This is a genomic window from Chloracidobacterium sp. (genome assembly GCA_016711345.1).
Lineage (GTDB): Bacteria > Acidobacteriota > Blastocatellia > Pyrinomonadales > Pyrinomonadaceae > OLB17.
This window is the reverse complement of the sequence record JADJTD010000001.1, coordinates 3811372-4042057: the sequence shown is the minus strand read 5'-3', so window position 1 is coordinate 4042057 and position 230686 is coordinate 3811372. Positions and strand designations below refer to the sequence as shown.

General features: G+C 49.3%; 185 protein-coding genes and 2 tRNA genes (2 of these 187 running past the window's edge). 116 read left to right on the top strand and 71 right to left on the bottom strand.

The window, feature by feature from the left end; all coding sequences use genetic code 11:
* Nucleotides 1–5038, top strand: the 3' portion of a protein-coding gene (locus IPL32_17010; GenBank protein MBK8467519.1) for a hypothetical protein. 206 nt of this gene lie to the left of the window's left edge; only the last 5038 of its 5244 coding nucleotides appear in the window; its start codon lies off the left edge, out of view; its stop codon occupies nt 5036–5038.
* 351 nt (nt 5039–5389) lie between these two features.
* Here IPL32_17010 and IPL32_17005 read toward each other — a convergent pair whose 3' ends face one another.
* The gene (locus IPL32_17005) at nt 5390–8551 is read right to left on the bottom strand and encodes a VCBS repeat-containing protein (GenBank protein MBK8467518.1); all 3162 of its coding nucleotides are present in this window, start codon (nt 8549–8551) and stop codon (nt 5390–5392) included.
* Between the two features lie 125 nt (nt 8552–8676).
* On the opposite strand from IPL32_17005, the gene IPL32_17000 reads away from it, so the two are divergent.
* The 4 genes from IPL32_17000 (at nt 8677) to IPL32_16985 (ending at nt 13830) form a co-directional block, all read left to right on the top strand.
* On the top strand, nt 8677–9255 hold the full coding sequence (locus IPL32_17000) for a sigma-70 family RNA polymerase sigma factor (protein ID MBK8467517.1): 579 nt from the start codon (nt 8677–8679) through the stop codon (nt 9253–9255).
* Complete coding sequence (locus IPL32_16995) at nt 9252–11717, top strand: serine/threonine protein kinase (protein MBK8467516.1); 2466 nt, start codon at nt 9252–9254, stop codon at nt 11715–11717. Before IPL32_17000 ends, IPL32_16995 begins: the two co-directional genes overlap by 4 nt.
* 149 nt (nt 11718–11866) lie before the next feature.
* Nucleotides 11867–12328: a hypothetical protein gene (locus IPL32_16990; protein MBK8467515.1), complete on the top strand. Its 462-nt coding sequence runs from the start codon at nt 11867–11869 to the stop codon at nt 12326–12328.
* The gene (locus IPL32_16985) at nt 12307–13830 is read left to right on the top strand and encodes a PD40 domain-containing protein (GenBank protein MBK8467514.1); all 1524 of its coding nucleotides are present in this window, start codon (nt 12307–12309) and stop codon (nt 13828–13830) included. Before IPL32_16990 ends, IPL32_16985 begins: the two co-directional genes overlap by 22 nt.
* Nucleotides 13831–14194: 364 nt before the next feature.
* Here IPL32_16985 and IPL32_16980 read toward each other — a convergent pair whose 3' ends face one another.
* A complete protein-coding gene (locus IPL32_16980; GenBank protein MBK8467513.1) occupies nt 14195–16792 on the bottom strand; it encodes a winged helix-turn-helix domain-containing protein in 2598 nt (865 codons plus the stop codon).
* A gap of 477 nt (nt 16793–17269) precedes the next feature.
* Here IPL32_16980 and IPL32_16975 point away from each other — a divergent pair, with 477 nt between their 5' ends.
* The 4 genes from IPL32_16975 to IPL32_16960 all read left to right on the top strand — a co-directional run bounded on the left by IPL32_16975 (nt 17270) and on the right by IPL32_16960 (nt 23252).
* Nucleotides 17270–18106: a nuclear transport factor 2 family protein gene (locus tag IPL32_16975; protein MBK8467512.1), complete on the top strand. Its 837-nt coding sequence runs from the start codon at nt 17270–17272 to the stop codon at nt 18104–18106.
* Between the two features lie 27 nt (nt 18107–18133).
* On the top strand, nt 18134–20806 hold the full coding sequence (locus IPL32_16970) for a hypothetical protein (GenBank protein MBK8467511.1): 2673 nt from the start codon (nt 18134–18136) through the stop codon (nt 20804–20806).
* Nucleotides 20803–22320 carry a carboxypeptidase regulatory-like domain-containing protein gene (locus IPL32_16965; protein ID MBK8467510.1) on the top strand — a complete coding sequence of 506 codons (1518 nt, stop codon included), beginning with the start codon at nt 20803–20805 and terminating at the stop codon, nt 22318–22320. Before IPL32_16970 ends, IPL32_16965 begins: the two co-directional genes overlap by 4 nt.
* A 71-nt stretch (nt 22321–22391) precedes the next feature.
* Complete coding sequence (locus tag IPL32_16960) at nt 22392–23252, top strand: mechanosensitive ion channel (GenBank protein MBK8467509.1); 861 nt, start codon at nt 22392–22394, stop codon at nt 23250–23252.
* A 187-nt stretch (nt 23253–23439) separates the two neighbouring features.
* Here IPL32_16960 and IPL32_16955 read toward each other — a convergent pair whose 3' ends face one another.
* Nucleotides 23440–24522 (bottom strand): DUF2156 domain-containing protein, encoded by a 1083-nt coding sequence (locus tag IPL32_16955; GenBank protein MBK8467508.1) that lies wholly within the window; start codon nt 24520–24522, stop codon nt 23440–23442.
* 349 nt (nt 24523–24871) lie between these two features.
* A complete protein-coding gene (locus IPL32_16950) occupies nt 24872–25060 on the bottom strand; it encodes a hypothetical protein (GenBank protein MBK8467507.1) in 189 nt (62 codons plus the stop codon).
* A 30-nt stretch (nt 25061–25090) separates the two neighbouring features.
* On the opposite strand from IPL32_16950, the gene IPL32_16945 reads away from it, so the two are divergent.
* Together IPL32_16945 and IPL32_16940 are read left to right on the top strand one after the other, a co-directional pair.
* On the top strand, nt 25091–26443 hold the full coding sequence (locus IPL32_16945; protein MBK8467506.1) for a TIGR00341 family protein: 1353 nt from the start codon (nt 25091–25093) through the stop codon (nt 26441–26443).
* Between the two features lie 81 nt (nt 26444–26524).
* Nucleotides 26525–27769: a sodium:proton antiporter gene (locus IPL32_16940; GenBank protein MBK8467505.1), complete on the top strand. Its 1245-nt coding sequence runs from the start codon at nt 26525–26527 to the stop codon at nt 27767–27769.
* Nucleotides 27770–28990: 1221 nt separating this feature from the next.
* Here the strand turns inward: IPL32_16940 and IPL32_16935 are convergent.
* The 10 genes from IPL32_16935 to IPL32_16890 all read right to left on the bottom strand — a co-directional run bounded on the left by IPL32_16935 (nt 28991) and on the right by IPL32_16890 (nt 34783).
* Nucleotides 28991–29542: a PDZ domain-containing protein gene (locus tag IPL32_16935; protein ID MBK8467504.1), complete on the bottom strand. Its 552-nt coding sequence runs from the start codon at nt 29540–29542 to the stop codon at nt 28991–28993.
* Entirely contained in the window at nt 29520–30485 is a 966-nt protein-coding gene (locus IPL32_16930; protein ID MBK8467503.1) for a trypsin-like peptidase domain-containing protein, read from the bottom strand. The genes IPL32_16935 and IPL32_16930 overlap by 23 nt, the downstream gene beginning before the upstream one ends.
* Nucleotides 30486–30621: 136 nt before the next feature.
* On the bottom strand, nt 30622–30948 hold the full coding sequence (locus IPL32_16925) for an arginase family protein (protein ID MBK8467502.1): 327 nt from the start codon (nt 30946–30948) through the stop codon (nt 30622–30624).
* A complete protein-coding gene (locus tag IPL32_16920) occupies nt 30873–31202 on the bottom strand; it encodes an arginase family protein (GenBank protein MBK8467501.1) in 330 nt (109 codons plus the stop codon). The genes IPL32_16925 and IPL32_16920 overlap by 76 nt, the downstream gene beginning before the upstream one ends.
* Nucleotides 31199–31459, bottom strand: a complete 261-nt coding sequence (locus tag IPL32_16915) for an arginase family protein (protein MBK8467500.1) — start codon at nt 31457–31459, stop codon at nt 31199–31201. Before IPL32_16915 ends, IPL32_16920 begins: the two co-directional genes overlap by 4 nt.
* A 148-nt stretch (nt 31460–31607) precedes the next feature.
* Nucleotides 31608–32612, bottom strand: coding sequence for a deoxyhypusine synthase family protein (locus IPL32_16910; protein MBK8467499.1), 1005 nt, complete (start codon nt 32610–32612; stop codon nt 31608–31610).
* A gap of 140 nt (nt 32613–32752) precedes the next feature.
* Entirely contained in the window at nt 32753–33358 is a 606-nt protein-coding gene (locus IPL32_16905) for a hypothetical protein (GenBank protein ID MBK8467498.1), read from the bottom strand.
* Nucleotides 33303–33782: a hypothetical protein gene (locus IPL32_16900; protein MBK8467497.1), complete on the bottom strand. Its 480-nt coding sequence runs from the start codon at nt 33780–33782 to the stop codon at nt 33303–33305. The genes IPL32_16905 and IPL32_16900 overlap by 56 nt, the downstream gene beginning before the upstream one ends.
* Complete coding sequence (locus IPL32_16895; GenBank protein MBK8467496.1) at nt 33772–34257, bottom strand: hypothetical protein; 486 nt, start codon at nt 34255–34257, stop codon at nt 33772–33774. Before IPL32_16895 ends, IPL32_16900 begins: the two co-directional genes overlap by 11 nt.
* Before the next feature lie 388 nt (nt 34258–34645).
* Nucleotides 34646–34783, bottom strand: a complete 138-nt coding sequence (locus IPL32_16890; protein ID MBK8467495.1) for a hypothetical protein — start codon at nt 34781–34783, stop codon at nt 34646–34648.
* A gap of 169 nt (nt 34784–34952) precedes the next feature.
* Between IPL32_16890 and IPL32_16885 the strand changes: the two genes are divergently transcribed.
* The 5 genes from IPL32_16885 to IPL32_16865 all read left to right on the top strand — a co-directional run bounded on the left by IPL32_16885 (nt 34953) and on the right by IPL32_16865 (nt 44129).
* Entirely contained in the window at nt 34953–35369 is a 417-nt protein-coding gene (locus IPL32_16885; GenBank protein ID MBK8467494.1) for a prepilin-type N-terminal cleavage/methylation domain-containing protein, read from the top strand.
* Nucleotides 35370–35428: 59 nt separating this feature from the next.
* Nucleotides 35429–37105, top strand: coding sequence for a hypothetical protein (locus IPL32_16880; GenBank protein ID MBK8467493.1), 1677 nt, complete (start codon nt 35429–35431; stop codon nt 37103–37105).
* Nucleotides 37106–37558: 453 nt separating this feature from the next.
* Nucleotides 37559–38068 carry a hypothetical protein gene (locus IPL32_16875; GenBank protein MBK8467492.1) on the top strand — a complete coding sequence of 170 codons (510 nt, stop codon included), beginning with the start codon at nt 37559–37561 and terminating at the stop codon, nt 38066–38068.
* Nucleotides 37989–41927, top strand: coding sequence for a hypothetical protein (locus tag IPL32_16870; GenBank protein ID MBK8467491.1), 3939 nt, complete (start codon nt 37989–37991; stop codon nt 41925–41927). Before IPL32_16875 ends, IPL32_16870 begins: the two co-directional genes overlap by 80 nt.
* Before the next feature lie 504 nt (nt 41928–42431).
* Entirely contained in the window at nt 42432–44129 is a 1698-nt protein-coding gene (locus IPL32_16865) for a M20/M25/M40 family metallo-hydrolase (GenBank protein ID MBK8467490.1), read from the top strand.
* A 94-nt stretch (nt 44130–44223) separates the two neighbouring features.
* Here the strand turns inward: IPL32_16865 and nth are convergent, their stop codons facing one another.
* Nucleotides 44224–44889 carry an endonuclease III gene (nth, locus tag IPL32_16860; protein MBK8467489.1) on the bottom strand — a complete coding sequence of 222 codons (666 nt, stop codon included), beginning with the start codon at nt 44887–44889 and terminating at the stop codon, nt 44224–44226.
* Between the two features lie 86 nt (nt 44890–44975).
* Here nth and IPL32_16855 point away from each other — a divergent pair, with 86 nt between their 5' ends.
* The 3 genes from IPL32_16855 (at nt 44976) to IPL32_16845 (ending at nt 48797) form a co-directional block, all read left to right on the top strand.
* On the top strand, nt 44976–46100 hold the full coding sequence (locus IPL32_16855; protein MBK8467488.1) for a DegT/DnrJ/EryC1/StrS family aminotransferase: 1125 nt from the start codon (nt 44976–44978) through the stop codon (nt 46098–46100).
* 97 nt (nt 46101–46197) lie between these two features.
* Entirely contained in the window at nt 46198–47391 is a 1194-nt protein-coding gene (locus IPL32_16850) for a carbohydrate binding domain-containing protein (protein ID MBK8467487.1), read from the top strand.
* 23 nt (nt 47392–47414) lie between these two features.
* Nucleotides 47415–48797: an O-antigen ligase family protein gene (locus tag IPL32_16845; GenBank protein ID MBK8467486.1), complete on the top strand. Its 1383-nt coding sequence runs from the start codon at nt 47415–47417 to the stop codon at nt 48795–48797.
* Between the two features lie 7 nt (nt 48798–48804).
* Here IPL32_16845 and IPL32_16840 read toward each other — a convergent pair whose 3' ends face one another.
* The 3 genes from IPL32_16840 to IPL32_16830 form a co-directional block, all read right to left on the bottom strand.
* Complete coding sequence (locus tag IPL32_16840; protein ID MBK8467485.1) at nt 48805–49671, bottom strand: CDP-alcohol phosphatidyltransferase family protein; 867 nt, start codon at nt 49669–49671, stop codon at nt 48805–48807.
* A gap of 79 nt (nt 49672–49750) precedes the next feature.
* Nucleotides 49751–50359, bottom strand: a complete 609-nt coding sequence (locus IPL32_16835; GenBank protein MBK8467484.1) for a phosphatidylserine decarboxylase — start codon at nt 50357–50359, stop codon at nt 49751–49753.
* A 436-nt stretch (nt 50360–50795) separates the two neighbouring features.
* A complete protein-coding gene (locus tag IPL32_16830; protein MBK8467483.1) occupies nt 50796–53972 on the bottom strand; it encodes a hypothetical protein in 3177 nt (1058 codons plus the stop codon).
* Nucleotides 53973–55057: 1085 nt separating this feature from the next.
* Between IPL32_16830 and IPL32_16825 the strand changes: the two genes are divergently transcribed.
* Nucleotides 55058–55564, top strand: coding sequence for a transposase (locus tag IPL32_16825; protein MBK8467482.1), 507 nt, complete (start codon nt 55058–55060; stop codon nt 55562–55564).
* Between the two features lie 362 nt (nt 55565–55926).
* On the opposite strand, the gene IPL32_16820 is transcribed toward IPL32_16825, so the two are convergent.
* The 3 genes from IPL32_16820 to IPL32_16810 form a co-directional block, all read right to left on the bottom strand.
* Nucleotides 55927–58170 carry a hypothetical protein gene (locus IPL32_16820; protein MBK8467481.1) on the bottom strand — a complete coding sequence of 748 codons (2244 nt, stop codon included), beginning with the start codon at nt 58168–58170 and terminating at the stop codon, nt 55927–55929.
* 255 nt (nt 58171–58425) lie between these two features.
* Nucleotides 58426–65802 carry a choice-of-anchor J domain-containing protein gene (locus IPL32_16815; protein MBK8467480.1) on the bottom strand — a complete coding sequence of 2459 codons (7377 nt, stop codon included), beginning with the start codon at nt 65800–65802 and terminating at the stop codon, nt 58426–58428.
* A gap of 457 nt (nt 65803–66259) precedes the next feature.
* A complete protein-coding gene (locus IPL32_16810) occupies nt 66260–67060 on the bottom strand; it encodes a ZIP family metal transporter (GenBank protein MBK8467479.1) in 801 nt (266 codons plus the stop codon).
* 293 nt (nt 67061–67353) lie between these two features.
* Between IPL32_16810 and rsmH the strand changes: the two genes are divergently transcribed.
* From rsmH to IPL32_16735, 15 genes are all read left to right on the top strand, one after another.
* Nucleotides 67354–68310: a 16S rRNA (cytosine(1402)-N(4))-methyltransferase RsmH gene (gene rsmH / locus IPL32_16805; GenBank protein MBK8467478.1), complete on the top strand. Its 957-nt coding sequence runs from the start codon at nt 67354–67356 to the stop codon at nt 68308–68310.
* Nucleotides 68311–68342: 32 nt separating this feature from the next.
* Nucleotides 68343–68837 carry a hypothetical protein gene (locus IPL32_16800; protein ID MBK8467477.1) on the top strand — a complete coding sequence of 165 codons (495 nt, stop codon included), beginning with the start codon at nt 68343–68345 and terminating at the stop codon, nt 68835–68837.
* Nucleotides 68838–68862: 25 nt separating this feature from the next.
* Nucleotides 68863–70884, top strand: a complete 2022-nt coding sequence (locus IPL32_16795; protein ID MBK8467476.1) for a penicillin-binding protein 2 — start codon at nt 68863–68865, stop codon at nt 70882–70884.
* Entirely contained in the window at nt 70874–72325 is a 1452-nt protein-coding gene (locus IPL32_16790) for a UDP-N-acetylmuramoyl-tripeptide--D-alanyl-D-alanine ligase (protein MBK8467475.1), read from the top strand. The genes IPL32_16795 and IPL32_16790 overlap by 11 nt, the downstream gene beginning before the upstream one ends.
* Nucleotides 72326–72391: 66 nt before the next feature.
* Nucleotides 72392–73537: a phospho-N-acetylmuramoyl-pentapeptide-transferase gene (locus tag IPL32_16785; GenBank protein ID MBK8467474.1), complete on the top strand. Its 1146-nt coding sequence runs from the start codon at nt 72392–72394 to the stop codon at nt 73535–73537.
* Between the two features lie 5 nt (nt 73538–73542).
* Nucleotides 73543–74931 carry a UDP-N-acetylmuramoyl-L-alanine--D-glutamate ligase gene (murD, locus tag IPL32_16780; GenBank protein ID MBK8467473.1) on the top strand — a complete coding sequence of 463 codons (1389 nt, stop codon included), beginning with the start codon at nt 73543–73545 and terminating at the stop codon, nt 74929–74931.
* A gap of 22 nt (nt 74932–74953) precedes the next feature.
* Nucleotides 74954–76102 (top strand): putative lipid II flippase FtsW, encoded by a 1149-nt coding sequence (gene ftsW / locus IPL32_16775; GenBank protein ID MBK8467472.1) that lies wholly within the window; start codon nt 74954–74956, stop codon nt 76100–76102.
* Between the two features lie 36 nt (nt 76103–76138).
* Nucleotides 76139–77215 (top strand): undecaprenyldiphospho-muramoylpentapeptide beta-N-acetylglucosaminyltransferase, encoded by a 1077-nt coding sequence (gene murG, locus IPL32_16770; GenBank protein MBK8467471.1) that lies wholly within the window; start codon nt 76139–76141, stop codon nt 77213–77215.
* A gap of 51 nt (nt 77216–77266) precedes the next feature.
* On the top strand, nt 77267–78655 hold the full coding sequence (locus IPL32_16765) for a UDP-N-acetylmuramate--L-alanine ligase (GenBank protein MBK8467470.1): 1389 nt from the start codon (nt 77267–77269) through the stop codon (nt 78653–78655).
* A gap of 209 nt (nt 78656–78864) precedes the next feature.
* Nucleotides 78865–79530 (top strand): FtsQ-type POTRA domain-containing protein, encoded by a 666-nt coding sequence (locus tag IPL32_16760; GenBank protein ID MBK8467469.1) that lies wholly within the window; start codon nt 78865–78867, stop codon nt 79528–79530.
* Nucleotides 79531–79535: 5 nt separating this feature from the next.
* Nucleotides 79536–80774: a cell division protein FtsA gene (ftsA, locus tag IPL32_16755; GenBank protein MBK8467468.1), complete on the top strand. Its 1239-nt coding sequence runs from the start codon at nt 79536–79538 to the stop codon at nt 80772–80774.
* 178 nt (nt 80775–80952) lie between these two features.
* Entirely contained in the window at nt 80953–82065 is a 1113-nt protein-coding gene (ftsZ, locus tag IPL32_16750) for a cell division protein FtsZ (GenBank protein MBK8467467.1), read from the top strand.
* Between the two features lie 98 nt (nt 82066–82163).
* Nucleotides 82164–83159, top strand: a complete 996-nt coding sequence (pdxA, locus tag IPL32_16745) for a 4-hydroxythreonine-4-phosphate dehydrogenase PdxA (GenBank protein MBK8467466.1) — start codon at nt 82164–82166, stop codon at nt 83157–83159.
* A 36-nt stretch (nt 83160–83195) separates the two neighbouring features.
* A complete protein-coding gene (locus tag IPL32_16740; GenBank protein MBK8467465.1) occupies nt 83196–84095 on the top strand; it encodes a response regulator in 900 nt (299 codons plus the stop codon).
* A 100-nt stretch (nt 84096–84195) separates the two neighbouring features.
* Nucleotides 84196–86907 (top strand): valine--tRNA ligase, encoded by a 2712-nt coding sequence (locus IPL32_16735; protein MBK8467464.1) that lies wholly within the window; start codon nt 84196–84198, stop codon nt 86905–86907.
* Between the two features lie 615 nt (nt 86908–87522).
* On the opposite strand, the gene IPL32_16730 is transcribed toward IPL32_16735, so the two are convergent.
* Together IPL32_16730 and IPL32_16725 are read right to left on the bottom strand one after the other, a co-directional pair.
* Nucleotides 87523–87660 carry a hypothetical protein gene (locus IPL32_16730; protein MBK8467463.1) on the bottom strand — a complete coding sequence of 46 codons (138 nt, stop codon included), beginning with the start codon at nt 87658–87660 and terminating at the stop codon, nt 87523–87525.
* Nucleotides 87661–87908: 248 nt separating this feature from the next.
* Entirely contained in the window at nt 87909–88187 is a 279-nt protein-coding gene (locus tag IPL32_16725; GenBank protein ID MBK8467462.1) for a hypothetical protein, read from the bottom strand.
* Nucleotides 88188–88305: 118 nt separating this feature from the next.
* Here IPL32_16725 and IPL32_16720 point away from each other — a divergent pair, with 118 nt between their 5' ends.
* A complete protein-coding gene (locus tag IPL32_16720; protein MBK8467461.1) occupies nt 88306–89013 on the top strand; it encodes a hypothetical protein in 708 nt (235 codons plus the stop codon).
* Nucleotides 89014–89073: 60 nt separating this feature from the next.
* Here the strand turns inward: IPL32_16720 and IPL32_16715 are convergent, their stop codons facing one another.
* Entirely contained in the window at nt 89074–89526 is a 453-nt protein-coding gene (locus IPL32_16715) for a hypothetical protein (protein ID MBK8467460.1), read from the bottom strand.
* A gap of 112 nt (nt 89527–89638) precedes the next feature.
* Between IPL32_16715 and nadC the strand changes: the two genes are divergently transcribed.
* Entirely contained in the window at nt 89639–90496 is an 858-nt protein-coding gene (nadC, locus tag IPL32_16710; GenBank protein MBK8467459.1) for a carboxylating nicotinate-nucleotide diphosphorylase, read from the top strand.
* Nucleotides 90497–90537: 41 nt separating this feature from the next.
* Here the strand turns inward: nadC and IPL32_16705 are convergent, their stop codons facing one another.
* On the bottom strand, nt 90538–91440 hold the full coding sequence (locus IPL32_16705) for a CPBP family intramembrane metalloprotease (protein MBK8467458.1): 903 nt from the start codon (nt 91438–91440) through the stop codon (nt 90538–90540).
* Here IPL32_16705 and IPL32_16700 point away from each other — a divergent pair.
* From IPL32_16700 to IPL32_16685, 4 genes are all read left to right on the top strand, one after another.
* Nucleotides 91413–93353 (top strand): HAMP domain-containing protein, encoded by a 1941-nt coding sequence (locus IPL32_16700; protein ID MBK8467457.1) that lies wholly within the window; start codon nt 91413–91415, stop codon nt 93351–93353. The two genes, IPL32_16705 and IPL32_16700, sit on opposite strands and share 28 nt — an antisense overlap.
* A 16-nt stretch (nt 93354–93369) precedes the next feature.
* Nucleotides 93370–93828, top strand: coding sequence for a hypothetical protein (locus tag IPL32_16695; GenBank protein ID MBK8467456.1), 459 nt, complete (start codon nt 93370–93372; stop codon nt 93826–93828).
* On the top strand, nt 93825–95168 hold the full coding sequence (locus IPL32_16690; protein ID MBK8467455.1) for a sigma-54-dependent Fis family transcriptional regulator: 1344 nt from the start codon (nt 93825–93827) through the stop codon (nt 95166–95168). The genes IPL32_16695 and IPL32_16690 overlap by 4 nt, the downstream gene beginning before the upstream one ends.
* A 285-nt stretch (nt 95169–95453) precedes the next feature.
* Nucleotides 95454–98603, top strand: a complete 3150-nt coding sequence (locus tag IPL32_16685) for a VCBS repeat-containing protein (GenBank protein MBK8467454.1) — start codon at nt 95454–95456, stop codon at nt 98601–98603.
* Between the two features lie 93 nt (nt 98604–98696).
* Here IPL32_16685 and IPL32_16680 read toward each other — a convergent pair.
* Nucleotides 98697–98773, bottom strand: a tRNA-Arg gene (locus IPL32_16680).
* 92 nt (nt 98774–98865) lie between these two features.
* Nucleotides 98866–99885, bottom strand: coding sequence for a VWA domain-containing protein (locus IPL32_16675; protein ID MBK8467453.1), 1020 nt, complete (start codon nt 99883–99885; stop codon nt 98866–98868).
* Nucleotides 99886–100130: 245 nt separating this feature from the next.
* Between IPL32_16675 and IPL32_16670 the strand changes: the two genes are divergently transcribed.
* The 3 genes from IPL32_16670 to IPL32_16660 are packed head-to-tail and all read left to right on the top strand — an operon-like array spanning nt 100131 to nt 103722.
* The gene (locus tag IPL32_16670; GenBank protein MBK8467452.1) at nt 100131–100685 is read left to right on the top strand and encodes a hypothetical protein; all 555 of its coding nucleotides are present in this window, start codon (nt 100131–100133) and stop codon (nt 100683–100685) included.
* A 34-nt stretch (nt 100686–100719) separates the two neighbouring features.
* Nucleotides 100720–102315, top strand: coding sequence for a protein kinase (locus IPL32_16665; protein MBK8467451.1), 1596 nt, complete (start codon nt 100720–100722; stop codon nt 102313–102315).
* A 15-nt stretch (nt 102316–102330) separates the two neighbouring features.
* Nucleotides 102331–103722, top strand: coding sequence for a tetratricopeptide repeat protein (locus IPL32_16660; protein ID MBK8467450.1), 1392 nt, complete (start codon nt 102331–102333; stop codon nt 103720–103722).
* 480 nt (nt 103723–104202) lie between these two features.
* Here the strand turns inward: IPL32_16660 and IPL32_16655 are convergent, their stop codons facing one another.
* Nucleotides 104203–105705: a winged helix-turn-helix domain-containing protein gene (locus IPL32_16655; GenBank protein ID MBK8467449.1), complete on the bottom strand. Its 1503-nt coding sequence runs from the start codon at nt 105703–105705 to the stop codon at nt 104203–104205.
* A 218-nt stretch (nt 105706–105923) separates the two neighbouring features.
* On the opposite strand from IPL32_16655, the gene IPL32_16650 reads away from it, so the two are divergent.
* Nucleotides 105924–108533 (top strand): hypothetical protein, encoded by a 2610-nt coding sequence (locus tag IPL32_16650; GenBank protein MBK8467448.1) that lies wholly within the window; start codon nt 105924–105926, stop codon nt 108531–108533.
* Between the two features lie 150 nt (nt 108534–108683).
* On the opposite strand, the gene IPL32_16645 is transcribed toward IPL32_16650, so the two are convergent.
* Nucleotides 108684–109523: a hypothetical protein gene (locus IPL32_16645; protein MBK8467447.1), complete on the bottom strand. Its 840-nt coding sequence runs from the start codon at nt 109521–109523 to the stop codon at nt 108684–108686.
* 386 nt (nt 109524–109909) lie between these two features.
* Nucleotides 109910–110557: a sigma-70 family RNA polymerase sigma factor gene (locus tag IPL32_16640; protein ID MBK8467446.1), complete on the bottom strand. Its 648-nt coding sequence runs from the start codon at nt 110555–110557 to the stop codon at nt 109910–109912.
* A gap of 255 nt (nt 110558–110812) precedes the next feature.
* Between IPL32_16640 and IPL32_16635 the strand changes: the two genes are divergently transcribed.
* The gene (locus tag IPL32_16635; protein MBK8467445.1) at nt 110813–111697 is read left to right on the top strand and encodes a hypothetical protein; all 885 of its coding nucleotides are present in this window, start codon (nt 110813–110815) and stop codon (nt 111695–111697) included.
* Nucleotides 111698–111829: 132 nt separating this feature from the next.
* Nucleotides 111830–113269: a tetratricopeptide repeat protein gene (locus IPL32_16630; GenBank protein ID MBK8467444.1), complete on the top strand. Its 1440-nt coding sequence runs from the start codon at nt 111830–111832 to the stop codon at nt 113267–113269.
* On the opposite strand, the gene IPL32_16625 is transcribed toward IPL32_16630, so the two are convergent.
* The 3 genes from IPL32_16625 to IPL32_16615 form a co-directional block, all read right to left on the bottom strand.
* On the bottom strand, nt 113270–114247 hold the full coding sequence (locus tag IPL32_16625) for a KpsF/GutQ family sugar-phosphate isomerase (protein ID MBK8467443.1): 978 nt from the start codon (nt 114245–114247) through the stop codon (nt 113270–113272). It abuts the gene before it with no gap.
* A 1-nt stretch (nt 114248) separates the two neighbouring features.
* Nucleotides 114249–115082 carry a hypothetical protein gene (locus IPL32_16620; protein ID MBK8467442.1) on the bottom strand — a complete coding sequence of 278 codons (834 nt, stop codon included), beginning with the start codon at nt 115080–115082 and terminating at the stop codon, nt 114249–114251.
* 130 nt (nt 115083–115212) lie between these two features.
* The gene (locus IPL32_16615; GenBank protein MBK8467441.1) at nt 115213–121641 is read right to left on the bottom strand and encodes a hypothetical protein; all 6429 of its coding nucleotides are present in this window, start codon (nt 121639–121641) and stop codon (nt 115213–115215) included.
* Between the two features lie 901 nt (nt 121642–122542).
* Here IPL32_16615 and IPL32_16610 point away from each other — a divergent pair.
* The gene (locus tag IPL32_16610) at nt 122543–123289 is read left to right on the top strand and encodes a PspA/IM30 family protein (protein ID MBK8467440.1); all 747 of its coding nucleotides are present in this window, start codon (nt 122543–122545) and stop codon (nt 123287–123289) included.
* Between the two features lie 50 nt (nt 123290–123339).
* The gene (locus IPL32_16605) at nt 123340–124188 is read left to right on the top strand and encodes a hypothetical protein (GenBank protein MBK8467439.1); all 849 of its coding nucleotides are present in this window, start codon (nt 123340–123342) and stop codon (nt 124186–124188) included.
* Nucleotides 124189–124306: 118 nt separating this feature from the next.
* On the opposite strand, the gene IPL32_16600 is transcribed toward IPL32_16605, so the two are convergent.
* Complete coding sequence (locus IPL32_16600; GenBank protein ID MBK8467438.1) at nt 124307–125527, bottom strand: PilT/PilU family type 4a pilus ATPase; 1221 nt, start codon at nt 125525–125527, stop codon at nt 124307–124309.
* Nucleotides 125528–125735: 208 nt separating this feature from the next.
* Here IPL32_16600 and IPL32_16595 point away from each other — a divergent pair, with 208 nt between their 5' ends.
* From IPL32_16595 to IPL32_16585, 3 genes are all read left to right on the top strand, one after another.
* Entirely contained in the window at nt 125736–126755 is a 1020-nt protein-coding gene (locus IPL32_16595; protein ID MBK8467437.1) for a hypothetical protein, read from the top strand.
* Between the two features lie 207 nt (nt 126756–126962).
* A complete protein-coding gene (locus IPL32_16590; GenBank protein MBK8467436.1) occupies nt 126963–127589 on the top strand; it encodes a hypothetical protein in 627 nt (208 codons plus the stop codon).
* A gap of 169 nt (nt 127590–127758) precedes the next feature.
* Nucleotides 127759–128796, top strand: a complete 1038-nt coding sequence (locus IPL32_16585) for a hypothetical protein (protein ID MBK8467435.1) — start codon at nt 127759–127761, stop codon at nt 128794–128796.
* Between the two features lie 52 nt (nt 128797–128848).
* On the opposite strand, the gene IPL32_16580 is transcribed toward IPL32_16585, so the two are convergent.
* Complete coding sequence (locus tag IPL32_16580; protein ID MBK8467434.1) at nt 128849–129373, bottom strand: DinB family protein; 525 nt, start codon at nt 129371–129373, stop codon at nt 128849–128851.
* 48 nt (nt 129374–129421) lie between these two features.
* Between IPL32_16580 and der the strand changes: the two genes are divergently transcribed.
* The 14 genes from der (at nt 129422) to IPL32_16510 (ending at nt 144786) form a co-directional block, all read left to right on the top strand.
* Complete coding sequence (der, locus tag IPL32_16575; protein MBK8467433.1) at nt 129422–130774, top strand: ribosome biogenesis GTPase Der; 1353 nt, start codon at nt 129422–129424, stop codon at nt 130772–130774.
* A gap of 14 nt (nt 130775–130788) precedes the next feature.
* A complete protein-coding gene (locus IPL32_16570; GenBank protein MBK8467432.1) occupies nt 130789–131880 on the top strand; it encodes a hypothetical protein in 1092 nt (363 codons plus the stop codon).
* Nucleotides 131881–131942: 62 nt separating this feature from the next.
* Complete coding sequence (locus IPL32_16565; protein MBK8467431.1) at nt 131943–133412, top strand: redoxin domain-containing protein; 1470 nt, start codon at nt 131943–131945, stop codon at nt 133410–133412.
* Nucleotides 133413–133477: 65 nt separating this feature from the next.
* The gene (gene tgt / locus IPL32_16560) at nt 133478–134650 is read left to right on the top strand and encodes a tRNA guanosine(34) transglycosylase Tgt (GenBank protein MBK8467430.1); all 1173 of its coding nucleotides are present in this window, start codon (nt 133478–133480) and stop codon (nt 134648–134650) included.
* 61 nt (nt 134651–134711) lie between these two features.
* Nucleotides 134712–135011 carry a preprotein translocase subunit YajC gene (gene yajC / locus IPL32_16555; protein ID MBK8467429.1) on the top strand — a complete coding sequence of 100 codons (300 nt, stop codon included), beginning with the start codon at nt 134712–134714 and terminating at the stop codon, nt 135009–135011.
* A 70-nt stretch (nt 135012–135081) separates the two neighbouring features.
* Entirely contained in the window at nt 135082–136773 is a 1692-nt protein-coding gene (gene secD, locus IPL32_16550; protein MBK8467428.1) for a protein translocase subunit SecD, read from the top strand.
* Nucleotides 136774–136852: 79 nt separating this feature from the next.
* Nucleotides 136853–137935: a protein translocase subunit SecF gene (gene secF / locus IPL32_16545; GenBank protein MBK8467427.1), complete on the top strand. Its 1083-nt coding sequence runs from the start codon at nt 136853–136855 to the stop codon at nt 137933–137935.
* Nucleotides 137936–138346: 411 nt separating this feature from the next.
* On the top strand, nt 138347–139141 hold the full coding sequence (locus IPL32_16540; GenBank protein MBK8467426.1) for a TonB family protein: 795 nt from the start codon (nt 138347–138349) through the stop codon (nt 139139–139141).
* A 98-nt stretch (nt 139142–139239) separates the two neighbouring features.
* Nucleotides 139240–139944 carry a MotA/TolQ/ExbB proton channel family protein gene (locus tag IPL32_16535; GenBank protein MBK8467425.1) on the top strand — a complete coding sequence of 235 codons (705 nt, stop codon included), beginning with the start codon at nt 139240–139242 and terminating at the stop codon, nt 139942–139944.
* A gap of 34 nt (nt 139945–139978) precedes the next feature.
* The gene (locus tag IPL32_16530; GenBank protein ID MBK8467424.1) at nt 139979–140422 is read left to right on the top strand and encodes a biopolymer transporter ExbD; all 444 of its coding nucleotides are present in this window, start codon (nt 139979–139981) and stop codon (nt 140420–140422) included.
* A 41-nt stretch (nt 140423–140463) separates the two neighbouring features.
* The gene (locus tag IPL32_16525) at nt 140464–140937 is read left to right on the top strand and encodes a biopolymer transporter ExbD (protein MBK8467423.1); all 474 of its coding nucleotides are present in this window, start codon (nt 140464–140466) and stop codon (nt 140935–140937) included.
* Between the two features lie 70 nt (nt 140938–141007).
* Nucleotides 141008–141988, top strand: coding sequence for a hypothetical protein (locus tag IPL32_16520; GenBank protein MBK8467422.1), 981 nt, complete (start codon nt 141008–141010; stop codon nt 141986–141988).
* Nucleotides 141989–142104: 116 nt separating this feature from the next.
* Nucleotides 142105–144315: a bifunctional (p)ppGpp synthetase/guanosine-3',5'-bis(diphosphate) 3'-pyrophosphohydrolase gene (locus tag IPL32_16515; GenBank protein ID MBK8467421.1), complete on the top strand. Its 2211-nt coding sequence runs from the start codon at nt 142105–142107 to the stop codon at nt 144313–144315.
* Between the two features lie 93 nt (nt 144316–144408).
* The gene (locus tag IPL32_16510; protein MBK8467420.1) at nt 144409–144786 is read left to right on the top strand and encodes a RidA family protein; all 378 of its coding nucleotides are present in this window, start codon (nt 144409–144411) and stop codon (nt 144784–144786) included.
* A gap of 75 nt (nt 144787–144861) precedes the next feature.
* Here IPL32_16510 and IPL32_16505 read toward each other — a convergent pair whose 3' ends face one another.
* Nucleotides 144862–145056: a 50S ribosomal protein L28 gene (locus IPL32_16505; GenBank protein MBK8467419.1), complete on the bottom strand. Its 195-nt coding sequence runs from the start codon at nt 145054–145056 to the stop codon at nt 144862–144864.
* Between the two features lie 114 nt (nt 145057–145170).
* On the opposite strand from IPL32_16505, the gene IPL32_16500 reads away from it, so the two are divergent.
* Entirely contained in the window at nt 145171–146439 is a 1269-nt protein-coding gene (locus IPL32_16500; GenBank protein MBK8467418.1) for a SurA N-terminal domain-containing protein, read from the top strand.
* Between the two features lie 91 nt (nt 146440–146530).
* Complete coding sequence (locus IPL32_16495) at nt 146531–148474, top strand: ABC-F family ATP-binding cassette domain-containing protein (GenBank protein ID MBK8467417.1); 1944 nt, start codon at nt 146531–146533, stop codon at nt 148472–148474.
* A gap of 138 nt (nt 148475–148612) precedes the next feature.
* On the opposite strand, the gene IPL32_16490 is transcribed toward IPL32_16495, so the two are convergent.
* The 7 genes from IPL32_16490 to IPL32_16460 all read right to left on the bottom strand — a co-directional run bounded on the left by IPL32_16490 (nt 148613) and on the right by IPL32_16460 (nt 154438).
* On the bottom strand, nt 148613–149986 hold the full coding sequence (locus IPL32_16490; protein MBK8467416.1) for a M20/M25/M40 family metallo-hydrolase: 1374 nt from the start codon (nt 149984–149986) through the stop codon (nt 148613–148615).
* Between the two features lie 106 nt (nt 149987–150092).
* Nucleotides 150093–150575, bottom strand: a complete 483-nt coding sequence (locus IPL32_16485; protein MBK8467415.1) for a DinB family protein — start codon at nt 150573–150575, stop codon at nt 150093–150095.
* Nucleotides 150576–150721: 146 nt separating this feature from the next.
* Nucleotides 150722–151357, bottom strand: coding sequence for a hypothetical protein (locus IPL32_16480; protein ID MBK8467414.1), 636 nt, complete (start codon nt 151355–151357; stop codon nt 150722–150724).
* 148 nt (nt 151358–151505) lie between these two features.
* Nucleotides 151506–152000, bottom strand: a complete 495-nt coding sequence (locus IPL32_16475) for a GNAT family N-acetyltransferase (GenBank protein ID MBK8467413.1) — start codon at nt 151998–152000, stop codon at nt 151506–151508.
* A 2-nt stretch (nt 152001–152002) separates the two neighbouring features.
* Nucleotides 152003–152293, bottom strand: coding sequence for a DUF1778 domain-containing protein (locus IPL32_16470; GenBank protein ID MBK8467412.1), 291 nt, complete (start codon nt 152291–152293; stop codon nt 152003–152005).
* 60 nt (nt 152294–152353) lie between these two features.
* Nucleotides 152354–152761 (bottom strand): hypothetical protein, encoded by a 408-nt coding sequence (locus IPL32_16465; GenBank protein MBK8467411.1) that lies wholly within the window; start codon nt 152759–152761, stop codon nt 152354–152356.
* Between the two features lie 1035 nt (nt 152762–153796).
* Entirely contained in the window at nt 153797–154438 is a 642-nt protein-coding gene (locus IPL32_16460) for a hypothetical protein (protein MBK8467410.1), read from the bottom strand.
* A gap of 111 nt (nt 154439–154549) precedes the next feature.
* Here IPL32_16460 and IPL32_16455 point away from each other — a divergent pair, with 111 nt between their 5' ends.
* Nucleotides 154550–154690 carry a hypothetical protein gene (locus tag IPL32_16455; protein ID MBK8467409.1) on the top strand — a complete coding sequence of 47 codons (141 nt, stop codon included), beginning with the start codon at nt 154550–154552 and terminating at the stop codon, nt 154688–154690.
* Here the strand turns inward: IPL32_16455 and guaB are convergent.
* Together guaB and IPL32_16445 are read right to left on the bottom strand one after the other, a co-directional pair.
* A complete protein-coding gene (gene guaB / locus IPL32_16450; protein ID MBK8467408.1) occupies nt 154672–156141 on the bottom strand; it encodes an IMP dehydrogenase in 1470 nt (489 codons plus the stop codon). The genes IPL32_16455 and guaB overlap by 19 nt on opposite strands.
* 71 nt (nt 156142–156212) lie before the next feature.
* Entirely contained in the window at nt 156213–156899 is a 687-nt protein-coding gene (locus IPL32_16445) for a helix-turn-helix domain-containing protein (GenBank protein MBK8467407.1), read from the bottom strand.
* 177 nt (nt 156900–157076) lie between these two features.
* Here IPL32_16445 and IPL32_16440 point away from each other — a divergent pair, with 177 nt between their 5' ends.
* From IPL32_16440 to IPL32_16425, 4 genes are all read left to right on the top strand, one after another.
* A complete protein-coding gene (locus tag IPL32_16440) occupies nt 157077–157472 on the top strand; it encodes a BMC domain-containing protein (protein MBK8467406.1) in 396 nt (131 codons plus the stop codon).
* Between the two features lie 80 nt (nt 157473–157552).
* Complete coding sequence (locus IPL32_16435) at nt 157553–159289, top strand: aldehyde dehydrogenase family protein (GenBank protein ID MBK8467405.1); 1737 nt, start codon at nt 157553–157555, stop codon at nt 159287–159289.
* Between the two features lie 3 nt (nt 159290–159292).
* Nucleotides 159293–159679, top strand: a complete 387-nt coding sequence (locus IPL32_16430; protein ID MBK8467404.1) for a zinc ribbon domain-containing protein — start codon at nt 159293–159295, stop codon at nt 159677–159679.
* A gap of 12 nt (nt 159680–159691) precedes the next feature.
* On the top strand, nt 159692–160009 hold the full coding sequence (locus tag IPL32_16425; protein ID MBK8467403.1) for a BMC domain-containing protein: 318 nt from the start codon (nt 159692–159694) through the stop codon (nt 160007–160009).
* A gap of 143 nt (nt 160010–160152) precedes the next feature.
* On the opposite strand, the gene IPL32_16420 is transcribed toward IPL32_16425, so the two are convergent.
* Complete coding sequence (locus IPL32_16420) at nt 160153–161277, bottom strand: VWA domain-containing protein (GenBank protein ID MBK8467402.1); 1125 nt, start codon at nt 161275–161277, stop codon at nt 160153–160155.
* A 16-nt stretch (nt 161278–161293) separates the two neighbouring features.
* Complete coding sequence (locus tag IPL32_16415) at nt 161294–162283, bottom strand: VWA domain-containing protein (protein MBK8467401.1); 990 nt, start codon at nt 162281–162283, stop codon at nt 161294–161296.
* Between the two features lie 249 nt (nt 162284–162532).
* Between IPL32_16415 and IPL32_16410 the strand changes: the two genes are divergently transcribed.
* Complete coding sequence (locus IPL32_16410) at nt 162533–163768, top strand: type II secretion system F family protein (GenBank protein MBK8467400.1); 1236 nt, start codon at nt 162533–162535, stop codon at nt 163766–163768.
* Between the two features lie 22 nt (nt 163769–163790).
* Nucleotides 163791–165479: a type II/IV secretion system protein gene (locus IPL32_16405; protein MBK8467399.1), complete on the top strand. Its 1689-nt coding sequence runs from the start codon at nt 163791–163793 to the stop codon at nt 165477–165479.
* Between the two features lie 72 nt (nt 165480–165551).
* On the opposite strand, the gene IPL32_16400 is transcribed toward IPL32_16405, so the two are convergent.
* Nucleotides 165552–166466: a pyridoxal-phosphate dependent enzyme gene (locus tag IPL32_16400; GenBank protein MBK8467398.1), complete on the bottom strand. Its 915-nt coding sequence runs from the start codon at nt 166464–166466 to the stop codon at nt 165552–165554.
* A gap of 81 nt (nt 166467–166547) precedes the next feature.
* On the opposite strand from IPL32_16400, the gene gndA reads away from it, so the two are divergent.
* Entirely contained in the window at nt 166548–167960 is a 1413-nt protein-coding gene (gene gndA, locus IPL32_16395; GenBank protein MBK8467397.1) for an NADP-dependent phosphogluconate dehydrogenase, read from the top strand.
* Nucleotides 167961–168351: 391 nt separating this feature from the next.
* Here gndA and IPL32_16390 read toward each other — a convergent pair whose 3' ends face one another.
* Complete coding sequence (locus IPL32_16390; GenBank protein MBK8467396.1) at nt 168352–169221, bottom strand: UDP-3-O-acyl-N-acetylglucosamine deacetylase; 870 nt, start codon at nt 169219–169221, stop codon at nt 168352–168354.
* A 159-nt stretch (nt 169222–169380) separates the two neighbouring features.
* Here IPL32_16390 and IPL32_16385 point away from each other — a divergent pair, with 159 nt between their 5' ends.
* The 6 genes from IPL32_16385 to IPL32_16360 all read left to right on the top strand — a co-directional run bounded on the left by IPL32_16385 (nt 169381) and on the right by IPL32_16360 (nt 174295).
* Nucleotides 169381–169965 (top strand): hypothetical protein, encoded by a 585-nt coding sequence (locus IPL32_16385; protein ID MBK8467395.1) that lies wholly within the window; start codon nt 169381–169383, stop codon nt 169963–169965.
* A gap of 2 nt (nt 169966–169967) precedes the next feature.
* A complete protein-coding gene (locus IPL32_16380) occupies nt 169968–170213 on the top strand; it encodes a hypothetical protein (protein MBK8467394.1) in 246 nt (81 codons plus the stop codon).
* On the top strand, nt 170210–170608 hold the full coding sequence (locus IPL32_16375; GenBank protein ID MBK8467393.1) for an EVE domain-containing protein: 399 nt from the start codon (nt 170210–170212) through the stop codon (nt 170606–170608). Before IPL32_16380 ends, IPL32_16375 begins: the two co-directional genes overlap by 4 nt.
* 9 nt (nt 170609–170617) lie before the next feature.
* Nucleotides 170618–171973, top strand: coding sequence for a hypothetical protein (locus IPL32_16370; GenBank protein MBK8467392.1), 1356 nt, complete (start codon nt 170618–170620; stop codon nt 171971–171973).
* On the top strand, nt 171970–173580 hold the full coding sequence (locus tag IPL32_16365; protein MBK8467391.1) for an acyl-CoA carboxylase subunit beta: 1611 nt from the start codon (nt 171970–171972) through the stop codon (nt 173578–173580). Before IPL32_16370 ends, IPL32_16365 begins: the two co-directional genes overlap by 4 nt.
* Before the next feature lie 301 nt (nt 173581–173881).
* Nucleotides 173882–174295 carry a hypothetical protein gene (locus IPL32_16360; GenBank protein ID MBK8467390.1) on the top strand — a complete coding sequence of 138 codons (414 nt, stop codon included), beginning with the start codon at nt 173882–173884 and terminating at the stop codon, nt 174293–174295.
* 423 nt (nt 174296–174718) lie between these two features.
* Here the strand turns inward: IPL32_16360 and IPL32_16355 are convergent, their stop codons facing one another.
* On the bottom strand, nt 174719–175600 hold the full coding sequence (locus tag IPL32_16355; GenBank protein MBK8467389.1) for a tetratricopeptide repeat protein: 882 nt from the start codon (nt 175598–175600) through the stop codon (nt 174719–174721).
* Between the two features lie 843 nt (nt 175601–176443).
* Between IPL32_16355 and IPL32_16350 the strand changes: the two genes are divergently transcribed.
* Nucleotides 176444–178363, top strand: coding sequence for a hypothetical protein (locus tag IPL32_16350; GenBank protein ID MBK8467388.1), 1920 nt, complete (start codon nt 176444–176446; stop codon nt 178361–178363).
* A gap of 58 nt (nt 178364–178421) precedes the next feature.
* The gene (locus IPL32_16345) at nt 178422–179018 is read left to right on the top strand and encodes a DUF305 domain-containing protein (protein MBK8467387.1); all 597 of its coding nucleotides are present in this window, start codon (nt 178422–178424) and stop codon (nt 179016–179018) included.
* Between the two features lie 177 nt (nt 179019–179195).
* On the opposite strand, the gene IPL32_16340 is transcribed toward IPL32_16345, so the two are convergent.
* Nucleotides 179196–179579, bottom strand: coding sequence for an RNA-binding protein (locus IPL32_16340; GenBank protein MBK8467386.1), 384 nt, complete (start codon nt 179577–179579; stop codon nt 179196–179198).
* Nucleotides 179580–180020: 441 nt separating this feature from the next.
* Between IPL32_16340 and IPL32_16335 the strand changes: the two genes are divergently transcribed.
* The 4 genes from IPL32_16335 to IPL32_16320 all read left to right on the top strand — a co-directional run bounded on the left by IPL32_16335 (nt 180021) and on the right by IPL32_16320 (nt 182032).
* Entirely contained in the window at nt 180021–180908 is an 888-nt protein-coding gene (locus IPL32_16335) for a GNAT family N-acetyltransferase (GenBank protein MBK8467385.1), read from the top strand.
* Between the two features lie 35 nt (nt 180909–180943).
* The gene (locus tag IPL32_16330) at nt 180944–181303 is read left to right on the top strand and encodes a hypothetical protein (GenBank protein MBK8467384.1); all 360 of its coding nucleotides are present in this window, start codon (nt 180944–180946) and stop codon (nt 181301–181303) included.
* A 79-nt stretch (nt 181304–181382) separates the two neighbouring features.
* Entirely contained in the window at nt 181383–181643 is a 261-nt protein-coding gene (locus IPL32_16325; protein MBK8467383.1) for a TonB family protein, read from the top strand.
* An 8-nt stretch (nt 181644–181651) separates the two neighbouring features.
* The gene (locus IPL32_16320; protein MBK8467382.1) at nt 181652–182032 is read left to right on the top strand and encodes a VOC family protein; all 381 of its coding nucleotides are present in this window, start codon (nt 181652–181654) and stop codon (nt 182030–182032) included.
* An 11-nt stretch (nt 182033–182043) separates the two neighbouring features.
* Here the strand turns inward: IPL32_16320 and IPL32_16315 are convergent, their stop codons facing one another.
* Nucleotides 182044–182979, bottom strand: a complete 936-nt coding sequence (locus IPL32_16315) for a hypothetical protein (GenBank protein ID MBK8467381.1) — start codon at nt 182977–182979, stop codon at nt 182044–182046.
* Between the two features lie 107 nt (nt 182980–183086).
* Here IPL32_16315 and IPL32_16310 point away from each other — a divergent pair, with 107 nt between their 5' ends.
* Nucleotides 183087–183788, top strand: coding sequence for a hypothetical protein (locus tag IPL32_16310; protein ID MBK8467380.1), 702 nt, complete (start codon nt 183087–183089; stop codon nt 183786–183788).
* Nucleotides 183789–183879: 91 nt separating this feature from the next.
* Here the strand turns inward: IPL32_16310 and IPL32_16305 are convergent, their stop codons facing one another.
* Nucleotides 183880–184494, bottom strand: a complete 615-nt coding sequence (locus IPL32_16305) for an inorganic pyrophosphatase (GenBank protein ID MBK8467379.1) — start codon at nt 184492–184494, stop codon at nt 183880–183882.
* A gap of 32 nt (nt 184495–184526) precedes the next feature.
* Between IPL32_16305 and IPL32_16300 the strand changes: the two genes are divergently transcribed.
* From IPL32_16300 to IPL32_16290, 3 genes are read left to right on the top strand one after another with little or no spacing between them, the layout of a single operon-like run.
* Nucleotides 184527–185111: an enoyl-CoA hydratase/isomerase family protein gene (locus tag IPL32_16300; protein MBK8467378.1), complete on the top strand. Its 585-nt coding sequence runs from the start codon at nt 184527–184529 to the stop codon at nt 185109–185111.
* A 30-nt stretch (nt 185112–185141) separates the two neighbouring features.
* Nucleotides 185142–185471 (top strand): hypothetical protein, encoded by a 330-nt coding sequence (locus tag IPL32_16295; protein ID MBK8467377.1) that lies wholly within the window; start codon nt 185142–185144, stop codon nt 185469–185471.
* A complete protein-coding gene (locus tag IPL32_16290) occupies nt 185464–186219 on the top strand; it encodes an enoyl-CoA hydratase/isomerase family protein (protein ID MBK8467376.1) in 756 nt (251 codons plus the stop codon). The genes IPL32_16295 and IPL32_16290 overlap by 8 nt, the downstream gene beginning before the upstream one ends.
* On the opposite strand, the gene IPL32_16285 is transcribed toward IPL32_16290, so the two are convergent.
* Nucleotides 186200–186565, bottom strand: coding sequence for a hypothetical protein (locus tag IPL32_16285; protein MBK8467375.1), 366 nt, complete (start codon nt 186563–186565; stop codon nt 186200–186202). The genes IPL32_16290 and IPL32_16285 overlap by 20 nt on opposite strands.
* A gap of 81 nt (nt 186566–186646) precedes the next feature.
* Nucleotides 186647–186964, bottom strand: coding sequence for an RNA-binding protein (locus IPL32_16280; protein MBK8467374.1), 318 nt, complete (start codon nt 186962–186964; stop codon nt 186647–186649).
* Nucleotides 186965–187289: 325 nt separating this feature from the next.
* Between IPL32_16280 and infA the strand changes: the two genes are divergently transcribed.
* Complete coding sequence (infA, locus tag IPL32_16275; GenBank protein MBK8467373.1) at nt 187290–187511, top strand: translation initiation factor IF-1; 222 nt, start codon at nt 187290–187292, stop codon at nt 187509–187511.
* Nucleotides 187512–187547: 36 nt separating this feature from the next.
* On the opposite strand, the gene IPL32_16270 is transcribed toward infA, so the two are convergent.
* From IPL32_16270 to IPL32_16245, 6 genes are all read right to left on the bottom strand, one after another.
* A complete protein-coding gene (locus tag IPL32_16270; protein ID MBK8467372.1) occupies nt 187548–188096 on the bottom strand; it encodes a hypothetical protein in 549 nt (182 codons plus the stop codon).
* Nucleotides 188093–189460 carry a DUF1446 domain-containing protein gene (locus tag IPL32_16265; GenBank protein MBK8467371.1) on the bottom strand — a complete coding sequence of 456 codons (1368 nt, stop codon included), beginning with the start codon at nt 189458–189460 and terminating at the stop codon, nt 188093–188095. The genes IPL32_16270 and IPL32_16265 overlap by 4 nt, the downstream gene beginning before the upstream one ends.
* Before the next feature lie 75 nt (nt 189461–189535).
* Nucleotides 189536–189934, bottom strand: a complete 399-nt coding sequence (locus tag IPL32_16260; GenBank protein ID MBK8467370.1) for a hypothetical protein — start codon at nt 189932–189934, stop codon at nt 189536–189538.
* Between the two features lie 91 nt (nt 189935–190025).
* Nucleotides 190026–190427, bottom strand: a complete 402-nt coding sequence (locus IPL32_16255; protein ID MBK8467369.1) for a cobalamin B12-binding domain-containing protein — start codon at nt 190425–190427, stop codon at nt 190026–190028.
* 14 nt (nt 190428–190441) lie between these two features.
* The gene (locus IPL32_16250; protein ID MBK8467368.1) at nt 190442–191170 is read right to left on the bottom strand and encodes a hypothetical protein; all 729 of its coding nucleotides are present in this window, start codon (nt 191168–191170) and stop codon (nt 190442–190444) included.
* On the bottom strand, nt 191167–191994 hold the full coding sequence (locus tag IPL32_16245) for a sterol desaturase family protein (protein ID MBK8467367.1): 828 nt from the start codon (nt 191992–191994) through the stop codon (nt 191167–191169). The genes IPL32_16250 and IPL32_16245 overlap by 4 nt, the downstream gene beginning before the upstream one ends.
* 406 nt (nt 191995–192400) lie before the next feature.
* Here IPL32_16245 and IPL32_16240 point away from each other — a divergent pair, with 406 nt between their 5' ends.
* The 14 genes from IPL32_16240 (at nt 192401) to IPL32_16175 (ending at nt 208855) form a co-directional block, all read left to right on the top strand.
* Nucleotides 192401–192865, top strand: a complete 465-nt coding sequence (locus IPL32_16240) for a heme-binding domain-containing protein (protein ID MBK8467366.1) — start codon at nt 192401–192403, stop codon at nt 192863–192865.
* A gap of 132 nt (nt 192866–192997) precedes the next feature.
* Entirely contained in the window at nt 192998–193165 is a 168-nt protein-coding gene (locus IPL32_16235) for a hypothetical protein (protein MBK8467365.1), read from the top strand.
* Nucleotides 193166–193170: 5 nt separating this feature from the next.
* A complete protein-coding gene (locus IPL32_16230) occupies nt 193171–193434 on the top strand; it encodes a hypothetical protein (GenBank protein ID MBK8467364.1) in 264 nt (87 codons plus the stop codon).
* Nucleotides 193435–193492: 58 nt separating this feature from the next.
* Complete coding sequence (gene def, locus IPL32_16225; GenBank protein ID MBK8467363.1) at nt 193493–194014, top strand: peptide deformylase; 522 nt, start codon at nt 193493–193495, stop codon at nt 194012–194014.
* Between the two features lie 23 nt (nt 194015–194037).
* Nucleotides 194038–194241: a hypothetical protein gene (locus IPL32_16220; protein MBK8467362.1), complete on the top strand. Its 204-nt coding sequence runs from the start codon at nt 194038–194040 to the stop codon at nt 194239–194241.
* A gap of 155 nt (nt 194242–194396) precedes the next feature.
* On the top strand, nt 194397–195116 hold the full coding sequence (locus tag IPL32_16215; protein MBK8467361.1) for a hypothetical protein: 720 nt from the start codon (nt 194397–194399) through the stop codon (nt 195114–195116).
* A 7-nt stretch (nt 195117–195123) separates the two neighbouring features.
* Nucleotides 195124–196695: an L-glutamate gamma-semialdehyde dehydrogenase gene (gene pruA, locus IPL32_16210; GenBank protein ID MBK8467360.1), complete on the top strand. Its 1572-nt coding sequence runs from the start codon at nt 195124–195126 to the stop codon at nt 196693–196695.
* Between the two features lie 131 nt (nt 196696–196826).
* Nucleotides 196827–197774 carry a methionyl-tRNA formyltransferase gene (locus IPL32_16205; protein ID MBK8467359.1) on the top strand — a complete coding sequence of 316 codons (948 nt, stop codon included), beginning with the start codon at nt 196827–196829 and terminating at the stop codon, nt 197772–197774.
* A complete protein-coding gene (locus IPL32_16200; GenBank protein MBK8467358.1) occupies nt 197764–198558 on the top strand; it encodes a hypothetical protein in 795 nt (264 codons plus the stop codon). The genes IPL32_16205 and IPL32_16200 overlap by 11 nt, the downstream gene beginning before the upstream one ends.
* Complete coding sequence (gene rsmB, locus IPL32_16195) at nt 198555–199835, top strand: 16S rRNA (cytosine(967)-C(5))-methyltransferase RsmB (protein ID MBK8467357.1); 1281 nt, start codon at nt 198555–198557, stop codon at nt 199833–199835. The genes IPL32_16200 and rsmB overlap by 4 nt, the downstream gene beginning before the upstream one ends.
* Nucleotides 199836–199912: 77 nt before the next feature.
* Nucleotides 199913–200578: a PASTA domain-containing protein gene (locus IPL32_16190; protein MBK8467356.1), complete on the top strand. Its 666-nt coding sequence runs from the start codon at nt 199913–199915 to the stop codon at nt 200576–200578.
* A 56-nt stretch (nt 200579–200634) separates the two neighbouring features.
* Complete coding sequence (gene rpe / locus IPL32_16185) at nt 200635–201297, top strand: ribulose-phosphate 3-epimerase (protein ID MBK8467355.1); 663 nt, start codon at nt 200635–200637, stop codon at nt 201295–201297.
* A gap of 23 nt (nt 201298–201320) precedes the next feature.
* On the top strand, nt 201321–202835 hold the full coding sequence (bamD, locus tag IPL32_16180) for an outer membrane protein assembly factor BamD (GenBank protein MBK8467354.1): 1515 nt from the start codon (nt 201321–201323) through the stop codon (nt 202833–202835).
* Nucleotides 202836–203059: 224 nt separating this feature from the next.
* Nucleotides 203060–208855 (top strand): proprotein convertase P-domain-containing protein, encoded by a 5796-nt coding sequence (locus IPL32_16175; GenBank protein MBK8467353.1) that lies wholly within the window; start codon nt 203060–203062, stop codon nt 208853–208855.
* An 86-nt stretch (nt 208856–208941) separates the two neighbouring features.
* On the opposite strand, the gene IPL32_16170 is transcribed toward IPL32_16175, so the two are convergent.
* A complete protein-coding gene (locus IPL32_16170; protein ID MBK8467352.1) occupies nt 208942–210129 on the bottom strand; it encodes a M48 family metalloprotease in 1188 nt (395 codons plus the stop codon).
* Between the two features lie 234 nt (nt 210130–210363).
* Here IPL32_16170 and IPL32_16165 point away from each other — a divergent pair, with 234 nt between their 5' ends.
* The 5 genes from IPL32_16165 to IPL32_16145 all read left to right on the top strand — a co-directional run bounded on the left by IPL32_16165 (nt 210364) and on the right by IPL32_16145 (nt 216639).
* Entirely contained in the window at nt 210364–213882 is a 3519-nt protein-coding gene (locus IPL32_16165; GenBank protein ID MBK8467351.1) for an ATP-binding protein, read from the top strand.
* 71 nt (nt 213883–213953) lie between these two features.
* Complete coding sequence (locus IPL32_16160; GenBank protein MBK8467350.1) at nt 213954–214841, top strand: DUF2520 domain-containing protein; 888 nt, start codon at nt 213954–213956, stop codon at nt 214839–214841.
* Nucleotides 214842–214868: 27 nt separating this feature from the next.
* A complete protein-coding gene (locus IPL32_16155; protein ID MBK8467349.1) occupies nt 214869–215390 on the top strand; it encodes a transcriptional repressor in 522 nt (173 codons plus the stop codon).
* A 94-nt stretch (nt 215391–215484) separates the two neighbouring features.
* On the top strand, nt 215485–215802 hold the full coding sequence (locus IPL32_16150; GenBank protein ID MBK8467348.1) for a hypothetical protein: 318 nt from the start codon (nt 215485–215487) through the stop codon (nt 215800–215802).
* 6 nt (nt 215803–215808) lie between these two features.
* Nucleotides 215809–216639 (top strand): hypothetical protein, encoded by an 831-nt coding sequence (locus IPL32_16145; protein ID MBK8467347.1) that lies wholly within the window; start codon nt 215809–215811, stop codon nt 216637–216639.
* Between the two features lie 50 nt (nt 216640–216689).
* Here IPL32_16145 and IPL32_16140 read toward each other — a convergent pair whose 3' ends face one another.
* The 3 genes from IPL32_16140 to IPL32_16130 form a co-directional block, all read right to left on the bottom strand.
* A complete protein-coding gene (locus tag IPL32_16140) occupies nt 216690–217298 on the bottom strand; it encodes a tetratricopeptide repeat protein (protein ID MBK8467346.1) in 609 nt (202 codons plus the stop codon).
* Nucleotides 217299–217716: 418 nt separating this feature from the next.
* The gene (locus tag IPL32_16135) at nt 217717–219225 is read right to left on the bottom strand and encodes a mechanosensitive ion channel (protein MBK8467345.1); all 1509 of its coding nucleotides are present in this window, start codon (nt 219223–219225) and stop codon (nt 217717–217719) included.
* 7 nt (nt 219226–219232) lie between these two features.
* Entirely contained in the window at nt 219233–220537 is a 1305-nt protein-coding gene (locus tag IPL32_16130) for an Nramp family divalent metal transporter (protein MBK8467344.1), read from the bottom strand.
* Between the two features lie 236 nt (nt 220538–220773).
* Here IPL32_16130 and ggt point away from each other — a divergent pair, with 236 nt between their 5' ends.
* Complete coding sequence (gene ggt, locus IPL32_16125; GenBank protein MBK8467343.1) at nt 220774–222495, top strand: gamma-glutamyltransferase; 1722 nt, start codon at nt 220774–220776, stop codon at nt 222493–222495.
* Here the strand turns inward: ggt and IPL32_16120 are convergent.
* From IPL32_16120 to IPL32_16105, 4 genes are all read right to left on the bottom strand, one after another.
* The gene (locus tag IPL32_16120; GenBank protein MBK8467342.1) at nt 222489–223040 is read right to left on the bottom strand and encodes a zinc ribbon domain-containing protein; all 552 of its coding nucleotides are present in this window, start codon (nt 223038–223040) and stop codon (nt 222489–222491) included. The two genes, ggt and IPL32_16120, sit on opposite strands and share 7 nt — an antisense overlap.
* 1 nt (nt 223041) lies before the next feature.
* On the bottom strand, nt 223042–223593 hold the full coding sequence (locus tag IPL32_16115) for a zinc ribbon domain-containing protein (GenBank protein ID MBK8467341.1): 552 nt from the start codon (nt 223591–223593) through the stop codon (nt 223042–223044).
* A 77-nt stretch (nt 223594–223670) separates the two neighbouring features.
* The gene (locus IPL32_16110) at nt 223671–224147 is read right to left on the bottom strand and encodes a hypothetical protein (protein MBK8467340.1); all 477 of its coding nucleotides are present in this window, start codon (nt 224145–224147) and stop codon (nt 223671–223673) included.
* Nucleotides 224148–224204: 57 nt separating this feature from the next.
* Entirely contained in the window at nt 224205–224579 is a 375-nt protein-coding gene (locus IPL32_16105; protein ID MBK8467339.1) for a hypothetical protein, read from the bottom strand.
* 117 nt (nt 224580–224696) lie between these two features.
* On the opposite strand from IPL32_16105, the gene IPL32_16100 reads away from it, so the two are divergent.
* On the top strand, nt 224697–225803 hold the full coding sequence (locus IPL32_16100; GenBank protein MBK8467338.1) for a hypothetical protein: 1107 nt from the start codon (nt 224697–224699) through the stop codon (nt 225801–225803).
* On the opposite strand, the gene IPL32_16095 is transcribed toward IPL32_16100, so the two are convergent.
* Nucleotides 225804–226118 (bottom strand): heavy metal-binding domain-containing protein, encoded by a 315-nt coding sequence (locus IPL32_16095; GenBank protein ID MBK8467337.1) that lies wholly within the window; start codon nt 226116–226118, stop codon nt 225804–225806. It abuts the gene before it with no gap.
* A 6-nt stretch (nt 226119–226124) separates the two neighbouring features.
* A tRNA-Glu gene (locus tag IPL32_16090) sits at nt 226125–226199 on the bottom strand.
* A gap of 173 nt (nt 226200–226372) precedes the next feature.
* Between IPL32_16090 and IPL32_16085 the strand changes: the two genes are divergently transcribed.
* Nucleotides 226373–229243, top strand: coding sequence for an aconitate hydratase (locus tag IPL32_16085; GenBank protein MBK8467336.1), 2871 nt, complete (start codon nt 226373–226375; stop codon nt 229241–229243).
* A gap of 100 nt (nt 229244–229343) precedes the next feature.
* On the top strand, nt 229344–230686 hold the 5' portion of the coding sequence (locus IPL32_16080) for a hypothetical protein (GenBank protein ID MBK8467335.1). Its footprint extends 1300 nt past the window's final position; only the first 1343 of its 2643 coding nucleotides appear in the window; its start codon is at nt 229344–229346; its stop codon lies beyond the right edge, outside the window.

Below are 230686 nucleotides of genomic sequence, written 5' to 3'. Positions count from 1 at the left end.
GGTAACCGGAGCACAATCAGTGCATATTTTGACCAACAATACAGGCGGTACTTTAACGCTCAGTGTAGGTGCGACGTTGACAACGGACGGCACGGCCGGAAGCTCGTATTCGGGCTTGGGAAATGTGAACGGTACAGGCACGTTTCGCACCCAAGGCACAACCTCCTTTAGTGGCAGCTCAAATTTTACCGCGACGCTTGAGATTAATAGTGGAACTACCAGCGGTTCAGGTACATTGGGGGGGGCGTTAGCCGTTTTGTCCGGTGCGACGTTTAACACATCAAATCAGAACTTTATTGTAAACGGCTCTATAGACGTCAATGCGGGCGGCACAGTTACTAAAACCTCAGGCATCGTTACCGCTAACGGAGCTAACATTGTCAACAACGGTATTATCACTGGTGGAGCATTCAACTTCGCGGGCGCGGGAACGCAAAACCTTTCGGGAACGGGCTCATTTACTGCTTCGATAACGGTCTTCAGCCCATCGGTTACAACTTTAACCAGCGATGTAACTTTTGGCAACGGTAATGTTACAGCAACAACTCTTTCTCTCAACAGCGGCGCGACTCTTGCTCTCGGCGTCAATATGCTGACTTTGAACGGTGTAGGTCTGAGCGGTGCGGGCACTCTCAGCGGTGCGGGCCTTGTTCGTTTTCAAGGAACGTCTTCGATCAGCAGCAGCTCAAATTATACCGCCGCTTTCGAGATAAATAGCGGAACGACAAGTGGCTCTGGCACATTGGGCGGATCGTTAGCCGTTTTGTCCGGAGCGACGCTTAACACATCAAATCAGAACTTCATAGTAAACGGCTCTATAGACGTCAATGCGGGCGGCACAGTTACTAAAACCTCAGGCACATTTACCGCGAGCGGAGCCAACATTGTCAACAACGGTATTATCACCGGGGCGGCATTCAACTTCAGCGGCACGGGAACGCAAAATCTTTCGGGATCAGGCTCACTCACAGCGTCTATTGCAGTCACCAGCGGCTCTGTCACAACCTTGGTGAGCGACGTAACACTTGGCAACGGTGTAGCGGCAACGACCCTCGCAATTAACACGGGCGGAACATTGGCGGTTGGCAACAATATCCTTACCTTGAACGGCGTAAGTGTGAGCGGAGCAGGCTCCTTCACAAGCTCGGCAGGCGGCAAACTCCGGACACAGGGAACTTCGTCGATCAACGTCGGAGGTGCCTTCACCGGGTCGCTCGAAGTCAACAGCGGCACCACAAGTGGTTTGGGAACTGTCAGCGGTTCTCTGACGGTGTTAGCTGGCGCGACGCTCAATACGACGAATCAAACCTTTACGGTCAACGGCGATCTGACCAATAACGGCACGATCACGAAAACTTCAGGTAATTTCAATGCCAACAGCCCGAACATCGTCAACAACGGCACGATCACCGGCGGCTCGTTTAATTTTGGCGCCAGCGGAACGCTAAACCTTTCCGGCACAGGCAGCATTTCAGCGCCCGCAACAATTATTTCAACCTCGACTGTCGCTCTCGGCAGTAACCACCAACTCGCAACGCTCACCGTCAACACCGGCGGCACTTTAGATACGAGTGCCTTTACTTTATTTTTGAACGGAGCCGGATCGTCTTTGAGCGGTGCCGGAACGATGGCGAACGTCAATGTCACCTACAACGGTACGGCGGCTCAGACTGTTCAAACGGCAAATGTTAGCTACAACCAACTAGGCATAGACAATGTAGCGGGCGTCACGCTTTCGGCGGCGGAAACAGTTGCGACGCAACTCACACTCACGAACGGTACATTTAGCAACGGAGCATTTTTGACTCTGTCAGCTAATGCGACCGTCGCTCGTGGTAACGGAACGTTAGCTGCATCACCGACGTTTGCCGGAGCTATCAACATTATTTATTTTGGCAGTAATCCGATCGCAACAGGATTGGAAATTCCGCTGTCGAATACCATTGTCAACCTAACGGATAACAACACTAATACAGTTACGTTAAGCAACAGCCTTACGGTAAACGGAAATGCGATTTTGGCATCGGGCTCGACCTTCAACGGTGGCGGCGGAACCGCGCTGACTTTCAACGGCACGACGTTTTCGAATAGCGGAACTGAATCGGTTCCGACCACTACATTTAGCGGCGGAGCACAATCTATCGTCGGAACAGGATCTTGGACGGGCAGCGTGTTTCAGCTTACAGGTACGTCGAATACGTCACTGACAAACAATGTGACGTTCAGCAACGGAACGTTCACTGTCGGCGTGGGCACAACGGTCGCGACTGGCGCGAACTTGCTTACATTCAACGGCACGACGTTTACGAATAACGGCACCGTAACCGGTGCCGTGCGCACGACGGGTGCGAATGTTGGCCTCCTTGCCGGAGCAAGCGGGTTCAACGCGTCCCTTACCGTCAATTCGGGCACTACAAATGCACAAGGCACGGTTAACTCCACTTTGGCTGTCGATGCGACCGCTGTTGCCCTGACAGTGCCGACCCCATCCACCCTCACAGTAACGGGCAACGCAACTGTCAATGCGCCGCTCAGCGGAATCGGGACGTTCAGAACTAACGGAGCGACATTTACAAACAACGCAACCGTATCGGTCGGAACGTTTATTTTTGGCGGGGCGGCTCAGTCGCTTTCAGGCTCAGGAAGCTTTGTCGGAACTAGTGCTACTGTTCTCAGCGGCTCGACAACGACTCTTACGGTAGATAAACAAATGGGGTCAGTCACAGTGAGTGCGGGTGGAACGCTAAATATTACAAATCGAACGCTATTCCTCGCAAACGGCGGTACGCCGCTAAGCGTCGCGGGTACTTTCACGGTCACCGGCAGTACCGTCGAATACAACGGCTCGGCTGCACAGACTTTGGCGGGATTTACACCCTACAATAATCTCAGCACAAACAATACAGCGGGTGTAACGGGCTTTCCCGGACTAACTGTCAACGCTTTGCTACGTGTGAAAGCCGGGACATTTACCAGCAGCAGCACATACAAAGACGTTCAGATCGATAACGGGGCCACCCTAGCCGGAACCAACGGCACGACCATCAACGTCAACGGGAACTGGGTAAACAACGGCACCTTTACCGCAAACACCAACACGGTCAATTTCAATGGCTCCGGTGCTCAGTCTATTGGCGGCACCTCAGCTACTACCTTTAATAATCTGACGATCGCAAACGCCGGTTCGGGTGTCAGCCTCGGCCAGAACGCTGCGGTTAACGGTATCCTAACGCTCACAAATGACCTCAACACAGGAGCAAATACTCTGACAATGCCTGCAACTGGAACTTCGGCCGGTGGGGCAGATGTCATCGGAAACGTAAAACGCACCGGCTTCAGCGGCGGCGGCGCAGCACTTAGCTTTGGTAATCCATTCAACAGCATCGCTTTTGCGGTAGGTGGAACATTGCCGACTGACGTTACTGTTAACATGACAAAAACGCAGCCGTCCGGATTTGCCAATGCTGTCACGCGGTCTTATGTCATAACACCCACTGGCGGCAGCGGATTCTCATCAACCGTTCGTCTGCATTACCTGGACAGTGAGCTTAACGCAAACACGGAAGCGACATTAAAACTATTCAGGTTCATTGGATCGTGGACCCAGGTTGGAGTTTCAGCCAACGACACTACTAATAATTGGGTTGAGCAAACTGGCGTAATACAGTTCTCGCCATGGGCGATCAGCTCCAGCGGCGTACCGACACCAACTGCGACGAACACTGCTACGTCAACGCCCACCAATACGGCAACCGCAACGTCGACTAGTACTCCAACTGCGACAAGCACTGCGACCTCGACACCCACAAGTACGGCAACGGCGACGTCGACTAATACTCCGACGCCAACTCCGACCGTTGCTGCTGTAATTTCTGGAACAGTTACGTATGGCAATGCGATCCCAGCAGCTACGCGGTTTGTTTCAAATGTGCTGATAAGCGGTGCTGGCTCGCCGAATGTTTCTACAACTACAAGTTTTCCGGGAGGGACATATTCGCTGACCGGCTTTGGCTCGGGATCCTACACTGTAACTCCGACAAAAACCGGCGGCGTGAACGCCGCGATATCATCATTCGATGCGGCAAAGATCGCACAGCACGCCTCAGCAACGGTCCTCTTGACTGGCAATCAGCTACTCGTCGCGGACACCAGCAACAACGGCACTATCTCGTCGTTCGACGCGGCTCAGGTAGCATCGTACACGGTTGCGAATCCGCCATTTGGACTGGCGGGGACATGGAAATTCCTGCCGATAAGCAGGAGCTACGCATCGGTCAACAGCAGTCTATCGGGTGAAAACTACAGTGCCTTACTTATGGGGGAAGTTTCTGGCAACTGGACAAATTCAGCCGCCCGTCCTGCTAACGGCCCCGAGCGTGAGGCTGTTGTTTCTGCTCCCCATCTTGCGACACCGGCGGATGAAGAAGTGATAATACCCATTACCTTAAAAGGAGCAATGAACAAAGGGGTTATCGCTTACGAATTTGACCTGAGGTACGATCCGACCGTAATACAACCACAGGCAGAACCCGTCGGTGTCGCAGGAACCGTGAGCCGCAATCTTTCTTTTGCAGTGAACGCAAAGGAAGCCGGCATTCTCAGGGTTGCGGTTTACGGCGTGACCCCGATCTCAGATAACGGAGTGTTGCTCAATCTCAAATTCACGGCAATTGGGGCAACGGGTTCCGCGTCGTCTTTGATATGGGAGCGGTTAGTATTTAATGAAGGGGATCCTCAGGTAACAGCAACTGACGGGCAAATCGAACTGTTGGCCGCTGCGCCGAACAGTGCCGAGATCGCAGGGCGATTGACCGACTCGATGGGACGGGGTGTTCCAAATGCTCGTGTCACGTTGACCGACACCACGGGAGCCGGCCGCTCGGTGATGTCGAACGGCTTCGGCGTGTATCGTTTTGGCGGGCTAACAGTCGGCCAGACGTTTACCGTCAGCGTTGACTCCAAACACCTGACATTCGCCCCGCTGACGGTCAGCATTACCGGTCAGTCAGTGAAAGTCGATATGATCGCCGGGCAATAGACAATCCATCAATCGAACAGCAAAAGGGCGGGTTCCTTACCCCGCCTGTTTTGTTCTCAAATGAAATGCGAACCAGAATGTTAAAAAAGCTATAGTTTATTGACATTTCGAGTTGCACTCACTAAAGGACAAAAAGGATAGGCTAAGAATTTGCTACCTTTCAGTTGATGTCACAGAGAGGTTCCATGAATGATCATAACTACATTTGCCATAGGGGCAATACCGCTGAAGGCCGTTGGGCTTACTTCTGGCCGGCTGAACCAAAGATGTCCGCGTATGGTTGCCAACCTAAAGGCGCCGAACCCGTAAATGCCCGACCGACTGAAAAATTGGGATGCTTGCTCGATGGAGTCAATTAACGTGCACGAGCCTTTTATCCACCCGATCCCATGGTGGTGAGCCGCCCTTTGCTAATCTGCGGAATGGTGGTGCCGATGCGGAGAGTTCAACCTGACCATCGATTGCCACTGTGTCTGGATCGCCTTCGTTGAACATTATCCGATCCCAAATCAGCGGTGAGACCGAGCCGGCTGCTCCGACTGCCGTAAATCTGAGGTTCAGAAGCAGGCCATTACCGTCTATCGGATAGCCGCCGTACATTACGACTCTCAGACGTCCTGGTTCTGCAGCATTTGTAACAGCAGATAGCCCACGGCTCACTGTTTCCGCTACATCTAATGGATTAGCAAGGGGCTGTATCACCTCCGGATCATACCTAAGGTCGAATTCATAAGATATAACGCTCTTATCCGCGATTCCTCGCACAAAGATGGGAATAACAACCTCGTTATCGGTCCGTGATATAAATTGCGGAGCGGTTATATCAATGGTCCTCGCTGCCCGCTGGCTCCCAACAGGAGCCGACTTACGGCCAAGCAGTCTGGCTCCGGTATTATTCCAATTGCCGGAAACTTCGCCCATCAAAAGACCCGTGTAGTCTTCACCCGTGAGATTGCTTGTCACGGAAGGGTATGTCCTGCTCATGGGAGTTGTTCCTGCCGGGAACGGAACATTGGGAATCGTAAAAAATTTCCAGGTTCCAGTCTGCGACGTTTGTGAGTTTCCAGCGACGTATTGAGCAATCCGGGCCGCATCGAACGATTGTATCTGGCCATTGCCGGTGACATCGGCCACTACCAACTGGTTACCGGTCAAAAGACTGGTCCCGGCGACATGCTCCGCGATCTTAGCGGCATCGAAAGAGGTTATGCTGTTTTGGCCCGTCGACTTGGTCGGTGTCACAGTGTAAGCACCCGCTCCAAATCCGCTGAGAAGATAAGTTCCGGCACCAACTCCCGGAGGTGTCGTCGTAGTGGAAACCGCAGAGGAGCCCGAGCCACTTATAAACACATTTGAAACAAAACGGGGGTTCGGATTGCCGATCGCGTTGCCGTATGTAACGGTACCGTTGATCGCTGGTTGAGGTGTTGATGTCGCGGTCGGTGTAGGACTGGCGGCGACCGCGCATTCAAGCGTTAGCACGAGATCGGTGACCGGCGGCGGAATTGGTAGTGCTGCGGTCTCGACAAATGGCTGCGATGGATTGCCTGGTGCGTTGCAGCCACTTTTCTGGGCCCGTACTTTGTAATAGCCGGCGAGCACATCCCAGCCGAATTTGCCGTCCGCGTTCGTCATGTCGGGATTGTGCCGGTTTGCTGGTGACATTACGGCATTGCCGTCGGCCACCTGCGCATACGCTCCTATCTGGATATCGGAACGGTAAAGAGTAACGGTCGCCCCCTGGATAGGCTGGCCCATCGTGTTCTGCACAACGCCGCTCGGATCGATGTAGATATCGAATGTCACATGTATAACTGTGTTATCCAAATATATGATGGTGATGGTCACGGCTGCCGGTCCGTGCGCCGGAGCAAGCGGCGGCACAATGTGCGAGTAAAATCCGTTAGGCGATTCGGGCATTGGACCACTAGAAAAGATCGAGCCTCCGCGTCCTATCGTATAGGACGCGCTTCCGCCTGATGCCTGAGTCGTCGAAAGCAAAAGCGGGCTGCCCTGGTAAACAACGGGTATTTCGCCATAGCTTGGCTGAATATCGGTGCCCGGCGGCGGAGGTCCGGGCGTTACCAGCACTGCATTTTGGCCAACCAGCGGGGTGTCACAGCTTTGCACGCTGCGTCCCGACAGTTGGGCGGGCAGATCGGTCGAATATGAAGGTGGATTGACCGTCAGGTCGAACGAGGTATTCGGCGGCAGGCCGAGGATGCGATAGTTGCCCGCCGCATCGGTCGACGAATTGAACGCACATAGATTATTCGAGTCGCACGCCTGCACCAGCGCCTGTGACAGAGAGCCGCCCGAGTCTGAAATGCGGCCGGTGATCTCGCCGCAGTAAGTAGCCGGCGTCGGCGAGGGGAAGATCGCTGTATTAAGCAGGACGCTTACAGTGTTGGTGAATTGGGCCGTAGACACGAGATCCGGCTTACCGTCGTCATTAAAGTCTCCGACGGCAATCGAACGGGGATTAAAGTTAACCCGGTAAAAAACGAAGGCACCAAATGTTCCGTCGCCGTTGCCCGGCAAGACGCTAACATTAGGGTCGCTGCGAGACCCGATCGCGAGATCCGGATTACCGTCGCCATCAAAGTCACCGATTGCCACTCCAGTGGCGCCTGCGGTCGGGTAGTCAACCTCGCCGGTAAATGTGCCGCCGCCGGTGCCCAGCAGGATGGCCACAGTTTGACCGGTAGCCACGGCAAGATCGAGCTTGCCGTCACCATTAAGATCTCGGACCGCCAAATATTCTATGTCGTACCCCGGCGGAAAGTTGTAATCGATCTTAGGGGAAAATGTTCCGCCGTCTGCTCCAAGCAGGACGCTCACACTATAATAAGCAGTGACCACAAGGTCAGGCTTCCCGTCGCCATTAAAATCTCCGACGGTCACTGAAAGCGGCGTATGACCGGTCGCGTAATCAACCTTAGGGGCAAATGTGCCCGTGCCTGTGCCAAGCAGGATGCTCACATTATCGCTGTTATAATTCGCAACCGCAAGATCAGACTTGCCGTCGCCATTAAAGTCTCCGACTGCAACTGACACTGAATTTGCGCCGGCCGGGTAATCAACCTTAGGGGTAAATGTGCCTGTGCCTGTGCCAAGCAGAATGCTGACGTTGTTGCTGGTTTGATTTGCAACCGCAAGATCGAGATTGCCGTCGCCATTAAAATCTCCGAGGGCCACTGAAAAAGGGCCCGTGCCGGTCGGGTAGTCAACATTAGGAACGAATGTCCCGTGGCCTATGCCAAGCAGAATACTGACGGTGTTGCCGTCGTGATTTGCAACCGCAAGATCGAGCTGGCCGTCGCCATTAAAATCTGCGACTACCACCGAGAAGGGAGCCTGGCCGGTCGCGTAATCAACCCAGGTTGCGAAAGAAGAGCCGGTCGCCGAACTGTGCGATGCGACGATACCAAAAAAACCTAAACTCACTACTACACCAAGCAGTAAAATTGCTTTACGATCAAATTTAATAAATGACATTTCGGATTGTTTCACGATCTCAGTTCTCCTAAAAAAAAATCTTTCTTAGCTATATTTGCGGAACGTCGGTGGCAAAACGGACATTGATACGCAAAATATTTTTTATTTGACTTTTTTCAGTTACAATCGCGTAAATACATATGTCGAACGGTCACCACGAAATTACAGAAATATTGCAGTCATGGCGTGGGGGCGACGCGGAAGCGATCGAGCACCTTTTTCCGTTGGTGTATGACGAGTTGCGGCGGCAGGCGAAAAAATATTTGCGGCGTGAGCGACCCGACCATACCTTGCAGCCGACGGCTTTGGTTCACGAAGCGTATATGAAATTGGCCGGCGAAAGCGCGTTGGCGGTTGAAAGTCGGGCCCATTTCTACGGTATGGCGTCGCGGATAATGCGCCGTATACTAGTAGATTACGCTCGGCACCATAATGCTGAGAAGCGTGGAGGAGCCGCCCACAGATATTCCATTGAGAATATAGACATCATTCCCGACCAATCCGCTGGCGACTTGCTCGAATTGAACGATGCCCTGCAAAAGCTGGAACAGGTCGACGAACGTAAATGCCGCGTCGTCGATATGCGTTTCTTCGGGGGCCTCAATGAAGCGGAGATCGCCGAGATTCTTGGCATCAACGAAAAAACCGTCCGCCGCGATTGGCAATTTGCAAAGCTTTGGTTATTTCGCGAGCTCTCGCAGGGGATCGGGCCAAAATGACAGATTGGCAAAAAGTTGATGAGGGCATTGCAGCGGTTATCGAAATTGGAACCGTTTTGCGTTCCGCATGGCTCGATAAGTTTTGTGCGGGGGACGACGACCTGAAAAGCGAGATCGAATCGCTCCTGGCCTTTGAAGGCGACGCAGCAAGTTTTCTTGAGCTGCCGTTTGGTCCTCACGCGGCGGCCCTCTTGGACTCGGATAGCAATGGGTGTGCCGGAAAGGCATTCGGCAATTACGATGTCATACGCGAGATCGGCGAAGGCGGTATGGGCACGGTGTTTCTAGCCCGCCGTAATGATGGCGAGTTTGATCGCCTGGTGGCACTCAAAATTATCCGACAATCGATTGTGGGAAGCCGCATGATCGAGAGTTTCCGGCGCGAACGCCAAATACTTGCATCGCTAAATCATGCGAACATCGCGCTCCTTCTCGACGGTGGCGTCTCTCAGACCGGTGAGCCGTTCCTCGCTATGGAATACATCGACGGCGAGCCAATTTCGGATTTTGTAAGGAATAACAATCTTTCTGTGTCTGAGCGGGTAAGACTCTTTGTGAAGGTCTGTTCCGCCGTCGCTTACGCTCACCGCAATTTGGTGGTTCACCGCGATATCAAACCCGGCAATATACTAGTCACAGCCGCGGGTGAACCAAAATTACTCGACTTTGGCCTGGCAAAACTTACCCGTGATGATCTATCGGGCGATACCGCCGAGACGCAGACCGCGTTCCGTGCTCTAACGCCCGCCTACGCCAGCCCCGAGCAGTTGCGGGGGGACGCGATTAATACCGCAAGTGATGTCTATAGTCTGGGGGTTGTGTTTTACGAACTGCTTACCGGCAGCCGTCCGTTCAACTTTGATGGTAAAAGCCTCGATGAGATCATAAAAACAGTCACCGCCATTGAGCCTCCACTTCCATCGGCAAACTCGCCATCATCGGGTCCCGATCCACAGTTGAAAGGCGACCTCGACAATATTGCACTCATGGCACTTCGCCACGAACCCGAGAGACGATACGAGTCGGTCGAACAGTTGGTAGGCGACATCGAAAAATATCTGAAAGGGTTGCCTGTTTCGGCTCGTCCGAACACGGTCCGTTATAGGGCGGGTAAGTATATCAACCGACATAAAGTTGCGGTGCTGGCGGCGAGTTTGATTTTGTTGAGTCTAATAGGCGGAATTGTTGTCAGTCTGTGGCAAGTTCAGATCGCTCAACGTGAAAAGGAAAAGGCGCAAAGCGTCAGTGCCTTTCTTAATGAAACGCTGAAATACTCGAATCCATTCTTAAATTCCGTTCGGAAAATTGGTCACGAAACAACCGTTAATGAAGTTTTGGACGAAGCGGCGCGAAAACTCGAGAACGGACAATTTGACTCCTCGCCCGAAATCAAAGCCGAACTCGAATCCACGGTTGCCTCGATCTATTTCGGGCAGGGCAAATATCAGCCAGCGTATGAACATCTTGAACAACACATTACTCTGGTCAAAAATCTTTACGGGGAAAATGATCCGAAAGTGATCGAGGCGTCGCTTATGTGGGCAAGTTTACTTTTTTACCGGGGCGAAACCGATAAAGCGGAAGAGACCTTTCGTCAATACTTGCCGTTGCTCCAAAATGAGAGCCAAAAAGGCAATATCACCGCCGATAGTGTAGCCGGAAACATCAATGGTTTCGCCGCTGTGTGTCGGACCAATGGCAAATCCCGCGAAGCAGAGACGCTGTTTCGTAAAATTTTGGATTTGACCCCGCAGCTCTCGGAACGAGGTCGTAGTGCAGTTGCGACGGCGCGAAGCACATTGGCGTCGACAATCGCCGATCAGGGCCGATTTGACGAGGCTCTAGGTACGGCTCGTGATGCGGTCGACGAGTATCGCCAACGAAGCGAAACGGATTCGCCGAATTATGGATTCTCCTTAACCGTGTTGGGCGGTTTTCTCACCGATAAAGGTGACTACGATGAAGCTGACAAAGATTTAAAGGACGCCGAAACGATTTTTCGAGGACTTCTTTCTCCGTCCACCTTATGGCTGGGCGATAATCTTCGGAACCAGTCAATTTCTTTGTATGAACAGGGGAAATATACAGAGGCAATGGATAAAGCTGAGGAGGCCTTAAAGATTTATAACGAAAGTTTTGGCAAACACTACGACAATTACCCGACTACGCTAATAGTAAAGGGTTTGATACTCACCAAAACCGGACAGCTCCAGGAAGGGGAGAAAATCTTGCGAGAAGCAGTCCAACTTCGAACCGAATCGTTGCCAAATGAACATTTTTGGGTCGCGTTAGCGGACAGAGCGTTGGGCGAAAATCTGATGATTCAAAAACGTTTTGCCGAGGCAGAACCGTTGTTGAAGGCAAGCTACGAGAGTTTGCGATTGTCACAAGGAAAACAAAATCCACGCACTGTTCTCGCTAGAGTTTCGCTTGATAAGCTTTACGAAATTCAGCACCGATGAATGACGGAATCCATGAGAAGATTCAATTATGATTCGAATCCCCCTGGGACCTTCGCAGCCGCCGGCACTGAAGTTGATCGCCAGGTACAGTTACCCTTATATTTAAGGCGAAGCGGCGCGGTTATCGCTTCAACGGCACGGTTCGCGCGTTGAAAGATGGAAATGGCCTTTCACCGCCAATTGCCAAAGTCGGAAATGTTGACGCCGCAGCTACGAACGAACGGCCAAAAGTCTCCAATTCTCTCTCTCGGCGCGTTGAGCGACACGGTAACGTCCTCGCCGTTGCCGATTGGATCGAGATAGAGGAAAAGCCTGAGTTAGTCGATCAAAAAGAAACCGCTCCAACTGCCGATCGCAAGATCTTTCGCAGGTTTGCTCTCGCCGGATCGGCCGTGGCGGTCTTACTTGCGTTCCTGGCGTTCAACTGGTTCAGATCACCGGCGGTCCCTTTGGATCAGGCTCACAATAGTGAGCTAACTATCACGCCTCTGACGAATGCTGAAATTATCGATCAGGCACGATCTCTCCGGACGGGAAATATTTTGCCTACGTTGAGTACGGAAACGATTCGCGTATATGGCTTCAGGAAGTGGGCGGATCGAGTCGGATAGAAACTGTCGATCTCCCCGGTGGAAGGATCATCTGTATCACGTTTACGCCGGATTCGGCCGCTGTTTATTTCCTGGCTTCGCGTGAGGGTGAAGCGGTGAATTCACTCTACCGCGTCGGGGCTCTCGGCGGCGTGCCGACAAAGGTCCTGACCGGTATAAGCGGCCCCGTCTCATTTTCTCCGGACGCAAGCGAAATAGCCTTCGTACGGCAAAATCGGGATAACCCTCAAACGCAGCTTTTAGTCACAGCGAGCGACGGATCCCGAGAGCGAACACTGTTAATCCGCGACGGTACCGAGCAGATCGAACCAAATCCCGCATGGTCACCTGACGGAAAGCAGATCGCGGTCGGCATGATGAGCACCGAGAAATCGATAACCGTTTGCTCAATGATCGGAATTGATCTGTCTGACGAGGCCATTAAGCCGCTTTCGGATGAAAAATGGGATAGCTGCCATCGGACCGCATGGATGACTGACGGCTCGGGCCTCGTTTTTATCGGCACGAAATTCCAGGAAGCTGTTTCGACGCGACGCGATCAGGTCTATTACCTCCCGATCGCATCGGGCAGAGCTAGACGTTTGACAAACAGCGGCAACCGCCACGAGCCATGGTCCCTGGGTATTACCAGAGCAAACGAAATTCTTGCACTGCCAATTAATCGCGTCTCGCAGATCTGGAGCCTGGACATGGGAGCGGATGCTCAAAAGGCAAAACAGATCACGACTGGACAATCTGATGGTCGCGGCGGAGTAGAGGCTTTGTTGGACGGCAATATCTTCTATTTAGCGAGAACGGGAGATGGTTTTGGAATTTTCCGGACCAGTGGCGGCGACGTCAGGGATAGCAAGGCGATCTCTGCCGACCTGACGATGGAAGAACTGCGTGCGTCGCCCGATGGACGTTTTTTGGTTTTCGCGGCAAAGGTCGGCGGGTACGCCCATCTTTTCCGAGTTGGTCCTGATGGTTCAGATCGCCGACAGCTGACTTTCGGAGAAACCGTTGAGGTTGATTCGACCGTCTCACCTGACGGGCGTTGGATAGTCTATGAGTCTCATTTCTTCGACGGCGTTAAAACACTATACAGTCTTCAGAAAATTCCGGCCGAAGGCGGTGATCCCGTTCCACTATTAAACGAATTTTGTCTTACACCCCATTTTTCTTACGACGGGACGATGATCTCCTGTATTGACGGGGAACTGATCAGGGTGATCTCTTTTGAAAAGGGAGAAACGCTTAAGACCTTTAAGGCTGTGGGGATCCCTGTGCTCAATAGCGGGGCTCGATGGACGCCGGATGGCCAGTATCTCGCTTACCGGGTTTTGCAAACGGATGTCGGCAACCTGTGGCTGCAGCCGATCAATGGCGGTGAAGCACACGCTCTTACTAACTTCTCACATGGCGATATCTACAATTTTACTTTCACTCCCGACGGCTCGCGCATTTATCTGGCCCACGGGAATCCGGTCCGCAATGCGGTACTCATCAAGAATCCTAATTAGAAATAATTTGTCGATCAGTCTCCAAAGACGATCCGCAACTTCGACCTTATTAAAAAGAATGGGTCATGACTAGTTAAGTCAGGGGTATTTGATAATTTTCAATAGAGTTCGGCTTCGGGAAATTTGCCTTGATAAAATAAACACTCACCGAGGGTCATTTGAAAACCGGCGACAAGCCGACAGAGACTGCGTTTCAATATTAGCGGGTCAGAGTATAGGGACGACCTAGTCTTTTGTTCGGATTATACCTAAGCCGCAAACGCGACATTTTCGATCCAGGGAAGAACGAAACCTAAAAGGTTGTAGAGCGTTTGGGTCTGTGAAAACTCCGAGCGGTTCCCCCAGATTAAGGAACTCAGTCCACTTATGCCGAAGCGGTTTCTTCCTCGATAATAACCCGCGAAATGCGGCGCGTTTGGATGACGACTTCGGTTAGTTCGTCAGTTAGATAAAAATCTCCGTTCTGATGACCATAGTCCGGGCTTTGTCCGTCCTCTAACCGAGGCCGTTTGACGACAAGTCCTAGGGCTTCGTCCAAATTCATTGTTTTACCAAGTTCATACTGCGCCGCAAACTCATTTTCGTCGAGAGCGGTGTGGACCTTTGTCAGGTAATCGTCGCGGAAGGCTTCTTCAGCAGGTTCATTGTTGTAGCTGATTGATTCACGCAAACTATCAACGACGCCCGCTAGTCTGGCGGATAGCTCGAAGTTTCCGCCAACTGCGGCAAGCGCGGCAAAACCGTCTAGGGCACACGACATCATTGATTTGAAGCCCATTTCCTTACAGATACGCAGTGACCGGGCAAATTTCAGTGCCGCTTTTTGATAGAGGCCTTCGAAATAGTCGATCGCACCGAGATTGTAGTAAATAGTCGTCTGAACAGGTCTGTCGCCAAGTTTCTCCGAGAGCACGCGGCACTCCTCGAGAAATACTCGGGCGGCGGAGTGATTGCCCTTACACATTTCCAGGTCGCCTAGCGAACCGAGGGTGTAAGCGATCCGTCGTTCGTCGTTTGCATTCCGGCTTAGAGCGAGGGCTTCAAGATAATAGGATTCAGCCGATGAATAATCCTTCTGAACGGCGGCAATACAGCCAAGCCCGTGGACAGCCTTTTGGATTAGAACTGTATCGTTCAACTCCCGGCTCTCCGCCAGGCATTTTTCAGTAATTTTTCGAGCCGCTTCAAATTCGCCCCGATGCCTTAGAAATATAGAGATCTGTAGAAGTATTTTGGCACGTGCTTCGGAAATATTATTTTCCGTAACCTGCAATGCCGCGTTACACCAGCCGAGTCCTTCGCTAAAATGACTGTGCCCAAACCAGAAAAAGCTCAAAGAGGCAGTGATCCGGGCAGCCGTTTCCGGTTCGTTTTTCAAACACCACGAAAGAGCGGCCCGAAAATTATCGTGTTCGTTTTCCAACCTCGCCAGCCACTCGATACCTTTTTCGCCATAAAGGAACGGTTCTGCTTCATCAGCTAAAGAAAGGAATAGCTGTGCGTGAATTCGCAGTAAATCATCAAGTTCGCCGGTTTTACCCAACATTTCAAACGCGAATTCACGTACAACCTCAAGCATTTGCAAGCGCGAACTGCCATCCGTCTGCTCTTTTGAAACAAGTAGATTGTTGTCGAGCAGCGAACCAAGAAGGTCAAGGGCCGAGGCAGCGATGCCGAGATCCGTTGATGACGAGACAGATTGAACGTCGATCGGGGACGATTGCTCCCTTTTTCTCGCGTTTTCTTCTTCTGCAATGGTTTCTGCCGCTTCGACGGTAAAACCACCTGCAAATACCGCAAGACGCCGGAACATTATTTTCTCGGCTTCATCGAGCAGGTCGTAACTCCATTCGATCGTGCCGCGCATGGTTCGTTGGCGTTCGGGCATATCGTGTGCCCCACCGGTAAGCAACTGCAGCGAATTTTCCAATCGGGAAAGGATCGATTGTACGGAAAGTAACTTGACGCGCGGAGCTGCCAGCTCGATCGCCAAAGGCAGGCCGTCCAACCGGCGGCATATCTCGGCTACGCTGGAAGCGTTTTCCTCAGTCATGGCAAAGTTTTTTTTCGACGATTTTGCCCGTGCGACAAACAGCCGGACCGCCGCATAATCGTTCAACTGTTCGGCTGACAAAACTATATCCTTCGGCGGCACCGAAAGCGGCCGCACCTCAAACTCCCGCTCGTTACTTAACCGAAGTGCGACGCGGCTTGTAACCAGGATTTTTAGTGACGGCGAAGACGCAATGATCTCTTTGATAAACGACGCGGCAGAGATCAATTGCTCGAAGTTATCGAGGATCAGCAACATTCGCCGTTCGCTCAAAAAATTCTTCAGGGATTCTACCGGCGTTGTTTCGCTCGATTCTTCAACGCCTAGGGCTACTGCGACGGTCAACGCGAGGAGTTCCTCATTATTTACTGCGGCAAGTTCGACGAACCAAACGCCATCGGGGAAATCTGCCGACAACTCGCCCGCAACAGCCTGAGCCAGTTTGGTCTTTCCGCAGCCGCCGGCGCCGGTCAGAATGATAAGTCTCGCTCCATCGTCGGTGCTTTGTAATAAACTCTTGATCTCCGCGATCTCTTCGGAGCGCCCAAAGACCGACTCGCCCTCGTAAAGATTGGCCGGCGATACACGCTGCGGCGCCGCATTCGCGTCTGTCGATCCCTCATTTCCGCTTCGTTTGACCGTCTCGATAAACGAATAGCCTTTGCCAGGAACTGTCGTTATGAAACGATACGCACCGTTTTTGTCGCCAAATACTCTCCTCAGTGCCGAGATCTGGACGCTCAGGTTATTTTCCTCGACAAACTGTCCGGGCCAGACGCGGTCAAGCAGTTCGTCCTTCGAAAGGACGCTGCCGTGATTCTCGACAAGCTGCTGTAAAAGGTCGAAGGTTTTCGAGGTTAACGTTAGCGGTTCGCCATTGCGCTTCAGTGAACGGCGGGCACAATCCATCTCGAAATCTCCAAAACTGTATATTGCCGCTGTCAGGGTTTCCATGCCGTTAAGATATTTTTAGGAAAATTTAGCCGGACAATTAAGGACATTTAGGATACACCTGCCGCAAACTCGCAAATGTACACGAAAAAAGCACCGGCACCGATCGTCATTCGATGACCAAATAATAACAAATGCCGGATGAGCGAACAATTAAAATCAGTTGGCCAACCATATGGACGAACACAAACGAATTAGAACCGAGATCACGATCGAGACGGTCAGTTTAACTCGGATCAGGTTGAGCCGACGAAAAACACCCGATATCGTTTGTAGCCACTGCGGCCAGAGTTCAGCTCCGACGAACGGAGAAAAAGTTTTGTCCATAAAGTCTGGCAATTCCCATTCTGTAAGCGAAGCCTGTACAGACGGCCAATTAAGCCCGCAAATCGATACCGAGACCTTAGTAGAACAAACTAAAAAAGGAGAATCAGAATGAAACAACTAGTAATTACAATTTTCGCGATTGCCATGCTGGCATTTGCCGCCCCCGCTCAGTCGAATGACGAGAAAGAGATCCTAAAGATCCACACTGGCCTCGAACAGGCTTACAAGAATAATGAGATCGCTCCATTTGAGGCGGCGCTTGCAGATGATTATGTCGGCGCTTTTCCGGACGGGGTTGCGATGGATCGCAAGGGAGTCTTAGACGATATGCGAAAAGAGATCGCTAAACCGACCTATAAGACCGTTTCCGAAAGCAGCGACGGCATCAAGGTCAAGGTGATCGGCTCAGTCGCTTACATTACTTCAAACTGGACTGCCGTTGCTCTGCCGGTCAACGACGCGAAACCCGAACCACACACGGACAAAGGACGCTACACGGGCATATACGAAAAACGTGGCGGCAAATGGATGCTTGTAGCGGAACATTTTTCAGAGGCTCAGCACGACCGCAAGCTGATGGAACAAGCAGTGATCAAAGCAAGTGAGAGCTATGACGCCGCAATTAAGAGCCGTGACAAAGCCGCTTACGAAAGACTGCTGTATAAAGATTATTTCTTTACGGATGAGAACGGCAAAATCGTCTCGAGAGCTGATGACATTGCACGCGTGTCCACGACCGACACGGTAATCATCACTACTGAGACTTCGGATAAAAAGGTTCGAATCGTGGGCAACACCGCGGCAGTAGAAACGGGCATGTATCACGTCACCGGGACCAACAAAGGCACGGCCTTTGACGAAACCGCCCGCTATACAACGACCTGGATCTGGCGAGAACTTCGCTGGCAGGTTATCGCAGATCATGTTTCCCTCGTCAAAAAGTAATTCGGACGCATCCCATAAGGAGAATTTATGAAACACCTGGCAAACATTACGATGATCATTCTGCTCGCTGTATTTGCGGCGCGCGCGCAAACAACTGAATTCACATATCAAGGCAGCCTGAGAGACGGAGCTAGTCCCGCGAACGGTAACTATGATTTTCAGTTTCGGCTCTGGGATGCTTTAACCGCAGGCACCCAGCATCCGACTATCGTTACCCTGCCAAATGTCGTGGTTTCGAATGGGTCCTTTACCGTTAAACTGGATTTCTCTTCGCCTCTCATTGGGGCATTTCCGGGAGCAGACCGGTATCTGGAAATACGTGTAAAAAATGCCGTAGGGCTGACATATACAACGCTTGCTCCGCGGCAAAAGATCAGCGGTGAGCCTTATGCACAAAAGAGCTTAAACTCCGACACGGCGACCAATGCAACACAGCTTGGGGGCGTCGCAGCAAATCAGTACCTGACCACGACTAATGGCGGTACCACATTTATTCGAAATTCAACCTCGCAGCAGGCCAGCAGTAATTTTAATGTCTCGGGCGACGGAACAGTCGGCGGCACTCTCACCGCAGGAACTCTTAGTGCCTCAAGTGGATTCAACATAAACTCGACACCGGTCTTTAGCATTGCGGGTGTGTTAAATACATTTATCGGGGCAAATGCTGGCACGTCCAACACGGGTTCGAACAACGCCTTTGTCGGAAGTTCGGCGGGTGCGGCAAATTCCAGCGGCAGCAACAATGCATTTTTCGGTTCGTTCAGCGGCAATGCCAACACGACGGGCAGCAGTAACGCATTCTTTGGAAGATTGGCCGGAAGTTCGAACACGACCGGTTCCAGTAATTCATTTTTTGGAGCAAATTCCGGCGACAGCAACACAACCGGATTTAGCAATTCATTCTTTGGACGCAGCGCCGGAGCCAATAATACTACCGGAGCCCGTAACGCGTTCTTCGGCCTCAACGCGGGCGTGTTGAACTCGACCGGAGATCAAAATACCTTTTACGGAGCAAATGCCGGTGTTGCAAATACAACAGCAGCAAATAACTCATTTTTCGGCTACGCGTCTGGTCAATCTAATTCGACAGGCGTGGATAATTCCTTCTTTGGATCGAGCGCCGGACAAGCAAACACCACAGGTCAGCTAAATGCCTTTTTCGGAGTTAATTCCGGCGATTCGAACACCACCGGCATCGGCAACTCATATTTCGGCGCAAATACCGGAACTGCGAATTTGACCGGCAATTCGAATTCCTTCTTCGGACGAAGTGCTGGAGCATCGAACACGGCAAACAGCAACTCTTTTTTTGGTTACGTCGCTGGTCAATTTAATACTACGGGAGCGAGCAATTCGTTCTTCGGGGCAAATGCCGGTGATTCAAACACGACCGGAGGTTCAAATTCGTTTTTTGGAAAAAGCTCGGGAACAGGAAATACGACCGGCACCTCAAATTCCTTTTTCGGCGTAAACGCCGGATTTGCCAATACCACCGGTGGCAGCAATTCCTTTTTCGGACGTGCAGCCGGAACTGCCAATTCTACGGGAAGCAATAACTCGTTTTTTGGTAACGATGCCGGCAATTCGAATACCGTCGGAAATTTGAATTCTTTTTTTGGCAGATTTGCAGGACAAGGCAATACGTCAGGCAATAACAACTCCTTTTTTGGCGCCTACGCTGGATACGTTAATACCGCCGAGTACAATTCTTTCTTCGGGATGAATGCCGGAATTGACAATACGACCGGATCAGAAAATTCCTTCTTTGGACAAAATGTGGGAGATACAAACACTACAGGCGCAGGAAATACTTTTGTCGGACGTACGGCGGGCAGAGGAAATGTTACCGGAAGCGACAATACTTTTGTGGGTAATTACGCCGGTATTAATACCACCCCGGCAGGAAACAGCAATGTCGCAATTGGAGGCGGAGCCGGTTTTTATTTGGGGAGCGGGCCGGCGATTAGTGAAAACGTACTAATCGGCGCAGATGCACGTTCTAATGGGGACGGAAATGTCGTCATCGGTTTTGACGCAGGTGCCTACTCGAACTACATAGCGGCCCATCATAACGTTGCTATCGGATACGGAGCGATTGCTAGAGGCGACGTTCGTAGCGTCGCTATTGGTCCATTCGCCATTGCCAGTGAGAATGACCAGATCGTTCTCGGCGGACCTGGTTCTTTTGTTCGGGTTACGGGCAGTTTGTATGTCACCGGACAGATCTTTGAGGAAGGCGGGGCTTCCGGCCGTAGTGGTGCAAATATTAATACCATCGATCATCCCCTTGATCCGCTGAATAAGACTCTCACTCTTGCCTCGATCCAGTCACCTGAACTGATGAGTGTTTACAGCGGCAACGCGGCGACCGATTCCAACGGCGAAGCGGTCGTAACAACGCCCGCTTATGTCGAAGCTTTGAACAGAGATTTTCGTTACCAACTAACCGTCATCGGACAGTTTGCCCAGGCGATTATCCTTCAAAAGATCCGAGGCAATCAATTTAAGATCAAAACCGATAAGCCAAACGTGGAAGTTTCTTGGCAGGTGACCGGCATCCGCAAAGATGCGGCCGCAGAAAAGAACCGCGTCCCGGTCGAACAGGACAAAACCGAGAAAGAGCGCGGTAGATCGCTCGATACGCAGGAACCAGCAAAGCTCCCGAGAACGCGGCCCGTCAATAAGGAACAAAATCAATGAAGATCACAAGACTTATAGTTTTGGTCACAATATGCCTCACCGCTATGGCGGGTGTCATTGCCCAATCGGGTGGTATGTTTGTCATTCAAAAGTCCGTGATCGCGGGTGGAGGTGGATCGACATCCGGCGGCATTTTTATGCTCGACGGCACGATCGGGCAGTGCGTTGCTGGGGAAAACTCGACCGGCGGCAGTTTTAGTTTGGCTTCAGGGTTCGGGGCAATCTCTGGGGTGACACCGACCAGTACGCCAACGGCAACATCGACGAGCACTCCAACTGCAACGCCGACTGCAACGCCGGCGGGTGGTGCTATTACCGGAACAGTGACATATGGTAACGCTATTCCAGCGGCCACGCGTTTTGTTTCTAACGTCCAGATAAGCGGTGCTGGTTCGGTTCCGGTTTCTATTTTCACCGGTGGGATCGGGGCGACTGAGGGACAATATTTGCTGAGCGGATTTGGGGCGGATGCTTACACCGTTATGCCTACTAAGACGGGTGGTGTGAACGGTTCCATCGGATCTTTCGACGCGGCACGGATCGCGCAACATGCCGCCGGGCCGCCACTGCCACAGTTGACTGGATCCCAATTGCTTGTGGCCGATGTCAGCAACAATGGAGCAATCACGTCATTCGATGCGGGAATGGTTGCAAAATTCGCCGCAGGACCGCCGTATGCGGCTCCGGGAATTGGATTAACAGGAGCCTGGAAATTCGCCCCGGCAAGCAGGGATTATCCATCGGTTGCTGCCAGCATCGCGGGCGAGGATTACTCGGCTCTGCTGATGGGTGAGGTTTCAGGGAACTGTGCAAATACCGGTGCCCGTCCGACTGCTGGCGGCAACGGGCCGGAAAGAAGCACGGCGGTCAATCTGCCGCGTCTCTTAACGCCGGCTGACAACGATGTTGTTATACCGGTCGCCATACAGGGAGCGGCGAATAAGGGAATTATCTCTTATGAGTTCGATCTCAGATATGATCCAACGGTGATACAGCCACAGGCAGATCCGGTCGATCTCGCAGGAAGCGTCAGCAGCAAGCTTTCTGCCGTGGCCAACCCCAGCGAACCGGGGCTTCTGAGAATCGTAGTCTATGGCCCGCTGCGGATAGACGGCAACGGCGTTCTTCTGAACCTCAGATTCACCGCAGTCGGAGCACCTGGTTCGGTATCACCGCTTACGTGGGAACGTGTCATGTTCAACGAAGGCGATCCTGGAACGCTTGCCTCTGACGGACAGGTCGAGCTTTTAGCAGCGGCACCAAACCAGGCCGAGATCAGCGGACGCCTGCTGACAACAATGGGACAACGCATTCCAAATGCTCGCGTCACGTTGACCGACACAGCCGTCCAAAGCCGCTCAGTTGTTTCAAACGGCTTCGGCGTTTACCGGTTCGGCGGCCTACAGGTTGGTCAGACCTATACTATCAGTGTCCAGTCGCACCTGACGTTCACGCCGTTGACGGTGAGCGTTACCGGCCAACTGGCGAGTGTGGATATGATCGCTGAGCCGTAAAACGAATGCGATAGGGTATAACCTGCGGAGCCGACCAATGTCCAACGTAGAATTAAGCGCCAGTACAAAAAATACTTTTGGTTGGCGACGCGGGTCACATACATCGATCAAAAAGGGTCCCTCGTAATAACGAGGATCCGAAGCGGCCCGACTCAAGTGTCTATTTGAGGTTGGGTAATTGTGGATGCTCCTTCGTCATCGGATACATCGTTGTAGTCCTGATCCTCTCGATAATATTTAGCGACCGACTTGGCGGCCTGACGGTCGCCCTCGGTGTCGCGGGTGCTGGTATCGCGTTCGCTCTGCAGGAGGTGATAGCCAGTTGTGCGGGCTGGTTCGCCATATCGTTTGCCGGATTTTACAACCCTGGCGACCGGGTCGAGGTCGGCGGAATAAGGGGCGACGTTATCGATGTAAGTTTCCTACGAACAACGCTGATGGAAGTCGGCGAATGGGTTAACGGAGACCTTTACACGGGCAGGCTCGTTCGGGTGGCCAACAGCTTTGTTTTCAAAGCTCCGGTCTATAATTATTCCGGAGATTTTCCATTCTTGTGGGACGAGATCACGGTGCCCGTAAAATACGGAAGCGATCATCGGTTAGCTCGAAAGATTCTCGAAGATATTTCCAAGGACCTTGTCGGAGTCTATTCAAAAAATGCAGCGTCCGAATGGCAGGATTTCTCAAGAAGATTCTTGCTGGAAAACGCGTCCACAGAACCGATGGTCACGTTGATCGCCAACGACAATTGGATCGAGTTCACCGTTCGTTATATCGTCGATTTCAAAAAACGGCGAGTGACAAAAGACGCGCTTTTTACTCTTATTCTGGATGAGTTTGAGAAGACGGACGGGAAGGTCGGCTTCGCCTCCGCTACATTCCAAATCGTCGAAACGCCCGTATTCGACGTTCGGTTGTCTAACAACTCGTGATTAAACAAACTTCGGGTCCAATGATGATCCTATTTCGATTTACGACGATCTTTCTTAAAAAATTAAGGTTTTATTACCGATGAGTCCAATTGATAAGACGTTTTGTGACGCACAGTTAGGAGGGAACATGATTGCTGTACTGTACAGCAATGGGCAGTGACCTGTTCGTTCTTTCCGTGTCCCAATTTTACAGTTTCCGAATTAGCCAACAAATCTCAGTACTGGCCGCTCGCCGCAATCCACCTAAAAACAGGCGTATCGGAGCATTTCCGCTGAATGCGGACGTAATGGCATACAGAGTGCCAGGCGACAGCCGCGGCTCGTTGGATATCGCAAATACAGGCTCCCATCTCTCAGGGCGAAATTTCGCCTTAAAAGTATCAAGCCCCTCAAAATTGTAGAATCTCCTTCCGTGAGCACGAATCCATGTGAGCAGGAGGCTCAGCCACACCGGATTTTTAAATGGTTCTATCTCAGATCTGTTTGATAGCGGCGAGAGTCCTAGAGTGGCATACTCACTTTGACCATTCGATAATGCCCTCATCGCCGCGTCGATCATCAATTCGACCGTGCCATTTGGCGAGTCGGGACTATGTACGTATTGTTCAAAAAGCCAACCGTTTCGCATCGGAACCGGTGAAAGCATCACAAATCCAACTACCGCCCCATCACGTTCGGCCACAAATACCCGCCGGTCGAATAACCGGCTGAGCGTTTCCGGCTCAACCATAAAGTGCATCGGTGGCAACCCCTTCGCTCTAAGCCAGTCGTGTAAACAGTTGAGCAACTCTGCGCTTGCAAATGCCTGTTCGGCTGACCATTCGGTAACTATTACATTTTTGTTGCATGCCCGGTTAAGCTGCTTCCGAAGCGATCTGTTTTCGGACACGCGTTCCGCCCAGTTCTGAGGGTTCCAGACCGGCTGAGCACCCAAAAGCACTTTGGCGTGTGTTGTCGAGTTTGTAAAAACCGACTCCAGCCTCGCTTCGGCGCAAAAATAGCAAACTCGCTTGTTATCGTGTGCCGCCTCGGTTTCAAATTCGGCAACAACCTCCTCCAAACGCTCAATCGTGCAAACCGGGGCACCGACGACGACCCAAGCTCGTCTAGTTGTGACATAGCCCGTAACGGCATCGTCCGACTCGGAAAACCATCGACGTATACCGGGATTGAGAATTTGATACGCCGTTGAATTCCAGCCGTGAGCCGAAACTATCTGACGAGTTCTCTCAACCGCAAGATTGTTTTGTTGAGAATCTTGTAGTTCCATTATATCCATGGTCCACGCACAAATTGAAAACGATCCCATTATCTCACGTCAGGTGCTTCGCATGAGCTTGCATACGTTTACATTCGGAGGACTACTTGCCCATGTCCGCGTAAAAAGTTTCTAACCTCCGTTTCACTTGTTATCATTATGCTGTATTCAATTCTTTTGACTGCAAATCTCTAATCATCGATGAAAAGAACCAGTTCCAAATTTAGGGCGTTTCAAAAAAGGCTAAAAACACATCGCCGACTTTGGATGCCGCAATGGCGGGTCTTCAAACTAATGCTGTTACGGCTATTTATGCAATTCATCCCAAATGAATCGCAACGGGTCTTTATCTTGACCTTGATTATCGGCGCATTGTGCGGCGGGACCGCCAGCCGTCGGTAGTCGAACGCGGCGACGGCAGGAAATTTCTCGCCATCATCACAATGACGGACATCATCCGCGTCCAAGCCGAAACCATCTCTGCCGTAGGTTCCCCGACCATCGACGGCGACATGCACCGCACCCTCACCGGCTGGGCGGAACAAGCCATTTAGTACCTGCTATAATTACGGCACTTGCAATGGAAAACATTTTGAAACACTTTCGTCTCAATGGCGAGAAAGAGGATCCGGAAACTGTAATTCAGAATATTGATAGCGGTGTTGAGTTTACGGGGACAAATCTTTGGATCCTCGTTTTCGCGATCTTTATTGCGTCGCTCGGGTTGAACGTCAATTCCACCGCTGTCGTTATCGGAGCAATGTTGGTTTCACCGTTAATGGGGCCAATCATGGGCCTCGGCATGGGAATGGCGATCAATGACCTCGCTCTGTTACGCAAGTCACTTTACAATTACGCGTTTGCCCTGATCGTTGGCCTTACGACATCGACCATTTACTTTACGATGTCGCCTCTCCGTGATGCGTCATCAGAGATCCTTTCGCGCACATCACCAAATATTTATGATGTCCTGATCGCACTCTTTGGCGGATTTGCCGGCATCCTCGCTGTTTCAAGTAAGAAAAAGGCCAACGTAATACCCGGCGTTGCCATCGCGACTGCTCTTATGCCGCCGCTTTGCACCGCAGGATATGGGATCGCGAATTGGAATTTTACCTACTTTAGCGGTGCGATATATTTATTTGTCATTAATACAGTTTTTATTGCTCTCGCCACGCTGGTAACGGCCCGTTTCCTAAAATTCCCGTCAAAACACCTGTCCGATGAACATGACGAAGTGGTCTCTAAACGGGTCGTTTGGGTGGTAGTCATAATCACCATCCTGCCGAGTATCTATTTTGGGTATGATATTGTTCAGCAAAATCGTTTCCGGCAACAGGCCAACAAGTTTATAGATAGCGAGGCGATCTTTCCAAACGATTATCTCCTGAAGAAGAACATCGACGCCAAAGCAAAAACGATCCAGCTCACCTACGGCGGCGACCTGATCTCGGAAGCTGAGATCGACGCTTTGAAGAGGAAATTACCGCCGTACGGCCTCGAGAATATAAAACTCGAGATCCAGCAAGGGTTCGCTTATCTCAGAGACAGCGAAAGCAATAACGACACCAAGCAAGACACCGAGGCGAAAAAGCTAAGCGCGGCACTTAGCGAGCGGGAAACTCAGCTCCAGGAGTTGAAAAAGCGGGTGGATACGATCGATGGCCAGAGAGCTCTCAGCGATCAGGTCTTTGCCGAACTAAAAATTCAATACCCGCAAGTCTCGTCGGCGGTGATCCAACCGGCGGCCACCCATGACGAAACTGGTAGCCAGAATGTCTGGATCGCCGCAGTCAGATCGAAACAGCCGATCATAGATGCGGATCGAAAGAAGATCGAGGACTGGATAAAGGTTCGCGTCAAAACGGAGACTGTACTAACTTCGTTCCAAAATGATGTTTCTACCAAAGTTACTCAACCGAAAGAAAAGTAATGGAAACTCTGGTCTATTTATGACGATTTGTAGCGGTCTGGCCCAAAAAGCAGGGCTTTCGTATGGGTTAGGCCCAAATATATGAAGATATTCGATACATTTTCGATCCTGATCGTTTTAGCGGCTGCGTTTGCGTACATTAATCATCGCTTCATCAAACTGCCTTCAACGATAGGGCTGATGTTTCTATCGCTCCTGAGCTCGATCGTTTTGATCATCATTGGAACCATCTCGCCGTTCTTTCTCCACGAAGCCACCGCTGCTTTAGCCAACTTTGACTTTTCTGAACTCCTGATGGGTTCGATGTTGAGTTTTCTATTGTTTGCGGGCGCGATTCACATTAAGTTTTCCGAGCTCAAGAAAGTTCTTTGGTCCGTGACCCTCTATTCCACCTTTGGCGTGGTCATCGCGACATTTGTCATCGGTGGAGCGATGTTCTACCTGCTTCCGCTCTTTCACATCGACATGCCTTTCCTTCATTGCCTTTTGTTCGGTTCGTTGATAGCACCTACAGATCCGATCGGCGTCTTAGGCGTTTTGAAACAAGCAAAAGTACCAAAAGACCTTGAAATGAAGATAACAGGCGAGTCGCTGTTCAATGACGGTGTCGGAGTGGTCGTTTTCCTGACCATCCTTGAGATCGCACAAAAGCCTGTTCCCCCGACATTCTTCGAAGTATCAACGCTTTTTATCCAGGAAGCGATCGGCGGACTCTTATTCGGTCTTTTGATCGGCTATGTCGGATATTTGCTGATGAGAAGTATCGACAATTACTCCGTCGAGATACTTCTGACACTCGCGATGGTAATGGGCGGTTATACTCTTGCACACTATCTTCACGTTTCCGGTCCGTTGGCTATGGTCGTCGCCGGGATCATCGTCGGTAATCAGGGCAAGAAGCACGCCATGTCGGAGATCACAGAAGAATATATCGACAAGTTTTGGGAACTTATCGACGAGGTCTTGAACGCCTTACTCTTCGTCATAATCGGACTTGAGCTCCTGGTGATCAAATTCACCTCGAGCTTCATCGTTCTGGGCCTGATCGCCATTCCGGTAGTTTTGCTGACACGCTATATTTCGATCTTTCTGCCTTCGCAGATCATTCGGCTAAAGGTGGAAGTAAAACATCACACGATACTGATGCTCGTCTGGGGCGGTCTGCGAGGCGGCATCTCCATCGCTCTTGCCTTGTCCTTAAGGCCAGAATTCGGCAAAGACCTCTGGGTTGCATTGACTTATTTCGTGGTCGCTTTCTCGATTTTAGTACAGGGTTTGACCGTCGGCAGACTCGCAAAACACCTAACCGCAGCCGAGCCCAAGTAATAGACAACAAACTAATTCGGCAGCTTCGGCTGGAGCGTTTCCAGCGGCGAGTACGATTGTACAGAAGAACAAAGATGCTGGGATCGATTCCCCGACCGCGCTTGTCGCGGGATACGTCGTAAAGGGAGCCTTTCAAGCGTCTCGCACCCAAATCCATTTTAAAACCAAAGGCATGGCCGATCACCGGCTGGTGACTAGAGTAACAATACAAGCGGGCCCGTTGCTCTTTACAATAGCCGGAACCGGGATCAAAGAAGTAATTGCAGACTTGAGCAAGCGGCAATAGTAATCCCGGTTGCGAATGCTGTAATCGTTTAAGGATCCCGCGAGGTGCTTTCTCAGTTCCTTCTCAATCTATACGGGGCTTCGAAGGCATCTTTTTGTTATCGAACCTGTCACGTCAATAAGAAGTTGGGTGATTTAAGGTTTCCGCACTCATTGTCTCCCATGGCCTTCGCGGAATTCTTAATTCATTGCGTTAATGAAACGATACGGCGGGACCTCGGCGAAGAGCTTGGATTTCTGGTCATATTTGATGACGCTCTGCAAAAATAATGGAAATCGTCGATAGACGTGATTAGCGGGTGTCCTTATCGTGGAGTTTTGTCTAAGGGTAAAAAGGAAAGCGAATTTCCGCAGCTTACGGATGAAGAGATCGATGAAATCGAAGCGACGATTTGCGAGATCTCCGGAAGTGCTGAAAGTTTTCAAGCGAAACTGCTCTAGTCGAGCCCTTTTGTTTGAAAATGGCTCCATCGATATCGTGATCCATCAAATCTCATAAGACCCCACGAGTGATGTATTAGTTTGCTTTCAGCGAATAAGATACTAAGTATGGTATATTAGCTACTCATTCCCTTGTGTATCCGGGTCCATGGATTTCGACAATAACGTAGTCTGTTGGCAAAAGAACTAAGTGTTATGATATGGTGTGAAATGTTGGTTTTTGCTACGAAGATTGACAAGCTAAGACAGAGAAAGTTGGTTGCAGGTTGGTTGCACTTTCCTGGATCAAGGCGAATCATGGAGAATCAGGCAGAGAGTGTAAAGTGTTGATTTTAGGATGTTTTGATTGATTTTGACAAAGTACGAAAAGCCCCTTGTGTCGCTTGGGGTGCGAGAGGTCGCTGGTTCAAATCCAGTCGTCCCGACCAAAATAAAACTCCCGGTTCAATTATGAACCGGGAGTTTTTCCATTTCGCTACATTTGTTAGCTTACAGCTATTCGGGTTTGACCGTGAGGTAGATCGTCTGTCCTCGACGGATTATCAGCAAGAGGACGGGTTTGCTCTCCGCTGAACCCAGTGCTGATTTAACATCTGCTACTGAATTTACCGGTTTTTGATTTAACTCAAGGATAACGTCACCGCGATCAATCCCGGCTTCGGCCGCCGGGCCGTTCGGATCGACTTCCGTCACAGCAACACCTTCGGAATCGGAATCGAGTCCGAGTTGTTTAGCGATCTGCGGCGTTACTGGTTGCAAACTTAAACCAAGTTTGCCGCTCTGATTTGCCGGTCCGGAATTATCCTCTTCGCCTTCCTGATTTGTTCCTAATTTCTTTGACTCACCATTGTCGAACTCATCCAAATTTGCTGTAAGTTCTAATTCTTTACCATCACGAACGACCGTGATTTGTATATCGGTTCCGGGCAGTGTTCCCGCGACCTTATTTCGTAGAACATTACTGGTCTCTATCTTTTCGCCATTGATAGCGATGATGATGTCACGACGTTTGATCCCGGCTTTTTCAGCTGCTTCCGGGTTTAACACCGCTAACGAGAATACCGCTTCTGTCTTTTAGTTCTAATGCCTGAGCAGTGTCCTCGGTAATGTCCTGAATATTTATTCCCAGCATGCCGCGTCGGACCTTGCCGTCCTTTATCAGCTGTTCCATCACAGACTTAGCCATGTTTGACGGAATCGAGAAGGCGATGCCGATGTTTCCGCCGCCTGAGCCTCCAGATAGAATTTGCGAATTTATGCCTATCAGTTCGCCGTTAAGGTTTACAAGAGCTCCGCCGGAATTGCCTTTATTTATCGGTGCATCGGTTTGCAGAAAATCTTCGTAGCTGCCGTCACTAAGACCGGTCCGACGGCCCTTTGCAGAGATGATTCCGGCAGTTACGGTCTGGCCGATTCCGAGCGGATTGCCGATCGCGAGAACGATGTCGCCAACGCGAACATTGTCGGAATTGCCAAGATTGAGAAAGGGAAGATTTGTTGCTTCTATCTTTAATACTGCGAGATCGCTAGGCTGATCGGTGCCGACGATCTTGGCCTCGTAGGTTTTGTTGTCGCTCATGGCGACAGTGATCTTATCGGAGCCTTCTACGACGTGATAGTTTGTCAGGATCGTGCCGCCCGCATCAACAACGACTCCGGAGCCGAGGCCGTGCTGTATCTGAGGACGCTGATTTTGTCTGGGCATTGGAATCTGGAATTGTTTAAAGAAATCGTCTCCGCCGGGAAACTCAGTTCTCGGCGACGCTTTTTCTTTATGATCGGCCTCGATGCGAACGACCGCGGGCGAAGTTTTCTCAACAACGTCAGCGTATGACGTCCGCATTCCTTCCACCACGACTGGTGCAGACTGGACCGGCTGTTGATTGGCAACAGGTAGTTCTTGGCCACCAGCCAAAAGATTGGTTTTGCATCCCGAAGCGAATGCAGCGGATGCGATGGATCCAATTACAAATAATTTCTTAATATTCATCGAATTATACTCCAAATAAAGAATGCCATTTTTCAATATTACGCTTTATTTTATATGCTTCAAGCAACTGTGTACTACGAATCATCTAAAAGGATTGTTCGGAAAATAAATGTACGAAAGACTGAGCAAATTTCGGTTACGTCGAGACTTTTGGCGTCTGATTGTTGAAGATGTAGGCGAGAGATTTATATACCAGCTTTGAACATAGAAATGCCGGAGCGTCGTAATTTTCAAAGTAAGAGTACTCGACGAGGTCCATGCCCACAACTCTTTTCTTTTCAGCGAGTTTGCGGATCAGGGTTAAAGTTTCGTACCAGCCTAATCCACCGGGTTCCGGCGTGCCGGTCGTGGGCATTATGCTCGGGTCGAGACCGTCAATATCGATGGTTAGATATACATTGTCGGTAAGGGAATCGACCGCTTCATCGATCCAGTCTGTTTTTCCAGCAATGTCCCGCTCCAAAATATTCGTGTAGGCAGATCTTCTTTCAGTGAGCGAGCTTCGTCACCAGAGATCGAACGTATGCCAACCTGGACCGCTGGGATACGCAGATCTTTTACTACGCGGGCCATGATGGATGCGTGAGAGTGAGGTGTTCCGTCGTATGCGTCGCGAAGATCTGCGTGGGCGTCGATCTGCAGAACGCTCATGTTTTCGTATTTCTCGTTATGGGCTTTGATGATCGGGGCGGACACCGAATGTTCGCCGCCGATCATGCAAAGAAATTTATCTGTTTTAGAACGTTCGTTGTGTAGTCATAAAGACCAGACATCATCTCTTCCGGCGTTTCACGCGGAGTGAATTCTGGCAGCGTGTGGATCCCGATCTTATAAACTTCCGAATCGGTTTCCTCTTCGTAGAGCTCCATATTGCGCGAGGCGTCTACTATTGCCATCGCTCCAGCTCCAGTACCTGTGCCATATGAAACTGTTCCCTCGTACGAAACGGGAAGAACCAAAACACGCAGAATCAAATGAGGAATATTGCTCCTCGTCGATCCCGCCAAAATTCATTGGTAATTCTTCAGATTCAGACATGTCTTTAATGATGTAATTCAAAATGCAAAATGCACAATGATAAAACCTCATTCATTGTGCATTTTGCATTGTACGTTTTGTCTTTTAAGGTACGTCAATGTTCATATCTTTGCCCGAAAAGCTGAACGTCGGACGTTTACGGCCTTTCATAAACTTAGCGGCTGTTTGCGAAAGAGCCGTAATGATCATTGGCAATGCGATAGACGGATCACACGTTACGTTCGCGGTGGTTGCACCTCGAACCAGCTTTCCAAAAGCCGAAGTATGGCTGCCACCGAATGATGGCATACGAGCATCAAGCGTCGCGGAGTCCGTTGCGATCGAGATTGCGTATTTATGACCGCGAGGATTGGTTCGCGTAATGTAAGACGAAATTTCGGCGACATTAAGCATGTTGTGGCTTTGCGTGCTGCCGAGAGATATGAGAGCCGAGTGCCGCGTTTTATGCGCGATCTGCATCAACTCCATCGAATCCTGAGTCGTATCGAACGCGATCTGGATCTTCTTTTCAAATTTTGCCCGCGCTATGCCGATCGCGATCTCGGAACCTGGAAGGTCAGGACAAAAAACGGGAATACGTGACTTAAATGCCGAAGTCAAAATACCGTCTTCGTGTGCGATCTCAGACAGTTCGCGGCCCATCAAGTGTAGGAATTCACGGATCGAATAGGAACGGCTTAGTTCAAGCTGATTGATGACGCTGCCAATCCACTCGTCTGCTTCCTGATATTCTTCGCGATTAGCGATCACGTCGCCGACTCGTCGTATGTCGGCTGCTTCCAGATCCTCGTCACTCATGTTCGGGTGGGCCTGATAATGGCTGCGTCCGAGGATCTCGTGAATGTCGTTGTACAGCACTGTGCCGGACATCACTATTACATCTACGAATCGATTCTTAATTACATATGCAATAAGACGTCTCATGCCGGATGTGATCAGATTGCCGGAACCGCAAAGATAGATCGTCGAGTTGTCGTCGAGCATATCCAACCATATACGATGTGCTTCGGCAAGCTGTTTTGCACCGAAACCCGCACCTTCCATTTTTTCGAGAAGCCCTGCTACTGAACGGTCACGATCGATAGGCACCGGACGCGTTGGAACAGACAGGAATTTCGAAGACTTTGTTTTCTTTTTGAGCTACCATAATTTTCTTCTATATATATTTAATATTTCGTCGGCATAAGGAGACCTGCTGCCAACTGCTTACTTTTTCTTTCCATTCGGAGTCAGGTATGTATAACTTTCAACCTGGTCCTCGTAAAATTTATGATCTTGCTGCCTTCACTATTTGAAAGGCGGCCTTCCTTGATCCTTTGTAAAACCGATTTGCGAAAAGTGTCGTTCAATTGGCCCGGATCAAATCTAACGGAACCAACTGCATCGCCTAGTGTCGCGCCGTAAATCACTTTTTTAATGATGTAGCCGTCCTCGCCGATAAACACGTGAGCCTCGTGCGGAACACCGAAAAGGTTGTGGTTGTTTCCCATAACCTCCTGATAGGCGCCGACGAGCATCATCGCAAGGTAATAACTTTCCCCTTTAGTAAGCTTGTGCAATTCGAGCACCGGCTTAATATCGTGCAGATCGACGAATTTATCCACTATACCGTCGGAATCACAGGTTATATCACATAGCGTAGCATATTCTGTGGGCTTTTTGTTGAGTTTATGTATCGGGATGATCGGAAATAATTGTTCAAGAGCCCAATTGTCCGGCATTGACCGAAAAACTGAGAAATTTGCAAGGTATTTTGCACACATCAAACGCCGCAATTCATCAAATTCTTCGGCAACATACTTCTTTAGCTGAGCGAATTGGTCCGCTTTTTTCACAGATGTCCCAAAACAGGACCTCGCCTTTGCCCTTTGCCTCAAGCGATATGAGGCCGAGATTGAACATCGTGAAAAGTTCATCGCGGTTTTCGAGCGCGTCGTGATAATACTCGCGATAGTTCTTTCCGTTGATCGTTTCACGCAGGTCAAAAAGCTCACGAACGATCTGAGGATCATCTTTCTCAAACGTCATCGCAGTATGGCTTTCGACTACCGTTTCGATCTCGTCCTGGATGTTGGTTACCAATATCGCGTGATATGCCGATAAATATCGCCCGGATTCCTGGATGATCGTCGGGTGTGCGACATTCTCATCGTCGCAGACAGTTTTGATCACATAGATCACATCGTTTGCAAACTCGCGGGCGTTGTAATTTGCTGATGATTCAAAGGATGTTCGCGAACCATCGTAATCAACCGCCATTCCGCCGCCGACGTCGAGATACTCGATCTGGTATCTTCATTTTTACGATCTTGGCATAGGTGCGGGCGGCCTCTTTCATCGCGTTCTTGATACGCTTGATGTCGGTAAGCTGTGAGCCGATATGAAAGTGCAGCAGCCGAAGCATATCAATTCGTCCGGCTTCCTGCAGACGTCGAATGACCTCAAGAATTTCCGTCGTCGTCAGGCCGAACTTGGCCGCTTCGCCGCCGCTTTTTTCCCATTTTCCTGAGCCTTTTGAATAAAGTTTTACACGGACTCCGATCATCGGAATATCGGCATCCGGATTTTCTTTTTTAGTTTCCTCGACGATCGCTAGCGTGTGATCGAGCTCGCTCAATTTTTCGATAACAATGACAACATTCTTGCCCGCCGAAGCTCCGGCAAAAGCAAGCTGGATAAACTCTCTGTCCTTAAAACCATTGAGGACAAGCAAGCTGTCTTTTGCCTGTTCCACGCCAAGAGCGGCGTAAAGTTCTGCCTTGAGCCTGCCTCAAGGCCAAAGCCGTATCGAGAACCTTCGCGCAGATATTCCTCGATCACGGCACGGTTGGAATTGACTTTCATCGGGAAGACGCATAGATGGCCGCCCTCATATTCAAATTCTTTTATCGATTTGCGGAAGGCTGTTTGCAGCTTTCGTATCTGTCCGAAGATGAGTTGGGGAAAACGGAGTAGGATCGGCGTGTTGACGCCGCGTTTGCTGAGATCGTCAATGATCTCTTTTACGTCGGCGGTGAAATTTTCGTTTTCCGGCGCACGAACTATCAGGTTGCCCTTTCGATTTACACCAAAGTAATCGGCACCCCAATTATCGATGCCGTATGTTTCGATTGTTTGATCTATTACCGCTCAAGTTCTAATCGCTCCTCACCAACAATAAAGGAAAAGCTAATAGCGTAATAAAAATCCGCTAAAAAACAAACACCTTTCTCGGATAAACCCGGACTTTCTTTAAAAACAGCCCAAATTGGCTTTGGCATAGCCGTTGCTAATACAAAGAGACAGCAGTCCGGAATATACCGGAATATTTGAAAAACCTTGAAGTTAACTAAATCCGGTCTAAAAAGATGCCGGATCTTGTCAAGGTAAAGTGCCAAAAAATGTCACATTAGTGAGATTTGAATAAAGAAATACAGAGGTTTAAGAGTAATGAAAAAATCAAGTGAGCAAGGATTTTCTTTAATTGAGCTGTTGATAGTAGTCGTGATCATCGGAATTGTAGCGGCGTTGGCAGTTCCTTTTCTTCAAAAGGCTGTGCGTGCGTCAGAAAACGGCAACACTTTTGCCTCCATGCGAACCATCTCTTCTACCCAGGTTGGCTTCTTTCAAAGAACCGGCCGGTTTGGCCGTCTTACTGAGATAAACAGTCTGCTTGGAAATGGCTTAGGCACACCATCAGGAAATGATCTTGTCCGAGGAAAGTTTCTCTTCACATTGGAGGAGACGGCGGATACGCAATTGAGGGATAGATATACGATCGTTGCTACCCGGCAGGTTACAGGTGAAGGCCAAGTTTACCAATATAGGATCACACAGTCCGGTGTGATAGAACAACTCCAGCCCTAATAATTCTTCCCTACCCATCCTCCTCCTTAAATTTCCATCCCCCGGAAAGGTGAACCACCATGAATGTCTTCGAAGACCTTATTGTCGAACTGAAAGAAGAGAACCTGCTTGAAAATACGGTAATCGACGCCGCACAAAAGAAAAAAGCCGCTACAGGTATTCCGGAAGCCGCAAAAGTCCCTGACAAGGACGACGGGCAGCCGGAATTTGCGGCGCTCGATGATGAGATAGCGGAGTTGGACTCCGAATTTTCAAATATCGAATCAGATATAGGCTCCGAAGCAGAGATAGTTCTCATGGAGACCGCAGAGGAATTTCAGGCTGCGGCAAAAACGAAGCATGCCAAACCCAAAAGAATCCGGCACGGCAAGGAGTTTTTTAAGAAGCGTGCAGTTGCTGAAGTTTCGAGCCATCAGATGGTCGAACATATTTTGACCGGCGTCGAGCGCGAATACATGAAGATCGTCCCGAAGACCTTCGACGATTTTAATGCCAAGAAGGCTCTAAATAATTTCCTGAACATTTCCGAAAACTCAAATTCCGAACAGCATAAGGCTGCTGAATTTGCTCTGATGCAGGAGACAGAGGCGTGGGGATTGGCACTGATCGAACGTGATAGTCATATATCGGTTGCAAGTATTCGTCAATATTGCGAAAATTCACGTCCGGCACTCAGTTCACAGGCGATACTGGCCCTCGCCCGATTTTATCGAAATGCTCCTTATTCGGAAACGGTGCGATCGAAGTTTGATTTTGTTATAACGCGCCTCTTTTCAAGGCCGATCAGTCAGGACAAACGGGCATGCCTTTTTGGCCGCGAGGAAATACTTAGCCATATCAACACGCTGTACAGCGACTGGTCGAGTGTGCCGCTGTATGACGCGGAACATGACGAGTCAAAGATCATGTTGACCGGTTTGAGCTTTGACGATCTTGCGAACGAAGCCGAAGGAGCAACGCTTTTTGACCAGCTTATCGAAAGCGACTTTTTCGGTCGGCTGCGACTCTTCAAAGAGAGTATAAACGAACTATTTTACGAGCCATCAGTAATTGCCGCTGCTATCGAAAGTAATATTCGCATCGGCAATGCCTACGTCGGCCTGATCATTCGCGAACGCCAAAAGATGGATGCGGAAAGCATTCAGATCAAGTATGGCGATTTCAACGATCCGTCTGTTTCAGATGCTGCAGGCCGATCGCTAGACCTGGTTGAACTTTTGCATGGGTTAACCGACGAGGTTATCAACGAGGAACCCGCAGCCGATGAGATCGACAACGCGATCGAACCTGAAACACATACTCCGGAACAAACAAAAGCGGAAACTAAGCCTGCGGGAGAATCGTCTTTCGTTGGCAATCTGATCGACAATGTTCGCAATGTCAATCGATGGCTGCTCGGTGTTGGTTTTGTGCTCATACTTGTTGCCGGAGGCCTATATGTGTGGTCAAGCACCATTGACGAGGAGAAGGCTTCGACGGCAGGTGTTGCAGTTGTTGATCTTGGTGATTCGATTCTGGGTGAGCACATCAAGAGCGGGAAGATCGCCGGCGACACATTCTACGGGTTGATGCTGCCATCATGGGATAATCTGACAAAAGAAAAACGTGAAGAATATCTGCAAAAGGTATACCAACTCGGAAACGAAAAAGGCTACAAGCAGGTAAATCTGACCACCAAGGATGGCAAACCAGCTGGTTTTGCATCCTCAACACGGATGGACGTCAAAATGCCTTAAGCTAATTTCATTCTACGATCGGAAATGGCTACGTCTCATGTGACGCGGCCATTTTTCCATTTACTGTCTCCTCACATCAGAGATTTAGTTGTGAATAAGTATGAGTTTCAGGTTATCTAATCGAAATGATTTTTGGTGAATAGCTTCGGATTTAGGGATTTAACTAAAAATTAAGACTAAAAAGCTTTTTATTATTACTAAAAACAAGGTTTAAGTAGATTTATGAGCAAAATCCCGTTGACCTTATCGGGTGTTCCGTATTAGAATTATCACCATTGTTCTTTAAATTGCTCTAGAGATCAAAAAGCATTCCTTAAGGAGATATCTATGTCGTCGTTTACCGTTAAGAGTGTCGTTACACCCTTTGTATTCATATTAAATTCACTGAAAAGTTCTTTTTCAAAGGGATCTTCCCCTGCAAAAAACTTTGGACTTCTGGCTATTATTTTTGCAATGCTGCTAAGTGTTTCAGCTTACGGTGCCAGTTCTCGTCTAGGGTTTTTAGACTCGACAGCACAGTTTTTCGGATTGCAGAGTAGTGTCGCACCGATTTTTTCCGGTGCACAATCTGCGATACCTGCGAATACAATTACGATTACCACTCGCTCTGCCGGATCGGCTCTCGCGGGTAATACTGTAGCGGTATCGCTTCCGGTTATTAACGCGACACCGGGGCCGATCTCTATTCCGATCACAGTGGGTGATGTGACAGGATTAGGAGTTATCTCATATGACCTCCAGATGGATTTCAACCCTGCGGTTTTGACGCCTGCTGTTGCACCTGTCACAACGACGGGAACACTCAGCTCTTCAATGTCTATAACGCCGAACACGTCGAATGCGGGACACATTATCATCTCGGCATTTCAGGGAGCTTCGGTGATTGGTTCCGGGAACACTGCTTATCCTCAACTTCAATGTTGTGGGTACGCCGGGACAATCGAGCAATCTTGTTTTCAATGACTATACTAATCCGTCCGGCGGATTCCATCCCGGGTTTATGTTCAACGAAGGCGATCCGGTCGCAGTGCCTTCAAGCGGAAGCGTGACTATACCTGGCGGCTCGACTCCAACAAATACGGCGACAAATACTCCGACAGCGGCTAACACGGCAACGTTTACACCGACGCCGACGGACACGCCGACAGCGACATCGACATCGACAGCAACGCCTACTTCGACTGCGACATTTACACCTTCAAATACGGCTACGAATACGCCTTCGAACACAGCGACGAATACGCCAACAAACACTCCTGTATTTACGGCAACATCAACTAACACGCCAACAAACACTCCTGTGTTTACGGCAACGTCAACGAACACGCCGACTAATACGCCGGCAAATACGGCAACCAATACAGCGACTAGCACGGCTACTCCAACAGCAGCGGGTACGCCTAGCGGAGTGCCAGTGTCGTTGCCAAACATAAGTGCAACGCCCGGCCTCGTTATTATTCCTATAACTGTTGGAGATCTGACAGGGTTGGGAGTTATCTCGTATGACATGCAAATCTCGTTTGACCCGACAGTTATGACGCCGGCCTCACCGCCCACGGATACCGTCGGAACGCTGAGCAGTGCAATGTCGATAACTCCGAACTCGGCCAATGCCGGACACCTGATCGTTTCTGCATTCCAAGGAGCGTCATTGATAGGCTCGGGAACGCTCATCAATCTTCGATTTAATGTAATTGGAACTCCGGGACAGTCGACCTCTCTTGTATTTGAGGATTACACGAATCCGACTGGCGGCTTCCATCCAGGATTCATGTTTAATGAAGGCGATCCGCAGGCCGCTTTGACAAACGGAAGCGTAACAATTCCGGGCGGAGCGACCCCGACAAATACCGCAACAAATACGCCGACAGCGGCTAACACAGCAACGTTTACGCCGACGCCGACAGAAACGGCGACTGCAACTTCAACGGCGACCAATACGCCAACTAACACACCTGTGTTTACGGCGACTTCGACGAATACGCCGACAGAAACGGCTACGTCAACTAACACGCCGACAGAAACGGCTACGTCAACTAACACGCCGACTAACACTCCGGCAAATACGGCAACCAACACCGCGACGAGCACGGCAACAGCAACGTTTACCGCGACGCCCGCAGGAACTCCGAGTGGAGTATTGGTGTCGTTGCCGAACGTAATTGCGACACCAGGTGTGGTGATCATCCCGATAACGGTCGGAGACCTGACAGGTTTGGGAGTGATCTCTTATGACACGCAAATCTCCTTTGACCCGACAGTTGTGACGCCAGCCTCACCGCCAACGGATGTGGCCGGAACACTAAGTTCTGCGATGTCGATCACACCGAACGCATCGAATCCGGGACACCTTATTATCTCTGCATTCCAGGGAGGAGCATTGATAGGGTCCGGAACACTGATAAATCTAAGGTTTAATGTGATCGGAACACCGGGACAGTCTACAAACTTGGCGTTTGAGGATTACACGAACCCAACGGGCGGCTTCCATCCTGGCTTTATGTTCAATGAAGGCGATCCGGCTGCATCAACAACGAACGGTAGTGTAACCATACCGGCCGGAACAGCTACACCTACAGAAACGGCTACGGCAACGAACACAGCGACGCCGGCAAATACGGCAACGTTTACACCGACGCCGACAAACACAGCTACGTCAACTTCGACCGCCACGTTTACGCCAACACCGACGGCGACAAATACGGCTACAAATACGCCAACAAACACCCCTGTGTTTACGGCGACATCAACTAATACGCCAACGGCATCTGCCACGGCAACATTTACACCGACAAATACTGCGACCTCGACAAATACGCCATCGGCGACTGCCACGGCAACATTTACACCGACGGCAACAGCTACGGCGACATTTACACCGACGTTTACGCCGACTCGGACTAACACTCCGACGCCAACGTCGACCGCCACATTTACACCGACGTCAACAGCTACGGCAACGAATACTGCGACGGCAACTGCTACATCGACACCTTCGGTAAATCCGGTGACTGTCAGCTTGCCGAACGTAAGTGGAGCAACAGGTAGTTTGATCGTGGTGCCTATTACGGCAGGTGATACAACGGGCAGAGGAATTATTTCCTACGATATGCAGGTGACGTTCAATCCGGCGATACTTCAGCCTGCCGGTGGAACTGCCTGTACAGCTAATGCCTGTTTCGATCAGGTCGGAACGCTGAGCAGTGCGATGTCGATCACGCCAAATACCTCGAATCCGGGACACTTTATCATCTCGGCATTCCAGGCAGCGAGCCTCACCGGTTCCGGTACATTGTTGAACCTGAGGTTCAACATTGTCGGCACTGCGGGACAATCGACAACGCTTGTGTTTGAGGATTACACCAGCCCGACACCGACATTCCATCCTGGATTTGTCTGGAACGAAGGTGATCCACCGGCAGCGACGACGAATGGCAGTGTTACGGTAAGCGGAGGCACGGGAACACCGACCTTTACACCAACGTTTACTCCAACAAACACACCGACGAATACACCGACATCGACGGCTACGAACACGGCAACGAGTACGCCGACAAGCACCACGACGGGAACAGGTACTCCGACGAATACTGCGACGGCAACAAACACGGCGACTGCTACAGCCACTGCCACCGCGACCTCTACGCCTGGCGGAACTCCTGTGGTCGCATTTAGCTCGACGACGTATGTCGAAGACGAATCGCAGACGGCGCTTATTGCGATAAACCGTACGGGTAATCTGGCCGGTACGACCGTAGTGAACTTTGCTACGTCGAACGGCACAGCAACGGGCGGTGCTGCATGTACATCAGGTGTTGATTACATCAGCGTTTCGCAGTCAGTGACCTTCGCTCCAGGCGAAACAACTCAGGGTGTCAACGTAGTGATATGTGGCGATACTCTGGTCGAACCGACACAAACCGTCAATCTCACATTGACCGGTGCAAATGTCGGAACGCCTAGTGCGGCTGTTCTAAGCATTAACGACACGGCAAACGCATTCCGTGCAGCCGGAGCCATTTGCACAACGCTTGGTTCGCCGGCTTCACCGTATCCGTCAACCATTACGGTTGCGGGCGGACCGGTACAGATCGGAGCACTTCGTGTATCGCTTTATGATGTGGCACATCAGATACCGGATCACATGGACTTCCTGCTTGTCGGCCCGACGGGACGACAGATGATCCTGCAGGCTGATGCCGGAGGCAATCTGGAATTGGTTAACCCTGTTACTTTGACGTTCTCAGACGCTGCCGGTCAGGTACTGCCAAATTCGGGAGCCCTGACGACCGGAGTATTCGAACCAACAAGCTGGGAGGCTGGACAGCCGAACTTCGCAGCACCTGCACCTGCCGGGCCGTATAACGAACCGGGCAGCACTGTAGGCGGAACGGACACTCAGACGTTGAATGGTAACTTCAGATTTACCAATGCTAACGGTGTCTGGAGCCTGTACATGCGTGACGATGCCGGGTTGTTCGTCTCACCTGCTAACATCACAGGTTGTGTGAACGGCGGTTGGGGTATCGAATTCCTGACATCCACAGCAGCAGCTAATGCTTCTGTTTCAGGACGAGTGATGACCGCTGACGGTGCCGGCATACGCAATGCGAAGGTCGTTATTACAGGCAACTCGCTCGCAGAGCCGCGTATCACGTCAACAGGTTCATTCGGATACTTCTCGATCGAAGGCCTCGCGGTAGGCGAAACTTATGTTGTAACGGTGAACTCACAGCGTTACACATTCTCGACGCCTAGCCAGGTACTCAGCCTCTTTGACAATGTCTCAGATGTTGACTTCATCGCTAATCCGCAGGAATAGTGAATCAGAAAAATTGCTTGGTTATTCTTAGCTGAGTGAATTAAGAAAAGCGGCTGTCATGAATTTTCAGGACAGCCGCTTTGTTTTAGCCAACGCTCAAGAGGAATGTCCGCTTATGGCTCACGGCCTAAAAAAAGATCTTGCCTTTGAATGCAGAATATGATATGATCTTGCATCTATGAAACGCTCTTTTTGGCACTCTTGTGTCTAAAAAGGTTCGCGGCCTGAGTGTAAGACAACGTCTTATCATTTTTTCAAAAGTGGTGGAATATGCTGGAAAAATGACTGTAACTGTTGAAAATAAACAAGTTCTGCGTTCCAATAAAGAGTCGAACGGGGCTGGAACGGTGTGGAATGGTGGACGACTGAAAATGAGATAAAGCATTGTGCAGCAATGAGTTGCAGAGTGTCGGCGAATTTGACGTTCCACTGATAAGCAATATTGAAACGCGACACTTGGTGAAACTTTATTGGCCGATCTACTGTATTATTTGAACAAATATTATGAAAATCAGGACACTCATTCATTACGCAGTTATTGTTTTACTACTTCAATCATTTATCCTGCCGCTGAATTTATTTGCGCAGGACAAGTCCCAAGCCGACATATATGCGGCTATTCGCAAGGAAGCGAATGAAAACTCAAGGATAATGAACACGCTTCATTATTTCAGCGACGTTTACGGGCCGCGGCTAACGGGCAGCCCAAATTACACCAACGCCGCAAAATGGGCGATGCGTGAAATGCTGTCGTGGGGATTTGATAACGCTGCTCTTGAGCCGTTTGAGTTCGGACATCCGGGCTGGGTCAATGAGCGTAATACAGGCCTAATGATCTCCCCGGTGCAGGATACACTCGTATACGAAGTTCTGGCATGGACGCCTTCGACAAAAGGCGTTGTAGTTGCGGACGGTGTCAGTCTTGTTATTCCGACATTTCCGTCGGCAGAAAATCCTCAGGTTATTCAAATGCCGACGCAGGCAGAATTGACTGCGTATTTTGATAGCGTAAAAGCTGACGTGAACGGCAAGATCGTCCTTGTCGGCAAACCCACGTTTATAGACCAGTCAAAAGAACCGACACCTAAGCGCATTTCCGAAGAAACGATGAGATGTCGAATGGACCCGACTAAAAAACCCGGTGAATGCGGTCCCGGACCTTTTCCCGGCGGTGGAAATAATGCTCAGCCTACGCCGAGGCCGAACGCTTTGAAGGGCGAGCAAGTGAGCGAACAGCTAGACAGATTTCTTCTCGAAAACAACGTCGCGGTCCGCATTAACCAATCACAGCTTGATCGCGGAGCCGTACGAGCTTTTAACAACCAGACTTTCGATATTACAAAAGTGGTTCCCACCGTCGTGATGCGTAACGAGGATTTCGGCAGAATCTATCGTTTGCTTGCCAATAAGACCAAGGTAAAGCTTGAATTCGATCTCCGCAGCCGTATAGTGCCTGACGGTGTGACAAGCTATAACGTCATCGGTGAGATCAATGGATCGGACAAAAAAGACGAGGTCGTCATGCTCGGCGGACATCTTGATTCATGGCACTCCGCAACGGGAGCAACTGACAACGCTATCGGCTGCGCGACTATGATGGAAGCGGCGCGTATCTTAAAAGCGATAGGCGTAAAACCGCGACGCACGATCCGTGTTGCCTGCTGGGGCGGCGAAGAACAAGGCCTGATCGGTTCGCAGGCTTACGTCAAGCGGCACTTTGGTTCGGTGGAAAATCCGACCCCTGAATTTAACAAATTCAATGGATACTTCAATATTGACTCCGGCACAGGGCGAGCTCGAGGCCTTAGCATCTTTGGCCCACCTGAGGCTGCTACGGTACTTCGCGAAGCTCTTGCTCCATTTTCAGATCTCGGTTTTGCGGGTGTTGTGAGTATCAAAAGCAGGGGATTGGGCGGGACGGACAGCACGTCGTTCAACAACGCAGGACTGCCGGGAATCGGTACTACGCAGGACCCGATCGAATACTTCGGCGTGACATGGCACACTAACCTCGACACTTATGAACGCATAATCGAGAGTGATGCAAAATCGTCGGCGATCATATTTGCCGCCGCAGTCTATACGCTGGCGATGCGTGATGAGATGCTGCCTCGTTTCAAAGCGGGTGAGATGCCGGCTCTTACGACGCCTTCTCCGTCAGCAACGCCGGTTATGTCGCCGTCACCAAGCGTAACGAAGTAGTACTGTTTTAAAAAACTCTGCGTTCTTTGCGACCTTGCGGGAAATTTTCTCCCCAGAGCCACAAAGGACGCAGAGAAAGAGAGGAGTTTTGATTTTAAGCTCCTAAAGGTTTTTTAGTTATGCTCAACCCGATTTTGGGACAGATATCATTGAGGACACACTCGCCGCATTTCGGGCGACGGGCGATGCAAACTTGTCGTCCGTGATGGATCATCCAATGCGGAAACATCACCCAATGTTTTTTGGGGATTAGTTGTTGGAGATCGTTCTCGATCTTTTCAGGAGTTTTATTTTTTGTGAGTCCCAAAAGCTGCGAGATACGCGAGACGTGAGTGTCAACCACGACTCCCGATGCAATGCCGAATGCGTTGCCCATAACAACATTCGCAGTTTTGCGGGCGACGCCGCCTAACGAGAGAAGGTCGTCCATCGTTCTCGGCACTTCACCATTGTAGTGATTGATCAGCCGTTCACATGCTGCCTGAATATTCTTCGACTTATTGCGAAAGAAACCTGTTGAATGTATATCTCTCTCGAGCTCGGTCTGTGGAACCTTTAAATAATCTGCGGGGCTTCGATACTTGCGAAACAGATCGGCCGTGACGATATTTACACGAGCGTCGGTACACTGAGCTGAAAGAATCGTCGCGATCAACAGCTCGAACGGCGATGTGTGATTCAAAGCGCAATGTGCATCGGGATAAGCCTTTTTCAGCCGTTTTATTATCTCGTTAGCGCGAGCCTTTTTATCGGTGATCATTGTGGTAAGATTTAACCACAAAGACACAAAGGACACAAAGAAATCACTATTTCTTTGTGCTCTTTGTGCCTTTGTGGTGAAAAAAAATGCAGGTTTCTTTGCTCGACTTAAAAGAACAAAATCAATCGCTTCGTCCAGAAATTGAGGCCGCGTTGGGGCGTGTTCTCGATACAAATGGCTTCATTCTCGGCGGGGAAGTTGCAGAACTGGAAAAAGAACTCGCGGCCTATTGCGGTACTAAATATGCAATAGGTTGTGCCTCGGGAAGCGACGCTATTTTGCTTGCATTTATGGCGTTAGATATTGGTCCCGGCGACGAGGTCATTACAACGCCCTACAGTTTTTTTGCAACGGTCAGCTCGATCACGCGGCTTGGAGCAACGCCAGTATTTGTTGACATTGATCCGCAAACATATAATCTCGATGTCTCTAAGGTCGAATCAAAGATAACGCTGCGAACCAAAGCGATCGAGCCGGTTCATCTTTATGGCCAGTGTTCAGACATGGCCGGACTGAAGGCTATCAGCGAGCGGCACGGAATTCCGCTTGTCGAGGACGCAGCGCAGGCTATCGGTGCGGAAGAAAACGGAACTCGTGCCGGAGCGATGGGAGCGGTTGGCTGCTTTAGCTTTTATCCGTCCAAAAATCTTGGCGGAATGGGTGACGGCGGATTTGTTACTACAAACGACGATGCTCTCGCAAAAAAACTGCTTGCCCTGCGTGTTCACGGTTCCGAAGAAAAGTACTATCACAAATATGTCGGATTAAATTCTCGGCTGGATGGCTTTCAAGGTGCTGTCCTGCGCGTGAAGCTGCCTCATCTCGATGAATGGACCGACAAGCGTCGAGCAAATGCGGAGAACTATCGCAGATTGTTTACCGATCTTGGAACTGCCGAGCAAGTCGGTCTGCCGATAGAACGCACAATCGCAAAACATATCTACAATCAATATGTTCTCCGCGTTCCGCAAAAACGTGATGAACTTCGCGCATTCCTGACTGAGAAGGGAATCGGAACCGATATTTACTATCCGGTTCCGCTGCATTTGCAGGAGTGTTTTGCGTATCTAGGTTATTCCGAGGGAGACATGCCTGAATCCGAAAAGGCTGCGCGTGAAACGCTGGCGCTGCCGATATATCCTGAGTTGCGGATCGAACAACAAGAATACGTTGCTGAGGCAGTAGCAGAGTTTTTTCGCTTAGAGACGTAAGATGCAGGACCTGATAGTAATTGATTCGAGAAATCCAAAGTCGCGACTAGTACTATTTGCTGTCGTCATTTGTGCGGTCATATTATTATGGTTTGTGGTGAGTCGACAACTCGGCAGCATGATCGCGGACCTTACAGGGCCCAACAATCCGGACGCGAAAGCGGCTGCGGATCTTGCAGTCAGTTTAGCTCCAGGAGATCCTGTTACACGTTGGCTGGCAGCGTCGGCGGAAACAAACGGCACCGCCGAAAACCGCCTCGAATCTGCAGCCAAATTGCTTGAAGACGCTGTTAGGCTTTCGCCTTTTGACTATCGCTGGCGTGTCGAATTAGGAAGAGCCTATGAACAGGCAGACAAACCAGCGTCAGCCGAAATTGAATTTAAGCGAGCTGTCGAACTTGCTCCGACCTACGCTTATTCGCGATGGCATTTGGGAAATTTTTATTTACGTCAAGATCGGGTCAACGAAGCGTTTGCCGAGTTGAGGAAGGCGGCCGATAGCAATAGAACATATAGGGAGCAGGCATTCTCCCTCGCGTGGGATTATTTTGACAAAGATCCTGAAAAGGTTGAGCAGATTGCTGCCGACACGTCTGACGCCAGAGCAAGTCTCGCATTATTTTTTGCGGCACGAGGCAGAGCGAGCGAATCGCTTCGCATATGGAATTTGTTGTCTGAAACCGAAAAAGCAGCCAATCCGCAAGTCGCCAAAGATATTGCGCAAGGCTTGTTTATTCAACGCATCTTTCCACAGGCGCTGGAGTTTGCTCGTCAACTGGGCATCGACGCTGACGCTCGACTGAATGCCGTTACAAATCCGGGTTTCGAACGCGTAATTGGTGCAGAGGAAGATTCGAGATTTGACTGGCGCATAAATCGAAGCGATTCGAAGATCGATATTACAACCGATTCAAGTGTCAGACATACAGGTTCCCGCAGCCTTAAATTATCCTTTCGCACTTACCTGAAACCAGAGCTTTACAATGTATTCCAAACAGTCGTCGTAGAGCCGAACAAGAATTACCATTTGAGTTTTTGGGCACGAACAGAGAGTCTGAAGAGTTCTGGCGGCCCGTTCATTCAGGTCGTAAATGCGAATGATGATAAGCCAATTACTGCTTCAAAAGCATTTCAGACTGGGACAAATGATTGGCAGGAGTATTCAGTTGATTTTCGCACACCTGAAAATTGTAATGGCATTACTTTCCGAACAGTTCGCCAACCCTGTGGTGACCAATGCCCCATCGTCGGAACGCTTTGGTACGATGATTTTGAACTCACGACCCGTTAAGTAACAAACAACGACATTCAGTTATGACGCGCTTGAACAAATTTGCATTCTTTCTTATTTGCACGATCGTCGTTTTTACGACCGCTGCTTATGGAACAGTGCATCAACCAACGCTCGTACTCTTCTATGTCTTTGTTACAGCGTTGCTGATTCTGTGGGCAGCAGATTCGCTGACAAGCGGTGAGGTGCGATTTAGTCGGAGCGTGCTTCAGATTCCACTGTTTGCTCTTGCTGTTTACGGCTTTGTACAGTGCATTCCGCTGGGTACGTATGCCGAGTCCGCGGGAATTTCAGGCATACCTCGAACTATTTCGATGGAGCCTTTTGCAACGCAGCTTACAGCTCTTCACTTATTGGCCCTCGGAATATTTTTTTCTGTCACGCTAGTTTATTTGGACAGTGCTCAACGACTTCGACGAATGGTGACCTTCATCATCGTCTTTGGATTCATATACGCATTCTTCGCAATTTTGCAATCTGTTCTAAGCCCGACACGGATATACGGGATATACCAGAGTCAATTTGGCGTTCCCTTCGGCTCGTTCGTAAATCGACATAATTTTGCTGCATTCATCGAAATGGCGATCAGTATCCCACTTGGCCTTTTGTTTGTTGGAGCCGTCAAACGTGACAAGCGATTGCTTTATGTTATTGCCGTCGTGCTTATGGGATCTGCTCTTTTGCTAAGCCTGTCGCGAGGCGGTTTGGTGTCTTTGATCGCCGAAATAATTCTCCTAATAATATTAACGACGGGCTCGTCAGGCGGAAAGAAGATTGTATTAAAGGTCGCCTTGTCCTTTTCGCTGATCGCCGCAGCGGTTGGCGGAGCGATCTTTGTAGGCGGCGATACGTCGCTCACACGTTTTGCGGAGTCGGCGGCATCGCAGGATATTACATCAAATCGCATTCATATTTGGAATGTCACCCTAAAAGTGATCGCCGCTAATATGCCCTTTGGCACCGGTCTTGGAGCATATACGCAGGCTTATACGGCATTTGATACCTTGAGTGGAATCGAGATGGTCGAGCAGTCGCATAATGATTACCTGCAGATTGTGTCGGATGCGGGATTGATCGGACTTCTGATCGGCGGTTTGTTCTTATTTTGGTTCTTTCGAGAGGGCATTAGAAATTCGCGCCGGCAGAATACATTTCGACGCGGTGTCGCAGTCGGGGCTTTTGCGGGTTGTTTTGCGGTTTTGGTTCATAGTCTATTCGATTTTGTATTGCATATTTCGGCGCTGTCGGTGTTATTCCTAACGTTGCTAGCGTTGCTCGTAGCCAGTGGACGTAGATTTGAAGACGATATAAAAGAATTTGACAAACCGATGTCAAAACGTCGCCGTTCCGCCAGCGTTACTTCCATTGGCGGGAAGAAACACGAACAAGTGGAACAAACCGCTTAAAAAGCAATTAATGACTCGTTCGAGATGGTTTCACAACTCGGCCCAGCAGCCGAGCGACCCACCATATCGGGCCATGGACAACATAGATCGCTGCCAGAATCAGAAGCGCATATTCCGAGTAGAACCAAACCGACATCGCCGCTGCGGCTAAAGCTAGGACCAGAAAGATGCCTTGGGGCCCTTTTCCTGCGGTCTTCATGCTTGTATATCGGATGGTTGAGACCATTAGGATTGACAACGTCGCTATAAGGCCCAACAGAGCATAGGAGTAATAATGAGAAGGGGCGTTGCCATATGCGGTGAGTGGTAAAGGAGCAAAATGAACTATGGCCGCCAGTAGACCGCCGGCGGGCGGAATAGGCAAGCCGACGAACGACTTCTTATCGACCTTAGTTGCACCTTCGATAAGCTTGACCGGACGTGTTGCCTGTAGGTTGAAACGTGCGAGCCTAAATGCCCCGCACATAAGGAACATAAAAAGTATAAATACGGCCAGGTTGTGCCCAAATGTGTTTTCGGTAAAAGTCGGGCCAAATGCCCAGGCGTAAATGAGCGCCGTTGGTGCGATGCCGAATGTTAGGACGTCGGCCAAAGAGTCAAATTGAACACCGATCTCAGTAGCGGTCCTCGTGGCACGGGCTACGCGGCCGTCAACCGTGTCAAACAAAATAGCTAAACCAATGGCCAAACCAGCACGATCAAAATAACTGGCTGCCAGATCGGGATGTGTATCCGCAAGTGAAAAGCCGCGTATCGATGACAAAACCGCAAGATAGCCCATCGCCACGTTAGCCGCAGTGAAAAGGGTTGGGATTACATACAATCCCTTTTTCAAGCCTCGATGCGGAGCTTTTTCTTCTATTTCATCATCCATACGATTTTAGCGAAAGGTGAAAAACCAAAGTGAAGGAGCAAAGGCGAGTTTTCTGTACGTCACCTTTTAGTTTTCAGTCTTAACTTTTAATTGTTGCGATTATCGTTTCACCGCCGCGGACGCGGTCTCCGATCTTTACCTTAAGTTCGACATTGCCGGGCATTAAGATATCGGTTCTTGAACTGAACTTTATCAGGCCGAATTTTTGTCCGCGTTCTAAATTATCGCCTGACTTTGGCCAACAAACAATGCGTCGTGCAAGTATTCCGGCAATTTGTGTACAGGTCACGGTGACATTTTCGCCTTCGATCACGAGAGAGTTCCGCTCATTCAAAAAGCTCGCCTCATTACTGGTCGCCGGCATTTTTTTGCCTTTGGTGTAGATGATGTTACTGATCGTACCACCGATGGGTGATCTGTTAATGTGAACATCGAGCGGCGAAAGAAATACACTGACCAATTTCGAGTCATCACCTTCTTCTATGCGAGTCACACGTCCGTCTGCTGCCGAAACTATCAAACCTTCACCCGTCGGAATGATCCGCTTGGGATCGCGAAAGAAGTAGAGCATGAATGCCGCGATCGAAACAAAAATTACTGCCGCCGGCCACATTTGGAAAACGCCAAAAACGACAGCGATCACTAATGGTACTAAAACAAATGGAATGCCTTCTTTGACAATAAACACAAGGCTCAATTTTACACAATTTCACCCACTTTATCGAAAGCGCAAAAAAGCCCGATGCTGCAAGACATCGGGCAAAGGAGGATCAGAGAGGAACTTAACTTCTTATCGGATTGTCCTTAGCAAAGCTATAGGCACACCAAGCGGCGAATAAGTGGATGACCCATCCAAATAAACCCGCCGAACCGATCCATGAAAAGCCCGTTAAAATAAGCCAAATTATGCCAATTAATATCCGGCCATTATAGATCTGGCCGAGTCCGGGGATCAGTAAACTTAGTATTCCTGCTAATAAAGGTTCTCGCATCGTAGTAAAGTGCCTCCAGTATTAGATTACGACTTTAGGTTTCGAATGTTTCAAGAAATATGTGCGAATAGACCAAAGAAAAAGCCCGCCTCTTTGTTCGAGGCGGGCTAAGTCAATTGCTAAGGTTCATTGTTATTCCTGCGGATCAGCAATGAAGTCGGCATCGAAAACGTTGTCAACAAGGCTGATCACGCGGCTCGGAGTGCTGAACTGGTAACGTTGAGAGTTGACGGTTACAACATAGGTCTCGCCTGTCCGCAGGCCGTCAACGGTGAACCATCCGAACGAACCGGTCTGAGCAATGATCGGCTCAGCCAGCGAATTACCCGTTATCACAACCTTTGCATTGCGAATGCCGTAGCCGTCGGCTGTCATTACGCGTCCGGAAATGGATGATCCGGCCGCCGTTGAGCGAATGAACTCGAGTCCCCATCCGCCCGCGATACTGCCAACCACTCCGCCGGCAGTAGCAAAGTCGTCACGGACATAAAGTCTCCATATGCCGTTAGCGATCGTGCCGCTAAAGTTGCCGCCAAGTGTTTGAGTTCCAGTTCCACCAACCGTACCTCCCGGCAAGTTGTATGGTCCGATAGGAGCCGGAGCAGGGAAGTTGGCAACGGTTCCGTATGACGTCGGTTCATAATCACCTACTGTCCACGGCCCGTTGTCGGGAACGACCGCTCCCGCTACATCTATAAAGGTCAAGGTTGACGGTCCGCCCGCGGTTGATCCTCCTGCGTTGGCCATGATGACCATGCTTTGTCCGCCGGGGCCGACAAGCAGGAAGTCAGCGTTATCCGGCACATTGGCAGAAATATCATATAGCGTCAGACGCATGGACCCGATAACGCCTGCCTCGCCGGTAACGGTGATAGTTGACGGGTATGGATTTCCGGCTCCGTTCTGATTGATAAATATCTTACTTGGGGCCAAATGTCCGGTTGCGGTGTCGTTGATGGTTAGTACCGCTGTTCCGGGTACGCCAATGTTAGCACCCACCAATGTAAGATTGACCGTCTCGTCAGCCTCGATGATGCCGTCTCCGCAAAGCGGTATATTGACAACCTTGGAAGTTTCAGTTGGATTGAATGTAACTGAAATTCCGATCTGGCTTACGTAATCCGGGCCGGGCAATCCTGGTGCATTACAAGCAGCTCCTCCGTTTGCCGTACCGTTCGAGGTTGAGAACGTCACCGTGCTTGTACCGGTTATATTTCCGGTGCGGACTATGGTGATCGCAGCGGTCTGTGATTCGTCTTCCGAATATGTTGGCGAACTAAACTGGACCGACGGCGGAGTTGCAGTAGCGGTCGCAGTTGGCGTAAACGTACTGGTCGCTGTACCCGTCGCAGTTGCTGTTCCGGTGGCGGTCGGCGTTAGCGTAGAAGTGGCCGTAGGCGTCGGAGTGAAAGTGCCCGTGCTTGTAGCTGTTGGCGTAAACGTCGAGGTCGCCGAAGCAGTCGGTGTAAACGTCGCAGTTGAAGACGGTGTCGCTGTTGCGGTAGACGATGGCGTAAAGGTCGATGTCGCCGTAGATGTAGGCGTAAAGGTTCCCGTAGCAGTAGCCGTCGGAGTAAACGTTCCGGTTGCTGTAGCTGTTGGAGTAAATGTTCCGGTTGCCGTAGCTGTCGGGGTAAATGTTCCTGTGGCAGTAGCTGTCGGAGTAAATGTTCCCGTAGCCGTAGCCGTAGGCGTAAATGTTCCGGTAGCTGTCGCCGTCGGCGTGAAAGTCGATGTGGCCGTAGCGGTCGGAGTAAATGTTTCCGTTGCAGTCGGCGTCGGAGTAAATGTCGCCGTGCTTGTTGCAGTCGGGGTAAAGGTTGATGTAGCTGTCGCCGTCGGTGTAAATGTCGATGTAGCCGAAGGCGTCGCTGTATTTGTCAGTGTAGCCGTCGCTGTCGCCGTGTTTGTCGGCGTCGCGGTATTCGTCGGCGTTGCTGTGTTTGTTGGTGTACCTCCAACACAGCCCGGAGTCGTCACAACGATCGAATAGGGCACTACAGGCGGGGCCGCATTGATCGGCTGCAGCGGCGGGCTGGGTGTCGAGCTTACGATCGGCTGGTCACCCTCGACAACAATATTCCAAGTCGCTCCCGCAGGTATGTCAACGGAGAAGGTCACCGGGCCGCCGGGAACAGCACTTGCTCCCGCGTCGCCGCCATAAGCAGCACAGACATTTCCGGTAGGATTATACGGCCCTGAATATATTGACGGTATAACGCTGCCGGGGCCTGTTGCTGTGGTCGTGAAGGTAAACTGCTGCGATGTTCCGGTGCTATTGGTAAACGGTATCACATCGTATCGATATGTATTGATTCCCGGTGGATATGTGGTGACAATCGGAGTAGCCGAAGGGGTCGCGGTAGGTGTTGCCGATATGGTAGCCACAGGATACAAGCCAAGGCCCAGTGGGCATGCCTTTACTGCGCAGCCGGCCGCTATGTTGTTGCGGGACAACCGATTGTCCCGTGTAGTGTCGCCGGCCTGAAGAGTACCAACGATAGGCGTCCCGAACGGCGTCGCTCCTATAGGAGGCGTCGCTGACGGACCGATGAGAGTAAGCTGGCCATCGACAGCGTTATCAGGAACGTTTCCGCCGTTAAACTCGAATGGAAGGTTTCCGCCACCCGGTATAGTTTCCCAACGGAGCGGCGATGTGGAACCGATCGGGCCGATAACGACAAACCTCAACGTAACCAGAATGCCTCCGTTCGGACATGCATTATCAGGTTGTGGTGGTACGGTGGAACAGAGCGGAACACCCTGAGCGTCAAACCAAGCCATCTTTAGCTTGCCCGACCGAAAAGGATTTGTGGTCAAGACGCCGCTAAGTGACTGATTGCTGAGCGTGTTCTGAATGGACGCTGCTTGAACCGGCTGAGGCAGCAAAACGGCCGGATCAAACAAGATATCAGCCTGCCACGATGTGATGCCAAGGCCAGTGAGATTCGACACCATAACGTTAACACTTATATCCGTTCCTACTGGAACGTTTTGTATCGGAGCGATCACGTCAACCGGCAATTGTCCCAACTGTTCATTTGAAGCATCGTCCGTACCGTTAGATTCCGTTTTCACAGCCTTTCTTTCAGGAGTTCCGCTAGCGGCGGCCATTTCACGAAGGGTTTCGGCATTGATAGGGCGTTCGGACATAGTCACCGATACGCCAACAGCGAAACCCACACTCGCTAAAACCACTATGACGCTGAGAACCACGTCGGCGCGGAGGTGGCGTGACATACCGATCTTATTGAAAATCGGTGTGCCATAAATGTTGAGAACTCCTAAAATCTTTTTTAATCGGGTCATAGATGCTCCTGAATATAACTAAACAAAGCGGACAATAATACTTCCGCTAGTTTTTTGAAACCTGACCATTTCACGCTTATTTTCACCCGCATTTAACGCGAAACATCCGTGCGTAAATGAACAACTTCTTATCCAAAAGGGATAGTGCAGATTTGGTCTGCTAGTAGAGTACCAAATTACCAATTACAAAGTCCATAAGAAATATAGTAAGTGGGGCAGTTTTGTATAGTAATCGCAATATTTTATTTTGTGTCCTTGGTGTCCTAACCTTAGCGGCCTCTGTGTTAAAAGTTCCTTAAACACAAAGAACTCAAAGCGGAAGACTCAAAGAATACAGAGCTGTCCCAGTGTCCCACTATTTTTTTCGCAAAATGCCGTTCCAATCGTTCGGCACCGTTCCACTTCAGCGTGGAACGCTATAAACATTGTAAACAATACAGTTATCGCCGTTTTTTTTTGATCGTGTTCCACGATTTTTCGAAAAAAGTTTTCTCGTCAAATTTGGTTGCCAACATCAGGCCTGAACGCCTTAGACTCTGTAAATATTGAGCTTATAAGTCCCGTTTGTCCGACAGATTATGACAAATGCGTACTTTGTAATACAGACTGTTACAGCTACCGCTACCAACTCTTTTTAATTGTCAAAGGGCAAAGATCATTGAATCTAAAATGACCCCGCATCAACGTAGCGCATTTTAAGGAAAAAGGGAATACCAACTTTCCCGAAACGACGTAGTTTTCTCAATTTGATGTAACTTTCGGACTAATGCAAAAGCCCGCACGTAAGTAAGGGCGAATCACGCGACCCCAAATAAAATGCGTATGCCACTGCAAAAGCCCGCACGTAAGTAAGGGCGGTCCGAAATGCAAAAGCCCGCACGTAAGTAAGGGCGAAACACGCAACCCCAAATAAAACGCGTATGCCACTGCAAATGCCCGCACGTGAGTAAGGGCGAATCAGGCAAGCCAAACGAAACGTCGCAGCCCAAATGCAAAAGCCCGCACGTTAGTAAGGGCGAAACACTCAACATACACGAGACGAAGCCGAGCATATCAAAAAAGGTGCTATAATCACCAAAAAAAACATGTCCGAAGACTACGAAGAAAACGAATTTCCTCTGGCATACCTGATCACATTCAGGACATACGGCACTTGGCTTCACGGTGACGAGCGAACATCAGTGAGTCGCCAGTCGAAAGGTATTATTGACATCAATTTGCCTCTTAAGGAACATATGGAAGCAGAGATGACCGGAAAGTCTGTCATTTTGGATCGTGCCCAAAGTCTGGTCATTCAAGACAGTGTAAAAGAGGTATGCAAGCATCGAAATTATACTCTATATGCAGTGAATATTCGCTCTAATCACGGACATGCGGTTATAGGAGCAAAAATAAAGCCGGAACGCATCGCCGATGCCCTCAAGGCGTACTCCACTAGAAGATTGCGTGAAGCCGGACTGATTGCCGCCGATGTCAGAGTTTGGTCTCGCGGACGCAGTAGAAAATACCTTTGGAAAACGCGCCACCTTGATGCTGCGATCGATTATGTTTTGTATTGTCAGAGCGATCTGCCGTTTGAGTTGGAGGACTGAGATTTTTGAGGTGAGTGTATCGCCCTTACTTACGTGCGGGCTTTTGCATAGGGCTGGGTTTCATTCGGGTTGAGTGTATCGCCCTTACTTACGTGCGGGCTTTTGCATTCTCTGAAAATTTCAACGCAAAGTGGCTAAGGTGCGAAGACGCTAAGGTCTGATCGATAGAAATTCTTCCTTTGCGTCTTTGCGTTAAAAAATTCCTCCGCTCATATTGTGTGTTTCGCCCTTACTTACGTGCGGGCTTTTGCATTTGCTTGTACCATTCTGCAAAAAGAGGCTGCCTGAAAACAGGCAGCCTCGATTTTTTTAATAGATCGCCTAACCTATAGGGAAAGGCGATCTAAGTCTAAGGGTAACAATTAGTCTGCAGTTGTATTTGCTACTGCAGGTGTAAGTCTTACCTCACCATCAACGATGTTCATGCGGATGCCCCCTTCGTTGAACATAAAGTTCTCCCATGTGATCGGTGAAACGTCAAACGGATTACCAACAGCGGTGAAGTGGAAGTTCAAAAGAGTTCCATTATCGCCGAGGGCATACGGTCCGTAAACAGCAACTCTCAGAACGCCAGGCGTCGTCGGGTTAGCAACTACGGTCATTTCACTGCTGACCGTTCCGCCCAAGGTAACTGCATTAGCCGTAGGCTGAATGACCTTAGGATCGTAACGGAGGTCGAACTGATAAGAGATGATTCCCTTATCTGCTGCGCCCTGGATGCTGACCGGAACGACTATGTCGCTGCTGGCCGGTGCCGACAGTTTAGCAGCCTGAACCGCAGTAGGCCTGGTCGGGCCGCCTGCACGAGGCTGTCCAATGATCGTACCTGCAGGTCCGCATGCGGGTCCTACAGTTGAAGTCGGATCACACCAGTTACCCGATGGGTCGCCCATAAGGTAAGCCAGATAATCCTGAGCTGTGTAACTGCCAGGCGAATTGTAGGAAATACTCGAAGCCGCGAATCTCCAATCACCGGTAACGTCTACCGGGGCGGAGCTGGGCAAGGTGACCGCCCACAGGGCCATTTGCGATGCGTCGAACGATGATACCTGACCCGTTTGAGTTACGTTTGCCACGAAGTTCTGCTTCGCGGTAAAGGTGATCAGCTCGACGACCTTCTGTGCCGTTATGGCAGCATCGTATGCACTGATGCTAGAACCGTGCGTATCAGGCAGTGAGGTAGCTGCTCTGAAAGGTGAGACCGTGTAGACACCCGTACCGAAACCGGACAGCACATAATCGCCGTTCGCATCAGTAAGACCGCTAGCGACAAGCGGGAAACCGCCGCTTACGTTCATGGTCACGTTAGGAACAGGACGCGTAAACGGAGCTCCAAACATGGTGTTGTCATACAGGACTCGTCCTGCGACGGTACCGAGGATCTGAACGCTGCCGTTCTGAACGCAGGTACTTGGGTTGCCTTCGTTGTACTGGAAGCCGCTCGGAACTGGCGGGGATGTAAATCCAACGAAATTGACCGGAGTAAATGTACCAGGTCCACCGGTTACTGTCGGGAATGTAATAGTGACCAGATCGCCGGCGCCGACGAATGGAGTGTCGCCAAAGAGCGAGATCAACAATGTGGTGGTCGATCCGCTGATCTGACGGTTAACCGTCAAAGCCGAGAAATTCGATGCACCTACAGGGCCGAGAGCAACGCCGTAAGGCGAGGTCGGAACACCTGTCAGGATCGTGTTGTCATACGAGATACGGAAGTCAGCCGAGAACGCCTGCGGCGTTAGGGTCGTGGTATCCGACGTGGTGACGGAAAGGGTCACTGATGAACCTGTCGTCGTTGTTTCGTCTTCGATATCGATCTGACCACACAGAGGTGTCGGTGTCGGTGTCGATGTGTTCGTTGCCGTAGACGTTTCCGTTGGTGTGTTCGTCGGTGTGCTTGTGTTCGTAGACGTTGCGGTGTTCGTTGCCGAAGGCGTAGGCGTATTTGTGTTTGTCGCCGTTGCTGCCGGGATCGAAAGGCTGCCGTCAGTCAAAGGATTCGGAACCGGCTCACCTTCATTAAATACGAAACCAGGGTGGAACGACGGGCTTGGTGACGTGTAGTCCTCAAAATTGAGTACAGAGCTGTCTCCTGCTGATCCAACGATATTGAAGTTGAGGATCAACAGTGTGCCGCCGCCGACGAGAGGAGCTCCCTGGAAAGCAGACACGATAAAGTGTCCACCGGGAAAGCCTACGTTAGGCGTAACCGACATGCTTGAGCTCAATGTACCTGTTTGTGTGAAACAAGCATTAGCAGCACAGGTTGCACCGCCGAGGGGCACGAGGACCGCCGGATCATAACTGATCTGGAAGTCATACGAAATTACGCTGAGGCCCGTAAGGTCGCCAACAGTGATAGCGTATGAAATGTTGCCGCCAGCCTGAACCTGGGCAGGCAATGACACCGGTACGTCCACAAATACTTGTGGTGCGGCCTGAGCGTTGCTCTGCAATCCAAAAAGCTCCGTTGCCGAATCGATAAAGGCAAAACGGGAATTTCCGGACGCAAATGCCGTGACACTCATCAACAGGGCCAACGCGGTAGCCATAAAGATCGATCCTTTAAGGCTCTTAAATCGGGAGGATTTTTGGTTGCTTAACATGATATGTGTATTCTCCTATACTTTAGTTAAAATCTATTCGCACCTCATCACAGAGACCGAACGAAATACGACCAATTTCTTGGACCAAGAGGAACATTATCAAAAATAAAACACTTGAAGTATCTTTTTGACCAATGTTATATATCAAACGGATTCGGTGTCAAGTAAAAACTGCTTATGTAAGCAAGATTTAAGCTCAGGGCACCTAAAACTGTCAAAGGGCGGAGATTTGTCCCCGCCCTTTGCATTCTCTGTCTATTGTCCGGCGACCATGTCAGTGTTAACCGAGCTGCCGGTGATGCTGACTGTCAGCGGGGCGAATGCCGAGTTGCGTGATTCGACGCTGATCGTGTACGTCTGGCCGACTGTCAGCCCTCCGAAACGATAAACTCCGAATCCATTCGACATTGCAGAACGGATCGCTCCCGTTGTGGTGTCCGTCAATGTGACGCGGGCATTTGCAATGCCCTGTCCCATCGTGTTCACCACACGGCCTGTCAGCTCGGCCTGGTTTGGTGCCGAGGCTGACAATTCGATCGCTCCGTCCGTTGTAAGTGTTCCCGGATCGCCTTCGTTGAACATTACGTTCTCCCAAGTAAGCGGCGAGGTGGAACCAGGGGCTCCGACTGCCGTGAACTTGAGATTGAGCAGCAATCCGTTGCTGTCGATCGGATACGCTCCGTACATGACCACTCGAAGCAGTCCAGGCTCGTTCGGGTTTGCCACTGCTGTTAAGCCGCGGCTAACCGTTCCTGCCAGGTCAACAGGCTCTGCCTGAGGCTGGATCACTGTCGGATCATAACGGAGATCAAATTCATAAGAGATAATTCCCTTATTCACCGCTCCGTTGATAGCCACAGGTATGATCACTTCGCTGTCTGCCGGTGTCACAAGTCTCGGAGCTGCTATTGCCGTGCTCCTTTCAGGACCTGCTGCCGGTCGAAGCGGACCTGCTGCCCAGTTACCCGTCACCTCGCCCACAAGGATACCGATGTAGTCCTGTCCGGTCTGAACACCGATCGGGTCTGTGTATGACCTTGTTGTCGGTGATGCTCCTACAGGGAACGTCGGTTGTGATACGCCGGGGACAAAGAACCTCCACTGGCCGGTAAGGCCAACAGGTGCTCCAAGTCCTGACACAAACCTTGCGATCTGTGCCGCGTCGGTTGACGACAGTGCTCCGTTGTTGGTCACGTCTGCCGAGATCAACTGGCGGGCGGTTGGGATAAGCGAAACACCTGAAACGTGCTGTGCGATCCTCGCAGCATCGGCTGATGAGACGCCGTTCTGTCCCGTCGTCTTCGTCACTCCGATCGTGTAGTTGCCAGCACCAAAGCCGGTCAGCGTATATTGTCCAGCTGTTCCGCCCGGTGCATCCGTGTTATCCGTAACAACCGGCGATCCTACCGTGCTCGTCACCTGTGCGTTCGAGATGAACTTGGTGGTCGGCGATGCAGGGTTACCGTAAGTCACAACACCAGAGACCGAAGGCGTGTCCGCAGGTGTCGGCGTGTTCGTTGCCGTTGCTGTCTCGGTTGCCGTAGCCGTAGCAGTGCTGGTCGGAGTTGCTACAACACAATGATATTCGAGTGTATCGATACCAATGTAGTTGGAGTTATCTCCTGACGGTCCGCCGTTCTCAACGAAGTAACGGAAAGCGAGACGTCCCTTAGCAGGAGCTCCCATGCCGCTGATCGTTACGGTGTATTGAGTCCAAGCTTCAGGATATCCGCCAACCGTTAGGGTTGGATTGATATCGAGCAGAAGCGTTGTAAAGTCACCCACGTCTGTAGCGGCTGTTCCGACATTCGTGCTCGTACCGTTCGTGCTCATGCGGACCTGCAGACGATCCGGGAATGGCGATGCAACACTTGTTCGAGTGTAGAACGTCATCTGGCCGCCGTTCTGTAACAGCACAGGCGGGGTCAATGCCCAGTTGCTAAGGGTCGCAACTCCGGCTCCGCTCTGGAAGTTAACGCCAAGATACTGATTTGGCGTCGGGTCAGGACTCGGCAAGTGAGCAGGGAACACCACAGGATTGCCCTGGAAGTAGCTGCCTATGCCGATCGGAGCACTGTTGTTCTGGATATACCAGCCAGAGCCCGAAACGAGCGTGGATACGTCATTGAATCCCTCTGTCAGGTCACAGACCGTATCAGGAGGTGTTGGCGTAAAGGTAGCCGTTGCTGTAGCCGTTGCCGTTTCCGTCGATGTCGGCGAGTTTATCGGCGTGTTGGTCGGAGATGCACATGGGCCGGCATCCGTAAAGATCCTGATCTCCCATCCACCTGCGATCGAGCCGAAGTCACCGATTGCGTCGTCGTACACGTACAAGGACCATGTTCCGTTTGGCGACGTTCCAACGAACGGAGCCAACGATGAACCACCTGCATTGGCCGGTGCCGGAGCCGGAAGCTCGTCAACAACTACGCCGGTGTTGGTTGGCCGATAAGTCGAACCGTTTACCGGAGGTGCCGGTATGGCAACCGCCGAATCACTGTCAAGCGTGAACGAGATACCCGTTACCGCTGAACTGCCGCCTACATCAGACATGATGACCGCATTCTGTCCGCCGGGGCCGACAAGAAGCATATCTACGTCTGAAGGGAATGTGTGATCAAAACCGTTAAGTTTGACCGCTACCTTGTAAACATTGCCCGTCAATCCTGATACCGTGATATCCGAAGGATAAGTCGGGCTTGCTCCGTTGTCGGGTATTACAACAGGTGCTGTGTTTGCAAAGTTAAAGGTCAGCGGTTCACACGTTGCTGTCGCTGTTGGCGTTGCAGTGTTTGTCTGCGTTGCCGTGTTTGTTGCAGTTGCTGTTTCAGTCGCGGTGCTTGTGTTCGAAGGCGTACCGGTCGGCGTATTTGTATTTGTCGCCGTAGCCGTTCCGCATCCGCCATCGATGACCAACGAGACTGCACGAACTGAGCCCGTGTCGCCGCCGCCGCCGTCGCTGAAGTTAATGACCCAGTCTCCGTTCGGGTTGATTCCGTCGAATGCACTCAGAGGATTATTCGGCGAGAAGTTTCCGATCGGGAATGCCGCTGCAGAGCCTGCTCCGTCGCAGCTATTTTCGATTGTCGGGAATCCGCCGTCATCATCCAGCGTGAGCTGAGCAATGTTGTTGTTCGAACATCCGAATGTAGATGCCGGAACGCCTGGACGGTCAAATGCAACAACGGATCCTTGTCCGCCTGGTGCGATGATCGTCACCTTAACGTCTCCAACCCATGAATGGGGAACTCCCGCTGTAGTCGAAGGCACTGTAGCTTCCTGTGTTCCGTCAAACGTGAAGTTGAGGTCGGCAACCGTTCCTAATCCGGTGACCGGGATCACGACATCAACACCTGCAGGAAGATTATCCGGGATATTGACCTGCGGGCCTGTGTAGCTAAATGTGCCGCTACCACAACCAGGTGTCGGTGTATTGGTCGCCGTATTTGTTTGTGTCGCAGTATTCGTCGGCGTTGCTGTATCCGTAAATGTTGGCGACGCAGTCGCTGTATTTGTTGGTGTTGCAGCAGTCGTTTCATCCGCGCCGATTTCCTGTGCCGCTCCCAATGGACGCGTGTCACCGTCATAGTCTGTGATAATACCGCCAAAAGCAACCGCCGCATTGATTACCGGGCTGAAGCCAGGTACATGCAAGTCCGCAGCGGATACAAAGGATGGATTAGCCGAGATGGAGTTAGCATCCTTGCCAATTCCCACAGGCGATGCAGCTTTCCAATCCGTCAGGTTTGCAACATCGACCGTGCCATTATTTCCGAACACATTTGCGGTTCCGCCTGTGTTGAAAATATCGTTGTAGTCCGATGTAAGGTTCGCAAGTGTCGTATTCGTCTGGTAGGCGTAGTGTTTACCCGTACCGCCGGAACGATCGTTAAAGAAGATGTTTCCGCTTGCATTCGTCGTACTAGCAATGGACCAGTGATAGGCCCAAGAGTTGCTCACCCCTGTGACCGAGCCGAAGATGTAAACCGAGTTGTAAAACACGTCATATTTTTCACCTGTGGCCGTTTGATCCCAAATTCCCTTAAGGGTCAGCGGAGCCGTTGCTCCCAGAGTAATCATGTTGTTGGAAATCACCGACGTATTTAAGGTCGAGGTGTCAAACAAGTGAATACCGTAAGCCGAAACCGTAGAGCTCGTATTCAAATCGTGAATGGAGTTGCGGTCGAATGTAAACCCATCAATTGACGTCGAACTAGGCCTAAAGCCTGTAAGAGCCGTGGTCTGAGCAACAGCCTCGAAGATCTCATTGCTGCGGTATGTCGCCGTGACGGAATTGCCATCGTCTCTAATACCCGTATTTGAGAAATCGAATACGCGATTAGAAGTAAACAACGTATTGGTGTTCTTAGCCGTGGCCGTTCCAAGGTTAAAGAATCCATAAGCCGGCGCAGTTGCACCAGAATGGATATCATTAGCCTGGAAGGTATTCGTGTTATTACCAACCGTTCCCGTAGCCGTTGTACCCAAGAACACTACACCGTTGGATGTTGATGTGGAAACTCCTCTCAGATCGAGGTTCTTAAAGGTGTTAGATGTCGCACTATTTAGTAAGTGAGCTACGGCACCAGTCGTGCTCGTATTCGAAACGATCAGGCTCTTGTCCGAACCGCCAGTTTGGCTGCCGTCAACAGTAACGCGGTCAGCTCCATCCAGTCGGATCAAAGAAGTAGTCGCGGCCCCTGAAATCGTCCATGCTCCGCCATTTGGCTTGATGGTCACGGTATAGGTTCCAGCTCCTCCTCCTTCTTCAACCTGTTGATTTAGAGCGACCGTGCCCAATTCAGCGGCGAGGTCACTGGTAATATTGACCGTGAGGTTACCTGTCAAAGCTCCAGCGTTCAATGCGGCAAAAATTCCTCCCGCATTTGTGAGCGAAGCGTAATCACAACCCGAGGCACAGACTGTTTTTGTGCCGCTAAATGCAGCAGCAATAATATAGCTCCGTGGAGTTGTCGGTGGAGTAGTTACCGTGTTGACATTCGTTGCAGCAAAACCTGCACTCGGATTTGCTCCGACGTTGCCAACCGTGTCCTGGGCAACTACAAAATACTGAACAGTGTCGCCCGCGGTTACTGTACCGCCCGTTACCAGAGAGTAGTCGATAGTGCAGGAGTAGGAACCGGTGCATTGTGTTGAAACAAACGGGTCGCTTACGCCCTTTCTAAAGTAGATGCGAGGTGCATCGGCACCGCCGGCAACACCGCTAAGATCGGTGATGGTGGCCGCAAGGGCTCGATTGGCCGTGCTTGTGGTGTTGGTGAGATTCGTATAAGAAATGGCCGGAGCGGAAGCGTCGAGTAAGGTGAAAGTGCCTTCATCAGCGCCGATGTCCGGGGTTGTCGCATTACGGGTATTGGTATCGATATCCTGGGGAACCCAGGTTATTGCGCCACTAAAATAAGAACCGCCGCTTTCAACCTCGGTCGCAATGGCAGTATCTATATGCAGGTCGGTGGGTGACAGGAATTGCGGATTGGTACTTTTACTTGCCGTGTCCTGACCAGTCATCGCTGCTTGCCAATTTGAAAGCGTGGCATAGTTGGTTGTATTGCCCAAGCCAACAAAACCTTGGGTCGCATTTGCAATGTAAAGATCATTGTTATTCGAAACCGATCCTGCGATACCAGTTAGGGTTGCCGATGTAGAGTCCCAAGCTACGTGCTTCGCAACACCTGCCTGAGCACCGGTAAAGTTTGAGAGGATGTTATTTCTAATATTCATCGTGGCACCACTGGTAGTGCCAATGGTCAAAGCTGAACTAGAGATGTTCGGCGAACTCGACCCGTCGATCCGAACGGAGTTGAAATCTACATGATGTGTATTTCCAGTGCCGGTGCCGTTAGACTGAACTTGAATACCCTTGATCTGTCGCGTCGCACTCGCCGCTCCGGTATAGCCGGACGTAATGTTCCAGACAAAGTTGTTATAAACCCTGTTCGCGGCCCCGACGGCAGTTCCAAAGATGTTGGTCCTTATTCCGGTTATGCCGGAAGTCGATGTCGTGCTTGTACTTCTGATGTCATGAACCTTATTTCTGTAGGCTTCGTTGGTGCCAACCGTTTGGTCTAAAAACAGACCATCAACCGTGACCGCACCCGTAACGCCGACATTTCTGATCTCATTGTCATGGATTTTGACATTATTTTGAGCAAACGCTCGGATTCCATAAGTGGCAACTGTTCCGCCGCCAATATCGGATGCCGCTGCTCCACCAATGGTGTTTGTTCCACCCGGAAGCGGGGCAATCTCATTGTCCGTATCACTGGGAAGAATATTTGTTAGAAGGAAAATACCTCCATAAACATTCTGGATCGACAAATTATTATATTGGTTAAATGAATTGCCGCCTGCTGCTGCATCGGCGAGAGTCGTTCCACTGGCCGTCTGGCCGCCGCCAAGTTGATTGGCCGATTGAAGAATACCCTGTGACAAGGTATTGGCCCTGTTCAGCGTGATTGAAGTGTTTTTAATTGTGTTACGTTGAGCTCCGTTTGTAGGGTTATCGCTGATCACTCGATAACCATATTCAACGGCGCTGCCCGATGCTATCGTAACGTCAATTCCGTCAAAGGTTATATAGTCGCCCTTGATGCAAACACCGGAATCCAAAGCGCTCGCGGTTCCGGTTGGCGAAATAATAGCGTGCGTAACACCACCTGAATTTTTGAAAACTATAGGATTTGCGGCTGTTCCTTCGGACTGGATGCACGGCAAATCTTCGGCGTAGGTTGCTCCATCGGTAAGTGTATAGGTAACACCTCCAGCCGCAACGCCGTTAGCATTGAGGTCATTAATTGCAGCCGTGATGGTTGCATAGTCGCCAGGGATAGTCTTGGCGCCACTTATTGTCGGTACATATGATGTTAGAGATATTTCATCAACCGATGCTGGAACCGTTCCCGCAGATGTGTCATTATGCCAAGCGAAAATCAGGCGAAACGTCGTTCCAGCCAAGGAGGATGGTAAAGTCATGGTGCCCGATGCGTAAGTCGATGCACTAACGAAATTACTATTTTGAGCAAAGACAAGAGTCGCCCCAGTCAAAGCCGTTCCAGAACTGGCTGGAGCCGCCGTGGTTGGGGTAAACGTCGTTGGCGCCGTATAGATCATCAATTTGTCAAAGTACGTTCCACTAAAAAGGTCTCCGTCTCCCTTAACCTTAAATGAGAGCTTTATTTGAGTTTCACCAGCCGGAACCGTCACGTCCTTGTAAAAATGGCTGACTGCGGCAGTCGTGTTGCTGTAGGCGTATGTTGCACCCGAAGTATTGGATACGTAAGCACTTCGGGCTCCCGCGGAAAAAGTGGCGGTTCCCGCAAACCAACCATTTGTAGCATTATTAACAACGGTCCAGCCGTTGTCTGCCATCGTGCCGCCACCCAATTCAAATCCACCATCTCCTGTAGGTGAGATAATGGTAGTGGCCAATATTGACATCGGCGCATTCGCCTGAGCCGGTGCCGAAGCACTCTCGGGGGCGGCAGCCGACGCGCTAGTCGGGAACAGGCCGAATCCAAAACCGGTGCCCCAATTGGCACTGACGGTTATGGCCGTGACAGCTATTAGCGTAAGCGCTATAGCGATAAATCGTGATTTTTTCTGCGTGAACATATTTAGATTTCTCCTCTCCTACGGTTCTTTAACAACGAGGGTCATTGGACGCTGAGCCCAATGAACACACCAATAACAACGTGCACAAGCTGTGCACAATCAAAAGAAAAATTTGTCTTAAATTTCTAGAACGATGTCGCGATTATACCCATTTCGGGGGAGATGTCAAGCAATTTGTTGCCGATGCAGTGCTTTTTTTTATTTCCGGCAATTTTTTTTACACGCAAACAGGCCAAAGATCCTTGGATAATAGATCGAAGTTTTAAAAAAGCCATCGGAGACACCCAAAAAGCCATCGGAGATACCCCAAAAAGCCACTTTACACACCCAAAAAGCCACCAAAAAATTGGGCAGCACTGTTGAGCTCATATGCTCGTTCACCATTTTGCTTACAGCGACTCATCGGGACATTTTATCTTGCCGTTCATCGCAGCATATAAGTCGTACTTTTGTTTCATCACTTCTCCAACGCCGAGTGAAGCAGAAGGTGGGTCAGGAAAAACAACGCAACGCCGACGAAGACTGACAGAGACACAAGCGGGCTTTTGCCTCCGTGATGATTTACCTCAGGGATGAGGTCGCTTGCCGCCACGTAAAGTGTGACTCCCGCAGAGACGGGAAGCGCGTACGCAACCGTAAATCCGAGAGTCGTTCCGACAAAATAAAAGGACATTACGCCCAACAAGGTCGTCAATCCGATCAGCGAAGTTGCTGCGATCACCCCGCGAATGTCTTTGCCGGCGGCCATAACCATCGATCCAACGGTGAAACCCTCCGGAAATTTGTGCAGAAAAACTGCAATGAAAACGAGCAGCCCGATCCGCATATCGATCTGAGCGGAGGCTGCGATCGACACCCCGTCAAAAAACGTGTGTATCAGCAAGCCTCCGACTGCGGTATATGCAGACGATGTCGAGATCATTTCGTCAGTGTGAACTTCTTCGCCAAGATGAAAATGTGGCGCGATAGTGTGTTCAAAAAACTGAGTGAGCAGGTATCCGCCCATAACGAGGAACATTGGGAAATAAAGATCTTCGATAACGAGCGGCGTGGACTTTTGCCAGAGAATTACAGATTCAGGCAGAAGTTCAAAGATCGTTACGGCGAGCATGAAGCCCGCTCCGAGAGCCAATACGTAGCGAAGCAGGCGTTTGTAATTGTGGTGAAGTCTGGATGGGAACAGTATTAAACCGCCCAAAACATTAGCCAGCGCAGCAAGCAAGCCAAAAACCAATAGTTTTAGAAATAAAGAATCCATCGTCGTTTCGAGGTCGCTTCTATCCTATCTCAGCGAATATGCGAACACAAAACGAATGTCGAATCGGTCAAAAATCGCCGAAAATGCGCTTAAATTTGTGATTAAGAGTGATTAAGAAATATTCGCTTGACACGATCCAAAATATCAGCGTAAAATGCTTGAGTATTTGCAAATCACCAGCAATTGCTTGTGTGACCCCAAACAACGTAAATTCTAAAAATATCGCTTAATTAGGTTAAGCGCCAAATTAGATGGCGACAAGTGACCTAACTGCATTTCTTGCTCTTTGAAATATGGCTGAAATTGATGCCGAGAAGGCTCACAAAGCGGTATTGCTTGACGAAACGCTTCATTTTTTGCAGCCGCAGCACGGCGGCCTTTTCGTTGACGCAACATTGGGGCTTGGAGGGCATTCGGAGGCAATTCTTGAATCTTCTGACGAAGCAAGGGTTGTTGGGATCGATCAGGACAGCGAAGCTTTAAGTCTTGCAAGAAAACGGCTTGTGAGATTTGGTGATCGTGCAATGACCTTTCAAGCGAACTTTTCCGAAATCGGAAGGATCGTTGCAGACGCTGAGAAAGGAGAGCCGGATGGAATACTGGCAGATCTTGGAGTTTCATCTCTCCAGCTTGATAGCGAAACGCGTGGATTTAGTTTTCGGTTTGATGCCGATCTCGATATGCGGATGGATGCAGATTCGGGTGGGCACACGGCAGCAGAACTGCTGGCGACGATAGGTCAGGAAGAACTGGCGAACATTATTTACAAGTACGGTGAAGAAAGAGCTTCGCGCAAGATCGCCAAGTGGATCATTGAAAAGAGGGAAAGCGGTAACCCGATAACAACCACTTTCGAGCTTGCGGATCTTGTAAGACGGGCCGTCAGAACAAGCCCGAAAGATCGAACGCATCCGGCGACGAGGACATTTCAGGCATTGCGAATAGCCATAAACGGCGAGCTTGATATTTTAGAGCAATTTATTTCCGACTCGGTCGATCTTTTGAAAATTAACGGCGTGCTTGCGATCATCACCTTCCACTCACTGGAGGATCGCATAGTAAAGCAAGCCTTTCAGCGTCTCTCGGGCAAGTGCCAATGCCCACCGCGTATACCGCAATGTGTTTGCGGGGCGGCAAAAAAAGTTGAGATCCTGACGCGGAAACCTGTTCTGCCATCAGCGTCAGAACAAAACGATAACTCACGCTCACGAAGCGCAAAGCTCAGAGCGTGTCGCAAAATAGAAAATTAGCTGGGATTTTATTTACCTTCCGGAGGATGTCCATGAACAAGAAAAATCAAACACGGTCCACAAGATCGAGGGCCAAGCAGCAAGAGGGAAACTCACCACGCCTTCGCACCTATTCGCTAATGTTTGTTTGTGCCGTGACGCTTGTGTGCGGCTTTTTCTTCGCTGCCCGACAGCATTTCTCATCTATGGACTTTGGGATGAAAAATTCCCGTCTTCGCAAGCAGGTCGATGATCTGGAAGCCGAGAAGCGCCGACTCTTGCTAGCTCGCGAAATTTCACTCTCGCCAAATGAGATCAAAAAAGCAGCGAAGAAGACAGGTCTGATGACGTCAGCTCGAGTCGACGCCGAAGTTGCCCAAGTTGTTTCCACTACAAAAGAAAAGGCAATTCCACCTCAGGTTTCCGATGCTAAGTCGTTGGTTATAAAGACTGCTGCGGTCTCGCCGGTTCAGGCAACTGCAACGGCAAGTTACAACAAGCCGGAAAAGTCGGCGAAGCAAGTTAAAGCAAAAACCTCTAATGATTGATCGCTAAAAGATCTACGTCTGCCAAATGAGAAACGGAAAGAAAATCAAAAAGAAAGATCTTCGTCAGGTGGCATTTACCCGCTTTATGCTGATAGTGGCCGTTTTTGTTTTGTGGATCGGCGGAATCGGCGCACGGCTGGTCAACCTTCAGATAACCCAGCACGCATGGCTTAAGGAACGTGCCGTTGATATTCGACAGGACGTGAAGCAGTCGCGGATGCTGCGCGGAACTATTTATGATCGTAACGATCGAGCATTGGCGATGAGTCTTCGTGTTAAGACTCTATATGCAGATACGACAGAGATATCGGATACTGCCGCTGCTGCAAAGGTCATTGCGAAGGCATTAAATCTAAACACCAATCAGGTCGCAAACCAGCTTAAACAAGGTAAGGATTCTAAAAAACGCTTTGTTCCTTTGGCAAAAAAACTTGACGAAGAGCTTGTGCAAAAGATCAACAAAGCACTAGACACTCCTGACGTGAAAAAAGCCGACCTTCCTAATTTTACCGGCCTTCATTGGAGAGAAGATCAAAAACGCAGTTATCCGTATCAAACTCTAGCGGCCCAAGTTATAGGTTTTAGTAATTCTGACGATGATGGCCGTGCCGGAATCGAGCAGTCAAAGGACGATATTCTGCACGGGGCAGTGATAAAAAAACTGCAGGAGCGTGACCGCCTCGGACGCGTTTACGACGAGACAACAGTCGAACGCGAAGAGCCAAACGATATTGTTTTGACCATTGATGCCGCCTACCAATACATAGCCGAACAGGCTCTTGAAAATGGAGTGCGATCGTCGCAGGCAAGGTCGGGTATGGCGATCGTGATGAATCCAAAAAACGGTGAGATATTAGCGTTGGCAAATTATCCGACCTACGATCCGAACACGATCACTGACTCCGTTGCTGAACATATCGGTAACAAGGCGATCCAGTCGGTTTATTCGCCGGGATCAGTTTTTAAGATCGTGCCTTACGGCTCAGCATTAGAGAAGAATCTTTTTTTGCCCGAGGACAAAATTGATGCGGGCAACGGTTCTATTACCGTTGCTGACCACAAATTTTCGGATCATCACACCGGTACGATGAGTTACTCGGATGCCCTGGCTCACTCTAGCAATGTTTGTGCAATAAAAACGGGAATGCGCGTTGGACGTGAAGATTTTTCTTCTATGGTCCAGAAGATGGGTTTTGGAAGTAAGACGGGGATTGAGTTGCCGGCGGAAACACAAGGTATCGTTCGGCCGGTGGACAAGTGGAATGGCGACTCGCTTGCGTCGATGTCGATCGGTTATGAAATCAGCGTAACGGCGTTGCAAATGGTAACTGCTTTTGCGACGATAGCAAATAACGGAGTCAGGAACCAGCCGCACATTATTAAGGAAATTCGCCGGTCGGATGAACAACCTGTAATAGTGACACAACCCCAGCAAACTCAGGTAGTTAAGGCTGAAACTGCACAGCATCTGCGAACGATGTTGCGTCAAGTGGTTTTGGACGGTACCGGTCGCAGGGCACAGCTGAACGGATATACTGTTGCCGGGAAAACAGGAACTGCATGGAAGTACAATCCTAAGACGAAATCAGTCGATTCGTCGAAATATATCTCTTCATTCATAGGCATGGCTCCGGCAGATAACCCGGAGATCGTAGTGGGTGTTGTGATGGACGAGCCAAAAGGCGGAGCACGCGATGGTGGAATGGTTTCGGCGCCGGTGTTTCGAGAGATCGCCCAACAGATTCTTACCGAAATGAAGGTTGCAACGGATGCCCCTGTCAAACCGGAAGCCCTTGTGGCAAATGACATTCCTCGTGCACCTGCAAAAGACATTAAAACTGCGAAGCCCGCAGACGCAAAGGCAGAGGTTAAACAGGACTCAATCTCTAAGCCTAAAACCGTAACGCCTTCTGCTGGTAAGGATAAACCTGTTAAGAAAACAAACGAGAAGAAAATTTCCGAAGCTGGCAAGTTGACCGCTCTGATAAAACGGCGATTTGATTTTAGATATTTGGAATGGATAGATAAGAGTAACTTTGAAACTTGAAACCGCTATTGAATATATGAATGCAGCCGCGCTCGATCTTGATCCCGCTTTGCGTCAACGCGAAGTGGGTTCTTTTGCTATCGATACGCGCGAGTGCAAGAGCGGTGATGTTTTTTTTGCATTGTCCCAACCGGATTATCGTAACAACGGATTCAACGGCGATTTTGATGATTCTACGAAGTATGTTCCTGACGCTTTTGCGAAAGGAGCGACGGCGTGCGTTGTTCGCGGTGACAGGTTTGAGGAGCACCAGTTTCAACTTGATCCATATCGCGATCGTTTGATATTTGTTGATGATGTGATTGCCGCGTTTCAGAGGCTCGCTCATGGAGTCTATCGTGAATGGAATAAGCCGGTTGTTGCGATCACAGGTAGTGCAGGGAAAACGACTGCAAAAGAACTTACCGCTCACGTTTTGGAAGCAAGCGGCAGAAAAGTCCTTCGCAATATCAAGAATTACAATAACGGTCTTGGCCATCCGTTGACCGTTCTGAAGCTTGCCTCTGACCCAAGTTATGACGTTGCTGTTCTCGAAATGGGTATGTCAACGCCGATGAATGAGATACAGCGTCTTTGCCGTATTACGCCGCCGGATGTTGCAGTCGAATTGAATGTGTTGTCGGTTCATGTCGAGCATCTTGGTTCCATTGAGAATGTAGCTAAAGCCAAGGCGGAACTTGTCGAAGGCATGAAGGCTGGCGGCACCGCGGTATTGAATGCTGATGATCCGAGAGTTGCGGAGATGCATTGGCTGAGCAAAGGCCGCACGATCACTTTCGGCATCGAAAAAGCAGCGGATGTTCGGGCTGAGAATATTAAATTTGACAGATTTGGCGAAACTAAATTCACCATTGTTTTTGGTCAACAGAATGCTGAGGTTATATTTCCTCTCAATGGAAAACACAATATACTAAACGGCTTGGCCGCTGCCGCAGTAGGGCTTAGTTTTGGGATGGCCATTGATGATATCGCCGCAAGTTTTGAGACTGTTGCGGCTCCACCCCAACGCGGTGAAATTTTGCATTTTAAGAATGGATTTACTGTTATTAACGACTCATACAATTCGAATCCGGCGGCGTTGATGTCGATGATAGAAACGCTCGTCGATGGTGCGGGCGACCGGCGCAAGATCGTTGTTGCAGGTGAAATGCTTGAGCTGGGGCCGGATGAGAAAAAGATTCATCACGAAACCGGAGAGCTTATTGCAAAGACCAAAATCAATATGCTCATCGGGGTTCGCGGACAGGCGGCTGAATTGGTTGAGGGGTCGAAATCTGCGGGCCTTGCAGCAGCAGAATTTGTTGGGGATTCATATGCAGCGGCCGAATTGCTTATTGGATTAGTTGAAAAAGGCGATGTGATCCTTGTAAAAGGATCTCGTGGTGTGCGAACCGAGAAGGTGGTCGAAAAGTTACTAGAGAAATTTGATTTGGAGGGGTAGTGCAACAGAAAGGACTTTGAAGATCAATTTCAAATTTGAGCCCTAACGCAAATCAAAAATCAGCATATGCTCTATCATTTTCTCTATCAATTTCTTTTTAGGCAATATGGGGCTGATGGTGATTCCCCATATTTTTACAAGGTTTTAAATGTAATCCAGTACGTTACATTCCGGACTGCAATTGCTGCAATAACAGCACTTCTGATCTCCTTGCTTCTGGGCCGCAAGGTTATCCGCAAGTTGTCCGATCTGAAATTTGGCCAGGAAATACGCGAAGAGGGCCCTGCTTCGCATCAAGAGAAAAAAGGCACGCCTACAATGGGAGGCGTATTGATCATTGGCTCGGTTTTCATATCGACGATCCTTTGGGCAAGGCTCGACACTCTTTATCTTTGGCTCGCTTTGGGGGCGACGACGTTGTTTGCTGCGGTTGGTTTCGCGGACGACTACATAAAAATTGTAAAGAAACGAAGCCTCGGACTGACCGGAAAACAGAAACTCGCAGGACAACTGATAACTGCCCTTTTAGTATGGGGTGCTTTGTGGTGGTGGGGTAATTATCCTTGGAATCTGAGCGTTCCGTTTTTCAAGGACACGGCATTGCCGTTGGGAACAACCGTTATTCCAGCCGGCATTTATCTGCTGTTCATGATCTTTGTTTTGCTTGGCTCATCGAATGCGGTGAATCTGACCGACGGGCTTGATGGACTCGCGATCAGCGTTACTTTTATTGCGATGTCGGCTCTGACTGGCCTCACATATTTGGCGAGTGATGCTCGTTGGGCTGAGAGACTTGATCTAACGCATAATCCGGCCTCGGCGGAGTTGACAGTTTTTTGTGGAGCGATGGCAGGGGCGAGCCTTGGGTTTTTGTGGTACAACGCTCCGCCCGCGGATATTTTTATGGGTGACGTCGGAAGCCTTGCTATCGGCGGTGCGCTTGGAACTATAGCTATACTGACGAAACAAGAGTTTTTGCTGCCTTTTATCGGCGGTGTTTTTATTCTTGAGGCGGTTTCTGTAATGTTGCAGGTCTCGGTCTTTAAGTTGACAAAGCGCAATGGCCAGCCTGGGAGGCGAGTTTTTAAGATGACACCGCTTCATCATCATTTTGAGATGTCCGGTTGGAAAGAGCCGAAGATCGTTTTTAGGTTTGTGATCGTAGCGATTTTATTTGCATTGCTGAGTCTGTCGACGCTGAAGCTTCGGTAAACAAGATGGAAATTGAGGGCAGAAAATCTTTAGTGTTGGGAGCGGGAAAGTCCGGTGTTGAGTCGGCCCGGTTTTTGGCAACGCATGGGGCAACAGTCGCGCTGTACGATAAAAAGCCGGTTGAAGATTGGTCCGACACGGCCCGTTCACTGAAGGAAAGTCACAACGTTGGCCTTATCAGTGGTGAACTGCCTTCGTGGTTACTTGATCAGATCGATCTTGTTGTCATTTCGCCTGGTATTTCGACAAACACAATTCCTGCTCGATATGTCGATCGAAAAGACGGCGAGGTCATTGGTGAGATCGAGCTTGCTTACAGATTTTTGAAAGGACGCGTTGTCGGTATTACTGGTTCGAACGGCAAAACGACAACGACGGCACTGATCGGTGAATTGCTGAAAAACGCCGGTGTGAAAACGCAAGTTGGCGGAAATATTGGAACTCCGCTGCTGAGTTTGACCGAAACCTCGACGGATGAAACGTGGACAGTTGCTGAGTTATCGAGTTTTCAGCTTGAGACGATCAAGGATTTTTGCCCGAATGTCGGCATATGTTTGAACGTTACGCCGAATCATCTTGACAGATACGATTCGTTTCAGGATTATGCAGTGGCGAAACACCGGTTGTTTATGAATCAGACGGCTGGCGACACTGCAATCCTTAATGCGGATGATGAGATCACTGCAAGCTGGGCGACTGGGTTGAAAGCTAAGGTAGTGTTGTTCAGCGTCAAAAGCGAGCTTGAGGAAGGTTTTTTTCTACGAGGCAGCGAACTGGTGTGTCGGCTCAATAACGAAGAACAGGTTTTGACCACGCGAGCCGATATTTTTCTTCGTGGTCTTCACAACGTCGAAAATGTACTCGCTGCATTTGCGGCAGGTTTGGCGTGCGGTGCTTCGCTCGCATCAATGCGTGAAACGGTGAGAGATTTCAAGGGCGTAGAGCACCGCATCGAATTTGTTGCCGAAATCAACGGGGTGAGATTTTACAACGATTCGAAGGCAACCTCTGTCGATGCTACCTCGAAAGCTCTCGAAGCCCTGAGTGGCGGTGATGGTAAGACAATTTTAATACTCGGCGGACGTGGAAAGAATGCCCCGTATGCTCCGCTGATCGGGTTGATCGAAGCGTCAGTTCGGTCGCTGATATTGATCGGTGAGGACGCGGATAATATCGCATCGCAATTGTCGGGACATGCCGATATTCTACGAGCCGACACAATGGACGATGCAGTAAAAAAGGGGGTTGAAATTGCAATCGCAGGCGACGCGGTGCTTTTGGCACCGGCTTGTGCGAGTTTTGATATGTTTCGGAGTTTTGAGGAACGCGGCGAGGTTTTCAAAGCAGCGGTGATGCGACTGAATGACGCTGCTGCGGCTGGAAAAGGAATTTGAGATCTGAAATTTGAGATCAAAAATGGCTGAGGAAAATCGCATAGATTGGTTTATGTTCGGTATTGCTGCTACGCTCGCACTTTTTGGTGCGATGATGGTGTACAGCGCCTCTGCGATGTTTTCGCTCAAAGAAACTGAGAGCACCAGTCAGTATGTTTATTTCTACAAGCAGGTGGGCTTTACAGTTGTCGGCTTAATCGGAATGTACGTTGTTAGCCGAATCGACTATCACCTCTTTCAACAGCCTTGGGTTGTGTATGGAGCGATCGCCGTTACGGTGATTTTGCTTTTGGCGGTGTTTGCTTTTCCGCCAATTAATGGAGCGAGACGTTGGATAAGGCTTGGCGGATTTTCGTTCCAGCCTTCAGAACTTGCAAAGATCGTTTTGCCGATATTTCTCGCTTATTACCTCACAAAAAAAGAAGAGTTAGTCGGAGATCTCAAGGAAGTAGTTCTGCCCTGTTTGGCTGGCTTGGGGATTTTGGGCGGTCTTGTATTTCTTGAGAAAGATCTGGGTACGACGATAGTCCTGTGCGCGGTCTTTTCGGCGGTCTATTTTGCCGCCGGCGCGAGGCTTGTTCATATCGGAGCGGTTGCGGCTGTGATGATGCTGATCGGCATCGGCGCGATCTTTTTTGCTCCGTGGCGTGTAGCGCGACTTATGGCATTTCTAGACCCTTACAAGTATGCGGATGACGAAGCTTATCAGGTTGTACAGTCTTTGTACGCGATCGGCTCCGGAGGAATGTTTGGCGAGGGCTACGCAAAAGGGCATCAGAAATTATTTTATCTGCCGTATCCATATTCGGACTTTATTTTCTCAGTCGTCGGCGAAGAACTTGGTTTAATAGGGACATTGGCGGTTGTGATCGCGTTTGGATTGCTGCTGTGGCGCGGTGCTCGGGCCGCTGTGTTGGCTCCAGACAGATTTGGAAATTTGCTTGGTATCGGAATAATTACCGGCATCATTGTTCAGGCGCTATTTAATATCAGCGTTGTGACTTCGATATTACCTGCGAAAGGAATACCACTGCCGTTTATTTCGTATGGCGGGTCATCGGTTGTGGTGACATTGATCGGTGTAGGGATCTTGTTGAGTATTTCGCGGGTTGCGACGGAAGATAACCGCAGAGATGCCGAGACGCGGAGAGCAAAAATTAGGCGTAGATAATGTTCTGTAACCTCAGCGTCTCTCGGTGAAAATAAGATGAAAGTTTTGATCGCGGCCGGCGGAACCGGCGGACATATTTATCCAGGTATTGCGGTCGCTAAAGAAATTCTTCGGCGGGACGCTGAATCTGAGGTGTTGTTCGTCGGCACGGCTCGCGGGCTGGAAAAAAGAATCGTTCCTGAGAATGGTTTTCAGCTCTCTTTGATAAACAGCGCAGGTCTAAAAAATGTCGGGTTGATGGGAAAGATCAAAGGGCTTTCCGTGTTGCCAAGAAGCTTTATTGAAGCGCGAAGGATCATTCGCCAGTTTCGTCCGCATGTTGTTGTTGGTGCGGGTGGATATGTTTCGGGGCCAGTGCTTTTGATGGCGGCAATAATGGGTGTGCCGACCCTTGTTATGGACTCGAATGCTCTTCCAGGTTTTACGAATCGGCAACTGGCGAGATTTGTCGATAAAGCAGCTTTGACATTCAAAGAATCGTTGGCTTTTTTTGGAAAGAAGGGCGTTGTCGCGGGAAATCCTGTGCGGCACGAGTTTTTTGAAATACCGGAAAAGGAAAGATCTAACGTGTTTCATATTCTGGTCTTTGGCGGATCGCAGGGTGCTAAGGCTATCAACAGCGCTATGACTGATAGTATCGGGCAATTAGTCAAATATAATGGACGGCTCAGTTTGACGCATCAGACGGGTGAAATTGATCTTGAAAGAATCCGAACGGCATATTCGGAGGCAAACTTTTCTAATGTCGATGTGCGGCCGTTTATTTCGGATATCTTTGTCGAGTTTGGCAAAGCCGATCTGATTGTTTGCCGTGCCGGAGCAACGACCTGTGCGGAAGTGGCGGCTGCTGGAAAAGCGGCGGTTATGATACCGTTCCCCGGCGCGGCTGACAATCATCAGCAGAAGAATGCAGAAGCCTTCGAAAGAGCAGGCGCGGCAAAGATGATACTTCAACAGGATCTCAGCGGTGAAGTGCTTGCAGATGCGATCGAGAAATTTATCGAGTCGCCTACAGCGATCAGCGAAATGGAAATTGCCGCGAGAAATCTCGGTCATCCTGATGCGGCGGAGGCTACTGTAGATATTATTGAGCAATTGAAACTTAATGTGTAGCTTCGGAATAAGTTGAGAGTGATAGGTGATAAGTGAGAGCGATTTTTTCAAATGTTTAGACACGTAAAAAGAATTCATTTTATCGGGATCGGCGGCATTGGCATGAGCGGTATTGCGGAGGTGCTTTGCAATCTTGGGTTTGTTGTGTCGGGTTCCGATGCCAAAAAATCAAAGAACACCGACCGACTCGAAACGCTTTTTAACATCCGTATTGACGAAGGCCATTCGGCTGAGAATGTTCAGGATGCTCAGGTGGTTGTGTATTCTTCGGCGGTCAAAGAAGACAATCCCGAAGTCGTCGCAGCTAAAGAAAAAAGTATTCCTGTAATTCCAAGGGCCGAGATGCTTGCTGAGTTGATGGTCTTAAAACCTTACGCGGTGGCTGTCTCGGGCACGCATGGAAAAACTTCAACAACGTCGATGGTCGCTACGATTCTTGGCCATGCAGGTGTCGATCCTACGACCGTTGTTGGCGGTGTCGTCGAGACGCTTGGCTCGAATGCACGTTTGGGTGCGTCGGATTGGTTTGTGACTGAGGCGGATGAAAGCGACCGCTCGTTTCTGATGCTCTATCCAACGATCGCGGTTGTAACAAACATCGATAAGGAGCACATGGAATCGTACAAAGGCATGGACGATGTTGTGCAGTGCTTTACGGACTTTGTAAACAAGGTTCCGTTTTTTGGTGCGGCGATAATCTGTCTTGACGACCCTAATGTCCAGCTTTTGATTCCAAATATTAAACGCCGCCGTGTGACATATGGAATGACTGCACAGGCGGATGTGTCTGGACACGATATTCGTTACAACGATGTCTTCGGCTCGACGTTTTCGGTGTGGAAAGGTGACAAGGTGCTTGGGGAAATCAATCTGCCGGTCCCGGGCAAACACAATGTTTATAATGCTTTAGCTGCGACGGCTGTTGCTCTTGAAATGGAAGTGCCTTTCGAAAAGATCGTTGAGGCTTTCGCGATATTCAAAAATGCTAATCGCCGTTTTCAATTCAAAGGTGAGGCGAACGGAATTATGGTTGTTGATGATTACGGCCATCATCCGACAGAGGTTGTTGCAACGCTATCCGCAGCCAAAAATAGTTCCGGCGGCAAGCGGACGGTCGTTGTTTTCCAGCCGCATCGCTATTCACGAACTAAGGAATTGATGGATGATTTTGTCGTTGCGTTCAATAATGCCGATGTACTGTTTGTGCTGGATATTTATGCGGCGAGTGAACAGCCAATAGAAGGCATAACGGCTGAAGTGTTGACAGAGAACATAAGGAAATATGGTCATAAGAATGCCTCTTATATCGGCGATATTGAGACGGCAACTGACAAAGTTTGCGCTGCCTTGCAACCCGGCGATCTGGTGATAACACTTGGAGCTGGGAACGTGACCAGGTTGTCAGATGAAATTCTAGAAGCACTTAGAAGTAAAAAGTAAATAGTAAAAAATAAGAAAAGAATCACGCTGTGACTATGCCGAGAAAGAAAAAGACTAGTACAAAAATCAAACGTTCATACTCTAGACCAAAACGCGGCAGCAACGCTGCACAGATACGAGCCAGCGCAATCGCACGGCATTCTGTCCGATTTCTTTTGCCGCTGTTGGTCATTTGTGTTTTGCTAACGGTCCTAGGCTTTTTAGGTCTTATGGGCCTTCGGACGGCGACGGCGTCAAGCTTTTTCGGATTGCGAAATGTCGATATTCGCGGAACGGAGAGAGCTCCTCAAGATGACATACGGCGTCTTGTGGCTATGTCGGTCGAGAAGCAGGGTGTGTGGAATGCTGATCTATCCGATATGAAGGCAAAGATAGAGAAATTTCCATTCGTGAAGGCGGCGGCCGTTTCGAGGATCTTGCCGGCAGGTATTCGCGTAACCGTGACCGAACGTGTGCCGTCAGCGGTCGTACATCTTAGTTCGGGTGATTTTCTTATCGATGGCGAAGGAGCTGTTTTGACTGCGGCGACGGCGAACGACAAGGATTTTCCGTTTGTCCTTTATGGTTGGGACGAAGCGAAAACCGAAAAGGCAATGCCGGATAATCAGGCGCGGCTGAAGCTTTATCGCAAGATGCTTGATGAATGGAAGCAGTTTGATCTCGCTTCGCGCGTCAAAGAGGTCAATATTGCGAATGTTCGCGAGCCTATTGCGGTTGTCGAAGATTCGGGCCGCGCGATTTCCGTCACTCTTGCCAAAGACAGCCTCGGAAAAAGTTTAAAGACTGCGATCGAAGCGATCAGCGGTAAGGGGGCAAAGATCAAATCCGTCGATGCCGACGGAACCTATCCTGTCATTCAATATTTAGATTTCTAAAATTTATGAGCGGCGAAATACAAGCAGTTGGATTGGATATAGGGACGAGCCGAGTGCGGTGCGTCATCGGCGAACCGTCGGCGGACGGGAGGCTGAACATCGTAGGCATCGGTGAAGCAGAATCCAAAGGCCTGCGCCGCGGCGTAGTGACCTCGACCGAATCGGTTGCAGAGTCGATCAGAAAAGCCGTCGGTGAGGCAGAACGCATGAGCGGTCTGGATGTACAAGCTGCCACGATCAATCTGTCAGGTGAGCACCTTCGCGGGGAGAATAAAAATGGTGTTGTAGCGGTCGCCGGCGCTGAGAAGGAAATCACCGATGAAGATGTCGAACGCGCTGTTGATTCCGCAAGTGCGATGCCTCTTACGCCCGGCTGGGAAATTGTCAGCCGCCTGCCGCAGGAATTTATTGTGGACGGCCAGGACGGTATAACCGAGCCAGTCGGTATGAACGGCTCAAGGCTGGAGGCGCTTGTCCACGTAGTTACGAGCCCAAGCGCGGGACGGCAAAATCTCGAAAAGGCTGTAACAAGAGCCGGAATTGACGTGGAGCAACTCGTCCTCGAACCTCTTGCAGCATCTGTGAGTGTATTGACTGACGAAGATAAGGAATACGGCTGCGCTCTCGTTAATATGGGTGCAGAGATCACGAGCCTTATGATTTTTGGACGCGGCGCCGTGCAGCACACTGCTGTTTTTCCGTTTGGCAGCATGCTGTTTACGAAGGACATTGCAACCGGCCTGCGCGTCTCGATCCCCGAGGCAAGTAAGATCAAGCAGAGTTGGGGCTGCGTCGCGTCGTTTCTTCTCGACGATGAAGAGCGGCAGCAGGTCATCGAGATAGTGCCATTTGGACGAAGCGAAACACGCTCGCTTTCGATGGAGATTCTTTGCGACATAATGCAGCCGCGCGCAGTCGAGCTGATGCAGCACGTTTCTCGCGAAACGAGTTCGTCGAAAGCTCAAATCTCAGGCGGCGTTTTTCTTACAGGCGGCGGCGCCTTAATCCGAGGATTGCCGGAGGTCGCCGAACAGGTTTTTGACGCACCGACACGAGCAGGATTTCTTGAGTCGTCAAATTTCGGAGGACTCGTCGAGGAAGTTCAAGGGCCGCAATGGGCGACGGCTTCGGGACTGGCATTGTGCTCGATGCGAAGTCAGATGCGTGGACTTGGTGACGGAGACAAGTCGTCCGCACGTCGCGTCGCGGAATGGTTTGGAAACTTTCGCGATAAATTTCGATAAATTGTATTCTGGCGATTGGATTTTTACCCCAAATCATTGTATGCTGATTTCCCGATTGCACAATATCTTGTTATTGACTAACAACTTCGAAATTTGCATCCGTTAGCTTGTTTTTGACTCCTCTATGGAAACCTTATTCGGAATGGAAGATCTACAAATGAAGAAAAATGGCTTAAAAATGTTTATCGACGAACCTCCGATCACGGGCGCTCGGATCAAGGTAATCGGCGTCGGCGGCGGCGGCAGCAATGCGGTTGACCGGATGATCGACGCGGGCATAAAGGGTGTTGAGTTTATTGTGGCGAACACCGACCTTCAAGCTCTCAACGACTCAAAGGCTCCGATGAAAATCCAACTTGGAAGCAAGTCGACACGTGGTTTAGGAGCAGGGTCAAACCCTGAGGTAGGTCGCCAGGCGGCGCTTGAGGACACGGAGAAGCTGCTTGATATTCTCGACGGCTCAGATATGGTTTTTGTCACTGCCGGACTTGGCGGAGGAACGGGAACGGGAGCCGCTCCGGTCGTGGCATCGCTCGCGATAGAACTCGGTGCATTGACGGTTGCGGTTGTTACGAAACCATTTCTGGTTGAAGGCAAAAAGCGCATGGCCCAAGCCGAAAAAGGGCTTGCTGAGCTTCGGGGATGTGTCGACACGTTGATAACGATTCCGAATTCCAAGCTGCGTGAAGTAGAAGAAAAGATCACCATTATGGATGCTTTCCGCCGGGCCGACGAGGTCCTGCTTCAAGCGGTGCGCGGCATTACTGATCTGATCATTACTCCGGGAATTATCAATCTCGATTTCGCCGATGTCACAACCGTGATGAAGGGCAAGGGTGTTGCTCTGATGGGTATCGGTGAAGCTTCGGGTGAAGATGCTGCTTCGAAAGCAATGCGTGCGGCTCTTGATTACAAGCTACTCGAAGAAAATTCGATCATGGGTGCTAAAGCTGCCTTGATTAACGTCACAGGCGGCCCGAATATGGTCCTCGGCGAGGTCGAAGATGCGATTGGCATGATCGAACAGGAAGCCGACGATAACGCAGACATCATTTGGGGCAGCGTGATCAAACCGGATCTTGGGGACGAGATACGCATTACGGTGATCGCGACAGGATTTGACACTCAGGCATCATTGAGACTGCCGCAGCCGAAGGTTACGGAAACTCGAGCTGTTGCAGCCGCTGCTACACCGACCCCGATCCAGCCGTCAGAAATAATGCTGCCAAGTGATCTGCAGCCTGTTGAAAATATCGACGTGCCGACTTTTATGCGGCGACAGGCCGATTAAGTTTTCCTAAAGACTAAAAACTGAAAACTATGAACTGAGAATGTATAATTTCAGTTTCTAGTTTTCAGTTTTTAGTTTGCACAGAGAAAATCAAAAAGATGTCTTTTGAAAGACCGATCATTGGAATTACGATGGGCGATGCCGCTGGCATCGGGCCGGAGATCGTTCTAAGAGCCCTGTCCGATGATGAGTTGAGAACGGTATGCCAGTGTGTGATCATTGGCGATGCCGTTGTTTTGCACAAGACTGCGGACGCATTGAAGCTTGATATTGAATTTGCTGAGATCGGTTCAGGCAAAGATGTCGAAGTGTTCGATCTAAAAAATCTTCCTGATAAGTTTGAATATGGTGTTGACGGTGCAGCAACCGGAAAGGCGTCAGCAGAATACATCGAAACTGCCGTTCATCTCTGGCAAGAGAAAAAGATCAACGCGATCTGCACCGCGCCGATCAGCAAAAAATCACTGTCCTTGGGCGGCTATGATTTTCAGGGTCACACGGAATTTTTGGCTTCCTTAACCGGAACCGAGAAATTTGCGATGAGTTTTTTTGGCGGTGATCTGCGTGTTGTTCTGCACTCGACACATCTTTCGTTACGTGACGCTATCGATAAAGTTAAAAAAGAGAGTCTGGTTAAATTAATAGAGTTTTCTAATAGTGCATTTCAGCAGGTGCTTGGCAAAAATATCAGTTTAGCGGTTGCCGGCCTAAATCCTCATGCGTCCGAAGGTGGAATGTTCGGCCACGAAGAGCAAGCCGAGATCATTCCGGCTATAAACTATTGCCGGGATAAATTAGGTATTGATGTAAGCGGCCCGTATTCGCCGGACACGATATTTATGCGGGGTTTTAAAGGTGAGTTTGACGCCGTTGTTGCCTTATACCACGATCAAGCCACGATCGCTGTCAAATCTCTCGCATTCGGCTCTGCGGTCAATGTTACGCTCGGACTCCCGTTGATCAGAACGTCGGTCGATCACGGCACTGCGTTTGATATTGCGGGCAAAGGCGTTGCCGACGCGTCCAGCATGATCGCGGCGATAAAGCTCGCAGGGGAACTTGCGAGTCGTTCGCGAATTAACACCGAAGTTTGATAAGATGTCGAAAAGTCAAAGGAGCAGATTCGCACAGTGACCAAACCAAAGCTATTGCTGGCCGATGATTCCGTAACGATCAGAAAGGTCGTCGAACTGACCTTTACCGACGAAGGCCTCGACGTGACGACTGTTGCTAACGGTGAAGAAGCGATGCAGAAGTTTGCCGAGATCAATCCCGACATCGTCATCGCCGACGTGAATATGCCGGAACCGACAGGCTATCAGATCTGCGAGATGATAAAGCAAAACGAAACGACCAGGCACATTCCGGTTCTTCTGGTAGTTGGTTCGTTCGAGCCATTTGATCAGGCGGAAGCCGAGCGTGTCGGTGCAGACGGATTTTTGACGAAGCCATTTCAATCGATACGCGACCTTATTAGTAGAGTTGACGAACTGCTTGGTTCACAGAATCGTCCAGCACTTCCTATTGAGACCGCTGATATTGATAATTTGTATAAGCAGAGTTTCAGCGATACCTCTGATGAAGAGATTGATGTAAATGAGTTTACCGATCTGGTTCTCGGTGACGCTGGAATGGATGACGAGATAATTGAAATGAGCCATCCGATAGGTGAATCTCTCGATCAAGGGTTTGCGGTCAAAAGCGAAGTTGCTGTCGAAACGGTTGCAGAAGTTGATACAACGCCACCTGCTAACGGCGGAGTGGTTATGAGTTTTATCAAACCGCCTCCGGCCGAACGCATCGGTGATGACAACGTCGTCATAAAACCGATGCGAAGAAAGACCGACTTTGCATCAGCAGAAAATTCATCTAGGCCCGATGAGCCGACAGAGGATTTTATTGCGATGATCGCGCGTCGCGTTGTTGAAAAATTGTCCGATAAGGTCATTCGCGAAATTGCAAAGGAAGAAGTGCCGCGAATTACGGAAAGGCTGATGCGCGAGGCTTTGGACGAAGAAAAGAAAAGCTGACAGAGGCGTGAGGCCAAACGGTCGGACGGTTAGTTTTCGTTGTAAGAAATGAAAGCTGGCCGTTTTTGTTTTAGAATAGGTGTTTTACCAAAACGCAATTATGGAACTCGCAAAGGCCTACGACCCAAAAGAGGCAGAAGAAACTCATTACAAACGCTGGGAAGAAAGCGGTTTTTTCAAGCCTGAGATAAACCAGGACGCGAACGCCGAAGCCTATTCAATCGTCATTCCTCCGCCGAATGTGACGGGCAGCCTGCACATGGGCCATGCCCTGCAGCACACGATAATGGACGCACTCACGCGTTGGAAGCGTATGCAGGGCTATCGCACTTTGTGGTTGCCGGGAACGGATCATGCTGGTATTTCCGTTCAGAGAAAAGTTGTTGAGCAGCTCAAGAAAGACGAGCATAAGAAGCCGATGGATATCGGCCGTGAAGAGTTCCTGCGTCGCTGCTGGCAGTGGAAGGAACAATACGGCAACACGATCACCGAACAGATGCGTCGCGAAGGTGCGTCGGTCGATTGGTCGCGGCATCGTTTTACGATGGACCAATCGCTGTCGTTGGCGGTTCGCAATGTATTTTGCACCCTTTACGACGAAGGCCAGATCTATCGCGGATTGCGTATCGTCAATTGGTGCCCGAAGGACAAGACTGTGCTGTCCGATCTCGAAGTAAAAGAAGAGACAAAGAAGGACGGCAAGCTCACTTATCTAAAATACCCGATCAAAGACAGCAATAAGACTATAACCGTCGCGACGACGCGGCCGGAGACGATGCTTGGCGACACGGCTGTGGCAGTTAACGGCGATGACGAGCGGTACAAAGACCTCGTTGGAAAAACGATCTTGCTGCCGTTAACGAATCGCGAGATTCCTATCATCGCTGACGAATACGTTGACGCCGAATTTGGAACCGGTGCGGTCAAGATTACGCCTGCGCATGATCCGAACGATTACCTCGTCGGTGAGCGTCACAACCTCGAACAGCTTCTGGTGATGAATATGGACGGCACGATGAATGCCGCCGCCGGGCCGGAGTTCGAAGGCCTTGATAGGTTTGCCGCGCGGGAAAAGGTCGTCGAGGAATTTGAAAAGCTCGGGCTGCTTGAAAAGGTTGATGATTACGAAGTGACGCTGCCGGTTTGTGAGCGGTGCAAGACGATCGTCGAGCCGATACTTTCGGAGCAGTGGTTCGTCAAGATGGACGAGCTTCGCGATCTCGGGCTTGAGCTTATAAAAAATGAAAATGCCCCGCGTTTCTCGCCGGAAGTTCCGCACGCAAAGGTTTACACGACTTGGCTCGAGAATCTGAAGGACTGGACCATTTCCCGGCAGCTTTGGTGGGGGCATCAGATACCGGCTTGGTACGACCCGGACGGCAACGTATTTGTTGCACCGACTGAAGCCGAAGCAATGGTCAAGGCCGGCGGCCGCGAACTGACGCAGGACGGCGACGTGCTTGATACGTGGTTTTCGTCGGGTTTGTGGGCGTTTTCGACTTTTGGTTGGAACGGTGTTGTTACGACGTCGCCTGATCTCGAGAAGTTTCTGCCGACGGATGTACTGGTTACGGGCCGGGACATTATCTTTTTGTGGGTTTCGCGGATGATGATGCTTACGAAGAAGTTCACGGGCAAGGTCGCTTTCAAAGATTGCGTCATAACCGGCACGGTTCTTGGCAAAGACGGCAAGCCGATGTCCAAATCGCGCAACAACGGTGTCGATCCGATCGAGATGTTCGACAAATTCGGCGTTGATGCGACGCGAATTTATCTTGCTTCGATAGCTACCGGAGCAGATATTCGCTGGAACGATGTCGGCGTCGAGACTTACCGCAACTTTGCGAACAAGATCTGGAACGCGACGCGGTTTTGTTTGATGAATGCTGAGGGCTCGGCGGTCGATCATCCTTCGATAGTTTTTAACGCAAAGACGCAAAGTAGCAAAGACACAAAGGAAGAGTCATTGGCTGATAGATGGATCGTCTCGCGTTTGAACCGCACGGCGATTGATGTTAACAAAGCGCTGGAGAAATACGAATTCCACACGGCGGTGTCGCTGCTTTACCATTTTTTCTGGGACGAGTTTTGCGATTGGTACATCGAACTCGTGAAGGACGGCATCATTGCGGGCAATGTTGAAGCCACGACGCGGATCGTCACCATTATGGAGATCGCTTTGCGGATGCTGCATCCATTTATGCCGTATCTGACTGAGGAACTGTGGCTCAAATTGCCTGGCACGTCTAACGCTCTGCATAACGCGGCATACGCAAACGCCGAAGCGACGATAATGCTGACGACTTTTCCGCCGGGAGACTTAGGGGCGATCGACGAAGCGGCTGAGGCGGAGATATCGGCGGTCATCGACCTTATAACAAAGGTGCGTAACATCCGTGCGGAGATGAATATCCCGACGGCGATCAAGTTCACGGTGCATATCGCGGCCAGTTCGGCGATGCAAAAGGTATTTGAAGACAACAAATCGCAGATCCTCAAGCTTGCGAAGGCCGAGGGCCTTGTTATCGCCGATGCTCTCGACGTTCCGCGTGCTTCGGCAAAGGCGGTGACCAACGACGCGGCCATCGCCGTGCCGCTCGAAGGGCTGATCGACTTCGACGTTGAACGCACGCGGCTCTCGAACCAGATCGCCAAGCTCACCGACGAAAAGGACCGCCTCGCCGGACAGCTCTCAAACGCAAATTTCGTCGACCGTGCCCCGCTCGATAAGGTCCAGGAACTCCGCGACCGCTTCGCCGAGCTGGAAAAACAGATCGAGACGCTGAATAATAATCTGGAGGCTTTGAATTGATGAGATATATCAACCTTATTTCCGTCGCTGGGCTCTTTCTGATATTCGCAACAACAGGGAAAGCACAAGTAACGAAGATTTCCGAGAGCGAATAATAGATCAGATGCCAAATGCTAGCCACATCGCACTTAAACTTGCTCGGTGGGTAACAGCCTTCGCGCGATCCACGGCCGATCGTATAAATAGAATTACAACAGCCTTAGCAAGCGCTGCCCGCGCTGCCTCTAAGTTCATAAAACGAACGTATGTTGCATTAGAAGAGTCATTGTGCCGACTTCTAGTAGCCGGCATCGAAATCGTTTGGATTCTTCGACAACTTTTTTATATTGCAGCGGTTCCCGTAGTTGTCACGGTTGCCGCTTACTATTTAGCTCGGTGGTGGATTTGGCTCGTAGCGATTGGCACTTGGTGTGTGGTAGTAGCGGGGTTTTTTGGTATTAGTAAGCATTATGACGAGAATGAGGATCCCGACGTCTTTCCCGAAACACTCAGAACTACTCTTTTGAAGGCTTGCAAAATCGTGCTGCGGATCACGTGTTTTCTAGTATCTGCTATTCTAGCTTGGCATACGCTCGGTTTCATCGGACCAATAGCGGGTGTTGAGGTACAAGAGCTTCAAAAACGGCTATCCCAATCCACAAATTCACCTAAGGCCCAAATTACACCTTCCCCCGCAACGCCGACGGCAACTCGTACGTTTACGCCGACGCCGACACCAAACAATTCTCCTTCACCAACTCCGGAATCAGTCAATCAAGTTTTACCAAGGGACGCTATAAGCCCAACCCCAAAAAAGCCTAGAACGAAAAGGATACGTCGAAGCGTACAATATGATTCCTGTGAGGCTGATCCTAATTGCTGTGAATGCGACGAAGCCGATTGTGTTTGCGAGTAATTCACGGTGGGATATAGAAGATTCACCTAATACGCGGCAATCGGAGCCTTTTGAAGAGTAATTTTCACAAAAGCTCGATAAATGCTTGCTAAAAGCGATAAATCAATCATGTTTGGCGGGTTGCTTTTTGCTCGAAGCGGGCTGCTTTTTGGCAAAAGCAGGTTGCTTTTTCATAAAAGCGGCCTGATTTTCTCCTGAAGCAATGATCTTTTCCAGCGAAGCAACGCTCTTTTCCACCGAAGCAAAGCTCTTTTCTACTGAAGCGACGCGCTTTTGGGTGTAAGTTGAGTGCTTTCGTTTGTAAGTTTTTTGCTTTTATATGAAAAATGGCTGCTTTTGGCTCGAAATGCTTTGCTTTCGTGCGGAAGTTTTGTGCTTTGGCCATTGAGATCATCGCTTTTGTTTAACTTAATGACGCTTTGTTGCTAAAGAAAGCCGATTGGTCTATTATTTTTCTGCATTTAGCAGCAAATCATTGAGGAGAATACCTAAGGAGGACAATTATGATACCTAGCAAAACATGGTTTCCGCAGAGCCTGCAGGAAAGGGCTGCGTGGTATGAGAATTTTAACTTTCAGGCACAATCGACGGGCGCGTCGCTTGGGTTGACGGTCGATGATCTGACGCAGATCAACGAGGACAACATGATGATGCAGTTTCTGGCGAGCACTGCCGTTACGTTTGAGACGTTTAACGAGTCATTTACGCTGTTTCGCAACCTCGTCACGACGGGAGATATTGGCGACACGCCGCCGCCGTTTCCGGCTTTTCCGTCGCCGGGCATTCCGCTCATCTCGCCGGTCGTTGGAATATTCGAGCGCGTTTCCGAGGTTTATCGTCCGCGAATTATGGCTTCGGCTGCTTACACCGACGAGCAAGGCGCTCTTTACGGACTCATCGGAGCCGGGCCGGAACCGCCCGATCCTGCGACAGTTGAACCAACTCTAAAAACCTTTCCGGCCGCGACGGGCAATATGTTTTCGGCAGTCGTTACAGGACGAGCGCAGGCTGACCAATGGGTGATCTCTTACGCCGAAGTAGGAACAACCAACTGGATAGTGGCAGGCACATTCACGGGCAAGAGCGGTGACATAACCGTTCCAAACACAACGGGCAAACCCATTCAACTCCAAGTCCGCATCCAACTCCGAAAAGGCAACGCCAACTACGGCCAACCGTCAGCGATCATCTTAACGACGGTCAATCCGTAAGGTTTGTCGTGGAAAATGGGCGTTACTTCGGTAGCGCCCTTTATGCTCGTCGTCTCTGCATCACATTGGGTCGTAAATCAAATCTTCGAGGCTACAGGAGATTAGCCACTTGGTTGACACCAATCGCAATCTAACGCGTGACCCTCTGATGCTTACAGACCACGTGTCTCCTTTGGCACTACAAGCTGCATCTCCGTAGGCGAAATTAAGCGTCAAACGTCGATCACCGTGCCACTCGCCGTAACGAAAGAAATAAAGAATTCCGTTAGCTGGGTTATCGACCACGACGAATTTTATGTTGTGAATGTGGGGAAGCCATTCCTTTTTGATATGGTAGGCTGCGATATAAATCGTTTTTGGCTTCTTCGGCGCGTGGAAGTACCACATGAGTATCTGCTTAACGACAGGTTCCATCTGGGCATCCGGAAGAACAATTGCTCGGGTGTCAACCTGTGCAAGAAGCGGCACTTGACAACATATTAGAAAACCGCCGATCAGGATAATACGTTTCATTGTCTTTAATGATGTTCCAGACAATCGGTCGGTTGCTTTGGCAGACTAACCTCGCATTGCGGTCAGTATCTCATCCACGACCTTTTTGGCGTAGTCTGATAAACTGATTTTTATGAACTGGCTGGAAAGCGGCGATGTGATGCAGGCGATAGGTGATTTTCTCGCCGAGGATATTGGGCGCGGGGATATTACGACGGCGGCGACGGTGGCGGGCGACACTTTGGGTGTCGGGCGGTTTTTGGCGAAGGAAGACCTCGTGCTGTGCGGGCTGGATGTCGCCGAGGCGGTGTTCTTTCAACTCGATCCGGAGTCGTCGGAGATCGAGACGACGTTCAACGAAGGCGACGAGATCGCTTTGGGAACGGTCTTTGGGACGCTGAAAGGTTACGCCGACGTTCTGCTCACCGGCGAACGCACGGCTTTGAACCTACTCCAGCGAATGTCCGGCATCGCGACTTTGACGCGGCAGTATGTGAAGGCTGTTGAAGGCACGGCGGCTCAGATCGTCGATACGCGCAAGACGACGCCCGGTTTGCGGCTGCTGGAGAAATACGCGGTCAGGGTCGGCGGCGGTAAGAATCATCGTTTGGGGCTCGACGACGGCGTGCTCATCAAGGACAACCACATCGCCCTCGCCGGCGGCATCACCGAAGCCGTCAACGCCGCGAAAGCCCACTGCGGCCACCTCCACAAGATCGAGGTCGAGATCACGAATTGGGCACAATTAAGAGAAGCCCTCCTCGCCGGAGCCGAGATCGTCATGATCGATAACCAAACTCCCGACGAGGCAGCGAAATTAGTCAAGATGGCCCGCGATATGAACCCTTCGGTGTTGATCGAGGCCTCGGGCGGAATGGACCTCGACCGCGTCCGCTCATTCGCCGAAGCCGGAGTCGATCTCATCTCCGTCGGACGCATTACGCACTCGGCCCGGGCTGTGGATATTTCATTCAAAATTCAAAGCGCATAAGAAGAGTCACCACAGAGTACACAGAGGGCACAGAGAAATAACTATTGGCTTCTTAACTCAGTGATCTCTGTGTTCTCTGTGGTAGAAATTGGCAGAATATGGATAACGGCCATCGAAAGCAGGATCGCACCTGTGCACGCGATGCCGCCTTCGAGGCCGTAGGTTGTGCCGGTGAGCCAGGTTGGGCCGGTGTCTATCTCTTTTAGCAACGGGTTGGTCGTGAGATCTGTCAGGCCGCTCACTTCGATGCCAAAAACTGAGCCTTGCATCCAGTTCCACATCAGATGCATTCCCCAAACTAACCACAGATCACGCGTTTTTAGGTAAGCTACGCTGAACCAGATGCCGGCGAGGATGGTGTTCGCGGTCGAGATGACGGTGGCGTTTGGGTTCCGAAAGTGACCGAGGCCAAAAATGATCGACGTCAACAGAATAGCCAGCCAAGCGAGATCCGACCGTGCGAAGGTTTGGAGAACGTAACCGCGGAAGAGAGCCTCTTCCCAAGCAGCGCCTGCGGCGAAAACAATAAACGAAATTACAAGCGAGTAAAAAACTCCGCTTGCAGGATTGAATGTAAACCGCTCACCACCTGCGCCAAACGCAATCAGGACAGCGAAACCAAGTGTAACGGCGCCGATCAATATACCGAGCAGCAGATGCTTCAACCAGCCTTTGGTAAACGCCGCACCCAATGCACTGAAGGGAAGTTGCTCAAGCAATCTACCGCACAGCCAACCGGCAAGAAGTGCGGAAAGGAGCGTTACGATTGCGTTGACGGTGAAAGAAATATTCGAGGGTTGCGACGTGTCGTGCTCGTTCGCATTTAACGCAGAACTGGCGATCAGTCCGAACAAAGTTGCGGCAAACGCGAATACAAACAAAAAGATCGCCGCCCGCCAGCCGCTGCGGAGTTTGTGTGAATTGTCGAACAGTATCGTATTCATGTGACTTCGATCAGCACGGGCTTCGGCACCACAGATTCTACCGCACTGATGACTGGCGTGTTAAACTTGCACTCGTGGAAAGAGAGATTCCAAAGGTAAAGCGACGCAAGACGCCGTGGGTCGTCGGCACACTGATGGTCGTGTCTCTGGCGACGCTCATCATCCTGCAATCGACGAATCTGTGGAAGGAATTCACTATTGATTCGTCCAGCGATCTGATACTGCTGTATGCGTTGTCGTCGCTGAATTTTATTGCGTTCGTCATCTTTGGCTTCATATTTTTGCGAAGCATTATCAAGCTTGTTCGTGAGCGGCGCACGTTTGAACTCGGCGCACAGATCAAGACGCGGCTGTTTATTTATTTTGCTGCGGTCAGCTTGCTGCCGATACTTGCGATGGCGTCGTTCTCTTATCTTTTTCTAAACCGGGCGCTTGACCGCTGGTTCTCGCAGATACCGCAAAGCGTTATTCAACAAGCCCGAAATCTCGAACAGCAGTCGGTCAATAACTCGCTTGCGGAACTCGAACGCCTTGGACGCGAGCAGCAGACCATTCGCCGTATCGCCTTGTTGACCTTAGGAGTGCTGACCTTTTTGCTGATGTTTGCTTCGTCGTGGATCGCGTTTTATGTTGCACGCGGATTGACCACGCCGATCAAAGCCCTTGCCGAAGGAGCGAGTGAGATAGCCGCAGGAAACTTTGGCCATCGCGTCGATGTTTTTGCCGAGGACGAACTCGCTCTGCTTGTTACGACTTTCAACGATATGTCGGCCAAGCTCGAATCGAACTCAGTGGAATTGGGCGAACGTCGCAAATACATTGAGACACTGCTCGAAACTCTGCCGACCGGTGTTGTGTCGTTTGATGCCGTCGACCGCGTTAGTACGATAAATCGTGCGGCAGCGAATATTTTGCGGCTCGATGGAGCTGATTTTGCGGGCGTCGAACTCGACGATCTCGTCAGCGAAGATAGTCGCGATATTTTCAAAAGGTTGGTCGGCAGGGCACGCCGCGTTGGTCATGCTTCGGATCAGACGACGCTCAAGGGCGAAAGTTTGAACTATGACTCTACGCCGGAAAATGAACTTACGGTAGCGATCACGGCGACAAAGCTGCCTTCGGACGATGGCGTTGTTCTTGTGATCGAGGACCTTTCGGAATTGATCTCGGCTCAGCGAGCTTCGGCATGGCAGGAAGTTGCTCGTCGCATGGCACATGAGATAAAAAATCCGCTGACGCCGATACAGTTGTCTGCCGAGCGCATTGCAAAACGTTTTACAAAGTCCGGCCACACTGACAACGGCCTCGGCAAACGCATCAACGATAAAGGTCCGATCGGAGATGTCGTCCACGAGAGCACGGAGACGATCCTTCGCGAGGTCACTTCGCTCAAGACGATGGTTGACGAGTTTTCGCGTTTTGCTCGTCTGCCCGATACGAAACTTGAAAACGGCGATCTTAACGCTGTGATCGATCAGGCGATAATGGTTTTTGACTCGTCAATGGAAAATGTCGAGATCGAAACCGCGCTTGTCTCCGATCTGCCGCAAGTCTATATCGACGCCGAGCAAATGAAGAGCGTTTTTGTTAACCTTATCGGAAACGCCGTCGAGGCCTTTGAAAGCGCGACACCTGAGCGAACAATTTGGATAACGACGCGGCACGACACAGCACGCGATCTGATAGTAGCCGAAGTTTCCGATAATGGAAAAGGCATCGCACCGGCTGATCTGCAAAAGCTGTTTCAGCCATATTTCTCGACAAAAGGGCGTGGCACCGGACTTGGCTTAGCTATCGTGAATCGGATAATTTCGGAACATCATGGACGCATCAAGGCTGTAGCCAATCAGCCGAAGGGTGCGAAGTTTATCATCGAGTTACCAACTCAAACGGATAAAAATGAGGTCGATTGATCGCTACAAAACTACGATGCGGCAGACGCGCATTTTTGGAATTTTGGGGGCTTCACTGTTAATCCCAGCCGTTGCGGATGATATCAGCAGAATTTTCGGAGCCATTCTTTTATATGAAGGGGAAATCGAAAACTCAGTAGTATATCGACAACAGGTTTTGATTGTTCTGGCAGGCTTGGTGGGAATCCTCGCACTGTTTCGTATTGTAATGCTGGTAGTTTTTAAGACAGATGCGTATATTTGGATTGCCTTAAGCTGGCTACTTTTAGCAATAGCAATTTGCGGATACATCTTGCGTAGTATTCCTTCGATTCCGGTACATCACTGTAACGACCAAGGAATTTGTTTTGGTCTTTATGACGCAACCTTTTCCCTAAATTCAATCACTATCGTCGGCTGCTTTTTTATGATATTAAGTTTGGTGCGCTTCTTATCAACTTTAGCCTACGTTTTTAAGCAGCGAAGACTCATATGAACTCGATTCTCATAGTTGACGACGAACCCGGAATCCGCGACACGCTACGAGGTGTGCTTGAGGACGAAGGGTTTTACGTTTCAACAGTTGCGACCGGCGAGGAATGCCTTGACGCCGCTCGAGGCGGCGATTTTGTATGTATTCTGCTCGACATCTGGCTTGGTGACGGCATCGACGGTCTTGAAACGCTCGCGAAACTAAAAGAAGAATCAACGGATGCGGCAGTCGTGATGATCTCGGGCCATGGCAACATCGAGACCGCTGTTCGCTCGACCAAACTTGGTGCCTTTGATTTCATTGAAAAGCCTTTAAGCCTCGAACGCACTATCCTCACGGTTAAAAATGCGGTTCGCCAACGCCAGCTTGAGATCGCGAACGCGCAATTGCAATCAGAGCTTGCCGAGCAGTATGTGATGGTCGGCGAATCGGTCGCAATGCGTGCGCTTCGCAAGCAGATCGCCATCGTCGCTCCGACCGACGGCCGCGTGCTTATCTCGGGCGAAAGTGGCACAGGCAAGGAACTCGTCGCCCGAGCGATCCACGCTCAGTCAAAACGCAAGAACGCTCCGTTCGTTGAGATCAATTCCGCTGCGATTCCCGAAGAGCTTGTTGAGTCCGAGCTTTTCGGCCACGCGAAAGGCGCGTTTTCCGGAGCCACAAAATCAAAGAAAGGGAAGTTTGAAGTTGCGGATGGAGCTACGCTCTTTCTCGACGAGATCGCAGATATGTCCCCGCGAGTTCAGGCAAAAATGCTGCGTGTTTTAGAAGAACAGCGATTCGAGCCGGTTGGCAGCAACACCCCTGTTTCGGTCGATGTTCGAGTCGTGTCGGCGACGAACAAGCCGCTCGACAGCCTGATCGAGAATGGTCATTTCCGGTCCGATCTTTTTTACAGGCTTAACGTCATTCCGTTTCAAGTGCCGCCGCTTCGCGAACGCCGCGAAGACATAGCCGCGCTAACAGACCATTTCAATCAGCGTTTCTCCAGTGATTATGGCAAACCAGCGAAAGAGTTTACCGAAGACGCGATAGATGCTTTGCAAAATAACGACTGGTTCGGCAACGTTCGTGAGCTAAAAAACACCATCGAACGCATCGTGATTATGAACGCCAAACAAACGATCACCGCCGATGATCTACCCAAAATGGAAGCCGCCGATGGAATTCCTGCGTCAAGCTTTCGCTTTCCGACTTTCAAGGACGCGACCGACGCTTACCAACGTGAATTCATCCAACACAAGCTCGCCGAGTTCGAAGGCAACGTCGCCAAAGCCGCCGAAGAAATGGGCGTCGACCGCAGCCACCTCTATCGCCGAATGCGCAATTTGGGTATTAAATAGTTTTCGATATCCCGTCTCCTACGATTGAATAACGCTTCTAGTATTTATTTGAGTAAGGCCGATAGATGGATGCTGGAAGAACGGGATTCTTAACACGAATTTAATGTCTTTCCTTTACCGGTTGCTTGAATAAATCAATCTTCAGGCGTATGCTACTCCAAATCAAGCTTTTTTGGTTAATCCACGTAGTTCAAGTTGGTGAAGTACGTGCCGAGCCTTTCGGTTGACGTTAACCCTGTGATCGTTTAAGTAAACTTAGGTTTACACACTTACCGGAGATAGAAGATGAAAATTGGAAAAATACACTATTCGTTTGTCATTTTTCTGGCCATTTTTGCTATATTTTTTGGCTCGAAACTAACCACGTCGGCAAGATCGACTGACAATTTGCAATCGGGTTTCGTTTATCAGGTCAGCGAGTTCTTGGGTTTACAGAATGTCCCTGTTCTTTTGAATGGGCAAGCTTCTGATTCCGCAACTGATCCCAAAAACAAACCTTTGCGGGGACTAGTGCAGGTTCCGGTCTCGATGCCCACAGCCAGCGCTTCGCCGGGCTCGCTTATTGTCATTCCCGTAACGACAGGCGACTTAACTGGACTGGGTGTAATTTCTTATGACTTTAACGTGGACTTCAATCCGACGGTACTGACGCCCGCCTCGCCGCCATACGACATTGCCGGAACATTAAGTAACACGATGACAGTGACGCCCAATCCTAATTTTCCCGGGCATCTGATAATTACTGCTTTTCAGGCTTCAAATCTAAGCGGAGCAGGAACTTTGATAAATCTTAGGTTTAATGTTGTCGGTGGGTCCGGACAAACCACGGCGTTGTCCTTTGCAGACTATACCGATCCAAACACCATCTTTCATCCAGGATTTTCGTTCAACGAAGGTGATCCGGAAGCGGTTCCTTCGAACGGAAATTTTACCGTCGAGGGTCCGACACCGACTGCAACTGCATCGGCGACGTCAACTTCAACCGCAACGTTTACGCCTACTCCGACAAATACGTCGACAAATACTCCGACAAGCACCTCTACCAACACGGCCACGAACACACCATCGGCTAGCCCAACTGGCACGCCTCTTCCGACGCTTGGCATATATCCGGCGACGAGCGTTCCTCTGAGCGACAATATTACTGTAACGCCTGATGCTCCTCCGACAATGACGGACAGCATAAGCGTTTCGACGGGCACCAACTTTATCGGAGAACTAACTGCCGACCCGTTAACGGGCGTTATTCGTGTGACCAATGCTCATCACGCAAATATCTCTCCCGGGACATACACGGTTGTTGTTACGGCACTCGGCCCCGGCGGTACGACGCAAACAACATTTGCGCTTACCGTCACAAACGGTTCTTTTTGCTACGGAATTCCGGGACAAACATCACCTGCCGTACCCGAGATCGGAGTTGGAAGTTTACCGCGTTCGATAGCTATTGGAGATTTCAATGGTGATGCCATTCAGGACATTGCAACCGCGAATTTTACTTCGTCGAACGTTTCGATCAGATTGGGCGACGGCATAGGCGGATTTACTTCGCCGGCCGTGCCGGAAGTTTCCGTCGGAGCTTTCCCAAGGTCGGTAGCAGTCGGAGATTTTAACGGCGACGGCTTGCAGGATTTTGCAACGACGGGTTTTGCATTGGGCTTTGTCTCAATACGTTTGGGAGATGGCAGCGGAGGATTTACTTTGCCCGCTTCTCCGGAAGTTTCTGTAGACAAGGGCCCTTATCATATGGCGATAGGGGACTTTAACAATGACGGCATAAACGACTTTGTAACTGCTAATTCGGCGTCCGCCAACGTCTCGATCCGTTTAGGTGACGGAATTGGTGGATTCACCTCTCCCCCTTCACCATCCGTCGATCTCGATGGCAGTCCTCGTGCAGTAGTTATTGCAGATTTCAACGGCGACGGGAAGCAGGACTTTGCTACTGCAAATGCCACTTCGGCAAATGTCTCCGTCCGACTGGGAGACGGTCTTGGAGGTTTCACGTTGCCTGTAGTGCCGGAAATTTCTCTTGGCGCCGGTAACAAGCCCCGCTCAATCGTGATCGGCGACTTTAATGTCGATGGTATTCAGGATTTTGCAACGGCAAACTTAGACACTAGCAACGTATCGATCCGGTTAGGCAACGGCAGCGGCGGATTTACTTCACCAGCGGTGCCGGAGATTACGGTTGGAGCCGCTCCTCAGACTATCGCTATCGGTGATTTCAACAACGACGGCAAGCAAGACTTTGCATCGGCTAGTTCTACCGCATCTACCGTCTCAATTCGTTTCGGAGACGGCAGTGCTGGATTTACCTTGCCGCCAACCGCTGAAGTCACTCTCGGCGGAGCTACCCCTCTGTCAGTTGCTATCGGCGATTTTAATGGAGACGGTATCCAGGACTTTGCCACGGCAAATGATGGCTCGAACAATAGTTCGATCCGCCTTGGTGCCTGCTCACCGTTCAGCATCACCGGCACCATTACATATGGCAACGCGGCAGGTGCTCCGACACCTCGTTACGTTTCGAATGTAACTATGACGGCTGTCGGTTCGCCCAATGTCATTACGACAACCGGAGCTCCGGGACCGGGTGAGGGCGAATATTTGCTTAACGTATTTGGGCCTGGGCCTTACACGGTTACACCGTCCAAGCCATTCGCTTTCGACACGGCAATAAACTCTTTCGACGCCGCTCGCGTTATTGCGCACGTCACCGGTACTAATCTCTTGTCCGGGAATGCTTTGGTCGTGGCTGATGTTAGTGGAAACGGTCTTATTCAATCATTTGACGCAGCACAGATCGCTCGCTATTCCACTGCAAGTCCGCCTTTCGGACAAACGGGAACATGGAAGTTTTACACTATTGCAAATATTCCATTCCCACCGGGCGTTACGCCCACGAGCCGAACATATCCGACCATAAGCAACTTTGCCGGTCAAGATTACACCGGATTGCTGATGGGGGACGTTTCCGGCAATTGGACAAACAGCGGGCCGAGGCCGATCAACCGCAGAATTGGGCCTGAGCGTGCGACAGCCGTAAACCTGCCGCACATGACAACACCGACTGGGAAAGAAGTGATCGTACCAGTAAGCGTAGATGGAACCGCAGAGAAGGGAATAGTTTCCTATGAGTTTGTCTTAAGGTATGATCCTTCAGTAATACAGCCTCAGGCGGATCCTGTCGGTGTTGCAGGAACAGTTAGCCGCGGCCTCACTGCTGTTGCTAATGCAAGAGAACCTGGCATTTTGAGAGTTGCGTTGTATGGAGCGATGCCAATAAATGGCAACGGACTGCTTCTGAATCTCAGATTCAACGCCGTTGGTGCACCGGGTTCGATCTCGCCGCTGACTTGGGAACGTCTTCTATTCAACGACGGTTACCCAATGTCGACGGCATTTGATGGGCAAGTGTTGATAATAGACTAAATGCAAAAACGGCATTGCAAATGCCGTTTTACTAAACAAATAAAGCGGGCGAGAATACAGTTTATTCTTGCCCGCTTTGTTATTTTGAATAGATGGTACACCCGGCATGATTCGAACATGCGACCCCTTGATTCGTAGTCAAGTACTCTATCCAGCTGAGCTACGGGTGCACAAGGCGAATTGTTAGACTACAAACCAATCGCGAAAGAGTCAAGCCTTGACCAGATAACAGTGTGAGCAATAATCGTGTAGGCCCGTTCGTTTATTTCGGAAAATAGCCGGGCCGTGTGCGGGAAATAAGGCTCGAATCTTTTATTGTGAGCGTGATAGCCCTCCATTTTCCGTCGCGTTTTGTGTTTGTAGGTTGGTATTCGATTGTGTAGAGCGTCCGCAGATCGGCTGCGACTTGCGCGTAGAGACGTCCCATTTCCTCAAGCCTGTTTATGACGTTGAGTGTGCCGCCGGTACGATTGGCTATGAGCTGCATACGATCTCTCGCTGCTTTGTATATTGCGAACAGACGTGGGGTGGGGTCCGGAAGCTTTGCCGGATCGCCGGTAGGAAGTGCCATCGGATAAATAGTCACTCCCTGAGCATCTGAACGACTTAGAAGTTGATTCAGGACTTCATTTGTCTCAATGTTGATCGCGGTCGCAATCTGGTCGTCCTTAACAAGTCCGAGAAGTTTGAGGTCGCTGTCTTTGGCTGCTGTATCGACCCCATCAGTTAAAACAATGACGGCCTTTCGTCTGGTTTTTTCTTTCGACAGCTTATCGAGAGCGAAATTGATAGCTTCGTACACCGGCGATTTTCCATCACCATTTGCGACATTTATGGAATTGAGGATTGACGAGCGGCTTGTCGTAAAGTCATTTAGAAGATTGATCTTTGGTTTTCGGTCGGAACCCTTCGTTGTTGATGTGTAGAATTCAACCACGGCCACACGATCATTTGGTGATAGTGCGTCGATAAATCGAGAGGCGGACATTCTGATCGTTTGCCTAAAACTGATCGTTGAACCGCTCATATCCAGAATTATCACAACACTAAATGGAGCTGCGCTGGGCTCAAACCGAGTAATTTCCTGCTTTACTCCATCCTCTAATAACTCGAAGTTATTTATATCCAGATTGGTGATAGGCCGTCCTTTTTGGTCAACGACACCGACATTAAGTCTGACAATAGACGAATCGACGCGTATTGGATCGTCGTCCTGTGCCACGGCTGAGAGAGTTGTGATAATGAAAATAAAGAAGAGTAAAGGCGCCTTTCGAAAAACCATAATGAATGTTAGCAATTTTGACGCGGAATAAAGAAGCAGGGTTGTATTGTTCAGAAATTACCGTCGTTTTGTTGTAAAGGCATACAATGTATTATTTTGAAAAAGCAAATGTGGATTTTCGTGCTTTGATATGGCTACCACTTGGATTGGTTTTAGTTTATAATCGTTTCAAACAATGGAAAGCGGGTATAGGACTGCTTTTCGTGTCTAGTTATCCCGGTCAACAATTTTGGATGGTGAAGGAGATGCTCTTTCGGCCAAGTTTTTGTGCAAATTGCGGAGAAAAAATAGATCGTGCCGATTGGGGGATCTTTACCAGCCGACGGTTTTGTCAGGTCTGCGAATCTGAGTTCAAAGGCCAGGATCTAATACCGGGATTCATCGTTGGGGTTGCGTTACTCATCGGTGTTTTTGGTTTTGGCGGTTATTTGAAGAGTGGTTCGGTTGCGTCTGAATCACAATTAGTCAGACAGCCTAAAAAGCTTGTTGATCAACCGGCAGCTACGGAACAGGCCCCAAAATTAGAGAAGACGACAACTGCCGTCGGCAATACTAATTTCACGGTGCCGTCGGTATCGGAAATTCCGAACAAAGCTGAGGCGTCGAGAACGGATGCCCGAATGCAAGAACCGCAGAGGCCTCAAAGAATGCAGGCTGAACCGGTCGAGGAAGTATACTTTTGCGGTGCAAGTACAGTTAAGGGAACGCCTTGCAAGCATCGAGTAAAGGGAAATGTTAGGTGTTTTCAGCATGTGGGTATGCCGTCATTGCTTCCGTCGAACAATTTGAGGATCAAATAATCTGGATGTCTTTTTTTGCGAATATTAAACTTTGATGAAACCACTTGCTCCAAACTCAATGATCCAAAACCGCTATCTGATCGTACAAATGATCGGAAAAGGCGGTATGGGAGAAGTTTATCTGGCGGTTGACCAGCGATTGGGAAGCGCGGTCGCCTTGAAGCGAACATTCTTTAACGATAACCAGACCCTTGGCAGCGCTTTTGAACGCGAGGCGAGGATACTTGGACGTTTACGGCATCCGGTACTGCCGAAAGTGATCGATCATTTTGCTGAAAATGGCGATCAGTTTCTAGTTATGGAACACATTTCGGGCGATGACCTTGCTAAGAGGCTGGAAACTGCGGCTGAACCGTTTCCATTGAATTGGGTAATGTTTTGGGCAGATCAGATGCTCGATGCATTGTCCTATCTGCATTCGCACGAACCGCCAATCGTTCATCGTGATATAAAACCACAAAATCTGAAACTCACAGATGAAAATCACATCGTGCTGCTTGATTTTGGCCTGTCAAAGGATTTTGATACCAACTCAGCAGGTAACTCGTTAAACTCGGCTAGTGTTGCCGGATATTCTCCGCATTTTGCTGCAATGGAGCAGATTCGCGGTACCGGAACCGATGCGAGAAGCGATCTTTATTCATTTTCTGCAACACTTTACCAGTTGTTGACCAATACGATACCGGCTGATGCATTGACGCGTGCCGATGCATTGTTGGGCGGGCAAAAAGATCCGATCATTCCGTTATATGAAGTAAATCCCGCGATATCGCCTGCCATCTCGGAGGTGATACTTAAGGGCGCGGAGTTGCGTCAGGATCAACGATATTCATCTGCGTCGGAAATGCAAAAGGCTCTTCGGCGAGCTTTCAAACAGGGCAAAGATGAGGATGTTAACGATTTAAAGACGCTCGAAATGACGGTGGATGCTGTTGTGGTTCCGGCAGCGCCGCAAACCAATCCATCAGAAATGGCGACGAGGGCTCAACCGGCATCAGAACCACCACCGTCACCGCTGATTGCGGCTTCTAAAGACAGCGTGCCTGCAACAACTTCGCAGCCTAAACAATCGGATCTGCGGACGGAAGTTTTGCCGCCAAAGGATATTGACAGCGAGATAGCAACACGGATCACTTCGCAGCCCAAAGCAGCGGCCGCAGAAGTAAACCCAATGCCGTCGCCTGCCGTGCAGGTCAATATTCCTAAAGCTGCTTCGCCAAAAGGATCGTCTAAATCAGGACTTATTATCGGAGCTTTGATCGGATTGCTTCTGCTTGGGGTAATCGGGGGCGGAGTTGGTTGGTATTATTATTCAAAGAACAAAGCTGCCGTTCAACCTAAGCCGACTCCGACGCCTGCGGTTGTTGCTCCATCACCCTCGCCGACGCCGGAAATGGCTGTCGAAAGTGATCAGAACAGTAACTCGAATTCAAATACGGCAGTTGTTGAGGTAAACACGGAAACTGATACTCCATCACAGAATTCTTCAACAACCTCTGTCCCAGGTACGGTCAAGCCTCAACAGCCGGGAACTAAGAATGTGCCTGGGCGAACTGCGCAGCCTCCTGCTACAAAATCGACTCCAAAATCCAAGCCTCGCAGTGACGACAGGACGGTGATCTTACAATAAAGATTCATGGTAAATATGAAACGGAAAGGCCCTCTATACGCATGTGTTATTTTTTTGGCGGTTCTTGTTATTGCTGCTCCGTTGGAACTTTCGGCTCAGTCGAAAAAAGTTCGCGATCAGGCGAGAAAGCTTGCGGAACAGGCACAAAAAGCCAGTCAGCAAAAAGATTTTCGTCAGGCTGCAGAACTCTATGCTCAAGCTATTAGTCTTCTTCCGAACAACCCGGATCTTCATTATCGAAAGGGTTTCGCCCACATCGAACTTAAGGAAAATGATAAGGCGATCAATGATTTTACATTGGCATTAAACAAGGGTTTTAAGCCGCCGATCGAAATTTATCGCATTCGTTCCTATGTTTTTTACGAGGTGAAGAATTATGACGCCGCTTTGGAAGACCTGCGAAAAGGCATGGCCATCGCTCCGAACGACCTTCCATTTCTGAAAATGATGGGCGAGATAAACATGGACCGCAAGGCTTTTCCTGCGGCACTTGAGGCATTTCAAAAGGCTTCGAAAATGGCTCCTGATGATGCAGATGTCCATTACAATATGGCGCGGGTTTATTTCGCATTGGGTGATGCAAAGGCGCAGGGAACTGAGGCCGATCTTGCTCTTTCAAAGGGAACAAGATTTCCGGGGGAAGCTCATTATTTAGCGGGTGACGCACGGCAAAAACAGGGAAATTTGGTTGGTGCGATCGACGCCTATCAAAAAGCGATAAATTCAAAACCTGATATCTATCAGGCATATATCAATCTTGCCGAGGTATATCGAAACGAGAACCGTTTTAACGATGCGATCTCCATATCAAAACAAGGGCTTCGAAACTTTCCGAACGATGGAGCGATCTATACGTCGCTAAGTGAATTTTACAGCCTTGCAGACAGGCCGGAAGATGCCGTTCAGGCAGCCAAAGCAGGCATCACGCTGCTTCCGAATCGCTATCTTGCCTACACAAATCTTTGCCGTGCCGAGAACACGCTCAAGAACTACGGAGATGCCATTGCCGCTTGCAACAGTGCTCTAAATTTACAGCCCGATGACGGTGAGACTAATTATTATTTGGGCAATGCATATGTCGGGCTCGGCAGATCGGTCGAGGCGACGAACCGTTATACTCGTGCTGTAAACGGACTGACCGCCTACACCGAAAAATATCCAAATCTGTCGGACGGCTGGTATCTGCTTGGGAATGCGTTATTTGCTGACAAGCAGTATGATAGGTCTATCGAAGCCTACCTGAAATGCCTTTCGCTGAGCCCTAAGTTCCTTCGGGCAAGAGTAAATCTCGGCATCGTTTATACCCGTAAAAAGAACAAGGCTGCGGCCGTTGAACAGTACAATTTGGTGCTTCCCGCCGATGCCGCGCTCGCTGCAAGATTGAAAGCTGAGATCGACAAGATGTAGTGTCACTTCCTTGGGTCATTCCAATCAAAAATCCCGAAAAAATCAGCGCCCAAAATTTTCAAAAATGATTTTTAAAAATTAATCTACAATTGACGATTTTTAAATGTGGCACGTGCCACATTTTTGCGATTTGTTAGCAAAATCGATGTTTTTTGAAAGCGGACTTTCTTAAGTTTGCTAAAGTGTGGGGTTATGTTGCTAACGCTAAGATGTTGAATTTATTACACTTGTTAGAATCGTGAATTTGTTTTTTGCGGAAAAGCCATCTCAGAAGGCCAAAAAGCCATCGGAGACCCCCTCAAAAGCCATCGGAGACCCCCCAAAAAGCCATCGGGAAAAAGGCGTTTTTTTGGCTTTTTTTAAAATGTCTCCATTCAGTTTCTGTCGTTCTCTTCATTAACGTTTTCCATTCATTATCTTCACTCCCTTCGTTCCAGCCGTTCTCACCGTAAAAGCCCGACGGCTGCGAAAAACCTTAACTTACGAGCCGGTACTCAAATTGATTTTCTTTAATATTTTTTGGAAACGCGGATCGTCGTGCAGAATGTCGTAATAGGGATCGACACTCAGATATGGCAAAGTGAAAGGTGGTGGGCCGTCGGTCATCGAAACAGCATTATCGAGCCAGTGAAGCGCATTTTCTTTATCGCCCAAGGCAGTGTATAGAGATCCGATATAGTGGCAATGGTTTCGCCGATTTTCTGGCTTGATCTGATTGCTGTTCCATTCCTTCAGATATTTGTCGAGTAAAAGCCGACGATATGCCTGAAGGCCGTCTCGTTCAAGAATTTCGCGCTCGATGGTTTTTGCCGAATCGGACATGTGACCATATTGCAGTTCTATCTCATGATCTGCGGCAATTTTTTCATTGCCCAGCATCATGTGAATGTCGCGAAGATACCAGTTGGCAAAGCCGAACTCAGGGTCGAGAGCCTTGGCTCGCCCGCAGTAATCCAATGCGTGATCGTATGCCCTGCTAAAATAATAAGTCTGACAAAGGTCTGCAAGATATAGCGGAGACTGTGGATCGAGGTCAATAGCCCGCCTCATTTCACCTTGGGCCTCACCGAGTTGGCCGCGGATCGAAAGATTAACGCCGAGCCAGTGATGTGCCATTGCCGAATCCGGATCTAGCTCAACCGCTCGTCGAAGCGATCGCTCTGCACCGGCCCAATCCCATTGCACAAAAGTGCGCAAAAAACCGTCCGTCGCGTGTGCCTCAGCCGAACGCGGATCAAAAGAGAGGGCTTTGGCGATATTCTCTTCGACGCCATCGAGCGATCCGCACATTGCCTGCGCAGCCGCAAGGTTTGCATAGGCACGGCCAAACTTAGCGTCGTGAGCGACAGCCTCTCTAAAATAAGGAATGCTTGGGCAGGGGTCGCGTTTCTTGATCAACATCTCGCCGGCAGCAAAAGCCTCGTTGGCCTCGGCAACTCCGCTCCGTGCGGAATCGGCTTGAGTGTTCCATGCTGTGAATCCTGCAAGCAAACTGATCAAAACAGCCGCAGATATGCCGAACCAAATACGCGTACTACGATTAGCTGGTTGAGGTGCTGATTCTGCGGGTTGAACGAGGGAGACGGAGCCATTTCTGTTCTCTTCGGCATGTCCGTTGCCATTTTCGATCACCGTTGGCTGCGGCTTTATTTGAATCGTCTCCTGAGCATCCCCGACAAAGCGGTAACCGCGTCGCGGAACGGTCTGGATAAAGGTTTCGCCGCCGTTGAACGAAGCCAGAGCTTTGCGCAATCGGGAAACGGCAACCGTCAAATTAGCCTCTTCCACAAAAGCCTCGCCCCACAACGCACTCATCAGGTATTCGCGGGTTACGATCTCACCGCCGCTTTCAAGGAGCAGTTTGAGGGCTTCGAGAGATTTGGGCGGCAATTCGACGTCATTTTCTGCGTAATTAAGGCGCAGTTTGTGCGCATCGAAGCGAAAGCCGCTAAATTCATAGAAATTCTTCGTTCCAACCGCCATTTTTAGAAAATGTTAGAAAAATTTAGACCTGTTAAGGACTTCGTCACGGCCTAAAGCTTATAAATTCACTTGAGTATAGTTCCAAATCTTACCATGTTTCGCAGAATTCGGGAGAATTTTCCGTTTGGCTTGAGGATTGGAGTGTGAGCCAACTGCCTGGAAACAGATGAACTATTACCCAAAAAATATCCGCATTCTACGAAAACTGGAGAAAAATCATGCATCGTCGACAAAACCTCTTAATAACAATATTCACTGCATTTCTTTTTATTGCATCGGGAACGGCGATAACCGTTTCGGCGGCAACATTTACGGTCACAAATACTAATGACAGCGGGGCTGGAAGCTTACGGCAGGCGGTTTTAGACGCAAACGCCGCGTCTGGTTCTGACACGATTGTTTTCAGTTCTTTATTTAACACGCCGCAAACGATCACTTTGGTGACTGCTATTAATATAAATTCGGGGAATGATGCCGACACAACGACGATCACTGGACCGGGATCTAATCTGCTGACAATCAGCGGAAATAATGTAACCACAATTCTCACCCACTACACCACCAGCAATCCCGCAAGGATTGCTTCAATTAGCGGTATGACGCTAACGCAAGGCAGCGGAGCGGGTAATGATGCCGGTGCTGTCAGCAATGATGGCACTTTGACGTTGGCGAATATGGTTCTGACCGGAAATACGACATCAAACGGCGGCGGCGCTGTCAGAAATTACGCCACACTCAACATTAGCAACTCAATATTATCAACAAATACTGCCTTTCAAGCCGGCGGCATTTATAATGGTTCTGTCTCCACATTGAACATTACCGGTTCAACCATCACCGGCAATACTGCTTCGGACGGCCCAGGCGGTATTGGCAACTTTTCCGGCACAGTCAACATTACCAGTTCGACCATCTCGAACAACAATGCCTCAGGTTGCTGCGGCGGCGGCTCCGGCGGCGGAATTTTCAATAACAATGTAATGACAGTGACCAATTCAATTATTAGCGGTAACGCTATGACCGGCAACAACTTACCGGGCGGCGGGATCGCGAATCAAGTCGGAGGAACGTTGACGATCATAAATTCGACCATCACCGGCAACTCATCGGTTGGCCCGGGCGGTGGTATTTTTAATCAACCAAATCAGGTGAGCGGGCCGGGCTTGACGATAACCAATACAACTATTTCAAACAACATCGCCAACTCTGACAGCATTGGAAACGGCGATGGCGGCGGACTTTATATTGAAGGGGGATTGCCGGTCAACATTTCCGGTTCGACCATTAACGGCAACAGCGCTACCGGCGGAGGCGGTGTATATGTCAGTAGTAACTCAAGTTCGACTGTGAATCTCACAAATTCGACTATTAGCGGGAACACGGCAGTAGGCAGCGCAGGCGGCCTTTACAACGGGGTTTTCTCAACAGTTAACGCTACTAATTGCACTATCGCCGGCAACTCTGCAATGACCGGCGGAGGTGTTTTTCGCGACACTAACGGAGTAGTAAATCCCGTCAATCTTCGCAATAACATAGTCGCCAACAACACTGACAGCAACAACTCTCCCGATCTTCGCGGCGTAATAACCTCAAACGGCTTCAACCTGATCGAGAACACGGCGGGCTCAGTCTTTACCCCGACGGCGACTGACATAACCGGACAAGATCCAAATATAGGGCCGCTGGAGAATAATGGAGGGCCGACCTTCACACATGTTCTTTTGCCAGGCAGTCCGGCGATAGATAAAGGCGAAAGCTCCGGCTCAACGAACGACCAGCGTTCGCAGTCGCGGCCATATGATAATCCGTTAATCACAAATGCGTCGGGCGGCGACGGTGCCGACATCGGTTCTGTTGAGGTTCGGCCAGGAGTACTTACTGGAACCGTTACCTATGGCAACGCTATCCCAGCAGCTACCCGTTTTGTTTCCAACGTGCTGATAAGCGGTGCCGGATCGCCCACTGTTTCTGCGACGACCGCAGCTCCCGGCGTGGGAGCCGGACAATATTCGTTGAGTGGCTTCGGAGCTGGTGCTTACACCATCACGCCGACCAAAACGGGTGGAGTGAACGGCATAACCTCATTCGATGCGGCCAAGATCGCACAGCATGTTTCCGGTGCCAGCTTTTTGAACGCTACCCAGTTGATAGTGGCTGATGTTAGCGACAACGGCAATGTTTCTTCGTTCGATGCAGGCCAGCTCGCTCGTTTCGTTAGTTCGTCTCCGCCATTTGGAATCTCAGGAACATGGAAATTCCTTCCTGTGAGCAAAAACTATGCATCGGTCACCGGCAGTTTTGCGGGCGAAGACTACTCTGCATTGCTAATGGGAGAGGTTTCGGGGAATTGGAATAACACCGGAGCGAGACCGGCGGGAACAGTGAACAGTGAACAGTGGACAGTGAACAATAAAGGCATTGGACCGGAGAGAGGCATTGCAGTTGAGTTGGCGTCAGTTACTGCTTCGACGGGGAAAGAGACCATTGTGCCGGTGAGTGTTCAGGGCATTGCGAACAAAGGAGTGATCTCGTATGAGTTTGATCTCAGATATGATCCTTCGGTGATGCAGCCTTTGGTTAATCCGGTTGATATGAAAAACACTGTGAGTCGCGGGCTTTCGGTGGTGACGAATGCGACTGAGCCGGGGCTTTTGCGGGTCGTTGTTTATGGGGCTTATCCGATAGATGGTGACGGTTTGTTGTTGAATTTGAGGTTTACGGCTGTTGGTGCATCGGGTTCGGTGTCGCCGATCTCGTTTGAGCGGATAATGTTCAACGAAGGCGAGTCGCGAGTTGCCGTGACTGACGGAAAGATCGAACTGTTCTAACTGAAAGCTCGATGAAGAAGCCCGCGGGTGAGCGAGGGCTTAACATTCGTGTTAAGTCTTAGGCCCTTACTGACGTGCGGGCTTCTGCAAGGAACCCGGTCGCTATCGCTCCCGGTTCTGACACGTGCGGGCTTTTGCATAAGAATGCCCTTACTGACGTGTAGGCTTTTGCGGTGGGGTTGGGCGTTGTTTTTGGTTGGTGCGGACGTTGACGCTTTGGAATTTTAGGACTACGCGGACGCTTTCGGGGCGGTTTTCCAGGTTCGTTGGGACGAAAGGTGCGAAGGCCGGGTCGGAAGCGAGGGCTTTTTGGAGTTCGCTGACGGCTCGTCGGTCGCGGGAAGGTTCGATCACTTCGGCGATCTGGGCGAGGCCGTTGCCGAAGACGTCTGCCACTACTACGACTTCATCGTCCTTCATTCCGCCGCGAACTAGCGACTTAGTCAGTGCGATCAATGCACCTTGCGGGTTGATGCTTGGTGATTCGCCGCCGAAGCCGAGGCGTGTTTGAGCGTATTCAGATGCTGAAATTTCGGAGTTGCCGCTCGCTTCGAACGGGTTGCGGTTGCTGGCGAGCATTATAGTGGTGTCGCGGCTGCCGCTTGATGCCGATGCAGGTGAGTCAACAGGTTTCAGCATTCCCGAAAACATCATTGTCAAAAAAGTCAGGCCCACCAAAAGCGAGGCGCAAACGCCGACGCTGTATGGCATGATTCGCATCGTCAGCAATTCACTTATGTCGAGGGAGACGGGAAGCCTCGCAGTATGCGAATGGCGTATTTCTGAGCGGACGTTTTGCTTTAGGGAGTTTTTTAACTCAGCGGAAATTTCAGGACGGCGCAGCTTTTGCAAGCTGTTTCGGATCGCTCGAAACTCAGAATACTGTTCGCGGCAAAGCGGGCAAGCTTCGAGGTGAATCTTTACGGTGCTGCTTTCTGCGTCACTGGCAGAATACAGAGCTAGATTTAATTGTAGATCAGAGCAGTTCATTGCTTTGTCGTTAGAACTTCACGGCTAAAGCCGTAACTCTAAACTAATTGATCGAATGGCTGACTGGCCCCGGCTGCTGCCTTTTTTACGGGCGGCAACGGTTTTGTCGTGACAAGGCTTTCCTGATCTGCGGCTTGTGCCGGCCTTTTTTTCGTCGATGTTGCTGGTCGATTCAAATAATGCCGTTTAACTGCTTTTCGCGGACTTCCAAACCCCAACTTGCTCGTTCATTCTGACCTATCGTTGGCACCGATTTTATTTAGTCTTCTGAAATGAGACCGGGGCGAGTCAGCCATTCGATTCAATTGTCAAAGATCACTTTGTTCTCGTGTTGTGTGTATCGTTTGCAAAAAACCAGTCGCTATCGCTCCCGGTTCTGACACGCGTCAGAAATTCTTTAATCTTCGCCTCAGTTCTTCGCGGCCGCGTGAAATTCTGGATTTCACCGTTCCGATGCCGACGCCTAATGCGGCGGCGGTTTCCTCGTAACTCATCCCCTCAATATCGCAAAGCACGATCGTCTCGCGGTAAACCTCGGGAAGTTCGAGCAGTGCAGCCTTTAGCGCGTACTCGCGTTCGTGCGAAAGTGCCGCGTCTTCGGGGCTGATCGAGTTGTCCGGCAGCATATCCGATAGCGGCGTTTCCGAATCGCCGACCGAGATATCGAGTGAGATCGTCATCTCTCGCTTACGCCGTTTCCACCATCGAAAGCGATTTCTCGATTCGTTGATGGCAATTCGAAAGAGCCATGTTTTCAATTCCGAATCGCCGCGAAAGCTCTTTATCGACCGCAATGCCCGCAAGAAAGTATCTTGGGTCAGGTCGCTTGCCTCTTCCGCATTTTCGGTCATCCGGTAGAGAAGAGCGTAGATATCGCCCGAATATCGGTCGATCAGCGTTTCGAAGGCTAGTGCGTCGCCGGAACGTAATTTGTCAATAAAACAGGGCTCTTCGCTCGCGATAGTGGGTAAGGCCGACACCGCGGTCCGCCCAATTTCTTCGTCGTCAAATGTGATTGACTTGACCAAGACCATCGCCACTTTTTTGCCTCTCCCTTGACGGGAAGCTGTCAAATTGCCCATCCGCTATCAGGCGGATTGTAATATTAGACACCGCAAACAGGATTTTGTTCCCGATAATAAAAAGAATTATTCACTACTAACTTTTCAATATTCATTGCCTTTAGTTGCTCAAATCGCTGTTTTACGATACATTAACTCTTTTGGAAAACAACCAGTTAACGCAATTATATAACGCGCTGGCAATAGAAATTTGCAGTTTTTTTAACGATGGCACAGAAAAAGAGACGATTTCAACAGTTGGAAGCGGCAGGCGCGACTCCACAGACAAAGCAAAAGTACAATGATCCGATCCAGGAAAGGGTCAACGAGCGCCTTGAGGACATAGGCAAAAAGTTCGAAGGCAAGGGCAAGACGATACTTTACGCGATCATTGCTCTAGTTGTACTTGGTGCAGTTGCTTATGCCGTGACAGTTTACTCTCGCCGCTCAGGTGGCGAAGGGCAGACGGCGCTTGGCAAGGCGATCGAGACCTCGCAGGCACAGGTCTCCGAGACGGGGCCGATGGCCGGTTCGAAGGAAAAGACCTTTAAGACCGAAAAGGAACGCGCCGAGGCTGCGATCACCGAATTTCAGGCTGTCGCCGATAAATTTGGCGGAGCGGTTGCTGACAAGGCGAAATACTTTATCGCTGTTAATAACCTGGCCATAGATCGCGCGAAAGGTATTCAGGAACTCGAAGGATTGGCTTCGGGAAGTTCTGACGTCGCAAAACTTTCAAAATTCGCTCTGGCTCAAACGAAGGCTGAGGACAACAAGTTGGATGAGGCGATTGCACTTTATAAAGAGCTAGCGGGAATGGACGATGCGATTGTTGCAAAGGACACGATAAATTTTGAGTTGGCTAAGGTCCTGGAAAAACAGGACAAAAAGCAGGAAGCCGCCGATCTCTATTTTAATATTGCCAAGACGGCCAGCGAAGCAAAGGACATGGACGGCAAGCCGGTCAAGATGTCTGAAACCGCTACCAATGCCAAAGATAAACTAAAGGCAATCGATGCTGCACGAGCCGATTCGATCGTTGTGCCGACACCGGAAACACCGTCGATCGGCGGCGGAGCCGGCGGGTTGCCGATCAGCGTTAAAGCACAGTAATTTTCAGGGAATACTGCCGCAATCGTTGTTTTTGTAATTGTTCGTAGTCGATCTTTAATTGGTCTAAAAATCTAATTAACCGTCGATGACGAATAAATTATTAAAGGGAATGGTTAGCGGCGGTTTTCATAAGTGAAGGATCTCGAACAAATTAATACTGAACACGTTGAGGCTGATGGGTCTTTGGATGAGATCGTTTCGCCAGAGTTGAGCGTTTCAATTCGCGTTTCTCCGCAAAATTACTTTACTGCACTTCTTCTTGGCACATTCTTTTCAGCCTTTCTTTTTTATCTTGAAATGGATCTAGCCGGCGTGATCCTGTTTGGGGTGTCTTGGATACTGATCCCGTTCTTTGCTCTCGCAGACCACATCAAATTTGACGGCAAACGACTGGTGCGAACCGGTCTTGTCCCTCGTGTTTGGTCGTGGATTAACACGTCTCGTCGAAGTTTGAAGATCAATGATATTGAGCAAGTTGAAACGCAGGCGATAAGAACGATGAAGCGCGGCGGCCACCTTTACTACCGCTATCGCACTGTCGTTCGAGGCAAAGGATTGAATGTCGTTTTCGCCTCTGGAGCATCGGGTACGAGCGAAGATTATCGCCGGATCATCAAGAGCATGTTGCCGAAGCTCTCAGACAACGTGCTCGATAATCGCTCGATCGAACTTCGCGACCATCTTGAAGATCCAAAAGAAACCTTAATGCGTGCGGAATTTTCGCAGATCCCTGCTGCCGACGTTTTAGAAAGCTCATTCAAGCGAATCGGCAAACGCGTCAAACCTTCGCAGCAAAAATTCGAGTCGCTGGAACTTTTTGAGGACGAAAAGGCCGAAGACCTGACGAGCCTTGCAAATGAGCTGCGGCTTTCCGGATATTTGGTGCAGGCACTTGAGGCATTTCGACGGGCGTTGGTTTTAAAGCCTCGCGATGCGCGGCTAATTTTTGATTTTGCACGATGCCTCCATTCGTTTGCCGGCATGACACGTGATCAAAAACTAGAACGCCGGGCGCTTGCGGCTTTGCGTTTGTCCGAACGCCGCGCCGCAGACGATGGAGAGTTGCTTGTGCGTTTGGGCGAGTGGTATTTTCAGATCGGCGAATGGCGTCGAGCGGGAAATGTTTTTCAGAATGCGCTTGAGAGCATAGGTGAGAATTTCCGAACCGCGCGCGGCCTTGCTGAGATCGCTCTTCGAGACGGCAAGATCGCTCATGTCATTCATCATTTTTCCACTGCGAACCGCATCGCAGAAACTCCTTCACTTCGTCGCTGGTCAAAGGCTGAGACCGAATATTTTTCTAATCTGAACTCCGACGACGAATATATGGAAATGGAGGTCGGCCGCGTCAATTTGCTTGAAACTGTAGAGCGATCAAAAAAGACAGCTCTCAAGATCGCGTTCTTCGGGTTTCCACTTATCATTGCCGGAATAACGCTTGAGGATGATCTGGTCGCAAATATCGGTTGGGCGGTTTCGACAGTCTCTCTTCTCATTTGGACAGGCCTGATAATGAGCGGCCACCTTCTCGCACAGCGCATTCCTTACCAAATGTTGGAAACAGACGATTAGTTAAAGTCCGCTTCTGACGACATCGTGCAATCTTAAAAGCCCTACACAAATTCCGTTATGAGTAACAGGCAGAACCGAGATCTGCGACGGGCGATCTTCCATTAGTCGAAGAGCGTCGTAGGCGAGCATTTCCGGCGAAGCAGTGATTGGCGATGGTGTCATCATATTTTCGGCTGAAAGTGTCGAAAGATCGTTGTGCGAAGTGCGTTCGATCGTGCGGCGAAGGTCGCCGTCGGTCACAATACCGAGCAAGCTCGAATTTTCACCAACTACGTTAACTGCACCGAGAGCATGACTGGAAATGGCTTTTACGACATCGAGCCAGGTCGCATTAGCCGACACATTCGGGCTCGGATGCATCAACGCATCGACGGTCAAGGTCAGCCGTTTTCCAAGCTGTCCTGCAGGATGATTGGCAGCAAAATCTTCGGCGGTCAACGCTTTTGCGTCCATCAATGCCATTGCGATAGCATCGCCGATAGCAAGAGCTACGGTTGTCGATGCGGTCGGGGCAAGATTCAATGGACAGGCTTCTTTGTCCACCGATGCGTTGAGAACTGCATCTGCGTTGCGGGCAAGAGAGGAATTCGTGTTGCCGACGATGGCTATCAAACCTGAGCCGCGTTGCTTTAGATAAGGCAGAATGACAAGTATCTCGTCTGTCTCGCCCGAATTGCTCAATGCGATAACAACGTCCTCCGAGGTCATCACACCGAGTCCGCCATGAATAGCGTCTGACGGATGAACGTAGATCGCAACGGTTCCTGTACTAGTCAACGTTTGCGCGATCTTTTCAGCGATCGCACCGGATTTACCGACGCCGGTTACGACGACTTTGCCGTTGCACGACCTAAGAATTTCCGTTGCCTTTTCGACCTGATTCGGATCGAGATTCGCCGCTGCTTGTGCGACGGCCTCAGACTCGAGTTTCAATACCTCGGTGACTTTTGTGAAATGACTGCTCAACTTTGCGTGCATATTATGGAATGAGTTTAAATATGTCGAGAACGATGTGCCATTTGCCGTTGTAGAATTTCCATATTTGTAGAAAATTGCCCTTTTCGATCTTCCCGTCTAGCGTCTTTGTGTAAGAGGTTAGATTATATGCAATATCACCCGCGGCAAATGCGGTGCTTCGTTTTGCAAAAGTGATCTTTGCCTTGTCGTTTTTCAGAAGCTTCAGCACATTCTTCTTGCCGAGAATAGGCAAGCTGCCTTCGCGGTATGAACGTATGTTATCGTCCGCAAAGTTATCATAAGCTTTGGTAACACCCTTAGCAGCAACCAAATGATAAAATTCCTCGGCAGGATTTGATGTCGGAACGCTTGTCGAACTTTTCTGAGTTTTTTCAGGTGTTGCTGTTGTCCAGTCAGTTGAATATCTGTCGGGCTTTTGATGAGTGACGCCGATATCAACAACCCATTTATATTTGCCGTCGGGTTGACGCAGCCACAGCGTAATAAATTCACCGAACGCCGAAGGCGTGTCGTCCTTACCTTTCGCTCGAAACTCCCAATTGCCCGTCGTATAACCAAGAATGCCGCTGCTCGTTATATCTGCAAAATTCGGCGCCCACGACAGCAAGCTTTGATTCGGCGTTTTGGCTTCCCAAAAAGACTTAGCGTTTGTTTGCTCCGGCACAAACACAACCGCGTCGCTTGTCATATTTGCGAGAAACGCAGTGCGAGTGTCTTTGTCTGCCGCAAGCTGTGCAAAAGCGTGTTCGGCATCGACCATCTCTTGCAGATCTGTTTGCGCAGTTAAGGAAGAAAAACAAATTAAGACCGCTGCCAATATAATAAGAACTTTCATATAAGTCCATTTCATCTTGGCGCGTAAACCGGCATTTTTCAAATACATTCCAGCTGCAAGCGACTAGCTATTAGCTGCCGGCCAGAGGCAGACAGCTAGCAGCCAGCGGCTAGAATTGAAGACTAACTGACTATTCTACCCTTACAAAGTCTGTCCCAGTCCGTCCGAACGTCTCAGGATGATACATCTCTTCGGCCTTTGCAGGCGGAACGATAAATTGTCCGGGCGTTGTGGCACGCGTTACATATGAGTAATTGTAAACGCCTTCCCACAGTAACGACGCAAACGCCTCGGCACGTTCGTCGCGGAAGTTTTGATGATCGAACCAATATTGGCGCCACCACCAAGAGCCGTAGCCATACGATTTGCTGCCATATTCGAGGATCGAAGTATTGCCGCCTTGATCTGCCGGAATTGATTCGGTCACGGCAAGCTCTGGGTTGAGTATTTCAAGCCCTGCGGGCAGCGGATCAACCAGAGCGACATGATACCGTCTAGCCTGTGCGACCATCGTCAAGCGAACTCGCACACGGGCGCCGGATTTGATAGTCCAGCTTCCGTCGGCGTTTTGTTTCACATCGTCTTTGTCATCGACGGCTTCGTATTTGCGCAGAACCGTGAAACCGTAATCTGCGGGTTCGAGTTTCAAATTCTTCGGCGCGTATTTCATGCCGATGCGGTAGTAGAGCCGTCCGGCACCTTGCCGATCGAGAATCAGATTTGACGTCCCGCCCTGATCGACGAGATACGACATTGGAATGTTGATCTGTTTTGAATCGACCGATCGGCCCTTGAAAACTTCCTCGCCGGCATAAGTATTTCCAAGCCAGACACGCGTGACAAAATCAGGCGTGACCTTTTCGAAGGCGTTAAAGTATTTGTCGAGCGCCAACAGGATAAATACATTCTCCTGCGTATTCGACCAGGCGCCTTTGACGCGGTTTGCGAGCAGTCCGCGGACGAGCTTTGGAATGAGGTCGTTCTTCTGGTCGGCCTTTATCATTGCTTCGAGCAGGACGCCGTCGGCACGTCGGTTCGATGCCATGATCAGCCAGCCGCCGTCACGATAATCAGTCACGAAATTCGCAGTCGCTGCTGTTTCCGTCGTGCGGTTGTTGAGGAAATGCAGTATCGCCTGCACCTCGGTTTGCGAGTTTGCATCGTTTGCAAGCACCGACAAGATCCAGCCGAGAGCTTCGAACGGCATCTTCTCGATAGTCGCTTCTGTCAGTAGTTTCTTTGCCTTTGCCGCATCCTTGTCGCCCATCATGTCGCGGATGTAGAGAGCGTAGGCCGAGATCGTCCAGCGGACTTCGGGCGAATTTTTGTACCATTCGTCAAAGTGCTTCTCGACATCTTTGAGATATGGTTTGGTCTTTTTGATCATCTCGTCCGGCACTTTGTAGCCTTTTGCTTTTGCGAGAGCTAAAGCGTGTGCGACGTGGGCGGTTAAGAACGGATATTCGTAGCGTTCCTTGTCCTTTTTCCATAGGCCGAAACTACCGTCATCACGCTGCCTTGATTTTAGTATCTCGATGTCGCGGGCGAAGCGTTTGTTCAACTGCTCTTCCGTCGGCATGTCCTTGGCCTTGAACGCGGTAAGCACATCTCGCAGTGCGGCGGTCGAGATCATACGCGAAGAGATCTGCTCGGAACATTCGTAAGGATAGTTCGCCAGATAGATGTAAGCGTCGGTCAACTCCTGCAACTGCGTCGATGATGTCGTGACCTCAAGCCCGCCAAATTGAGCGAACACATCGCCCGGCGTCGTCACTGGTTGGAGTATCGCGCCGTTCTGGTCGGTCGTGCCGTAAGTCGCAAAAGCCTCGGTCGTCGCAGGCGTCCAAACGGGCAACGATATTTCAGCAGCGTCGCTGAACTTGCCAGACGAGACAGCGATCTGGAATCGTGCTGTGCCGGCCTTTAAAGTCGAAACAGGGAAGCGGACCTCTGCACGGTCATTGGCTTTGACGACGACGCGGCGGCCAATGGCGGAAACACGACCGGTAGGGAGTGTGCGCGGGCTAGCGGATGTTTCGTCTTGAGCACCCTCGCTACCGCTCAGGTCTCCGCCTATTAGTTCCGCATTTGTTGCTCGTATGGCTATATCAACTGCCATATCTTTGTCAGTCTGATTCTGAACTATGACAGGCATATCGATCCTGTCGCCGAAGTTCATAAATCGCGGTGCCGAAGGCCGCACCATCAGCGGCTGTTTGGCTGTGATCGTCGATTCCGCTTTGCCGAACCGCTTGCCCGTATCAACCGACACTGCGGTGATGCGATAACGTGTCAGATTGTCAGGCAGTTTGACATCGAGCGTTGCACGTCCGTTCGAGTCGGTTTTTACCGTCGGTGACCACAAAGCTAATGCGTTAAAGTTTTCGCGAAGTGCAATAGGCTTTCCGTTTTGATCGACTTCTTGCCCGTCAATTATGAAACTGTTTTCACTTGCTGATGCACCGTCGATCTGAAATTTTCCGGATCGAGCCTCCTTTTTCTTTGGTCCCGACGCTTTTGGCATCATATCCGCTGAAGGAGCGCTCATACTTGACTCAACTGTGGTTCTAGATGTGTCTATTGAGTCAGATGGCGGCGGTGGCGGTTTCTTTACATCGTCCGGATTTCCCAAAAGGATATCCTTTCGAGAATGATAATCCGTCACGCCGGTTCCCCGTGCTGTGTAAAACGTATCCGCTGGATCGCCAATCGTGTATCGCGATAACGCGAGCACGCTGTCGTCAACGACTACAATAGCGACTTCGCTGTTTGCAACCGGTTCGCCGCGACTGTCTGTGACGGCGACGTTTACCTTAGTCTCGCCGCCGGGGGCGAGGGTTTTATCGACAGGGTCGGCGACGACGGTCAGCTTTCGTGATGCGGTAGAGATCGGAATATTGATGTTGCCGCTGGCAAACGCCGGACGCGGTGCTAGTTTAGTGTCGATCTCTCCTTTGTCATTTGTTCTTGCTGCCGCACCGACGAGATCGACCTGAGCGGTGATATTGGGCAGATACTTTTCTTCGAGCGGTATCTTGAGCGTGATGGACGAATCCTTCATCGTGAACCGCTCGGTCTTGACGATGCCGTCGCGGCGAAGCGTGAGAACGCCTTCGGCAGGGGTGAAGGGCGCGATCACGAGCAGCTCAGCAACATCGCCGGGTGCGTAATCTTTTTTCGACGGGATGATCTGAGCCTCTTCCTGTTCGACGTTGCGTTTTGGAGGCTGTTTGCCGCCGGGAACCCAAACGGTCATCACGCTTTCGTTAAAACGCTCTTTGTCGTCCATGACGGTTGCGGTAATCGTGTATTGTCCGCCTTGTTTCGCGATGAATGAGCATTTGGAAGAAGACCCAGTCGCTATCGCTCCCGGTTCTGACCCGAGCGACTTGACTGTGCAAGTTTGTTCGTCAACCGTGACTTCCTGCCATGAGCCTTTATCAAATGTCCAATCTTTCAAAACGGCTTTGATCTCGGCGTCGCGTCCTGCTATCAGGTTGCCGTCGATGTCTGAAACGATAGATTCGATGTCGATCTTTTCGCCTTTTTGGACGAAGGTTCGCGGCGTTTTGATGCCGATGTAAAGATCGGACGGATGGACGAGCAGAGAAGTCGTGCTTGACCACGTTTGGCGGTTTACGTCTTGAACTGAAGACGCCGCCGATATTGTATATGGACGCGGAGGCTTGACCGATTCAAAATCGATCTTGAGCAGATGCTTGCCGCTCGCATCCGTCACGCCTTTGAAAGACTGCGACGAGCCGCCGCCATAACCGCCTCGTCCGCCATAGCCACCGTATTCGTAAACTCTCCACCAAGGCATCCAAGTTCCGAAGGTGTAATCGCCGCGATTTGGCGGCGTATAATTTGTCGCGTTGGCGGTAACGGTCCAATTGGTTTCAGCGTTGGCAAGTCCGCCGCCGGCGTAGTATTTTGCCTCGACGGATAGCAGAGCCTTGCCGCCGACAAAATGCGGAGCTTCGGTCTCGACCTTGCTTGTGACCTCAAATTCCGGACGGCGAAATTCCTGTATCTGAAATTGATGCTGGAAACTGCCGCCGGAAATACTGCTGTTTGTGTTCAGCTCAATTTGCGAATAGCCAAGATTTGCGTTGTCGGGAATTGAGAATTTGAAGTCGAACGCGCCAAAGGAATTTAGATTTCCGCTTCCTTTCGCGATCTCGTTATTTTGTGCGTCCTTAACGGAATAAGTCAGACCGCTCGCAGCATCGCCAAGTCCTTCGACATCGCCAAGCTTTCCACCGCTGATCTTGCGAATGTAGCCCTTGACCGAAACTTCTTCCTTAGGCTTGTACATTTTGCGGTCGTCGAAAACGAACCATCGGAGCGAATCATACTCGGGCTTTTTGTACCAATTACCGCTATCCTGCCAGTAATATTCTGTATTCTCCGGCATGAACGCAGTATCTTTTCCACGTTTTGCGATAAGTAAATTTTGCTGCGGCGCCGATGCATCAGGCAGCGGCAGGCGAAGAATTCCGTTCTCACTGGTGCGGTTGGTTTGCGATTCAGGAACTGTTTCGACATTCGTAATTGAACCGTCAGCATCATTTGCCTGCGTCTCGTCGCTCGGCCCGCCACGAAGCGATCTCGTCAGCCAATTCCAAGCGGTCGCTAAATAACCTTCATCGATGACCGTCGATTGCTGACTGACAGCTTTACCATTCGGATAAATAGACAACTCAACACCGCTCAGAGGCTTTCCGGTTTTTAACTCCGTGGCGAAGCCGACCAATTCCGTGTTATCAACAAATGCATCCAATCCGATTTGTGTCGCCTGTAGCCAGGTTAGGACGCGCGGGTTATACCCTCGAACAACCACCGCTTCGCGCGAATCTTCTAGCGGTTCGATGTCAACGACCACGTTTCCAAATCCGCCGTCGAGGGCCACTGCGACATCAATTCGTGTTTCGACCATTTCGTCGGGCTTGCCGGCAATCGGAACGATCTTATCTGACACGAGTTTTCCGGGTATCGACGCGGGGCGTTTGCCGTCGTTGTAGTTTCGATACCGGACGTAGTTTTGAAATGCACTCCAATCTTTTGGTTCGACTGAATACAACCGAACCTTCACGTCATTAAGATTTGTCGAGTAGATCGAATAGGTTGGTTTTGCGGTCGGATCGAGAACGGTCATAAAACCGCCTTGCGAATAAAGATTTGTCTCGGCGGAACCGACACGTATCGTCGCCGTTGCAGATTGCCCGAGCGACCGCCCGAAGACATCGGAGATCGAACCGTCAACAGTAACTTTGTAAGTCGTCTTACCTTTTTTGTAGCCCTGAATGGATATGTTGCTGCCAGCCGGATAAATATTCAGCCCCTCAATTGCGGGTTCAATACGGAGCATCTCTTTTGTGAATTTCGAAGCCTCGATCGCATTATTAAATTCGAGATACCACGCATCAAAAGGCGAGCATTTCGGTGCATTTCGATAGTTGCAGTAACCGCCGTTGAATTTGAGCGGGCTGTATGTCTGAAAGCTGAAACTCTGTGCTTTTGTCGTCGTCAAAGGGCCTTCGGCTGAGCGCGTTCCTTTTTCGATATTGACAGTGATCGTCGAAGCCGGCGGCAGAGCATTCTCCGGCAACCCGTCCGAATTTACAGCACGAAAAGCGAGCCAGCGCTTTGGCTGAGCTTGTTTTGAGTAATACGAGATCGAGCCGTCGGCGGCGATCTCTGTCTCTGTTGCCAACCTCACAGCCAATTTCTTGCCTTGTCCGGTGACGGTGATTGTTTGCAGGACAGTCGCCGGATCGATCTCCTGATCGAACGAGATGTAAATCAAAGCATCTCGCTTCACGATCTGGTTTTGCGGGAACATCTGCTCGACCTTTGGCGGCGGCGTTGTGAAGGTCCACACGACGTCTTTTTGCAAAACTTGACCGTTTGCTGACTTTGTTCCGGCGGGAACGCGGGCAGCGAATTTTGTCGCCATCGGAAAACGCTTTGTCGTGTCGAACATCAGCGTCTTTGTCCCGAGCCACCGCCAGCGGCCTTCGACCTGCGGCGTTAATTCGACAGGAGCAAACTTTGCTGCTTCTTCCTGAGAAGTAACGGTGACCATCGGCTGTGAAAATGTCACGCTAAGATCTGGAGCGAGCGGTATTTCGCCCTCAGGCGAAAAACGGATCACTTGCAGCGTTTCGCCCGAGGTATCGATCTTCGGCGTGCCGCGCGTTTCATCGGAAGGGAATTTGACCGGTATCTTTTGGCCGGTTTTGGGCGCTGGCAATGTTCCAACACGTTTGGCAAAATCTGTCTGATCGTCCTTTTCGGGCTTGATCTCCGGCAGGCGCTTTAAAATACTGTTTGCATCGCCCTGGCTCAACGGGTCTGTCGATGCAAGCGGTTGTTTTTCGCGCGTTTCGGCACCCTCGACGCCTTCGCTGAGGCGAAATTTCAATCCGTCAGGCAAATTGTTCATACGCTGTTCCTTCGCTTTTTGCATTGCCTGCGCCTTTACGGTTACGGCGGCAGGAGCGATAAAAGTGATATAGATCGAAAGCAGTAAAGCCCAGGTTGTCAGTTTTTTCATTTTTGATCCTCGTTATGACACAAGAAGCGTCTATCTTAGCTCAAGTGTTTTATTCAAACTAGCCGTGTTCATTTGAGAACCGGCTGTTCACGAGTTTTGAACGCTTCGATGCGGCGAAACTTGCATTCGGGTGCTTTTCAGCGGAATGCATAGGCCCGCACGTGAGTAAGGGCGATTCACTCCACATAACCAGCAACAAATCCTTCTCGGGTTCGATGTTGCGTGTTCCGCCCTTACTCACGGGCGGGCTTTTGCAATAGAAAGTGTTGCATAAATAAAACTCTTGACAAACAGTGAAAATTTTGCTAGTATTTAATATTCAAAACTTGATCTTTGACAACCGGGTACGAGAGCACTTTTTCGACCAAATCCCTGTGGCTGATTGTGGCGCAAATTATTTTTTTTAAAATCGACAGGACAAGCCCAAAATAAAACAATAACTGCAATTATTCTAACAGTTACGTTGTCCGGGACCGCCTCCGGACAGGCCGGACAACCTCATTTTAAAAATCGGACCTAAACCCTTATCTCAGTGGAGGTTACGGAAATTGACCTGTGGCACATTGTGTCATTTGTCCAGTGGGAGATCGTGTTATTTACACTAAAATGTTTATGTCAAAATTGCCCGCATCGATCAGGAAAAAAAGCAGTCTGTAGTCGAAGTTGAAAAATTCATCGTGAGTGATTCGCCCTGGCTGATGCGCCGGCTTGTGCATCCCAGGTGCGGCAAGCATGACACCGCAAGTTTCACATCGCATTTCGGGCGAAATACCTGTTATACTGATTCGGAATTTGCAACTTTGCCTTTTTGTATTCGTAAGGAAAGTGGCGATTGGGTTGATTTAACACAATTGTATAGGAGCAGATAGATAAAATGGGACTGTGGGCCAGATTTAAAAGAGTGTTTTTTGCTAGTACGGGCGCTGCGCTTGATAAGATCGAAAATCCGGAACTTGTGCTTCAGCAGACGATCCGCGATATGCGCGACCGCGTGCCGGAACTGAATAATTCGGTTGCTCAGGTAATGGCGACGGAGCGGCTTTTGCTGAAACAGAAGGAAAATCTTTCGACTCAGGTCGTTGATCTTGATTCGAAGATCAAAGCCTCGGTCAAAATGGGCCGCGATGACATCGCGACGGCTTATATCGGCCAGCTTCAACAGGCACAGCAAGACCTTGAACGCACAGGAGCCCAAGCGGAGCAGGCTCAATTGTCTTCAAAGCAAGCTCTAAAGGCGCGTGACAACTACGTCCTCAACATGAAAAAACGCACCGCCGAAGCGATCCAGCTTATAAGCGCCGCCAAACAGGCCAAGTTGCAGGAACAGCTCGCTCAGACGATGGAGGCTTTCAACATCGGCGACGATGCATCTACTTTCAACGAAATGCGTGAAAAGATCGACCGCCGTGTTGCAGCCGCAGAGGCAAAACTTCAGCTTGGTGCTGCGTCGGTTGACACTCAGATGCAGGACATCGAGAGGGAAGCTATGGATATTCAGATGCAGGACAAACTGCTCGAATACAAACAGCAAATGGGATTGTTAGGTTCTGGTACGCCTTCGAGTGGTAAGCAGATCGAAGCCGGTAATGTTAACGATGCAGATATCCTTGATATCGAACCGGCGAATGAGAAAAGCCATTCCAACTAGGAGAACAGGAACGAACGCACGAAGGGCGGATTGCATCTAGTTAGTTTGATATGGCGGATCTAGCAAAATACCGGCAGGACATCGACAGGTTTAACACGAGCTATGCCAAGGCGGCAATAAAGGAACCCGTCAATTTTTGGGGCCTCGCCGGATTTCTTGTCGCTGCTGCTTATACAGGCAGTGTAATTCCCCTGCTTATCGCGCTCGTGTTTGAAGCCGTTTATCTCGTCGTTGTGCCTATGCTTCCTGCATACCGTGAAATGGTCAACCGCCGCGAAAAAGAGCGGGCACTCGCCGCTCATAACGCCGGCCGCGAAAAATTGATCAAATCATTTACGCCGCGTGAACGCGAGGCGGTCGAATACCTTCGCTGGGTTGCCACCAAGATACAGGACGATTACAAACAATTTGCCGGCGCGAGGGAAATTCCATCCAACTTAAAAGGCCTCGATCAGCGTTGGGAAGATTTCGTCGACCTGCTCGACGTCTATCGCCGCCGAAAACAGCATCTCAAATCGATAAACCGCACCGCTGTTCACAACCAACTCTCGCAAGCTTTTCGCGCGATGGAATCGGCAACCGATGAAAAAACAAAACGAATTCAACAAACAAACGTCGAGATATTAAAACGACGTGTCGCATCGTTTGACGAGATCGAACGCAGTGTGAAACTTGTCGAAGGTCAACTGCAATCCATAGAAAACTTCTTCGAATACCTAAAAGGCGAGATCGTCACGATCTCAACGCCCGAAAAATTCTCGCTCCTGGATTTTGAGCAGTTGTCTGACTCCATCGCGATGACAAAACAAATGCTTGACGCCACCGCGGACGAAGTCGGAACCCTCGACAGCTTCAATCGGGAAATGGGCAATTACGAACTTTTGCCCGGGACGAAATAGGATTGGTTTCGGCGCAAAGTTGCAAAGACGCAAAGTTTATAACAAAGAAAAACTGTGAATTAGTTTCCGTAGCTTTTCCTTTGCGTCTTGGCGACTTTGCGTTAGGGAATCTTAGAAGTTATGGTTCAAAGCCCTCGATTTGAACTGCATTGGCTGGAGGCCGTGGAGGCACGGCCGACGGGGCTGGTTCTGCTTTAGTAGGCTTCTCACTTAGATCATTTATCATCAACGCCAGGTTGTTTGCGTTTGATGCGTATGCCAGAGCGATCTCACGTGTGATAGTGCCGTTCCTAAGCATTTTCTCAAGCTCGAGATCAAACGTCTGCATACCTTCGATCGCGCCGTCAATCATGGCGTCGGTGATTGAGCGGCCTTCTTTTTCACCTTTCTCGATGTATTCGCGTGTTCGCGAATTTGACACAAGTATCTCGATGGCTGCAGCACGTCCGCCGCCGACTTTTGGCATTAATCGCTGCGAGATTATTCGTCGAAACGATTGCGAGAGACGCGTTCGTATCGCAGCTTCCTCAGCTTTTGGAAATACCCCGATGATTCGGTCAATCGTCTTCGCGGCGTCGATGGTGTGAAGTGTTGACAATACAAGGTGGCCTGTTTCGGCAGCTTCCATTGCGACTTCTATGGTCTCGCGATCACGCATTTCGCCGACTAGGATTACTTTTGGGGCTTGCCGAAGCGCTGCCCTAAGGGCAAGAGCAAAATCAGGCGTATCGGAGTGAAGCTCTCTTTGATGGATAGTCGAGAGTTTGTGTTCGTGTATAAACTCGATCGGATCTTCAATAGTGACGACATGATATTTTTTTGTCGCATTTATAAGATCGATCACGGCTGCAAGCGTCGTCGATTTTCCTGAACCAGTTGGCCCGGTAACGAGAACAAGTCCGTTTTTAAGCTCGGCCGCATTCATTACAGCGGCAGGCAGATTCAGGTCCTGCCAATTCGGCGGTGTGGTTGGGATAACACGCATTACGATCGCGACGCTGCCTCTCTGACGGAAAATATTTACGCGAAAGCGTCCAAGCCCCGCTACGCCGTATGAGATATCCGCAGAGCCTTTCTTGTCGAGCGTCTCTAAGCCTTGCTCGTTTCCAGCCAGCATCACATCGGCCATTGTCTTGATCTGCGAAGGTGTGAGGGCTTCGAGGCCAGGAATCGGAACGCCTTGAAGGTCGCCGGTAAGCTCTATTTGCGGCGGCCGTCTCGGTGAGAAAATAAGGTCGCTTACCTTACTGTCAACTGAAAGCATTCGTTGAAGAATGTTATGAAACGCCTGTACCGCTTTGTCGTTTTGCGGCGCAGATGTGATTTGTGAGGCTTCCATCGTGATTTTAATGTTTTGTTAACCTGAAAAAGCGTGTAGAGAATTCGGTAAGGGCGTCACGAGAACTGTGACAACAACAGGATACTACATTTTGATCGTCTGGAGCAATTAAATCGGACGGCTTGCCCCACCACTGGTATTGGATTAAAATCTACGATTTCAGCAAAAGCTGAAATTTTAAATATCAGATATCAAATATAATAACTTTATGAAAAGAGTAGGAATATTAGTGGGACGCGAGGTAACGTTTCCCGAATCAATAATCAACAGCATCAACGAAAAAGGCAAAGGCAAAGTCGTTGCAGAAATGGTCAATATTGGCGGCATCACGCTCGATGAAACAAAGCGTTACGACGTCATCATCGACCGCATTTCACACGAAGTGCCGTATTATCGTGCTGCCCTAAAGCGTTTTGCTCTCGAAGGCACTTACATCATCAATAACCCGTTCTGGTGGTCGGCGGACGACAAATTCTTCAACTTCGCCTTGGCAACAAAGCTCGGCGTTGCGATACCGAAGACAGTTCTACTGCCCCAGCACAGCTACATCAAGGACATCACGCCAGAATCGCTTCGTAATCTTGAATTTCCGATCGATTGGCAGTCTGTGATCGATCATGTAGGCTTTCCCGCGTTCCTCAAACCGTTCGATGGTGGCGGATGGAAGAATGTGTCGAAGATCAACGATCTCGAAGAGCTTTTCAACGAATACAACCAATCCGGCACTCTTTGCATGACGCTGCAGGAGGGAATTGAGTACGATCAATTCGTCCGCTGTTACTGCGTAGGAAAGGAAAAAGTGCTCATAATGCCGTACGATCCGTCAAAGCCTTACCTGTCGGGAATGCAGTATGTTAATGTCGATGATTATCTCGAACCCAAACTGCACGCGCGTGTTGAGAAAGATGTGAAAACGATCTGCACCGCCCTCGGCTACGACCTCAATACGGTTGAGTTTGCTATCAAGGATGGCATTCCGTACGCGATCGATTTCATGAACCCGGCGCCCGACGCTGAGCTTGCTTCGGTAGGCGAAGCCAATCATCGCTGGATAGTCGATAACATGACCGACTTCATCCTAAAGAAGCTGAAAGATGGTTGGGAAACTCCTGAGTATCGCTGGTCAGCAATGCTCAATCCTGCCGAAAAAGCACCTGCGATAAATGCGACTGCTGACAAAGCTCCGGCGAAAAAAGCCGCGGCGAAAGCTAAGGCTAAAAAAGCTTAAACGTAGCCACGAAAGGTACACAAAAAGAGACACGAACGAGACCTAAACCTCGTTCGTGTTTTTTCATATTTAACGGCTGGAAATCCACGTCATATCTAGAAAGTTACGCTATATCTGGAAAATTCGTATTTCAATTACAGTCGCGATTTGCTAGCGTGATACGGGATCGATTGAATGGACGCAAAGAATAGTTTTAGGATGAAAAGGATGATTTACAAGCAAGTTGCCATTGGTTTGACGTTATTTTTGTTATTTTCGGCGGTGAATGCGCAAAAGGCTGAGGTGAATGTGAGCCTTAATGAGGCCTTTTTTGATGCGCTGCTTGATTCTACATTTCAACATTTCGATCCGCCGGAGTTTCCTATAGTGGTAGAGAAAAGTTCTAAATGTAACGAATCGGTTAGAATTTTGCGCGAAATGGATGGTGTTCGCACGGCGGTACGGTTTCGCGAAGGCAAGATCTTTGTGCCGCTGGCTTTTTCCGGGAATTACGCTCCGCCGTTTGTAGGGTGTGTTGGCTTTGCGGGTTGGGCGGAGACGAATATCGATCTCGAATTTGACGAGGCAGGGCAAAGGCTCGTCGGGCGGGTTCGCGTATTGAACGTAAACCTTAACGGCACGGGCGGTGTTGGCGGAACGATGATCGCCAAATTGTTACAGGGCTCGATCGACAAAAAGCTGAACCCTATCGAGATAATTCGGCTCGACAAGCTTTCGTTTGGTGTGCCGGTTCAGAACGGCGGTAATCTGCGTATGAAGGCGGCGAGCGTTCGGCCTGAGATCGGCAGCGGAATGCTAAACATTCGCGTTATGTATGAATTTCTGAAAGGGTGATGTTAGTAACCGAAAAAGGCTGGCAACCCAACGATATAGTCCGTGTTTGTCGTCTAAATTACAGATTTTCCCCTAGTTAATGAGCAAAATTGTATGGAACGGTATTTGCGATACCTAATACCAGAGCCAGAAAGGCTGGCCCGATATGCAGTCATTAATGGGAGAAATTATGTTAAAAGAACGAACAAAACAATTAGCGTTATCATTGTTTGCGGCGGGCGTTATGACGCTTGGGATCAGCGGCGACGCTTTTGCCCAGCGTAATAATCGCGGCCAGGAGAAAAAGGCCGAGCAGCAGGCGGAAAAGGAAAAACAGCAACAGCAGCCTACAAAACAGCCGCCGGTCGTTTCTCCGCAGCAAGCTGAGCGTCGGCAGGCTCAGGAGCAGCGCCAGCAACAAGTAAAGCAGGCGCAGGATCAGCGTCAGCAGCAGGTAAGGCAGGCGAATGATCAACGCAGGATCCAGCAGGAACAGCAGAAGCAGCAGCAGGTTTGGCAGCAAACTCAGCGGCAGGAGCAGACGCGAAAAGCTAATGAACAGCGTCTAATCCAGCAGCAATCGGACCGCCGCACGACTCGTCCGCCTTTAATTCAAAGCCAGGCGCAGGGTGATTTTAATCAGCCTAAACAGCGAATTAATCGTCAGCAGCAGCAACAGTTACAGCGCGAGCGTTGGAACGATTACAACCGGCGTTGGAGCAACTGGCAGAACATCCAGCAGCAGCGCGACCGTCGTTTGCAGCAGGAAAGACGTAACGCGTATTTGCGTTATCAGCAGGCTTATTGGGAACGTATTAGACGCGACCAACTGCGTTTGCAGCAGGCGAGATATTACGATAATTACGTAAACAACTATCGATACTATCGCGGCGGCAATTACTACTACACGAGCCAGTACGGTGCTCAGATGCTTCGTGACGCGGTCAATAACGGCTACGAGCAAGGCTTCAATGCCGGACGGGCCGACCGGGCTGATAATTGGGGTTATAATTACCAGAATTCATACGGTTATCAAGACGCCTCTTATGGCTATGACAGCTACTATGTCAGCTACGACGAGTACAATCACTACTTCCGCGAAGGTTTCCAACGCGGTTACGAGGACGGATACTACAGCCGAAATCAGTACGGCAATTATTCGAATGGTAAGTATTCGATATTAAGCGCCATTGCAGGCACGATCCTCAATCTTGCACTTTCCAACTAAACTGAAGGACCCTTTGGGTTTTGCGGCCTCGTTTGAATGAACGAGGCCGTTTTTATTTGTTTAGGATCGAGAGATAAGATTTCCAAGGGCCGACATTGCTTTCATATTTGGCAGCCATGTATGTGACGATCTGGCGGATGTGGCCGAGGTCGTGGACTACCCATGTGGATAGAAGCTGTTCGAGAGTCACTTCGCCGAGGTCGGGATGTATGCCTTTTAGCGCAAGTTTTTCAGGAGTTAATTGCCAGCGGATGAGTTTCTCTATGCTCGCGTTGCGGGCATAACCGAATTCGGTAAGAAGATCGTTAAGCGGCTTTCCTTTCGACTTTTCAAACTGGGCAAGGCGATCAAACGGCTCAAATGTTCTGTTCTCACCCTGTGCCAAAATAACCTCGACTCGCGGGCTCCAGTCGGTTTCTTCGCAATGGATCAAGTGGCCGATAACGTCATATGGCGCCCAATTTTCTTTGTTGCTTTCGCTTTCTGTCCATTCAGGCGAAAGGCCTTCCAGCATTCGCAATAGTGTGTAAGGCGTCTGGCTTAATATTTCTACTGAACGGTCGAGGTCAAATTTCATAACATCGCCAATTATACATTCTGTTTGCTAGAATCAAGCACAACAGATATGAAGCAACCGCTCGTCGCGATCATCGGCCGGCCTAATGTCGGCAAATCTACATTGTTCAATCGATTGACAGGAAGCCGCAAGGCAATTGTCGGCGATGAGCCGGGAATTACGCGCGACCGGATGTTTGGCGAGGTTGAGTGGAAGGCGAAGACTTTTCGGCTGGTCGATACCGGCGGCATCGTGCCGGACGACGAGGCGATCATTCCGTCAAATATTTTCAAGCAGGCCTCACACGCAATTGACGAGTCGAAGGTGATAATTTGGGTGCTTGATTCTCGCGCGGGTGTGACGCCGCTTGATGAGGAATTGGGAGTTTTGCTTCGTAACACAGGCAAACCGATCATCATCGCTGCCAACAAAGTCGAATCGAGAACCGTTGAGAGCGAAGCTGGCGAGTTTTACCAATTCGGCTTTGAAATGTCGCCAGTTTCCGCCGAACACGGAACCGGTGTTGGCGATCTGCTCGATATGATCTTCGAGCATTTGGAATTTGAAGAAGAGGACGACGAGACAAAACCAACGGAGATCAAACTCGCGATCATCGGCCGTCCAAACGTTGGAAAATCTTCGCTGCTGAATAAATTGCTCGGCGAGGAGCGCGTGATCGTTTCACCGATTCCGGGAACGACCCGCGACGCGATCGATACTCATTTGACAGTTGATGGCAATAATTTTCTCATAATAGACACAGCCGGAATCCGCCGCAAGGGAAAGACGTTCGAGATGTCAGAAAAGCTCTCGGTAATTATGGCCCGCAAGGCACTCGAACGAGCTGATGTGGCATTGCTAGTAATTGATGCTGTCGAAGGCGTGACAAATCTTGATGCAAACATCGCGGGTTATGCAGTCGATTCGGGTTGTTCAGTGATCATCGTCGTCAATAAATGGGATGCAAAGGAGGAGAAGGAAACTAACACAATTTATGAGTTCGAACACACCTTGCGTATGGCGATGAAGTTTCTCGACTGGGCTCCGATCGTAACGACTTCGGCACTGACCGGTCAACGAGTCACCAAAATACTGCCTTTGGTTGCCCAGGCACATGTGGCGCGAAATGAACGTGTTCAGACTTCGATGCTAAACCGCTTTTTCGAGGACGCGATCTCACAACCAAAAGGCGGCGGAGCACCATCACCGGGGAAAAGCAGTGTTTCGCGTCTGAAAGTACAATTCCTGACACAAGCTGGAATTCGACCGCCGCTGTTTATTTTGTTTACTTCGGGCGGGAGAGGAAAACTGCACTTTTCTTATCTGCGTTATATTGAAAATCAGCTTCGCGAAAAGTTTGGCTTTTTCGCAACACCGATAAAACTCGTCGAGCGTCATAAAGTGTCAAAACCTGCACGTTAAGATCTTGCATTTGTATGAACGTCATCGAATTGTTTTTGAAAAAAGCGTTGGTCTTTTCTGTGGTCGCGCTCTTTTGCCTTTCACTCACTGGAGTGAGCGCCCAAGTTCCAATTTCTTCGCCGCAGACGACGCCGGAGCCGGTGCTTGGATCGGATTTCAAACGCTGGATAGAGGTTGATATATTCAACTTTGTCACGCGTTACCGATACGCAAGGGCTGACAACAACGAGACGCTCAACGATCAAGCACAGTGGCAAGTTGCTTTTAAGACTAGGTTCAAATTTGACAGAGCAGGCCGCTATAGCGTGAACGCTGGGGTTTTTACAGGTTCTAACTTTATTTCAAACTGGAACAACCTCGGCCCTGGAACCGGCAAACTGCAGTCCAATGTTTACGTCAAGCAGCTCTATTTTGATGCGAAACTGACAAAGAAGATCGAGGTGCAGATCGGCGGCATCACAATCAATAGCGGCGAGAATTCCGAGGCGACAACATATGACAACGACGGTTTTATCACCGGAGCAAGAATTGTCATTCGGGCTCCGAAATCGCTTTATTTTGATGAGATCTCCGCGACCAACGCCTATCTTGGCGATCTAATACGCCCAAGCATTTTTGGTAGGCTCCACCGGCTCAATGAGTCGAATTATCGTCAAATTCTTGTTCGCAAGCAGGCGACGAAGCGGATTGGGTTTTCGGCTGATTACACTTTTGTCTTAGGCACCGACACGCTCCGCGAGGCAGTGCGGATAAAACCGAAACATTTTTTCCTTAACACGCTCCTTTTCGATGCATATCAACGCGTTTCTACGCCGAAAGGCTATGGTTTCGATATTTTCGGTGAGAAGGTCATTAACAAACATTTGATGGTAAACGGAGGATTCGCGCGAATTGATAGATGGTTTACGCTAAACGGCGATAGGTTTCTGCCGGGCAAACGGCTATACACGAGCCTGGTATTTAAACTGCGTAACGATCTCACGCTTTCACCAGTATTATTTCACGCGGTCGGTGCTCTTCGGACACCGCTTAGCCAGCGGACCCGTTTTGACTTCATCCTGACTTGGAATGTCCTCGAAACTCTGCACCGACATCACGTTCTTTAGCGTTTTGCACGTATATTGGAAAAAACTGATATCGTACGATAAAATGATTTGAGTTATTCGTAATGGAAGTATTTTTACTTATTTTAAGGCTTGCGCTCGCAGGAATTTTTGGCCTTGCGGGTGTTGCGAAATTCCTCGACCTCGCTGGCTCGGAAAAGGCCTTCAAGGAATTTGGCGTGCCTGCGGCGATCGCGAAACCTTCGTCCATTGCTCTGTCAGTTTTTGAGATCGCGATCGCAGTTTTGTTTTTGTTCACGACGACTTCGTGGGTCGCGGCGGTGTGTGCGTTGTTCTTGCTCGTGTTGTTTATCGGCCAGATGATCTATCAGATGGCCAAGGGCAATGCTCCTGATTGCCATTGTTTCGGCCAGATACATAGCGAACCGGTTGGTAAAATTAGCGTGATTCGCAACATGGTCTTTGCTATCCCGACGGCGTTTTTAGTTATTCGTGGAATCGGTGCGCAGGGAATGAGTTTAGCTGATCCAAGTCTGGATGTTATGCAGCTGGTTTTCGGAATTGCGAGCGTCGCCTTTTTTGTGACCGTATTGTTCCATCTTAAACATATCTCTGAGCAGCAGAGGCAGATCATGCGTCGGCTGGAGATCATTGAACTTGTCGCTCAGGAAGGCGGCTCAGTCACTCGAGACGAAGCTGGATTGCCAAATGAAGGGCTGCCTATCGGTGCGATATTTCCTGATTTTCAACTGCCTGATCTGAGTGGAGGCGTCGTCGCGCTTGATGACCTTAAGGCAGAACGTAAACCGATTTTATTCTTATTCGTCAGCCCAACATGTAATCCGTGCAAGGCACTCCTGCCGGAGTTCGAACAATGGCAGTCTGATTTGAATGAGGTAATGAAGATCGTGTTCTTGAGTAACGGTTCGGCGGAAGAAAATGCAGGGAAATTTGCGGGCTCAGCCAGGAAGTTGATCCTTCTGCAAAATGAACGCGAAGTTGCCGATGCTGTTAAAGCTCAATGGACACCGACTGCTATTCTTTTGGACGCAAATGGAAGAATTGCCAGCCACGTCGCGGCTGGTGACGGCGCGATTCGCGAGCTTGTTGAAAATATAAAGCAAAATTCGAAAGAAAAGATCACGTATTTTACAAATCACAACGGGCATTCACACGGCAGTAAGTTGGGTGAGACGATCCCTCAATTCTCGCTTGCTGATATTCACGGCAATCAGATAAGTTCTGATTCGTTTAGGGGGCGAGAGACGCTAGTGACATTTTGGAGCCTAACGTGTCCGTTTTGTCGTGAGATGATCGCGGAACTTCGTGATTGGGATGTTGCAAAAGGCGAAAACGATCCGGCACTTGTGGTGTTTTCCGAGGGAAATATTGACGAACACAAAGATTTTGGCCTCAAGTCGCCGATCATTCTGGAGGAAGGATTCGCTACAGCCGAAAAGTTTGGGATGTACGGAACGCCGTCCGCAGTTCTTGTAAATGAGCAAGGCACGATCATCTCTGAAACTGCTGGTGGTGCTTCGGGTATTTGGGCTCTTGTAGGAAAGAAAAAATAAACTTTCTAACGCAAAGTCGCAAAGATGTCCGTCTTTGCACTTTCGCGTCTGGTGTTAAATCCATTATGAAACCGATTGATTGGACAGTGACCGCCCGCGATGGCGAAGCACGAGCCGGTGTGCTTAGAACGAGACGCTCTGTTATTGAGACGCCTGTTTTTATGCCTGTTGGAACTCAAGGTGCTGTCAAGGGAATTCGTTTTGAATGGCTTGAGTCGGAAATGGATGCGCGGATCATTCTCGCCAATACATATCACCTTTTTTTGAGGCCCGGAGTTGATACTATTCGTCATTTTGGCGGCTTGCATAATTTTACTTCTTGGGAACGTTCATTCCTGACTGATTCTGGCGGCTTTCAGGTCTTTTCGCTGACAGACCTGCGCAAACTTACGGAAGAAGGTGTCGAATTTCGTTCCCATCTCGACGGAAGTAAACAATTCCTCTCACCCGAAGTTTCGATGGAGGTTCAAGCTGCACTTGGTTCGGATGTAGTGATGGTCTTTGACGAATGCCCGCCCGGAGATGCGGGATTTGAAGAAACGAGAAAGAGTTTGGAGATGACTGCAAGATGGGCCCATCGCTCCAAAGTTACATTTGATGAACTTCAATCTAGATCGGCTGTGTTAACGGGAACCTCTGATCTATCTGGCACGCAAGCTCTGTTTGGCATTATACAAGGGGCAGGCCATTTAGACCAGCGAAAAGAAAGTCTCGATCGGACGGTCGAGATCGGGTTTGACGGTTATGCGATCGGCGGCCTAAGTGTTGGCGAGGAAAAGAGCGTTATGTACGAGGTTCTTGATTACCTAGCGCCAAAGATGCCGCAAGACGCCCCGCGATATTTGATGGGCGTCGGAACGCCGGAAGATCTGATAGAAGCTGTGAATTGCGGCGTCGATATGTTCGATTGCGTTATCCCGACGCGTAATGGCCGTACCGGAAGCGCGTTTACATCGCGTGGGAAACTCAATATTCGCAACGCCAAATTTGCACTCAATTCAGGCCCGCTTGATCCAGACTGTTCGTGTTCCGTTTGTCGTCGATATTCACTTGGATACCTGCGGCATTTGTATCAGGCCAATGAAATGAATGCCTCGATAATGATCTCGCATCACAATGTTTCATTCTTCATGGAAACAATGCGGCAGGTGCGAGAAGCGATAAAAGTTGGCGAGTTTAAGGAGTTCAAAACTAAATTTATTGATAAATTATCCGAAAATGACGGTTCAGGTGGTTGATTAACGTCTTGTGACTGTATATCATTGAGTTTTTGTCTTTAGGCACAACGAAAGTATGAATATGTTTCTTTTTCTGTTTCAGGGTGAACCTGCGGGCAGCGGCAGCCTGATCTGGACCCTCTTGCCATTCGTTTTTATTTTTGGCATCTTTTATTTTTTGGTCATATTGCCGCAAAAAAAACAGAAGCAGCAGCTTCAGGAAATGATCTCGCAGATGAAGATCAATGACGAGGTCGTAACGAATGGCGGGATCATTGGAAAGATAAAAGAGATCAAGGAGACCAGCTTTATTATTGTAAGCGCTGAAAAATCCTTTCTTGAAGTTGGGAAAAGTGCCGTTGTCGGCAAAAAGCCAGAATAGCAGTTAGACGGAGTTCGTGAATAGAAATCGCCTCGATTTACGATTCACTAGTTCAGGATTCACGAGTTATATGAAGAATACCGGTTTATGGATAAGGACGGCGATCATTATCGCCATAACCCTTGCGGGTCTTTACGTCGTATTTGGGCCGCGTCGAGCGCCTAACGCGAACGATCTTACATGGCAGGGAATCAAGGACAATCTTGCCACGAATATTAATCTTGGCTTAGACCTAAAAGGTGGATCGCATCTTGTAATGCGGGTAAAGACCGATGATTACTTGAAGACGCTGACCGAGAACAATGCTCAGGCTGCTCTTACTGCGGCTCAGGATGCGAAATTGCCGGTTACCGAGAACACGATTACGGCAGAGAATAAGAATTACGTTTTCGGCCTAGTTCTTTCAGATGCCGCACAGTCGCAGGCAGTCATCGATGAGGTCAAAAAGAAAGTCGATCTGTCCAATTGGACAGAATCTGGAAGTGGAAATTCGATTACTTGGTCACTTCCCGGGCAGATGCAGGAACTCATGAAGCGTCAGGCAGTCGAACAGGCTCTAAAGATCATCGAGAGCCGCATTAACGCTTTTGGCGTAAAAGAGCCGACGCTTCAAAGACACGGCGCCGAATCGTCCGATCAAATACTGCTTCAGATGCCGGGCGTTGACGACCCCGAGCGCGTTAAGTCGCTCATTGGAGCTGAATCGAATCTGGCATTAATGAAGATCGTTGGTCCGCCTAACCCTTCACCGGTTCAGACATATCCAACCAGAGACGCTGCTTTGCAGTCTATAGGGGGAAAAGAGACCGCGACACGTAAGGTTTTCCCCTTCGCCGATCGCGATACACCGAAGGATACAAAATCGAACAAACCAGAAGCGGCGAAGACGCCTTCGGAATTTGTGGTTGTTGAGTATCCTGCAGTCGTTGACGGCAGTGAATTGCGTGATGCGAATGCTGTTTCCCGAACTGGGTCTGACAAAGACTTTCAAATCGCGTTTGCATTCAAGCCAGCAGGAGCTCAGAAATTTGGCGAGTGGACGGGGAAGAACATCAATAATTATATGGGTGTTGTCCTAAATGACGAAGTTAAATCCGCGGCCTATATCAAATCGCAGATCTTCGATCAGGGCGAAATTTCAGGACGTTTTACAAAAGCTACCGCCGATGATCTGGCTCTTACGTTAAAATCCGGAGCCTTGCCTGCCAAGATCGAATATCAAGAGGAAAGGACAGTTGGGCCAAGCCTTGGAGCAGATTCTATTAAGGCAGGTGTTGAGGCCTCTTTGGGCGGGTTGGTTTTTGTTGTCATCTTCATGCTCCTCTACTATCGCGGATCTGGTGTCAATGCAGTTGTAGCTCTGTTGTTAAATATGCTGCTCACAATGGCGGCCTTGGTTATGTTCGACTCGACATTGACTCTTCCGGGCATAGCTGGCTTCATTCTGGGAATAGGCATGGCGGTGGATTCCAATGTGCTGATCTTTGAGAGAATGCGTGAGGAGCTTCGTGCTGGTAAAGGGGTTGTGGAGGCTGTCGAACAGGGCTTTGACCGAGCCTTTGTAACTATTATTGATACGCACATAACCACTATATTGTCGTCAGTCATTCTTTACATGTACGGCTCCGGCCCGATCAAGGGGTTCGCCGTTACACTTATACTTGGATTGCTTATCAATCTGTTTTCGGCGGTTTTCGTGTCGAGAACGATATTTATGTGGCTGATCGAACGAAAGCCTGATCTAAAGCAACTTAGTATCTAATGTTGTTTGCGATTTCAAATTAGCATAATGCGATCGCACGTGAAAAAAATACAGGAATCGCAAATAGAAAAATAAAATAATGTTTGAGTTTTTTACCAATATTCATGTTGACTGGATGGGGAAGCGCAAGATATTTAGCGCTCTGTCTATCGCAATCCTTTTAGCCGGACTCTTATCTGCTGTCGGTCGTCAATTTACAGACGGCGGCACTGACGCCTTCAACTTAGGGGTTGATTTTCAGGGCGGAACTGTTGTCACGGCGAAGTTTAAGCAGAAACCGTCCACGGATGATATTCGTGCCTCTCTCCAGAATGTGGGGGTTACAGAGGCCATAATCCAGGATTCAACCGATAAGACCGACGAAGTGCTCGTCAAGGTGCCGAATCTCGGCCAACGCGAAGACTGTGTTGATGAAAATAGTCAGCCGATGCCAGAGGCCGGTAGATGCGTTGTCAAGAAGGCACTCGACACTTTTGGAACGGAAGCTGTCGGAGCCACACAACTTCCGGACGACGCAACTGCTTCCTATAAAATTGTTGGTACTGACGCCGTTGGTCCGGTCGCGGGTGAACAGCTTCGAAATCAAGCAGTACTGGCAACGCTACTTGGCTTGTTGGGGATTCTGCTTTTTATCGCGTTTAGATATGATTGGACATATGCTGCCGGCGCGGTTATCGCTGTATTTCATGATGTTTTGATAACGCTTGCATTTTTCTCGATGTTCCAATGGGAGATCAGCCTAACGGTTCTTGCCGCTCTGCTTACACTCGTCGGATTTTCGGTTAACGACTCTATAGTTATTTTTGACCGAATCCGTGAGAACCTAAGTTTGCATCGTGGTGATTCCCTTTACAAATTGACTAATGACTCGATAAACCAGACGATGTCGCGAACGATCGTTACCAACGGGTTGGTCTTGCTTTCAGTTGCCGCATTGGTTCTGTTTGGCGGAGAGGTGCTAAGAGGTTTCTCGCTTGCTCTATTTGTTGGATCAATCACGGGAACGTATTCAACGATCGCGATTGCAAGTCCGATTGCCATTTGGTGGCAGAATAAGCTCGGAGAAGCAAAAATGAAAGAGGTTCTTGCCCCGCAAGAGACAGGCGAAAAACTCGCATCAACTTCGCGCCGAACTGTTACAAGAAGGCCTGTAACTCGGTAGACTTTTTGAACGCAATTATAGTTGGATTTGTTTTATCTGGATAGACAATCTAGAACACGGCGAGTCAAAGTGTGAAGCTTAAGAAAAAAAGAGATTATTCTTGACTTTCGCCGCTGTAACTTTTAGACTTCATTTCGTTGCTGGTCAATTTACTTTTTTTGCTTCTGCCTTTTCGCTTCTTAAATTTGAATCGAAATGGTGTAAGTAGAATTTACCCGCTCAAGCCTTCGGACATCGAAGTTTCTGCGTGGTAATAGAATAAAGAATGAAGCGGATGTGAATTCACCTTTCAGATTCTAATCTCGATGTTTCATTGTGATTACAACTTGAATCGGAAGTAGTTCATCAAATGCAATGTAAGGATTCGTAACCCTTGACCTGAAATGGCACCGGAAAGAGGGAGGAAATAAGATGCTAGATCAATTAGTTGAATCGAAAAGCAATTCCAGAGAAAACAAAAGGCGAAGTGAGTTTCTCGCGGTCGTCCTTATCATTATGGTCTCGATATTGCTCGGCAGTTGGACGTATAGCCTTTTTGCCAAAGATTTCGGTATGGGTGGGGATGAGTTGGCTCTTGATACGCTAGTTGCTCCTGTGCCTGTTACGGAAGAGGAACCACCTAAGCCTGAGGAGAAGCAACCTGAAAAGCAGGTAGCGGCAGATACCCGTAAAGAGTTAATAGCGAGTATCGATATGTTAACGAAAGAGCCGCCCCCTATAAGCACGGCCAAGATGACTAAGGCTACGATTCGACCGGAGTTCAACACAAAGCTTGGCGATTCGGATTCTAATACGACCATCAAAGCTGATGCTGGAAGAGGGGCAGTCGTTGACAATGGTAGTACGACCGGAATATCCGGTGGTAGTACGGAAAAGCCGCCTGCAAGTGATGACGAACCGCCGCCGCCGCCAAAGAAGGTTGTGCCTAAAACGGTATCCGGTGGTGTTCTCAACGGTAAGGCGACAAGTTTGCCCAAACCGGCGTATCCAGCTGCGGCTAAGGCGATTCGAGCTGGTGGTCCAGTCAGTGTACAAGTTTTGATCGACGAGAGCGGACGTGTAGTTTCAGCCAGCGCTGTTAGCGGCAATCCTTTGCTTCGTGCTGCAGCTGTTGCGGCTGCTCAAGGTGCTAGATTTAGCCCGACACTTCTATCTGGTCAACCTGTAAAGGTTTCCGGCGTTATTACGTACAATTTTGTTCCATAAAGAACGAGCGGTCTTATGCGGGAAAGATGATTCATCTTCCCGCTTTAAACTATTTTACGCAATTATTAGATTCTTTTGATTTCTTTGGAGGAAAAATCATGACATTTCTGTTCGCCGAAGGTGGCGTTTCATTTGGTATCTACGATATCGCAAAGAGCCTTACTATTCCGGGCTGGGGCGTTATCATTACACTGCTGATCCAGTCGGTGTACATGATCGCGGTGGGTATCGAACGTTGGTTGACCTATAATAAGGCCAAACAACAATCGAGACAGTATGCTCCGAAAGTTGCTCAGGCTTTGAAAAACAGCAATATCGACGAAGCTATCAACATTAGCGATAAGCACAAAGATTCGCACCTTGCGATGGTCGTATCGTCAGGCTTGAAAGAGTTTGCTGCTCATCAGGGCGGCGAGATCACGAGCGATGAGATGGCTGCGTCCGAGCGTGCCCTTGAGCGAGCTATAGCCGTTAAAACTGCCGAGTTAAAACGCGGTCTCTCAGGACTTGCAACTGTCGGCTCGACAGCTCCGTTCGTAGGCCTCTTCGGCACCGTTGTTGGTATTATTGGAGCGTTCCAGGCTCTTAGAGCTAACGAGAACGCAGGTATTGGAGCCGTCGGTGGTGCAATCGCCGAGGCGCTGGTTGCTACCGCTTTTGGTATTCTTGTTGCTATTCCGGCTGTGTGGCTCTTTAACTATTTCACTAACAAGGTTACAAGCTTTAGCGTAGAAATGGAGAACTCAGCTTCCGAGCTTGTTGACTATTTCATCAGACAGCGTGCTAAAAGTCTTAGAGGCTAGGAGCGGTCTTTTCAGGCTATAGGAGAGTTTTGCTATGAGTACGAAGATCGGTGGAACCAACGAATACAACTCCGACATCAACGTCACTCCGATGGTGGACGTGATGCTGGTGCTTTTGATCATTTTCATGATCGTCACGCCGCTTCTGCAGGCAGGTGTATCTGTTAACCTGCCGAAAGAAATGATAAGTCCGGAAACTGATGAAGAAATTGCGAAAGACACTTCAGTCGTAGTTGCTATCACAAAAGACGGAACTTTCAATATAGGTAAGCAGGGATATCCGCTTGATGCACTGGAAGACGTGATAAAGAGACGCATGGAAAATAAATTGCCGGAAAAGCGTATCGTTTACATAAAAGCCGACATCGATGTCGATTACGGCAAAGTTGTCCAGGCCATCGATACGATTCGTAAGGTTGATATTGATAAGATCGGCCTCGTAGCTGACAAGAAAAAAGGGGTTGAACCAGCCAAATAGGCCTGAACCTCGCCATTGAGGCTTCAAAGGAAGAAAACAAAATGGGAATGTCAACAGGCGGCGGCGACGGCGCCACACCGCAAATCAACGTAACCCCGCTGATCGACGTATTGCTCGTTCTGCTGATTATTTTTATGGTTATCACGCCGCTTAAACCTAGCAAGTTTGAGGCAAAGGTTCCGGCGGAGCCGAAAAATCAGGACATGTCAATTGTTAAGCCTAATCCGCTCACGCTTGTTGTTGCGATTAACGGACAGACCAAGGCACTAACGCTTAACAACGAGCCGTTCGGTGATGTCTCGAATACAGATGCTCTGACGAATAAGCTTCGCGAGACATTTAGGGAAAGGGAAAACCAAGGTGCTTTCCGCGAAGGTACGAACCAAGTGGAAAAGACCCTATTTATCAAATCGCCCAAGTCGGTTCGTTACGGTGAGGTGGTTAAGGTTATTGACGCGGTAAAAATTGCCGGAGCTGAGCCGATCGGATTGCAGATAGACGATCTTACTGAATAAATTGGCCGAAGGGAGATCGCAGTTTGGAATTTTGTTTCCGACGCGCACTTTCGGTAGCGAATGGAGTCAAATGATGAGATTCTCTCGTTTAGGGTTATTAGCAACTATACTAATTGCCGTATTGGCAGGAACTAACTGCGATTATTACAACCGCATTATGGCCCGAAAGGACCTGGTGGACGGTTCGAACGCCTATAAAGGTCGAAAGTTCAACGAGGCCGAACAGTTGTTCCGGGATGCTGTATCCCGCGACCCGAAGGGTGAAACTGTTGAGGGTAAGACTGCGCAGCTTTTCCTGGCTCGGACGCTTCACTCAAAGTATATTGGAGACCGTAAGCAGACGGCTTGGGCAGAAGAAGCGATCGCACAATACCAGAAGGTTTTACAAATTGATCCGAAGGACCAGAGTTCATACAAAGCCATTGCGAGCCTTTATGAAAACCTTCAAAAGACTGATGACTGGTTAAGATTGGTGACAGCTCGTTCCGCGAATACGACTATTCCTCCTGAACAACGAGCAGAGGCTTTGACTTCCTTGGCGGCCAAGAAAAACACTTGTGCCAATGATATAACGGATACCGAAAAGACCAAAAAAACTGTAGCGAAAGACGGCAAACAGACCTTTCAGTTCCTGAAGCCGGAAAGTCCGGAAGAATTTGAAAAGTTGAAGGGCTGTGTTGACGAAGGAACCAAGCTGATAGATCAGGCCATAGCTCTCGAACCTGCCGACGTTAAAAACGCCCCAAGTATTAATGTCAAAAGCTTGACAGATGCAGACTTGGCGGCAAAACAGGAACTTCTGAAGGTTTTCGAGTCGTCAAGGTCTTATAAGGCCAGCCTCATGTTTCAGGCAATGCGTCTAGCTGAAATGGATGGAAGGACGCCAGATAGGGACAGACTTAAAGAGGAAGGTGAGGCCGCTAGGAAGAAATTTTTGGAACTGAGTGACGTTGTCAAAGCTCTCGATACCGAGAAAGAAGAGCGCGAAGCCGCTAAAGCCGCTGAAAGCAGCAGAGAAAAAACGAACACGAACGCCGCTCCAAAAAAATAACCCGTATTTTTTCTTTTTAATCATGCGATGCTCAATTACAATTTAATTGAGCATCGTTTTTCAATTGCGATTTACGAATGTTGAATTGCGAATGAGAAGCTCGTAAATGATCGACTATGATTCGTATAGAGGACGTAATAGCGACGGTTACAGAAAACAGGCCAGGTGCCGATGTCGATCTCATCCGCCGCGCTTACCTTTTCTCTGCCCTCCATCACCGCGGCCAAACGCGTGCCTCGGGCGAACCTTATCTCGTCCATCCGCTTGAAGTTGCCGAAATACTTGCCAGCATGCGTCTTGATGAGGTAAGTGTCTCGACAGGGCTGCTTCACGATGTTGTAGAGGACACACTTGTTGATCTTGAGACCATTAGATCTTATTTTGGTGATGAGATCACTCTGCTCGTCGATGGATTGACAAAGATCGCTCATATCAGTGATCTCTCTAAAGAAAAACAACAAGCCGAGAATGTTCGCAAGATGGTCCTTGCAATGACAACGGACGTGCGCGTGGTTTTGATTAAACTTGCCGATCGCCTGCATAACATGCGTACGATGCAGTATCTAAAACCCGAAAAACGCGAACGCATCTCGCAGGAAACTCTTGATATCTATGCCCCGATCGCTCATCGCCTCGGCATGGGTAAACTGCGAGGCGAACTCGAGGACCTTGCCTTTCAAAATCTTTACGCCGAAGATTACAAACGACTGTCAAAAGAGGTTGATGCCCGCCGTCCAGAATTGGAAGCAGCTCTGGAAAAAATAAAAGCGACGATCACTGAACAATTGACCGAGAATGGGGTTCCCTTTGTTGAGATAGAAGGCCGCGTAAAGCGTCTCTATTCGCTCTGGAAGAAGCTCAAAAAGCAAAAGATAATGATCGAGCAGGTCTATGACCTGATCGCTGCACGTATTATTACGAAGAATGACAGGAAGAATTGTTATCTCGCTCTCAGTGTCATTCACGACATCTGGACGCCTGTTCCTGAGCGTTTTAAGGACTGGATAGCGATTCCGCGAGATAATCTGTACCAATCCCTTCATACTTCAGTTATCGGCGACGGCGGGCTTTCTTTTGAGGTTCAGATAAGAACGGAGGAGATGCACCACGTAGCGGAGGAAGGTGTTGCGGCCCATTGGAAATACAAGGAAAGTACTCTCGGCAAGAAAGAAGAAGACGAAGGTCTTGATGAACTAAGAAAAACGGTTGAAAAGTTGTTACTGCCGCTAGTCGAAAATACGAATGAGAACGAAGATTCGGCGGATTTTATCGAAACACTCAAACTCGATCTTTTTCCAAAGGATGTTTATGCTTTTACGCCAATGGGCAAGGTCATCCAGCTTCCACGCGGAGCAACGCCTATTGATTTTGCCTATGCAATTCACTCGGTGGTCGGGGACACTTGCACTGGTGCAAAAATAAACGGACGTATCATCCCTCTTCGCAGCGAACTTCAAAATGGTGATGTTGTTGAGATACTTACGACACAGCATTCGAAACCTTCCGGCGATTGGCTAAACCACACTGTGACTTCGCGAGCTCGGAACCGTATACGTCATTGGATATCGCAGGAACAACGTACCGAGTCGATAGATATCGGCCGGAAACTTCTCGAAAAAGAGGCTGAGAGATTTCGGGTTCCGTCGAAGAAGTTTCTCAATAACGAAAACGAACTCAAGCGTATTGCCAATGAATATGGATTGGGCCGTCCGGATGATCTTTTTGCGTCGGTCGGCTATGGAAAGACTCTGCCTCGCAACGTACTCGGAAAATTTCTCGGTGCGGAGAAATTCAATGAGCTTGATCCCGACAAAAAGAAAGAGACGCGGCTGAAGTCGGGCATGAAGGCAGTCCGCAAGTTCATCGGGCTCGGTGAGGATGCAATCATTGTTAGGGGCATCGATAACCTTCTTATCAATCGTGCGAAATGCTGTAATCCGCTACGTGGCGAAGAGATCATCGGGTACATTTCACTGGAAAAGGGAATCGTCGTCCACAACAAACGGTGCAAAAATATGTCCCAATTGATGGTGAACAAAGACCGCATTGTTGAGGTGGAATGGGCGAAGGAAACAGATATAGGTGAGATACAATCGGTTCAACTGCTTGCAACCACAGAAAACCGTACCGGCATGCTCGCCGGAATCACTAATGCAATTGCGGACATAAAAACCGGCATACGCGACGCTCGCGCCAATGTTTCTAAGGATGACATCGGTCTCATCGAGGTCACGGTAGAGGTCTTTGATAAAAAGCATCTCGACAAGGTCGTCGGAGCCATCGAACACGTTCCGGGTGTTATCGCTGTTGAACGCGTCAATGCGTGATTGATCACCCAATAAAAGCCCGCCTGCTTTCCTTTTCCATCCTAATTTGTTAGAATTCGCCTTTTGCTTGAGTTGTGGAGCGGAATTATTTTCATGAAAGAGATAGTAACCACGGAAAATGCGCCGGGAGCGATCGGCCCTTATTCACAAGCTATTAAGGCTGGCGGAATGGTATTTTGTTCAGGCCAGATACCGATCGATCCGAAGACCGGAGAATTTGTGTCGCAAGTCGTCAGTGAACAGACGGAACAGGTGCTGGTCAATCTGAACGAGGTCTTAAAGGCTGCCGGAACAAGTTTGGATAATGTCGTCAAGACAACTGTGTTTCTTGCCGATATGAATGATTTCGTTGAGATGAATGAAGTTTACGGCCGTTTTTTTAGTACTAATAAGCCGGCGAGAGCGACGGTTCAAGCGGCAAGACTGCCACGCGATGCAAAGGTAGAGATCGAGTGTATTGCGGTTGTTTAGTCTAAACGAAAGAAAAGCCAAACTCCTTAATCCGGCGTTTGGCAACTAAAACAGTTAGCTGTGTCTCAAATAGATCTAAGCAGCTTTGACAACTTTTCCCGATTTTATGCAGCGTGTACATGCTTTGATGCGTCCGTTGCCGCCGCCGGGAATCTGAACGCGGACCGGCTGAAGATTCGGGTTGAATCGCCTTCGCGTTTTATTGTTAGCGTGTGATACATTATTTCCAAATTGCGGGCCTTTCCCACAGATGTCGCAGCGTTTTGCCATATTTATATTGCCTCTCGATGAAATGCGAGAAAATAAGAGTTCTGAAAAACTCGAAACAAGATTTATAACAAAAAACCTAAAGGTTAGTCAAGTTACGAATAACAGATGAATAAGATGAAAATTGTAAACGCAATCGTGCAACCTAATAAAAAACAAATTCTCGCCATGTCCTTAACTGCGGTTTTCGCTGCTATATTAGGGGCATGCAGTGTGCCTGTGGCAAATACTTCGGGCGGCGGCTCTGTCGATTCGAATGAAACCGCTGCCAAAGTAAATGGGAAGGTCATCACCATGCAGGAGGTTGACCGTGCCGTAAAACAGCAATCTCAAGGCCAGGAAAGCAAGTTATCGCCACTCGAATTGGCCGCTGCGAGACTTCAAGTCTTACAGGGCCTTGTTGAACAAGAAGTGATGTATCAAAAGGCGGAAAAAGAAAATATGGTTCCATCCGAAGAGGATGTTACCGGTGAGATCAACAAACGAAAGGTTGACAGCCGTTTATCCGTCGAAGAATTTGATAAGCAGATGAAACAGGCTGGACTCGATGACAAATCATTTCGCGATTCTGCCAAGAGAGCTCTTGCTATCCAGAAACTGGTCGATAAAGTCACGAGCAGGATCGAAACGCCTAAAGATCAGGAGATCGCAGACTTCTTTAAAAGCAATCCTGATCTTTTCGTTCGAAAGCGCGGTGTTCGACTTGCGGCAATCGTCATTGATCCGTCGGATGGCGGTGAAGGCGACATGACAAGAAATGAGGTTGAAGCGAGTCAGAAAGTTAAAGAGGTGCTTGCGAAGGTGCAGCAGCCTGCCAGCGACTTCGCGGCCCTTGCACGAGAGTTCAGTGAAGATCCCAGCAAATTACAGGGCGGTGATCTTGGCTATATTAGTGAAGAAGAGTTGAAGCAGAATTTTGGTGCGAACATTGCGGCGGCTTTTATGAACCCGCAGTTTAACATTGGCCAGGTGACAAATATGGTGCCTGTCAATGGAAAGGGTTACATTTTTAAGCTTCAAGAGAGGGTCGAAAAAGAAGAAAACTTAACACTTGATAGTCCGGACGTTCGCCCACAGATCAACAAACTTCTAGTGGATAACCGCAAGCAACTTCTCGCCGCTTCATATCAGGCAATTGCTATGAACGAGGCCAAGATCGAGAACTATCTCGCCAAAAAGGTTGTAGATAATCCAAATGAATTGAGCGGCACTCGGCCCGCAGGTGCGGTTAATGCAAACACCTCTGGTGCTACGAATTCGAATACGTCAACAAACACAATGGCTGCGGCTAATGCAAATACTTCGACAAAACCCGAAGCAAATGCAAAGCCGGCGGACAAGCCAGCCGAGGCTAAAAAGCCTGAGGCTACGAACAAGACAAAATAGTTTTTTTTCGATGATCGATAGTCGGTTGTCAAAAGTTGGGGTCATCAGTGTTTTACTGACCACCGGCCGCTGACAACCGATTACTTCTTTTATGCTCTTCAGACTTTCAGATATATGGAAATCCTACGGCGGGACAGAGATCCTTAAGGGCGTCTCGTTCCAGGTCAATCCGTCGGAAAAAGTTGGACTTGTCGGCCGTAACGGCGCGGGAAAGACGACGGTATTTCGCATCATAACCGCACAGGAAAGTCCTGACGAAGGCGAAGTAATCAAAATGAACGGCCTTAAGCTTGGCCTGCTCGACCAGCATGTTGATTTTGGTGAAGCCGAAACCGTTCATACCGCCGCTCTTTCGGCCTTTAAAGAAATACACGACATCGAGGCTGAAATGCGACGTCTCGAAAAAACGATGGAGACCGATCACTCGGAAGCGGTTCTTCATAAGTATGCCGATCTTCAAACGGCATTCGAACAGGCCGATGGTTTTTCCTACGCCGCGAAAGCTGAGGCTGTTTTGCTTGGTATGGGCTTCTCGCCTGAAAAGTGGTCCGATGATGTGCGGACTCTTTCCGGCGGTCAGAAGAATAGGCTTGGGATGGTGCGGCTGCTGCTGTCAAACGCCGACGTTATGCTGCTGGATGAGCCGACAAACCATCTGGATGTTGAGGCTGTCGAATGGCTAGAGGAGTTTTTGCAAACTTACGAAAAGACCTACGTCGTTATCAGCCACGATCGTTATTTCCTTGATCGTACGACGAATCGTGTAGTCGAAATGGATCGCGGAATCGCAGTCACTTACAAAGGCAATTATTCGAAATATCTTGAAGAGCGCGAACTGCGTCGTGAACAGCAGATACGAGAATACGAAAATCAGCAGCAGTTGATCAACAAGACGCAGGAATTCATCCGCCGCAATCTCGAGGGCCAAAAGACAAAGCAGGCAAAATCACGTCGCACTCTGCTCGCGAGAATGGAGCGTATCGAAGCCGTCACCAGTGAAAAGTCCGGCGGTAATTTTGGGCTCCGTCAGGTTCAGCGAACTGGCAACAATGTCCTTACCGCAGAAGATCTAACGATCGGTTACGACAAGAAAGTGCTCGCGAACAAGCTGAATTTCTCACTTCATCGCGGCGACGCTCTCGGAATCATTGGCGGCAACGGAACCGGCAAGACAACACTCGTAAAGACGATCCTCGGAAATATCCGCGAGCTCGGCGGCAAGATACATTGGGGAACAAAGGTCAACATCGGCTACTATTCTCAGAATCTCGAAGGTTTGGAGCCTCGCAATGAAGTGATACAAGAGCTAAGACGCGTCGCACCTACGGCGGACAATGGCACGCTGCGTGGGTTTCTTGCTAAGTTCCTCTTTATGGGCGAAGACGTTTTCAAACCGGTCTCGGCCCTTTCCGGCGGCGAAAAGGGAAGGCTCGCGCTTGCGAAACTTATCTATTCGCAAAAGAACGTTCTGGTGCTCGACGAGCCGACCAATCACCTCGATATTCCTTCGCGTGAATCGCTCGAGAACGCTCTCGAAGAATACGACGGCACGATCATCGCCGTCAGCCACGACCGCTTTTTCCTCGATAAGATCGCCAACCAGATGCTCTCGTTCGAATCAGACGGCACCGTCCTAAACTACGACGGCAACTACACCGAGTTCCACGACTGGAAGACTGCAGATATTAGACAAGAGACGGGCGATAAGAGACCAGAGGCTACGCAGCAGTCAGAACCTGGAGCGATAGCTCCTGGGTTCAGAGAGACGCCCAAGACCAAGGAGCAAAAACCTAAGACCGATCCTCTCTCAAAAAATCAGATCAACCAACTAGAAAAACGGATCAAGCAGATCGAATCTCAGATCCCGATCCTTGAATCCGAGGCCGCCAAACTTACAGAGGACATGTCTAACCCCAAGATAGCCTCGGATTACGCCAAACTCGCCGAAGCCACGACAAAACTTTCCGAAACTGAAGCCCGGATAAAATCACTTTATGAGGAATGGGAATCAGCGGCGGGGCAGTTGCAATCGTAGTCACCGATCGACTCTGCGTTTTAATATATATTTTGTAAGCCGCACATTAGTTAGGGCGGAAAACTCATAATTGAGTGTTCCGCCCTTAGTTACTTACGGGTTTGCTAACTAGCTATTTCGTAGCGAAAGTCAAAGAAACTAAAACGACATCGCATCCAGAAACACCGAACCCGACATTCCGCGAGTAGCACTTGTCAGTTTAAGTTCTGGTTTCGAAGGTCGTTCGGGGATTATGGAACTGCACTGCACTCGCGGGGAAATGCATCCCTTTGCCAACTCGGCGACATATGAAAGGCCAAGTTTTGTGAATTTCAGAGCGTGATCGGCATTGTTATTGCTTCGTGAGATGGTGTCGGTCGAGGTGTGAATCCAAGGGTTATCATTTCCTAGCGGAGCTTCAAACGGGAACGAAGCCGGATAGCTCTTGTTGTGCCACGACGCGTGATCCGAGCAGGCATAGCCGCAGGAAGAATTGACCACATTCAGTGTTGGTTGATATGTGGCGATCAGGTCACGGAGAAACTGATTTTGAGCGGCATTGGTGTAATCGGTGATTATCGCGAAATCCACTCCTTGGCTGCCTTTGTAATTGGTCATATCGAGCTGCAAAACGCCCACAACATTTGTATTCGCGGTCCGAAAAGCAGTGGCTATTGCATTCGAACCTCGAAGCCCGACCTCTTCGGCTGCGTACGCAATAAACTTGACTGTTCTGGCGGGGCGGAAACTCTTAGACATCATCACGCGGATCATCTCTGTCATGCAGGCGATGCCAGACGCGTCATCATCGGCTCCGGGTGCGGGTTGGGTTGAGCCGCTGCCGTTGATCGAATCCTGATGTGCACCGACAACGACAACCTCATCCGGCAAAGTAGCTCCGCGAATGGTCAGTACGACCGAGGGCTGCGGCGACACGCTGGGATCGTGAGTATAAAACTCTACCGTCGTCAGATTGTTTCCCCTTACAGCTGCCAGTTGTGTCCATTTGTTCTTTATCCAGTTTGCAGATTCGAGTCCGCTTGGCTGATTGTAGCGGCGATTGGGGAATGCCGAAAGATCCGTTATCACCTGTCTGTTGTCGAGTTCACGAGCTGAGGAGTGCAATATATTTACAGCCGCCTGATTGTCTATCGAGTAAACGACGGATGGCGCAAGTTGATCAGCAGTAGTCATACGCTCGACCCAGGCGAGTGCATCTGCTTCGCTTGAATGCAAAACAAAACCGCCGCACTTGTGAAAGATGTCATGCATCGAGCGTGACAGGTCTTCCATCTCCTGATCATCGAGCCGCAGTATCGCTACACCATTCAAGACTCGCGCGGCTCGGTCGCTAAGCGGTTGTCTACCGTCAGCTACCTTTACGGATGCGGCGACAGCACTAAGCTCTGATGCGTCCACACTGATCCAGTGGTCCGCTCGTTCGGTAAAGGCGCTGCTGCCCATAACGGTAAAAACTGCAAGACAGAAAAAGACGGCTAGTGCCTTTTTAGTGATTTGTTTCGATATAAACATTAATGTACTCCTAGTGTAAGTGATTATACATCAAATCAGACAATATTTGCAGAAGCCCGCGCGTTGGCAAGGGCTTAACATGAAATGCTGGGTGTTAAGCCCTCATTCACGTTCGGGCTTCTGCATTAAATCCCCATTTATCGATCTGCCGCCGATGTCTCAGAATATGAACAATAGCGTGTTCCAGTAGTTGTTCCAGATCATATGTCGGGCCCCAGCGAACCGTCATCGAAACTGCCGTTATTCGCCTTTCCGACATTTCCCATTTGTCAGCTAAAGTCGCAACCGTATATTCCAGCATCGAATCAAATTCCTTAAGCGACTCTGCCTGTGCAAGCTGCCGCTTCTTCGGCGACGTTTTCTCCATCGAGAACGCATCGCGAATATAATCCGCATAACCATAACCCGCCGCAACAACATGCGACATCACCGTCTGCACCGAACGGCAATTCGCATCCTTAGTGTCAGGATCGACGACTCGCGTGTATTGTTCTTCCGTCAGCCTCTCTATTATCGAGCGAAACTCCGCCGCCGCCCGCTCATACTCATCCATCATCGCGCCCACAGCGCCTTTTCGATATGTTTTCATTGTTCCGTTTATGCCGCGTGTTCCAAACGCTCCGTAGCCGCAAATAACATAACCCCAAGTTCAGCCAAGTGTCACGTGAGGCCACAAATATCCCGCCCGCTCCGCAGGCTAAGACTAATTCAAATTATTATTGCCCGATCCGTCGCCTACTTGATCGGCGCCACGACCTTTATAGTCGAATCGTACTCCGATGAAAAAGTTACACGCCGTATTATGGCCTCCGACTTAACGGATCTATAGGTAGTTACCTGCTTCAAAAGCTTTTTACTATTGCTAAAGAAATATTCATCATCACGATAGGCTTTCGTTCCTGAAATTTCTACCAATATTGTTTCGCGATAAATTGTAACGGCCTTTTTATCAATGATGGAAGACTGTTTCCAATATTTTGGGGTTCCAATAATATAAGTCAGAACCTCCGTCCGACCGTGTCGGAAATACCATGGTTCGCTTTTCCATTCACCATCGCCTGTCCTTGAGTAAATAAAATCCCCGAAAACTATTTCTTCTGAAATAGACTCCTTTCCGTTCTTCGTCACGATCACTTTTAAATGATCGGCTTCATTTGGCGTGCCTTCCCACTGAGATAAAGTGGTCTCCTTGAGTTCGCCGCTTACGAACAACTCGGTCTTGTTAGAACTTCTGGCTGGAAACCGAATTGGTTCTTTTGTGATCTCTATAGCTTTGTAAAATTCCTCACTACTTATTGCTGTCCGCTGTCCGTAGGTCGGGTGAAAGAGGCAGAGCGCCAGAACAAAAACATTTAGAACACAATATTTCATTTCCTAATCTAATGATGCAAGGTTGTTCTGCAACGTTGTAATTTGCTCGGTTAATTCAACAGCTCGTTCGTGGAGTTCCTGAATCTTTTCGGCCAACGGGCGGAAACGCGAGTGTGAACGAGCGTGCATACCATCACGAGACTGTGGGTCATTCCGCTAGTAATTTGCGAACCTTCTTGAGATTCATAAATAACTTCATCGGTTCGTCTTCCATCGGGGTAAATCCACGTTTGATGTAAATGTCTCTTGCCTTTTCATTGACGGCACGGATCTCGACGAGGAAAATGCCGATATCTTCGGCAACTCGTGCTGCGCGTTTCAACGCATCGAAGAGCAATGCGGTACCGAGGCCCTGATTTTGGGCTTGTTTGTCTGTTGCCAATTTTCCGATGAGAATCGCTGGCAGAGGATAACGCGGGAGGTTGATGTTTGGCGGCCTCTCGAACTTTACCGAACTGCTTGAGATCGTATAGTAACCGTAAATAGTTTTTGTATCTGTTGGTCTGACTGCGACATATGTGCGGCCAAGGCCGCCCTTGTTGTTCTGCAAAGCAAACTTGCGCAAGAACTCATTCTTTTTTCCATCACCGCAATCAAATAGATCAGTTGCGTGATCGGCGTTGAGCAGCTCTATCGTATACACGTTTATTCGAGGATCAGTTTCTTATGAATTTTCGCAGCCTGTCTTAATCCTGTATTCGGCTTGTCGTCCGCATCGAGCATCTTCAAAAGACGGTCACGATCTCTGTTCGACAGAGTTGTGGTATATTCACGCTCCAATACATCCGTCGCCGAAGCCAGGAGCGAGCGGGTAGCAAAATCGGTCAGACTTTGTCCCGAAGCTGCGACGGCCTTTTCAATGATCTCGCGGGCGTCCGAAGAAATTCTGATATGAATGTTCCCCTTTCTTGATTTTGTTGATACTGCTGTGGTCATAATTTCTACCTCACATACCAAATCCTATCATATGTGTTGCAATTTGCAACACATATTTGATCACTGGCGCCGCTTCTGATTTCGTCGTCCGCGGCGTGTCGCTGGTGTGGTCGCTTTCAGGTCGAGTCGCAGGACGGTGTTTTCGTCGATCTCGGGATTTAGGAAAGCGGTTGTGCCATCGACCATTATGCTGTGGAATTTGCAAAATGGTGTCGCGCGGATCAGGCGGTGGCGGCCTCGGCCTTTTTGTTTGACGGGGAAAGCATTCGTCACATTCGGGTTTGACGGATTGATTCCGATGATGCTGTTTACCTTGTCAAACAGCAGTGTGACCGCCTCCGGGCTGCCAAGTTTTTCGTGTATATTTCCGTTCAGCAGGATAACGTTTCTCCGGTTTAATGTTACGTGTAGGCGATCACTCCGCGGCTGTGTCGGCCCCGCCTTAAATTCTTCCCAATGGATTATCATGTGTATTTTTTTCTCCTGTGTGTAAAATTTAGCTATCGTGAGCATGTATTATAGACGCAACGCTATGCAATATGCAAATGTTCCATGCAATTTAAAGTTTCTGTTCTCTTAGCCTGCGGAGCAGGCATAAATATCTTTAGCTACACATGAAGCCGAAGGCGAAATGCGTAGTTTTGTTCGCAAGTATCCGAAGCCTGTGAAACAGGCGAGAGAATAACCCCAGGTTTCGCTATGCTCCACCTGTGGCTAAAGTTATGACGCTGCTCCGCAGCTGAGGACACTGGCGTCAGCGGCGCTGCGAAGATTCGGTTGAAGCAGCTGCACCAAGCCGTGGTTAACGGGGGTCGATCGCTGCAGCAAGATTTAATTGCAGAAACTGCGTCCGTTATAGCGAACTTCGCCAAAATAATGACATATTTCAGGTGGCTTTTTGGGTGTCTCCGATGGCTTTTTGGGGTGTCTCCGATGGCTTTTTGGGGTATCAAAACGGCAAGATCCACTTTAAGCGACTCGCAAATCCTCTATTAGCCAACAAAAATCGATGTTACAGCCGATCCGCAAACTGTCGAGTGCGAAAAACAGCAAAAAAATCACCGATATCGCCGCTCTCCCCATACCCGCCATGATGCTGTTATACTAGAGCCCGCCAAATCGCGATATCTTGTGTAGCCTCAATACTTTCCGAGACTTTGAACGGTAGTGATACCTTGATCGTGCCGCCAACTCTGCGCCATCTGAGATGAGTTGGAACAATTGTTTTACGACTCGATCCTTTAATTTGGCGCTTCTTAATTATCACGTCGTGCACGTGCGATTCATGCAAAACTCCGCCGCGTGGCCCGCTCATACTCATCCATCATCACGCCAACCGAACCTTTTCGATTTGGTTTTTATTGGTCCGTGTATGCCGAGTGTTTCACACGCTCCTTTGCCGCAAATAACATAACCCCACGTTCCGCCAAGCGTCCCGTGAGGCCACAAATATCCCGCCCGCTCCGCAGGCTAAGACTGATCCAGATTATTATGCCCAATCCGTCACCTACTTATCGGTGGTTTTATCGGCTTCAACGTAATGCCATACTCAAACTTAGTTGTGTCCCGTGAAACAATAGTTTGCGTATCACTTATCGTCGTTACTTCTGAACGCTCGCGAGCTGACATATCAACGTTAACGACGAATTTGTCCTCTGATACAAATTTCTTTGGCTCCACCTTGCCATTCTCTTTTTTCGAAAACGTAGAGGTTCGAATTAAGGTAAGACTGTCCTTGTCTCTTTGAACGGCATACTTGGTTTCATCCGCTCTGCTGGTGGAAATAGGGGGGTCTTCAAAACATCGCTTCCACTTGGCTTTGTTTTCTCTGCAATATCGATTCACACCAATTTGAATTGTCTGAAAAATAGAAGTTCTCCCATTCCTCACAACCGTTTCAATGATGCGATAGGTATCTTCTGACTGATATTCGGATATCTTCGTCGTAGAATAAGTCACCTTTCCGTCCGACAAACTCTCGTATGTTACCGTTTCCCTTCGAGGAACAACCTTTTCTGTCGTGGCGTATCCCGATCTAATACCAGCCCAATACTCCTGTTCCGTGATAACCGTGGTTTGTGCCAACGAGAACTTAGTCGCTACTAAAATCGCTATAGCAACTAGGTATGGATGGAATTTCTTCATATTAATTCAAAGCCTCCAGATTATTATTCAGCGCCCCGATCTGTTTTTCCAGCTCGGCGAAGCGGTCGCGGAGTTCCTGGACCTTTTCGGCCAACGGGCGGAAACGCGAGTGTGAACGAGCGTGCACTCTCGCAAGAAGCCTGTATCGAGTCCGCACGCTCCCTAACGGTCGCGTTTCTGCCCGTAACGAGCATCTCCATTTCCTTTCGAGCATTTTACCAGCAGCATGCTGATCAGCTCTCGATCCTGTAATTCGGAGCTTCTTTTGTGATTATCACATCGTGAACATGCGATTCACGCAGCCCCGCAGACGTTATGCGGACGAATTTGGCGTTTGTTTGTAATTCAGCGATTGAGCGGCAGCCTGTGTAGCCCATTCCTGAACGCAGGCCGCCAACTAGTTGGGTGACCATTTCGGCGACGGTGCCTTTGTAGGCGACGCGGCCTTCGATGCCTTCGGGGATGTATTTGGCGTCAACGACAGTGCCTTCTTGAGAGTAACGGTCGCTTGAACCTTGCCGCATCGCTCCTATCGAACCCATTCCTCGATAGGTCTTAAAATTACGGCCTTGGAATAGAATGACCTCGCCCGGAGCTTCTTCCGTTCCGGCAAAAAGCGAGCCGATCATAACGCTGTCGGCTCCGGCGGCGATGGCTTTGGCGACATCGCCGGAGAATTTGACACCGCCGTCGGCAATGACCGGAACGCCCGAGCCTTTGGCGGCATTTACGCATTCGACAATGGCCGTGATCTGCGGAACACCTGCTCCGGTCACGACTCGAGTCGTGCAGATCGAACCCGGCCCGATACCGATCTTTACGGCGTCAACACCGGCTTTAATTAGAGCTTTTGTGGCATCTGCGGTCGCAACGTTTCCCGCAACGATCTCGATCTCGGGAAACTTTGTTCTGACGCTTTTAATCGCGTCGATAACCCGCGAACTGTGGCCGTGGGCAGTGTCGATAACGATCGCATCGACGCGGGAATTGACCAACGCTTCGGCACGTTCGAGAAAATCACCGGTCGCTCCGATCGCAGCGGCACATCGCAGACGGCCAAGTTCATCTTTTGCTGCGATAGGGAAGTTGATTGCTTTTTGAATGTCTTTGACTGTGATCAAGCCCTTCAAATGGCCGTTCTCATCGACGACGAGAAGCTTTTCGATGCGGTGTTTTTGCAGCTTGACCTTTGCTTCGTCAAGCGTCGTTCCGACAGGCACTGTGACCAGCGGCTGCGGTGTCATTATTTCAGAAACTGGTATATCGAACCGTGTTTCAAAACGCAGATCTCTGTTTGTGATGATTCCGGTTAAAAGTCCGTTCTCGTCAACGACCGGCACGCCGCTGATCCTAAATCGTCGCATTATCGCGAGTGCGTCGGACACGAGTTTGTCCTGATGGATCGTTACAGGATCAACGATCATGCCGGATTCGCTGCGTTTTACTTTATCGACCTCTTCGGCCTGCTGTGCGACGCTGAAATTTTTATGTATCACGCCGATGCCGCCTTGTTGGGCAAGCGCAATTGCAAGCGATGCTTCCGTAACGGTGTCCATCGCTGACGAGCAAAGCGGAATATTCAGGTCGATGTTGCGTGAAAAACGCGTGCGAGTGTCGGCTTCGGCGGGAAGCAATTCGGAATAGGCCGGCACGAGCAAAACGTCGTCAAATGTCAGGCCTTCTTGTATTTCGGTGATTTCCATATCTAATAATAAAACAAAAATGCCCGCAAATCACTTCGCGGACATGTAAAAAATATATCTGTAATAATTTGCTAACGTGTTCCGTTCATCGGCTTCATGGAAGTGTTAGCAGGCTTCGAGATAACGGGTGTGTTTGCAGCAGGTTTTGGCTTTTCAGTTATCGGCTTTGTTTTCGTTGGCGAAGCCGCGGCAGCAGATGAATTTGAAACCGTCGCTTCCGAATTAGACAGAGGCGAAGATATCGGGATCTCAGAAGGAGCAACATTCGCCGTTGTTGCCGTGGAGTTTATTTCGACAGGAGTTGCGGTTTCAACTACTGCATTTGAAATGATCTTGTTGTTATCTAAGGTCGGCAAAGCAGGCTGGCTGAAGTAATTTACGAGAAACAAGATCACTCCGGTCATCAACCCGAGAACCACTATCGCCACAATGATCGTCGGCACCATTGAATTGGGCTGATTGTCGTCGGTCAAAACCTGCGGCTTGTAGGTTATTACTTCTTCGACGTCGTTGCCTTCGGTATCGTTCAAAAGCCGCGCATAATCGGCAAGAGCTTCCGCCTCATTGACACCGACATACTTTGCATAGGATTTGATAAAGCCGCGATTGAAAATTCCCCCAGGTAAAGCGCGATAGTCGTCATTGTCAATAGACTCAATGTAAAGCGGAGCAATACGGGTCTGTTCGGCAACCTCACTAATAGGGACACCTTTCGCTTCGCGGGCCGCTCGTAATTTTTCACCAAGAGTTACTGACATTTTGTTTGCTCGGCCGACTTATCAAATACTTGAATAAACAACGCTCGTGACTTGAAATATAGCCCTCGAACGACGACATTGTCAATTGATTTAAGGCTTTTGCGGCAGTTGCATTTTGGCAATCGCGATGACTTATATTACTATCAGTAAGGTAATCCAACATATGAGGAGTAATCAATGAGTTTAGAAGCTTTGGGAATGGTAGAGACCAAAGGTTTTGTAGGTGCGGTCGAGGCCGCCGATGCAATGGTCAAGGCTGCGAATGTTAAACTTGTCGGAAAAGAATATATCGGTGCCGGTTATGTGACGATATTTGTTCGCGGCGATGTCGGAGCCGTTAAAGCTGCTACCGATGCCGGTGCTGCTGCTGCGCGTCGTGTTGGCGAACTGATAAGCGTTCACGTCATTCCGCGTCCGCACGGCGAGGTCGAGCGCGTTTTGCCTAAAGGTGGAGCGGTCGGTTACAGCCCGGATGAAAAAGCGCTTCAGGGCGGCGGCAAACAACTTGGCTCGGGCGGAGCAAACTCCGAAACAACCGGCACTCAGCAGGGGAATAAAACAAAGACAAAGTAACAATTTCGAATAACGAATGTCGAATTCATTCAAAATTCTGAATTCGATATTCGATTTTCGACATTCGCAGTTCTGGGCGTATGGCTGACAAGGATCTGGTTGCACAACAGGAAGCGCGCGACGCGGTTGAGGCCGCGTCGTTTGCCTTTCAGTCTGTGAGTAAGCTGAATCAGATAAGGATCGATGAGATCTGCGAAGCTATGTCCAAAGCTGCTCTTGCCGCCGCCACACGGCTCGGTCAAATGGCTCACGAAGAGACCGGTTTTGGCAAGGCCGAGGACAAACGTGAAAAGAATCGCTTTGCCTCCGAGGACGTTTGGAACTATTTTCGCAATCTCAAGACGGTCGGCGTCGTTTCCGACACCAAGAGCATTGTAGAGATCGCCAGCCCTCGCGGCGTTGTTGCCGCGATCATTCCTTCGACAAATCCGACTTCGACTGCGATCTTTAAGATCATCATCGCAATAAAATCGCGTAATACAATTGTTCTGTCGCCGCACCCGTCAGCCGCCAATTGCATTGCGGAAACGACACGCATCATGAGCGAAGCCGCGATCAAGCACGGCTTGCCTGCGAACGCCATCATCTGCCTCACGACCTCGACCATCGAGGGCACCGAGGCTCTGATGAAAAACAAAAAGACCGCGGTCATCCTTGCAACCGGCGGCACGGGGCTTGTGCGAGCAGCTTATTCCTCGGGCAAACCTGCGTTCGGCGTTGGACCCGGCAATGTTCCCGTATTTATCGAACGCTCGGCGAATGTCGAAAAGGCCGTCGCAGATATTTTGGCGAGCACCTGTTTTGATAACGGAACTATCTGTGCGTCGGAACAATCCGTAGTCGCAGACGCTCCGGTCGCTGCTGAGGTCCGTGCTCAATTTAAAGCTCAGGGCGGACATTTTTTGAATCCGACCGAAGCCGATGCGGTCGCGAAAATTTTGCTTACTCCGCAGCGAACTTTGAACGCTGGCATCGTTGGCAAGTCGGCCAAATTCATTGCTGACCTTGCGGGAGTTTCGATCCCCGAAGGTACGCGATGTTTGCTAGCCGATTGCGGCGGTGTCGGCCGCGATTACCCGTGGTCAATCGAGAAATTGTCGCCGACGCTTGCCTTCTTTGTCGCAGACGGTGTCGAGGCTGGAGCGACTCGCTGCCAGGAAATTTTACAGTTCGGCGGCATGGGCCACACCGCCGGAATGCATACTCAAGACCGTGAAGCAGCGATTCGTTACGGTGGCCAAATGCCTGCGGCACGAGTCATTATCAATTCGCCGACGACGCATGGAGCTATCGGATTTTCAACCGATCTTGCACCCTCGATGACGCTCGGCTGCGGCTCTTGGGGCGGAAATGTTACGTCTGACAATATCTCACCGCATCATTTAATGGACATAAAGCGCGTTGCGTTTGAGACGAAGCCGATCAATAAACAGTCCACAATCAGCGTCAGGCAGGAAGCAGTGAAGAATGAGTATTCTGCTCCAGCGGCTCCACGCAAAGTTCCTAATCGAAATGACATCGCCGCAATCGTAGATGGTTTTCTGAGCAAGAAATTGGCGGAAATGCCGGAGCCCGTAAAAGCTCCTGAACTTCCAAAACCGGTTGTCCAAACGGAAGTCAAAACTGTCGTTCACGATATCACGCCAGAGAAAGCTGTTCAGAAACCTGTTCCGATCGCGACGGTGGATTTTGTCAGTGAAGATGACGTACGGCGGGCTGTCGATAGCGGGCAGAAGATCTATATTTCGAAGAAGACTATACTCACTCCGTCGGCACGTGACCTTGGGGAAGAGAAAGAGGTTTTTGCGCGAGTTTAGACAATGGTTGAGACGGCACTCGAAAAAGCGACTTGCGAAAGGTGCGGTGCTGATGTCCGCGAGAATACGCTGTTTTGTTACAACTGCGGGCACAATTTTGCTGAGTCCGCAAAGCACATGAACGGCACTGCTCCGACTGATTTGTCCGATGAAACTAAGTCCGCCCTCGACGATCTGGCCGCGAGGTTTAAGATAGAGGAGCCTGAACCTGCAGACAAGATGGCGTTGGCTGCGGCGGAACGAAAAAAAGCACGCATCGTTCCAAAACGAAAAAAAGACGAGGTTTGGGAAGGATCGGAAGGGCGTTCCGGTGTAGTGCTTTTCGCCATTTCGCTTTTGATATTTTTGATGGTCGTCGCGGTCGTATTTATAACTGTTTATTGGAAATAAGTTGAGGAAGATATGCAAGCACTTGGAATGGTCGAATGTTTTGGGCTGGTCGCAATGATCGAAGCGGCAGACGCAATGGTCAAGGCAGCAAATGTTACGCTCGTCGGTTACGAAAGGATCGACGCCGGACTTGTCACGGCCATAGTTCGCGGCGAAGTCGGAGCTGTAAAAGCGGCCGTAGATGCCGGTGCCGCAGCAGCGAGAAGAATCGGCACAGTCACTGCGACTCATGTCATTCCAAGACCTCACGAAGAAGTTGACGAAGGCATCTCCGTTTTAAGAACCGGCGAAACCACACGCAAGAAAATTTCAGGCAGCGTCCCTGAGTAGCTTTTTGTTTGCGCGTCCCTGAGAATTTTCACCCCAGAGGCATAAAGGACACAAAGAAAGATGAAAACAGACGATGTTTTCTTGTGCAAGTTTCAGTAGGTGTCTATAAAAGAATCCAGTCGCTACCGCTTACGGTTCCGACTTTATCTTACTCCTGGCGTTGAGGTTGGCTCGGGCACTGAGTTTTGCTTGCCAGAGCCGTCGGCGGTGCGGCCGGCTCGGGTTATGGCGATGCGTTTTTCGGCTTTTGGGCCGTCGGCGACTGTTACTTTGATGCTGCGGTATGTGCCGTCGCGTTTGTCGTTCGAAGGGATATAGCCAATCGAATACTGAGTTCTCAATTCGCTGGAAATTTCTTTTGCGAGGCCCGGAAGAGCGGCCGCGGATGCAGGGAAGTATGCCTTGCCGCCGCTGTCTGTTGCGAGGCGTTCGAGAAATGCCTTAGATTTAGATTGCGGGCTCTTGCCGATAAAGCCGCTTTCTTTGCTCAGCTCATCAACAAATCCGATAACATAAATTTGAACTTCGGACTCACGAAGAAGCTCGAACAACTGCTTTTCGGTATAAAAACTATTACGATCTTCTCCGTCAGAAACCAGAATAAGCGCGCGCCGTTTTCGATCGTCTATCTTTTTAGACTTTTCGTATTCTTCTATGTTTTCAACCGCAAGATAAACTGCATCGATAATAGCGGTTTGGCCGCCTTCTATAAAAAGATTATCCAGTGCATCATTGAGATCGGTTTTATTCGGCGTGAATTCCTGTTCGATGCTGATCTTGTCGCGGCCAACAAATCTGATGACCATTGCTTCGTCTTCAGGTTTGTTTGTGTTCACAAGAATCTTTCCTGCTTCGATAACCTTGTCTAGCTGTTGACGAAGCGAACCGGAATTGTCGATGACCAGCGCGTAGTTTGTCGGCACTTCAGACTTTGAAAAAAAATCTATCTGCTGCAAATTGCCGTCTTCGAATATTTTGAAATCTCGCTGCTGAAGGTTGTTGATAGGACGGTTGTTGCGGTCGACGACGCGGACGTTCATGTTGACGAGTTCGGTGTCGATCTTGATGACCTCATCGTCTTCTTTAAGTATTGGAGGCGTTGGCTTTACGGCTGGAGGCGATGCGGACGGAGATTTGGCCGCTGTTGCCGTCGGAGATGCTAAGGACACACCGACCATCGTTCGTGTTTCCGCCTTGGTTAGTGAATCTGAAACTGAAAACGTGAGAAGAACTGCAAGCGAGATCAGGAACAAGTTTCTTTTCATCATTTATTTACAAAACTCTCTAGCGAGAAGTTGGGGCACTTGGTATGGCATAGTAGCCGTCACGACTGCGAACCGTTAGACGCGGCAACCCTCTTGGGGGTTTGACCTTAACTTTTACTTTACGCCATTTTCCGTTTGGTTGAAAATCTTTTGGCGTGTAGCCGAGCGAATATTGATGCCGCAGTTCCAGAGCGATGCGTTCGAACATATCATCCATCTCAACATCAGTTTGCGGAAAAAAGGCTTTTCCACCCGTTACAGAACTAAGCTCTTCTAAAAACGCTTCGCCTTGGTTTCCGAGAGTACTCGCTGAATCGGCACGATCCATGATTCCGACTGAATAGGCGACGACATCAGTTTCTTTAAGCAAACGCCGCACTTCGCCAAAATTGTAACGTGAATTATTGTCCTGGCCATCGCTGATGATCAACAGAGCCCGCTTTTGATGGCTGCCGCGGGTGACCCGCTCGACGCCGAGATATACAGCATCATAAAGAGCAGTATTTTTATTCGGCTGTACCATTGTCAGTTTTCGCAGGACGGCGTCACCATCGCGTGTACGGTCGAGAAGGAGTTGCGCACGACTGTTAAATCCGATCAGAAAATACTCATCCGACGGATGGCTCGTCATTATGAATCGCGAAAGAGCCTTTTGAGCCTTGAGGATCTTATCACCGCCCATCGAGCCCGAAAGATCGAATATGATCCCGACCGAAACCGGCGCATCGCTGTCGCTAAAAAATTGGATGTCCTGCTCTTGATTGTTATCGGTGATCGTAAAAGCACCTTTGGTCAAGCCCGATACATAGCGGCCGTATAGATCGGTAACTGTAAGCGTTAAAGTGACAAGATCGGTTTTTACCCTGACCGGACGGTCGGGATCATCATCTGGAGTAGACGTTGGTGATGGTGATTGGCCAATAGTAAAAATGGATAAGGAAAATACAAGAGCGAACAATGCCGTAAGCCTCAAGATCGCGTCAAAACGAATATTTTCCAAATTGAGCATATGGTTCAATAACTTATATACCTTAATATACTAGGGAACGAACCCAGTTTCCGCAAGATATTGTTTTGGATGTAACGATAAGCGGCAAGGTTGTTTATGCCGCTCAAAAACTCAGATTGTCGTAAGTGCGCAACTAAAATCGGAGTTTTGCGTGATATAATCTGAAAGTTTGATGCACGCGGCGGCTCAGCCGTAACATTTTTTAGACTGCCGACGAAGAAGTAGATCTCGTCAGCAAGCTCGATAGATATGACTGACTTTATTTGCCGCCTTGGTACGCCTTCCGGCGAAATCATCACTCGAGTCGTCGAGGCATCCGCCGCTGGTGAGGCGAGAGCTCGGCTCGAAAACGAAGGGTTTAAGGTTTTTGCGGTGTCTAGTTCCCAAGAGGGGCTTTCGGCGGTTCTCTCGTTTGGCGGCAGCAAAAAGGCTAAGGTCAAACAGGCTGATTTTCTGCTTTTTAATCAGCAGCTTTCAGCGTTGCTCCGGGCGGGCATTCCAGTTTTGCAGTCGATCGAGCTTTTGAAGACGCGGTCCGCATCGGCGAACCTTCGTGCCGTTTTGACCGATGTCGAAGAAAAGATCAAAAGTGGTGTTCCGTTGTCGGAAGCCTTTGAGGCGCAAGGGCTGTTTCCTAAAATATATACCGCGTCGATACTAGCAGGCGAACGAAGCGGAGCCTTGGACGATGTGCTAGCGCGTTTTGTCGAGTATTTGAAACGCAGTGTAGGCGTTTCGCGAAAGCTACGCGGAGCCCTCGCTTATCCGGCGTTTTTGCTTTTGGCATCGGGAATAATGGTCGCGTTTTTGACGCTTTACATCGTTCCGCGAATGTCCGACCTTTTTAAAAGCTTGGCGGCCAATCGATCACTGCCGACGGTTACGCTGATCGTGCTTTGGATATCGAACTCCGTTATCGACAATATATTTTGGTTGCTTCCGCTCCTGCTTATTGTTGGCTTCGCGATTTATTTTTGGTTAAGGACGACGAGTGGTAAACTCCTGCTTCACAAATTTTTACTTCGCATACCGATCGCCGGACAGTTAATACGCAATATGACCACGGCGCAGCTTGCGCGATCTTTGTCCACGCTGCTTTCTGGCGGCATCACCGTTCCGGATTCGTGGGATATTTCTTCGCAAGCGATAAACAATTTAGAACTAAGAAGACGCAGCCAAGGCGTGCTGCCGCTGATACGCGAAGGCCGCGGTTTTACGGAAGCACTGGAAAAAGCGAATTGGGTGCCGGAACTTGGACTCGATATGATCGGGATCGGAGAAAGGTCGGGCAGCTTGCGGGAGATGCTTGATGAAGTGGCGACGTTTTATGATGCAGAAGCAGAGGTTAGACTCGAGCAGTTTACGACGCTTTTGGAACCGCTGATCTTGTTGTTTATGGCGGGAATTGTGGTGACGATCCTTTTGGCTATCTACTTGCCGATCATTCAAATGATCTCGTCGGGCCCAGCCGGCGGACGGAAATAGTTTTTATTTAGATTGAAGTAACATGAGCGAACAAACACAGACTGAGACAGCTAACGCTACGGGGCCAACCGTGGCGATTGCGGAATTTTTGGATAAGGAACCGCCGGAGGTAGCCGGCGCGAAGCAACTTGCACACAGGTATCGACTGCCTTTCATTGATCTCTTGCCGCCCGAACAACCGTCGCCGGTCGATCATGAGGAATTGGCGAAGATACCGGTCGACCTGATGCTGCGCAATCAATTCGTTCCGCTGCGGCGTGAAGGAAATAATCTGCACGCCGCGATGGCCGATCCTACAAACCTTCAGCTCCTCGATGAGCTTGAGAATGTGTTAAATGTACGCATCGTTCCTTATGTCGCCACCGCCGGAGCGATCGACGTTGTGCTTCGTAAAGGGGATTCGACTCAGCGTGTTTTGGCAGAGGCAGCTTCGACGTTTAAGATCTCGCTCCTAAAGGAAACGGAGGATGGTGAAGAGGTTCTCGATCTTGATCGGCTAGCGTCCGACACCGAGATGTCGCCGATCATCAAACTCGTGGACACTGTACTTTATAACGCCATGGAATCGCGTGCTTCGGATATTCATATTGAGGCAGGCGACCGCGACGTTCGCGTCAAATTTCGTATCGACGGTGCTCTTTATCAAAAAGTCGATCCGATCGATATTTCCTTTCATCAAACATTGATCTCGCGTATCAAGGTCATGTCTGAGCTAGATATTGCCGAACGCCGAGTTCCGCAGGATGGGCGTTTTCGCGTCCGATACAAGGGGCGAACGGTCGATTTCCGTGTGTCGATCATGCCTTCTGCCTACGGAGAGAACTGCGTTATTCGTATTCTCGATAAGGAGCAGATCTCCGAGGAATTCAAAAATCTTAGTCTAGATGTGGTGGGGTTCGATCCCGAAGACATCACCCGTTTTCGCCTGTATATTAAGGAGCCATACGGAATGGTGCTCGTGACTGGTCCAACTGGTTCCGGTAAAACCACAACACTTTACGGTGCTCTCAACGAGATCCGTGCCGAAGAAGATAAGATCATTACGATCGAAGACCCCGTCGAATACCAACTGCAGGGAATCATGCAGATCCCTGTGAACGAGAAGAAAGGACTGACGTTCGCCCGTGGGCTGCGTTCAATCCTTCGTCACGATCCTGACAAGATCATGGTCGGCGAAATTCGTGACGAGGAAACTGCTCAGATCGCTATCCAATCGGCATTGACCGGCCACTTGGTGTTTACGACCGTTCACGCCAACAATGTGATCGACGTTATTGGCCGTTTTATCAACATGGGGGTTGAACCCTATAATTTCGTGTCTGCACTCAACTGTGTTTTGGCTCAGAGGCTTGTTCGGTTGCTTTGTGCGACATGTAAACGATCTTATAGACCTAGCGAAGAGGAACTTCTCGAATCAGGCATTCGCAAAGAAGAAGTTGGTCCGGAACAGTTATTTTTCCGCAGCGTCGGCTGCGACGCCTGCAACCATACCGGCTATCGTGGCCGAACCGCCATTCACGAACTGCTCGATATGTCTGACATCATCCGTGAAATGATCATCGAACGCCGTCCGGGCTCCGAAATTCGTCGCCAAGCTGAAAAAGAAGGACTCTCATCACTACGCGAATCGGCGGTCAAGAAAGTTTTTCTGGGAATGAGCACGCTGCACGAGATCAATCGTGTGACTTTTGTGGAAGAGCTTAAGTCCTGATAATTTTGGCGGAGATTTGCGCGGATCAACGCGGGATAATACATCAATTGATTTCTTATCCGTGTTGTCCGTTTAATCCACGACTAACAATTTTTGATAAACCGTCGGATCTACATTTCCGCCGCTGACAACGACGCAGATCTTTTTATTGCGGAATTGTTCAGCATTAAGCATCAGAGCGGCAAGCGGAAGGGCTCCGGTTGGCTCGCATTTGAGATTGGCGAGGTGGAAATAAAGTCTTGTTGCATCTTTGATCGTTTCTTCAGGCACTTCAAAAATACCGGCGACGTTATTCTTAATAATTTCCCAATTGAGTTTCCCAAGAGAGATCGTTCTGGCACCGTCAGCAATGGTCAACGGCTCGGTATTGTTGGGAATGATGTAACCGGCCTTGAGTGAAAGCGATGCATCGTTGCCAAGTATTGGTTCCGCTCCAAATATCTGTGTTGTCTTATGGTTACGGACTAGACTTAAAGCAACACCTGAGATCAATCCACCACCTCCAACCGGTATAATGAGGGCATCAAAGTCTTTTCCCGCAAGTTCATCGCCTAAGGTTGAGTTGCCGTCAATAACGAATTTGTCGTCATATGGACTAGCAAAATACGCATCCGGCATTTCGGCGGCGAGTTGGGAGACACGCTCGTTCCGTCCTATTTTTGTGGTGTCAACGAGATCGACGGTCGCTCCGTAATTACGGACAGCATCGATCTTGACTTGAGCTGACGTAACTGGCATCACGACCGTGCATTTTTTCTCAAGAAGTTTACAAGCATAGGCTAATGCCTGGCCAAAATTGCCTGACGAAGCGGTTAGTATCTCGTCCTGTTCGACATTCAACGCAAGATTGTAAGCGGCGCGGAATTTAAAGCTGCCGGTATGTTGGAACGTTTCGCTGGCGATAGTAACATCGAGGCCGAGATGATCGCGCAGTTTTGCAGATTCGATAAATGTGGTCGGGCGGATTGCTTCGTGCAAAGTTTTCATCAGGAAAATTTCACCACAAAGACACAAAGAACACAAAGACATGCCTTAGTGTCCTTTGTGTCTTTGTGGTAAAACTCTCTTATGAGTAAAGCACATTTTGGAATGGTCGGCCTCGGTACAATGGGGCGTAATTTTTTACTTAATATTGCTGAACACGGCATCAGCGGTGTGGGTTACGACCTCGATGCCGGTAAACGTTCGCTGCTTTTAGAAGAGGGTGCAGGAATGCCTGTTGATGTAGGCAACGACATCGCGGATTTTATTGCGAAGCTCGAATCGCCACGCAACATTATGATGCTCGTGCCTGCGGGGTCGATAGTTGATTCGGTGATCGCCGATCTGCTGCCGCATCTTGAAACAGACGATCTAATTATTGACGGCGGCAATTCGCATTTCACCGACACCGATCGGCGAATTGCTGAACTTGATGCAAAAGGTGTCGGATTTATGGGAATCGGCGTTAGCGGGGGCGAAGAAGGCGCTCGTCACGGGGCGAGCATCATGCCCGGCGGTCGGCGAGAGTTTTACCACCGCATCGAAAAAACTCTACAGGCCGTTTCGGCAAAAGTAAACGGCGAAGCGTGCGTTGGGTATATGGGTACAGGCTCAGCCGGGCACTTTGTCAAGATGGTGCACAACGGCATCGAGTACGGAATGATGCAGCTGCTCGCCGAGACTTACGATTTCATGCAGCGCGTTCTGCGGATGGCGAATACCGAGATGCACCGGACGTTTACGGAGTGGAACGGTGGCGAACTAAATTCGTTTCTGGTCGAGATCACATCCGAGGTTTTGCGTAAGACCGACCCTGAAACCGGAAATCCGCTTGTCTCAATGATCCTCGACACAGCGGGTCAAAAAGGAACGGGCAAATGGACTTCGCAGGCGGCGATGGATTTTGGCGTGCCGATCCCGACAATCGACTCGGCCGTGACAATGCGTCAGATCTCATCGCAAAAGGCCGTGAGAACGACTGTCGCTGCGAAATATTCCGGCATGAGCACATCCGCGGACCAGAGCCATTCGAGAACCTCGGTTGGCGAACTTGAAGATGCCCTTCTATGCGCATTTATCCTTTCCTACGCTCAAGGCATGTCTTTGCTGCAAAAAGCCTCGATCGAAAGCAGCTACGGACTCGATCTCGCCGAGATCGCACGAATATGGCGCGGCGGCTGTATTATCCGTTCCAAATTCCTCGAATCGATCCGAAAAGCCTATGCGAATGACACAAATCTCGAAAGCCTATTGCTCGATAAACCAATTGCAGATATGTTGAATTCACGTGTCGGCTCACTGCGCAAAACGGTCGTGGCATTCAACGAAAATGGAATTCCTGCAGCGTGCTTCTCGTCCGCCCTCGCTTATTTCGATGCATTTCGTACTGAACGCCTGCCTGCAAACCTTATACAGGCGCAGCGTGACTTCTTTGGCGCGCATACTTATCAGCGGATCGATAAGGAGGGAACATTCCATACACCTGATTGGGAAGGGTAGTATGCCACATCGGGCAGCGAGCAGAACTACTTAACTAGGCGAAGATTTTATTAGTTTCGATGAAAGAACTCCTATGAAATATAGAATCAGTCCGTTAATTAAACCTCCAAAACCTACAAAAAAATAGACTAAGAAACTTCCATTTTCATCTGTTAATATGCCAAATGTTTCAAACAGAATCAAAATAAAAAAACTCCAAGGAGCAGTCAAAATAAGTAGAGCAAATTCAGCCATTATTACCGGTGGTGATACACTATAATCAATAAGACAGTAGAGAACCACGAGCAAATATATTCCAGCCAGAATTAAACCGACTTTAGATCTAACCAATATAGACATCATCATTTCCGAAAGATCCCTATAATCATTTTATGGACGGCATCAGACATAGCTAACACTCTGAATCGATAAATTCGACGATTTCCCACGCATGTTCGGCTTTGAGAAGTTTGCTCATTAGGGAGGCGTGGACGCTGTGGCCGCTTTTTTGGGCGGTGATCTTGCCTTGGATCGGCATTCCTAATAAAGCGAAGTCGCCGATGATGTCGAGTATCTTGTGGCGGACGAATTCGTCGTCAAAACGTAAAGGTGTTTCGTTCAACATGCCGTCGGCGGTGAGGACGATTGCGTTTTCGAGTGAACCGCCGAGAGCTAAGTTGGCTTTTCGCAGGGCTTCGATCTCGTGAGTGAATCCAAACGTCCGAGCCGACGCGATTTCTTTTCCGAACGAGCCGTTCTTAAACACAAAATTCAAATGCTGCCGTTCGATGAACGGATGAGGGAAATCGATCATACAATCGATCTCGTAATTTTCTGCCGGCTCGACGGACATTTTTCTATCGCCGATCTCAACCTCGACTTTCTCAAGTACTCGCAGAACGTGCCGCTTTTCGTTTTGCTCGACGATGCCTCCCTTTGAGATCAATTCCAGAAAGTCTTCGCTCGAACCGTCCATTATCGGGATCTCGATATTGTCCAATTCAATGAAGCAATTATCGATATCGGAACCTCTCAATGCAGATAATAGGTGTTCACACGTCGAAAGCACGACGCCGCGCCGCATCAGCGTTGTCGCGTATGAGCAGTGCGAAATGTATTCGACCGACGCAGGTATCTCGAAATTATCAAGATCCGTACGGACAAAGATGTAACCTGTGTTCGCCGGAGCGTGCCGCAAAGTCATATTGACCTCAACGCCCGTATGCAGGCCAACGCCGCTGACGCTGATCGCGTTTGTTAGGGTTGTTTGATTGATCGCCATCTAAACAAGTTTTATTACAAGAATCGTGCCAGTATTGCAGATCAGGCTTTACATTGAAAATATCAGTTCTGAGGGCTCTTTTGTTGCAAATATGCCACAATGCGGTGGCAGAATTTACTATTTACGCTTCACCATTTACAATTTACTTTTACCTAAGTTATGGCAATCGAAACCGCCGGCCAAAAAGCCGCGAAAGTTACAAAGATACGCATTGAGAATGCGTCAACTATCACACTGCCGAAAAATGTCGATGGCAGCATCAATAAGGTGCTGGATTTTTTACCTATCGAGCAGATACGGGGCATTGAAAAGATCAAGCTAGTCGATTTTATAAACGACCCGCGGCTGAAGAGTATGGACGTGCCTTTGAAAGGCGATCTTCCAGGGCTGTACCATCCGCGACAGGGTAATCAGGCTCCGTGGATGGAGATGTCGATGGGAGCGCTGTTGATGCCAACGGAGACCTTTATCAAAAAGTTCATGGCGAAAAGTTCGTTCAAGGGCAATCTTGCAGGGCTCTTGTTCTCGCTCGTCGGACAGCATTATTTCCTGACACAGAAACATTCAGTAAAACGCAGCAGCCTCGAACCGCAGATAAGGCAGTACGCAGAAAAAAATCTAAAGGTCTGGAGCGAAAAGCAAGCCGAAGGAAGTTGGCGGGCGAAAATATTCAAGCCATTGCGTCCTTATTTAGAGCGCTGGGCAAAGTGGTTAAATAAGAAAGCAGCAGATGCACAAAAGTGAAAATGACGCACCTCACCAATATCATAAAGTTTGTGGTTGGATTAGTGTCAGGGACAATTGGTTTTTTAATTTTAGGGGTGGGTCTGCTCGGTATCATTGATCCGACTGGAACAAAGATGGCAGATGATCCGGATCCTTTTGGCCCAACAGATGGAATAATTACAACTGGAATTATAATAATGGTTGTCGGTCTAGCTTTGATTGCAGGCAGTGGTTATATTCTCTGGAGGATTGATAAGAGCAAATGAACTATTGGATGGTAAAACAAGAGCCCACCGCGTATTCGTGGGATGATTTTGTAAAAGACGGCAAGACTGATTGGACCGGTGTGCGGAATTTCAAAGCGCGGCTTTTTCTTAAGGAAATGAAAAAGGGCGACAAGGTATATTTTTATCATTCGGTTGTCGGCAAGGAAATCGTTGGCATTGCTGAAGTTACTAAGGAAGCTTTTCCCGATCCGACTGACACAGCGTGGCACGCGGTCGAGCTAAAGCCTGTGAAGCCTTTGAAAAAACCGGTCACGCTCGAAGCGATCAAGGCGAATAAAGCCCTGGCGAATATTTATCTCGTTCGCCAGCCGCGATTTTCCGTAATGCCGCTAAACAAGGACGAGTACGAAGAGATCCTGAGCATGTCGAAATAAGAGCAAACTATGCTAAAAGACGCCGTAGCCTATTACCACGAACTTCTTAACGATGCAGAGCTGGCATCGGCTTCGCAAAAGCTGCTTGACGAAGGGCTGGAAAGTTCGAAACTTATCTTTGGAGGCCGTCGATTGACGCCCTATCTAAGGCCGCATTTTGTGATGGAAAGCGACTGGTCAAAGATCGTCACGACTTGCGAAATAGTTTTCGGAGCGTTGCAAAAGGTAAAAGACGCAGCCATTGAGAGTGACGAGATACTCGACGAACTTGGTGTAACCGAGATCGAGCGTGAGCTGGTAAAGATTGATCCCGGTTACGAACACGTCTCACCAAACGCGCGGCTCGATTCTTTTCTTACTGACGACACTTACAGCTACGTTGAACTGAATGGCGAAAGTCCGGCGGGAGTGGCTTATGCGGACTCGGCGACTGCGATCTTTGAAACCTTACCGGTGATGAAAAAATTCAGTGAAAGGTACCGAGTCAACACTCTCGAAGGCCGCTCAAAAATGCTTGACGTGCTGCTTCGGTGTTATGAAGAATTCCTTGGCTGCAAGCCTGTCCGCAAGCCTGTAATTGCCATCATCGACCTGAAAGATCTTCCGACGTTGAAAGAATTTGAGTTGTTCAAAGAGTATTTTGAATCACAGGGATACATATCGGTCATCTGTTCACCTGACGAGCTTGAGTTCAACGGCTCACGCCTCTCATGCAAAGGCACTGAGATCGACATCGTTTACAAACGGCTGCTAGTTAACGAATATTTGCCGATCATGGCAGAGCAACCGGCGTTGCTTGATGCATATCGGGCAGGCACGATATGCATGGTCAATAGTTTTCGCAGCAAATTGGTCCATAAGAAAGCTATCTTTGCTGTGCTTACTAATGAAAAGTACTCATACCTTTTCAATGGTTATGAATTAAAAGCTATAAGTGCTCATGTGCCCTGGACGCGAAAGGTTCGCGATGGACAGACTGAAAATCGCGGCGAGAAAATTGATCTGGTTGAATGGATCCGTTCGAATTCCAGCAAGCTAGCGCTAAAGCCGAATGATGATTACGGGGGGCACGGTATTTTTCTTGGGTGGACCTGTTCGCGGTCCGAATGGGACGACGCAATTAAAGTGGCTTTGGCTGACGGCGATTATCTAGTTCAGGAGCGCGTCAAGACTGCCAAAGAACAATTTCCGATGTTAATCGATGACGCCGGAAATTGGGAGTTGACTGAGCAGCTTGTCGATCTGGATCCGCTATTATTTCTTGGCAAAGTTGGCTCGGCGTTTACGCGGCTTTCTTCGACGGAATTGGCAAATGTTTCGTCGGGCGGCGGAATGGTGCCGACATTTATCATCTCTGAAAAATGAAACTTTCCCAGACTAAATCACGACTGCGTTTACTAACAGACGAATACGTTCGTCTTGAGAAAAAACTGCTGCTTGGCGGCGGGCCGGCTAAAATAGAAAAGATTCACTCGCAGGGCAAGTTGACGGCGCGCGAACGTATTGATCTGCTGCTTGACAAAGATACGTATCGGCAAGAGATCGGGTTGCTTGTCGCGTATGACCAATATGATGGAGCGGCTCCGGCGGCGGCAGTTGTTACTGTGGTTGGCAAAGTGAAAGGCCGTGAATGCGTTGTAATCGCTAACGATGCGACGATCAAGGCGGGTGCTTGGTATCCTGAAACGATCAAGAAAATTCTTCGTGCGCAAGAGATCGCTATGCGTAATCGTGTGCCGATCATTTATCTTGTGGATAGTGCTGGCGTGAATTTGCCGTATCAAGGCGGTGTGTTTCCGGGGCAGTACGGCGCGGCGCGGATCTTCTATTACAACTCAATAATGCGGCGTTATTTGAAGGTGCCGCAGATCGCTGCTGTGATGGGGATGTGCGTTGCGGGCGGAGCATATTTGCCTGCATTGTCGGATGTTATTTTGATGGTTGAAGGCACTTCTTTTATGGGCCTTGGCGGTGCGAATCTGGTAAAAGGGGCGACCGGTCAAACTATTGATAACGAAACACTTGGCGGTGCGATGACGCACAATGCCGTTTCGGGTGTTGCTCATTACCGTACGAAAAACGACAAGGAATGCCTCGAGAAAATTCGAGCGTTAGTTACCGAATTACCTGAAAAAGAACCGAGCAGAGTTTCCGTCGCAAAGGTCAAAAATCCAAAGACCAAGATCGAAGATCTGTATGATCTGTTGCCGTCTGACCATCGTGCTCCGTATGATATGCATGCTGTTCTGAAGACTTTTCTGGACGACGGCGAGATCGACGAGTTTCAGGCGGATTTTGCTAAGGAAATGATCTGCGGCACGGCTCGCATCGGTGGAATTCTGGTTGGGGTTATTGCTAATTCGCGTGGCATGTCAAAAGGCAAACCGGGAACTCCGCCGCGTTTCGGAGGGATTGTCTATACCGAATCAGCCGAGAAAACTGCCTACTTTATTGAAAATTGCGATCGTCACGACACGCCTTTGTTGTTTGTGCAGGACGTGTCGGGATTTATGATCGGTGCCGAAGCCGAGCATAGCGGGATCATTCGTGCGGGAGCCCATTTTGTCGAAGCGATGGCGACCGCCAAGGTGCCAAAGATCGTGCTAACCATCAACCACGCCAGCGGTGCGGGCTATTACGCGATGGCAGGGCAAGGTTTCGATCCGGACTTTATTTTCTCATTGCCGACCGGTCGAATGGGCGTGATGGAAGGGGACAGCGCCGTTCAAGCGATGTTTGGAACGCAGCTCGAAAAGCTCAAAAAAGAAGGGAAGTCGCCTGACGCCGCACTCGAAGCTGAAATGGACAAGGTCCGCACAACCTACGACCGCGAACTCGACGCCAAACACGCCGCAGCACGAGGTTTGGTCGATGCGATCGTTACGCCTGACGACGTTCGCGAAGCGTTGATACTGTCATTGCAGACTTGTCTTAACACCTCCGCTCCTCACATCGGAGCCTTCGTTTTGTAGCACGGTGGCGCTTAGAAAACGCGATATCATCCAGTAAATCATTGGCTTTCGTCGAGACGGGAGCCTATTTTGCCATCATTTTGCCATCGGTAACCCTCAAAAAGCCATCGGACGACCCCAAAAAGCCATCGGAGACACCCAAAAAGCCATCGATATTTTCCGGTTTTTGACGATTTTTGGTGTATGGCGAGTATGGCGTTTTCTTTAACTATGGAAGCCGGAAAAGGTAAGAATGCGCGGGCCTGCGAAAAATAAGTCTTGACAAAGATGAAAAGCTGTGTTATCTATAAAACATAACATTATGCCAGCAAACTTAGACAGAAAATTTGAAAAATTCCTTGGCGGGCCAATCGAGCCGCCTGAGCAGCGCATCCACGTGTCGATCGACAGTCGGAATGTCATCTCGTTGAACGCGAAGAGCTACAGTATGATCGGCAAGCCGGTCGGAGCCTGGCTTCACTTTAGCCGCGTGGATGACACGATCGCGATCGAGCCGGTCGACAGTCTGATGCTGACCGGTGTGTTTCCGTTCCGTGCGAACGGCTCAGGACGTTACCTTAATGCCGCATCGTTCTGCCGCAATTTTGGAATCACTCTCGACACGACGTTTCGGTTTCTCAGCCCGGAATTTAAAGACGGAGCTCTTCACCTCAAAATGAAAGAAACCATCGTCATCGCCCGCCGGCGTAAGTATCAAAGAAAACCAAAGGCGTGATCGCAAACGTTCACTGCATTTTTGTTCTGCGCGCGGAAGCCGTAAAAGCTAAACTGGATTTATTCCACGATACAAGAAAAGATGCTTGTCCGACGGCCGCTTAGTGCAACAGGGACGGAATTTACTTCCGGATTATATAGCTAACCACGTACTGTCGAAGTTTTGGACGATTGTTTTTTAGGAATTCGGCATAATCTTGAACGATGCCCTCGTCAGGATTTGACAACAAAACAAAAGCTTCAAGGACACCTTCGGTATTCATATTAGCAAGCAATTCGATTTGTTTGTTCTGCGACTTCTGAGATGTTGAGGCAGCGACCACAGCTCGAAGAGCTTCGACCTCTTCCTGCAGGCTATGTCTATACTCAGTTTCTTTAGGAAATGACTTGGTGAACTTTTCTCGCTTCCAGGTTTCTCTCGCGGCTAGATACGCCAACCAGGGACGTGTTGAAGCGTCTTCAATATTGATCGGATTCTTAGGTACGGCCTTACCACTTTTTCGAAGGTGATTTCTGGAACATCTATAACCGGGTGGCCCAGCTTTGCACCAGTGGCCTCTGCCCATTGGCCAATACCTCGCGAGGACATTTTATTATACGGCTCAGTAATGTAGGCTTCGATATATCTATCGCGGGCGACATCGTACTTCTTCTGCTTCATCAACGGAGTACCCGAATATCGATAGGCCGTTTCACGATTTGGGTCGATGGCGATCCCTCGCTGATACCATTTTTCAGCATTTTCCCAATCGCTTTTCGCCGTATAAGAGTCACCTCCGTACAAAGCCGCTTGATAGATCTTCGGATCCAAGGTCAACGCCATTTCATATTTCTTAATTGCTTCATCATATTTTGACTGGGCAAAATAATTTTCTGCCTCGACCATATACTTCTCCGCATCCTTGTTCAACGAATAGGCAGGCTTCGCGGCGGGCACCGCTTTGCCGCTCAGAATGGCGATCATCTCATCATTCTCTTGATTCTCAAAGCCTAGTTCCTTAGCCTTAATAAACCGGTCCAAAGCCTGGGCTGAAAGCTTCTTTGCCTCATTAGTATCGCTTGTTTGTTTCGACTTTGCGACCAGGCCCCAACCATACATAAAATGCAGCTCAGGCTGGTCCGGTATGGCCTTAAGAGCCGTCTCAACATAGGGCATTGCTTCGATAAATCTCTCCTGCTCAAATAGTTTTAGCCCCTGAACCACCGCTTCGGCGACCTCCCGCTCGGTCTGGGCGTTTAAGGAAACGAAAGCGGCACAAATGAAAGCGATAGACGCGAAGAGACGCAAAAGAGAATTGTTTGTCATAGTATTGTTATCCTTGGTATTATTGGTGCATCAACCACGCACCAAGTTGCTCCGCACCAAATACTGCTTCTGTGTATTTTTCTTTGCTGAAACCCAAGATTCTTAGCGGAATAATACATCAATTTTGATTTAAAGCAAGCGCCTCTTCGTTAGAAGACGTTTTGTGAAAGGCAGTTAGAGCATGGTCAACCTAGAAGCAAAAAAGCCCGCCAGCAGATCTGCTGACGGGCTTTTTTGGTTAAAGTAAAAACTAATTAGTAGCTTCGGCCGCCGTAGCCGCCGCCTGATTCGCCGCCGTAGCCTATTATTGGCAATCTTTTTGACTTGATGTATCATCGGAGTGTCGTGTTCAAGAGGTTCAGACAAGCATTCTTTGTAGTTGTGACGTGCAGTTTACTGTTTGCGTCAAGTGTTGCGGCGTGTGCTTGCTCACACCACATTGAGAAAAAGATCGTAAAGGCGGACTGTCATTCTCACGTTCAGACAGCCGACTCCACACAAGTTGATGCTGATCAAAATGTCTGCGATAAAAATTGCATTTGTGCAGTTGGACAGACATCGTTTTACATTGTTCTCACAGCGTCCAGTAAAGAATTCAAATCGACCGACGAACTGGCGAATGCTGCTCACGTCCTTGCAGAAACCGAATTTGTAGCCAGCGATAGCTTTACCGAACCGCCTCCGTATTTTTACAAGAGCGTTTCTTATTCATCCAGACTCAAATCGCTTTTGCCCGCGCGCGCACCTCCGCGCCTGTAAACCAATAGAAACAACTCGTTTTTCTTCGACTCAATCATTATCGGTTGAGCGATTGTTCATTGATCTACAGACACGGAGATAGTAGTGAAACAATTCATATTTTTGATGATCCTGGCACTCGCGTTGAGTGTTCAGGTATTCGCACATCAGCCGTTTACGCTTGTAAGCAGCGAAAAGAAGATGCTCAAGGACACTGACCTCGCTACGGTCACAAAGACCCGCACCATGGGCAAGGTCAGTGGCTCTAATATAACTTTTACAGAAAATGAGATCAGGCTCGTCGTTTTCACCGGCCCTGAGGAAGATATGCTTTCGTATCGCATACAAGGCATAAGAAACGCTACTCTTGTCGTTCCCTCGGGAGCCACACTCAAAGTGTTGTTTGTCAACGTTGACGCCGATATGAAGCACGACGTGCGCTTTGGCCATATTACGGACGAGTTTAAGGCCAGCCCTGCTATAACGGAAACCGCTGGCTCAGCAAAACTTTCGCCCGTCGCAGACGGAACGATCCAGGCCGAGGAGCTTGTGATCAAGGCAAACGAAGACGGAATGTTTAAGTACTTCTGTTCGGTGGGCTCTCACGCGAAAGGCGGAATGTGGGGCAATATCGCCGTCGGCATCACGCCCGAGCCAAACATGAAGATGCCAGAAAAGATTAAGCACGTTCATCAGCCGGGCGAAGACCATCCCGAACTGATGCCTACAAATCCCGGCGAGAAAAAGCCGGACGCGAAATCTACAGCGACTCCGCACGACATGACCGGAATGAACCACGATGACATGAATATGAAAATGTCATCGGTCACCAACATCGGCGATCCGATGGAGAGGGAGAGCTCAGGCACTGCCTGGGCTCCCGATTCGTCGCCTGTGTATGCAAAGATGAAAATGACGGAAAGCGGCGGCATGTGGATGTTCATGGGAACGGCGTTCCTGCGTTACACACAGATCGGCTCGACGCGTGATGTTTCCGTTGCGGGAAAAGGCAGTAAAGCAAAAGCCGATTTTCCGACGATGTTCATGGCAATGTATTCGCATCCGATAGGCGAAAAGTCCCAATTCGGATTTCGTGCGATGGCAAGTCTCGATCCGATCATTGAGCAATCATTTGGTTATCCGCTTCTTTATCAGAGCGGTGAGCAGTTTCGCGGACTGCCTTTACACGACCGCCAACATCCACATGATTTTATCTCAGAATTAGCAGTGACCTTTTCGCATAAGTTTGACGATAAAAAGTCGTTTTTCGTCTACGCCGGATATCCTGGCGAGCCAGCACTGGGGCCTCCGATGTATCTTCACCGCACGTCAGGAATGAACAATCCCGATGCTCCGATCGGACACCATTGGCAAGACGCTACGCATATAACTTACGGCGTATTAACGGCCGGATTTTCATTCGGCAGAGCCAAGATCGAGGCTTCTGCTTTCAACGGCACCGAGCCGAATGAGAACCGCTGGAACTTCGACAAGCCCAGACTTAATTCCTTTAGCGGGCGATTCAGCGTAAATCCGACAAAGAACGTGTCTTTCCAGATCTCTCACGGTTACCTTAAAAATCCTGAACCACTTGAGCCTGAAATTCGCATCCTTCGCAAGACAACGGCTTCTGCGATCTATAACAAGAAGCTTGACGATGCTCGAAACTGGGCGACTTCGTTCGTCTGGGGACAGAACTATGCGAACGCCGAACGATCAAATTCGTTTCTGTTCGAGAGCAATTATGATTTTTTCAAGAACGCGATCTTCGGACGGATCGAAACGGTAAAGAAAAGCGGGCACGACCTCGTTCTCGATCATTCGCTCGAGGACGAGCAGTTTTGGGTGCAGGCATTTTCGTTTGGCTACGTTCGTGATATCGTGCAAGGCAAGGGCATCGATGTTGGTCTCGGCGGAATGGCGACGATCAATCATAATCCGCAGACACTTGCTTCGGTTTACGGCGGCAGAACTCACGGCGGTTGGCAGCTCTTTACGCGGTTCAGGCCGTCCAAGCATAAATAAGGAGTAAGGTATTATGTACAGAATATTTTTGATGAGTGTCCTTTTGACGTTAGTTTGTATGTCAGCATGTGGCGGGAAGGCGGAGGTCGCTAAATCCGATACCGAGATCGACCACAGCAAGATGGATCATTCAAAGATGGACCATTCCCAAATGGATCATTCGACAAAGACTAGTTCGGAGAATGCGGCAAACGCGCCTTACGATCTGCAATTTCTCGATACCATGATCGCTCATCATCAGGGAGCGGTTGATATGGCCGAACCTTGCGGAGCGAGAGCCGAACACGCCGAGATCAAAACGCTTTGCGCAAACATTATTACGAGTCAGCGAAAAGAAATTGCGGACATGAAAGCGTGGCGTGAAAAATGGTTCCCCGGAGCTGCGCCGGCGATAAACATGGAGATGGCAGGGATGGCCGACTCAATGAAAGGCATGGATATGAAGAAGCTCTCCGCGTCGAGCGGCAATGATTTTGATCTTGAATTCATTCATCAAATGACACCGCACCACAAAGGTGCCATCGTGATGGCCGATGAAGCAATTAGAAAATCCTCGCGAGACGAAATAAAGAAAATTGCGAAAGAAATACTGGCGGCCCAGCAATCAGAGATTGACCAAATGGCCAAATGGCAAACTGCATGGAGTAATAAATGAATATTTTATAATGTCTCTTTCTGCACCCGATTCAAAAGTTCCTGAAAGGGATACAGACGAGGCTTTGATGTTGGAGCTGCATATCGCCTAGGTCGCCTTATGATGTGTGAAATACCAAAACAAAAAAGCCCGCCAGCAGATTTGCTGACGGGCTTTTTTGATTGTAGTAAAAACTAATTAGTAGCTTCGGCCGCCGTAGCCGCCACCACCACCGCCGCCGTAGCCGCCGCCTGATCCGCCGCCGTAGCCGCCGCGGCCACCGCCGCCTCCGCCACGATTACCACCACGACCGCCGCCGCCTCCGCCGCGTCCGCCTTCACCCTGTGGCTTTGCTTCGTTGACCTTCAATTCGCGGCCATCGACTTCTTTGCCGTTGAGCTGTGAGATGGCTGTTTCGCCGTCTGCCTGATTTTCCATTTCGACGAAACCGAAACCGCGCGAGCGGCCTGTTTCACGGTCTTCGATAATGTTTGCCGAAGCAACCGGTCCGACGCCGCCAAAAAGTTCCAAGAGATCCTGATTAGATGTGTTAAAAGACAAGTTTCCTACGTAAAGTTTCATTTCATTTTCCTTCCCTCGCTAAGCGGGGATGTTCTGCAGAAGTGCGATGCGGAATGGCTAAGTCAGCCGGTGCGCACTCAAAAAACACTGAGAGCTACTTCTATTCTATAAAGGGCCTGCTCTCAAGACTTATCCGAAAACCGTTAAGGCGAAGCGCGTCCTGCGACGCGAGAGAAGGTGTTAACGTTATGAATGGTAACACTTAATGGAGAAAACACCTAGCGGAAAAGCTGGTTAGTAGGATTTGCCGGCAATCGTGACGTTGCTGCGAGTGATTTAGTTTAGCTTGGCGTATTTGTGTGGAAAAAAACGATCTCCCGCAAAGACGCAAAGGCCGCAAGGAAAAGGCTGGATCACACTGCACTTTTGGATCTATCCGAAGACTTGCCTCTATTATGAGAGCGCAGTAACATATCGAAAAACAACGAAGAGGTGATAATTATGAGTAATGCATCTGCTAAAGAAACGAACGATTTTACGCTGCGTCAGCCGCGGCCTGAAGACGCACAGCGGCTTGGCGAGATCTGTTATGAGGCTTTTAAGACGATCTCAGAAGAGCATGGATTTCCACCGGATTTTCCGTCCGTTGAACCGGCAGTGGGGTTGATGTCGATGATGATATCGGTGCCGTTCGCTTATGGCGTGGTTGCTGAGGATGCAGAAGGAAGGGTCGTTGGGAGTAACTTCCTCTGGGAAATGGATACGGTCGCCGGCGTCGGTCCGATCACTATCGATCCTGCGGCGCAAAATTCCTCGATCGGCAAGGCGTTGATGAACGATGTGATCCGGCGTGGCGAAGAAAAAGGTGCGCCGTCGATACGTCTTGTGCAGGCGGCGTATCATAATCGCTCGCTGTCGCTCTATACAAAGCTCGGTTTCAATACGGTCGAACCGCTTTCGCTTATGAACGGGCCGAAGATAGGAGCCGAGATCGAAGGCTATCATGTGCGTCCGATGACAGCCGAAGACCTTGATGGTGTCGAAGAAGTTTGCAGACGAGTTCACGGCATATCGCGCCGCAACGAAGCCGCAGGTGCGATCCAACAAGGGAACGCAAAGGTCGTCGAACACGACGGCCGCATCACGGGTTACACGACCGTGCTAGGTTTTTTTGGACACACAGTTGGCGAATCGAACGAAGATCTCAAGGCCCTCATCGCCGAGGCCGAATCAATTGCCGGAAACGGTTTCCTGCTGCCGACTCGCAATAGCGAACTAATGCGCTGGTGCTTCGATCACGGGCTCCGCATCGTCATGCCGCTGAACCTGATGAGCAGAGGTGTCTATCAGGAACCTCGCGGAGCTTTTATGCCGTCGATATTGTTCTAATAATGTAAAAAGTTCGCGTATATCTGGTGGACAATATGAAATATTTAATTTTGTTGGCTTTTGTAACGATATTTGTCGTTAGCGGAATATCTCAGACACCGCCCGACGCCGATCCGGTCTTGCAGGGATCGACAACTTACAAGATGCCTCAATCGGCGATTGACGCTGAGATCGATGGGAAAGTTACGATGGCGATCCAACTCGATAAGACCGGAAAGCCTACAAAAGCAAATGTAGCCGCAGGCCCGGTCTGGCCTTGTTCAACGAATCCGAAAAAGGTTCTGGAAGATCTTTTTGCAAATCTATCCCAGGAGATGCTGAAGCTGCAATTCTTTCCAGCCATAAAAAATGGAAAGGCTGTAGAAAAAAGACATCTGGCTGTCTTTTACTCTTAAGAATCCGCAGCTCGAAACAAAAGCGGCTGTAGTCGATCCAGATGCAGGGAAGGAGAATCTTAAATTTATCAAAGGTGGCGTGGTCAATGGTAAAGCAACCTCGTTGCCGCCACCTGTATATCCGTCTGAGGCTAAGGCGACCCGCTTGGGCGGGGTAGTCACCATTCAAGTGTTAATTGATGAAAGAGGCAAAGTCATACGGGCAGGAGCTGTCAAGGGGCATCCGGTTCTTCAATTCGCGTCTCGTTACGCGGCTTGCGATGCAAGATTTACACCTACTTTACTTTCGGGCACCCCGGTCAAGGTTTCCGGCGTTATTACTTATAATTTTGTTCCGTAATCCTATTTATGGCTAAGTTAGTTTCAGCATTTGGTTATCAGGGCGACGCGATGAACTTGCCGGTGGCGAGCGTTGAGGCTTCGGTGTTGTATTATGAGTCGAAGATGGGCTTCGGTGTCGTAGAACGTGAGACCGAGCCGATCAATAAAGTTTTGTTCGAGCGTGACACCGTTCGCTTTGGGATAGCGGAGAATGGCGGTGATCCAGAGCAAGATGGCTGTGCGTTTCACATTGACGATGCGGAAGCACTTCGCAGTGAATTCATCGCAAACGGCCTCGAAAATATTGGACAGATAAAAAATGAGACCCGTGAAGACGGTTCGCGTTTCAAAGTCTTTTTCGTCATCGCTCCCGACGGCCTGTGCTACTGGTTTGGTGAAAGGATATAAGTTAGTACGGTCTAAACCTTATTAACTCCCACGATCATTTTGCCGAGATTGTTCTCTGAGAAAAAAGTACGTGATATATCGGACGCTTTTGAGAGGATCACAGCCTCGTCAGCAGCGCCAGCCTTTGCTCCTGCTTCGTTTAGGACAAAGAAACGCAGGCCTTCGTCTTTTAGCTTGCCGAGTTCGGAGATCATCCAACTGAGAGCGAGGAAATAGTCGCGGTTGAATGTCAGCACATAACGATTGGTACCGACGGCGGGCATCTTGTTGAATGGTGAATTAACGATCTCGGGCGTCAGGTATTTCTTGACGTTTTTGTCCTTCGACGACGTGTTTGTAAGTTGAATACTTCCTTGAAGTGTCTGCGGGTAAATGCTGAGCCAGCGTAGTTTACGGCGAAGCTCGTGCACCTGAGTTTCGAGTTCGGTAAAACCGGTATCATAGGTTTTTGCGAAGGCGGTTATCTTCTCGATCGATCTTTGATAGAACGATTCGATCGTCTTCATTTCCGCTTTGTCTTCCAGCCAATCGGCGTCGCGTAACTTCTTTTGTATCTTGCTGAGGCGGTCAGCGTTTTTGCCGATCCAGTTTTTGTCGATTAGCACTTTGTTCAGCGACGCAGCTTTTTCATGAGCTTTTTCCTGAGCAAATTTTGTTATAGCCGCCGGAACTTTTTTGTCGGCTGCAAACTCTTTCGCGAAATTGTCGTAGTGATCCAATGCGCCTAGGCCGTCTTCGAGCAGTTTGAAGTTATCTTCCATCTTTTTGAAACGCTTTTTGTTGTGCAGGTTGCCATAGAGTTTTGCGAGGCCTTCGAGCATAAATAGAGTTGTGCGGGCACCGTTTTGATAAAGGTAGAGAGCCGCATCGGGTTGCTTGACGGCTTCGAGCAGCATCGTTTCGAGTTGGTTGAGATAAAGTTTGAATCTTGCGGGTCCGTTTATCATATGTTTAATAATAAATGTTATACCAGATAGCTTCTTTCATTCAATGCTGAGTGTTCCGCCCTTACTAAGGTGCGGGCTTCTGCATTTTTCGCTATTCTTTTGTGAGTATGAAATTCTATTTGATCGCCTTAATATTTATTTGTACTTCGGTTGGCTCTTACGCTCAGACGCCTACTTCTGCTTCTGACGCGAAGATACCTTGGACCCTGACAGTTGTTATGTTGGACGGTGCGGATCAAGTTAACCACGCCGAAATTCCTGTCAAAGAGGCAGTCGAATTTATCGAGGCGCGTTCGCGATTTGTTTTCACCGTCAAGTACGTGAGGTCGTCCGCGAAGCACGGTTATACTCCTTATCGGATCGGGCCGGACAAAAATAAGGACAAAATACCGGACGACACGGCGTATGCGATGATGGGCTGGAATCTTCCAACAGCGGCGATCAAAGCTCTGCCGGTAAGCACTTCATACCTTTTTCTTTATAAACTCAAAGGCAAAAAGCCGGTGCAAGCGGGCTCCGCTCTTCCGATCACTTTTGGACTGATGAAAGGCGGGAAGCAGCGTCCATACGCTACGGTTCCGGTCGATATGTGGTGGTATGTGAACACGCCGCAGCAGGGTTTTAAAAGCTGGGCCGCGCAGATCTTGACGCACGAGATCAACAACACAATTCAAGCTAAGATCGAGGCTCGTCCTTACAAATGCGGGCAGCTTCTCGCGACGCAAGGCCTGCCCGGCGACAGATACGAGGGCGAACGTCTGACAAAACTCACCGACAAGTGCTATGCAAAACTTGGGAAGAATCAATGAAGTTTACAGTCGATGAATTTCTTGCAAAATTGTCTCTTGCGATGTGGATGATCTTTGCTCTGTGATCTCTGTGACTCTGTGGTGAATAGTCTTATTGTGACTTTACAAGATCTGTGTAATCCGCGGTGGCGGTTTCGATCACTTTGTGGCTTTCTTCGCGGCCGTAGGAATAGGCGATCTCGCAGATGTTCGGTTCGTCGGGCAAAGATTTGTAGGTCAGAAAGTAGTGCTCGAAACGCTGAAGGATGCCTTTGGGGAGTTGGGTGATGTCGGTATATTGCTCAAAGACTTTGTCCCCTTTTAGCACCGCGATGATCTTGTCGTCAGCCTCGCCGCCATCGATAAGACAAAAGCCGCCGATCGGCGTCGCCTTTAGGATAATGTCGCCGCGCGGGATGTGGTGTTCGGAGAGAACAAGAATGTCGAGCGGATCATTGTCGCCATCGCTCACGGCTTTACCGGATTTCGCACGGGCCATGTTGGCTATGCCTTCGCCGCAATACGTTCGAGGAATGAAGCCGTAGTTTGCGGGTACGACATTTGAATATTGCTGCGGCCGGTCGATCTTCAGATAGCCGGTTTCCTTATCGACTTCGTATTTTACAGTGTCACTCGGAACGATCTCGATGAAGACCGTAACCTCGCCGGGCGAATTGTCGTTAAGCGGAATGCCGTGCCACGGATGTGCTTTGTTTGTGCGGAACATGAGTTTAGTTTATCAGAAAGTTTGTTTACAAGATGTCCGACGAATTAGTAATTGAATACAATGGCAACGCAATTGTCATCCGATTTACGAGGCCTGAGATACGCAATCCTTTGTCTATCACGGTTCTCGAACAGTTGCATCGGATCGTTGACGACTTATCGATCGATCATGCAATTTCTACTGTGATATTTACGGGAACGGGCGAGAGTTTTGCGTCGGGTGCTGACCTAAGAGAAATAGCAGCGGTCTCGCCAGATAATGCACCGGATTTTGCTCGAAAAGGCCAGGAACTGATGACAAAGATCACTTTGTTGCCGCAAACCACAATAGCTGCGATCAACGGTTTTTGTTTTGGCGGAGCGCTCGACTTTGCGCTGGCTTGTGACAGACGGATCGCTTCGTCCAACGCGAAATTTGCTCATCCGGGAGCCGGGCTTGGGATAATAACAGGCTGGGGCGGAACGCAGCGGTTGCCGCGATTGATCGGTCAGGCTGCTGCGTTGGAATTGTTTTTTACTGCATCGCCGATCGATGCTGAGAAGGCTTTGCGAGTAGGGTTAATACACGAGATCGGTAATGATCCTTTGTCGACGGCTTTATCAAAATGCAAAGGTTGATTGTAGAATAGAACTTGTTTTTTAATGATTATGAAAGTTCAACTTGTAAAACTTGCCCACGCACGTTCGGGCGACAAAGGCGACACGGCAAACGTCGGTATCATAGCTCTCGACCCTGCGAATTATCCTTTGCTTGTCCGCGAGGTCACCGCCGAGCGCGTCAAAGAGCATTTCGGCGATATGGTCAAAGGCAATGTCGAGCGATTTGAATTGCCAAATCTTAGCGCACTTAATTTTTTGCTCCACGGATCACTTGGCGGTGGCGGTACGTTGAGTTTGATGACGGATGCCCAGGGCAAAACATTCTCTACAGCACTATTGCGGATGTATATTGATGTTGATGAAGAATCAAATGTCTGAAGTTCTGATCTCAACTAATGACAGTATAAGTGTTCTCACACTGAATCGCCCAGACAAGCGAAATGCATTAAATGATGCATTGATCGATGGGTTGAAAAGCGCTTTGCGTGAGGCTGATGCTGATCATTCGGTTCAGGCGATCGTTATTCGAGGTGCAGGAAATGATTTTTGTTCGGGCGCTGATCTGTCATCGTTACAAAAGATCGCGTTGGCTTCGTTTGAAGAGAATATCGAGGACGCTCGGAGCCTTGCGGAATTATTCCTGTTGATCCGAAACGTAAAAGTTCCCGTTATAGCTGCCGTTCATGGCCGAGCGCTTGCAGGCGGCTGTGGATTGGCGACGGCGTGCGATCTTGTGCTTGCGACAAAGACCGCTCGTTTTGGGTATCCGGAAGTGAAGATAGGATTTGTGCCTGCTATGGTTGCGGCGATACTGCGGCGAAATCTCGGCGAGAAAAAGAGCTTTGAACTGCTGACGCAGGGCTTTGAATACAGTGCCGAAGAAGCGGTCAAACTAGAACTCGTTAATCGTACTTTTGACGAAGAAGATTTTGACGCCGCTGTGCTCGAATACGCGAACGTATACACAAAGGTTAGCCGCTCCGCCGTCGAAATGACAAAGCAACTGCTCTACTCAATTGATGCCGAGAAGATTGATGATGCGATCGAAAAAGGCGTCATAACAAACGCAAAAGCGCGTATGACCGATGACTGCCAACGAGGTATTGCTAAGTTTTTGGAGAAGTAAGAGGTTCGGCGTCGGCGGTTGTTCCACGGCGGCGTACGAGCGGTTTTTCGTAAGGTTTGCGAGCTTTTAGGAAGATCGTTCTGATGAGGACGCGGCCTTGTTTTTCGGTTTTATCAACGTCGAATTCGTAAGTGTATTGTCCCGCTGAGAGTCGTTTGCAGATGTCGTCTGCGAGATGAAATGTAATTGCGTCGGCATAGTGGCCGAGAGATTCGGCAGCATGTCCGAGCAGTTCATTTTCTTCGCCGAGTAAATAAACGGGAACGTCTTCGGTCGTGGGGTCGCATTTTGAATAGAGATCGCCTAGAACGTGTCTTCGTGATAGCGATAATGGACTGAATGACATTTTTATTTCCCGTACTGAAACTGGTTAATGTAAAAGCCCGGCCTAGCTAATGCAATCGACCGGGCTTTGTGTTTTATTGGACTACCAGCGTTTTCCGCCACCGCCGCCGTAACCACCGCCGCCGTTGTTATCGCGAACCTGTGGTTTAGCTTCGTTGACCTTTAGTTCACGGCCATCTACTTCTTTGCCGTTGAGCTGTGAGATCGCAGTCTCGCCGTCAGCCTTGTTCGACATTTCGATAAATGCAAAGCCGCGCGAACGTCCAGTTTCACGATCTTCGATCAAATTTGCTGATTCTACAGGGCCGATCTCACCAAAAAGTGTGCTTAGATCCTGACTGGTTGTGTTGAAGGAAAGATTTCCTACGTATAATTTCATTATTAATTCCTTTTCCCGCATGTCGGGAATTGCTGAAGAAGTTTGTCGATCGGGCAGTGTTTCTATAGCAAGAAAGGAAAAGCCGGATTTCGGATACTCAGATATTAAAAGAGCAACACTCCTGTGTTTACCATAAAAGGCCTGCTCTCAAACTTATCCAAAAACCGATAAAGGCGAAGCGTGAAGTTCAGCTAGAACATTCACGAGAGAAGGATTGACCTTTTAACAGTGACAGGTATTACCCCCATTAGCAAGATGAAAAGTGAGTTACACCAAATTTATTGAAAATGCAACTTGCAAGATAACCCGACAAAAGTGCCTAATTATAGTAATGAAAGAACAGTCGATTGAAAAAGAGCAGCTTATTGAAATAGCAGGTGTCGTGATCGATAAACAACCGAACGCCTATTTTAAAGTTAAGGTCAACGATAGCGAGCACATTGTGCTGGCTACTATATCAGGCCGCATGCGTCGCAACCGCATCCGAATCCTCATGGGCGACCGCGTCGATCTGGAACTTTCACCATACGACCTTAGCAAAGGCCGGATTACCTACAGGCATAAATAGATAGCCTTCGATAGCACTCCGGTAGCCTAACAAGTTTCAATCCTGAGGCTTGATCATTTGAAAGAACTGGCTTCGCTGGAAGGCTATAACATGTCGTTGGTCGATAGATCTTATCTCCCAAAGTTCACCGTTTTCGATCCAAAATAGGCTCACGCTGATTGTCTTACCATTCTGAGAGATTCTAGTCATCGCTCGGTCTCTCGCGGGAGTTTGTTCAAGAACTTCACGACGAGCGGTTTCATCAATAAGAGGCTCAACCATTCTGTCGTAGATTTCGCGAGACATCTGCGGAGAAACGTAACTGTGAAAGAAAAAAGTATCACCACTTTCTTCTTTACAGCCGATACAATCTTTTGCGTACTGAACGTCACCCTCTAAAGATTGGTAAATGTAATTATCGAAACGCGATTCGCCGCCGTTGACCGCATAAAGATAACGAAACTCCGGATCACCATACAGGGTTGATTTCAGATAAAGATAAGCCCGCGAACGATTTGTGGACGAGGAGATTATCAGAGGATAACCTATCACGCACGCCACACTGACGATTAAAAATCCAACGATAACTACCGATTTTCGACTCATGCTTCGACGATATCGACCTTTGTCTCGATCAGCGACTTCGGTATCAGTGCCGGGAAATAAGCCATTATCTCTTCTACCTTTGGGCGGCCGCCCGCGAAGCCCGTTACCGAAGGCGGGCCGGTTAGGATTAGCGGGGCGATCTCTTTCGTAAATCTTTCGATGTCGGCTTTGTTGTGGCCCCGGACGCCGATGCGGAATTGGACCTCGGGAATATCAGGTGACGGCTCTCCTGACAGGTGTCCGTGAGTAGCGTTGACGCCGACAAATTCTGAAAGGACTACATCGAACTTCAAGCCGAGGCGGTCGAGGCGTTCGCGAAGGATCTTGTCGGCGCCTTTGGCTTTTTCGTAGGCTTCGGGCCAGGAATAGACCAGTGTGCCGACGGATTTCCATCCGTCGGAATATGCGATGGAAACTTTGTAGAAGTCGGTTTTAGGATTGCCTTTGATGCCAAAGACGCGGACCTTGTTATCACCTGCGTCTTCTAAATGGATCGACGAAAAATCAGCGACCACGTCCGGCGTTATGTAGGCTTTCGGGTCGCCCATTTCGTAGAGAAGCTGTTCTTTTACCGATTGAATATTCACGCGGCCGCCTGTGCCTTCGTGTTTGGTGACGATGAACTCGCCGTTAGTCGAAGCCTCGACGATAGGGAAGCCGATGTTTGCCATGTCAGGGATGTTTTGCCAATCGTACTGGCAATTGCCGCCACTAGACTGTGCACCACACTCGATAATGTGCCCGGCGATCGTTCCGGCCGAGACCTTGTCCCAATCGTCAAACGCCCAACCGAATTCGTGCATCAGCGGAGCGAGCGTCAAGCCCGTATCGGTCAATCGTCCGCCGACAACGACATTTGCTCCTTTGCCGAGGGCTTCGACGAGCGGCTCTGCGCCGAGATAGACGTTTGCCGACTGCACTTTGTCGCGGATAGCTGAGAGCGGTTCGCCTGTGTCCATGCTGTTGATCTCGACGCCGTCGGCGATGAATTTATCGAGCTTGTCGAGAACGTCATCACCTGTTACTACACCGATCTTTATCTTGCCCGCGAGGCCAAGTTCGCGTGCTTTTTCGCGGATCGCTTCTGCACAACCAATTACGTTGACGCCGCCAGCGTTTGAAAGAACTTTGATATCGTTTGCGACGCAATCCGGCATTATCTCGCCCATCAAAGCTACAAAATCGCGCGCGTATCCGGCGTTTGCGTCACGAGCACGCTGCTTTTGCAGGATCGACATTGTGACCTCTGCCAGATAGTCGAGCATCAAATAATCGATCGGCCCATTTCGAACCTGATCAACCGGAGCCGACAGCATGTCGCCCCAAAAACCTTGTCCACCCGCAACTCGAATTGTTGATTTCATAATTTAAGAATAAAAAAATAGGCAGCAAAACGTTAATCTTACTGCCTATTTTTCCTAATGTTAGAATTTTTGTCGTTATAATGCACGCTTGGTTGTTCCAGTCGCCTTGTGGTAAACCCATTTTGTACCGTTTTTGGTCTTGACCGCAACCCAAGTTGCACCATTCCATGATTTTCTGGCGACCCATTTCGTGCCGGTCCAAACCCGACCACCGACGACAGCGCCTTTGCGGTAGGTCGTTTTGGCGACGCTCTTGCCGCTTTTATAAACCGTTTTTGAGGTGTCTGCCGTCTTACCGGCCACCTTTTTCGTCGTGTCTACGGTGGTGTCCGCGACCTTTTTTGTTGTATCAGTTATGGCGTCGCCAGCCTTTCCTAACGTGGATTCCTGAGCTGACGCCTGGCCCGGGGCTAACACACAGTAGACTGCGAACGTGAATCCAATTGATAACAAAGCTGTTTGAAATTTTCTCATATAAATTATTCCCCCAAAGGATCATTGTAAAAACTATAAACAGTTTGATGTTACCGCCGTTCTGGTAGATGTCTGTAATCTACCCTACAAATCATTGCGCCCGCACGTTCTTGCGAATAAAAGTCACGATGTCTTCTGTCGATGTGCCGGGAAGAAATATTTCGGAAACGCCGTTTTCCTTGAGCTTCGCAATATCTTCTTGTGGAACGATGCCGCCGACGAGCACCAAAGTGTCGTCCATTCCATTCTGACGGAGAAGATCGACGATGCGCGGGCAAAGCGTGTTGTGAGCTCCGCTCAGGATTGAGATCCCGACCGCATCAACGTCTTCCTGCAACGCGGCGGATGCTATCATCTCGGGCGTTTGACGCAAACCTGTATAGATGACTTCCATTCCGGCGTCGCGCAAAGCACGAGCTATTACCTTCGCACCGCGGTCGTGACCGTCGAGGCCGGGCTTTGCCACCAAAACTCTTATCTTTCTTTCACTCATTGGCTTCAAGTATATTAGCGAACAAATTGTCCAAGCAAACCGTCCGGCTTGATATATGGTTTTAACTCTTTCCAAGTTAGAAAGAATTCGCCCGTCGGCTGTAGTGCCAAAGCAACATGCGGAAACCCATAATCGTGATGAAAGATCACGCCGTTCTCATCGATCTCAAATTCATCCAGCTTTACCTTGCTGTAGGTTTCAGAATCGTTAAAGATGCCCGAAAGATCTTCGTCTTTTGTTTCGGGAGCGTTTTTAAGCTCCATTATCGTCTTTTTAACTTCGTCATCTTTAATCTTTGCGAGTTTCGTGAGAAGTCCGCTCGTGTTGATGAAAACATCTATCGGGCGAATGCGTGTGCCGGTCGACGTGTTTACGACAAGGTATTTTGTCGAACCTGACGGATAAGCACCAGTGCCTTGTATCGTGAGCGAGATGCTGAGCATCTTGTTCGCATTGTAATTGACGTCATAATTTGCTTCCTCAAGCCACTGAATTTCATTCATCTCCTCACGGAGCTTAAAATCGAATGCCTTTTCATAGCTGAGAACAGCTTCGATCTTTTTGGATAAAGCGGGCGTGGCAGCCTTGATCTTGGGATAAGTTATCGTAAAACTCTTCTTAAAGTCCATGATCGGTTTTGGCCGTTTGTAGGTTACTTTTTTAGCGGAGATCGTCACTTGAGCCAACGTCGGAATGCTAAAAACTGCGATCGCGATCAAAAGGATGATTAGCTTATTTTTCATAATTGATGATCAATGTCCATGTTTGGCGATGCGAAGATGCATCGCAGTTTTGATGCAAATGTCTGCTGCCGCTTGACCGCTTCAAACATCTCAAACCAGCCGTGCGTGTTGATCCATAGCGGATTGTAACTATTGATCGGCTTAATGATACCGTAGCGCGGTTCTTCGGTCTCGCTGACGAATGAACCAAAAATCCTGTCCCAAATTATAAGCACACCGGCATAATTTTTATCCAGATACGGATTGTTGACGCCGTGATGGACTCTGTGGTGCGACGGAGTGTTAAGGATATGTTCAAGTGGGCCGAGTGTTTTGATAAATTTTGTGTGTATCCAAAATTGATAGATCAGATTGAAGCCGTGCATCACGGCAAACATCCACGGAGCAAAGCCGAGCAGCATGATCGGGGCATAAAAGATCCAATGCAGAATGCCCGAAAACCAGCTCTGTCTCACGGCGACACTAAGATTGTAGTGTTCGCTCGAATGATGGACGACGTGGAAATTCCAAAACAGCCGCGATTCGTGGCTTACGCGATGGAAAATGTAATACGCAAAGTCATCGACAAAGAATAAAATTACCCAAGTCCACCATGCCTCGGCAGGGAATTTATACGGAGAGATCTCATAGCAAAATAGATAAATTGAACCAATTACAAGGCCAAACAACGCTCCCCAAACGACGCTCATAAAGCCCATGAAAATATTGCCCCACGTGTCTTTATTGTCGCGGTATTCGTCCGAACCTTTGCGGTGAGACCAAAAGGCTTCGAGAGCGATCATCAACGCGAAAAAAGGAATGGCAATAACTGTCGGCCTCAGCATATTTTCCAAATCAAAACATTGCAGTTTAAGTAGAGCATATTTTTCGTCCAAATTTCACCGGTCTACACTCTTAACCTTGGAACAAATACTACTTCTTCCTACCGCGGTAGTAAGAATTCCTACCCCTTCCTACCATGAAACGGTCGTGGAACGCGTAACCTGTTGTGTTTACTGTCTTTATTGCATTCGTTCCGTTCAGTCGCAATTTTAAAAAAAATCACCATATTCAGTTCACTAATTTGTCCACTTATCATCCAATATTACTGTCCGCATCGTCGTAACATTAGTTTTGCCTTCGGTCGATATTATCGGACAAACTGACTTGGACTATTGATACGAAAATTATAACATAAATGTTGCGTGACTGTTCGCGCATCTCATTGACGCAACAAACGTGGAATTGCAGATGAAAAAAGTAATTAAAATATTGGCAATTATCATTGTCGGAGTGTTGGTGGTCATACAGTTTTTCAGGATCGACAAAAGTGAACTTCCGGTCAATCCAAGTGAAACGCTCGAAGCGGCCGTCAGTGTGCCGCCAGACATCAAGCTGATATTGGGCCGTTCGTGTAATGATTGCCATTCGAATAAGACCGTTTATCCGTGGTATGCAAATATTCAACCTGCGGGTTGGTTTCTTAAGAGTCATATCGACGACGGTAAGCGTCATTTAAATTTCAGCGTTTTTAATACTTACGCGGCAAAAAAGAAAGCTCATAAGCTTGAAGAGTTATGTGAAATGGTCGAATCAAAGCAGATGCCGCTGCCGTCGTATCTGTGGATCCATAGGGACGCGGTTCTAAAGGATACCGAGGCAAAGGCGTTGTGCGACTGGGCGAACCAGGAAAAGGCTAAAATACCCGAGGCGTGATTCATTAAGGGCTTATTAGGAACCCAGACTCGCCGAACGCCGTATATTTAGCAGGGGAGTGTTTCAGCGATGTTTTGTCCGAGCTGCGGTGGCCAAAATGCTGTCGATCAAAAATTTTGCCGTTCGTGTGGTATGAACCTGGAAGAGACGGCTTCATCAATGCTTGAGCAATTTCCGAGTGGAGCCGTCAATGCTTTGGATCGGCAGGAAAAGGCGCTTGAGAGGTTTGGAGCATTGGCATTTGGTGGGTTTTGGGTCGTTGACGGAGCGGCCGTAGTTGCTCTAATTTACGTTATTTAACGAAAATGATCTTATCTGGAAGCCAGCCTATCGCCGGAATTTTTTTGATGGCCTTTCTCGTTTTTGCCGCTCTTTCACTTACCTATGTCGTTTGGCGTGAATCTTTAAAGGAAAAGCAGAAGAAAGTCGCATCATCACGCGATTTGAGTGCTTTGCCCGATCACACGCCAAATCTTTTGACAGACAGACCTTTCGAACCTCCCCCAAGCGTTGTTGAAGATACGACAGCACTTCTAAGTACTAAACCAAAGACAAAAAATCTCGACTAATACCGACCTGGCATTTTTTCCTATCGAAAATTCCAAAGTTTGTAGTAAAATACTCTAAATGTCACTGCTTTCGATAGTTCACTACCCTGAGCCGGTATTGCTGTCGGTCGGGAAGCCGGTCGGGGAAGACGAGTTCAACGGTGAACTCGAAGCACTTGTCGCGGATATGTTCGAGACCATGGAAAACGCGGGCGGCGTTGGGCTTGCGGCTCCGCAGATTGGTGTTTCGAAGCGGCTTTTTGTTATGGATACGCCTGTTGAGGATGGTGATAATGAGCGTCATGTGCTTATTAATCCTGAAATAGTTCGGGTCGAGGGCGAACAGGTCGGTGACGAAGGCTGTCTTTCGTTTCCGGGACTGTTTCAAACTGTAAAAAGGGAAATGCGTGTTATTGCTCGTGCAAGGAATGTAAAGGGTAAGGAATTTGAGCTGGATGTGACAAATCTCGCGGCACGATGCATTCTGCACGAGACGGATCATTGCGACGGCATCGTTTTCTTGGATCGAATGACAACACTCAAGCGGGAAATGGCTAAGCGAAAGATCAAAAGATTACAGAAAACGGGGAAATGGAATTAGACGTGGATATTCAAGATACAAGATTGACAGCAGAACTGGGTTCGAGTGGAGAGTTGAATAAATACCTTAGCGAAGGCTGGGTGCTGCTGCTTAGCTATGTTAAACGAGCAAGCGACGCGCAGCAGCCTCGATTTGTCGTTGGATGGCAGAGTGAAAGCCCACCGGTCTTTCCCGAACTGCTTGACGAGTGGGAACAACGCGAGATGCGCAGACAGAAGCTTGGCTAATGGAAACCGGTAGCCCAGAATCATTTCTTTTTTCTCGGAATTATTTTAAAATATGTCTGAAAGCCAATAATACAGACTTCTGACAGCAATCTCTTGCCCGAGACGCTGTCAGGATAGAATCTTTAGTAAGAGTGCCCAAAACGGAGCTAATTACTATGTCGCAAATAGACAATTTCTTTATCAGGGCAGCATTTGTCTTTGTTCTTTTCGCATCTGCGGTTTCTGTGGCATTTGCACAGACGACAATATTCAACATTCCGACCGCCGACACGCTGGCGCGCGGTTCATGGAATCTCGAAGGCGATTTTATCGCAAAGCCAACTCGCTACAGCGAAGGTGGATACCAGACTTATGGTTACCGCGTAGCTTACGGGCTGAATCACAAGACCGAGATCGGTTCAAATTTTTACCACACTTGGAATGGAGACAACTCGACCGGCCAAGTGGAATTCAGCGTTAAACGCAAGATCTACGAAAGCGAAAAGCACGGCTTCAGCATTTCTGCGGGAACTGTTCTGTTCGTGCCGTTAAAGAGTGTTGCAGGTGACAGAACCTCGGTGATGGTTTATGGCAACGCCCGTAAGACTATCAATTCGCTCGGCGGAATGACTGCCACCGGCGGCGTTTATTCGGTCTTTCGAGGGCCCAAGGAATTTGGCACACGCACCGGAGCGATGGTTGGAGTTGTACAGCCGATAAATAAGAAAGTCAGCTTTGTGGCCGACTGGTTTTCGGGGAATAATAGGCTGGGCTATGCTTCGGCGGGTGTAAATTTCAACATCACCAGCCGTCAATATCTTTTGACAGGATACAGTTTTGGAAATTCCGGCCGCGGCAACAATGCTTTGGCGGCTTATTACGGACTTACTTTCTAATAAATATATGCAAACACAAAGAACATTGGACGAATTTAGAAACGAACCATTTACAGATTTTTCGACGCCGGAAAATGCGGAAGCGATGAAAGCGGCTATCGAAAAAGTGCGTGGCGAACTCGGGCGCGAATATCCCATAATTATTGACGGCGAAAACATCTCGCTCGAATCAAAATTCCAGAGCATCAATCCATCCAAAACTTCTGAGATTGTTGGAGTTTTCTCCGAAGGCGATACGAATACTGATCTTGTAGAAAAGGCGATCACTGCTGCGACAAAAGCATTTGCTTCATGGCGAAATGTGCCTGCGGAGACGCGGGCGGATTATCTTTTTAAGGTTGCGGACATTATGCGGGAGCGCAAACACGAGCTTTCGGCTTGGATGGTGTTTGAAGTTTCTAAGACCTGGGCTGAGGCTGATGGCGACACGGCTGAAGCAATAGATTTTTGCGAGTTTTACGGCCGTGAGATGCTTCGTTGGGCCAAGGAACAGCCGGTTACGCCTTATCCGGGCGAGAAGAACAGATTTGAGTATATTCCGCTGGGTGTCGGTGCGGTGATTCCTCCGTGGAATTTCCCGCTCGCGATCATGGCTGGAATGACGATGGCTGCCGTAGTTTCAGGAAACACCGTTGTTCTTAAACCTTCGTCTGATTCGCCAACCATTGCTGCGAAGTTTATGGAGATCGTCGAGGAAGCTGGGCTTCCAAAAGGCGTTGTGAATTTTATAAGTGGTAGTGCGAAGACGGGCGAAGCGATGGTCACTCATCCGAAAACGCGTTTCATTTCGTTTACCGGTTCAAAAGGCGTGGGTCTACATATCAATGAAGAGGCTGCAAAAGCGCGACCGGGACAAATTTGGATCAAACGCGTTGTCGCCGAAATGGGTGGCAAAGACGCGATCGTTGTCGCCGATGATGCTGCGGATCTTGACGCGGTTGCAAGCGGTGTTGTCGCGGCTGCGTTTGGGTTTCAGGGTCAGAAGTGTTCGGCGTGCTCGCGGTTGATCGTTGACGAAAAAGTTCACGATGAACTGATGGAAAAGATCGTTGCTCTAACCAAAGATCTCAAGATAGGCCTGCCGACTGAAGGAGACACAAATGTCTCGGCTGTTATCAATAGACGCTCGTTCGACACAACGCTCGGATATATTAAGAAAGGTATTGACGAAGGCGGCAAAGTTTTGACCGGCGGCAGTGGCGACGATTCAAAAGGCTTTTATATCGAGCCGACTATTATTGACAACGTTGCTCCTGGGGCGACGATCGAACAGGAAGAAATTTTTGCTCCTGTACTTGCAGTTATAAAGGCACGAGATTTCGATCACGCGCTTGAGATCGCGAATGATACCGAGTTCGGATTGACCGGGGCGTTGTATTCTGCATCACAGGAAAGGCTCGACCGCGCATGCCGTGAGTTTCATGTCGGTAATCTTTATCTGAACCGCAAATGTACCGGAGCTTTGGTCGGCGTCCACCCATTCGGTGGGTTTAATATGAGCGGAACGGATTCGAAGGCAGGCGGACGGGAATATCTGCTGCAATTCATGCAGGGTAAGTCCATCGCTCAGAAAATATAGACTGTCAATTGTAAATTGTTTATTGTTAATCGGCTTTAAATATCCAATTAACAATTTTGCAATTCACAATTAACAATGGAAGAAAATGTTAACTTCTGATTAGGGTTAGCATTTTTTTATTTGTAAATAGAATGAAGATTGTATTCATGGGAACGCCAAAAGCGGCTGTGCCGTCGCTGGAAAAGATATTGCTGGACGGGCATGAGGTCGTGGCAGTTTATACACAGCCTGACAGGCCTTCGGGGCGCGGAAATAAGATCGTTTTCTCGCCTGTGAAGGAATTTGCGATTGAGAAAGGACTAGCGGTATTTCAGCCGCTGAAGATCAAAACGCCGGAGACTCTTGAAACATTTCGATCTCACAACGCCGATTTGGCTGTCGTAGTTGCTTACGGCCGCATCTTACCGGAAACTTATTTAAGTGCTTATCCAAACGGAGCGATCAATGTGCATTTTTCGCTCTTACCGAAATATCGTGGTGCTGCTCCGGTTAATTGGGCGATCGTTAATGGCGAAAAGAATACCGGCGTAACGACGATGCGGATGGACGAGGGACTGGACACCGGGGATATTCTGCAGCAAAACTCAACGAACATTGGCAATGACGAGACTGCTGTAGAGTTAATGGAAAGACTGTCGATCTCAGGAGCGGAATTGCTGTCGGGAACGCTTACGAATTTGGCAACGTTGACGCCGGTCGCACAGGATGAATCGCAGGCGACTTTTGCGCCCTTAATGAAAAGGGAAGATGGACAGATCGATTGGCGACTAAGTGCACGGGAGATAGCAGATCGCATTCGCGGTTTTCAACCATTTCCGAGTGCGTTCACACATTTTCAGCAATTGCGTTTGACGCTTTGGCGAGCGCATGTCTACGCAATGGAAAACGAAGGCCACTTCGCTGAGGGCGAAGTTATTAAAGTGGATGGTCAACTCGTGATCGGCTGCGGCAATGGTTCGAGTTTGTTGGTCGAGGAATTACAGCTAGAGGGTAAACGGCGGTTGCCGACGCGCGATTTTCTTAATGGTGTAAAATTACGTAAAGGCGAGATTTTAGGTCGAGCATCTTATGGAGAGTGAAACTCAGTTTCAAATAATTGCTTTCTACGAATTCAAGGATCTGAGTGGCGTTGCCGCTCTCGGTCAGATCAAGGAGCGTTTGAAGGCGTTGTTGCTGGAGGTCGAAGTTCGCGGAACGATCATTCTTGCAAATGAAGGCTTTAACGGAATGGTTTGCGGTGATATGAGCCAGATCTCGGTTTTTATAAAAAGAGCAGAAGATATCTTAGATACAAAACTTATTGTCAAATCGTCGTTTTTCAGTGACGCACCTTTTCGAAAGATCGACGTTAAGATCAAGCCCGAGATCGTTACCTTAAAGAAATCGGTGGATATGTCGCTCGGTCAAGGTACTCATGTGAAGTCGGATGAGTGGAATCGGTTGATCTCCGATCCGAATACAGTTGTTCTCGACACGCGAAACGACTATGAGTACAAAACAGGAACATTCAAAGGGGCGATCAATCCCAATACAATTAAATTCAGTGATCTGCCGGAGTTTGTTGCGGAGAATCTTGATCTAGAAAAGCATCAGCGAGTCGCAATGTTCTGCACCGGCGGCATAAGGTGTGAGAAGTTTGCTCCGTATCTTAAGCAGATCGGCTTTAAGGAAGTCTTTCAATTGGAAGGCGGAATTTTGAAATATTTCGAAGAAACGCCTGTCGAGGAAATGCTGTGGGACGGAGAGTGTTTTGTCTTTGATGAACGAGTGACAGTAAATAAACATCTTCAAAAGGGAATTGGGTCCGACTATTCACAGCGGCATGCTAATGCGAAAAAGCCGCCTTACAAGGTCAAGGAATGAAGGTCTCACCGGCTCGCCTTGCCGCATTCAATGTTCTTTTGCGAATAGAGACCGAAAGATCGTTTTCGTCTGTTCTATTGCCTGCCTATGAAGCTGAATTGTCAGCTCCTGATCGTGCATTGTGTCATGAATTAACGCTTGGCACGTTGCGTCGTCAGATGTATCTCGACCGCGTGATCGACCATTGTTCGAAAGGTAAGAAACTGGATAATGCTGTGCGGGTTGCTCTTCGGCTTGGCGTATATCAGCTGCTGTTTCTCGACAAGATTCCCGCCTATTCTGCAGTGGACGAAAGCGTAAATCTTGTTCAAATTGCAAAGAAAACATCGGCGAAAGGTTTTGTAAATGCGATCCTTCGGCGAGTGACGAAAGAAAGACCGGAACTCGTATTCAAAGACGAGGTGGAGCGTTTGAGTATCGAAACTTCGCACCCACGTTGGCTGATCGAGAAATGGATTGATGAGTTCGGCTTTGAACAAGCGGAACAATTGGCGTCAGCTAACAATCAAGCCGGTGGACATGCGTTTCGTTTGCTCGGTGAGACAAGATCAGACACGTTTAATTCTCGGAGGTCCGAATTTGTCGAAGGATGCTATTTGACGGATAGGATCGACAGCAATTTGATTGCTGCTGCTGAGAAGCATGAAATCTATTTTCAGGATGAAGGGTCGCAGATGATCGGCTGGTCGGTCAAAGTTCCGGCTGGCGGCAATTTTCTGGATGTGTGCGCTGCTCCAGGAGGCAAGACGGGGCTTATTGCGAATCGACATGCTCCGAGTGTCGGCATTGCGGTTGCCGGTGATCTGTATTGGCAGCGAGTAGTTGGATTACGCGACAATTGCCGGCGACAGGGCGTTGGCGACATTCCTGTCGTTCAATGTGACGCTGAAAAGGTACTGCCATTTGCAGACAACAGTTTTGATGCAATTTTGATTGATGCTCCTTGCTCAGGGACTGGCACGATTCGTCATAATCCGGAACTTCGGTACTTTATCAACCCCGACGACATTACTGAACTATCTAATAAACAACTCGCAATATTGGAAAACGCATCAAAACTCGTAAAATCAGGCGGATGGATGATCTATTCGACATGCTCGCTTGAGAAGGAAGAAAACGAGATGGTTTGCGGTAGATTTTTGAATGAAAATAGCAATTTTCAATTAGCTCTACCTGACGTGCCGGATCGTTTTCTTACGAATGAAGGGTTTGCCCGCATGTTTCCGCATCGTGACGGAATGGACGGGTTTTTCATTGCCGAGTTTCGTAAAAATTAGGGGAGTGGTTGTGTTAAAGTTCCTTGTTTATTACAAAAGTGATAGACTTTCGTTTTGATTTTCGGAGAGATTAAGAAGTGAGCATAATTAAGTCAGGATTCTCAGTTTTAGGGCGTTTGGCGGCGATGGGTCTGCTTGCGGTCGCATTCCTTTTTGGGCTCGCAACTGTTGTCTATATGTCGCTCCAGGGATCCGAAGTTCAGGTGCCGGAGATAACGGGCAAGGTCTTTTCTGATAGTGAAAGGGAACTCGCTGCTCTCGGTTTAAAGATCAAAAAGCGGGCAGATCGCAATAGCCCGGAAGCGATCAACACGGTCATTGAGCAATTACCAAAACCTGGAGAGACTGTAAAGACCGGGCAGATGATACTCGTAGTTACCAGCAAAGGTGAAGGCGAAAACGGCGACAAAAACACGCTTAAGAAGTTACCGGAAGAGGACGATTCGGAAAAGATAGAGGAGATGATCGACGACAAACCGAAAAAGTCCAAATCCAATTCAAATTCATCACGGAAAAAAGCCGACACTACGCGCGATGTGACGGGAAATAATACGGATACGAACTCTAACTCCAATTCTGATTCAAATTCGCAGTCCTCAAATTCGAATAAAAAAGAAACTGGGTCAAACAATAATTCCAGTGAGAAATCTAATAAGAATGCTCAGACTCCCGACAAAAAGGGACAGCCGACTTCCGGGCCGAAGCCGTCCGGTGAGATTCGGCCTAAACCACAGCGACCATAGGCACTTGAGCAACGGAAAAGACGTTTTGTGCAACAAAATAGAAGAGTAAAGGACGAATGTTTGAAATAGCTCCGTCGATACTTTCGGCAGATTTTACAAAGCTTGGAGAGGCGATCGCTTCGGTCAGATCAGGCGGTGCAAATATACTGCACGTCGATGTGATGGATGGCCATTTTGTGCCGAATATCACTATCGGACTTCCGGTCGTTAAATCGATCCGGAAGGCAACGGATATGACTATCGACGCGCACCTGATGATCGAGGAGCCCGGACGTTATGCTGTCGAATTCGTCACAGCAGGGGCAGATATGGTCTCCGTTCACGTTGAGGCGGACGTTCATCTTCAGCGGACACTGACCGCGATTAAGAATGCCGGTGCAAAGGCGGGAATTGCTATAAATCCGGCTACGCCGATCGAATGTTTAACGGAAGCATTGCCTTATGCGGACTTTGTTTTATTGATGTCGGTGAATCCGGGCTTTGGCGGTCAGAAATTTATACCGACGATGCTGGATAAGCTGAGGCGGCTAAAGGAAATGATCGATGCTCGCGGGCTTTTGACCGAGATCGAGATCGACGGCGGGATTGATGCATCAAACATTAGCGAAATCGCCGCTGCGGGTGCAAATATCGTGGTCGCAGGTTCGGCGGTATTTTCTCAGGGCGATCCCGCGGCGGCCGTTACCAAGCTTATCGAAAAGGGAACCGTGTGGGTTTAAATCCAAATACATCAGAAACTATTATGTTTTTTCTTACAAAAAAGATCGTTTTTCTTTCGGTATTGGTGATGATCGGTCTAGTTGCAACGGGACTTGGGCAAGCCAAACCAGGTGATGGAACAGCTTCACAGCGTCTCGACGTAATGGGGCAGAAGCTTACGATTATGCGCCGTTCACTGAATAGTCTTGTTTCGGTATTAAAGGATGAGAATAAAGCCGACAAGTCAAAGAAAGACGAAAAGGAAAAACCTGACACTCCATTAAACCGTCTGATCGCTCTCGAAAAAGACGCTGCCCGGCTACAGTCTGACGTAAATTCGCTCAAAGGTAAGGTCGATCGTGGTGAAAAAGTTGAAAATAGTGAGGTCGATTCGATCGAACAGTCTGTAGCCGAACTGCAGATAAGAGTAGAGGCGGCTCAATTAGAGACAGCGACAACACGAGCGCTGCCAACCTCCAATGTAGGAAAGCCGAGGGATAAAAAGAAGAAAGGGAAATTCTTAGGTATTTTTGGTAGTGGCGATTCGGATGAATATGAGGATCTCATAGGAAGTGTGTCGCCGGGCCGTGATCGCGAGCTTTTTATTGTTGCTACTCGTGAAGTGCGTAAAAAAAGCTATGACGTCGGGCGGCTTCTTTTCCAGACGATCATCACGACCTATCCTGACTCACCGTACCTGCCGATGTCGAAGCTTGCTGTAGGTGACTCCTTCTTTCTTGAAGGTTCAACAAGTGCGCTTATTCAGGCTGTCGCAGCATATCAGGATTGGCTGACATTTTTTCCGACGCATCCTCTTGCGGACAGAGTCGTTTTGAAAATAGCTGAATCAGAAATGAGGCAGATAGGTTTGCCGGATCGTGACGCGACGAGAGCAAAGCGTGCCGAAACAAGGTTAAAGGCTCTTCTTCAGCAATATCCAAATTCATTTCTTAAGCCGGAAGCTGAACAGCGTCTGCGTCAAGTTCAAGATAATCTTGGGCTGCACAACCTGCTGATAGCAAATTATTATTACACCCTGTCAATCGAACAGAAAAAAGGAGGGCTGAAAGGTGCTCAGTCGCGTTACCGCGAAATCATAGACAAATATCCAAATTTCTGTTTTCAGGACGAGACCCTCTATAAATTAGCCGTTACATACCAGATCGAGGAAGAGACCGATCAGGCGGCTAAGTATTATCAGAGAATAGTCAGCGATTATCCGAACAGCGATTATTTAGAACGATCGACAGAACAGTTGAAATTGATCGGGGCGACTGTTCCGGAAACAAACTCGGAAAGGCTGAATGTCACGCCGTGCGCCCAGCCTTCGTTCTTTCAGAATTTTAAAAATGAACTATTCGGCATATATCCGATGACAATCGACAAGGATGGCGTTTTGATCTCAAAAGACTTTGATAAAGAGAAATTTGAGCTTATAGATCAGATCATTGAAAATCAGGGCGACATTTTAAGCAACCAGATCCCGCAAGCGTTGACGACGATCATTCCCGATCGGCAACCCACTCCGGCAACATTGGCCCCCGGAGGTCAGAAATAATGTCGAGGCCTGTCATCCTTAGCCTAAAAATAGCAGCCCTTTGGCTGCTATTTTTTTTTCATATTCCTCCAACAGTATTTTTTTATTGACATCAGGTGAGAAAATCCCGTAACCTCAAAAGAGGCTTAATTCTCAAGCCGCACGGGCCTTCCTTACCCGTGTAAACAATAATCCAGTTTTTTTCACTCGAAATTGACGGGCCTCATCAGCCCTGCCCTCTAATTATGTTAAAACGCACTGCCCTGTCGCACTCCAATTTTGTCCGCAATGCTATTCTCACTTTTGCTGTTGGACTATTTTTCGCTGTATCTGCCAATGCTTCGCAAGGCTCGGGCTTTGCATTCATAGATTCGATGAAAGAATTTTTTGGCTTTGATCCGATGGCGAATGTCACAGGCTCTTCCGAGACTGCGGGTTCGGCGATGGCTCCATTCGAAGTTAACGCCACGACAACAGTTTTCACGGATGATTTCGGAACAAATACGAGTGCTGCATACACCACGAGTGGAGCGATCGGAGCGAGTGCCTGGAGCGTTTTGCGCTCAGGTGCTGACTGGGGCTCGAGGCGTAATACAAGTCCAACTCAATTAGAAATCACTAATGATATTGGTGGAACGGCAAATGTAAATGGTTGGGCGTTAGCAAGTACAGCGACTTCTTCATTTAACAGTCCCTATAACACCACACTTAGTTCGAATACAGGTTTGGTGACATGGACGTTCAATATGAGACAGATCCAAACCAATCCGAGTGGATTTGGAGCAGGGAATTATGGTGCTGCTTTTATTCTGGCGGGTACGTCTGATACAGATAATGATTCCGGCAGCGGCTATGCGGTTGTTTTGGGAGGAGCAGGAGGAACCGATCCTCTGAGGCTTGTACGTTATGTTAACGGACCTCAAGGCACATTGACCGGTATTATCACTTCAAATACAGCGGGACTGACGGACTTTGGTGCTGAGTATTTGAGTGTTAGGGTAACGTATTTCCCTTCCACCAATACTTGGGAAATGTTCTTGAGAAATGACGGAGCAACTGCATTTGCCAATCCGGCAAGCGGAACTCTGACATCTCAAGGAACTGCCGTAAACAGCACAAGCACGGGTATAGTTTTGGGCTTGATGGGAGCATACTGGCAAGGTGGAACAACTGCCACGCAACCAGCATTTTTCGACAATGCAACGGTTACCGTTAATGAGCCCGACCCGACGCCGTGCGGCGGCGGTACTTTTGGCTATACAGGGCCGGCAGTTGCGATTGCTGATAACACGGCAGCCGGAACTAATTTCACTATTCCGGTGAGCGGAGTCGGAAGTATAACGGATGTTAATTTCAGATTTGATGGTACTCAGAGCGCTGATCCCGTATCTACTACGCCCGGTATTAACCACTCCTGGGTTGGCGACCTCATTGTGAGGGTTACGTCACCTGGCGGAACAACGGTAACGGTATTTGATCGGCCCGGATTCACCGGTACGGGATTTGGCTGTAACAGCAATAATCTTGCGCAGATCGTACTCGATGACGATGGTGGATTTCCGGCTGTTGAAGTTCAGTGCGGAGCCAATTCGGCTGCGGCATTTCCCATAGGAACATTCTCGCCAAATAATCTGATGGGTGCGTTTGATGGTCAGGATCCAAACGGAAACTGGACGATCAACATAAGTGACAATGCTGTCGGAGATACGGGATCCGCTCGTGCGTTCTCGCTGGTGATCGGCAGCGTCTGCTCGACACCAACCGCCACCGCCACCGCCACGGATACGCCCGTAAGTACACCTTCGAACACACCAACGGATACTCCGGCTCCAACAGCGACTGAGACGTTTACACCTACGCCTACGGATACGCCGACTGCGACTGCGACTGCAACGGAAACATTTACATCGACTGCAACTGACACTCCGACAGATACACCAACGGCTACAGCGACGGAGACATTTACTCCGACTCCGACGGACACGCCGACCGATACGCCAACCGCGACAGCAACTGAGACTTTTACGCCGACTGCAACAGCTACAAATACGGAGACCTCTACGGCCACTAACACTCCTTCTGCGACGGCGACAAATACGCCGTTAACGGTATCAATGCCGAATTTGACGGAGACGCCAGGTTTAATTGTGGTTCCAATCTCTGTGGGAGACCTAACAGGTCTGGGAGTGATCTCGTATGACCTTCAGGTCACATTCGACCCAGCAGTTGTGACGCCTGCTTCTCCTGCCTTCGCACAAGGAGGTACATTGAGTAGCGGAATGGCTATAACTCCGAATTCTGCATTTCCCGGCCATTTGATAATTTCGGCATTCACTACATCTGCCTTGGCTGGTTCAGGAACACTGCTGAATCTCAGATTCAACGTGGTGGGAACTCCGGGAGCATCAACGGCACTGGCCTTTGAGAATTACACTGATCCTGGCTCGGGTTTTCACTTTGGATTCCGATTCAATGAAGGCGATCCTGCTTCGGTTACAGTAAATGGAAGTGTAACAATTCCGGCTGCAACGCCTACCAATACTCCGACGGACACTCCGACCGCAACGGCTACAGAAACATTTACTCCAACGCCGACTGACACTCCAACTGATACACCAACGGCAACGGCTACGGAAACATTTACTCCGACCCCGACGGATACACCAACGGATACGCCTACGGCAACGGCGACAGGGACGTTTACTCCGACGCCGACAGACACTCCGACAGATACACCAACGGCAACGGCTACGGAAACATTTACGCCAACGCCGACGGATACACCAACGGATACGCCTACGGCAACGGCGACAGAGACGTTTACTCCGACGCCGACAGACACTCCGACAGATACACCAACGGCAACGGCTACGGAAACATTTACGCCAACGCCGACGGATACGCCGACTGACACGCCAACGGCAACCGCGACGGAGACATTTACTCCGACGCCTACGGACACTCCGACTGATACGCCAACAGCAACCGCGACGGAAACCTTTACTCCGACTGATACGCCAACGGCTACAGCGACAGAAACATTTACGCCTACGGATACACCTACGGCAACCGCGACGGAAACATTTACGCCTACACCGACGGATACTCCGACTGACACGCCAACGCCAACGGCAACCGCGACGGAGACATTTACTCCGACGCCTACGGACACTCCGACTGATACGCCAACAGCAACCGCGACGGAAACCTTTACTCCGACTGATACGCCAACGGCTACAGCGACAGAAACATTTACGCCTACGGATACACCTACGGCAACCGCGACGGAAACATTTACGCCTACACCGACGGATACTCCGACTGACACGCCAACGGCAACCGCGACGGAAACATTTACGCCTACACCGACGGATACTCCGACTGACACGCCAACGGCAACCGCGACGGAAACATTTACGCCTACACCGACGGATACTCCGACTGACACCCCAACGGCAACCGCGACGGAAACGTTTACCCCGACGCCTACAGATACGCCGACGGATACTCCAACATCTACGGCTACCGATACTGCGACTGCAACTGCAACTGCGACAAGCACTCCTGCGGGCGTGATCGTTTCGCTGCCCGACGTTGTTTCAACTCCGGGTGCAATTACAATTACGATAACTGTTGGTGATCTAACGGGACTTGATGTAAGATCCTATGATTTCCAGATCACTTTTGACCCAACGGTCGTGCAGCCTGATGTGGTCGCATTTGATACTGCTGGAACGCTGAGCAGTGGAATGCTGGTTTCTCAGAACACCTTTAATGCGGGACACCTCATAATAGGTGCATTCCAGGCAACATCGTTAACTGGATCGGGAACGCTGCTGAATTTGAAGTTCAACGTTGTCGGGGCACCCGGACAATCGACTAATTTAACCTTTGAGGATTATACAGATCCTAGCACGCTCTTCCATCCAGCGTTCCAGTTCAACGAGGGTGTTCCGGCAGCGGTGACGACAAACGGAAGTGTCACCATCCCTGCGGCAACGCCAACGGACACTCCGACGGATACGCCAACGGCGACAGCTACGGAGACATTCACTCCGACACCGACGGATACTCCAACTGATACGCCGACCGCAACGGCTACGGAGACTTCTACTCCGACAGCTACTGCTACGGAAACCTTCACTCCGACAGCAACAGCTACGGAGACTTCTACTCCGACCGCAACGGCTACGGAGACTTCTACGCCGACAGCAACAGCTACGGAAACCTTCACTCCGACAGCAACAGCTACGGAGACTTCTACTCCGACCGCAACGGCTACGGAGACTTCTACGCCGACAGCAACAGCTACGGAAACCTACACTCCGACGGCAACAGCTACGGAAACATTTACTCCGACAGCTACAGCTACGGAAACCTTCACTCCGACGGCAACAGCTACGGAAACATCTACTCCGACAGCAACAGCTACGGAAACATCTACCCCGACGGCTACAGCTACGGAAACCTTCACTCCGACGGCAACAGCTACGGAAACCTTCACTCCGACGGCAACAGCTACGGAAACATCTACTCCGACAGCAACAGCTACGGAAACATCTACCCCGACGGCTACAGCTACGGAAACCTTCACTCCGACAGCAACAGCTACAGAGACATTTACTCCGACAGCAACAGCTACGGAAACCTTCACTCCGACAGCAACGGCTACGGAGACTTCTACTCCGACAGCTACTGCTACGGAGACTTCTACTCCGACCGCAACGGCTACGGAGACTTCTACTCCGACAGCTACTGCTACGGAAACCTTCACTCCGACCGCAACGGCTACGGAGACTTCTACTCCGACCGCAACGGCTACGGAGACCTCTACTCCGACAGCGACACCAACTGCTCCTGTTGTTATCTCGGGAACAGTTACTTACGGAAATTCGATCGGGGCTCCGGCGACACGTTTTGTTCCGAACGTACTCATGAGTGGCGTCGGATCACCATCGGTCTTTGATACGACTAACGCTCTTGGTACCTATTCGCTTACTGGGTTTGGTGCAGGGGCCTACACCGTTACGCCGTCCAAGATCGGAGAACAGAATGGTCACTTAAATATATTTGATGCTGCATTGATTGCTCAAGACGTCGCTGGGCCGCCTCTTCCGCAGTTGAGTGGTAATCAATTGATCGTAGCCGACGTTAGCGGCAATGGAACCATCACTTCGTTTGATGCGGGGCTGATAGCAAACTATGTGGTCTTACTGCCGCCTACCGGTTCAACAGGTAACTGGATATTCAGTCCGGCGAACAGGACCTATCCATCTGTTACTTCCGATATCACAGGTGAAGATTATTCGGCTCTTCTTATGGGTGAGGTTTCGGGAGACTGGAATAGCGGTGCTGGCGGACGTTCTGCCATAGGGCCGGAAAGAACCGCCGCGGTTGCTTTGCCGAGTCTGGTTACCCCGGCCGACGATGAGGTGATTATTCCGGTCAGCGTACAAGGAATTAAGAATAAGGGAGTTATCGCTTATCAACTCAACCTGCGATATGATCCTGCCGTGATCCAGCCGCAATCAAATCCAGTCGATTTGGCGGGTACAGTTAGTGGAAGTCTTACAGCTGTTAGCAATGGCAGCGAACCAGGACTTCTGAGGATCGCAGTTTACGGATTAACGCCGGTTAGTGAAAATGGTGTTCTCTTGAACCTTAAATTTACTGCAGTTGGAGCTCCGGGCACTAGATCGCCGCTGACGTGGGAAACTCTTATGTTCAATGATGGCGATCCAAAGGCAACTGTGGCTGACGGATTCGTTGAGCTTTCCACAGCTGGACCGAACTCGGCTGAGATCAGCGGACAAGTAATGTCGTCAATGGGTCAGGGCATTCCCAATACCCGAGTAACATTAACCGACCTTGTTGGACGAACCCGCAACGTGGTTTCAAACTCGTTTGGAAATTACCGTTTTGGAGGCCTTCAAGTTGGCCAAACATATACCGTGAGTATTGATGGACAACGTTACAAATTTACGCCTATGACCATCAGCGTGACGAACCAAATGGTGAATATGAATATGATCGCAGAGTAATAACGAAGGGAATATACTCTTTAGTTAATAGAAAACGCCGTCTGAGATTTATATTCTCAGACGGCGTTTTATACGTGCAAAAACCGTTACTTGTCTGGCGCTGGGGATGCAGTTGGTTGTTCACTTTCTGTTTGGTCGCGCTTTTTTAGCTTTGGCGGTCCGCTGTCTGAAGTTGAACTGGATTCACCATCGATAGTTCCGGTGCCGTCTGTAGTCTCAGGTTGCCGTTTCTTTAGTGTTGGTTTGCTGTCATCGTTTTGATCATAGTCGGTTGTTACTCCGGCTCTCGCATTAGTGAGTTTGAACAAGTGTCCCTTTACACGCTGAAATTCAGACGTGCTGATCACATATTCTTCCTTTTCTGGGAAACGTGCGACCAGCTGCAAACTTGTGTCACGTCTGTTAACTGCCTGTGGATGTGTTGAAAAAAGCTTAGCGATCGTTCCGGGCTTTTTCTTGTTTTGCGAAGCGAGTTTTTCGAACATTGTGGACATGCCTGTCGGATCATAGCCTGACGCATACAGATACTGGACGCCGAGGTTGTCTGCTTCTTCTTCGGCTCCGCGTGAGAATTTTAACTGAGCAAGGCCCGCAAGAATACCTCCACCGTTCTGCAGAACACCGCTCACTATTGCTCCGCCAAAGATCATTCCGGCCAGTGACGCATAGCTAATAAAGGCTCCCTTACCCTGGTTTTCCATTGCGTGCCGTGCACACACATGTGCTATCTCGTGTGCCATCACTCCGGCCAGTTCCGCCTCATTATCTGCCGCAAGTATCAAACCCTTGTTGACAAAAAAGAAGCCGCCAGGCAACGCGAAGGCATTTACCTCATCGCTATCGATTACCTTTATCGTAAAAGGCACCTTGGCGTCCGAATGAAGAACGATGTTTTGACCGACGCGATTTACATATTCCGTGATAACCGGATCGTCTATCAACTTTGCCTGCTGTTCTACTTCCATCGCAAGCTGACGACCGATCTGCATTTCTTTCTCTTTTGAACCACCAAGCCAGCCAAAGAATTTATCGGTCCCCTTGTTTATATTGCGTTTTCCGATCTGGTTCGGGTCGTCTTTTGGACCTAGGGTCGTTTGGGAGGCCGGTGTCGGAGATGCTTTGGGTTCATTCGACGCCTTGCTATCTTTCTTGGCCTTAGTTGATTCTTTTGGCTTTTCCTGTCCAAAATATGATGCGGGCAATGCAAGCGTGCTAAACCACACGCTTGAGACTATCAAACAAGATCCAAATTTTCTGACAATTCCGTAATGCATAAATGGCCTCCCAACCGTCAATGCTGAGCTACAGAGATTGTAGCTCTGAGATTAAACACAAATCAACGAAGCTATGATGCTGGACGACGAAAAATAGTTGTGATTTTTGAAAAAAAGATGCGAACAGGCTGCGTCATGTCAAAAAAATGTGTTTTCAGGGACGAAAAAACTTGTTAAACTGTTATAGGCGAAGGTTCTCACCAAGCCGTCTGCACTGAATCTCACCAATTTTCAATGAAACGTTTAGAAGAAAAGGTCAAGGACATTGTCGAAGTTCGTGCAACGCCCGGATTGACGGATTTTCTCGCAGATCCAGCGGCGACACTTATCGGTTATCATTTTACCGACATCACGGCCGACCTGATGGCTAAGTGGGTTGGGCAGATCGCAGATGTTAAACGCGGTCGCGGTGCGGCGTTTGCACTTGCAGGTTTTCGAGGTGTCGGGAAAAGCCATTTTCTTGCGGCGCTCGGCGCTATAGTCTCGCAGCCAGAACTTCGAACAAAGATCTCTGACACACACGTTATGGCGACCGCTCAGCGGTTGTCGCGGCGGCACGGTGTTGTCGCTCACTTAAAGCGTGGTTCGAGCGATTCTTTGTTATCAGAATTGAAGATCGCGATAGCGGCAGTTACAGGAACCGGCACCGGTGAATTCAGCGATTCCCTCAACGAGATATTGCTGGCTGCCTCAGAAAAGGCCGGTGATACGCCGTTCGTTTTGCTGATCGATACGGCGTTTGGTCGTGAGCAGCGTGTTGCACGCGATGACGGTATTCTATTGAGCGAGATCGCGGCGGCTGCGGTCGTGCATGGTATTTTTGTCGGCATCGCACTTGATGACGATATTGCAGGAGCCGATGGATTGAATTCATCGATTGCCAGCAGTTTTGCGATCGATTATTTAGATCAGGAACATCTTTACAAAATTGTCGATGCAAATGTCTTCCCAAAGCACGAGCAAATGCGTGGCGTTTTGCATGACATTTATAATTCATATCGTTCAGCCTTGCCGGGCTTTCGGTGGAGCGAACACCGGTTCTCATGTTTGTATCCGATGCATCCGGCGATACTTGAGATCGCGCCGTTTGTTCGGTTGTATTTACAGGAATTTGCACTATTGGGCTTTGCTGTTGAGGCCGGAATTCGTATCCTTGGCCGTCCGGCAAATTCGTTGATCGGACTCGACGAAGTTTTTGACAGCGTTGAAAAACGGCTGCGTGGTGTCGACGATCTGAAGGAAGCATTTGCAGCGTTTGATACGATCGACAAAAACGTAATTTCCAAGATCCCGGTGATGAAACGCCTTGAGGCAAAGCTAATCCTCAAAGGCCTGTTCCTATTGTCACTCAACGGCGAAGGTGTGACCGCCACAGAGTTGAGCGCGGCGATGCTGATATTTGATGAGGCCGCTCCTTCGGCGGCGGCTGCAAGCGTTGATGCAGTGCTCCATACATTTGCCGAATCGACTCCGAATGCGATCAAAAAAACGGACGATACCGACCGCGAGGCAAAATTCAGCTTCAAAGTTGGCGGCGGCGAAAGTCTGAACAGTGTTCTTGACGAAGCCATAAAGACTGTTTCGAACGATGCAGTCGAACTTGTTCTAAGACGCCAGACCGCAGAAAAATTCTCGGATTTTGATATTTCAGATGACGGCTCAAGTATATGGGCGACATGCTATGTTGTTTGGCGTGGCGGCATTCGTCCCGGAGAAGTAATATGGCAGGCTGGAAGCACAGCCTCGAATGATCTAAATGACGAAACGGGGAACTGGAAGATTTTCGTGCGTTACGGCTCTCCGCTCGGATCGGAAAATGCATCTCTTCGGTGGCCCGGTTGTGAATGGGTTCTGGGCGACCTTTCATCAGCGGACGTTAATACGATCCGTCGATTTCATACCCTGCAAACTGACACTGCATTGCGTGAGAATTTTAGAGAGTCTGTACCGACCGCGCTTCACGCTCATTCGATCGCACTCGAGAAGATCTGGCAGAGAATATTCCTCGAAGAAAGTCGATTAGTTTGCGGCGATGGTGAATACAAGTTTTCCGACGCCGCAAAAAGCTCAAATAATCTGGGCCAATTGTTTACACTGATGCTTGAAGATCAGTTGGAGAAACAGTTCCCGTCGCATCCTGAGTTTTCACAGGTTCTCGGCGAAAAAGAAGTCTCTTTAGTCACCGAGAATCTTTTCAGCGGTTCGGGAAATGACAATCCGGAAATTCAAAAACACGCGGTAAGTTTTGCATTGCCGCTTGGGCTGGTGCGCGAGCAGGAAGGTGTCTATGTTCCTCAACCGGCCAATGATCTCGCCGAGACGCCGATCGTTAAACAGATATTTGATCTAAATACTGCGGAAAAAACAGACGTCATTCCGTTGAGCGAAGTCTCAAAACTCATGCGTTCAGCACCCTACGGTCTGACGCAAGAGGCACAGCACTTGGTGCTTGGAGCGCTTGTTGCACAGCGTCAATTTGAATTCGTAACCTCGAGCGAAAATCGAATTAATCATCGTTCGTTAGACCTTCAGATAATCTGGGAAGACATTGTCGGTATCGTACGGCCTTCTGATGAAGGTTATTCAAACGAGCGGCTCCTCAGCTGGGTGGAGCGGCTTACCGGGAATGACACGCTTACGACTCTTAAAAGTTCTGATGCACAGGCAAGACTCGAGCAATGGCTTAGCGAATGGCAAAAGGCGAGGCTCGTCGAGCGATTTGATCTGCTGCCTGATGAAAAGCTGAACTCAAAATTGTGGCGTGTCGCTTCAAACGTAAAGAAAACCTTCGGGGTCGTCGCTGAGGCTGTAGATAATCTGCTGCAGGACAAGGTGAAACTCGATGGCTGTCTTCAAATCATCGCCGATGTTTTCGCCGATTCTGAGGAAGAGTTTGAAAGCAAAAAGAAAGACCTTGATTCACTCGGTGCAAGCATAGGCAGACTCGCCGAACGCGATAAAATAAACACATATCTAACTCTCTGCGAGCCGACGAATAATTCTGAGATCGAGGAATTGCGTTGCTCACTGATAGAAGAACTAGCAACAAGTTATTTTGAAAGCAAAAACGGAACCGATGCAGAATTAGAAGAACGCTGGGAAAGATTCAAAACTCTTTATTCCGATCTCTATGCGGAAAGGCATGACGCTGTCGTGCCTCTACGCCAGAAGCGGGCAAAACTGGATGAGTTCCTTTCAACAGACATGTGGGCGACGTTTGCAGACCTTTCGGAGATACCTTGGTTTGGCAGGCACGATATGGAAGTTTCGATGAACCTGATCCGCGAACTCCGCAGGCCGGAATGCAGCGCAAATGTAAAAACGATGCTGGAAGCACAGCCATTTTGCGTTTGTTCTTTCAAGCTTACAAATGCTGCGAGCGTTGACGAGATGATAAGCGACCTCGAAAAGACGGTTGTCAAGGGAATGGAATATTTCAGACATAAATTCCTCTCTGAGAGCACGTCCGTTGCGCTTGGCCTAAATGCCATCAAGAAGGTCCACAACGGTGAAACACTTACAAAACTCAACGAACTCGCGACATTTCTCGATATGAATAAAGCCTTTCCAAAACTGGCCGCGACCGAGACGCATTTGCTAAAGGTCGTGACGCAGCAGTTGGAAAGATCGAATTCGATACACAACGACAGGCGACGCCCGGACGAACCGATACTTCAACTCCATCCTGACGATATTCGCCAGCTTGAAGACGAGTTGGACAGCCTGCAAGATCCCTGGAAGATCAATACATAATTTCGCTCCATTAAAGGATTTTCGAAACGCGGAGTTTTAACTTTCGCCGCGTTGCTCTATATTTTATCGATATGATGCGCGTATCGATAATAGGAATAGGCAGGGTCGGCGGAGCCTTGGCGCTTGCACTTCCTAAAGAACAGTTTTCGGTTCAAAACCTTATTTATCGCGGAGAGCGCGAGCGGGTCGAGACGATCAAGAACTCGCTGTCGGCTGCGTCGGCAATTGCTTTTGACGGCCTTTCTGATCTCGACACGGATATTTTATTCATTACTACTCAGGATTCTGAGATAGCATCTGTTTCGAAGCAACTTTCCAATAAATTGAGCGGCAAGCCATATGTCTTCCACACCAGCGGCGCTCTTTCGTCGCTCATTCTTGACGACCTCAAGTCGATGGGCTGCAAAACCGGTTCGATACATCCTCTTGTTTCGGTGAGTAGTCCCGAAGCTGGCACGGAGCGGTTTCGCGATGCGTATTTTTGTGTCGAAGGCGAGCCCGACGCAGTGAATATTGCGAGAGAGATCGTCACATCGCTTTGCGGTATTCCGTTCTCGATAGACACGGAATTCAAGACGCTTTATCACGCTGCGGCTGTTACTGCTTGCGGGCATCTGGTAGCGTTGTTTGACGCTGCGGTCGAGATGATGTCGAAGACCGGGCTTTCCGAAGACGATTCGAAAAAGATATTGCTCCCGTTGGTCAAAAGCACGGTCCAGAACCTTGGCGAGCAGGGAACTGCAGCGGCATTGACCGGAACATTTGCAAGGGCCGACGTGCAGACATTTGTCGATCATCTGAAGATCTTGAACACGACCGTTTCTGACGATCTACTTGAAATTTACCTCCTTTTGGGCGAAAGATCGCTCGAACTTGCCGCCAAGCAGGGCGTTAATCCGGCCAAGATCGATTCGATGCGGACAAAGGTTTCGATAGCGAAATCGAAATTGAAATGGTAGTATCGAATCAAGCGGGACACAGCGAAAATGGCTAAGAAAAAAGAGCTTTTTGAGGTCGAAAAACAGATCTTTCTTGAACATATCCAAGGCCAGGGTCTGCGCAAAACAGTACAGCGCGACCTGATCCTCGAAACATTTCTCAGTACCGAAGATCACCTTACAAGCGAGGACCTTTACCGTCTGGTAACAAAGCAAGATCCGACCGTTGGCAACACGACGGTTTACCGGACGCTAAAATTGTTGACCGAGGCCGGCCTCGCACGCGAAGTGCGGTTTGGCGACAACAAAACTTATTACGAGCATCATTATAATCACGAGCATCACGACCACATGATCTGCACCGAATGCGGCAAGGTCATCGAGTTCTTCTCGCCGGACATAGAAAAGCTTCAAGACCAGATGGCGGACAACTTCGGGTTTAAGCCGACACATCACAGCCTCAGGCTTTGGGGCGTTTGCGCGGAATGTCAGCATGCTGAGGGTGATCTGCACACGACCGCACCGCCGGGAGCCCAGCCGCGAGTTAAGGTTCGAACGGCGATGCATTGAGCCTCAAGCGGAACATTTTTCGAAAAACGGGCGTAGGACTAATGGACGATCTAGCCTGCGAATTAAAATTATCAAACCCGGAGAAATAGTCATCATGACACACGAAAAACAAGAAGGCCCGAAAAAACAAGCACCGAAAAAAGATAGGTTTCAGGAAGAATTCAAAGACTTGCCGCTTGAAGAAAAGATCAAGACTTTGCTGAAAATGGAAGCCATTACGCTGCAGGAAACATTTAATTACGGACTTAACGAGTCGATGAAAGCAGCCGACAGACTTGGCGAAGTTCTCGCAGAATTTGGTAAAAAGATCGAAGCCGAATTCAAAAATGTCACTCATAGCGGTAAGGAATCCACTGCAAAATCGAAGCCTGACGAATCTAAAAAGCCGCCGCCGAAATCGCAAAAGGCATAATTATTTGTGAAAGAAACCGCAATAGAGAAAAAGCTGCCCGCAGCTTTGAGAGAGAAAGGGCAATACACTCTCGTATTTAGCGTGATCGGCCTGATGCTTTATGCAGCGGGCTTCCCGATCTTTCTTCTGTTCTTTCTCGGCGGCCTGACTTTCTTTGTCTGGAAGGTTTTCTCCGCGGAAGGGCGATATGAGACCCGCAGAATTTTCGAGTTTTACCTATCCGCAAATGAGATCCTTCGAGAGGACGACCGCCGCTGGTATGGCTTCGAGATCAAAGAAGCTGTAACTCGCGGCGAAAACATTATTCGGTCGATGAATGCCGCTCCGCCGCTAGTGCATTTCGCTCTGGGAGCGCTTTATCAAAAGCTTGACGATCACAGTTCTGCGATCAAATACCTTTCGCAGATCGTCGAAGATGAAGCGAACGAATCTGCGATAGTTTTTCCAACAAAAGAACTGCGCGACTATGTTCACATGCTGAGAAAGATCGAACGCTCTCCCGCCGAAGCCCCGCTCACATCAGCCGCCGTTCGTTCGCTTGAGCGTCTGCGAAAAAACAAAGGGAAACAGTTATTGGAAAACAGCCGCTCGCATTTGAACTCGACACCGCAGCTTCCCGTTAGCGAGCAAAAGCTTGAATCGGTTGTCGATATGGCAAGTTACCGCGACATAGAAGAAGCGGATATTCCATCATCTCCCGAATTTCAAAACGCAGAACAGCCTTTAAGATTTGTAACTGCCGTTACTGATAAGGCCGAAAGAAAAACCGCATCAAGACCCGAACGCAAACCTATCTCCGAGGTTCTTCACGACATCTACGATAAGAATATTCAGTAGCGAGCTTTTGAGTTCGCCGCCAATCGCCCACTCCACGTTTACCGAGCCTATTACTGTTTAGGTTTAGCCATCAATTCCCTCAACTTTTTGTTGTCTGCATCGGCTAAATCTTTACGCCCAATTTTTTCGTAAGCGTCGGCACGCATAATATATGCCATTTCGATGTTGTCACCTATTTCGATAGCTTTAGTAAAGTCCGCAATGGCTAATTTGTATTCTTTTTTCACTACATAACTTGCTCCGCGATTCATATAGGCCAAGTCAAACTTCGGGTCTAGTTCAATAGCTTTGGTAAAATCAGCGATTGCACTGTCATTATCTTTATTGTTGGAGTAGGCTGCGCCACGACGACTATACGCATCAGCATATTTTGGGTCTAATTTGATTGCTTTAGTGAACTCAGCAATTGCGCGGTCATTTTCCAGTTTTACGGCAAATTCGATTCCTCTATTGCGAAGTTTTTCTGCTTCTGCGTTAGTTGTTCCTTTGTCAGGATGGAAAATCGAAAGGCCTGGCGATTTTTCCTCAGTTTTTGGTTTTTCGGCAGATTGAGCGTTACAGCCGTAAACCAAAACTGCTAACGAAAAAATTATTACGGTAAATCCCATCAAGAGTGTCTTCATCTGTTTGTTTTTCCTGCTTTGTATAGAATTGAACATAATTTTACCACGAAAAGGCTCAACTATTGATTAGCAACAACGCTTAGCAACTCCGCCTAGAATCAGTTTTTGTCGCCGTCGGCCGGCGGTTTTTTTTGGGGGACACGAATGGATTTAAGGGTAGGCCGAACTTCTTTAACAAATTTTCAGAAGCCTTACTGACGCGGTCTTTATTTCGAGCCCAGATCTTTCCTTTCTTCTTCCACCGTTTTTTTATCCAATGAAGGGGTACATCAATGATGAGATGAAACTTCAAGATGATCGGGCGCAGGCAAAATGGTGAATGAAGGGATCAACGGTCATCGCAGTCCGTTTTTTCCGATGGCTTTTTGGGGGTGAAATATGGCTTTTTGGGGGTCGAAAGGTGGCTTTTGGGGTGTCTCCGATGGCTTTTTTACAACTGATACCCGATTTTGGACTACTTTAACCCAAAAAAACGCTTGATCGAGCCCATCACGCCTTTGTGTGAGGCTAGGGATTCTTCTAGCGTCGTTTCTTCGATCGAGGCGAGGAGTTCGCGGCGTTCTTCGATCAGTTCGCAGATGGACTTTACGAGGTCGGGGTTGTTTTCGAAGATCGGCTTTAGAGCGTCTTTCTTGATTTGGAGAACTTCGGTCTCCTCTTCGGCAATGACGGATGCTGATCTCGGTTCGCCGGTCAGGAGGCTCATTTCGCCGAAGAAATCGTCCTTGCCGAGGCGGCCAATTGTCTTTTGATAAGAGCCTTCCGGGATCTGAATACGCACCGAGCCGCGAAGGATAACAAACATCGAATTGCCTTCTTTGCCCTGGCGAACTATCGCTTCGCCGGGAGCATACACACGCGAGTATGAAGCGTTTGCAAGTTGCTCGGTCTCGTCATCGGACAACGGCGCAAAGATCGAAACTCGGTTGAGGTGATCGGTGTTTGCGTTGACGATCTCTTGCGGCTCTGCCTCAGGCGTGGCCGATCCACGCTGGACTATCAATGTCGGGGCCGAGAAGGCGATCCTTTCGCGATGGAAAACGTACCAGATGCGTTCGCGGATAAGAGCGTCGGTGTCATTGTGTTTGGCGTAGTCTTCGAGCCAGTATTTTACTTCCCATTCAACGCCGTTGTCTGATAGGTTTCGTATGCGGACGACCGGGCGAATCTTATTTGTGACATTCTCAACCTGACGGACCGCGTCCCGTACTACATGAACTATCCGCGTCGGCGAATCTGTGTATTCAGTGTTAAAAAAGACTGCTCGGGCATTGAGATTATTCTTAGGGGCGACCTCGATAAATTCCTTTCCAAGCACGGCGTTGCTGATAATTAGAAGCTTATTTTGAAACGTTCGTATCTTGACGCCGCGCCATGAAACAGTTTCGACAACGCCTGAGCCGCCTTTTCCTATCGAGATCACATCGCCAACCTGAAACGGCTGATCTGCCTGCAGAGCGAGACCCGCAAACAGATTGCCGAGCGTTTCCTGAAGAGCAAGACCGACTACGATTCCGAGAATAGTAGAACCTGTAAATAACGGCGTCAGCGGAACATCAGGATACTGCGTTTGGAAAACAATGAAGAACGCAACTATGTAAATTATGATTGAGGAAACTGTCTTGACCAGTGACGAAACTTCGGGCTGTTTTGACGTGCGGTAAGCAGTTTTAATTATGAAAAAGGCAAGAAAACGTACGACTGCAATAACCAATGCCATCCACAGCACGATCTTAAAAATTCGAAAGGTCGCGTCAACTGCATTTGCATAGGTGACGTGCATCGGCATCGTCGCACTTTCGGTCGTAAGCTGCCAGCCTTTTGTGAAACTCATCCCAAACTGCGGAAGCACTGACGCTTGCAGCCATAACTCTACGACAGGCAGAGACAAAAGTACCAGCACCGTCAAGGCGGAGAAAATAACGACAGAGACAGCTTTTTTTTGAAGTTCGGTGGCGGCCATAGCCTCGCTAAAACATATCAGCAATCGTTTTCCCAATCAACAGCAAAGACAAAAAGGAAACGATCACGGTCGTTCCTATGGCGAACAGATTATGGACAAACCGATTGCGATACTCGCCCATTATCTCGGAATTATTGGCAAGCGTCACGATCGCGATCAGCAATACCGGGAGCAGTAAACCGTTAATACATTGAGTGAGCAGAAGAAGTTTAAATTGCGGAATACCCGGGATAAGAGCGACCGCAACTCCGAAAACTATCAGAGCCGTGAAAATGCCTATAAAGATCGGCGCTTCGCGAAATGTACGCGACAGGCCTTTTTCAAAACCGAGAGCTTCGCTAAGCGAATATGCAGTAGCGAGCGGCAGAACTCCCATCGCGAGCATAGCAGCTCCAAACAGTCCGACAGCGAAAAGATACTTTGCGTAAACTCCTGCGACCGGCACTAACGCTTGAGCAGCGTCGGCCGCGTCATTTAGCCTAATTCCTTTTGAGTAGAGCGTGGCCGCAGTAGAGATCACGATGAATGCTGCGATCAGGTTTGCAAAAATAACTCCAATGACCGCGTCGGTGCGTGCGAGATTTAGATCCTCTTTGTCCATTCGTTTTTCAACGACGGAGCTTTGCACATAGATCTGCATGAACGGCGTGATGGTCGTGCCGATCAGTGCCATGACCGTAAAAAGGTAACCGGAATCTAAATTAAAGCTCGGCGTGACAAATTCGCGGCCGACGGCGTTCCAATCTGGTTTCGCCAAAAATGCCGCGAAAATATACGAGAGAAAAACCAAAGACATCAGCAGAAAGACTTGCTCAATACGTTTTGGAGTGCCCTTCACCACGAGCCACCAGATGACGACAGCAGTGATCGGAACCGTTATGTATCTCGAAATGCCAAATAGCTCGGATGCCTGTGCGATGCCGACGAATTCGGCGACGATGATGCCTGAATTTGCGACGACGAGCGCGAGCATTACCACTCCTGTCCAGCGGACGCCAAATTGTTCGCGAATTAGATCAGCAAGGCCTTGGCCGGTGACGACGCCCATGCGAACACACATTTCCTGCGCGACGATGAAAAATATCGTCATCGGGATGAATGTCCAAAGCAGCGTGTAGCCATATTGGGCACCGGCGGACGAATATGTAGCTATGCCGCTGACCTCATTGCCCGAACTTGCGGCAATGATCCCAGGCCCTAAGACTGCGAAATATGCGTAAAATCTATATTCAGACAGATTTCGGCGAAACCGCGCTGGCACGCGGCTTATTTGCTGCACAAAACTTTTCAGTGAAAAGCGTGTAAACGTCATTTCTGCAACTATCGCCTTCTATCATTTTTGTCGATCGGCGTTAGCGGGAACCGTCGCCGAATGTTTGACTATAAACCTTTTGTATTAAATAGAAAAGTACACCGGTTGGCAGGCTCATATATTTGGATATCTTTGCGGTCTGTGCTTCTTAGCGAGAGATGATTTCACGCAAAGCCTCAAAGATCGCAAAGAAAATGAAATTGTCCGTTGAATTTGGTTTTGATAGAGTGCGTATTATGAGAACGAAACTAATAAGCATTTTCCTCATTTTGGTATTTGTGTGTGGTGGATTTCCTCTTTCCCTTGAAGTTTTAGCCGCGACGCGAGAGCCTGTTCGCGGGCAGCACGCGATGGTAGCCTCACAGCACGAACTCGCATCAAAGATCGGCGTCGAGGTTATGAAAAAAGGCGGCAATGCAGTCGATGCGGCAATCGCTGTTGGGCTGGCACTTGCCGTTGTTTATCCTGAAGCAGGCAATATAGGCGGCGGCGGTTTTATGCTTATCAGAACGGCGAAGGGCGAGGTTCGCGTTATTGATTATCGCGAAATGGCTCCGAAAGCTGCCGTCCGCGACATGTATGTCGAGAATGGCGAACTGATCAAAGGTGATGGGTCTTCGACTGTTGGTTATCGGGCCTCCGGCGTCCCGGGAACATTGGCGGGCTTTGAAATGGCGTTTAAGAAGTACGGATCAGGCAAAGTGAAATGGCGTGATCTTGTTGAGCCTTCACGTCAGCTTGCAAAAAATGGTTACGTCCTTTCGTATAGACTCGCTGAGTTGTTTAAGACGTACAAAGATACTCTTTCGTTATATGAAGACAGCAACCGCATTTTTCTAAACAACGGAAAATACTTTGGCGAAGGTGATGTTCTTCGCCAACCTGAATTGGAGCAAACCCTTGATCGCATTGCAAAGAACGGAGCCGCTGAATTTTATACCGGCGTAACCGCAATGCTGATTGCGGACGATATGAAATCGCACCGTGGACTTATTACTACTGACGATCTTAAAAATTATCGCGCCGTCGAACGGCAGCCGCTTCGCGGGAGTTATCGAGGCCACGAGATAATTTCACTGCCGCCGCCGAGTTCGGGCGGGATGGTGATGCTGCAAGTTTTGAATATCCTTGAAGGCTATGATATTCGCGGTATGCAGTCTAATTCTGCGGCAAAATATCATGTTCTCACCGAGGCCATGCGGCGAGCGTTTGCTGATCGCTCTGAATTTATGGGCGATCCTGATTTTTCAAGTATTCCGATTGATCTTCTTATTGATAAAAAATATGCAGATAAGAGGCGGTCTTCCATCGATCTCAAACGTGCATCGAATAGTAAAGAGATTGGCCATGGAGAAATATCTGGAAGCGAGCCTACGGACACAACACACTTTACTGTCGTCGATAGTGCAGGAAATGTCGTGACAAATACTTACACGATCAATGACCTCTATGGCTCGCGAGTGACAATAAAAGGAACGGGCATTTTGATGAATGACGAGATGGACGATTTCGCATCTCAGCCCGGCAAACCGAATTTGTATGGCCTGATACAAGGCGAACGCAATTCTATCAAAAGCGGGAAAAGGCCGCTCTCATCGATGACGCCGACGATAGTTCTCAGGAAAGACGGATCGTTCTGGTTTGCATTGGGCGGTCGCGGCGGGCCGCGAATTATCTCAGCGGTTTTGCAGACGGTAATAAACGTGATCGATCACGACATGGATATCAAGGCGGCAATAGATTCGCCGCGAATACATCATCAATGGCTGCCTGATGAGATTATCTTTGAACCGTTCGGCTTGTCGCCGGATACGATTTCGATCTTAACTGGCTACGGTCACAAGTTTGTGAAGAAGCCGGAAATAGGTTCTGCGGCCACTGGAATTATGGTTGATCAAAAAGGCGTCAGATTAGGCGCGGTCGATTCAAGAAGCGACGGAGCGGCGGTCGGTTACTGAGGAATTTCGTCTTTTTCAAGCAGCTTAGTTGTGCTTTCGGTGACGCTAGTTGGGGTGAGATCGTTTGTATCGCGCCAATTTCCCGAAGCCGGAGCAAAAAACTGCGCATCCGGTACTGTATTTTGAGGAGGAAGAAAATTGGGCTTTGCCGAGTGTAAGGAAGCGGTTCCGGCAACTATTTTTTCTTCCAAGGTTGGAGCACTAGGCTCAGCCGATTCGAACATAAGCGCATAGACCATACGCAGCAGCCCGCCAATGAAGCAGATAATGACGGCAACTCCCACTGCGATCGGTTCGACGTTAAGGGCTAAAGAAATCATTCCCATGAGCGGAGCGACAAGGAACGTGAGCAAAAAGAGAAATAGCCCTTGTTTCAACCCTCGCTTTCGAGCTGATTGAATTGCCGAATTATTAGTTGAGGTGGCAAGCGGATTTATTCCGCCGGTTTGCAGAAGATCATTGACTGCCACCAGAAGGAATCCGCAACGCGAACAGTAGTTCGTTTCGTTCGAGATCTTTTCCTGCCCGCATTGTGGACAAAACATTCTACAGTTTCTCCTTTTCGTCCAAAAGACGAGTCGTGTTTTCCGTGACACTCGCGGGCTGTAAATCGTTGGTGTCGCGCCAAGAGCCGGCTGCCGGTGGGGCGTATATTCCAACGGGTATTGACTGAGCGGCGGGAAGAGTCCCGTGCTGCCCCGCACCCTGTTGGAGTTCTCCGGGCCTCTGGCGAAGTTGATTGTTATATGTGAATGGCGGGCGAGAACTTGGCAATGCGACAAGCGAGCCGATTATGATCATCATTGCGCCAAATACGCCAGTTAGCGCAGTAATTCCTACAAGTTCTTCTGGAGCACCCAAAATGCCAAAGAATGCAGTCGCAAAGATCAGAAATATGAACCAAAAAACGGCAAAAAGCACGCCATTCTTTTTCGAAAAAAGTGGCTTTTTGAAATTCATCTGTTCGAGCTGAGCAAGTTGGGGCAAAAAGCCGCCGTTGGCAACGACCTCGGCTACGATGCCCAACGGCATTCCGCAACGCGAACAGAATTTGGTTTCGCTCGATATTTGTTGTTGTCCGCAGCTTGGGCAATGCATGGTTTCTCTTCGCGATTATTCGTTTGACGTATGTCCTAACGAATTCTTACACGAAAAGGTTCGCTTGTGCAATAGGTTTACAATCTTGGAAGCTTTTGATCCGAGATCATTTGGAAAACAGCAAATGCGCGGCCTTGGAAATGCGATGCTGACATGAGAGTGTCTAGCAGAATATCTATCAGAGGTCGCAGACGTTCCGGGGCAGGTATTTCACGCGTCAGATCTTGATCTGAAAAAAAAAATGCCATTCCTTTCATTCGCGTAGCATGAACTTCATCAAGATACTGCAAAATGCTTGTTCTATCCGCAAGTTTTTCCGGAAGTGTCCATTCGAAAGGGTCATCCCACAGCCGCGTGGTTATCCCGCCGAAAGTCTTTTCGACCATCGCAGCTGAGCGAAGTATATATTCACCGCAGGAAAACATCGTCATAGAACCGGCAATTTCACGCGGTTTTGTAAACAATCGATCATCTGTAAGTTTTGTCAGAAGCTCACGTGAGCGGGAATCGAGAGAAATAAACTCTTGATCTATTGCCGATAGAAGAATATCCATAAAAAAAGACGGTCGAATGACCGTCTGATTTTATCACTCACAAATCTGTTCAACGAACTATCGTTTGCGGTAGCGCCGGTCTTTTTCGTACATTCCCAAACCGTAGTTGCGGCCTTTTACGGAAATGCCGGAGCCGATGACTCCTTTAACGCCGACCTCTGCGCCTTTTTGCGGGACGCTTCCGCTATCGACAATAACCCAGATAGAGCCTGTTCCGTCATCGATCTTGTAAGCTCCGCCGCCAATATTCGTTCCAGGTATGGAAAAACCGTAGCTGTCACGAACGACTCCCGCGATCGCAACCTCTTTGTTTTGATACTTCCCGGGATTTGCCTCAATATCGCCAATGCTATTGCGCTCGGGACACGCCAAAGTAAATAAGCCGATCAAGGCAATGCAAATAGTCAAAATGACCGTTGAGAATCTCTTCACTGTGTTTCTCCTCTTTAATAAAATAGGGAAGAACCTAACATCTGTAACAGATTCATTTTGTGTCTAAAAGTTTGCCATATATTTAGATTTCTGCAATCCTGAGTTCGAAAGCATTTAATGACTGATCTTGCTCCTCACAATTTTACAGGGGAAATTGCGTTTTCTTCCAGCGTTAAGGATTGCCGCTGGCATGGACTTGAGGGAGCGCATGCATTTGAGCGGTGGCATTTTGACGCGCTTTCGGACGACGGACGTGAAGCACTTGTCATAACCTTTCACGACAACTGTGCGATTTCGCCGCGTTATTTTCGAAACGGATCGAAAAATGGTAATTCTAATGGTAATTCTAAGGTGGGTGCGCAAAAGTTTCCGGCTGTTTCGCTGATATACACAGTGGATGGAAAAACAGTTTTGCGGACAGTGAACGAATTTTCGGATGAACAATTTTCAGCAGAAGGTGAAGGGATCAGGTGCTCAATAGGAAATTCTTCGTTTCAAGTAAACACTGCGTCATACGGCTCAGGGTTTGTTCTGCATATCGATCTGCTTACCAGTCGGAAGCGAAGGATAACAGCAGAAATGGAATGGTTGTCGATCGAGGCTGATCTGTTTGAAGCCGAGGCCGAAAAAACTGTCGGAAGTGATGCCTGTTGGAATATCGCCTCGCCTCGCAGTGATGTTAGTGGGCGGTTAACGTTGTTCGGGCAGCAGGGAACTACTAGACGTTTGATTCACTTTCGAGGCACGGGCTATCACGATCACTTTAGAAGCGGCCGTTCGCTGACCGACACGATTGGAGCGCGATATTGGGGCCGGGCACATTTTATAGATTCGACGGCGATCTTTCACTGCCACGATCTTGGTGGTGAGCTTCATCCACGCATCAAGTTAATATTGATTCATGACGGAGCGATCCATCAGCGTGAGATATCAAACGTAGAGGACGACTTTATACGAACTAGACATGGTTTTAGGGTGCCAGAGCTTTTATCATTTGTGTCGGACGACGATATTCGGCTTCGGATAAAGCCCGTAAAGGTGTTTCAAACCGGATTTTTTGAAAGCAGGATACTCAGTGAGATGACATTGTCGCTACGCGATGGCAAGGTAAGAGAAACTTTTGGGATAACTGAACTGTTAACTCCGAAGTTGATGAGATCGCGATTTTTTAGGTGGCTGACAGATCTGCGAATAGGCAAGAATGGGAAAGGGCCGATTTACTAGTTATTTGAAACGTACGGCAGTTCCATAAGCAAGGACTTCTGTGGCGGCTTGAGAAAACTCGGTGGCGTCGTAACGCATTCCGATAATTGCATCCGCTCCGATCTCGTGGGCGTGCTGGACCATTCGATTAAAGGCTTCCATGCGAGCCTGTTCGCATACATGAGCCCATTCTTCAATGTTGCCGCCGGCAATCGATTTAATTCCACCAATAATCCCTCGCCCAATCCCTGTGGCCCTGACGACGATGCCGCGAACGACACCTAGGTATTCCGCGATCTCCTTATTCTGAACGTCGAAACCGGTTGTAACGATCATAAAATTTGGTAGCGCCTAGGGGAGTTGAACCCCTCTTTCAAGGTTGAGAACCTCGCGTCCTAACCGATAGACGAAGGCGCCAAAAACGGCAATTCAAAAGTATAAAATATAATGGCCGTCAGGGCAAAGTGAGTTTTTATGCACCTGCTTACCCTCGCATATTCTATAAAATCATCCCCAAACCACATTATCTTTGAAATTGTCGGCAAACCCTTTTATAATGGGAGTTTGGCCTGATGGTCAGCTACATCACTATGACACACAATTTATTCAATTCGCAGCATACATTTCAAACGGGATTCGGAACAGACGGCGGCTTTTATTCGCTTCCTCAGCTTGAGAAAGAGGGGCTTGGAGCGATCTCACGGCTTCCTGTTTCTATTCGTGTTGTTTTGGAAAGCGTACTACGCAATTTCGACGGCGGGAAGAAGGTGAGCGAAAGCCATGTTCGCGAGTTGGCTGCTTGGGGAGCGAATGATGAACGGACGAACGAGATACCGTTCGTCGTTGCTCGTGTTGTGTTGCAGGATTTTACAGGTGTTCCTTTGCTTGTAGATCTGGCGGCGATGCGTTCTGCGGTAACACGAATGGGCAAGGATCCAAGTGTCATCGAACCGCTCGTGCCGGTCGATCTGGTGATAGACCATTCCGTTCAGGTCGATTTTGCGGGTAGTGAATCGGCATACACGCGGAACATGGAGATGGAATTTAAACGAAATGACCAGCGTTATCGCTTCCTGAAATGGGGAACTCAGGCGTTTAATGGATTTAGCGTAGTGCCGCCGGGAATCGGCATCGTTCATCAGGTAAATCTTGAATATCTCGCAAAAGGAGTGTTTGAACGCGACGGCGTTTATTTTCCTGATTCACTTGTCGGAACGGATTCGCATACGACGATGATAAACGGCGTTGGCATTGTCGGCTGGGGTGTTGGCGGTATCGAGGCCGAGGCCGGAATGCTTGGTCAGCCGGTATATTTTCTTACGCCTGATGTGGTTGGCGTGCATTTGACAGGTGCATTGCCTCAGGGAGCAACTGCAACAGATCTCGTGCTGCGCATTACGGAAATGCTTAGAAAAGCTAGCGTCGTAGGTAAGTTTGTTGAATTTTTCGGTGAAGGCACTGCTGCACTTCATGCTACAGACCGAGCGACGATCGCCAATATGGCGCCTGAGTACGGAGCGACGATGGGCTTTTTCCCGACAGATGAAAAAACGCTCGAGTATTTTGCAAACACAGGTAGAACTGATGAGCAGATCGACACGATCCGACATTATTATCAAGCCCAGCAGATGTTCGGAATTCCGCTTGACGGGGAAATTGACTATACAACCGTCATTGAATTGAACCTCGAAACGATCACGCCTGCTGTTGCCGGGCCAAAACGGCCGCAGGACCGTATTGAACTTTCGAGTCTCGATGACCGTTTTATTGAGCTTTTCTCAAAGCCTGTTGCCGATGGCGGTTATGGTAAGGTTGCCGATGACCTGCAAAAGCGATTTAGCGTGACGATGGGTTCGCATCCGGTCGATATCGTCGAAGGCGGAGGCGAGCAGAGTGCAAAGTCGATCCCTGAATCGATACACGACACAACATCGCCCGACAATACGAATGTCAGCACCGAGATAGAGATGGTGAATAATCGCCCGACGCCGGATCGAGTCGAGTTTAGCGATGATGAATCTCCAACCGTGACGACAAATATCGGCAATGGCGATGTGCTTATTGCGGCGATCACATCATGCACGAACACTTCGAACCCAGCGGTGATGATCGCAGCGGGAATTGTTGCTAAGAAGGCCTTTGAAAAGGGATTGAAGGTGCCGCCGTATGTTAAAACCTCTTTGGCTCCCGGTTCGCGAGTTGTTACCGAGTATCTCGAAAAGGCCGGATTACAGAAGTATTTGAACGCTATCGGCTTTGACCTTGTCGGATACGGCTGCACAACGTGCATCGGAAATTCTGGACCGCTTGATCCTTCGATCGAAGAAGAGGTTGTTGAAAATGACATCATTGCCGCTTCGGTACTTTCCGGCAACCGTAATTTTGAAGCGAGAGTTCATCAAAATATCAAGGCAAATTTCCTGATGTCGCCGCCGCTTGTGGTTTCCTATGCACTGGCGGGCACCGTTCTAAAGGACGTTATTCTCGACCCGATCGGTCAGGATAAAGATGGCAATGACGTTTTTCTTCGCGATATTTGGGCTTCGCTGGATGAGGTGAAGGAATATTTGCAGCATGCTTTTGATCCTGAAATATACAGAAACCTATATTCACAATTTGCCGAACAAAATCCTCTTTGGAATGGAATAGAATCGAGTGTTGGACAGATATATGAGTGGGATTCTAATTCGACCTATATTCAGGAGCCGCCGTTTTTTGAGAATTTTTCTATGGAAACAGGCAGTTTTTCTGACATAAAGGGTGCAAGGCCGCTTGCGATATTTGGCGATTCGGTGACAACTGATCATATTTCGCCAGCTGGAGCCATTAAGGCAAATGCGCCTGCGGGCTTGTATCTACAAGAAAAAGGCGTTGAAACTCAGGACTTTAATTCCTATGGTTCGCGGCGTGGAAACGACCGCGTTATGCTTCGCGGGACTTTCGCAAACGTGCGTATCAAGAACCAAATGGTAGCACCGGTCGAGGGCGGATTTACTAAACATCAGCCCGATGGTGCTGACATGAGCATCTATGATGCTGCGATGGCTTACAAGGCCGAGGGAACGCCGCTTATCATATTTGCGGGAACTGAATACGGAACAGGCAGTTCGCGAGACTGGGCGGCCAAGGGAACTTCGTTGATGGGGGTAAAAGCCGTCGTTGTTCAATCATTTGAACGCATTCACCGCTCAAATCTGGTTGGAATGGGCGTGCTTCCTTTGCAGTTCAAGGATGGCGAGTCGGCTGCGAGCCTTGGACTCGACGGCACGGAAACCTTTGATCTGACCGGACTTGAGGGAACTGAGGTTCGTCCGAGGCAGGATGTGACGATAACAGTGAATAGGGCCAATGGCGAGAGCCTCGAAATTTCTTTAACCCTTCGAATCGATACGCCGATCGAGATCGAATACTATAAAAACGGCGGTATTTTGCCGTATGTATTGCGTCAGCTCGTGAGTTAAAAGTTGTTGTAAAAAGAGCGCAAAAATGCTAACTTAATACTCTATCAGTTTATTTATAACTGCGTCCGCCACCACCTAAGTCGTATTTTTGGAGTTAAAAATGAAAAAACCACTTTCCGTCTTTATATTTGCCATATTGATCTGTTCCACGTGTTTCCCGGCTTTTGCTCAACAGGCCAGCTCCAAGGCGGTCTCAAACCCCAATGTCAGAGGCGCCGTTGCCGAATATGAAAGCATGAAGGCTTTCACCGATGGCCAGGGCGTTTACATTCGATGGGAAATGAAGTCCGAGCTCGGAAATCTTGGATTTTCGATTTTTCGCATGGGCGATAACGGCCTTGAGCCTGCCGGGCCGGGACTTATCATGGGTTCCTATTCAAAAGCCGGTCAGCGGATGTTATATGGCGAAGTGTACGAGATGTATGACCCGCTCGGAACATTAGATTCGACTTACGTGATTCAAAATAAATTTGTTAACAACACAGTTGTGTCTACCGATGTGTTTAGCCCACGATTTACTTCGGATTTTCCGGTCGACACAGGCCACACAAAGGCTGAACTTGAAAATTTGATTCGCTCAAGGACCGGCGAAGTTAGAAGGGACAATCTTGCTCTTCCCAGCGATTTGCAGGCGGTTGTGGACCGCTCAACGCTACCGCTGAATCCAGAAATGCAAAGGGTAGTCGTCAGTCAGCAGGGCGTTAAGATCGCAGTCAAAAAAGAGGGGATGTATCGCGTAACGCGGGCAGAACTTCAAGCGGCAGGCTTTGACGTGAACAGCGATCCGACAAACTGGCGTCTCTTTATGAACGGTAACGAGCAGGCAATAATTGTTGAGCCGACCGGTCAATACCTTGATTTTTACGGCAAGACACTTGATGTGCGCGAGACCGACACGCGAACTTATTTCTTGATCTCAGACACTGTCGCTGGCAAGCGAGTGATTTCTAAAATCCTTAACAACATCGGCGGCAATGTAATGTCGAAAAACTACCGGCTCAGTGTCGCGATGAAGGAAAGGAAAAACTACAACCCTACCATCAGGAATGGAGATGTAGAGAATTTTTGGGGACGTCCCATTACTAATACAGTACCGACATGTCCAAGCCCTAATCCTAACGATCCGTGTTTGTCATTCGATCTTAGCGGAATTGATACGGCCGGCTTGAATGCGTCGATTAGCCTGAAAATTCAGGGGTTGACCAACGGAGCACACTCCGTTAAAGCTATCTTAAATGGCCAACAAATAGGGTTTGTATACGGAGCTAACAAGGATAGTTTTTCCGCAGATCTTTCGGTACCCGCGAGCGTTCTTGTCGAGGGACAGAACACCCTCCAACTTGCGACTAGCCGCTCATCGGACACCTGTTATTTTGATTCGATCAAGATAAATTATACGAGAAAGTATGCAGCAGACCAGAACAAGGTATTATTCTTCACGCC

What these genes read in the sequence shown, in the direction of transcription:
- IPL32_16390 (MBK8467396.1), bottom strand. Translation starts at nt 169,221, where the DNA reads ATGGCGATCAATCAAACAACCCTAACAAACGCGATCAGCGTCAGCGGC.
- IPL32_16830 (MBK8467483.1), bottom strand. Translation starts at nt 53,972, where the DNA reads ATGACCCGATTAAAAAAGATTTTAGGAGTTCTCAACATTTATGGCACA.
- ftsZ (MBK8467467.1), top strand. Translation starts at nt 80,953, where the DNA reads ATGTTTATCGACGAACCTCCGATCACGGGCGCTCGGATCAAGGTAATC.
- IPL32_16540 (MBK8467426.1), top strand. Translation starts at nt 138,347, where the DNA reads ATGCTAGATCAATTAGTTGAATCGAAAAGCAATTCCAGAGAAAACAAA.
- IPL32_16135 (MBK8467345.1), bottom strand. Translation starts at nt 219,225, where the DNA reads ATGGCCGCCACCGAACTTCAAAAAAAAGCTGTCTCTGTCGTTATTTTC.
- IPL32_16265 (MBK8467371.1), bottom strand. Translation starts at nt 189,460, where the DNA reads ATGAAATCAACAATTCGAGTTGCGGGTGGACAAGGTTTTTGGGGCGAC.
- IPL32_16420 (MBK8467402.1), bottom strand. Translation starts at nt 161,277, where the DNA reads ATGATGAAAAGAAACTTGTTCCTGATCTCGCTTGCAGTTCTTCTCACG.
- IPL32_16490 (MBK8467416.1), bottom strand. Translation starts at nt 149,986, where the DNA reads ATGTTTATATCGAAACAAATCACTAAAAAGGCACTAGCCGTCTTTTTC.
- IPL32_16155 (MBK8467349.1), top strand. Translation starts at nt 214,869, where the DNA reads ATGGCTAAGAAAAAAGAGCTTTTTGAGGTCGAAAAACAGATCTTTCTT.
- IPL32_16820 (MBK8467481.1), bottom strand. Translation starts at nt 58,170, where the DNA reads ATGTTAAGCAACCAAAAATCCTCCCGATTTAAGAGCCTTAAAGGATCG.
- IPL32_16765 (MBK8467470.1), top strand. Translation starts at nt 77,267, where the DNA reads ATGTTTAGACACGTAAAAAGAATTCATTTTATCGGGATCGGCGGCATT.
- IPL32_16945 (MBK8467506.1), top strand. Translation starts at nt 25,091, where the DNA reads ATGGAAAACATTTTGAAACACTTTCGTCTCAATGGCGAGAAAGAGGAT.
- IPL32_16510 (MBK8467420.1), top strand. Translation starts at nt 144,409, where the DNA reads ATGAAAGAGATAGTAACCACGGAAAATGCGCCGGGAGCGATCGGCCCT.
- IPL32_16110 (MBK8467340.1), bottom strand. Translation starts at nt 224,147, where the DNA reads ATGGATATTCTTCTATCGGCAATAGATCAAGAGTTTATTTCTCTCGAT.
- IPL32_16380 (MBK8467394.1), top strand. Translation starts at nt 169,968, where the DNA reads ATGACGCACCTCACCAATATCATAAAGTTTGTGGTTGGATTAGTGTCA.
- IPL32_16950 (MBK8467507.1), bottom strand. Translation starts at nt 25,060, where the DNA reads ATGGCTTGTTCCGCCCAGCCGGTGAGGGTGCGGTGCATGTCGCCGTCG.
- IPL32_16645 (MBK8467447.1), bottom strand. Translation starts at nt 109,523, where the DNA reads ATGAACTGCTCTGATCTACAATTAAATCTAGCTCTGTATTCTGCCAGT.
- IPL32_16480 (MBK8467414.1), bottom strand. Translation starts at nt 151,357, where the DNA reads ATGAAATATTGTGTTCTAAATGTTTTTGTTCTGGCGCTCTGCCTCTTT.
- IPL32_16445 (MBK8467407.1), bottom strand. Translation starts at nt 156,899, where the DNA reads ATGTCAGTAACTCTTGGTGAAAAATTACGAGCGGCCCGCGAAGCGAAA.
- IPL32_16655 (MBK8467449.1), bottom strand. Translation starts at nt 105,705, where the DNA reads ATGGCGGTTGGAACGAAGAATTTCTATGAATTTAGCGGCTTTCGCTTC.
- nth (MBK8467489.1), bottom strand. Translation starts at nt 44,889, where the DNA reads ATGATCACCGATAAAAAGGCTCGCGCTAACGAGATAATAAAACGGCTG.
- rpe (MBK8467355.1), top strand. Translation starts at nt 200,635, where the DNA reads ATGTTTGAAATAGCTCCGTCGATACTTTCGGCAGATTTTACAAAGCTT.
- IPL32_16470 (MBK8467412.1), bottom strand. Translation starts at nt 152,293, where the DNA reads ATGACCACAGCAGTATCAACAAAATCAAGAAAGGGGAACATTCATATC.
- IPL32_16855 (MBK8467488.1), top strand. Translation starts at nt 44,976, where the DNA reads ATGCAGGTTTCTTTGCTCGACTTAAAAGAACAAAATCAATCGCTTCGT.
- IPL32_16720 (MBK8467461.1), top strand. Translation starts at nt 88,306, where the DNA reads ATGATACCTAGCAAAACATGGTTTCCGCAGAGCCTGCAGGAAAGGGCT.
- IPL32_16650 (MBK8467448.1), top strand. Translation starts at nt 105,924, where the DNA reads ATGCATCGTCGACAAAACCTCTTAATAACAATATTCACTGCATTTCTT.
- IPL32_16235 (MBK8467365.1), top strand. Translation starts at nt 192,998, where the DNA reads ATGAACCTGGAAGAGACGGCTTCATCAATGCTTGAGCAATTTCCGAGT.
- IPL32_16685 (MBK8467454.1), top strand. Translation starts at nt 95,454, where the DNA reads ATGAAAATTGGAAAAATACACTATTCGTTTGTCATTTTTCTGGCCATT.
- IPL32_16160 (MBK8467350.1), top strand. Translation starts at nt 213,954, where the DNA reads ATGATGCGCGTATCGATAATAGGAATAGGCAGGGTCGGCGGAGCCTTG.
- IPL32_16495 (MBK8467417.1), top strand. Translation starts at nt 146,531, where the DNA reads ATGCTCTTCAGACTTTCAGATATATGGAAATCCTACGGCGGGACAGAG.
- IPL32_16705 (MBK8467458.1), bottom strand. Translation starts at nt 91,440, where the DNA reads ATGAATACGATACTGTTCGACAATTCACACAAACTCCGCAGCGGCTGG.
- ftsA (MBK8467468.1), top strand. Translation starts at nt 79,536, where the DNA reads ATGAGCGGCGAAATACAAGCAGTTGGATTGGATATAGGGACGAGCCGA.
- IPL32_16505 (MBK8467419.1), bottom strand. Translation starts at nt 145,056, where the DNA reads ATGGCAAAACGCTGCGACATCTGTGGGAAAGGCCCGCAATTTGGAAAT.
- IPL32_16260 (MBK8467370.1), bottom strand. Translation starts at nt 189,934, where the DNA reads ATGAGAAAATTTCAAACAGCTTTGTTATCAATTGGATTCACGTTCGCA.
- IPL32_16940 (MBK8467505.1), top strand. Translation starts at nt 26,525, where the DNA reads ATGAAGATATTCGATACATTTTCGATCCTGATCGTTTTAGCGGCTGCG.
- secF (MBK8467427.1), top strand. Translation starts at nt 136,853, where the DNA reads ATGTTTGAGTTTTTTACCAATATTCATGTTGACTGGATGGGGAAGCGC.
- IPL32_16095 (MBK8467337.1), bottom strand. Translation starts at nt 226,118, where the DNA reads ATGATCGTTACAACCGGTTTCGACGTTCAGAATAAGGAGATCGCGGAA.
- IPL32_16355 (MBK8467389.1), bottom strand. Translation starts at nt 175,600, where the DNA reads ATGACAAACAATTCTCTTTTGCGTCTCTTCGCGTCTATCGCTTTCATT.
- IPL32_16360 (MBK8467390.1), top strand. Translation starts at nt 173,882, where the DNA reads ATGCCAGCAAACTTAGACAGAAAATTTGAAAAATTCCTTGGCGGGCCA.
- IPL32_16530 (MBK8467424.1), top strand. Translation starts at nt 139,979, where the DNA reads ATGAGTACGAAGATCGGTGGAACCAACGAATACAACTCCGACATCAAC.
- IPL32_16100 (MBK8467338.1), top strand. Translation starts at nt 224,697, where the DNA reads ATGACTGATCTTGCTCCTCACAATTTTACAGGGGAAATTGCGTTTTCT.
- murG (MBK8467471.1), top strand. Translation starts at nt 76,139, where the DNA reads ATGAAAGTTTTGATCGCGGCCGGCGGAACCGGCGGACATATTTATCCA.
- IPL32_16980 (MBK8467513.1), bottom strand. Translation starts at nt 16,792, where the DNA reads ATGGATTGTGCCCGCCGTTCACTGAAGCGCAATGGCGAACCGCTAACG.
- IPL32_16255 (MBK8467369.1), bottom strand. Translation starts at nt 190,427, where the DNA reads ATGAGTGAAAGAAAGATAAGAGTTTTGGTGGCAAAGCCCGGCCTCGAC.
- IPL32_16130 (MBK8467344.1), bottom strand. Translation starts at nt 220,537, where the DNA reads ATGACGTTTACACGCTTTTCACTGAAAAGTTTTGTGCAGCAAATAAGC.
- pdxA (MBK8467466.1), top strand. Translation starts at nt 82,164, where the DNA reads ATGTCTTTTGAAAGACCGATCATTGGAATTACGATGGGCGATGCCGCT.
- ftsW (MBK8467472.1), top strand. Translation starts at nt 74,954, where the DNA reads ATGGCTGAGGAAAATCGCATAGATTGGTTTATGTTCGGTATTGCTGCT.
- IPL32_16440 (MBK8467406.1), top strand. Translation starts at nt 157,077, where the DNA reads ATGAGTTTAGAAGCTTTGGGAATGGTAGAGACCAAAGGTTTTGTAGGT.
- IPL32_16525 (MBK8467423.1), top strand. Translation starts at nt 140,464, where the DNA reads ATGGGAATGTCAACAGGCGGCGGCGACGGCGCCACACCGCAAATCAAC.
- IPL32_16565 (MBK8467431.1), top strand. Translation starts at nt 131,943, where the DNA reads ATGGAAGTATTTTTACTTATTTTAAGGCTTGCGCTCGCAGGAATTTTT.
- IPL32_16295 (MBK8467377.1), top strand. Translation starts at nt 185,142, where the DNA reads ATGAAAGTTCAACTTGTAAAACTTGCCCACGCACGTTCGGGCGACAAA.
- IPL32_16965 (MBK8467510.1), top strand. Translation starts at nt 20,803, where the DNA reads ATGAAGATCACAAGACTTATAGTTTTGGTCACAATATGCCTCACCGCT.
- gndA (MBK8467397.1), top strand. Translation starts at nt 166,548, where the DNA reads ATGAGTAAAGCACATTTTGGAATGGTCGGCCTCGGTACAATGGGGCGT.
- IPL32_16165 (MBK8467351.1), top strand. Translation starts at nt 210,364, where the DNA reads ATGAAACGTTTAGAAGAAAAGGTCAAGGACATTGTCGAAGTTCGTGCA.
- IPL32_16375 (MBK8467393.1), top strand. Translation starts at nt 170,210, where the DNA reads ATGAACTATTGGATGGTAAAACAAGAGCCCACCGCGTATTCGTGGGAT.
- IPL32_16600 (MBK8467438.1), bottom strand. Translation starts at nt 125,527, where the DNA reads ATGGAAGCCTCACAAATCACATCTGCGCCGCAAAACGACAAAGCGGTA.
- murD (MBK8467473.1), top strand. Translation starts at nt 73,543, where the DNA reads ATGGAAATTGAGGGCAGAAAATCTTTAGTGTTGGGAGCGGGAAAGTCC.
- IPL32_16300 (MBK8467378.1), top strand. Translation starts at nt 184,527, where the DNA reads ATGTCCGACGAATTAGTAATTGAATACAATGGCAACGCAATTGTCATC.
- IPL32_16170 (MBK8467352.1), bottom strand. Translation starts at nt 210,129, where the DNA reads ATGCATTACGGAATTGTCAGAAAATTTGGATCTTGTTTGATAGTCTCA.
- IPL32_16635 (MBK8467445.1), top strand. Translation starts at nt 110,813, where the DNA reads ATGGCACAGAAAAAGAGACGATTTCAACAGTTGGAAGCGGCAGGCGCG.
- IPL32_16665 (MBK8467451.1), top strand. Translation starts at nt 100,720, where the DNA reads ATGAAACCACTTGCTCCAAACTCAATGATCCAAAACCGCTATCTGATC.
- def (MBK8467363.1), top strand. Translation starts at nt 193,493, where the DNA reads ATGTCACTGCTTTCGATAGTTCACTACCCTGAGCCGGTATTGCTGTCG.
- ggt (MBK8467343.1), top strand. Translation starts at nt 220,774, where the DNA reads ATGAGAACGAAACTAATAAGCATTTTCCTCATTTTGGTATTTGTGTGT.
- IPL32_16715 (MBK8467460.1), bottom strand. Translation starts at nt 89,526, where the DNA reads ATGAAACGTATTATCCTGATCGGCGGTTTTCTAATATGTTGTCAAGTG.
- IPL32_16270 (MBK8467372.1), bottom strand. Translation starts at nt 188,096, where the DNA reads ATGAGTCGAAAATCGGTAGTTATCGTTGGATTTTTAATCGTCAGTGTG.
- rsmH (MBK8467478.1), top strand. Translation starts at nt 67,354, where the DNA reads ATGGCTGAAATTGATGCCGAGAAGGCTCACAAAGCGGTATTGCTTGAC.
- IPL32_16385 (MBK8467395.1), top strand. Translation starts at nt 169,381, where the DNA reads ATGGCAATCGAAACCGCCGGCCAAAAAGCCGCGAAAGTTACAAAGATA.
- IPL32_16865 (MBK8467490.1), top strand. Translation starts at nt 42,432, where the DNA reads ATGAAAATCAGGACACTCATTCATTACGCAGTTATTGTTTTACTACTT.
- IPL32_16875 (MBK8467492.1), top strand. Translation starts at nt 37,559, where the DNA reads ATGCTGCTAAGTGTTTCAGCTTACGGTGCCAGTTCTCGTCTAGGGTTT.
- IPL32_16365 (MBK8467391.1), top strand. Translation starts at nt 171,970, where the DNA reads ATGAAACTTTCCCAGACTAAATCACGACTGCGTTTACTAACAGACGAA.
- IPL32_16995 (MBK8467516.1), top strand. Translation starts at nt 9,252, where the DNA reads ATGACAGATTGGCAAAAAGTTGATGAGGGCATTGCAGCGGTTATCGAA.
- IPL32_16920 (MBK8467501.1), bottom strand. Translation starts at nt 31,202, where the DNA reads ATGATCGGCGGCGAACATTCGGTGTCCGCCCCGATCATCAAAGCCCAT.
- IPL32_16315 (MBK8467381.1), bottom strand. Translation starts at nt 182,979, where the DNA reads ATGATAAACGGACCCGCAAGATTCAAACTTTATCTCAACCAACTCGAA.
- IPL32_16760 (MBK8467469.1), top strand. Translation starts at nt 78,865, where the DNA reads ATGGGCCTTCGGACGGCGACGGCGTCAAGCTTTTTCGGATTGCGAAAT.
- IPL32_16285 (MBK8467375.1), bottom strand. Translation starts at nt 186,565, where the DNA reads ATGTCATTCAGTCCATTATCGCTATCACGAAGACACGTTCTAGGCGAT.
- IPL32_16890 (MBK8467495.1), bottom strand. Translation starts at nt 34,783, where the DNA reads ATGCCAAAGCCAATTTGGGCTGTTTTTAAAGAAAGTCCGGGTTTATCC.
- IPL32_16140 (MBK8467346.1), bottom strand. Translation starts at nt 217,298, where the DNA reads ATGTTCAATTCTATACAAAGCAGGAAAAACAAACAGATGAAGACACTC.
- IPL32_16845 (MBK8467486.1), top strand. Translation starts at nt 47,415, where the DNA reads ATGACGCGCTTGAACAAATTTGCATTCTTTCTTATTTGCACGATCGTC.
- IPL32_16400 (MBK8467398.1), bottom strand. Translation starts at nt 166,466, where the DNA reads ATGAAAACTTTGCACGAAGCAATCCGCCCGACCACATTTATCGAATCT.
- pruA (MBK8467360.1), top strand. Translation starts at nt 195,124, where the DNA reads ATGCAAACACAAAGAACATTGGACGAATTTAGAAACGAACCATTTACA.
- IPL32_16580 (MBK8467434.1), bottom strand. Translation starts at nt 129,373, where the DNA reads ATGAAATTTGACCTCGACCGTTCAGTAGAAATATTAAGCCAGACGCCT.
- IPL32_16605 (MBK8467439.1), top strand. Translation starts at nt 123,340, where the DNA reads ATGGCGGATCTAGCAAAATACCGGCAGGACATCGACAGGTTTAACACG.
- IPL32_16430 (MBK8467404.1), top strand. Translation starts at nt 159,293, where the DNA reads ATGGTTGAGACGGCACTCGAAAAAGCGACTTGCGAAAGGTGCGGTGCT.
- IPL32_16675 (MBK8467453.1), bottom strand. Translation starts at nt 99,885, where the DNA reads ATGGTTTTTCGAAAGGCGCCTTTACTCTTCTTTATTTTCATTATCACA.
- IPL32_16280 (MBK8467374.1), bottom strand. Translation starts at nt 186,964, where the DNA reads ATGCGGGAAAAGGAATTAATAATGAAATTATACGTAGGAAATCTTTCC.
- IPL32_16930 (MBK8467503.1), bottom strand. Translation starts at nt 30,485, where the DNA reads ATGAATATTAAGAAATTATTTGTAATTGGATCCATCGCATCCGCTGCA.
- IPL32_17000 (MBK8467517.1), top strand. Translation starts at nt 8,677, where the DNA reads ATGTCGAACGGTCACCACGAAATTACAGAAATATTGCAGTCATGGCGT.
- IPL32_16840 (MBK8467485.1), bottom strand. Translation starts at nt 49,671, where the DNA reads ATGGATGATGAAATAGAAGAAAAAGCTCCGCATCGAGGCTTGAAAAAG.
- IPL32_16335 (MBK8467385.1), top strand. Translation starts at nt 180,021, where the DNA reads ATGAGTAATGCATCTGCTAAAGAAACGAACGATTTTACGCTGCGTCAG.
- IPL32_16330 (MBK8467384.1), top strand. Translation starts at nt 180,944, where the DNA reads ATGAAATATTTAATTTTGTTGGCTTTTGTAACGATATTTGTCGTTAGC.
- IPL32_16230 (MBK8467364.1), top strand. Translation starts at nt 193,171, where the DNA reads ATGATCTTATCTGGAAGCCAGCCTATCGCCGGAATTTTTTTGATGGCC.
- IPL32_16590 (MBK8467436.1), top strand. Translation starts at nt 126,963, where the DNA reads ATGATTTACAAGCAAGTTGCCATTGGTTTGACGTTATTTTTGTTATTT.
- IPL32_16460 (MBK8467410.1), bottom strand. Translation starts at nt 154,438, where the DNA reads ATGAAGAAATTCCATCCATACCTAGTTGCTATAGCGATTTTAGTAGCG.
- IPL32_16175 (MBK8467353.1), top strand. Translation starts at nt 203,060, where the DNA reads ATGTTAAAACGCACTGCCCTGTCGCACTCCAATTTTGTCCGCAATGCT.
- IPL32_16880 (MBK8467493.1), top strand. Translation starts at nt 35,429, where the DNA reads ATGAATGTCTTCGAAGACCTTATTGTCGAACTGAAAGAAGAGAACCTG.
- IPL32_16245 (MBK8467367.1), bottom strand. Translation starts at nt 191,994, where the DNA reads ATGCTGAGGCCGACAGTTATTGCCATTCCTTTTTTCGCGTTGATGATC.
- IPL32_16570 (MBK8467432.1), top strand. Translation starts at nt 130,789, where the DNA reads ATGAACGTCATCGAATTGTTTTTGAAAAAAGCGTTGGTCTTTTCTGTG.
- IPL32_16585 (MBK8467435.1), top strand. Translation starts at nt 127,759, where the DNA reads ATGTTAAAAGAACGAACAAAACAATTAGCGTTATCATTGTTTGCGGCG.
- IPL32_16975 (MBK8467512.1), top strand. Translation starts at nt 17,270, where the DNA reads ATGAAACAACTAGTAATTACAATTTTCGCGATTGCCATGCTGGCATTT.
- IPL32_16535 (MBK8467425.1), top strand. Translation starts at nt 139,240, where the DNA reads ATGACATTTCTGTTCGCCGAAGGTGGCGTTTCATTTGGTATCTACGAT.
- secD (MBK8467428.1), top strand. Translation starts at nt 135,082, where the DNA reads ATGAAGAATACCGGTTTATGGATAAGGACGGCGATCATTATCGCCATA.
- IPL32_16340 (MBK8467386.1), bottom strand. Translation starts at nt 179,579, where the DNA reads ATGAAACTTTACGTAGGAAACTTGTCTTTTAACACATCTAATCAGGAT.
- IPL32_16955 (MBK8467508.1), bottom strand. Translation starts at nt 24,522, where the DNA reads ATGGAACTACAAGATTCTCAACAAAACAATCTTGCGGTTGAGAGAACT.
- IPL32_16810 (MBK8467479.1), bottom strand. Translation starts at nt 67,060, where the DNA reads ATGGATTCTTTATTTCTAAAACTATTGGTTTTTGGCTTGCTTGCTGCG.
- IPL32_16695 (MBK8467456.1), top strand. Translation starts at nt 93,370, where the DNA reads ATGCGGCAGACGCGCATTTTTGGAATTTTGGGGGCTTCACTGTTAATC.
- IPL32_16515 (MBK8467421.1), top strand. Translation starts at nt 142,105, where the DNA reads ATGATTCGTATAGAGGACGTAATAGCGACGGTTACAGAAAACAGGCCA.
- IPL32_16115 (MBK8467341.1), bottom strand. Translation starts at nt 223,593, where the DNA reads ATGCATTGCCCAAGCTGCGGACAACAACAAATATCGAGCGAAACCAAA.
- yajC (MBK8467429.1), top strand. Translation starts at nt 134,712, where the DNA reads ATGTTTCTTTTTCTGTTTCAGGGTGAACCTGCGGGCAGCGGCAGCCTG.
- IPL32_16120 (MBK8467342.1), bottom strand. Translation starts at nt 223,040, where the DNA reads ATGTTTTGTCCACAATGCGGGCAGGAAAAGATCTCGAACGAAACGAAC.
- IPL32_16205 (MBK8467359.1), top strand. Translation starts at nt 196,827, where the DNA reads ATGAAGATTGTATTCATGGGAACGCCAAAAGCGGCTGTGCCGTCGCTG.
- IPL32_16085 (MBK8467336.1), top strand. Translation starts at nt 226,373, where the DNA reads ATGACACACAATTTATTCAATTCGCAGCATACATTTCAAACGGGATTC.
- IPL32_16405 (MBK8467399.1), top strand. Translation starts at nt 163,791, where the DNA reads ATGAGCGAACAAACACAGACTGAGACAGCTAACGCTACGGGGCCAACC.
- rsmB (MBK8467357.1), top strand. Translation starts at nt 198,555, where the DNA reads ATGAAGGTCTCACCGGCTCGCCTTGCCGCATTCAATGTTCTTTTGCGA.
- IPL32_16725 (MBK8467462.1), bottom strand. Translation starts at nt 88,187, where the DNA reads ATGGCCAAAGCACAAAACTTCCGCACGAAAGCAAAGCATTTCGAGCCA.
- IPL32_16370 (MBK8467392.1), top strand. Translation starts at nt 170,618, where the DNA reads ATGCTAAAAGACGCCGTAGCCTATTACCACGAACTTCTTAACGATGCA.
- guaB (MBK8467408.1), bottom strand. Translation starts at nt 156,141, where the DNA reads ATGGAAATCACCGAAATACAAGAAGGCCTGACATTTGACGACGTTTTG.
- IPL32_16625 (MBK8467443.1), bottom strand. Translation starts at nt 114,247, where the DNA reads ATGCACGCAAAGTTGAGCAGTCATTTCACAAAAGTCACCGAGGTATTG.
- IPL32_16250 (MBK8467368.1), bottom strand. Translation starts at nt 191,170, where the DNA reads ATGAAAAATAAGCTAATCATCCTTTTGATCGCGATCGCAGTTTTTAGC.
- IPL32_16415 (MBK8467401.1), bottom strand. Translation starts at nt 162,283, where the DNA reads ATGCTCAATTTGGAAAATATTCGTTTTGACGCGATCTTGAGGCTTACG.
- IPL32_16435 (MBK8467405.1), top strand. Translation starts at nt 157,553, where the DNA reads ATGGCTGACAAGGATCTGGTTGCACAACAGGAAGCGCGCGACGCGGTT.
- IPL32_16150 (MBK8467348.1), top strand. Translation starts at nt 215,485, where the DNA reads ATGACACACGAAAAACAAGAAGGCCCGAAAAAACAAGCACCGAAAAAA.
- IPL32_16215 (MBK8467361.1), top strand. Translation starts at nt 194,397, where the DNA reads ATGTCGCAAATAGACAATTTCTTTATCAGGGCAGCATTTGTCTTTGTT.
- IPL32_16465 (MBK8467411.1), bottom strand. Translation starts at nt 152,761, where the DNA reads ATGATAATCCATTGGGAAGAATTTAAGGCGGGGCCGACACAGCCGCGG.
- IPL32_16305 (MBK8467379.1), bottom strand. Translation starts at nt 184,494, where the DNA reads ATGTTCCGCACAAACAAAGCACATCCGTGGCACGGCATTCCGCTTAAC.
- IPL32_16240 (MBK8467366.1), top strand. Translation starts at nt 192,401, where the DNA reads ATGAAAAAAGTAATTAAAATATTGGCAATTATCATTGTCGGAGTGTTG.
- IPL32_16620 (MBK8467442.1), bottom strand. Translation starts at nt 115,082, where the DNA reads ATGAAAGTTCTTATTATATTGGCAGCGGTCTTAATTTGTTTTTCTTCC.
- IPL32_16900 (MBK8467497.1), bottom strand. Translation starts at nt 33,782, where the DNA reads ATGGCGGTTGATTACGATGGTTCGCGAACATCCTTTGAATCATCAGCA.
- bamD (MBK8467354.1), top strand. Translation starts at nt 201,321, where the DNA reads ATGTTTTTTCTTACAAAAAAGATCGTTTTTCTTTCGGTATTGGTGATG.
- IPL32_16785 (MBK8467474.1), top strand. Translation starts at nt 72,392, where the DNA reads ATGCTCTATCATTTTCTCTATCAATTTCTTTTTAGGCAATATGGGGCT.
- IPL32_16815 (MBK8467480.1), bottom strand. Translation starts at nt 65,802, where the DNA reads ATGTTCACGCAGAAAAAATCACGATTTATCGCTATAGCGCTTACGCTA.
- IPL32_16660 (MBK8467450.1), top strand. Translation starts at nt 102,331, where the DNA reads ATGAAACGGAAAGGCCCTCTATACGCATGTGTTATTTTTTTGGCGGTT.
- tgt (MBK8467430.1), top strand. Translation starts at nt 133,478, where the DNA reads ATGAAACCGATTGATTGGACAGTGACCGCCCGCGATGGCGAAGCACGA.
- IPL32_16520 (MBK8467422.1), top strand. Translation starts at nt 141,008, where the DNA reads ATGATGAGATTCTCTCGTTTAGGGTTATTAGCAACTATACTAATTGCC.
- IPL32_16690 (MBK8467455.1), top strand. Translation starts at nt 93,825, where the DNA reads ATGAACTCGATTCTCATAGTTGACGACGAACCCGGAATCCGCGACACG.
- IPL32_16320 (MBK8467382.1), top strand. Translation starts at nt 181,652, where the DNA reads ATGGCTAAGTTAGTTTCAGCATTTGGTTATCAGGGCGACGCGATGAAC.
- IPL32_16825 (MBK8467482.1), top strand. Translation starts at nt 55,058, where the DNA reads ATGTCCGAAGACTACGAAGAAAACGAATTTCCTCTGGCATACCTGATC.
- IPL32_16485 (MBK8467415.1), bottom strand. Translation starts at nt 150,575, where the DNA reads ATGAAAACATATCGAAAAGGCGCTGTGGGCGCGATGATGGATGAGTAT.
- IPL32_16970 (MBK8467511.1), top strand. Translation starts at nt 18,134, where the DNA reads ATGAAACACCTGGCAAACATTACGATGATCATTCTGCTCGCTGTATTT.
- IPL32_16670 (MBK8467452.1), top strand. Translation starts at nt 100,131, where the DNA reads ATGCTCTTTCGGCCAAGTTTTTGTGCAAATTGCGGAGAAAAAATAGAT.
- IPL32_16345 (MBK8467387.1), top strand. Translation starts at nt 178,422, where the DNA reads ATGTCAGCATGTGGCGGGAAGGCGGAGGTCGCTAAATCCGATACCGAG.
- IPL32_16290 (MBK8467376.1), top strand. Translation starts at nt 185,464, where the DNA reads ATGTCTGAAGTTCTGATCTCAACTAATGACAGTATAAGTGTTCTCACA.
- IPL32_16410 (MBK8467400.1), top strand. Translation starts at nt 162,533, where the DNA reads ATGACTGACTTTATTTGCCGCCTTGGTACGCCTTCCGGCGAAATCATC.
- IPL32_16425 (MBK8467403.1), top strand. Translation starts at nt 159,692, where the DNA reads ATGCAAGCACTTGGAATGGTCGAATGTTTTGGGCTGGTCGCAATGATC.
- IPL32_16640 (MBK8467446.1), bottom strand. Translation starts at nt 110,557, where the DNA reads ATGGTCTTGGTCAAGTCAATCACATTTGACGACGAAGAAATTGGGCGG.
- IPL32_16500 (MBK8467418.1), top strand. Translation starts at nt 145,171, where the DNA reads ATGAAAATTGTAAACGCAATCGTGCAACCTAATAAAAAACAAATTCTC.
- IPL32_16310 (MBK8467380.1), top strand. Translation starts at nt 183,087, where the DNA reads ATGAAATTCTATTTGATCGCCTTAATATTTATTTGTACTTCGGTTGGC.
- IPL32_16800 (MBK8467477.1), top strand. Translation starts at nt 68,343, where the DNA reads ATGAACAAGAAAAATCAAACACGGTCCACAAGATCGAGGGCCAAGCAG.
- IPL32_16795 (MBK8467476.1), top strand. Translation starts at nt 68,863, where the DNA reads ATGAGAAACGGAAAGAAAATCAAAAAGAAAGATCTTCGTCAGGTGGCA.
- IPL32_16595 (MBK8467437.1), top strand. Translation starts at nt 125,736, where the DNA reads ATGAAAAGAGTAGGAATATTAGTGGGACGCGAGGTAACGTTTCCCGAA.
- der (MBK8467433.1), top strand. Translation starts at nt 129,422, where the DNA reads ATGAAGCAACCGCTCGTCGCGATCATCGGCCGGCCTAATGTCGGCAAA.
- IPL32_16735 (MBK8467464.1), top strand. Translation starts at nt 84,196, where the DNA reads ATGGAACTCGCAAAGGCCTACGACCCAAAAGAGGCAGAAGAAACTCAT.
- IPL32_16615 (MBK8467441.1), bottom strand. Translation starts at nt 121,641, where the DNA reads ATGAAAAAACTGACAACCTGGGCTTTACTGCTTTCGATCTATATCACT.
- IPL32_16200 (MBK8467358.1), top strand. Translation starts at nt 197,764, where the DNA reads ATGGAGAGTGAAACTCAGTTTCAAATAATTGCTTTCTACGAATTCAAG.
- nadC (MBK8467459.1), top strand. Translation starts at nt 89,639, where the DNA reads ATGAACTGGCTGGAAAGCGGCGATGTGATGCAGGCGATAGGTGATTTT.
- IPL32_16885 (MBK8467494.1), top strand. Translation starts at nt 34,953, where the DNA reads ATGAAAAAATCAAGTGAGCAAGGATTTTCTTTAATTGAGCTGTTGATA.